The organism is Polaromonas sp. P1_F1, from assembly GCF_056405795.1.
Genome location: NZ_JBFUBJ010000005.1, coordinates 1 through 220,086, shown reverse-complemented (window position 1 = coordinate 220,086; position 220,086 = coordinate 1). Strand labels below are relative to the sequence as shown.

Annotated in this window: 225 protein-coding genes and 2 pseudogenes (1 of these 227 only partly in view); 100 read left to right on the top strand and 127 right to left on the bottom strand. The window is 62.2% G+C overall.

Going from position 1 to position 220,086, the window contains the following annotated elements:
- The 17 genes from trpB to AC1DZE_RS15420 form a co-directional block, all read right to left on the bottom strand.
- Window positions 1–1,227: the 5' portion of a tryptophan synthase subunit beta gene (gene trpB, locus AC1DZE_RS15500; RefSeq protein WP_477671343.1), read on the bottom strand. The gene continues 75 nt to the left of window position 1, outside the view; 1,227 of the gene's 1,302 nt are visible here — the first part of the coding sequence; its start codon is at window positions 1,225–1,227; its stop codon lies beyond the left edge, outside the window.
- The gene (locus tag AC1DZE_RS15495) at window positions 1,205–1,930 is read right to left on the bottom strand and encodes a phosphoribosylanthranilate isomerase (protein ID WP_477672732.1); all 726 of its coding nucleotides are present in this window, start codon (window positions 1,928–1,930) and stop codon (window positions 1,205–1,207) included. The genes trpB and AC1DZE_RS15495 overlap by 23 nt, the downstream gene beginning before the upstream one ends.
- Entirely contained in the window at window positions 1,927–2,721 is a 795-nt protein-coding gene (gene truA / locus AC1DZE_RS15490) for a tRNA pseudouridine(38-40) synthase TruA (RefSeq protein WP_477671345.1), read from the bottom strand. Before truA ends, AC1DZE_RS15495 begins: the two co-directional genes overlap by 4 nt.
- Window positions 2,722–2,770: 49 nt before the next feature.
- Window positions 2,771–5,497: a FimV/HubP family polar landmark protein gene (locus AC1DZE_RS15485; protein ID WP_477700256.1), complete on the bottom strand. Its 2,727-nt coding sequence runs from the start codon at window positions 5,495–5,497 to the stop codon at window positions 2,771–2,773.
- 253 nt (window positions 5,498–5,750) lie between these two features.
- Complete coding sequence (gene asd, locus AC1DZE_RS15480) at window positions 5,751–6,890, bottom strand: aspartate-semialdehyde dehydrogenase (RefSeq protein ID WP_477700255.1); 1,140 nt, start codon at window positions 6,888–6,890, stop codon at window positions 5,751–5,753.
- A 282-nt stretch (window positions 6,891–7,172) separates the two neighbouring features.
- On the bottom strand, window positions 7,173–8,243 hold the full coding sequence (gene leuB / locus AC1DZE_RS15475; RefSeq protein WP_477700254.1) for a 3-isopropylmalate dehydrogenase: 1,071 nt from the start codon (window positions 8,241–8,243) through the stop codon (window positions 7,173–7,175).
- Window positions 8,244–8,247: 4 nt separating this feature from the next.
- Window positions 8,248–8,784, bottom strand: coding sequence for a hypothetical protein (locus AC1DZE_RS15470; RefSeq protein WP_477671349.1), 537 nt, complete (start codon window positions 8,782–8,784; stop codon window positions 8,248–8,250).
- Window positions 8,785–8,798: 14 nt separating this feature from the next.
- Window positions 8,799–9,449, bottom strand: a complete 651-nt coding sequence (gene leuD, locus AC1DZE_RS15465; RefSeq protein ID WP_477657140.1) for a 3-isopropylmalate dehydratase small subunit — start codon at window positions 9,447–9,449, stop codon at window positions 8,799–8,801.
- Between the two features lie 129 nt (window positions 9,450–9,578).
- Window positions 9,579–11,000 carry a 3-isopropylmalate dehydratase large subunit gene (gene leuC, locus AC1DZE_RS15460; RefSeq protein WP_477671350.1) on the bottom strand — a complete coding sequence of 474 codons (1,422 nt, stop codon included), beginning with the start codon at window positions 10,998–11,000 and terminating at the stop codon, window positions 9,579–9,581.
- A 46-nt stretch (window positions 11,001–11,046) separates the two neighbouring features.
- Window positions 11,047–12,024 (bottom strand): LysR family transcriptional regulator, encoded by a 978-nt coding sequence (locus AC1DZE_RS15455; RefSeq protein ID WP_477671351.1) that lies wholly within the window; start codon window positions 12,022–12,024, stop codon window positions 11,047–11,049.
- Window positions 12,025–12,323: 299 nt separating this feature from the next.
- The gene (gltA, locus tag AC1DZE_RS15450) at window positions 12,324–13,634 is read right to left on the bottom strand and encodes a citrate synthase (protein ID WP_477671352.1); all 1,311 of its coding nucleotides are present in this window, start codon (window positions 13,632–13,634) and stop codon (window positions 12,324–12,326) included.
- Window positions 13,635–13,661: 27 nt separating this feature from the next.
- Entirely contained in the window at window positions 13,662–13,991 is a 330-nt protein-coding gene (locus tag AC1DZE_RS15445; RefSeq protein WP_477671353.1) for an FAD assembly factor SdhE, read from the bottom strand.
- Between the two features lie 106 nt (window positions 13,992–14,097).
- Window positions 14,098–14,802, bottom strand: coding sequence for a succinate dehydrogenase iron-sulfur subunit (locus AC1DZE_RS15440; RefSeq protein WP_122955671.1), 705 nt, complete (start codon window positions 14,800–14,802; stop codon window positions 14,098–14,100).
- 55 nt (window positions 14,803–14,857) lie between these two features.
- On the bottom strand, window positions 14,858–16,651 hold the full coding sequence (gene sdhA, locus AC1DZE_RS15435) for a succinate dehydrogenase flavoprotein subunit (RefSeq protein WP_477671354.1): 1,794 nt from the start codon (window positions 16,649–16,651) through the stop codon (window positions 14,858–14,860).
- Window positions 16,652–16,702: 51 nt separating this feature from the next.
- Complete coding sequence (sdhD, locus tag AC1DZE_RS15430; RefSeq protein WP_477671355.1) at window positions 16,703–17,068, bottom strand: succinate dehydrogenase, hydrophobic membrane anchor protein; 366 nt, start codon at window positions 17,066–17,068, stop codon at window positions 16,703–16,705.
- Between the two features lie 15 nt (window positions 17,069–17,083).
- On the bottom strand, window positions 17,084–17,530 hold the full coding sequence (sdhC, locus tag AC1DZE_RS15425) for a succinate dehydrogenase, cytochrome b556 subunit (protein WP_477671356.1): 447 nt from the start codon (window positions 17,528–17,530) through the stop codon (window positions 17,084–17,086).
- Window positions 17,531–17,914: 384 nt separating this feature from the next.
- Entirely contained in the window at window positions 17,915–18,685 is a 771-nt protein-coding gene (locus AC1DZE_RS15420; RefSeq protein ID WP_477671357.1) for a GntR family transcriptional regulator, read from the bottom strand.
- A 242-nt stretch (window positions 18,686–18,927) separates the two neighbouring features.
- On the opposite strand from AC1DZE_RS15420, the gene AC1DZE_RS15415 reads away from it, so the two are divergent.
- The 5 genes from AC1DZE_RS15415 to AC1DZE_RS15395 all read left to right on the top strand — a co-directional run bounded on the left by AC1DZE_RS15415 (window position 18,928) and on the right by AC1DZE_RS15395 (window position 24,924).
- Window positions 18,928–19,914: a malate dehydrogenase gene (locus AC1DZE_RS15415; protein ID WP_477649359.1), complete on the top strand. Its 987-nt coding sequence runs from the start codon at window positions 18,928–18,930 to the stop codon at window positions 19,912–19,914.
- A gap of 16 nt (window positions 19,915–19,930) precedes the next feature.
- A complete protein-coding gene (locus AC1DZE_RS15410; protein ID WP_477672528.1) occupies window positions 19,931–21,001 on the top strand; it encodes an HpcH/HpaI aldolase/citrate lyase family protein in 1,071 nt (356 codons plus the stop codon).
- 38 nt (window positions 21,002–21,039) lie between these two features.
- Window positions 21,040–21,663: a hypothetical protein gene (locus AC1DZE_RS15405; RefSeq protein ID WP_477672524.1), complete on the top strand. Its 624-nt coding sequence runs from the start codon at window positions 21,040–21,042 to the stop codon at window positions 21,661–21,663.
- Window positions 21,664–21,746: 83 nt separating this feature from the next.
- A complete protein-coding gene (locus AC1DZE_RS15400) occupies window positions 21,747–24,362 on the top strand; it encodes a bifunctional aconitate hydratase 2/2-methylisocitrate dehydratase (protein ID WP_477672525.1) in 2,616 nt (871 codons plus the stop codon).
- Between the two features lie 55 nt (window positions 24,363–24,417).
- Window positions 24,418–24,924 (top strand): BON domain-containing protein, encoded by a 507-nt coding sequence (locus AC1DZE_RS15395; RefSeq protein WP_477671361.1) that lies wholly within the window; start codon window positions 24,418–24,420, stop codon window positions 24,922–24,924.
- Between the two features lie 69 nt (window positions 24,925–24,993).
- Here the strand turns inward: AC1DZE_RS15395 and AC1DZE_RS15390 are convergent, their stop codons facing one another.
- A complete protein-coding gene (locus tag AC1DZE_RS15390) occupies window positions 24,994–25,377 on the bottom strand; it encodes a hypothetical protein (protein WP_477672526.1) in 384 nt (127 codons plus the stop codon).
- 39 nt (window positions 25,378–25,416) lie between these two features.
- Complete coding sequence (locus AC1DZE_RS15385; protein WP_477671363.1) at window positions 25,417–25,920, bottom strand: pyridoxamine 5'-phosphate oxidase family protein; 504 nt, start codon at window positions 25,918–25,920, stop codon at window positions 25,417–25,419.
- A gap of 298 nt (window positions 25,921–26,218) precedes the next feature.
- On the opposite strand from AC1DZE_RS15385, the gene AC1DZE_RS15380 reads away from it, so the two are divergent.
- From AC1DZE_RS15380 to AC1DZE_RS15365, 4 genes are all read left to right on the top strand, one after another.
- Entirely contained in the window at window positions 26,219–27,244 is a 1,026-nt protein-coding gene (locus AC1DZE_RS15380) for an iron ABC transporter substrate-binding protein (protein ID WP_477700253.1), read from the top strand.
- 52 nt (window positions 27,245–27,296) lie between these two features.
- Window positions 27,297–28,895: an ABC transporter permease gene (locus tag AC1DZE_RS15375; RefSeq protein WP_477672833.1), complete on the top strand. Its 1,599-nt coding sequence runs from the start codon at window positions 27,297–27,299 to the stop codon at window positions 28,893–28,895.
- Window positions 28,892–30,007 (top strand): ABC transporter ATP-binding protein, encoded by a 1,116-nt coding sequence (locus AC1DZE_RS15370; protein ID WP_477672832.1) that lies wholly within the window; start codon window positions 28,892–28,894, stop codon window positions 30,005–30,007. The genes AC1DZE_RS15375 and AC1DZE_RS15370 overlap by 4 nt, the downstream gene beginning before the upstream one ends.
- Before the next feature lie 332 nt (window positions 30,008–30,339).
- A complete protein-coding gene (locus AC1DZE_RS15365) occupies window positions 30,340–30,702 on the top strand; it encodes a DUF1428 domain-containing protein (RefSeq protein WP_457279322.1) in 363 nt (120 codons plus the stop codon).
- Window positions 30,703–30,720: 18 nt separating this feature from the next.
- On the opposite strand, the gene AC1DZE_RS15360 is transcribed toward AC1DZE_RS15365, so the two are convergent.
- Window positions 30,721–31,554, bottom strand: coding sequence for a helix-turn-helix domain-containing protein (locus AC1DZE_RS15360; RefSeq protein WP_477672831.1), 834 nt, complete (start codon window positions 31,552–31,554; stop codon window positions 30,721–30,723).
- 163 nt (window positions 31,555–31,717) lie between these two features.
- Between AC1DZE_RS15360 and AC1DZE_RS15355 the strand changes: the two genes are divergently transcribed.
- The 3 genes from AC1DZE_RS15355 to AC1DZE_RS15345 all read left to right on the top strand — a co-directional run bounded on the left by AC1DZE_RS15355 (window position 31,718) and on the right by AC1DZE_RS15345 (window position 36,330).
- A complete protein-coding gene (locus AC1DZE_RS15355) occupies window positions 31,718–32,131 on the top strand; it encodes a hypothetical protein (RefSeq protein WP_477672830.1) in 414 nt (137 codons plus the stop codon).
- A gap of 105 nt (window positions 32,132–32,236) precedes the next feature.
- Window positions 32,237–35,125: an aconitate hydratase gene (locus AC1DZE_RS15350; protein WP_477700252.1), complete on the top strand. Its 2,889-nt coding sequence runs from the start codon at window positions 32,237–32,239 to the stop codon at window positions 35,123–35,125.
- On the top strand, window positions 35,125–36,330 hold the full coding sequence (locus tag AC1DZE_RS15345; RefSeq protein ID WP_477671370.1) for an FAD-dependent monooxygenase: 1,206 nt from the start codon (window positions 35,125–35,127) through the stop codon (window positions 36,328–36,330). The genes AC1DZE_RS15350 and AC1DZE_RS15345 overlap by 1 nt, the downstream gene beginning before the upstream one ends.
- A gap of 192 nt (window positions 36,331–36,522) precedes the next feature.
- Here the strand turns inward: AC1DZE_RS15345 and AC1DZE_RS15340 are convergent, their stop codons facing one another.
- The 3 genes from AC1DZE_RS15340 to AC1DZE_RS15330 all read right to left on the bottom strand — a co-directional run bounded on the left by AC1DZE_RS15340 (window position 36,523) and on the right by AC1DZE_RS15330 (window position 39,965).
- A complete protein-coding gene (locus tag AC1DZE_RS15340) occupies window positions 36,523–37,620 on the bottom strand; it encodes a hypothetical protein (protein WP_477671371.1) in 1,098 nt (365 codons plus the stop codon).
- 659 nt (window positions 37,621–38,279) lie between these two features.
- Window positions 38,280–39,260, bottom strand: coding sequence for a tripartite tricarboxylate transporter substrate-binding protein (locus AC1DZE_RS15335; protein ID WP_477671372.1), 981 nt, complete (start codon window positions 39,258–39,260; stop codon window positions 38,280–38,282).
- Between the two features lie 27 nt (window positions 39,261–39,287).
- The gene (locus AC1DZE_RS15330) at window positions 39,288–39,965 is read right to left on the bottom strand and encodes a DJ-1/PfpI family protein (RefSeq protein ID WP_477671373.1); all 678 of its coding nucleotides are present in this window, start codon (window positions 39,963–39,965) and stop codon (window positions 39,288–39,290) included.
- A gap of 82 nt (window positions 39,966–40,047) precedes the next feature.
- Here AC1DZE_RS15330 and AC1DZE_RS15325 point away from each other — a divergent pair, with 82 nt between their 5' ends.
- Window positions 40,048–40,971: a GlxA family transcriptional regulator gene (locus AC1DZE_RS15325; protein ID WP_477700297.1), complete on the top strand. Its 924-nt coding sequence runs from the start codon at window positions 40,048–40,050 to the stop codon at window positions 40,969–40,971.
- A gap of 40 nt (window positions 40,972–41,011) precedes the next feature.
- Here the strand turns inward: AC1DZE_RS15325 and kynA are convergent, their stop codons facing one another.
- The 3 genes from kynA to kynB all read right to left on the bottom strand — a co-directional run bounded on the left by kynA (window position 41,012) and on the right by kynB (window position 43,943).
- Window positions 41,012–41,857: a tryptophan 2,3-dioxygenase gene (gene kynA, locus AC1DZE_RS15320; protein WP_477671374.1), complete on the bottom strand. Its 846-nt coding sequence runs from the start codon at window positions 41,855–41,857 to the stop codon at window positions 41,012–41,014.
- Window positions 41,858–41,992: 135 nt separating this feature from the next.
- Entirely contained in the window at window positions 41,993–43,273 is a 1,281-nt protein-coding gene (gene kynU / locus AC1DZE_RS15315; protein WP_477671375.1) for a kynureninase, read from the bottom strand.
- A gap of 10 nt (window positions 43,274–43,283) precedes the next feature.
- Window positions 43,284–43,943 carry an arylformamidase gene (gene kynB / locus AC1DZE_RS15310; protein ID WP_477671376.1) on the bottom strand — a complete coding sequence of 220 codons (660 nt, stop codon included), beginning with the start codon at window positions 43,941–43,943 and terminating at the stop codon, window positions 43,284–43,286.
- A gap of 224 nt (window positions 43,944–44,167) precedes the next feature.
- Between kynB and AC1DZE_RS15305 the strand changes: the two genes are divergently transcribed.
- Complete coding sequence (locus AC1DZE_RS15305; protein ID WP_477666272.1) at window positions 44,168–44,932, top strand: SDR family oxidoreductase; 765 nt, start codon at window positions 44,168–44,170, stop codon at window positions 44,930–44,932.
- 98 nt (window positions 44,933–45,030) lie between these two features.
- Complete coding sequence (locus tag AC1DZE_RS15300; protein WP_477671377.1) at window positions 45,031–46,188, top strand: GntR family transcriptional regulator; 1,158 nt, start codon at window positions 45,031–45,033, stop codon at window positions 46,186–46,188.
- A 21-nt stretch (window positions 46,189–46,209) separates the two neighbouring features.
- On the opposite strand, the gene AC1DZE_RS15295 is transcribed toward AC1DZE_RS15300, so the two are convergent.
- Both AC1DZE_RS15295 and AC1DZE_RS15290 read right to left on the bottom strand, forming a co-directional pair.
- Entirely contained in the window at window positions 46,210–47,268 is a 1,059-nt protein-coding gene (locus tag AC1DZE_RS15295) for an oxidoreductase (RefSeq protein ID WP_477671378.1), read from the bottom strand.
- 25 nt (window positions 47,269–47,293) lie between these two features.
- Window positions 47,294–48,646 carry a class-II fumarase/aspartase family protein gene (locus AC1DZE_RS15290; RefSeq protein ID WP_477671379.1) on the bottom strand — a complete coding sequence of 451 codons (1,353 nt, stop codon included), beginning with the start codon at window positions 48,644–48,646 and terminating at the stop codon, window positions 47,294–47,296.
- Window positions 48,647–48,834: 188 nt separating this feature from the next.
- On the opposite strand from AC1DZE_RS15290, the gene AC1DZE_RS15285 reads away from it, so the two are divergent.
- Together AC1DZE_RS15285 and glk are read left to right on the top strand one after the other, a co-directional pair.
- The gene (locus AC1DZE_RS15285) at window positions 48,835–49,836 is read left to right on the top strand and encodes a Bug family tripartite tricarboxylate transporter substrate binding protein (RefSeq protein ID WP_477671380.1); all 1,002 of its coding nucleotides are present in this window, start codon (window positions 48,835–48,837) and stop codon (window positions 49,834–49,836) included.
- A 37-nt stretch (window positions 49,837–49,873) separates the two neighbouring features.
- A complete protein-coding gene (gene glk, locus AC1DZE_RS15280; protein ID WP_477672755.1) occupies window positions 49,874–50,899 on the top strand; it encodes a glucokinase in 1,026 nt (341 codons plus the stop codon).
- Window positions 50,900–50,951: 52 nt separating this feature from the next.
- Here the strand turns inward: glk and argF are convergent, their stop codons facing one another.
- Both argF and AC1DZE_RS15270 read right to left on the bottom strand, forming a co-directional pair.
- Entirely contained in the window at window positions 50,952–51,896 is a 945-nt protein-coding gene (gene argF / locus AC1DZE_RS15275) for an ornithine carbamoyltransferase (protein WP_477671382.1), read from the bottom strand.
- Window positions 51,893–53,110 carry an acetylornithine/succinylornithine family transaminase gene (locus AC1DZE_RS15270; protein WP_477672756.1) on the bottom strand — a complete coding sequence of 406 codons (1,218 nt, stop codon included), beginning with the start codon at window positions 53,108–53,110 and terminating at the stop codon, window positions 51,893–51,895. Before AC1DZE_RS15270 ends, argF begins: the two co-directional genes overlap by 4 nt.
- 432 nt (window positions 53,111–53,542) lie before the next feature.
- On the opposite strand from AC1DZE_RS15270, the gene AC1DZE_RS15265 reads away from it, so the two are divergent.
- Window positions 53,543–53,863: a DUF3579 domain-containing protein gene (locus AC1DZE_RS15265; protein ID WP_411885285.1), complete on the top strand. Its 321-nt coding sequence runs from the start codon at window positions 53,543–53,545 to the stop codon at window positions 53,861–53,863.
- 121 nt (window positions 53,864–53,984) lie between these two features.
- On the opposite strand, the gene rpsT is transcribed toward AC1DZE_RS15265, so the two are convergent.
- Window positions 53,985–54,296 (bottom strand): 30S ribosomal protein S20, encoded by a 312-nt coding sequence (rpsT, locus tag AC1DZE_RS15260; protein WP_007864125.1) that lies wholly within the window; start codon window positions 54,294–54,296, stop codon window positions 53,985–53,987.
- 220 nt (window positions 54,297–54,516) lie between these two features.
- Between rpsT and murJ the strand changes: the two genes are divergently transcribed.
- Together murJ and AC1DZE_RS15250 are read left to right on the top strand one after the other, a co-directional pair.
- On the top strand, window positions 54,517–56,082 hold the full coding sequence (gene murJ / locus AC1DZE_RS15255) for a murein biosynthesis integral membrane protein MurJ (protein ID WP_477700251.1): 1,566 nt from the start codon (window positions 54,517–54,519) through the stop codon (window positions 56,080–56,082).
- A 74-nt stretch (window positions 56,083–56,156) separates the two neighbouring features.
- Entirely contained in the window at window positions 56,157–57,008 is an 852-nt protein-coding gene (locus tag AC1DZE_RS15250) for a SirB1 family protein (RefSeq protein WP_457279301.1), read from the top strand.
- Window positions 57,009–57,104: 96 nt separating this feature from the next.
- Here AC1DZE_RS15250 and AC1DZE_RS15245 read toward each other — a convergent pair whose 3' ends face one another.
- On the bottom strand, window positions 57,105–58,028 hold the full coding sequence (locus AC1DZE_RS15245) for a LysR family transcriptional regulator (RefSeq protein ID WP_477671385.1): 924 nt from the start codon (window positions 58,026–58,028) through the stop codon (window positions 57,105–57,107).
- 145 nt (window positions 58,029–58,173) lie between these two features.
- On the opposite strand from AC1DZE_RS15245, the gene metE reads away from it, so the two are divergent.
- Complete coding sequence (metE, locus tag AC1DZE_RS15240) at window positions 58,174–60,522, top strand: 5-methyltetrahydropteroyltriglutamate--homocysteine S-methyltransferase (RefSeq protein ID WP_477700250.1); 2,349 nt, start codon at window positions 58,174–58,176, stop codon at window positions 60,520–60,522.
- 33 nt (window positions 60,523–60,555) lie between these two features.
- On the opposite strand, the gene AC1DZE_RS15235 is transcribed toward metE, so the two are convergent.
- Window positions 60,556–61,533, bottom strand: coding sequence for a division plane positioning ATPase MipZ (locus AC1DZE_RS15235; protein WP_477671387.1), 978 nt, complete (start codon window positions 61,531–61,533; stop codon window positions 60,556–60,558).
- A 169-nt stretch (window positions 61,534–61,702) separates the two neighbouring features.
- Window positions 61,703–62,743, bottom strand: coding sequence for a phosphoribosylformylglycinamidine cyclo-ligase (purM, locus tag AC1DZE_RS15230; RefSeq protein ID WP_477671388.1), 1,041 nt, complete (start codon window positions 62,741–62,743; stop codon window positions 61,703–61,705).
- 179 nt (window positions 62,744–62,922) lie between these two features.
- Between purM and AC1DZE_RS15225 the strand changes: the two genes are divergently transcribed.
- The 5 genes from AC1DZE_RS15225 to folK are packed head-to-tail and all read left to right on the top strand — an operon-like array spanning window position 62,923 to window position 67,573.
- Window positions 62,923–63,999, top strand: a complete 1,077-nt coding sequence (locus AC1DZE_RS15225; protein ID WP_477671389.1) for an AI-2E family transporter — start codon at window positions 62,923–62,925, stop codon at window positions 63,997–63,999.
- Between the two features lie 34 nt (window positions 64,000–64,033).
- Window positions 64,034–64,720, top strand: a complete 687-nt coding sequence (gene hda / locus AC1DZE_RS15220; RefSeq protein ID WP_477671616.1) for a DnaA regulatory inactivator Hda — start codon at window positions 64,034–64,036, stop codon at window positions 64,718–64,720.
- 26 nt (window positions 64,721–64,746) lie between these two features.
- Entirely contained in the window at window positions 64,747–65,424 is a 678-nt protein-coding gene (locus tag AC1DZE_RS15215) for an HAD family hydrolase (protein ID WP_477671390.1), read from the top strand.
- A 6-nt stretch (window positions 65,425–65,430) separates the two neighbouring features.
- A complete protein-coding gene (gene pcnB / locus AC1DZE_RS15210) occupies window positions 65,431–67,071 on the top strand; it encodes a polynucleotide adenylyltransferase PcnB (protein WP_477671391.1) in 1,641 nt (546 codons plus the stop codon).
- Between the two features lie 7 nt (window positions 67,072–67,078).
- Window positions 67,079–67,573 carry a 2-amino-4-hydroxy-6-hydroxymethyldihydropteridine diphosphokinase gene (gene folK, locus AC1DZE_RS15205; protein ID WP_477671392.1) on the top strand — a complete coding sequence of 165 codons (495 nt, stop codon included), beginning with the start codon at window positions 67,079–67,081 and terminating at the stop codon, window positions 67,571–67,573.
- Between the two features lie 65 nt (window positions 67,574–67,638).
- Here folK and AC1DZE_RS15200 read toward each other — a convergent pair whose 3' ends face one another.
- Complete coding sequence (locus tag AC1DZE_RS15200; RefSeq protein WP_477671393.1) at window positions 67,639–68,199, bottom strand: hypothetical protein; 561 nt, start codon at window positions 68,197–68,199, stop codon at window positions 67,639–67,641.
- Between the two features lie 37 nt (window positions 68,200–68,236).
- A complete protein-coding gene (gene pdxH / locus AC1DZE_RS15195; RefSeq protein ID WP_477671394.1) occupies window positions 68,237–68,887 on the bottom strand; it encodes a pyridoxamine 5'-phosphate oxidase in 651 nt (216 codons plus the stop codon).
- Window positions 68,888–68,990: 103 nt separating this feature from the next.
- Here pdxH and AC1DZE_RS15190 point away from each other — a divergent pair, with 103 nt between their 5' ends.
- The 4 genes from AC1DZE_RS15190 (at window position 68,991) to AC1DZE_RS15175 (ending at window position 73,045) form a co-directional block, all read left to right on the top strand.
- Window positions 68,991–69,563, top strand: coding sequence for a TetR/AcrR family transcriptional regulator (locus AC1DZE_RS15190; protein ID WP_477647368.1), 573 nt, complete (start codon window positions 68,991–68,993; stop codon window positions 69,561–69,563).
- A gap of 157 nt (window positions 69,564–69,720) precedes the next feature.
- Window positions 69,721–70,179 (top strand): (2Fe-2S)-binding protein, encoded by a 459-nt coding sequence (locus AC1DZE_RS15185; RefSeq protein WP_477671395.1) that lies wholly within the window; start codon window positions 69,721–69,723, stop codon window positions 70,177–70,179.
- A gap of 23 nt (window positions 70,180–70,202) precedes the next feature.
- Entirely contained in the window at window positions 70,203–72,497 is a 2,295-nt protein-coding gene (locus AC1DZE_RS15180; protein WP_477671396.1) for a xanthine dehydrogenase family protein molybdopterin-binding subunit, read from the top strand.
- Window positions 72,497–73,045: a nucleotidyltransferase family protein gene (locus tag AC1DZE_RS15175; protein WP_477700249.1), complete on the top strand. Its 549-nt coding sequence runs from the start codon at window positions 72,497–72,499 to the stop codon at window positions 73,043–73,045. The genes AC1DZE_RS15180 and AC1DZE_RS15175 overlap by 1 nt, the downstream gene beginning before the upstream one ends.
- 25 nt (window positions 73,046–73,070) lie before the next feature.
- On the opposite strand, the gene AC1DZE_RS15170 is transcribed toward AC1DZE_RS15175, so the two are convergent.
- Both AC1DZE_RS15170 and AC1DZE_RS15165 read right to left on the bottom strand, forming a co-directional pair.
- Window positions 73,071–73,598, bottom strand: coding sequence for a superoxide dismutase family protein (locus AC1DZE_RS15170; protein WP_477673796.1), 528 nt, complete (start codon window positions 73,596–73,598; stop codon window positions 73,071–73,073).
- Between the two features lie 87 nt (window positions 73,599–73,685).
- Window positions 73,686–74,231: a gamma-glutamylcyclotransferase gene (locus AC1DZE_RS15165; protein WP_477671617.1), complete on the bottom strand. Its 546-nt coding sequence runs from the start codon at window positions 74,229–74,231 to the stop codon at window positions 73,686–73,688.
- Window positions 74,232–74,351: 120 nt separating this feature from the next.
- On the opposite strand from AC1DZE_RS15165, the gene AC1DZE_RS15160 reads away from it, so the two are divergent.
- The 3 genes from AC1DZE_RS15160 to eda all read left to right on the top strand — a co-directional run bounded on the left by AC1DZE_RS15160 (window position 74,352) and on the right by eda (window position 77,571).
- The gene (locus AC1DZE_RS15160) at window positions 74,352–74,936 is read left to right on the top strand and encodes an OmpA family protein (RefSeq protein WP_477673795.1); all 585 of its coding nucleotides are present in this window, start codon (window positions 74,352–74,354) and stop codon (window positions 74,934–74,936) included.
- Window positions 74,937–75,100: 164 nt separating this feature from the next.
- Entirely contained in the window at window positions 75,101–76,918 is a 1,818-nt protein-coding gene (edd, locus tag AC1DZE_RS15155; RefSeq protein WP_477671400.1) for a phosphogluconate dehydratase, read from the top strand.
- Complete coding sequence (eda, locus tag AC1DZE_RS15150) at window positions 76,909–77,571, top strand: bifunctional 4-hydroxy-2-oxoglutarate aldolase/2-dehydro-3-deoxy-phosphogluconate aldolase (RefSeq protein ID WP_477674053.1); 663 nt, start codon at window positions 76,909–76,911, stop codon at window positions 77,569–77,571. The genes edd and eda overlap by 10 nt, the downstream gene beginning before the upstream one ends.
- A 100-nt stretch (window positions 77,572–77,671) precedes the next feature.
- Here eda and gloA read toward each other — a convergent pair whose 3' ends face one another.
- From gloA to AC1DZE_RS15125, 5 genes are all read right to left on the bottom strand, one after another.
- On the bottom strand, window positions 77,672–78,082 hold the full coding sequence (gene gloA / locus AC1DZE_RS15145; RefSeq protein ID WP_477671402.1) for a lactoylglutathione lyase: 411 nt from the start codon (window positions 78,080–78,082) through the stop codon (window positions 77,672–77,674).
- Between the two features lie 147 nt (window positions 78,083–78,229).
- Window positions 78,230–79,945 (bottom strand): ATP-binding response regulator, encoded by a 1,716-nt coding sequence (locus tag AC1DZE_RS15140; RefSeq protein WP_477671403.1) that lies wholly within the window; start codon window positions 79,943–79,945, stop codon window positions 78,230–78,232.
- 101 nt (window positions 79,946–80,046) lie between these two features.
- Window positions 80,047–80,394 (bottom strand): N-acetyltransferase, encoded by a 348-nt coding sequence (locus AC1DZE_RS15135; RefSeq protein ID WP_477687931.1) that lies wholly within the window; start codon window positions 80,392–80,394, stop codon window positions 80,047–80,049.
- 23 nt (window positions 80,395–80,417) lie between these two features.
- Window positions 80,418–80,720 carry a hypothetical protein gene (locus AC1DZE_RS15130; protein WP_477671404.1) on the bottom strand — a complete coding sequence of 101 codons (303 nt, stop codon included), beginning with the start codon at window positions 80,718–80,720 and terminating at the stop codon, window positions 80,418–80,420.
- A 369-nt stretch (window positions 80,721–81,089) separates the two neighbouring features.
- Complete coding sequence (locus AC1DZE_RS15125; RefSeq protein WP_477671405.1) at window positions 81,090–81,653, bottom strand: PaaI family thioesterase; 564 nt, start codon at window positions 81,651–81,653, stop codon at window positions 81,090–81,092.
- A gap of 48 nt (window positions 81,654–81,701) precedes the next feature.
- Here AC1DZE_RS15125 and AC1DZE_RS15120 point away from each other — a divergent pair, with 48 nt between their 5' ends.
- The 4 genes from AC1DZE_RS15120 (at window position 81,702) to AC1DZE_RS15105 (ending at window position 85,004) form a co-directional block, all read left to right on the top strand.
- Window positions 81,702–82,181, top strand: coding sequence for a MarR family winged helix-turn-helix transcriptional regulator (locus AC1DZE_RS15120; RefSeq protein ID WP_477671406.1), 480 nt, complete (start codon window positions 81,702–81,704; stop codon window positions 82,179–82,181).
- Window positions 82,174–83,469 carry an MFS transporter gene (locus AC1DZE_RS15115; protein ID WP_477672492.1) on the top strand — a complete coding sequence of 432 codons (1,296 nt, stop codon included), beginning with the start codon at window positions 82,174–82,176 and terminating at the stop codon, window positions 83,467–83,469. The genes AC1DZE_RS15120 and AC1DZE_RS15115 overlap by 8 nt, the downstream gene beginning before the upstream one ends.
- A 17-nt stretch (window positions 83,470–83,486) precedes the next feature.
- Entirely contained in the window at window positions 83,487–83,960 is a 474-nt protein-coding gene (locus AC1DZE_RS15110) for a MaoC family dehydratase (RefSeq protein WP_477672491.1), read from the top strand.
- 69 nt (window positions 83,961–84,029) lie between these two features.
- Entirely contained in the window at window positions 84,030–85,004 is a 975-nt protein-coding gene (locus AC1DZE_RS15105; protein ID WP_457279273.1) for a magnesium and cobalt transport protein CorA, read from the top strand.
- Window position 85,005: 1 nt separating this feature from the next.
- Here AC1DZE_RS15105 and AC1DZE_RS15100 read toward each other — a convergent pair whose 3' ends face one another.
- Window positions 85,006–85,686, bottom strand: coding sequence for a DNA-3-methyladenine glycosylase I (locus tag AC1DZE_RS15100; protein ID WP_477671409.1), 681 nt, complete (start codon window positions 85,684–85,686; stop codon window positions 85,006–85,008).
- A 119-nt stretch (window positions 85,687–85,805) separates the two neighbouring features.
- Between AC1DZE_RS15100 and AC1DZE_RS15095 the strand changes: the two genes are divergently transcribed.
- The gene (locus AC1DZE_RS15095; RefSeq protein ID WP_477672490.1) at window positions 85,806–86,432 is read left to right on the top strand and encodes a LysE family translocator; all 627 of its coding nucleotides are present in this window, start codon (window positions 85,806–85,808) and stop codon (window positions 86,430–86,432) included.
- A gap of 2 nt (window positions 86,433–86,434) precedes the next feature.
- Here AC1DZE_RS15095 and AC1DZE_RS15090 read toward each other — a convergent pair whose 3' ends face one another.
- The 8 genes from AC1DZE_RS15090 to AC1DZE_RS15055 form a co-directional block, all read right to left on the bottom strand.
- Window positions 86,435–86,833: an SRPBCC family protein gene (locus AC1DZE_RS15090; RefSeq protein ID WP_477671411.1), complete on the bottom strand. Its 399-nt coding sequence runs from the start codon at window positions 86,831–86,833 to the stop codon at window positions 86,435–86,437.
- Between the two features lie 90 nt (window positions 86,834–86,923).
- Entirely contained in the window at window positions 86,924–89,140 is a 2,217-nt protein-coding gene (locus AC1DZE_RS15085; protein ID WP_477700248.1) for a copper-transporting P-type ATPase, read from the bottom strand.
- Between the two features lie 138 nt (window positions 89,141–89,278).
- The gene (locus tag AC1DZE_RS15080) at window positions 89,279–89,695 is read right to left on the bottom strand and encodes a hypothetical protein (RefSeq protein WP_477671413.1); all 417 of its coding nucleotides are present in this window, start codon (window positions 89,693–89,695) and stop codon (window positions 89,279–89,281) included.
- 131 nt (window positions 89,696–89,826) lie between these two features.
- A complete protein-coding gene (locus AC1DZE_RS15075; protein ID WP_477671414.1) occupies window positions 89,827–90,621 on the bottom strand; it encodes an SDR family NAD(P)-dependent oxidoreductase in 795 nt (264 codons plus the stop codon).
- Complete coding sequence (locus tag AC1DZE_RS15070; protein ID WP_477700247.1) at window positions 90,618–91,259, bottom strand: 2-dehydro-3-deoxy-6-phosphogalactonate aldolase; 642 nt, start codon at window positions 91,257–91,259, stop codon at window positions 90,618–90,620. Before AC1DZE_RS15070 ends, AC1DZE_RS15075 begins: the two co-directional genes overlap by 4 nt.
- A 35-nt stretch (window positions 91,260–91,294) precedes the next feature.
- Window positions 91,295–92,176 (bottom strand): 2-dehydro-3-deoxygalactonokinase, encoded by an 882-nt coding sequence (locus tag AC1DZE_RS15065; protein ID WP_477700246.1) that lies wholly within the window; start codon window positions 92,174–92,176, stop codon window positions 91,295–91,297.
- On the bottom strand, window positions 92,173–93,105 hold the full coding sequence (locus tag AC1DZE_RS15060; protein WP_477671417.1) for a sugar kinase: 933 nt from the start codon (window positions 93,103–93,105) through the stop codon (window positions 92,173–92,175). The genes AC1DZE_RS15065 and AC1DZE_RS15060 overlap by 4 nt, the downstream gene beginning before the upstream one ends.
- A 215-nt stretch (window positions 93,106–93,320) precedes the next feature.
- Window positions 93,321–95,063 (bottom strand): IlvD/Edd family dehydratase, encoded by a 1,743-nt coding sequence (locus AC1DZE_RS15055; protein WP_477671418.1) that lies wholly within the window; start codon window positions 95,061–95,063, stop codon window positions 93,321–93,323.
- An 87-nt stretch (window positions 95,064–95,150) separates the two neighbouring features.
- On the opposite strand from AC1DZE_RS15055, the gene AC1DZE_RS15050 reads away from it, so the two are divergent.
- The 9 genes from AC1DZE_RS15050 to AC1DZE_RS15010 all read left to right on the top strand — a co-directional run bounded on the left by AC1DZE_RS15050 (window position 95,151) and on the right by AC1DZE_RS15010 (window position 103,682).
- Entirely contained in the window at window positions 95,151–96,119 is a 969-nt protein-coding gene (locus tag AC1DZE_RS15050) for a 2-hydroxyacid dehydrogenase (protein ID WP_477673026.1), read from the top strand.
- A gap of 157 nt (window positions 96,120–96,276) precedes the next feature.
- On the top strand, window positions 96,277–97,656 hold the full coding sequence (locus AC1DZE_RS15045; RefSeq protein ID WP_477671420.1) for an ABC transporter substrate-binding protein: 1,380 nt from the start codon (window positions 96,277–96,279) through the stop codon (window positions 97,654–97,656).
- A gap of 40 nt (window positions 97,657–97,696) precedes the next feature.
- Window positions 97,697–98,569 carry a carbohydrate ABC transporter permease gene (locus AC1DZE_RS15040; protein WP_477671421.1) on the top strand — a complete coding sequence of 291 codons (873 nt, stop codon included), beginning with the start codon at window positions 97,697–97,699 and terminating at the stop codon, window positions 98,567–98,569.
- A 79-nt stretch (window positions 98,570–98,648) separates the two neighbouring features.
- Complete coding sequence (locus AC1DZE_RS15035; protein ID WP_477671422.1) at window positions 98,649–99,500, top strand: carbohydrate ABC transporter permease; 852 nt, start codon at window positions 98,649–98,651, stop codon at window positions 99,498–99,500.
- A gap of 21 nt (window positions 99,501–99,521) precedes the next feature.
- The gene (locus tag AC1DZE_RS15030; RefSeq protein ID WP_477671423.1) at window positions 99,522–100,592 is read left to right on the top strand and encodes an ABC transporter ATP-binding protein; all 1,071 of its coding nucleotides are present in this window, start codon (window positions 99,522–99,524) and stop codon (window positions 100,590–100,592) included.
- An 8-nt stretch (window positions 100,593–100,600) separates the two neighbouring features.
- Complete coding sequence (locus AC1DZE_RS15025) at window positions 100,601–101,368, top strand: SDR family oxidoreductase (RefSeq protein WP_477672894.1); 768 nt, start codon at window positions 100,601–100,603, stop codon at window positions 101,366–101,368.
- Window positions 101,369–101,395: 27 nt separating this feature from the next.
- Window positions 101,396–102,472 carry an L-idonate 5-dehydrogenase gene (locus AC1DZE_RS15020; protein WP_477671619.1) on the top strand — a complete coding sequence of 359 codons (1,077 nt, stop codon included), beginning with the start codon at window positions 101,396–101,398 and terminating at the stop codon, window positions 102,470–102,472.
- A 64-nt stretch (window positions 102,473–102,536) separates the two neighbouring features.
- Window positions 102,537–102,923 carry a cupin domain-containing protein gene (locus AC1DZE_RS15015; RefSeq protein ID WP_477671425.1) on the top strand — a complete coding sequence of 129 codons (387 nt, stop codon included), beginning with the start codon at window positions 102,537–102,539 and terminating at the stop codon, window positions 102,921–102,923.
- Between the two features lie 9 nt (window positions 102,924–102,932).
- Window positions 102,933–103,682 carry a FadR/GntR family transcriptional regulator gene (locus tag AC1DZE_RS15010; protein WP_477657613.1) on the top strand — a complete coding sequence of 250 codons (750 nt, stop codon included), beginning with the start codon at window positions 102,933–102,935 and terminating at the stop codon, window positions 103,680–103,682.
- Window positions 103,683–103,774: 92 nt separating this feature from the next.
- On the opposite strand, the gene AC1DZE_RS15005 is transcribed toward AC1DZE_RS15010, so the two are convergent.
- Window positions 103,775–105,520, bottom strand: a complete 1,746-nt coding sequence (locus AC1DZE_RS15005; RefSeq protein WP_477671426.1) for a DEAD/DEAH box helicase — start codon at window positions 105,518–105,520, stop codon at window positions 103,775–103,777.
- Between the two features lie 380 nt (window positions 105,521–105,900).
- Between AC1DZE_RS15005 and ettA the strand changes: the two genes are divergently transcribed.
- Together ettA and AC1DZE_RS14995 are read left to right on the top strand one after the other, a co-directional pair.
- On the top strand, window positions 105,901–107,562 hold the full coding sequence (gene ettA, locus AC1DZE_RS15000; protein WP_457279253.1) for an energy-dependent translational throttle protein EttA: 1,662 nt from the start codon (window positions 105,901–105,903) through the stop codon (window positions 107,560–107,562).
- Window positions 107,563–107,576: 14 nt separating this feature from the next.
- A complete protein-coding gene (locus AC1DZE_RS14995) occupies window positions 107,577–108,113 on the top strand; it encodes a DUF1415 domain-containing protein (protein ID WP_477674372.1) in 537 nt (178 codons plus the stop codon).
- A 10-nt stretch (window positions 108,114–108,123) separates the two neighbouring features.
- Here AC1DZE_RS14995 and AC1DZE_RS14990 read toward each other — a convergent pair whose 3' ends face one another.
- The 18 genes from AC1DZE_RS14990 to AC1DZE_RS14905 form a co-directional block, all read right to left on the bottom strand.
- Window positions 108,124–108,489 (bottom strand): response regulator transcription factor, encoded by a 366-nt coding sequence (locus AC1DZE_RS14990; protein ID WP_477671428.1) that lies wholly within the window; start codon window positions 108,487–108,489, stop codon window positions 108,124–108,126.
- Window positions 108,490–108,654: 165 nt separating this feature from the next.
- Entirely contained in the window at window positions 108,655–110,418 is a 1,764-nt protein-coding gene (locus AC1DZE_RS14985) for a sensor histidine kinase (protein ID WP_477700245.1), read from the bottom strand.
- A gap of 74 nt (window positions 110,419–110,492) precedes the next feature.
- Window positions 110,493–111,590, bottom strand: a complete 1,098-nt coding sequence (locus tag AC1DZE_RS14980; protein WP_477671987.1) for a M14 family metallopeptidase — start codon at window positions 111,588–111,590, stop codon at window positions 110,493–110,495.
- Between the two features lie 16 nt (window positions 111,591–111,606).
- Entirely contained in the window at window positions 111,607–112,821 is a 1,215-nt protein-coding gene (locus AC1DZE_RS14975; protein ID WP_477671986.1) for a M20 aminoacylase family protein, read from the bottom strand.
- A gap of 80 nt (window positions 112,822–112,901) precedes the next feature.
- Window positions 112,902–113,942, bottom strand: a complete 1,041-nt coding sequence (locus AC1DZE_RS14970; protein ID WP_477671432.1) for an ABC transporter ATP-binding protein — start codon at window positions 113,940–113,942, stop codon at window positions 112,902–112,904.
- Window positions 113,939–114,916, bottom strand: coding sequence for an ABC transporter ATP-binding protein (locus AC1DZE_RS14965; RefSeq protein WP_477671985.1), 978 nt, complete (start codon window positions 114,914–114,916; stop codon window positions 113,939–113,941). Before AC1DZE_RS14965 ends, AC1DZE_RS14970 begins: the two co-directional genes overlap by 4 nt.
- A gap of 129 nt (window positions 114,917–115,045) precedes the next feature.
- Window positions 115,046–115,963: an ABC transporter permease gene (locus AC1DZE_RS14960; protein ID WP_477671434.1), complete on the bottom strand. Its 918-nt coding sequence runs from the start codon at window positions 115,961–115,963 to the stop codon at window positions 115,046–115,048.
- 243 nt (window positions 115,964–116,206) lie between these two features.
- Complete coding sequence (locus AC1DZE_RS14955) at window positions 116,207–117,790, bottom strand: ABC transporter substrate-binding protein (RefSeq protein ID WP_477671435.1); 1,584 nt, start codon at window positions 117,788–117,790, stop codon at window positions 116,207–116,209.
- A gap of 72 nt (window positions 117,791–117,862) precedes the next feature.
- Window positions 117,863–118,843, bottom strand: a complete 981-nt coding sequence (locus tag AC1DZE_RS14950) for an ABC transporter permease (protein WP_477671984.1) — start codon at window positions 118,841–118,843, stop codon at window positions 117,863–117,865.
- Between the two features lie 162 nt (window positions 118,844–119,005).
- Window positions 119,006–120,403 (bottom strand): TAXI family TRAP transporter solute-binding subunit, encoded by a 1,398-nt coding sequence (locus AC1DZE_RS14945; RefSeq protein ID WP_477700244.1) that lies wholly within the window; start codon window positions 120,401–120,403, stop codon window positions 119,006–119,008.
- A gap of 138 nt (window positions 120,404–120,541) precedes the next feature.
- Window positions 120,542–120,841 (bottom strand): copper-binding protein, encoded by a 300-nt coding sequence (locus AC1DZE_RS14940; RefSeq protein WP_477671982.1) that lies wholly within the window; start codon window positions 120,839–120,841, stop codon window positions 120,542–120,544.
- Between the two features lie 11 nt (window positions 120,842–120,852).
- Window positions 120,853–121,335 carry a DUF411 domain-containing protein gene (locus AC1DZE_RS14935; RefSeq protein ID WP_477671439.1) on the bottom strand — a complete coding sequence of 161 codons (483 nt, stop codon included), beginning with the start codon at window positions 121,333–121,335 and terminating at the stop codon, window positions 120,853–120,855.
- Between the two features lie 22 nt (window positions 121,336–121,357).
- A complete protein-coding gene (locus tag AC1DZE_RS14930; protein ID WP_477671440.1) occupies window positions 121,358–121,852 on the bottom strand; it encodes a cupredoxin domain-containing protein in 495 nt (164 codons plus the stop codon).
- Between the two features lie 49 nt (window positions 121,853–121,901).
- The gene (locus tag AC1DZE_RS14925; protein WP_457279238.1) at window positions 121,902–122,489 is read right to left on the bottom strand and encodes a Spy/CpxP family protein refolding chaperone; all 588 of its coding nucleotides are present in this window, start codon (window positions 122,487–122,489) and stop codon (window positions 121,902–121,904) included.
- 21 nt (window positions 122,490–122,510) lie between these two features.
- The gene (locus AC1DZE_RS14920) at window positions 122,511–123,896 is read right to left on the bottom strand and encodes a multicopper oxidase family protein (RefSeq protein ID WP_477671441.1); all 1,386 of its coding nucleotides are present in this window, start codon (window positions 123,894–123,896) and stop codon (window positions 122,511–122,513) included.
- A 24-nt stretch (window positions 123,897–123,920) separates the two neighbouring features.
- Window positions 123,921–125,090, bottom strand: coding sequence for a TolC family protein (locus AC1DZE_RS14915; protein WP_477700243.1), 1,170 nt, complete (start codon window positions 125,088–125,090; stop codon window positions 123,921–123,923).
- 8 nt (window positions 125,091–125,098) lie between these two features.
- Window positions 125,099–125,434, bottom strand: a complete 336-nt coding sequence (locus AC1DZE_RS14910) for a hypothetical protein (protein WP_477671980.1) — start codon at window positions 125,432–125,434, stop codon at window positions 125,099–125,101.
- Between the two features lie 113 nt (window positions 125,435–125,547).
- On the bottom strand, window positions 125,548–125,985 hold the full coding sequence (locus AC1DZE_RS14905; RefSeq protein WP_477671979.1) for a hypothetical protein: 438 nt from the start codon (window positions 125,983–125,985) through the stop codon (window positions 125,548–125,550).
- 129 nt (window positions 125,986–126,114) lie between these two features.
- On the opposite strand from AC1DZE_RS14905, the gene AC1DZE_RS14900 reads away from it, so the two are divergent.
- Window positions 126,115–127,173, top strand: coding sequence for a DMT family transporter (locus tag AC1DZE_RS14900; protein WP_477671978.1), 1,059 nt, complete (start codon window positions 126,115–126,117; stop codon window positions 127,171–127,173).
- 33 nt (window positions 127,174–127,206) lie between these two features.
- Here AC1DZE_RS14900 and AC1DZE_RS14895 read toward each other — a convergent pair whose 3' ends face one another.
- The 9 genes from AC1DZE_RS14895 to AC1DZE_RS14855 all read right to left on the bottom strand — a co-directional run bounded on the left by AC1DZE_RS14895 (window position 127,207) and on the right by AC1DZE_RS14855 (window position 134,624).
- Window positions 127,207–127,485, bottom strand: a complete 279-nt coding sequence (locus tag AC1DZE_RS14895) for a hypothetical protein (protein ID WP_477671977.1) — start codon at window positions 127,483–127,485, stop codon at window positions 127,207–127,209.
- Window positions 127,486–127,513: 28 nt separating this feature from the next.
- On the bottom strand, window positions 127,514–128,671 hold the full coding sequence (locus AC1DZE_RS14890; protein ID WP_477700296.1) for an MFS transporter: 1,158 nt from the start codon (window positions 128,669–128,671) through the stop codon (window positions 127,514–127,516).
- Between the two features lie 209 nt (window positions 128,672–128,880).
- On the bottom strand, window positions 128,881–129,537 hold the full coding sequence (locus tag AC1DZE_RS14885; protein ID WP_477674178.1) for a DUF1989 domain-containing protein: 657 nt from the start codon (window positions 129,535–129,537) through the stop codon (window positions 128,881–128,883).
- Window positions 129,538–129,549: 12 nt separating this feature from the next.
- Window positions 129,550–130,326 carry an amino acid ABC transporter ATP-binding protein gene (locus AC1DZE_RS14880; RefSeq protein ID WP_477674179.1) on the bottom strand — a complete coding sequence of 259 codons (777 nt, stop codon included), beginning with the start codon at window positions 130,324–130,326 and terminating at the stop codon, window positions 129,550–129,552.
- Complete coding sequence (locus AC1DZE_RS14875; RefSeq protein ID WP_477674180.1) at window positions 130,316–130,996, bottom strand: amino acid ABC transporter permease; 681 nt, start codon at window positions 130,994–130,996, stop codon at window positions 130,316–130,318. The genes AC1DZE_RS14880 and AC1DZE_RS14875 overlap by 11 nt, the downstream gene beginning before the upstream one ends.
- 129 nt (window positions 130,997–131,125) lie before the next feature.
- Window positions 131,126–131,788, bottom strand: a complete 663-nt coding sequence (locus AC1DZE_RS14870) for an amino acid ABC transporter permease (protein WP_457279228.1) — start codon at window positions 131,786–131,788, stop codon at window positions 131,126–131,128.
- Between the two features lie 128 nt (window positions 131,789–131,916).
- On the bottom strand, window positions 131,917–132,705 hold the full coding sequence (locus AC1DZE_RS14865; RefSeq protein ID WP_457279227.1) for a transporter substrate-binding domain-containing protein: 789 nt from the start codon (window positions 132,703–132,705) through the stop codon (window positions 131,917–131,919).
- Window positions 132,702–133,487 carry a GntR family transcriptional regulator gene (locus AC1DZE_RS14860; protein WP_457279226.1) on the bottom strand — a complete coding sequence of 262 codons (786 nt, stop codon included), beginning with the start codon at window positions 133,485–133,487 and terminating at the stop codon, window positions 132,702–132,704. The genes AC1DZE_RS14865 and AC1DZE_RS14860 overlap by 4 nt, the downstream gene beginning before the upstream one ends.
- A gap of 183 nt (window positions 133,488–133,670) precedes the next feature.
- Entirely contained in the window at window positions 133,671–134,624 is a 954-nt protein-coding gene (locus AC1DZE_RS14855) for a Bug family tripartite tricarboxylate transporter substrate binding protein (RefSeq protein WP_457279788.1), read from the bottom strand.
- Window positions 134,625–134,886: 262 nt separating this feature from the next.
- On the opposite strand from AC1DZE_RS14855, the gene AC1DZE_RS14850 reads away from it, so the two are divergent.
- The 3 genes from AC1DZE_RS14850 (at window position 134,887) to AC1DZE_RS14840 (ending at window position 138,920) form a co-directional block, all read left to right on the top strand.
- Window positions 134,887–136,641: a long-chain fatty acid--CoA ligase gene (locus tag AC1DZE_RS14850; RefSeq protein WP_477673549.1), complete on the top strand. Its 1,755-nt coding sequence runs from the start codon at window positions 134,887–134,889 to the stop codon at window positions 136,639–136,641.
- 54 nt (window positions 136,642–136,695) lie between these two features.
- Window positions 136,696–137,808: a mandelate racemase/muconate lactonizing enzyme family protein gene (locus AC1DZE_RS14845; protein WP_477700242.1), complete on the top strand. Its 1,113-nt coding sequence runs from the start codon at window positions 136,696–136,698 to the stop codon at window positions 137,806–137,808.
- A gap of 170 nt (window positions 137,809–137,978) precedes the next feature.
- On the top strand, window positions 137,979–138,920 hold the full coding sequence (locus AC1DZE_RS14840; RefSeq protein WP_477700241.1) for an ion transporter: 942 nt from the start codon (window positions 137,979–137,981) through the stop codon (window positions 138,918–138,920).
- Here AC1DZE_RS14840 and AC1DZE_RS14835 read toward each other — a convergent pair.
- Window positions 138,917–139,477, bottom strand: a complete 561-nt coding sequence (locus tag AC1DZE_RS14835; RefSeq protein WP_477671455.1) for a YaeQ family protein — start codon at window positions 139,475–139,477, stop codon at window positions 138,917–138,919. The genes AC1DZE_RS14840 and AC1DZE_RS14835 overlap by 4 nt on opposite strands.
- A 117-nt stretch (window positions 139,478–139,594) precedes the next feature.
- On the opposite strand from AC1DZE_RS14835, the gene AC1DZE_RS14830 reads away from it, so the two are divergent.
- From AC1DZE_RS14830 to ppk2, 10 genes are all read left to right on the top strand, one after another.
- The gene (locus tag AC1DZE_RS14830; RefSeq protein ID WP_477673846.1) at window positions 139,595–140,593 is read left to right on the top strand and encodes an LLM class flavin-dependent oxidoreductase; all 999 of its coding nucleotides are present in this window, start codon (window positions 139,595–139,597) and stop codon (window positions 140,591–140,593) included.
- A gap of 58 nt (window positions 140,594–140,651) precedes the next feature.
- On the top strand, window positions 140,652–141,695 hold the full coding sequence (locus tag AC1DZE_RS14825) for a methionine synthase (protein WP_477671457.1): 1,044 nt from the start codon (window positions 140,652–140,654) through the stop codon (window positions 141,693–141,695).
- Between the two features lie 86 nt (window positions 141,696–141,781).
- Entirely contained in the window at window positions 141,782–142,336 is a 555-nt protein-coding gene (locus AC1DZE_RS14820; protein ID WP_477700295.1) for a cupin domain-containing protein, read from the top strand.
- Between the two features lie 178 nt (window positions 142,337–142,514).
- Entirely contained in the window at window positions 142,515–143,177 is a 663-nt protein-coding gene (locus AC1DZE_RS14815) for a glycine zipper 2TM domain-containing protein (RefSeq protein WP_477674707.1), read from the top strand.
- A gap of 306 nt (window positions 143,178–143,483) precedes the next feature.
- Window positions 143,484–143,765: a DUF427 domain-containing protein gene (locus AC1DZE_RS14810; protein ID WP_477674366.1), complete on the top strand. Its 282-nt coding sequence runs from the start codon at window positions 143,484–143,486 to the stop codon at window positions 143,763–143,765.
- A 157-nt stretch (window positions 143,766–143,922) separates the two neighbouring features.
- Window positions 143,923–144,639 (top strand): class II aldolase/adducin family protein, encoded by a 717-nt coding sequence (locus tag AC1DZE_RS14805; protein ID WP_477674365.1) that lies wholly within the window; start codon window positions 143,923–143,925, stop codon window positions 144,637–144,639.
- A 36-nt stretch (window positions 144,640–144,675) separates the two neighbouring features.
- The gene (locus AC1DZE_RS14800) at window positions 144,676–145,650 is read left to right on the top strand and encodes a Bug family tripartite tricarboxylate transporter substrate binding protein (RefSeq protein ID WP_477700240.1); all 975 of its coding nucleotides are present in this window, start codon (window positions 144,676–144,678) and stop codon (window positions 145,648–145,650) included.
- A gap of 187 nt (window positions 145,651–145,837) precedes the next feature.
- A complete protein-coding gene (locus tag AC1DZE_RS14795) occupies window positions 145,838–146,275 on the top strand; it encodes a universal stress protein (protein ID WP_477674367.1) in 438 nt (145 codons plus the stop codon).
- 42 nt (window positions 146,276–146,317) lie between these two features.
- Window positions 146,318–146,557 carry an HP1242/YdcH family protein gene (locus AC1DZE_RS14790; RefSeq protein ID WP_457279214.1) on the top strand — a complete coding sequence of 80 codons (240 nt, stop codon included), beginning with the start codon at window positions 146,318–146,320 and terminating at the stop codon, window positions 146,555–146,557.
- Window positions 146,558–146,814: 257 nt separating this feature from the next.
- Window positions 146,815–147,720 carry a polyphosphate kinase 2 gene (ppk2, locus tag AC1DZE_RS14785; protein WP_477671621.1) on the top strand — a complete coding sequence of 302 codons (906 nt, stop codon included), beginning with the start codon at window positions 146,815–146,817 and terminating at the stop codon, window positions 147,718–147,720.
- Between the two features lie 159 nt (window positions 147,721–147,879).
- Here ppk2 and AC1DZE_RS14780 read toward each other — a convergent pair whose 3' ends face one another.
- On the bottom strand, window positions 147,880–148,644 hold the full coding sequence (locus AC1DZE_RS14780; RefSeq protein WP_477672634.1) for an SDR family NAD(P)-dependent oxidoreductase: 765 nt from the start codon (window positions 148,642–148,644) through the stop codon (window positions 147,880–147,882).
- 40 nt (window positions 148,645–148,684) lie between these two features.
- Complete coding sequence (locus AC1DZE_RS14775) at window positions 148,685–149,392, bottom strand: pseudouridine synthase (protein WP_477700239.1); 708 nt, start codon at window positions 149,390–149,392, stop codon at window positions 148,685–148,687.
- Between the two features lie 41 nt (window positions 149,393–149,433).
- On the opposite strand from AC1DZE_RS14775, the gene atpE reads away from it, so the two are divergent.
- Window positions 149,434–149,670 carry a F0F1 ATP synthase subunit C gene (gene atpE, locus AC1DZE_RS14770; protein ID WP_477671465.1) on the top strand — a complete coding sequence of 79 codons (237 nt, stop codon included), beginning with the start codon at window positions 149,434–149,436 and terminating at the stop codon, window positions 149,668–149,670.
- Here atpE and AC1DZE_RS14765 read toward each other — a convergent pair.
- The 3 genes from AC1DZE_RS14765 to AC1DZE_RS14755 all read right to left on the bottom strand — a co-directional run bounded on the left by AC1DZE_RS14765 (window position 149,667) and on the right by AC1DZE_RS14755 (window position 151,522).
- A complete protein-coding gene (locus AC1DZE_RS14765; protein ID WP_477671466.1) occupies window positions 149,667–149,999 on the bottom strand; it encodes a VF530 family protein in 333 nt (110 codons plus the stop codon). The two genes, atpE and AC1DZE_RS14765, sit on opposite strands and share 4 nt — an antisense overlap.
- Before the next feature lie 7 nt (window positions 150,000–150,006).
- On the bottom strand, window positions 150,007–150,150 hold the full coding sequence (locus AC1DZE_RS14760; RefSeq protein ID WP_164483755.1) for a hypothetical protein: 144 nt from the start codon (window positions 150,148–150,150) through the stop codon (window positions 150,007–150,009).
- Window positions 150,151–150,211: 61 nt separating this feature from the next.
- Window positions 150,212–151,522 carry an NAD(P)/FAD-dependent oxidoreductase gene (locus tag AC1DZE_RS14755; RefSeq protein ID WP_477666318.1) on the bottom strand — a complete coding sequence of 437 codons (1,311 nt, stop codon included), beginning with the start codon at window positions 151,520–151,522 and terminating at the stop codon, window positions 150,212–150,214.
- Window positions 151,523–151,855: 333 nt separating this feature from the next.
- On the opposite strand from AC1DZE_RS14755, the gene AC1DZE_RS14750 reads away from it, so the two are divergent.
- Window positions 151,856–153,100 (top strand): MFS transporter, encoded by a 1,245-nt coding sequence (locus tag AC1DZE_RS14750; RefSeq protein ID WP_477671468.1) that lies wholly within the window; start codon window positions 151,856–151,858, stop codon window positions 153,098–153,100.
- Window positions 153,101–153,153: 53 nt separating this feature from the next.
- On the opposite strand, the gene AC1DZE_RS14745 is transcribed toward AC1DZE_RS14750, so the two are convergent.
- From AC1DZE_RS14745 to AC1DZE_RS14705, 9 genes are all read right to left on the bottom strand, one after another.
- Window positions 153,154–153,459 (bottom strand): hypothetical protein, encoded by a 306-nt coding sequence (locus tag AC1DZE_RS14745; protein WP_477672637.1) that lies wholly within the window; start codon window positions 153,457–153,459, stop codon window positions 153,154–153,156.
- A 64-nt stretch (window positions 153,460–153,523) separates the two neighbouring features.
- Complete coding sequence (locus AC1DZE_RS14740) at window positions 153,524–153,907, bottom strand: hypothetical protein (RefSeq protein ID WP_477671470.1); 384 nt, start codon at window positions 153,905–153,907, stop codon at window positions 153,524–153,526.
- A 30-nt stretch (window positions 153,908–153,937) separates the two neighbouring features.
- Window positions 153,938–154,513: a DUF4166 domain-containing protein gene (locus tag AC1DZE_RS14735; RefSeq protein WP_477671471.1), complete on the bottom strand. Its 576-nt coding sequence runs from the start codon at window positions 154,511–154,513 to the stop codon at window positions 153,938–153,940.
- Between the two features lie 195 nt (window positions 154,514–154,708).
- Window positions 154,709–155,995: a c-type cytochrome gene (locus AC1DZE_RS14730; RefSeq protein WP_477671472.1), complete on the bottom strand. Its 1,287-nt coding sequence runs from the start codon at window positions 155,993–155,995 to the stop codon at window positions 154,709–154,711.
- The gene (locus tag AC1DZE_RS14725) at window positions 155,992–156,780 is read right to left on the bottom strand and encodes a c-type cytochrome (RefSeq protein ID WP_477700238.1); all 789 of its coding nucleotides are present in this window, start codon (window positions 156,778–156,780) and stop codon (window positions 155,992–155,994) included. Before AC1DZE_RS14725 ends, AC1DZE_RS14730 begins: the two co-directional genes overlap by 4 nt.
- 165 nt (window positions 156,781–156,945) lie before the next feature.
- A complete protein-coding gene (locus tag AC1DZE_RS14720; protein ID WP_477671474.1) occupies window positions 156,946–157,395 on the bottom strand; it encodes a hypothetical protein in 450 nt (149 codons plus the stop codon).
- A 149-nt stretch (window positions 157,396–157,544) separates the two neighbouring features.
- The gene (locus AC1DZE_RS14715) at window positions 157,545–158,297 is read right to left on the bottom strand and encodes an alpha/beta fold hydrolase (RefSeq protein ID WP_477700237.1); all 753 of its coding nucleotides are present in this window, start codon (window positions 158,295–158,297) and stop codon (window positions 157,545–157,547) included.
- 1 nt (window position 158,298) lies between these two features.
- On the bottom strand, window positions 158,299–159,396 hold the full coding sequence (locus AC1DZE_RS14710) for a M14 family zinc carboxypeptidase (protein WP_477700236.1): 1,098 nt from the start codon (window positions 159,394–159,396) through the stop codon (window positions 158,299–158,301).
- Between the two features lie 34 nt (window positions 159,397–159,430).
- Entirely contained in the window at window positions 159,431–160,363 is a 933-nt protein-coding gene (locus tag AC1DZE_RS14705) for a LysR family transcriptional regulator (RefSeq protein ID WP_477700235.1), read from the bottom strand.
- A gap of 73 nt (window positions 160,364–160,436) precedes the next feature.
- On the opposite strand from AC1DZE_RS14705, the gene AC1DZE_RS14700 reads away from it, so the two are divergent.
- Window positions 160,437–161,108, top strand: coding sequence for an N-acetyltransferase family protein (locus tag AC1DZE_RS14700; protein WP_477671478.1), 672 nt, complete (start codon window positions 160,437–160,439; stop codon window positions 161,106–161,108).
- Here the strand turns inward: AC1DZE_RS14700 and AC1DZE_RS14695 are convergent.
- Window positions 161,048–161,359, bottom strand: a complete 312-nt coding sequence (locus AC1DZE_RS14695; RefSeq protein WP_477672774.1) for a 2Fe-2S iron-sulfur cluster-binding protein — start codon at window positions 161,357–161,359, stop codon at window positions 161,048–161,050. The genes AC1DZE_RS14700 and AC1DZE_RS14695 overlap by 61 nt on opposite strands.
- A gap of 42 nt (window positions 161,360–161,401) precedes the next feature.
- Window positions 161,402–161,998, bottom strand: a complete 597-nt coding sequence (locus AC1DZE_RS14690; protein WP_457279198.1) for an LURP-one-related family protein — start codon at window positions 161,996–161,998, stop codon at window positions 161,402–161,404.
- A gap of 182 nt (window positions 161,999–162,180) precedes the next feature.
- Here AC1DZE_RS14690 and AC1DZE_RS14685 point away from each other — a divergent pair, with 182 nt between their 5' ends.
- Complete coding sequence (locus tag AC1DZE_RS14685) at window positions 162,181–162,702, top strand: N-acetyltransferase family protein (RefSeq protein ID WP_477672773.1); 522 nt, start codon at window positions 162,181–162,183, stop codon at window positions 162,700–162,702.
- Window positions 162,703–163,366: 664 nt separating this feature from the next.
- On the opposite strand, the gene AC1DZE_RS14680 is transcribed toward AC1DZE_RS14685, so the two are convergent.
- Window positions 163,367–163,546 (bottom strand): hypothetical protein, encoded by a 180-nt coding sequence (locus AC1DZE_RS14680; RefSeq protein WP_457279196.1) that lies wholly within the window; start codon window positions 163,544–163,546, stop codon window positions 163,367–163,369.
- 339 nt (window positions 163,547–163,885) lie between these two features.
- Between AC1DZE_RS14680 and AC1DZE_RS14675 the strand changes: the two genes are divergently transcribed.
- Window positions 163,886–164,233, top strand: coding sequence for an ElaB/YgaM/YqjD family protein (locus AC1DZE_RS14675; protein WP_477671482.1), 348 nt, complete (start codon window positions 163,886–163,888; stop codon window positions 164,231–164,233).
- Between the two features lie 207 nt (window positions 164,234–164,440).
- Window positions 164,441–165,382, top strand: a complete 942-nt coding sequence (locus AC1DZE_RS14670; RefSeq protein WP_477672772.1) for a DUF808 domain-containing protein — start codon at window positions 164,441–164,443, stop codon at window positions 165,380–165,382.
- 36 nt (window positions 165,383–165,418) lie between these two features.
- Here AC1DZE_RS14670 and AC1DZE_RS14665 read toward each other — a convergent pair whose 3' ends face one another.
- Both AC1DZE_RS14665 and AC1DZE_RS14660 read right to left on the bottom strand, forming a co-directional pair.
- On the bottom strand, window positions 165,419–165,622 hold the full coding sequence (locus tag AC1DZE_RS14665) for a hypothetical protein (RefSeq protein ID WP_477671484.1): 204 nt from the start codon (window positions 165,620–165,622) through the stop codon (window positions 165,419–165,421).
- Between the two features lie 188 nt (window positions 165,623–165,810).
- Complete coding sequence (locus AC1DZE_RS14660) at window positions 165,811–166,737, bottom strand: LysR family transcriptional regulator (RefSeq protein ID WP_457279192.1); 927 nt, start codon at window positions 166,735–166,737, stop codon at window positions 165,811–165,813.
- Between the two features lie 457 nt (window positions 166,738–167,194).
- On the opposite strand from AC1DZE_RS14660, the gene AC1DZE_RS14655 reads away from it, so the two are divergent.
- The 8 genes from AC1DZE_RS14655 to AC1DZE_RS14620 all read left to right on the top strand — a co-directional run bounded on the left by AC1DZE_RS14655 (window position 167,195) and on the right by AC1DZE_RS14620 (window position 178,728).
- Window positions 167,195–168,055, top strand: coding sequence for an alpha/beta hydrolase (locus tag AC1DZE_RS14655; RefSeq protein ID WP_477671622.1), 861 nt, complete (start codon window positions 167,195–167,197; stop codon window positions 168,053–168,055).
- A gap of 44 nt (window positions 168,056–168,099) precedes the next feature.
- Complete coding sequence (locus AC1DZE_RS14650) at window positions 168,100–169,338, top strand: efflux RND transporter periplasmic adaptor subunit (protein ID WP_477700234.1); 1,239 nt, start codon at window positions 168,100–168,102, stop codon at window positions 169,336–169,338.
- Between the two features lie 33 nt (window positions 169,339–169,371).
- Window positions 169,372–172,605 (top strand): efflux RND transporter permease subunit, encoded by a 3,234-nt coding sequence (locus AC1DZE_RS14645; RefSeq protein ID WP_477700233.1) that lies wholly within the window; start codon window positions 169,372–169,374, stop codon window positions 172,603–172,605.
- A 30-nt stretch (window positions 172,606–172,635) separates the two neighbouring features.
- A complete protein-coding gene (locus AC1DZE_RS14640) occupies window positions 172,636–174,045 on the top strand; it encodes an efflux transporter outer membrane subunit (protein ID WP_477700232.1) in 1,410 nt (469 codons plus the stop codon).
- A 422-nt stretch (window positions 174,046–174,467) separates the two neighbouring features.
- The gene (locus AC1DZE_RS14635; protein WP_477673030.1) at window positions 174,468–175,727 is read left to right on the top strand and encodes a methyltransferase; all 1,260 of its coding nucleotides are present in this window, start codon (window positions 174,468–174,470) and stop codon (window positions 175,725–175,727) included.
- 12 nt (window positions 175,728–175,739) lie between these two features.
- A complete protein-coding gene (locus tag AC1DZE_RS14630) occupies window positions 175,740–176,717 on the top strand; it encodes a tRNA dihydrouridine synthase (RefSeq protein ID WP_477673029.1) in 978 nt (325 codons plus the stop codon).
- A gap of 228 nt (window positions 176,718–176,945) precedes the next feature.
- A complete protein-coding gene (locus AC1DZE_RS14625) occupies window positions 176,946–178,079 on the top strand; it encodes a hypothetical protein (protein WP_477674211.1) in 1,134 nt (377 codons plus the stop codon).
- A 184-nt stretch (window positions 178,080–178,263) separates the two neighbouring features.
- A complete protein-coding gene (locus AC1DZE_RS14620; RefSeq protein ID WP_477674210.1) occupies window positions 178,264–178,728 on the top strand; it encodes an RcnB family protein in 465 nt (154 codons plus the stop codon).
- Between the two features lie 127 nt (window positions 178,729–178,855).
- On the opposite strand, the pseudogene AC1DZE_RS14615 reads toward AC1DZE_RS14620, so the two are convergent.
- Window positions 178,856–179,557, bottom strand: a pseudogene (locus AC1DZE_RS14615) (GNAT family N-acetyltransferase); the annotation flags it as partial.
- A 128-nt stretch (window positions 179,558–179,685) separates the two neighbouring features.
- On the opposite strand from AC1DZE_RS14615, the gene pdxR reads away from it, so the two are divergent.
- Together pdxR and AC1DZE_RS14605 are read left to right on the top strand one after the other, a co-directional pair.
- On the top strand, window positions 179,686–181,179 hold the full coding sequence (pdxR, locus tag AC1DZE_RS14610; RefSeq protein WP_477700231.1) for a MocR-like pyridoxine biosynthesis transcription factor PdxR: 1,494 nt from the start codon (window positions 179,686–179,688) through the stop codon (window positions 181,177–181,179).
- Between the two features lie 20 nt (window positions 181,180–181,199).
- Window positions 181,200–182,060: a PA4780 family RIO1-like protein kinase gene (locus AC1DZE_RS14605; protein WP_457279183.1), complete on the top strand. Its 861-nt coding sequence runs from the start codon at window positions 181,200–181,202 to the stop codon at window positions 182,058–182,060.
- Between the two features lie 20 nt (window positions 182,061–182,080).
- On the opposite strand, the gene AC1DZE_RS14600 is transcribed toward AC1DZE_RS14605, so the two are convergent.
- Window positions 182,081–183,283, bottom strand: coding sequence for a multidrug effflux MFS transporter (locus AC1DZE_RS14600; protein WP_477700230.1), 1,203 nt, complete (start codon window positions 183,281–183,283; stop codon window positions 182,081–182,083).
- A gap of 295 nt (window positions 183,284–183,578) precedes the next feature.
- Here AC1DZE_RS14600 and AC1DZE_RS14595 point away from each other — a divergent pair, with 295 nt between their 5' ends.
- Entirely contained in the window at window positions 183,579–186,008 is a 2,430-nt protein-coding gene (locus AC1DZE_RS14595; RefSeq protein WP_477700229.1) for a cellulase family glycosylhydrolase, read from the top strand.
- 21 nt (window positions 186,009–186,029) lie between these two features.
- Here AC1DZE_RS14595 and AC1DZE_RS14590 read toward each other — a convergent pair whose 3' ends face one another.
- Together AC1DZE_RS14590 and argE are read right to left on the bottom strand one after the other, a co-directional pair.
- Window positions 186,030–186,989 carry a tripartite tricarboxylate transporter substrate binding protein gene (locus AC1DZE_RS14590; RefSeq protein ID WP_457279180.1) on the bottom strand — a complete coding sequence of 320 codons (960 nt, stop codon included), beginning with the start codon at window positions 186,987–186,989 and terminating at the stop codon, window positions 186,030–186,032.
- 48 nt (window positions 186,990–187,037) lie between these two features.
- On the bottom strand, window positions 187,038–188,264 hold the full coding sequence (argE, locus tag AC1DZE_RS14585) for an acetylornithine deacetylase (protein ID WP_477673374.1): 1,227 nt from the start codon (window positions 188,262–188,264) through the stop codon (window positions 187,038–187,040).
- Window positions 188,265–188,443: 179 nt separating this feature from the next.
- On the opposite strand from argE, the gene AC1DZE_RS14580 reads away from it, so the two are divergent.
- Window positions 188,444–188,953 carry a DUF1993 domain-containing protein gene (locus tag AC1DZE_RS14580; protein ID WP_477648880.1) on the top strand — a complete coding sequence of 170 codons (510 nt, stop codon included), beginning with the start codon at window positions 188,444–188,446 and terminating at the stop codon, window positions 188,951–188,953.
- Window positions 188,954–189,016: 63 nt separating this feature from the next.
- Here the strand turns inward: AC1DZE_RS14580 and AC1DZE_RS14575 are convergent, their stop codons facing one another.
- The 8 genes from AC1DZE_RS14575 to AC1DZE_RS14540 all read right to left on the bottom strand — a co-directional run bounded on the left by AC1DZE_RS14575 (window position 189,017) and on the right by AC1DZE_RS14540 (window position 195,292).
- The gene (locus AC1DZE_RS14575) at window positions 189,017–189,538 is read right to left on the bottom strand and encodes a hypothetical protein (protein WP_457279177.1); all 522 of its coding nucleotides are present in this window, start codon (window positions 189,536–189,538) and stop codon (window positions 189,017–189,019) included.
- A gap of 624 nt (window positions 189,539–190,162) precedes the next feature.
- Entirely contained in the window at window positions 190,163–190,861 is a 699-nt protein-coding gene (locus tag AC1DZE_RS14570; RefSeq protein ID WP_477700228.1) for a hypothetical protein, read from the bottom strand.
- Between the two features lie 147 nt (window positions 190,862–191,008).
- Window positions 191,009–192,058, bottom strand: coding sequence for a class I SAM-dependent methyltransferase (locus AC1DZE_RS14565; protein ID WP_477671498.1), 1,050 nt, complete (start codon window positions 192,056–192,058; stop codon window positions 191,009–191,011).
- 220 nt (window positions 192,059–192,278) lie between these two features.
- A complete protein-coding gene (locus tag AC1DZE_RS14560; RefSeq protein ID WP_477671499.1) occupies window positions 192,279–192,752 on the bottom strand; it encodes a DUF4864 domain-containing protein in 474 nt (157 codons plus the stop codon).
- A 93-nt stretch (window positions 192,753–192,845) separates the two neighbouring features.
- Window positions 192,846–193,736: a PhzF family phenazine biosynthesis protein gene (locus tag AC1DZE_RS14555; RefSeq protein ID WP_477700227.1), complete on the bottom strand. Its 891-nt coding sequence runs from the start codon at window positions 193,734–193,736 to the stop codon at window positions 192,846–192,848.
- A gap of 128 nt (window positions 193,737–193,864) precedes the next feature.
- The gene (locus AC1DZE_RS14550; RefSeq protein ID WP_477671501.1) at window positions 193,865–194,101 is read right to left on the bottom strand and encodes a hypothetical protein; all 237 of its coding nucleotides are present in this window, start codon (window positions 194,099–194,101) and stop codon (window positions 193,865–193,867) included.
- A 78-nt stretch (window positions 194,102–194,179) separates the two neighbouring features.
- On the bottom strand, window positions 194,180–194,797 hold the full coding sequence (petA, locus tag AC1DZE_RS14545; protein WP_477673657.1) for a ubiquinol-cytochrome c reductase iron-sulfur subunit: 618 nt from the start codon (window positions 194,795–194,797) through the stop codon (window positions 194,180–194,182).
- Window positions 194,798–194,842: 45 nt separating this feature from the next.
- Window positions 194,843–195,292 carry a carboxypeptidase-like regulatory domain-containing protein gene (locus tag AC1DZE_RS14540; RefSeq protein WP_477673658.1) on the bottom strand — a complete coding sequence of 150 codons (450 nt, stop codon included), beginning with the start codon at window positions 195,290–195,292 and terminating at the stop codon, window positions 194,843–194,845.
- Between the two features lie 278 nt (window positions 195,293–195,570).
- On the opposite strand from AC1DZE_RS14540, the gene AC1DZE_RS14535 reads away from it, so the two are divergent.
- Window positions 195,571–196,233 carry an alpha/beta hydrolase gene (locus tag AC1DZE_RS14535; RefSeq protein ID WP_477673659.1) on the top strand — a complete coding sequence of 221 codons (663 nt, stop codon included), beginning with the start codon at window positions 195,571–195,573 and terminating at the stop codon, window positions 196,231–196,233.
- A 92-nt stretch (window positions 196,234–196,325) separates the two neighbouring features.
- On the opposite strand, the gene AC1DZE_RS14530 is transcribed toward AC1DZE_RS14535, so the two are convergent.
- Complete coding sequence (locus tag AC1DZE_RS14530; RefSeq protein WP_477671505.1) at window positions 196,326–197,615, bottom strand: MFS transporter; 1,290 nt, start codon at window positions 197,613–197,615, stop codon at window positions 196,326–196,328.
- Window positions 197,616–197,678: 63 nt separating this feature from the next.
- Entirely contained in the window at window positions 197,679–198,416 is a 738-nt protein-coding gene (locus tag AC1DZE_RS14525) for a hypothetical protein (RefSeq protein WP_477700226.1), read from the bottom strand.
- A 357-nt stretch (window positions 198,417–198,773) separates the two neighbouring features.
- On the opposite strand from AC1DZE_RS14525, the gene gshA reads away from it, so the two are divergent.
- Window positions 198,774–200,366 carry a glutamate--cysteine ligase gene (gshA, locus tag AC1DZE_RS14520; RefSeq protein WP_477671507.1) on the top strand — a complete coding sequence of 531 codons (1,593 nt, stop codon included), beginning with the start codon at window positions 198,774–198,776 and terminating at the stop codon, window positions 200,364–200,366.
- Between the two features lie 194 nt (window positions 200,367–200,560).
- Here gshA and AC1DZE_RS14515 read toward each other — a convergent pair whose 3' ends face one another.
- Both AC1DZE_RS14515 and AC1DZE_RS14510 read right to left on the bottom strand, forming a co-directional pair.
- Window positions 200,561–200,785: an oxidoreductase-like domain-containing protein gene (locus AC1DZE_RS14515; RefSeq protein WP_477672848.1), complete on the bottom strand. Its 225-nt coding sequence runs from the start codon at window positions 200,783–200,785 to the stop codon at window positions 200,561–200,563.
- 21 nt (window positions 200,786–200,806) lie between these two features.
- Window positions 200,807–201,082: a hypothetical protein gene (locus tag AC1DZE_RS14510; protein ID WP_477671509.1), complete on the bottom strand. Its 276-nt coding sequence runs from the start codon at window positions 201,080–201,082 to the stop codon at window positions 200,807–200,809.
- Window positions 201,083–201,360: 278 nt separating this feature from the next.
- Here AC1DZE_RS14510 and ylqF point away from each other — a divergent pair, with 278 nt between their 5' ends.
- A complete protein-coding gene (ylqF, locus tag AC1DZE_RS14505; RefSeq protein WP_477672849.1) occupies window positions 201,361–202,335 on the top strand; it encodes a ribosome biogenesis GTPase YlqF in 975 nt (324 codons plus the stop codon).
- A 21-nt stretch (window positions 202,336–202,356) separates the two neighbouring features.
- Here the strand turns inward: ylqF and AC1DZE_RS14500 are convergent, their stop codons facing one another.
- From AC1DZE_RS14500 to AC1DZE_RS14490, 3 genes are all read right to left on the bottom strand, one after another.
- Window positions 202,357–202,557 carry a YgaP family membrane protein gene (locus tag AC1DZE_RS14500; protein ID WP_477672850.1) on the bottom strand — a complete coding sequence of 67 codons (201 nt, stop codon included), beginning with the start codon at window positions 202,555–202,557 and terminating at the stop codon, window positions 202,357–202,359.
- Window positions 202,558–202,583: 26 nt separating this feature from the next.
- A complete protein-coding gene (locus tag AC1DZE_RS14495) occupies window positions 202,584–203,021 on the bottom strand; it encodes a universal stress protein (RefSeq protein ID WP_477671512.1) in 438 nt (145 codons plus the stop codon).
- A gap of 280 nt (window positions 203,022–203,301) precedes the next feature.
- Entirely contained in the window at window positions 203,302–203,748 is a 447-nt protein-coding gene (locus AC1DZE_RS14490) for a nuclear transport factor 2 family protein (protein ID WP_477700225.1), read from the bottom strand.
- Window positions 203,749–203,820: 72 nt separating this feature from the next.
- Between AC1DZE_RS14490 and AC1DZE_RS14485 the strand changes: the two genes are divergently transcribed.
- The 3 genes from AC1DZE_RS14485 to AC1DZE_RS14475 all read left to right on the top strand — a co-directional run bounded on the left by AC1DZE_RS14485 (window position 203,821) and on the right by AC1DZE_RS14475 (window position 206,345).
- A complete protein-coding gene (locus AC1DZE_RS14485) occupies window positions 203,821–204,717 on the top strand; it encodes a helix-turn-helix domain-containing protein (protein WP_477672853.1) in 897 nt (298 codons plus the stop codon).
- Between the two features lie 155 nt (window positions 204,718–204,872).
- Complete coding sequence (locus tag AC1DZE_RS14480) at window positions 204,873–205,472, top strand: hemerythrin domain-containing protein (protein WP_477700224.1); 600 nt, start codon at window positions 204,873–204,875, stop codon at window positions 205,470–205,472.
- Between the two features lie 300 nt (window positions 205,473–205,772).
- The gene (locus AC1DZE_RS14475) at window positions 205,773–206,345 is read left to right on the top strand and encodes a CinA family protein (RefSeq protein WP_477671516.1); all 573 of its coding nucleotides are present in this window, start codon (window positions 205,773–205,775) and stop codon (window positions 206,343–206,345) included.
- An 8-nt stretch (window positions 206,346–206,353) separates the two neighbouring features.
- On the opposite strand, the gene AC1DZE_RS14470 is transcribed toward AC1DZE_RS14475, so the two are convergent.
- The gene (locus tag AC1DZE_RS14470; protein WP_477673934.1) at window positions 206,354–207,010 is read right to left on the bottom strand and encodes a GDSL-type esterase/lipase family protein; all 657 of its coding nucleotides are present in this window, start codon (window positions 207,008–207,010) and stop codon (window positions 206,354–206,356) included.
- Window positions 207,011–207,399: 389 nt separating this feature from the next.
- On the opposite strand from AC1DZE_RS14470, the gene AC1DZE_RS14465 reads away from it, so the two are divergent.
- The 4 genes from AC1DZE_RS14465 (at window position 207,400) to AC1DZE_RS14450 (ending at window position 210,431) form a co-directional block, all read left to right on the top strand.
- Window positions 207,400–208,002 carry a hypothetical protein gene (locus AC1DZE_RS14465; protein WP_477671518.1) on the top strand — a complete coding sequence of 201 codons (603 nt, stop codon included), beginning with the start codon at window positions 207,400–207,402 and terminating at the stop codon, window positions 208,000–208,002.
- 246 nt (window positions 208,003–208,248) lie between these two features.
- A complete protein-coding gene (locus AC1DZE_RS14460) occupies window positions 208,249–209,043 on the top strand; it encodes an oxygen-binding di-iron domain-containing protein (protein WP_477687817.1) in 795 nt (264 codons plus the stop codon).
- 107 nt (window positions 209,044–209,150) lie between these two features.
- Entirely contained in the window at window positions 209,151–209,708 is a 558-nt protein-coding gene (locus AC1DZE_RS14455; protein WP_477674659.1) for a hypothetical protein, read from the top strand.
- A gap of 168 nt (window positions 209,709–209,876) precedes the next feature.
- On the top strand, window positions 209,877–210,431 hold the full coding sequence (locus AC1DZE_RS14450) for a DUF2242 domain-containing protein (protein WP_477687814.1): 555 nt from the start codon (window positions 209,877–209,879) through the stop codon (window positions 210,429–210,431).
- Window positions 210,432–210,547: 116 nt separating this feature from the next.
- On the opposite strand, the gene trxC is transcribed toward AC1DZE_RS14450, so the two are convergent.
- On the bottom strand, window positions 210,548–210,985 hold the full coding sequence (trxC, locus tag AC1DZE_RS14445; protein WP_477673750.1) for a thioredoxin TrxC: 438 nt from the start codon (window positions 210,983–210,985) through the stop codon (window positions 210,548–210,550).
- A 176-nt stretch (window positions 210,986–211,161) separates the two neighbouring features.
- Between trxC and AC1DZE_RS14440 the strand changes: the two genes are divergently transcribed.
- Entirely contained in the window at window positions 211,162–211,527 is a 366-nt protein-coding gene (locus AC1DZE_RS14440; RefSeq protein WP_477648905.1) for an RcnB family protein, read from the top strand.
- A gap of 150 nt (window positions 211,528–211,677) precedes the next feature.
- On the opposite strand, the gene AC1DZE_RS14435 is transcribed toward AC1DZE_RS14440, so the two are convergent.
- The 3 genes from AC1DZE_RS14435 to AC1DZE_RS14425 form a co-directional block, all read right to left on the bottom strand.
- On the bottom strand, window positions 211,678–212,199 hold the full coding sequence (locus tag AC1DZE_RS14435; RefSeq protein ID WP_457279150.1) for a hypothetical protein: 522 nt from the start codon (window positions 212,197–212,199) through the stop codon (window positions 211,678–211,680).
- A 214-nt stretch (window positions 212,200–212,413) separates the two neighbouring features.
- Window positions 212,414–213,337 (bottom strand): peptidoglycan DD-metalloendopeptidase family protein, encoded by a 924-nt coding sequence (locus AC1DZE_RS14430; protein ID WP_477700223.1) that lies wholly within the window; start codon window positions 213,335–213,337, stop codon window positions 212,414–212,416.
- A 28-nt stretch (window positions 213,338–213,365) separates the two neighbouring features.
- Window positions 213,366–213,581 carry a hypothetical protein gene (locus tag AC1DZE_RS14425; RefSeq protein ID WP_457279148.1) on the bottom strand — a complete coding sequence of 72 codons (216 nt, stop codon included), beginning with the start codon at window positions 213,579–213,581 and terminating at the stop codon, window positions 213,366–213,368.
- A 266-nt stretch (window positions 213,582–213,847) separates the two neighbouring features.
- Between AC1DZE_RS14425 and AC1DZE_RS14420 the strand changes: the two genes are divergently transcribed.
- From AC1DZE_RS14420 to AC1DZE_RS14390, 7 genes are all read left to right on the top strand, one after another.
- On the top strand, window positions 213,848–214,183 hold the full coding sequence (locus AC1DZE_RS14420; protein WP_477700222.1) for an ArsR/SmtB family transcription factor: 336 nt from the start codon (window positions 213,848–213,850) through the stop codon (window positions 214,181–214,183).
- On the top strand, window positions 214,180–214,614 hold the full coding sequence (locus tag AC1DZE_RS14415; protein WP_477674792.1) for an SRPBCC family protein: 435 nt from the start codon (window positions 214,180–214,182) through the stop codon (window positions 214,612–214,614). Before AC1DZE_RS14420 ends, AC1DZE_RS14415 begins: the two co-directional genes overlap by 4 nt.
- A 39-nt stretch (window positions 214,615–214,653) precedes the next feature.
- Complete coding sequence (locus tag AC1DZE_RS14410) at window positions 214,654–215,103, top strand: DUF1801 domain-containing protein (protein ID WP_477700294.1); 450 nt, start codon at window positions 214,654–214,656, stop codon at window positions 215,101–215,103.
- A 33-nt stretch (window positions 215,104–215,136) separates the two neighbouring features.
- Window positions 215,137–215,544 (top strand): DUF1801 domain-containing protein, encoded by a 408-nt coding sequence (locus AC1DZE_RS14405; RefSeq protein ID WP_477700221.1) that lies wholly within the window; start codon window positions 215,137–215,139, stop codon window positions 215,542–215,544.
- Window positions 215,545–215,768: 224 nt separating this feature from the next.
- Complete coding sequence (locus AC1DZE_RS14400) at window positions 215,769–216,248, top strand: SRPBCC family protein (RefSeq protein WP_477673589.1); 480 nt, start codon at window positions 215,769–215,771, stop codon at window positions 216,246–216,248.
- A 13-nt stretch (window positions 216,249–216,261) separates the two neighbouring features.
- Complete coding sequence (locus AC1DZE_RS14395; protein WP_477673590.1) at window positions 216,262–216,588, top strand: ArsR/SmtB family transcription factor; 327 nt, start codon at window positions 216,262–216,264, stop codon at window positions 216,586–216,588.
- A gap of 46 nt (window positions 216,589–216,634) precedes the next feature.
- Window positions 216,635–216,958: a DUF2200 domain-containing protein gene (locus tag AC1DZE_RS14390; protein WP_477700220.1), complete on the top strand. Its 324-nt coding sequence runs from the start codon at window positions 216,635–216,637 to the stop codon at window positions 216,956–216,958.
- A gap of 33 nt (window positions 216,959–216,991) precedes the next feature.
- On the opposite strand, the gene AC1DZE_RS14385 is transcribed toward AC1DZE_RS14390, so the two are convergent.
- On the bottom strand, window positions 216,992–217,585 hold the full coding sequence (locus AC1DZE_RS14385) for a pseudouridine synthase (protein WP_477673592.1): 594 nt from the start codon (window positions 217,583–217,585) through the stop codon (window positions 216,992–216,994).
- Between the two features lie 50 nt (window positions 217,586–217,635).
- Between AC1DZE_RS14385 and AC1DZE_RS14380 the strand changes: the two genes are divergently transcribed.
- Window positions 217,636–218,349, top strand: a complete 714-nt coding sequence (locus tag AC1DZE_RS14380) for an SOS response-associated peptidase (protein ID WP_477673593.1) — start codon at window positions 217,636–217,638, stop codon at window positions 218,347–218,349.
- A 121-nt stretch (window positions 218,350–218,470) separates the two neighbouring features.
- Here AC1DZE_RS14380 and AC1DZE_RS14375 read toward each other — a convergent pair whose 3' ends face one another.
- Together AC1DZE_RS14375 and AC1DZE_RS14370 are read right to left on the bottom strand one after the other, a co-directional pair.
- Window positions 218,471–219,094: a DUF938 domain-containing protein gene (locus AC1DZE_RS14375; RefSeq protein WP_477673594.1), complete on the bottom strand. Its 624-nt coding sequence runs from the start codon at window positions 219,092–219,094 to the stop codon at window positions 218,471–218,473.
- Between the two features lie 28 nt (window positions 219,095–219,122).
- Window positions 219,123–220,086, bottom strand: a pseudogene (locus AC1DZE_RS14370) (hypothetical protein); the annotation flags it as partial.

Below are 220,086 nucleotides of genomic sequence, written 5' to 3'. Positions count from 1 at the left end.
GAAGCCCCGCATCGAAGGCCGGTCGTAAAACTCCGCGCCCGAAAGGTCGGCTACCGTGCCGATGTCCTTGTCGCCCCGGCCTGAGAGATTGACGAGCAGGCTCTGGTCTGGGCGCATGGTGCGAGCCATCTTCATTGCGCAGGCCACGGCATGGCTGGATTCAAGCGCCGGAATGATGCCCTCGGTGCGACACAGGTAGTGAAAAGCTTCCAGCGCCTCGGTGTCGGTGATGCCGACGTATTCGGCACGGCCGATGTCTTTGAGGAATGCGTGCTCGGGGCCGACGCCGGGGTAGTCGAGGCCCGCGCTGATGCTGTGCGTTTCGGTCACCTGGCCGTCGTCGTTTTGCAGCACATAGGTGCGGTTGCCGTGCAGCACGCCGGGCAGGCCACGCTGCAGCGACGCGGAGTGCTTGCCGCTGTCCAGGCCTTCACCTGCGGCCTCGACGCCGATCAAGCGGGTTTTGGCGTGCTGGATATAGGGATGGAAGATGCCCATGGCGTTGCTGCCGCCGCCCACGCAGGCGATCACTGCGTCGGGTTGCTTCGTGCCGATGAACTCCGGCATCTGCTGCAGGCATTCGGTGCCGATCACGCTCTGGAAGTCGCGGACCATCATGGGGTAGGGGTGGGGGCCTGCCACGGTGCCAATGATGTAGAAGGTGTTGTCCACGTTGGCGACCCAGTCGCGCATGGCTTCGTTGAGCGCGTCTTTCAGCGTCTTGCTGCCGCTTTCGACCGGCACCACGGTGGCGCCCAGGAGGTTCATGCGGTAGACATTAGGGCTTTGGCGCTTGACATCTTCGCTGCCCATGTAGACCACGCATTCCAGGCCGTAGCGGGCGCAGATGGTGGCCGTGGCCACGCCGTGCTGACCGGCGCCGGTTTCAGCAATCACGCGCGGCTTGCCCATGCGGCGCGCCAGCATGGCCTGGCCTATGGTGTTGTTGATCTTGTGCGCGCCGGTGTGGTTCAGGTCTTCGCGCTTGAGGTAAATCTGCGCGCCGCCTTGTTCACGGCTCATGCGTGCGGCGTGGTAAATCGGAGAGGGGCGGCCTACGAAATGCGCCAGCTCGGAATGGAATTCGGCGAGGAACTCCGGGTCGTGCTGGTATTTGGCGTAGGCGTCTTTGAGCTCATTGATGGCGTGCGTCAGGGTTTCTGAAACAAAACTGCCGCCGTAAATTCCGAAATGGCCTGAAACGTCAGGCTGGTGGTACTCGTACATGGTTAAGACTCTTTGCAAGTAGTTCGTCGGCGGCGCGAACGGCCGCTACAAACTGGTTGATCTTGTCGGCGCTTTTGATTCCCTTGGAAATCTCGACGCCCGAACTGACATCAACGGCCAGCGTTGTGCAACGCGGCCTGACTTGCAAAATGCCATCGATCACGTTTGCAGGCGTCAATCCACCAGACAAAACGAGGTGAGCGCTGACGTTTGGAGGAAGAAGTGACCAATTGAATGTTTTCCCGCCGCCACCATAACCTTCGACATGAGCGTCGAGCAGGATGGCTTGTGCGGCCTTGAAGTCTTGTGCGTATTTTACGAGATCAAAGCCGCCGGAGGTTCCAGGCGTGCTTTCAGTGGTTTTTTCACCAAGTGGAATGCGTGCGGCGCGCATGAACGGGCGCCCGGCCTCCAGGCAGATCTCGGGTGTTTCGTCACCATGAAATTGTAGTAAAGCCATTGGTAGGCCTGCGCAAGCAGCTATGATTTTTGTAGCGGGGGCATTGACGAAAAGCAGCACCGGCGTCACGAAAGGAGGCAGGCGGCGAGCCAGTTCGGCGGCGCGTTCGGCTGTCACATGGCGCGGGCTGGCTTCGTACATCACAAACCCGATTGCATCGGCTCCGGCAGCCACGGCCGCGTCCACGTCTTCCTCGCGGGTGAGGCCGCAGATCTTGATTCGGGTGCGGGTGGCGGGCGTCATGGAAGCCAATCATAGGCCGCTGTGCGACTTGGGAGGCCATAGTGGTCTTCATAGACCGGTCCCAAGAAGTACAACCCATCGGGTGAAAAAGTGGGCGCGGCTGCGTCGCGGCTGCGCGCATCCCTTACCTCGGCCAGCCAGCCTGGCGGGTAGTTGCCCTGGCCGACAGCCACCAGGCAGCCCATGATGTTGCGAATCATGTGGTGCAAAAAGGCGTTGGCCTCGAACTCGAAGCGCCAGTATTTGGAGCCCGTACCGGCACGCTCGGAGATGTCGATCCGGCTGATCGTTTTGACGGGGGACTTGGCCTGGCACTGCGCGGCCCGGAAAGAGCTGAAATCGTGCTCGCCAATGAGGTGCGTGACAGCCTGTCGCATCGCAGTGCCATCCAGTGGCCGGTACACCCAGCCGACACGCCCGGCTTCCACGCTGGGCCGCACTGGTGATTCCAGCACGACGTAGGCGTACCTGCGTGCGATGGCGCTACCGCGACAATGGAATTCGTCGGGGACCTCGCGTGCCCATTGCACCGCGATGTCACCGGGTAAAAAGGTGTTGGTGCCGCGCACCCATGAGGCAATGTCGCGCTGCAGCGGCGTGTCAAAGTGCACGACCTGCATCAGCGCATGCACGCCAGCGTCGGTGCGCCCGCAGCAGAGGGTACGAATCGGCTGGGCGGCAAACTTGGCCAAGGCCAGCTCCAGCTTGTCTTGCACGGTATTGCCCGAGAGCTGGCTTTGCCAGCCCTCGTAGGCACTTCCGCTGTAGCTGATGCCGAGGGCAATCCTCACGGTTGAACCCCGGCCGGTGCGCAGTGAACGCGGTGCGTTCAGGCTGCGCTCACGCCAAGGCGTTCAGGAACGCCTGCGCCTTGACTTTCAACGGGCCACTGGCTTCTGCCAGCACTTCTTCGGCCAGCGAGCGGGCACCGTCGGTGTCACCCAGCGAGCGGAACTCTTCGGCCAGCATGAACTTGGTTTCAAGCGGGTCATCCGACGAAGAAGATACTTCAAACTCAGGAGCGGGACTCTCCGTTGTTGGGCCATTCAGGTCAAGTGAAAGCGAGCCCAGGTCGAATTCCAGCATGCCGCTGTCGGCTACTGCCGGGGCCGGAGCGGCCTTGACCGGCGGAACCGGTTTGGCTGGCGGGACGAACGGCTCGGGTTCAAAGTTCAGGCCTTCGGACAGAAAGGAAATCTCGGGTGCCGCTTCGGCGGGTTTGGCCGCAGCAGGTGCCGGTGGCTTGGCCGCAGGCATGGCAACCGTTGCGCTGCTGAAATCCATGTTCAGGGCGGCGGGTTCCGGTTTCCTGACGACGGGCGGGGCAACTGGTTTTGGTGCAACGGGTGCCGATATTGCCGCAGGGGTCGTGGCTGTATCAGGCTCATCACCGAGTGAGAAATCCAGGTCAAGATCAACGTCCACGGCCGGTGTTGGCGCAGGGACATTGACCGGTTGAGCCACCATGGCCACGGTACCGCCCGGGCTGAACGCCGAGGTCCCGGCGGCGGAGGCTGTGCCGGCGGGCTGTCCGCCAGGCTGGTACATCGGGTTCGAAGGGTCGAGCTCGCGGCCCATCTCGGTGATGTACGCCCATTCCGGGCCATTGCCGTGGGTCAGATTGAAGGCTTCGATGGCGACAGTTTCAAATGCCTTGCTGTCGCGGCGTTTTGCATAGATTTCCATCAGCTTGGCGTGAATTGCCACGCGCATGGGGCTGGTGCGCATCGCCTCCTTGAGGATTTCTTCAGCTTGCAGGTCGCGTCCATATGCCAGGTACACATCGGCTTCGGCTACGGGGTCTACGTCGCCAGCGGCGTCCAATTGACTGGGCGAATACACCAGGGACGAGCCCGTGGCGTTGCCTTCATTCGTGTCAATTCTTTGGCCGCCGCTGGCGCCGAAAAAAGAATCGGGCTGCAACCTGCTTTCAAGGAAAGAGCTGTCAACCTGGGCCCCACCGGCGCGCTGGCGGTACCGGTAAAAACCGAATCCGGCGAGCAACGCGACCAGAAGGCCTACGCCCGGCAATACCAGGGGGTTTTCCAGCAGTTCGTCGAGCAGGCTGGGTTCAGGTGGCGGCGGAGGCGGCGCAACAACCGGTTTTTTGGGTGCTGCCGGAGCGGCTGCCACCGGTGCGACGGGTTCGCTGGCCGCGGGGGCTGGTTGTGAAGCCGCTGCAAGCGGCTCGGCGCTTGCAGCCGTGGCTGAGGCTGCAGAGGCGGGTGCCATGGGAACCGCAGGCGTCGTGCCCGCAACTGCTGCGCTGGCCGGCTGTGTGGCTGTCACCGCTGCCTTGGTGGATGCCGATGCGGCGATGGAAGGCGCCGAAGCTGCCGGAGCCGCCGCAGGTGTGGGGACTGTAACGCTGGACGGAACTGGAACAGCCACACCTGGCGTTTTGGCTGCGCTGGCTGCGGGTGCCGCTGCCGGACCGCTTCCGAGTTTGTTGAGCTCGTTGATATTTTTGGACAGCTCCGCGACCCGTGTCGAGGCTTCTTTGGCTTGCCGTTCCTTGGCAATCTTTTCTTCGGCGGCTGTCGCTGCCTTGCCCTTGACGGCTCCCTTGGACAGGGTGAGCTTGTCGGGGGTGGTGCTGGCAGGCGCCCGGTCTTCCACCTTGGCCTCCACCTTGCCGCCGGCCTGGCGGTCGGCACCGGCTACCTGTGCCGCTGGCACGCCTTCTGCGAGTTTTCGGCGGAAAGTGTTGAAGTCCTTGCTTTGCGCGACGATGGTCTGGGTAGCTTCGCCGGGGGAGACGGCGCCGGCCGATTCGGCGGTCGGGATGTCCAGCACGGCGCCGGACTTGATGCGGTTGACATTGCCGCCGATGAAGGCATCCGGGTTGCTTCGGAGCAAGGCGACCAGCATCTGGTCCAGTGAAATGCTGGACGGCTTGTTCTGGGCAGCGATTTTGCCTGCGGTGTCACCGGATTTGACGGTGACCTGTGTGTCGCCGGCGGGGGCTTTTTCCGCCTTTGCCGCAGGTGCCTTGGCTACGGGGGCGGGCCTGGTGGCACTGGAGCCGGGGCCTGACGGGGAATAGGGGATGGACGCAATGCCTTTGGAGGGCGGCGCGGCATTGGGCGAACCGGGGCGCGACAGCACAGGTGCAGTTGGCGCAACTGCTGTGCCGCTACTGCCGGACCGCAGTGCCGGCGGGTCAAACAGCATGGTGTAGTCGCGTGTAATTCGCCCGTTCGACCAATTGGCCTCCAGGATGAGGTCCACGAAAGGCTCGGTAACGGGGCGGTTGCTGCTCAATCGCAGGAAAGACCGTCCGTCCGTCCGACGTTGCAGGCTGACTTCGACACCGGTGACCACCGTGCCGTATTCCATGCCTGCTGCCTTGAAGGCTTCTGCCGGTGCAACACCGGCCCGAAGGCTGGCTGCTTCATCGGGCTTGAGGTCCGTGATCTCGATTTCGGCGCGAAGGGGTTCACCCAGCGCCGATTGAACGGTGATCCGGCCCAGCGCAAGCGCATGGGCTTCAAGACTTGCCAGGCTGCCCAGCAATGCAATGGCACTCGCCAGGGCGCCAATACGCCAACGACCGCGTTTATTCATGGGGTTGGGAGCCTCCAGTGCTCGGTCTGCATGTAACTTTATTCTGCTTAAGCGCACAAAAACCTCGATGCGAATTTTCGAAAAACAACCTTAACATCAAGGCATTAGGCTGACAAGCTAAGACACCACTTAAGTTTTGACACATCGAGTTAGCATCAACTTACATGTTCAGGATGTTGTCAGACGACAACGCACGGAAACAAGTGGTTACGGATGAGTGGCCGCATGTTGGCAACCGCTCACCCCGAATTATTTACCCCTGAAGCAGTATACGAAGCATGCGGCGCAGCGGTTCGGCCGCACCCCAGAGCAACTGATCGCCCACGGTGAAAGCACCGAGGTAGTCGGGGCCCATGGCCAGTTTGCGCAGGCGACCCACCGGAATCTGCATGGTGCCCGTCACGGCGACGGGTGTGAGGTCCTTGATCGAGGCCTCACGCGTGTTGGGCACAACTTTGACCCACTGGTTGTCTGCGGCGATCATGGCCTCGATATCGGCCAACGGCACGTCCTTCTTCAGCTTGAAGGTCAGGGCCTGACTGTGGCAGCGCATCGCGCCTATGCGCACGCAGAAGCCGTCGACCGGCGTTTCAGCCGTGCCGAAACCAGCACCCTGGCCCAGGATCTTGTTGGTTTCCGCGCCGCCCTTCCATTCTTCCTTGCTCATGCCGTTACCCAGGTCCTTGTCGATCCAGGGAATGAGGGAGCCACCCAGCGGCACGCCGAAATTGGCCGTCTCATCGCTATTCAGTGATTGCTGTTTGGCCAGCACGCGGCGGTCGATTTCCAGGATGGCTGATTTGGGATCGTCCAGCAAGGCGCGGACTTCGCTATTGAGCGTGCCATATTGGGTCAGCAGCTCGCGCATGTGCTGGGCGCCGCCGCCGGACGCCGCCTGGTAGGTCATGCTGGTCATCCATTCGACCAGGCCCGCCTTGTACAGCGCGCCCACGCCCATCAGCATGCAGCTCACCGTGCAGTTGCCGCCAATCCAGTTCCTGCCGCCCTTGGCCATGGCGTTCTGGATGACGGGCAGGTTAACCGGATCCAGGATGATGATGGCATCGTCGTTCATGCGCAGCGTAGAGGCTGCGTCAATCCAGTGGCCCGTCCAGCCGGCCGCGCGCAGCTTGGGGAAGACTTCAGTGGTGTAGTCGCCGCCTTGGGCCGTGATGATGATGTCGCACTTCTTCAGCGCTTCAATGTCAAAGGCGTTCTTCAGGGTAGTCTCGTTTTTGGCCTGAGCGGGGGCTTTGCCGCCGGCGTTCGAGGTCGAGAAGAAAACCGGCTCGATCAGGCCGAAGTCGCCTTCGGCCTGCATGCGGTCGATCAGGACCGAACCGACCATGCCGCGCCAGCCGACGAGTCCCGTGAGATTGCCTTTGAGTTTCATTGTGTTGCCCTTCAAAAAGTCAAAAATAAGGCTTTTTGGCCCGGCTCATCGAGCCGGCAGGGCACGACGAACCAGGCTTGCTAGCCTTTAATGGTGGTCGTTTTGGTGATCTGGGCAAAAACCGGCGCAGCGCTGATCGCGCGCGAAGCGGCGATAAAGCGGGTGAGTGCGGGGTTTTTGCGCATGGTGTTAATTGTAGCCAGGCTTGGCTTTATCGGGGCTGACAGCCGCCTCAAATCCGTTTTTTGCCCTTGGTTTGAGGCGATTTGCGGTAAAAAAACGTCAGGCCAAGGCTTTGACGACCGCATCACCCATCTGCACCGTGCCGACCTTCGTCGTGCCTTCGCTGTAGATGTCAGGCGTGCGCAGGCCCTGGCTCAACACGGCGTCCACGGCTTTTTCGATGCGGGCGGCGGCTTCGGGCTGGTTCAGGCTGAAGCGCAGCATCATGGCCGCGCTCAGGATGGTGGCCAGCGGATTGGCCACGCCCTTGCCGGCGATGTCGGGTGCGCTGCCGTGGCTGGGCTCGTACAGGCCCTGGTTTTTGTCGTTCAGGCTGGCCGAAGGCAGCATGCCGATGGAGCCGGTCAGCATGGCGGCGGCGTCGCTCAGGATGTCGCCGAACATGTTGCCGGTGACCACCACGTCAAACTTCTTGGGCGCCTTCACCAGCTGCATGGCGGCGTTGTCCACATACATGTGGTCCAGCGCGACGTCGGGATACTGCTTGCCGACTTCGGTGACCACGTCTTTCCAGAGCTGGAAGGTTTCCAGCACGTTGGCCTTGTCGACGCTGGTGACGCGCTTGTCACGCTTGCGGGCGGCCTGGAAGGCCACGTGGGCGATGCGTTCGATCTCGGGGCGCGAATAGCGCATCGTGTCAAAGGCCTCTTCCGAGCCGGGGAAATGCCCGTCGGGTGAGACGCGCCGGCCTCGGGGCTGGCCGAAGTAGATGTCGCCGGTCAGTTCGCGGATGATCAGGATGTCCAGGCCGGACACCAGCTCACGCTTGAGGCTGGAGGCGTCCACCAGCTGTGCATAGCAAATGGCGGGGCGGAAGTTGGCAAAGAGGCCAAGGTTCTTGCGCAGGCCCAGGATGGCTTGCTCGGGGCGCAGCGGACGATCCAGCGTGTCATATTTCCAGTCACCCACAGCGCCGAACAGCACGGCATCGGCTTCCTTGGCCAGTTTCAGCGTACTTTCGGGCAGTGGATGGCCATGGGCCTCATAGGCGGCGCCGCCGACCAATGCGCTTTCGGTTTCAAACTTCAGGTCGAGCGCCTTCAAGACCTTGACGGCTTCCGCGACGATTTCGGTGCCGATGCCGTCACCAGGGAGGATTGCGATTTTCATGGGATTAATCCAGGATTTCAGAAAAACTGGCCGGGCAAAAGTAATTGCTGCCCGGTACAGGGATGGGGGTTGAACTGGTAGTGTCGTTGACCACGATGGTGCAACGCTTGTCTTTCCAGATCAGGTCGGCAGTGTATTTTTTCTGCGGATCGGCGACGAAGCGGACAGCTACCGGTCCACACTTTGACTTGTAGGTTATGTTGTTCGCAAAATGCTGCTCCTGCGCATAGGCGCGAATCTGCACCGGGCCAGCTTGCGGAAGTACTTCAACAATGTCTTTGCGTTCGCGGCCGGCGTAGGTCCGGCTGGCTTCTATGGTGTTCAGAGCCACACCTACATCCTTGAAGCCTTCGCATGACGCGCTTTGTGGGCTCACACCAAATCGCGCTGTGCCATTCGAGAAGGAGCGCAGCCGAAGCGTCGCGGCATTCGCAGGGGCGTTCTTTTCGATGGCTGCCAGCTGGGTTTGGTCGCGATTGACCGCTTCCATCGTCGAGCAGCCCGTCAGGCCGGTCAGCAGGGCAACCACCAGTCCTGCCATGCGCGAGTGCGCCATCATCCTGCCACCGTGTGGTTCAGCCAGGGCTTGGTTGCCAGGCGCTCGGCTTCAAAGGCCTTGATCTTGTCGCTCTGGCGCAAGGTCAGGCCAATGTCGTCCAGGCCGTTGAGCAGGCAGTACTTGCGGAAAGCCTGCACGTCGAAAGGCAGCTCCTCGCCCTGCGGCTTGACGATCACTTGCCGTTCCAGGTCGACCGTGAGCTGGTAGCCGGGGAAGGCCAGCGCTTCGTCGAACAGCTGCGCCACCTGCGCCTCGGGCAGCACAATGGGCAGCAGGCCGTTCTTGAAGCTGTTGTTGAAGAAGATGTCGGCGTAGCTCGGCGCGATGATCGCGCGAAAGCCATATTGGTCCAGCGCCCAGGGCGCGTGTTCACGCGAGGAGCCGCAGCCGAAGTTCTTGCGCGCCAGCAGGATGGAGGCGCCCGCGTAGCGTGGCTGGTTCAGCACGAAGTCGGGGTTGGGCTTGCGGCTGGCCGGGTCCTGGCCGGGAAAGCCCGCGTCCAGGTAGCGCCATTCGTCAAACAGGTTGGGGCCAAAGCCTGTCTTGCGGATGGACTTGAGGAACTGCTTGGGGATGATGGCGTCGGTGTCGACGTTCTCGCGGTCCATCGGGGCGACCAGGCCCTTGTGTACGGTGAATTTCTGCATGGGATTCTCTCCTTCACTCTATCGAAATAGTTTCTTGCCAAGAAACACCGCGGAACCGGCTTTGCCGGGCCGCAGGTGTTGCCCCCTTGAGGGGGTTCCGGCTACACGAAGTGAGCCGAGACAGGGGTGTCACACAAACTTTCTGATGTCAACAAAGTGGCCGTGCACGGCGGCCGCGGCGGCCATCGCCGGGCTCACCAGGTGCGTACGGCCACCGGCGCCTTGCCGGCCTTCGAAGTTGCGGTTACTGGTGGATGCGCAGCGCTCGCCCGGCTCCAGCCGGTCGGCGTTCATGGCCAGGCACATCGAGCAGCCAGGCTCACGCCATTCAAAGCCGGCGGCCACAAAAATCTTGTCCAGCCCTTCGCGCTCGGCCTGTTCCTTGACCAGGCCTGAGCCCGGAACGACCAGCGCAAGCTTGACGTTCTTGGCAACCTTCTGGCCGATCTTCTTGATGACGGCGGCTGCCTCGCGCATGTCCTCGATGCGGCTGTTGGTGCAGGAACCGATGAACACCTTGTCGATGTACAGGTCGTTCAGCGCCTTGCCGGGCTCCAGGCCCATGTACTTCAACGCGCGTTCGATGGCATCGCGCTTGTTGGCGTCTTTTTCCTTGTCGGGGTCGGGCACGCGGTCGTCAATCGACAGCACCATTTCGGGCGAAGTGCCCCAGGTGACTTGCGGCAGGATCTGGCTGGCGTCGAGCTCGACCACGGCGTCGAACTTCGCGTCGGCATCCGAGTGCAGCGTGTTCCAGTATTTGGCGGCCATGTCCCATTCGACGCCGGTGGGCGAGAGCAAGCGGCCTTTGACGTAATCAATGGTTTTCTGGTCTACCGCCACCAGGCCAGCGCGCGCGCCGGCTTCAATCGCCATGTTGCAGACCGTCATGCGGCCTTCCATGCTGAGCGCACGAATCGCCGAGCCGGCAAATTCAATCGTGTAACCCGTGCCGCCAGCCGTGCCGATCTTGCCGATGATGGCGAGCACGATGTCCTTGCCCGTCAAGCCTGGGGCCAGCTTGCCTTCGACCTTCACGAGCATGTTCTTGGCTTTTTTGGCCAGCAGGGTTTGCGTCGCCATCACGTGCTCGACTTCGCTGGTGCCGATGCCATGTGCCAGCGCGCCGAAAGCGCCGTGGGTGGAGGTGTGCGAGTCGCCGCAGACGACCGTCATGCCGGGCAGCGTGGCGCCGCTTTCGGGGCCGATGACATGCACGATGCCCTGGCGTTTGGAGAGGAAGGGGAAGAAGGCGGCCGCGCCGAATTCCTTGATGTTGCTGTCCAGCGTGGTGATCTGTTCCTTGCTCACCAGGTCGGTGATGCCGTCGTAGCCCAACTCCCAGCCGGTGGTCGGCGTGTTGTGGTCGGCCGTGGCGACGATGGAGCTGATGCGCCAGACCTTGCGGCCGGCCTCGCGCAGGCCTTCAAAGGCCTGCGGGCTGGTGACTTCGTGCACCAGGTGGCGGTCGATGTAGAGGATGGCCGTGCCGTCGTCTTCGGTATGAACGACGTGCTCGTCCCAGATTTTGTCGTAGAGGGTGCGTCCCATGGGTTTCCTTCGTGATCTCTCGTTATCGTCTGTCGTGGGGGTGATTTTAGGCCGCTGCACTCGCAGCCATGGCTGCGGTTTTGGCAGCTTGGGCCGCGTTGGTGTGTGGTGCGGCGGGCTGTGTGAGGTGTTCCACCAGCAGCCGCGCCGTCAGGGGCAGGGTGGAAAAGTCACGCGCTACCAGCTGGATCTGGCGCTCGGCCCAGGCGTCGAGCAGGGGAAGGGACTCGAGCTCACCGACGCCGTGCATGAGTTCAAAGGCGCGCTGCGGCATCACGCCGACGCCCAGGCCGTTGTGGATCATGCGACACATTGCGTCCAGGCCGGTGACATGGATGCGCAGCTTGATGGTGCGGCCCAGTCGGGCGGCCGCTTCGCGCATGGCCAGGTAAATCGAACTGTTGGAGTGCAGTCCGACCTGGTCGTAGTCCAGTGCTGCTTCAAATTTGATAGCGCCTTGCGTACACAGGGCGTGGCCCCTGGGCACAATCAATACCAATTTATCGGTGCGGTAGGGCAGTACCTGCAGGTCACCCGCGCCGTCGGCAGTATTGCAGATGCCCAGATCGGCCGCGCCTTCCTGCACCGCGCGGACCACCTCGGTGCTCAGATGCTCTTCCAGGTCGATCTTGATGCCCGAATGCTCGCGGGTGAAGGCGCCCAGGTCTTCCGGCAAAAACTGCACGATGGCCGAGATGCTGGCGTGCACGCGCACATGGCCGCGCACGCCGTCGGCGTATTCGCTGAGCTCGCTCTGCATTTTCTCGAGGCTGAACAGCACCGAGCGCGCATGGTGGAGCAGGCTTTCGCCGGCGGGCGTCAGGTCAACACCGCGGGTGTGGCGGTACAGCAGCGGCGTGTCCAGCGTGATTTCGAGGTCGGAGAGGCGTTTGCTCACGGCTGAGGCGGCAATGAATTCGCGCTCGGCCGCCTTGCCGATGCTGCCGAGCTCGCACACAGCCACAAAGAGCTGAAGCGAGGTCAGATCAATGCGGCGGGCAAAGTTGCGTTCGGAGCTTTTCATGGCGTGGGCGTGACGTCATCGTGTTAGACGATGGTGAAACGCTATTTTGCTACCATGATTGGTGTTTTGTCATCGCAATGCACGATGCCCTGCTTGCCAATAGGCGTTTTCAGCCTGGGCCACCAAAATTTTTGATTTTTTAAGGCTCTAGCCCAATAACGACGGGCGCAAGCAGCTATCAAAAACGTAGCAGACAGCCGCGGGGCCTGCGGAACCTTGAGATGCGCCGCAGGGCTTTGGGGCATGAAAAAGCCCGCCGATGTTGCCAAGGGCGGGCTTTATGTCAACGCGTTGGCAGCTTAGCGCTTGGCCAGCGGCAACACCTGACGTGTCGTGGAGCCGGTGAACAACTGGCGTGGACGGCCGATCTTGTACTCGGGGTCGCCGATCATTTCATTGAGCTGGGCGATCCAGCCGACGGTACGGGCCAGCGCGAAGATGGCCGTGAACAGTGGCACCGGGATGCCGATGGCGCGCTGCACAATGCCGGAGTAGAAGTCGACATTGGGGTAGAGCTTGCGCGACACGAAGTATTCGTCTTCCAGGGCGATTTTTTCCAGCGCCATGGCGAGCTTGAACAGCGGATCGTTTTCCAGGCCCATTTCCTTGAGCACTTCCTTGCAGGTTTCCTGCATCAGCTTGGCGCGCGGGTCGTAGTTCTTGTAGACGCGGTGGCCAAAACCCATCAGCTTGACGCCGGAGTTCTTGTCCTTGACCTGCTTGATGAAGTCACCGATTTTCTCGATGCCGCCGGCTTTCTGGATGTCGCCCAGCATGTTGAGTGCCGCTTCGTTGGCGCCGCCGTGTGCCGGGCCCCAGAGGCAAGCCACGCCAGCGGCAATCGCTGCAAACGGGTTGGTGCCGGACGAGCCGCACAGGCGCACGGTGGAGGTCGAAGCGTTTTGCTCGTGGTCTGCATGCAGGATGAAGATGCGGTCCAGCGCGCGTTCAAGCACGGGGTTGACCTTGTACTCTTCGCACGGCGTGGCGAACATCATGTGCAGGAAGTTGCCGGCGTAGCTCAGGTTGTTCTTGGGGTACATGTAGGGCTGGCCCACGGTGTACTTGTAAGCCATGGCGACCAGCGTCGGCATCTTGGCGATCAGGCGGATGGCAGAGATGTCGCGGTGCTCGGGATTGGTGATGTCGGTGCTGTCATGGTAGAAGGCCGACAGGGCGCCGACCAGGCCGGTCATGATGGCCATCGGGTGCGCGTCACGGCGGAAGCCGCGCAGGAAAAACTGCATCTGCTCGTTGACCATGGTGTGGTTGGTCACGCGGCTGACGAAATCTTTCTTCTGCTCGACATTCGGCAACTCGCCGTACAGCAACAGGTTGCAGGTTTCCATGTAGTCGCAGTTGGTGGCCAGCTGCTCGATGGGGTAGCCGCGGTACAGCAACTCGCCCTTGTCGCCGTCGATGTAGGTGATGGCGGACTGGCAGGACGCGGTCGACAGGAAACCGGGGTCATAGGTGAACATGCCGGTCTGGGCATACAGCTTGCGGATATCAACGACGTCCGGACCAACGCTGCCCTGGTAGACCGGCAACTCGATGCTGGGGCTGCCGTTGCTGAAGGACAGGGTGGCTTTGTTGTCAGCTAGCTTCATTTCGTGCTTCTTTCTTTCGTATCAGTGTCAATGGAGGACGGACGCGTAATCGGGGGCCGGCGCTGCGGGCTGCAGCAACTTTAAAACTTCATGGGCTTCAGAAGTAGAGGCACTTGCCTTGGCCGCTTCATCGGGCAGCTGGCCGGCAACTTTTCGTTTTAACAGCAGGTCCAGCAAATCGTTGTCGGACAAATCCATTAAATCATTTAACCCTTTAGCCTGCCTGACGGTTAGCGTCGCTTCGTGCGCCAAAAAGAAGCGCTCAATCAGCAAATCGTTTTCCAGCAGGCCGCGCCGGCAACGCCACTTGAGCTTGCTCAGGGCACGCTCGTCGAGCAGGGCGTCGGCGGTTTCCATATCGTTCAGGCCGTAGAGGTTTCGCCGCCGGGCCGCCCCAAGGCGAAACACGCCCCCTCGGGGGGCAGCGTAGTACGCGAAGCGACAAGCGTGGGGGCCATATTGGTCACACTGTCCGCAAAACCATCATTTCCTTGATCTTGCCAATCGCCTTGGTCGGGTTCAGGCCCTTGGGGCAGACGTCGACGCAATTCATGATGGTGTGGCAGCGGAACAGGCGGTACGGGTCTTCCAGATTGTCCAGGCGCTCGGCGGTGGCTTCGTCTCTGGAGTCGGCGATGAAGCGGTAGGCCTGCAGCAGGCCGGCCGGGCCGACAAACTTGTCGGGGTTCCACCAGAAGCTGGGACAGGAGGTGGAGCAGCTGGCGCACAAAATGCACTCGTAGAGGCCGTTGAGCTCATCACGCTCTTCGGGACTCTGCAGGCGCTCTTTTTCGGGCGGCACGTTGTCGTTGATCAGGTAGGGCTTGATCGAGTTGTACTGCTTGAAGAACTGCGTCATGTCGACGATCAGGTCGCGCACCACAGGCAGGCCGGGCAAGGGCTTGAGGATGATGACCTCAGGCAGCGTGCGCATGTTGGTCAGGCACGCCAGGCCGTTCTTGCCGTTGATGTTCATGGCGTCGGAGCCACACACACCTTCGCGGCACGAGCGGCGAAAGCTGATGGTCGGATCCTGCGCCTTCAGCTTCATCAACGCGTCCAGCAGCATGCGCTCGTGGCCGTCGAGCTCCACCTCGATGGTCTGCATGTAGGGCTTGGCATCGGTGTCCGGGTCGTAGCGGTAGATCTTGAAGGTGCGTTTGGTCATGGGGTTCTCGCTTCTTGTAGGGTCGCAGGGCGTCAGAGCAATAGGGGCTACGTCTTCAGAAAGTACGCGTCTTGAGCGGAACCGAATCGACCGTCAGGGGTTTCATCTGCACCGGCTTGTAAGCCAGGCGGCTGCCTTCGCTGTACCAGAGCGTGTGCTTGTGCCAGTCGGTGTCGTTGCGGCCGTTCGGGTGCGCGGGCGTGTCGCCGTAATCGTCGACGGAGTGCGCACCGCGGCTTTCCTGGCGGGCCGCGGCGGACACGATGGTGGCCTGCGCTGCTTCGATCAGGTTTTCCACTTCCAGCGCTTCGATGCGCGCGGTGTTGAAAATCTTCGACTTGTCCTTCAGTCCGATGCTGTTGACGCGGGCACGCAGCGCGGCAATTTTCGTCACGCCTTCGTTCATGATGGCCTGTGTGCGGAACACGCCGGCATGCTGCTGCATGGCGGCGCGCAGGTCGTTGGCCACGTCTTGCGCGTATTCGCCGTCGGTCGCGTTGTCCAGGCGCGCGATGCGGGCCAGGGTCTTGTCGGCGGCATCCGCCGGCAGCGGCTTGTGCGTGGTGGTCTTGGCGAACTCGACGATGTGGTTGCCGGCGGCCTTGCCGAACACCAGCAGGTCGAGCAGCGAGTTGGTGCCCAGGCGGTTGGCACCGTGCACGCTGACGCAGGAACATTCGCCCACCGCATACAGGCCGTTGACCACCTGGCTCTGGTTGTTGGCGTCCTGCGTGACAACCTGGCCATGGATGTTGGTCGGGATGCCGCCCATCTGGTAGTGGATGGTGGGCACCACGGGAATAGGTTCCTTGGTGATGTCGACGTTGGCGAAGTTGTGGCCGATCTCGAACACCGAGGGCAGGCGCTTCATGATGGCGTCCACGCCCAGATGGGTCATGTCCAGCAGGATGTAGTCCTTGTTGGGGCCGCAGCCGCGGCCTTCCTTGATTTCCTGGTCCATGGAGCGCGAGACGAAGTCGCGCGGCGCGAGGTCTTTCAGCGTGGGCGCATAACGCTCCATGAAACGCTCGCCATTGCTGTTGCGCAGAATCGCTCCTTCGCCGCGGCAGCCTTCGGTCAGCAGCACGCCGGCGCCGGCCACGCCGGTCGGGTGGAACTGCCAGAATTCCATGTCTTCCAGCGGGATGCCGGCACGCGCTGCCATGCCCAGGCCGTCGCCAGTGTTGATGAAGGCGTTCGTTGACGCGGCAAAAATGCGCCCTGCGCCGCCGGTGGCCAACAGCGTGGTCTTGGCTTCAAAAATGTGGACGTCGCCGGTTTCCATTTCGAGGGCGGTCACGCCCACGACGTCACCGGCGGAGTCGCGGATCAGGTCCAGCGCCATCCACTCGACGAAAAAGCTGGTTTTTTCCTTGACGTTTTGCTGGTACAGCGTGTGCAGCATGGCGTGGCCGGTGCGGTCGGCCGCGGCGCAGGCGCGCTGCACGGGTTTTTCACCGTAGTTGGCGGTGTGGCCGCCGAAGGGGCGCTGGTAAATCGTGCCGTCGGGGTTGCGGTCGAAAGGCATGCCCATATGCTCGAGGTCGTACACGACCTTGGGCGCTTCGCGGCACATGTATTCGATGGCGTCCTGGTCGCCGAGCCAGTCGGAGCCCTTGACGGTGTCATAGAAGTGGTAGTGCCAGTTGTCTTCGCTCATGTTGCCGAGCGATGCGCCGATGCCGCCCTGGGCTGCAACGGTGTGCGAGCGGGTGGGGAACACTTTGGAAAGCACGGCCACGTTGAGGCCGGCGCGCGCCAGCTGCAGCGATGCGCGCATGCCGGAGCCGCCGGCACCGACGATGACGACGTCAAATTTGCGCTTGGGGAGTTTGGATGTTGCTGTCATGATTTTGTGGGGTGTCGGTCTTCTTGTCGGGTCTGTGGGGTCAGCGGCGGCTTAAACGCGCCACAGCACCTGAATGCCCCAGCCGGCGCAGGCCACCAGCCAGACGATCGTGAAAACATTCAAAACGAGTTTGATGGAGGCTGGCTTGATGTAGTCCATCCAGATGTCGCGCATGCCGACCCACACGTGCAACAGTAGGGCAACGATGACCACAAACGTCAGCGTCTTCATCCACTGGGACGAGAAGATGCCGGCCCACTTGTCGTAGCCGATGGGGCCTTTGCTGAAGATGACCTGGGCCAGGACCAGCACGGTGAAGAGGGCCATCAGGGCGGCCGTGACGCGCTGCGCGAGCCAGTCGCGCAAACCATAGTGGGCACCGACAACGATGCGTTTGGAGCCGTAGTTAACTGCCATTTTTGTGCTCCTTGATTAATACGCGCCGAAAAGCTTGAGTGCCAGCACGAATGAGATGCCTACGCTCACAGCCAGCGTGAAGAGGGCGGACGACTTGCCGAACTCCTTGCTGACGGCGGCGTGACTCACGTCCATCCACAAATGGCGCAGGCCGGCGATGAAGTGGTGCAGGTAAGCCCAGATGAGGGCCAGCGCCACCAGCTTCCAGATGATGCCGGGAAGGCCCAGCATGCCGACGTTGAAGGCTGCCTTGAATTTCTCGAAGGAGATTTCCGAAGAGATCGAGGTGTCGAACATCCAGATGATGAAGGGCATCAGCAAAAACATGATGAACCCGCTGATACGGTGAAGGATGGAGACAATGCCCGCGAGGGGGAGGCGATAGGAGTGGAGATCGGTCAGGGCGTTGATGTTGCGGAACTCGGGCCGCTTCTTCGCTACGGTTGTCGCTGATTCGGACATACTTGGCTTTCTGTGTTTTTGAGTAACGGCTTTGTAACTGCCAAAGCGGCTCAACCCGAAATTCTATTGCAATGCAGCAACAATCCCGGCTGCTTCGGGTGATGGCCGGAAATTTTTGTCGGGAAAAGCGCGTTTGCGGGCGCGACAGTTCGCAATTGCTGCGCGAAGGTCGTCGTAACTGACATGACGATTACAAATCACCCCATCCGGACGGCAATCCAGCGGCGCGCATATGCCGCTGCTGACGCTTCGTTGGTGTCATGGCTTGAAGGGTCTTCATCGTCCGTCATGTTGTTATGGGTTGCACCGCCGGGCTCTCGCGGCCATGCCGCGGCAGGTTTGCCTGGCAGGGTTTTCTGTTTCCCTTGAGCCTGCTGCCGCTGTTCAGTTCAGGGTGTTGTGATAGTGATGTGTGTCGGTGCGGTAGTAGCCGCGGCGCAGCTCCATGGGGGCATCGTTGTAGGTGTAGGCGATGCGCTCCACGCTCAAAAGCGGCGCTCCGTGCTCTACTTTTAATAGCAGCTCGCGCCCGTCGGTGGCTGCTTCGGCGCGTATTTTCTCTTCGGCGCGAACCATCCGAACGTTGAATTCGGTCTCAAACAGCGCATACATGGGGCCGTGGTAGTCAGCCAGCCGCTCGGCCGTCAGGCCCTTGAAGGGCGCGGCGGGAAGCCAGATGTCTTCAAGAATGGTGGGTGTGCCGGCAAAGCTCAGCACGCGTCGGGCCTGCAGCACGGCGTCCCCGGTGCGCAAGGCCAGCGTGCGTGCAATCTCGGCGCTGGCGCGCACGCGCCGGCAGTCGATGATGTCGCGTTGGGCCGGACCTTCGCTGCCCGGTGTGCCACTGTCGGGGACCAGCTTGAGAAAGCGGAACTGGACATGTTGCTCGGCGTGGGTTGCAACAAAGGTGCCCTTGCCCTGGCGGCGCACCACCAGGTTGTCGGTGGCCAGCTCGTCGATGGCTTTACGCACAGTGCCCTGGCTGACGCGGTAGCGCGCTGCCAGGTCCATCTCGGAAGGTATGGCTTCGCCTGGTTTCCATTCGCCTGATTGCAGGCTTTGCAGGATCAGGGCCTTGATCTGCTGGTACAGCGGACTGAACGCCGGCGTGGCACCTGCAAAATCATCGGCGGGTAGGGCGGGAGTGGCGTTCATGGGTGGATTCTGGCTGGCCGTATCATATCTTATATAAGACATAAGACAAATTGACGCCCGCTGCTTTTCAAGCGTAAAATCTTTGGCTGAGCCAGCGCGCGGCCTGCCGTTTTGCGATGATTTTGACGGGTAAAAGCATAAGACCCGTTAGTAATCACTTCCAGATATTCCAGGGTCGCGCCAGACATCTCACGCTACATCCCTCATTCAACCGATTTTCAACTTCCTGGAGTCCTCCCATCATGAGCAAAAAACCCGTCCGCGTTGCAGTCACCGGTGCAGCAGGCCAAATCGGTTACGCATTGTTGTTCCGCATTGCTTCCGGCGAAATGCTCGGCAAGGACCAGCCCGTCATTCTTCAATTGCTCGAAGTGCCCGTTGAAGGCCCGCAGAAAGCGCTCAAGGGCGTGATGATGGAACTCGACGACTGCGCGTTCCCGCTGCTGGTCGGCATGGAAGCCCACAGCGACCCGATGACCGCCTTCAAGGATGCCGACTACGCGCTGCTGGTCGGTTCGCGCCCACGCGGCCCCGGCATGGAACGTGCCGAGCTGCTGGCTGTCAATGGCGCCATCTTCACGGCCCAGGGCAAAGCGCTCAACGCAGTCGCCAGCCGCAACGTCAAGGTGCTGGTGGTCGGCAACCCCGCCAACACCAATGCCTACATCGCCATGAAGAGCGCCCCTGACCTGCCGCGCAAGAACTTCACCGCCATGCTGCGCCTGGACCACAACCGCGCCGCCAGCCAGATCGCCGCCAAGACAGGCAAGGCCGTGGCCGACATTGAAAAGCTCACCGTCTGGGGCAACCATTCGCCCACGATGTACGCTGACTACCGCTTTGCCACCATCAAGGGCGAAAGCGTCGCCAAGATGATCAACGACCAGGAATGGAACGCCAACGTGTTCCTGCCTACCGTCGGCAAGCGCGGCGCCGCCATCATTGAAGCGCGCGGCCTGTCGTCGGCCGCATCGGCCGCCAACGCCGCCATCGACCACATGCGCGACTGGGCCCTGGGCACCAACGGCAAGTGGGTCACCATGGGTATCCCGTCCGATGGCCAGTACGGCATCCCGAAAGACATCATGTTCGGCTTCCCCGTGACCTGCGAAAACGGCGAATACAAACTGGTCGAAGGCCTGGAAATCGACGCGTTCAGCCAGGAACGCATCACCAAGACCCTGGACGAGCTTAAGGGTGAGCAAGACGGCGTCAAGCACCTGCTCTGAGCAATTAATGAGCGATGTGCGCCGCGCAGGGCCGCCCCAAGCAAGCACGGCCCCCTCGGGGGGCAGCGTAGTACACGAAGTGACAAGCGTGGGGGCTCGCCAACATCCGCGCGACGTTCTGTTGGGTGCCCAGGCACAAGCCGGGTTTCTTCCGGTTTGTGATCACTACAGCGGTGTTGAAGCCCGCATGCGCAAAAGCTTGCAATTGCAGGCCGAGATGATCGAGGAGTTCGGCGCCTGCGTGTTTGACGTGACACTGGATTGCGAAGACGGCGCCCCCGTGGGCGGCGAAGCCGACCATGCCGCGATGGTCGTGGCGCTGGCGGCCCTGGCCAGCGACAAGGCCCGCGTCGCGGTACGCATCCATTCGGTGGACCACCCCGCCTTTGATGCCGACATGGCTGTCATTGCCGGAAAGCTGTCCCGTCATCTCTCTCACATCATGGTCCCCAAGGTGGAATCGGTTGCCGATGTGGTCAGGGCCGAGCAGGCTCTGCTCGCAGCATCGGCCGGCGGCCTGCCACTGCACGTGCTGATCGAGTCTCCACTCGCGGTGCGAAACGCTTTCGACATTGCGGCGCATCCGCGCGTGCAGTCGTTGAGTTTTGGTCTGATGGATTTTGTCTCGGCGCATGGCGGCGCGATTCCCGCCGACGGCATGAGCAGCCGCGGCCAGTTCACGCATCCCTTGGTGATGCGCGCCAAGCTCGAAATCGCGTCGGCTTGCCATGCCCACGGCAAAGTGCCGTCACATTGTGTTGTCACAGAGTTCAATGACACTGAGGCCATGACTTCTGCCGCACGCCATGCCGCCCGTGAACTGGGCTACACCCGCATGTGGAGCATCCACCCCAACCAGATCCGGCCTATCCTGGCGGCTTTTGCGCCCACCGAGGGTGAGATTGAAAGTGCTACAAAAATAATAGCTGCTGCCGCACGTTCAGACTGGGCTCCCATCAGTTTTGAAGGCAAGCTGCACGACCGCGCGAGCTACCGCTACTTCTGGCAGGTTCTGGAGCGCGCGCACCAGACCGGCCGTGTCTTGCCGCACGAGGCGCAGGCATATTTTTCTGTCCCGCTTCACTGATTTCCCCGATTGACTGTTGACCGTTCCAAAGGACCCCCATGAAACATTTCGCTCTCTCTGCCCTGATGCTGGCCGCCCCCGCCCTGTTGCTGGCCCAGACGGCAGCCCCTAAAGCTGCCGCGCCCAAGGCTGCCGCCGCAGCTGACCAGCCCGCCCAGGCCGCCAAGCGTGCACCGATCAGGCGCTCTGCCGCCAAGGTGGTGGAAGAAAGGACGCCCATTGACGATGACCTGTCTGTCACCTTGACCCCTGAAGACCTGGAGCTCGCCAAGCGGGTTTACATCGGCACGATTCCCTGCGAACTGGGTGCCTCCGTCACCATCACACCGAACGAAAAACGCCCGGGTTTCTTCCTGGTGCAGACGGGCAAGATGCGCTTTCGCATGCACCCGGTCGGAAGCCGCACCGGTGCCATCCGCCTGGAAGACGGCCGTGCAGGCGCCATGTGGCTCCAGTTGGGCAACAAGTCGATGCTGATGAGCCAGAAAATGGGCCAGCGCCTGGCTGACGAGTGCATGAGCCCGGCGCAGGTGACTTTTGCCGACGACATGAAGAAGAACCCCCCGACCAGCATTCTGGAGGCCTTGCCTGCCAAAGCTGCGCCAGCTCAGGCTGGCACGGGTTCTGCTCAGCCAGAAACTGCCCCGGCCAAAGCCCCATAAAGCCCGATAAAGCCCAATACAGACACAGACCGCGACCGCACGCGCATCGACCGTGCAAATTTTGAGTACAGGAGAAGAAAGCCATGATGCCCGAGTTCATACAAACCTACCGCAACCATGTGGCCGAGCGCGCCGCGCTGGGTATTCCCCCGCTGCCGCTGTCGGCCCAGCAGACCGGTGAGGTCATTGAGCTGCTGAAGAATCCACCCAAGGGCGAAGAGGCCTTTCTGGTGGAGCTGATCACGCACCGCGTGCCGGCCGGGGTTGATGCGGCCGCCAAGGTCAAGGCCAGCTATCTCGCTGCCGTGGCGCACGGCACCGAAAAGTGCTCGCTGATCTCGCGCGAAAAAGCTGTGCAACTGCTGGGCACCATGCTGGGCGGCTACAACATCAGCCCGATGGTCGAGCTGCTCGACGACGCTGAAGACAGCGTCGCCACGCAAGCAGCCAACGGCCTGAAGCACACGCTGCTGATGTTCGACCAGTTCCACGATGTGCAGGAAAAGGCCGGCAAGGGCAACAAATACGCCAAGGCCGTGCTGCAGAGCTGGGCCGATGCCGAGTGGTTCACCAGCCGCCCGGAAGTGCCAGAGTCGATCAAGCTCACCATTTTCAAGGTGGCTGGTGAAATCAACACCGACGATCTCTCCCCCGCACCCGACGCCTGGAGCCGCCCTGACATCCCGCTGCACGCGCTGGCCATGCACAAGAATGCCCGCCCCGGCGTGACGCCCGAAGAAGACGGCAAGCGCGGCCCGGTCAAGTTCATTGAAGAGCTGAAAGCCAAGGGCAACCTGGTGGCCTATGTGGGCGACGTGGTCGGTACCGGCTCCTCGCGCAAGTCCGCAACTAACTCGGTGTTGTGGTTCACCGGTGAAGACATTCCCTTTGTGCCGAACAAGCGTTTCGGCGGTGTCTGCCTCGGCTCGAAAATCGCCCCGATTTTCTACAACACCATGGAAGACTCGGGCGCGCTGCCGATCGAACTCGACGTGAGCCAGATGGCTATGGGCGATGTGATCGAACTGCGCCCCTATGAGGGCAAGGCGCTGAAAGACGGCAAGGTCATCGCCGAGTTCAAACTCAAGAGCGACGTGCTGTTTGACGAAGTGCGCGCCGGCGGCCGCATTCCGCTGATCGTCGGCCGCGGCCTCACGGCCAAGGCGCGTTTTGCGCTGGGCCTTCCCGTGTCTACCCAGTTCCGCTTGCCGCAGAACCCGGCCGACAACGGCCGCGGCTTTACGCTGGCACAAAAAATGGTTGGCCGTGCGGTCGGCTTGCCTGAAGGCCAGGGCGTACGCCCCGGCACGTACTGCGAGCCCAAGATGACTTCTGTCGGCTCGCAGGACACCACCGGTCCGATGACGCGCGACGAATTGAAAGACCTGGCTTGCCTGGGTTTCAGCGCCGACCTGGTGATGCAGTCCTTCTGCCACACGGCGGCTTATCCCAAGCCGGTCGATGTGAAGATGCACCACGAGCTGCCCGAGTTCATGAGCGACCGCGGTGGCATCCCGCTGCGTCCGGGCGACGGCATCATCCACAGCTGGCTCAACCGCATGCTGCTGCCCGACACCGTCGGCACCGGCGGCGATAGCCACACGCGTTTTCCCATCGGCATCAGCTTCCCCGCGGGCTCAGGCCTGGTGGCTTTCGGTGCTGCCACCGGCGTCATGCCGCTGGACATGCCTGAGTCGGTGCTGGTGCGCTTCAAGGGCGAAATGCAGCCCGGTATCACGCTGCGCGACCTGGTCAACGCAATCCCGTTGTACGCTATCAAGGCCGGCCTGCTGACGGTCGCCAAGCAAGGCAAGAAGAACATCTTCTCCGGCCGCATTCTGGAAATCGAAGGCTTGCCCGACCTGAAGGTCGAACAGGCGTTCGAGCTCTCCGACGCTTCCGCAGAGCGTTCCGCTGGCGGCTGCACGGTGCACCTGAACAAGGAACCTATCATCGAATACATCAACAGCAACATCACGATGCTGAAATGGATGATCGCCACGGGTTACTCGGATGTGCGTACCATCAAGCGCCGCATTGCCGCCATGGAAGCCTGGCTGGCCGACCCGCAGCTGCTCAAGGGCGATGCGGACGCCGAATATGCCGCCGTCATCGAGATCGACCTGGCCGACATCCACGAGCCTATCGTGGCCTGCCCGAACGACCCTGACGACGTGAAGACCCTGAGCGAAGTGGCTGGCAGCAAGATCGACGAAGTCTTTATCGGCAGCTGCATGACCAACATCGGCCATTTCCGCGCGGCCTCCAAGCTGCTCGAAAACAAGCGCGACATCCCCGTCAAACTGTGGATGGCGCCGCCGACCAAGATGGATGCCAAGCAGCTGACCGAAGAAGGCCACTACGGCGTGCTCGGCTCGGCCGGCGCCCGCATGGAAATGCCGGGTTGCAGCCTGTGCATGGGCAACCAGGCGCAGGTGAAAGAGGGCGCGACGGTGTTTTCCACCTCCACCCGCAACTTCCCGAACCGCCTCGGGAAAAACTCCAACGTCTACCTCGGTTCCGCCGAGCTGGCCGCGATCTGCTCCAAGCTGGGCCGCATCCCCACCAAGGCCGAATACATGGCCGACATGGGTGTGCTGACCGCTGCCAGCGACAAGATCTACCAGTACCTCAACTTCGACCAGGTCAAGGACTACACCGACATGGCTGACACCGTGAAGGACGGCGTAGCCGCTTAAGTGGACACCATGCCGGCGGCTTGACAGCCGCAAGCTGAAATGGAAGGATGAAGTGATGAAGAAACCGTCACTTCTTTCCTTCCTTTTTTTTGTTCTTTTTTCGGCCATCGGTGCAACCGCTCAAGCTCAAGATGCGCGCACCAACGCCTTCAACGACCCCTTCCTGCAGGTCACTTCGGCGATCAACCCATGCCCTGTGCCGGAGGGGCCGCTCTATACCGAGCAGGAAGTGCGCGACGTGGCCCATGTGCGGGCGCAGCACGGCGGCAGTTGCTACCGTGTGGGGCGTTGCCGTCTGGCCAACTCGTATTGGTATGACCAGGAAATCATTCCGCGCGTGTCGCAATACATCAAGCTCGATGGCCGTTTCGACGACACCAGCGTGTGGGTGCAGGGCGAGCGGCGCCTGGTTTTCCTCAAGGGTTGCGTCAAGACACGCGAACAATCGGAGGCGCTTGAAAAAGCCGTCTGGCTGGTCGATGACGTGATGGGCGTGGTGAATTACCTGCGCGTGGGTGATGAGCCCGTGCGCTATGTGCCGGCGCAGACTGAAAAGAAGTGAAGTGGGCTTGCCCCTTGCGCATGCAAAAAATCCCCGCAGTTTCCTGCGGGGATTTTTCATTGGGGGAGGCTATAGCCCCGACGGCAGCGGGTCTACCACCCGCAATTCCGAGCCGTCGACAAACTTCAGGTACCAGAACTCCGGTGACAGCGGCAGGTTGGGGCGTATGTGGCTGACATTGGCTGGCAGCACATAGACCGTGCTCGCGCCGTCGTCGGGCGGGGGTGCCAGGTAGTGGCGCTTGACCGTCACCAACCCGCCTATGGTGGAAACCACGGTGCCTATCGACTCGGTGACAGCATTGACGGTGGTGCCCTGGCCCAGCATGTGGATGGTGGTCTGGCCCATCAGGTCAGGACGTGAGGCTTCTATGTACAAGACTGCCGCGGTGTTGATGCGCAAATCGTCGGGCGCGCTGGGCTCAGTGGCTTTGTTGAAAGAGATAAAGGGCATGGATAGGGCCGGTTGGGGGACAGGTTTTCGGGCGAATTCTCAGGAAATATGCAGCTCTTTGTGCTCACCCAGCTTGCGCGGCAACTCGCCCAGGATGGCTGCCCTGGCCATTTTGGCCAGCTGCACCATCTTGCTTTCCTTCACGTCCCAGTATTCGGCGTGATGAATGCGCACTTCCAGCAGCGCCAGGTCCGGGTCGTTGACGCCCGCAGGAAACCAGGCGCGGGCAAGCGGTGACCAGAGTTCTTCTTTTTTCCCCTGGTCTTCCACGATCGCCGCCTGGCCCGACACCGATACGTAGCTGTCGGCGCCCGGGTCGGCGTACGACACGTTGACGTTGCCGTCCTGCTGCAGCCGCTGGGCCATCTCGCTTTTGCGTGAGATGAAGAAATACAGATGCGATTCCGCGTCAAGCGACTGGTTCTGCGTGGTCAGGGGATGGGCGTGCAACATGCCGCTGGCCTGGCGGTGCGTCAGCATGCCGAATTTGATGCCCTTGATCAGCTCCCAAAGGGTGTCGTGGTCTGATTTTGTTGCGCTCATGAAAACTCCCGTGGGTGGTGGCCAATGCGTCGATGCTAGGCATCATGCCGTTGGCCGCTCATCAGCGGGCGGCGCGGGCAGCTGTCAGCAAGTGCCGACAGCCCCCGGCTTCCAGCCGCAGCCTGTGTAAACCATCGCTCTACAGGGGAACTAATGGCGCGAGCGGTTACCATATAGATAGATGCAAGTAATTCGTATTTGTATTACGGCTTGCTTACAGGCGCCCAAGGGCTTCAAGGCCTTCGCGCCCGGCCCGGTTCGGGCGAACCGGGCCGCTTTCATCTCTAAAAGGTGTTTCATGAAACTGTCGTTCCCATCTTTTGCCGGCGCCGTGCTGGCCGTCGGTCTACTGGCCGCGCCCCTGGCCTCCACGGCCCAAACCGTCACGCCCACCGCCGAAGGCATCGTGGTTTACAACGCCCAGCACGCCAGCCTGACCAAGGCCTGGGCTGAAGCCTTCAGCAAGGAAACCGGCATCAAGGTCACTTTGCGCAACGGCAGTGACACCGAGCTGGGCAACCAGATCGTGCAGGAAGGCAAAGCCTCGCCCGCTGATGTGTTCCTGACGGAGAATTCGCCGGCCATGGCGCTGGTCGACACGGCAGGGCTGTTCGCTCCGCTGGACGTGGCCACGCTGTCGGAAGTGCCTGCCAACTTCCGCCCCGCGCATGGCCGCTGGACGGGCATCGCCGCGCGCAGTACGGTGTTCGTCTACAACAAGGCCAGGCTCACGCCCGCACAGTTGCCCAAGTCCATGCTGGACCTGGCCACGCCCGCATGGAAAGGCCGCTGGGCTGCATCGCCTTCCGGCGCCGACTTCCAGGCCATCGTGAGCGCGCTGCTCGAACTCAAGGGCGAAGCCGCTACCGTCGCCTGGCTCAAGGCCATGAAGGAAAACGCCACGCCTTACAAAGGCAACGGCACGGTGCTCAAGGCCGTCAATGCAGGCCAGATCGAAGGCGGCGTGATCTACCACTATTACTATTACGGCGACCAGGCCAAGACCGGCGAGAACAGCAACAACGCCCAGTTGCATTACTTCCGCAACCAGGACCCTGGCGCTTTTGTGAGCATTTCCGGTGGCGGCGTGCTGGCCTCGAGCAAGCACCAGCCCGAAGCGCAGGCCTTCGTGAAGTGGATTGCCGGCAAAGGCGGACAGGACATCCTGAAAACCGGCGACGCGTATGAGTACGCTGTTGGTACGGGCGTGCAGTCCAACCCCAAGCTGGTGCCGTTGGCTGAGCTGCAGGCGCCCAAGGTCGAGCCTTCCAAACTCAACAGCAAAAAAGTCACCGACCTGATGACCCAGGCCGGCCTGCTGTAAACCACTTCCAATCGCACCTAACCACTTCAGGTCCGCGGATCTGACACCTGCCTTGAGTGCCTTGCCATTTGATGTCGGCGCCGACTCCCTGAAGCCGGCGAGTGCGGCCCTGCTGCCTTCGCCTGCGGCCGGGCGCGGCGGCTGGCGCCTGTCGTGGGTGGGCAGCGCGGCCCTGCTGGTCTCGTTGCTCGCTTTGTTGCCGCTGGGTTTTGTCATCTGGGTCGGCATCCAGGCGGGTTGGGACACGGCCTCTGCGTTGATCTTCCGGCCCCGTGTTGGGGAGCTGCTCGTCAACACTGCTTTGCTGGTAGCGCTGACAGTGCCCTCGTGCGCCGTGCTGGCCGTGGCCCTGGCCTGGCTCACCGAGCGCAGCGACCTGCCCGGTGCGCGCACCTGGGCCTGGCTGGCCGTCGCGCCGCTGGCCGTGCCGGCTTTTGTGCACAGCTATGCCTGGATGACGGTCGCCCCCGGCCTGCACGGCTTGCCCGCCGGCGTGATGGTTTCGGTGATTGCCTACTTTCCATTTTTGTATTTGCCGGTGGCCGCGGCTTTGCGGCGGCTGGATCCGGGCATGGAAGACAGCGCCGCCTCGCTGGGCTTGAGCCCTTTGGCGGTGTTCTTCCGCGTGGTGCTGCCGCAGCTGCGGCTGGCGGTATGCGGCGGCTCACTGCTGGTAGGCCTTCACCTGCTGGCCGAGTACGGCCTTTACGTGATGATCCGTTTCGACACCTTCACCACGGCCATCGTCGACCAGTTCCAGTCGACCTACAACGGGCCTGCGGCCAACATGCTTTCCGGCGTGCTGGTGGTGTGCTGCTTCGCGTTGCTGGCACTGGAATCGGCCGCGCGCGGCAAGGAACGTTATGCGCGCGTAGGTTCCGGCGCCGCGCGCATGCCTTTCAAGCGCAGCCTGGGCCGCTTCACCGCGCTCAGCCTGTTGCTGCCCGTGCTGGTCACCGCTCTGGCACTGGGCGTGCCGCTGGTTACCCTGGGCCGCTGGCTGGTGGCCGGCGGGGCTGCTGTATGGCGCGTGGATGAAATCGGCCCGGCGATTTTCCAGACCCTGGGGCTGGCGCTGGCCGGTGCGTTGCTGACCACATTGGCCGCTGTGCCCATGGCCTGGCTGTCGATACGCTCGCCCGGCCGGCTGCAGCGCGTGCTGGAGGCCTGCAACTACATGGTCGGTTCGCTGCCCGGTGTGGTGGTGGCGCTGGCGCTCGTCACGGTGACGGTGCGCATGCCGATTTACCAGACAGCGGTGACGGTGCTGCTGGCTTATTTGCTGATGTTTTTGCCACGCGCCCTCATCAGCCTGCGCGCCGGCATCGCGCAGGCGCCGGTGGAGCTGGAGCAGGCCGCGCGCAGCCTGGGCCGCACGCCCGTGCAGGCGCTGTGGGCCATCACCCTGCGGCTGGCCGCGCCCAGCGCGGCGGCCGGCGCGGCCCTGGTGGGCCTGGGGATCACCAACGAACTCACCGCCACGCTGATGCTCGCGCCCAACGGCACGCGCACCCTGGCAACTTCCTTCTGGGCCTACAGCAGCGAGATCGACTACGCCGCCGCCGCGCCCTATGCGCTCATCATGGTGCTGCTGTCGCTGCCCATGACGTGGCTGCTCTATACCCAATCCAAACGCACGGCGGGACGATGACAACTTCTCTTGAACTGAACGGCCTGCGCAAACACTATGGCCCCGTGGAAGCACTGGGCGGCGTTCACTTGCACGTGCCGGCCGGCAGCCGCACCGCCATCGTGGGTCCGTCGGGTTCCGGTAAAACCACCTTGCTGCGCATCATTGCCGGCTTCGAAGTGCCCGACGCCGGCCGCGTCGTGCTGGGTGGGCGGCAACTGGCCGACGGGCCGGAAGCCGTGCCGGCGCACCAGCGCGGCATCGGTTTTGTGCCGCAGGACGGCGCGCTGTTTCCGCACCTGACGATTGAAGGCAACGTCGGCTTTGGCCTGCCGCGCAATACGCCCCAGCGCGCTGAACGCATTGCCGAACTGATGGACATGGTCGCGCTGGACACCGCCATGCTCAGCCGTCGCCCGCATGAGTTGTCTGGCGGCCAGCAGCAGCGCGTGGCACTGGCCCGCGCGCTGGCCCAGCGCCCGCAGCTGATGTTGCTCGATGAGCCTTTTTCCGCCTTGGACACGGGCCTGCGCGCCAGCACCCGCAAAGCCGTCGCGCAATTGCTCAGCGGCGCCGGCATCACCACCATCCTGGTCACGCACGACCAGGCGGAGGCCCTGTCATTTGCCGACCAGGTAGCCGTGATGCGTGAAGGGCAACTGGTGCAGGCCGGCCGCCCGGTGGATCTTTATCTGCGGCCCCGTGATGCCGCGGTGGCCGGCTTCCTGGGCGAAGCCATCGTGCTGCCCGCGCGGCTGGCGGGCGGCTGGGCTGACTGCGCGCTGGGGCGAGTCGCGGTCAACGACGGCCAGCGCAGCGGTGCGGCGCAGATCATGCTGCGGCCAGAGCAACTGCAGGTGGCTGAAGTCCCGGCGCAGGCGGCCGCGCAAAGTGCGGATGCCGCTGCGTGCTACGGCGCGGTTATCGACACCGATTTTGGCGGTCCGGTCTGCGTGCTGTCGGTGCGCCTGGTGCGCGGCGCTGGCATGGTCACGGCAGAAGAAGCACCGGCGGCGACAGAGCTTGCTGCGTGGGACGCGCCGCTGCTGGTGCGCAGCTCCGGCCTGCATGCCCCGGCGCCGGGCGCCATGGTTCGCATCACGGTGGCCGGCGAGGCCCATGTGTTCGTATAAGCCGGCTGCGTGCCGGTTCCCGGGAATTTAAGTAAATAGTGGCCGTAACCCAATAAAAACGGGCGCAAGCAGCTATTAAATTAATAGCATTTTGCCTGTCTCTACGGGTGCGATGAACCAGCTGGCGGCGGACGTTTTCCCGGTACGCCCGCGCAAGGGGCATGGTTCGACCAATACATGCCTTGTTACGAATCTCTAAGGTGTCTTACACAGGTCTTTGGGTATATTGTGTACGGTGTACACAAATTAATGGCTATGCACTTGCACGCCGGCAACTTGATCGGTTGTTGCGGCGTTTCAGGTGACAAACCGCTTACCCAAGGAGATTTCCCATGGCTCGTTACGTAGATGGATTCATCGTTGCCGTCCCCGCCAAGAAAGTGGAGGACTACCGCAAGCTGTCCCGCAAGGCCGGCAAGATCTGGAAGGAGTACGGCGCGATCGAATACACCGAGTGCATCGCCGACGACGTGAAACCGGGCAAGGTCACGTCCTTTCCGCAAAGCGTCAAGCTCAAGGCCGGCGAGGTGGTGGTGTTCTCGTGGATCACCTACAAGTCACGCAAGCAGCGCGACAGCGTCAACAAAAAGGTCATGTCCGACCCGCGCCTGGAGGCCATGATGGATCCGAAGAATCTGCCCTTCGATGGCAAGCGGATGATTTTTGGCGGCTTCAAGACCATCGTCGAGCTTTAAAGCCCGGACGCGCGGACTCTAGCTCTGCGCCGCCAGCACGTGCAGCGCCCGGCGCGTGAAGTCATCCGCCGGGAAAAACGTCTCCATCGCCAACTCCTGCAGCGTCACATCCACCGGTGAGCCGAAGATGGTGGTCGTGCTGATGAAGCTCAAAACGCCTGAAGGCGTGTTGAACTTGAAAGGCATCACAACGCCTGGATGCTCGCCTTCCAGATTCGGCCCCTTGGCTTCTTCCGGCACCGGGTAGGCCTTCAGTTCTTCCAGCAACGCCACCAGCGCCGGGTCGGCCGTGGCCGTGATCTGCTGGCGCAGGCGTTCAAACAAATGGTCGCGCCACTGCAGCAGGTTGGCGATGCGCGGCGCCAGGCCCTTGGGGTGCAGGCTCAGGCGCAGCACGTTGACGGGGGCTTCCAGCAGCGACGCATCGGCGCCCGCCAGCAGGTGCGGCACCATGCGGTTGGTCGCCACGATGTTCCAGTGGCGGTCCAGGGCCAGGGCCGGGTAGGGCTCATGGCTTTTCAGCAGCAGCTCCACCGCCTGGCGGGCCGAAGCCAGCGCCGGGTCATTCAGCGGCCGCTCGCGGTACATGGGCGCGTAGCCGGCCGCCACCAGCAGCGCATTGCGCTCGCGTAGCGGAATGTCCAGCCGCTCCGACAGGCGCAGTACCATCTCGCGGCTGGGCACCGAGCGGCCGGTTTCCACAAAACTCAAATGCCGCGTCGAGATGTCGGCCTCGTGGGCCAGGTCCAGCTGGCTCAGGCGCCGGTGCTGGCGCCAGTGGCGCAAGTGGTCGCCAAAGGGTTGGGCCGCGCGCGGCGCGGGGCGGGTAGGGTGATGAATGCTGGCAGTCATGGCGCCATCCTAAAGCCATGAAGCTGGTTTTCCATTACCTGCCAGGTTATCGACGAGCAGCCGGTGCGCAGGAATGATGACCCCCATGCGCACCGACCCGGCGGCCCGGCGCGCTGATCGCTATTCCCTATGACCGGCTGCCAGCACTTTCAGGAGTTTTGCCATGTCTTCGAGTTCCATCCTTTCCTCTCCCAACTTCCTGCGCAATGTGCTGCGTGTGGATGCGCTGTCGTGCATCGCTTGCGGTGTATTGCAAGTCGCCTTTCCAGCCGCGATGGCCCGCCTGCTGAACCTGCCCGAGGGCCTGATTGCCTACACCGGAGAGTTTTTGCTGGTCTATTCGGCAGTCGTTGCGTTTGTTTCAACGCGTAATCCTTTGCCGCGTGGCGTTATCTGGGCGCTGGTGGCGGGCAATATCGGCTGGGCGCTGGCCTGCGTGCTGATGCTTGCCAGCGGCCGTGTGTCGCCCTCCATGCTGGGCGTGGCCTATGTGGTGATGCAGGCGCTGACGGTGGCGGTGCTGGCCGAACTGCAGTACTTCGGCTTGCGCCGCGCAGCGCCGCAGCCGGCCTGGTGAGAACGCACAAGACTCGGTAGAGGGGCAGGGTATGCGGCGCCGGACTCCCACGGAGCCGCAGTGCCTGCCAGAATGGGGGCTGCCGTCAATAAAAAGGAGTCCGCCATGGCCAAACCGCCTCCCCACGCTTTTTCCTCCACGCTCAAAAGCTTCAAGACCGCCTCCGGCAAGACCGGCAAGTTCTACTCCCTGCCGGAACTCGCCAAACAGTTTCCCAAAGTTTCCCGCCTGCCGGTGTCCATGCGCATCGTGCTCGAGTCCGTGCTGCGCAATTGCGACGGCAAAAAGGTCACGGCCGAACACGTGGCGCAACTGGCCCACTGGCTGCCCCAGGCCGACCGCACCGAAGAAATCCCGTTTGTTGTCTCGCGCGTGGTGCTGCAGGACTTCACCGGTGTGCCGCTGCTGGCCGACCTGGCCGCCATGCGCAGCGTGGCGCTGAAGCTGGGCAAGAACCCAAAAGCCATCGAGCCGCTGGTGCCGGTCGACCTGGTGGTCGACCACTCCATCATGGTCGACTACTACGGCAAGAAAAATTCGCTGGACCTCAACATGAAGCTGGAGTTCCAGCGCAACCGTGAGCGCTACGAGTTCATGAAATGGGGCATGCAGGCCTTTGACACCTTTGGCGTAGTGCCGCCGGGCTTCGGCATCGTGCACCAGGTCAACCTTGAATACCTCTCGCGCGGCGTGCATATAAGCAGGGACGGCGTGTACTATCCCGACTCGCTGGTGGGCACCGACAGCCACACCACCATGATCAACGGCATCGGTGTGGTGGCCTGGGGCTGCGGCGGCATCGAGGCCGAAGCCGCCATGCTGGGCCAGCCCGTCTACTTCCTCACGCCCGACGTCGTGGGCTTTGAGCTGACCGGCCGCCTGCGCGAAGGCGTCACAGCCACCGACCTCGTGCTGCGCGTGACCGAGCAGTTGCGCAAGGAAAAGGTCGTCGGCAAGTTTGTCGAATTTTTCGGCGAGGGCACGCGCACGCTGGCCTTGCCGGACCGCGCCACTATCGGCAACATGGCGCCCGAATACGGCGCCACCATGGGCTTCTTCCCGGTCGACGAAAAAACGATCGACTACTTCAAGGGCACGGGCCGCACCAGGGAAGAGATCGAAGCCTTCGAGGCCTACTTCAAGGCGCAGGGCCTCTTCGGCGTGGCCAAGGCCGGCGAGATTGATTATTCGCACATAGTCAAGCTGGATTTGGGCGATGTCACGCCCAGCCTGGCCGGCCCCAAGCGCCCGCAAGACCGAATCGAGCTCGGCAACGTCGCCAGCCAGTTCAAGTCGCTGTTCAGCAAGTCGATTGCCGAGAACGGTTTTAACCAGCCCGCCGGCATGCTCAACACCCGCCACCTGGTGCGCCGCACCGATGAAGGCCGGCTGGACACGCTGCCGTCCGCACCGCCCACACCGGCCGGTGCCGCACGCCCCGTGATGGAGATGGAAGGCAACCGCCCCACACTGGCGCACGCACGCGCCAGCAACACCACGGACGCGCCCGCCAAGGCGCAGACCGAGGTGGTGCATTCCGCCCCCGGCATCACGGTGGGCAACGGCGACGTGCTGATCGCCGCCATCACCAGTTGCACCAACACCTCCAACCCCAGCGTGCTGCTGGCCGCCGGCCTGCTGGCCAAGAAGGCGGTGGAAGCCGGCCTGAAGGTGCAGCCGCACATCAAGACCTCGCTGGCCCCTGGCTCGCGCATCGTGACCGAGTACCTCACCGAGACCGGCCTGCTGCCTTACCTGGAGAAGCTCGGCTTCGCACTGGCCGGCTACGGTTGCACCACCTGCATCGGCAATGCCGGCGACCTGACGCCCGAACTCAATGAAGCCATCAGCAAGAGCGACCTGGTCTGCGCGGCCGTGCTTTCGGGCAACCGCAACTTCGAGGCGCGCATCCATCCCAACCTCAAGGCAAACTTTCTGGCCAGCCCGCCGCTGGTGGTGGCCTACGCCATTGCCGGCACGGTGATGCGCGACCTGATGACCGAACCCGTCGGCAAAGGCAAGGGCGGCAAGGACGTGTACCTGGGCGACATCTGGCCGACCAGCGACGAGATCTACAAGCTCATGAAGTACGCGATGAACGGCAAGGCCTTTCGCGCCAATTACGCCAAGGTCAAGACCGAGCCCGGCAAGCTCTGGGAAAACATCAAGGGCGTCAAAGGCACGTCTTACACCTGGCCGGCCAGCACCTACATCGCCGAGCCGCCTTTCTTCAAGGACTTCACCATGAAAGCGGGCGAGGCGGGCAGCGTGTCCGTCAAGGGTGCGCGCATCATGGCGCTGTTTGCCGATTCCATCACCACCGACCACATCTCGCCGGCCGGCTCCATCAAGGCCAGCTCGCCGGCAGGCCTCTGGCTGCAGGCCAACGGCGTGCAGAAGGCCGACTTCAACAGCTACGGTGCGCGCCGCGGCAACCACGACGTGATGATGCGCGGCACGTTTGCCAATGTGCGCATCAAGAATTTGATGATCCCGCCCGATGCGGAAGGCTCGCGCGAAGAAGGCGGTGTCACGTTGTTCCAGCCCGGCAACGAAAAGATGTTCATCTACGACGCTGCCATGAAGTACATGGACCAAGGCACTCCCACCGTGATCTTTGCTGGAGAAGAATACGGCACAGGTTCGTCGCGCGACTGGGCCGCCAAAGGCACGCAGCTGCTCGGCATCAAGGCCGTGGTGGCGCGCAGCTTTGAACGCATTCACCGCAGCAACCTGGTGGGCATGGGCGTGCTGCCCCTGCAGTTCAAGCCGGGTGATTCGTGGCAGACCTTGAAGCTCACCGGAAATGAAGTCATTGACGTGATTCCGCACCCTGAGCTCAAGCCGCAAAGCGAAGCCAAACTGGTCATCACGCGCGCCGACGGTTCTCGCGAGGAAGTCACCGTGATACTGCGCGTGGACACACCCATTGAGGTCGACTACTACCGCCACGGCGGAATTTTGCCGTTCGTGCTGCGACAGTTGCTCGCTTGATGTTCAGACAAGCCCTGATAGCCGGCGGCGGCATCGGCGGATTGGCGGCGGCGCTCGCGGTATCGCGCGCCGGCTGGTACGTCCGCCTGTTTGAACGCGCCAGCGCCTTCAGCGAAGTCGGCGCCGGCATTCAGCTCGGTCCCAATGTCGTCAAAGTGCTGCATGGCTGGGGGCTGGCCGACGCGCTCCAGGCCGTGGCTGCCATTCCCGAGCGCCTGCAGGTGCGAAGTGCCATATCGGGCCAGCTGCTGGGCGAGTTGCCGCTTGGCGCCGCTATGGCCCAGCGTTATGGCGCGCCTTACCTCTCCATTCATCGCGCCGACCTTCACGGCCTGCTGCTGCAGGCCGTGCAGCAGCACGCCGACGTGAAGCTGCATCTGAGCCGGCCTCTGCAGTCCTTCAGCCAGACCGCGCAAGCCGTCACGGTGCAGGCCGACGACGGCCCTGGCATTGAAGGCGACGCCCTCATAGGTGCTGACGGCATCTGGAGCACAGTGCGCCAGGAACTGCTGGGTGACGGTCTGCCACGCCGCACCGGCCACCTGGCTTACCGTGCCCTGGTGCGGCAATCCGATCTACCTGAATTGCTCAGGAGCCGGCAGATCACGGTCTGGCTGGGGCCRCGCATGCACGTGGTGCAGTACCCGGTGCGCGGCGGTGAATGGCTCAATGTGGTGGCCATCGTGCAGGGTGAAGCCGCTGCCGAAGCCGACCTCTGGGACCACAGTGCCAACACCTCCGATCTGGGTGCGGCGACGGCCGGCTGCTGTGCCGCGCTGCGCGAGGTACTGGATGCCATCGGGGGCTGGCGCTTGTGGGTGCTGCACGACCGCGCGCCGATGCGGGGTGCCCACCAGCACGCTGTAGGCCGTGTGGCCTTATTGGGCGACGCCGCCCATCCGATGCGGCCTTACCTCGCGCAAGGCGCCGGCATGGCGATCGAAGACGCCGCCGAGCTAGGCCATGTTTTGGCCCAGGCGCTGGACCCGGCGTTTGACGTACCCACCATGCTGCAGCGCTACGCGCTCAACCGCTGGCAGCGCAATGCGCGCGTGCAGGCGCGGGCTTTGCGTAATGGGCAGATATTTCACGCCAGTGGGGTGTCGCGGTGGGGCAGGGATACCGCAATGCGTCTGTTGGGTGAGAAGCTGCTGGATATGCCCTGGCTGTATGGGGCAAGCCCAACCTACCTTGACGGGCATTGAGCTGTAGGACGACGGCTGTTTGCCCAGGCCTTGCACGGTTGATACGCGCTTTCACCGCGGGCAGTGCGTCAATTTGTGGTCCGGGCTTCATGACGGCAAGGAATTCCGCCCGGACTGGGAAAAAAACTCGCGGGACCGCGGTCACGCCTGGGTGAAGTTTTGGGGACGCTTGCAGATGCGGCCGCTATTTATTCACGGGATCTTGTTTTTCTCGGACTTTGGAACTTGTATGTACTTCCTCATCCTGTCGAATTTTTCATCGTAAACCAGCACAGTGTCCCTCTGTTCGGGCCGGAGAATTCTCAAGCTGTTGTACCTGGTTTCCACTTTCTCTTCAGTGTTCATGAAAATCTTGTGATCCCACCGCTCTTCCGGGTCTTTATAAACAGTTTCGATGATGACCTTGCCCGGAAAAACTTCGTTAAATGCGATGTAGTACTCCGGATGAAGGGAAGGATCGTTCTTTCTGAGGAGCACCAGGAGGAGGTAGGCATCGTTCAGTCCTTCCCGCGTGTCCTTGAGCAGAATGGCGATTTCTTTCTTGTCCTGGCCGCTGAAATCGCCTTCCCTTAACAGGCTTGAGTATTTGAGATTTCCGGAATTCACGAACCGATAGGCCGCTCCTTCATCGGATGAATAGAAATCGAGAAGCTTTTCTTTGACGCCATACGGCAATTCCTTGAGATAAAACGCATCGAAGTCGCTGCCGTATTTTCTGCTGAAGTCTTCTGCTGAAATCAGGTAGTTGTCATTAAGCAAGGCTGGCAGCAGGGTGGGGTATTCAGCAGCACCCTTCATCGCGAGCTTTAAATAGGCTTTCCAGTTTTCCTGGCCGACCTTCGTTTGATACTTTTCCAGGTCCTGAGGTGTATTCGTTTCAATCAGCGAGTACCCGCGTTGCTTTTCGCCCTTGCCGTCTTTGCAGGTAACGCAATAGATGGTTTCACCAAAACTGAGGTTGTAGAGTTTTTCAGGAAGCTGGTCGTACTCTTTTTTGTAGCTTGCATCCAGGAGTTTTCCCTTGGTGATATGACCGGTATCGCCGGTAAAGATGGCGAGTGTCTTTGACTCGGCGACAGCCTTCGCCGCCGTATCTCCCGTTGTCTTTCCCGTTGTATTTCCTGTCGTATCCGCTAACGCGGCATATCTATCCCCTTCGTGCGTGAAGTCGTAGACGTAGTGTTTGAAATATTCAAAATCGTTCTTGGCAAAAAAACAAGCGAGCGCAAACACAAGCAATGCAAGCGCCGCTAAAGTCTTTTTAGTCCTGGATAACGTCGAAAAATTCATGGATCAGATGGGTGACAGGTATTTAAGACAACAGACGAACAAGTCTGCTGATGGAAGGGCAGCTATCGTGAAATGCAGTCAAGTATTGAACCGGACCGCCGAAGTATCGCTGACTATTTTGACTGGCACAACGGGGCAGGATCGCGTGCAAGCATGGATCGAATCACCCTAAAGCAAAGTCGGCGCTCAAGGTTTCCCTCCCCAATCACGTCATCCTGGATGACGCATCGCAATGGTAGATCGACGATGAAAATGACGATTGCTGAAACGCCTTGTTGCATTTGCTATAAAAATAGTAGCTGCTTGCGCAAGTCCTTCAAGGGCTCTGGCTACTATTCTTATGGATTTCCTGCAAATCCGTGCGCAGCTTCCATATCTCCGGAAACAACACGACATCCAGCATCTTGCGCAGGAAGCTGACGCCGCCGATGCCGCTGCTAGTGGTGACCTACGCCATTGCCGGCAGCGTGATGCGCAACCTGATCGGGTGCCCACCAGCATGCCGTGGGCCGCGGGATGGTGCGATGGGGGCGGGATGTGGCGATGAAGGTATTGGGAGAGAAGATGTTGGATTTGCTTCGGTTGTATGGACCGACAAGCAGGCGTTCCCGATGATCGGAAAAACAATCGGGATTTATGGATTACGTTTCCGGGCAGCCCTAGTCCGCGTAGGCCCCCGCCGCCTTGATCACCGGCGTCCAGCGTGCAATTTCGCTGTGCAAGTATTCGCGATGACCCGCGGGTGTGTTGCGCGCATCCCGAACCACATCGATTCCTGAAGCGAGCTGTGCCCGTTTGAATGCGTCCGTCTGGATTGCGCCCAGCAATGCAGCGTTGATTCTGGTTTGTACCGCCTGAGGCGTGTTCTTCGGCGCATACAAGCCGTACCAGACGCCAAGCCGGACGGAGGGAATCCCGAATTTCTCGAGCGTCGGGATCGCCGAGGCGCCGGGAACGGTGAGTGGCTTGGCTGATGTCACGCCGACGGGCCTGGTTTTTCCGCTAAATACATGAGGGAGCACATTGGCTGTCAAATCGCACATCAGGTCTACATGGCCTCCCAGTAAATCCGCCAACGCCGGTGCGGTCCCGCGATAGGGAACGGTGGTCATGCCGATGCCCAGCGAAGACTGCAGGAGAAGGCCGCACAGATGCGACGCCGACCCAATGCCGCCGTTGGCAAGCTTGACCTGTGGTTGCGTGGCTATCCACCGCACCAGCTCAACCGCTGAGCCCGTAGCTATCTGTGGGCGCGTCACCAGCATCAGTGGCGATTCAGCCATGATGCCCAAAGGTTCGAAGTCCGTCTCCGGGTTGAAACCGAGGCGGCGGTATAGCGCAGGGGCTGTCGCCATCCCGATATGGTTCAACAGCAGGGTATAGCCGTCGGCAGCCGCACGCAAGGCGATGGTACTGCCCAGGTTGCCGCCGGCGCCTGACAGGTTCTGGATGATGATGGATTGCCCTAACTGCTTTTCCAGCGGTAAGGCAAGCTCCCGCGCGAGCTTGTCCATAGGACCTCCTGCGGGGTAGGGAACAATCAATGTCACCGGTTTCGAGGGGTAAACACCTTGCGCCTGCGCGCCCATGCCGCATGCCAGCAAGGCCCAAAAAACCAGTGAAAACAGTTTCTTGCTCATAAGTTTCTCCAGTGTTACCGGTACTTTTCAGACTGGCATGCGAAGGGCCGCATAGCCGACGGCCGAGGCCCGCAGGGCTCGCCGCGCCTGCGTCGCTGCCAGGCATTTCTCGATGATGGCCGGCTCCGATGTAAAGGGCGTACCACCTGGAAAGGGCGGCTTGGGGTCGTATTCGATCTGGAGCTGGATTTGCTTGGCTGTTTCGTCTCCCTTCAGCATTGCGACGACCTTCAAGGCCATGTCGATGCCGGATGTCACGCCGCCCGCCGTGAAGATATTTCCGTCCACACACATGCGCTCTCTGGTGACGATGGCACCGAACGCCGGCAGAAAATCGATGGCCTGCCAGTGGCAGGTGCTTCGCCTGCCCTTGAGAAGGCCCGCGGCGCCGAGCAGCAACGAACCCGTACAGATACCGAAGATGTACTTCGCTGACTTTGCTTGCCTGCGGGTGAAATTGACCCACTCGGCGTCCAGTATGGCGTCGTCGGTTCCAGGTCCCCCCGGCACCACCAGCAGGTCGCAGGGCGGTGCGTTTGCGATGGTCGTGGTGGGTGTCAGCGTGAGGCCGCGGTCCGAGCGGACTGGCTCCAGTGACTTCCCTACGAGCTCGACATGCACCCCCGGCACACGTGCCAGGACTTCAAAGGGCCCTGTCAAATCAAGTTGTGTCAGTGCATTGAAGAGAATAATATTAACTTTCATGAACACCCTCCTTAATACGCTGACGGTAAGGCCAGGTGCCGCAGGGACAGTGCCAAAAGCGGGCGAATGTGCGCCAAAATGGGTGGCATTTCTCTTGTTTGACGGCTTCCAGCCCATTGACCTCGCCGGGCCGTGGCAGGCATTTGCCACGGCAAATGAAGAGGTGGGCGTTCCGGCGTATCGCCTGATCACTGTGGCACGGAAGGACGTTGTAACGAGCGCCGATGGTGCACTGAAAATCCATGTGGACCACGATCTGGGGGCTGCCGCGGCATTGCCGATCGATGCGCTGGTGGTGCCGGGCGGTGGCGGTATCCATGCGGCATGTGCCGATCTTCAATTGGTCAACTGGCTGCGGGAAAGAGACCAGGCCACACGTAGAACCTGCAGCGTTTGCACGGGGGCCTTCCTGCTCGCCGCCACCGGGCTGTTGAGTGGCCGGGAGGTCACCACCCACTGGCGATCCGCCGAGAGATTGCAGCGGGACTTTCCGGACCTCAGGGTTAACGACGACAAGATCTACTGCGAAAGCGGCAAGTACTGGACCACGGCGGGTGTTACCGCCGGCATCGACCTCGCGCTGGCCCTTATCGAGCGCGACCATGGCGCCGACATCTCGCAGCGTGTCGCGCGGCGGCTGCTTGTCTATTTACGCAGGGACGGCGATCAGCGCCAGTACAGCCAGGCCCTGAGGATTCAKGATCGGGCCGTTGCACCATTTCGCCAGTTGATCGAGTTGTTGCAGGCCCGGCTTGATCACGAATGGTCCGTCGACGAGATGGCGGATATGTGCAATATGTCCCGGCGCACTTTTCAGCGCAAGTTTGCGGAAAACTTCGGCATGGGTCCCATAGCCGCACTCAACAGCTTGCGGTGTGAACAGGCGGAAATCCTCGCCAGCTCGGGGTGTCTGTCGGGGAAGGAAGTCCAGAGGCATACCGGATCGACCCGGGGTATTTCCAGGACGGCGGCCGCAGCGCGTAATCGTGCCGGCGGCGCTTGCTGATCACCAAAGCCCCAGAGTCCGCCACCTGTATCCATCGCGCCTATAAGTCAGTCCGCAACTTCCATATCTCCGGAAACAGGACTACATCCAGCATCTTGCGCAGGTAGCTGACGCCGCCCGTCCCACCAGTCCCTCGCTTGAACCCGATCACGCGCTCCACAGTCGTGACATGCCGGAAGCGCCAGAGCCGGAAAGCGTCTTCCAGGTCAGTGAGTTCTTCGCCGAGCTGGTACAGGTCCCAGTACTTCTTGGGGTCGCGATACACCACGAGCCAGGCCTGCTCAACCTCATCGCTTTCGGCATAACCTTGCGTCCAGTCACGCTGCGTATGGCTGGCCGGTACGGCCAGGCCGCGGCGGGCCAGCAGGCGCAGGGCTTCGTCATAGAGTGACGGGGTCTCATACGCGGCTTGTACCTGCGCGAGCAGGTCGGGCCGGTGCGCATGCGGCTTGAGCATGGCGGCGTTCTTGTTGCCGAGCGCGAATTCGATGCAGCGGTATTGCGCGCTTTGAAAGCCGCTGGAGTTGGCCAGGTAAGGGCGAATCGCGCTGTACTCGGGCGGCGTCATGGTGGCCAGCACGTCCCAGGCGTGCACCAGCTGCTCCATGATCTTGCTCACGCGTGCCAGCATCTTGAAGGCGCCGCCCAGCTCGTCTTTCGCGACGTTGGCGATCGCGGCGCGCAGTTCGTGCAGCATCAGCTTCATCCAGAGTTCGCTGGTCTGGTGCTGGATGATAAACAGCATTTCGTTGTGGTCGGGCGAGAGCGGTTTTTGCGCGCCCAGGATTGCGTCGAGCTGCAGGTAGTCGCCATAGCTCATCGAGTGACTGAAGTCGAGCTGCGCTTTTTCGTCGCGCACGATGTCTGCCGGCCGTTGTGTGTTCATGGATGATCTTTCACGGAAAAGCGATCTGGGTATTGAAACAAGCAGGGGCCGCAGGCGCAGCGGTCCCTCTTGTGATGAAAGGGGCAGGGAGAAGCCGCAGGCTGCACGCAGTGGACGACCGTGGGGGCCATGTCATCATGTGACCGCGTGCTTCTGGTTGAACTCGGATTTTTGCCATTCGGCGGTTTCCAGCACCTGCTTCAACTGTTCGACGGCGTTCCAGACGTCCTCAAAACCGATGTAGAGCGGTGTGAAGCCGAAGCGGAGGATGTCGAGGTGCTTGCCGGCGCCGCCGTCTCCGGCGCGGAAGTCGCCGATGACGCCGCGCGCGATCAGCGCTTGCACGATGGCGTAGGCGCCCTGGGTTTTGGTCAGGCAGACCTGTGAGCCACGCCGGGAATGTTCGCGCGGTGTGGCCAGGCCCAGGCCGTGGCCCGCGCAGCGTTCTTCCACGAGTTGAATAAACAGGTCGGTCAGTGCCAGCGATTTTTTGCGCAGGGCCTGCATGCCGCCGAATGCCTCGGCGGCCAGCACGGTGTCCAGCCCGCACTCCAGCGCGGTCATGCTCAGGATGGGCTGGGTGCCGCACAGATAACGTGCGATTCCTGCAGCGGGGCGGTAGTCCGGAGTGAATTCAAAAGGTGCTGCATGGCCCCACCAGCCGGCCAGCGGCTGCCAGAAGCGGTCTGCGTGTTTGGGGTTGACCCAGACAAAGGCCGGTGCGCCGGGGCCCCCGTTAAGGTATTTGTAGCCGCAGCCAATCGAGAAATCGGCTTTCGCCGCATTCAGGTCCACCGGCACGGCGCCCGCGCTGTGGGCCAGGTCCCAGACGGTGAGTGCGCCTGCTGCATGCGCTGCGGCGGTGACGGCGGCCATGTCGTGCATGGCGCCGGTGCGGTAGTTCACGTGGGTCAGCATCAGCACGGCCACTTCGCTGGTGAGCGCGGCGGCAATCTCTTCGGGCTCGACCAGTCGCAGCCGAAAGCCGCGTTCCCGGCACAGGGCTTCGGCGATGTAGAGGTCGGTCGGGAAGTTGCTGCGCTCGCTGACGATGACCTTGCGCGTGGACGCGTCCTGGGCCGCGATGTGCAGTGCAGCGCTCAGCACCTTGTAGAGGTTGATGGAGGTGCTGTCGGTGGCCACTACTTCGCCGGGGGCTGCACCTATCAGCCGGGCAATCTTGTTGCCCAGGCGTTGCGGCAGCTCAAACCAGCCGGCACTGTTCCAGGAGCGTATCAGGCCCTGGCCCCATTCGGCGGTCACGGCTTCAGCGACGCGAGCGGCGGCTGTTTTGGGCAGCACGCCCAGCGAATTGCCGTCGAGGTAGATCACATCTTCGGGCAGGGTGAATTGCCGGCGCAGCGTGCGCAGCGGGTCTTGCGCATCGAGGGCGCGGCAGTCTTGCAAAGTGCTCATGGAGTGGTCTTCATGGAAGTTCACGCAGGACTGCGCGAACGGGTGAGGCGTCGGCCCGGGTGAGTTTGAGCGGCAGGGCAATGAGTTCGTAGTCGCCTTCGGCTACGTCGTCGAGCACCAGGTTTTCGAGCACGCGCAGGCCGTGCGCCAGCAACTGGTGGTGGCTGGGCAAGTCCTGGCTGGTGGCCGGGTCCACGCTGGGCGTGTCAATGCCGACAAGTGCTATGTTTTTGGTAGCTAGCAGCGCAAGCGTGGCGGGGGCTATGGCCGTAAATGATGCCCATGACTGACTGGCTGCCGCTGAGGTACGCAGCAACACGCGGGGCGGCAGGTTTTCCAGCGCGTGGGCGATGTGTTCCGGCTGCACCAGCGGGCCGCAGTCCATGCAGTGGATCACGCGGCACGGCCCGAGGTAGGGCGCGAGGTCGAGTTCGCCGACGCTGGTTTCACCGTTGGCATAGTGCAGCGGCGCATCGGCATGCGCGCCGGTATGGGGCGAAAGTGTGATGCTGTTGACGTTGACCGGGCAGTCCGGCGTCAGCGAAAAATGCAACTGCTGCGAATAGGCCGTGTCGCCGGGGAACACCGCGGCGTTTTCATCCACCGACGGTGAGATGTCCCAGAGTTTTCGCGGTGGTGATGTGGTGGAAGCGGAGGTGCGGGCTGTCATGGGTGCAAAGGTAGCACCGGCAAAAAAGCCGTGGTGTCGGTTATTTCCAACAATCTCGAAAATAGTTGAAACCTAAAGTACCTGGCAAAAGCGGACGGCGCAGTCGTCGGGCGCGGCCTGTGGAACCCGTCAGCCTCGGGCACAATTAAAGGCTGTAGCGCTCGTTGCGGCATCGATTGACCAGAGCGCCTTTACAACCCCCTTCAAAGAGACAAAGGCACACCATGAATTCCGAGAACAAGTCCAGCGGCAAAGTCGCACTCGTCACCGGCGCGGGCACTGGCATTGGCAAGGCTGTGGCCCTGGCCCTGCTGCGTGAAGGCTACAGCGTGGCGCTGGTGGGCCGCCGCGCCGAGCCGCTCAACGAGGTTGCCAAAGAATCGGGCACAGACCGCGCGCTGGCTTTGCCAACCGACGTGAGCCAGCCCGACTCCGTGGCGGCGGCATTCGCCAGGGTCAAGGAAAAGTTCGGCCGGCTGGACTTGCTGTTCAACAACGCCGGTGTGGGCGCGCCGCCCGTCAACCTCGAAGACATCACGTTTGAGCAGTGGACCAATGTGGTCAACATCAACCTGACCGGCTCCTTCCTCTGTGCGCAGGCCGCCATCAAGTTGATGAAAGACCAGTTGCCCCAAGGCGGCCGCATCATCAACAACGGCTCGATTTCGGCCCATGCGCCTCGGCCCAACTCAGCGCCCTATACCTCCACCAAGCACGCCATCACGGGCCTGACGAAATCCATCTCGCTGGACGGGCGCAAGTACAACATCGCCTGCGGCCAGATCGACATCGGCAACGCCATGACAGAGCTCGCGGCCCGCATGGCCAAGGGCGTGCCCCAGGCCAACGGCGAGATCGCCATTGAGCCGATGATGGATGCGAAGGAAGTCGCCGATGCGGTGGTGCACATGGCGTCGTTGCCGTTGTCAACCAATGTGCAGTTCATGACCATCATGGCCACGAAGATGCCGTTTGTGGGCCGCGGTTGAGGGATGTTGTGTTGAGCCCGGCGCATATTGCTCAAGGTATGCATGGCGCATAGCCAGGGCAATTGAGGGTTGCGTGAAATGTGTTGTATTGTATGTATATGAGCAATACAGCATCTGATCTGGAACAGTACCTCGAAGAGTTGGCACGTACTGCCCAGCCCGGGGATCGCCTTCCGACCATTCGGGATTTGATGCGCCGGTTTGCCGTCTCCCAGATGGTGATTCAGCGTGCCTTCCAGGGCCTGAAAGCCAGGGGGCTGATTGCATCGCAGGTAGGGCGGGGGACCTATTTCCGCGTGGAAGGCGAGGCTGGCGTCGGCCCCGGCGCCTCGTCGCCGGCCGGAAGGTCGGTGCTGCTGCTGCGCCGTTCCATCAGCATTGCCCGCGGCCGTGTGTTGATAGAAGGGCTACAGCGTCGCTTTACCGCTGACGGCCACCGCGTACTTGAAGTTTCCTACACCGATCCCGCCCACGCGCGGACCATCTTGAAGGGTTCGCCCCGCTTTGACGCCTGCGTGGTTCAGTCGAGCTACAAAACCATCACGATTGATTTGCTCGCAGCGCTGAAAGAGAAATGCGATGCGTTGGCCGTGGATGGCGCGGCGCTCGCCGGGGCCGATGTCGAGGTGGTCGGCATGGAGTGGGGGGAGCCGCTGGCTGCGGCGATCACGCTTTTGCAGCAGCAAGGTCATCGCCGCATTGCATACGCAACAACGTCGCACCCATTTCTGGCAACCCAGATGGGACGGCGGCGGTTCGACTACCTGCAGACCACCCTGACAGGAATTGAGCTTCAGGTGATCACTGTGCCGCACCTGCCTGATGAGAACTACGAAGCGGTGCTTGTGGGGATGATCAAGGCCAGTCTGGATGCCTCGGGGCAGCTACCTTTCACCGCGTTGGTGGCGTGGGGCATCGAGGATGGCGCCAGATTTCGGGAACTGCTGCAAGAAGCTGGCGTTGGCATACCCGCACTGCTGAGTGTGGTGTTGCTGGGACGTACGGATCTTGCGAACGAGCACGCCAACTTCTTCGACACGATCGGGTGCAGCGTGGCCGATCAGGTCGAGTATTTGTATCAGGCCATCAACGCACGATGGGCCGACCCCTCAATCCCCTATGGCGTACGCCTGATTCCTGTAACGACTTACGCCGGTCAATCGATAGCCACCCTGCCGATGGCTGGTGAGCCGCACGAACAGGGTTTGCGGAAGTCCGTCAAAACTCGCAGCCAGGCGCTTGCCACCGGTTCCTGATCATTTGCCGAACGCGTGCTGTCATGCCTGGAATTCGATGGCAGAAACGGGCATTGTGCGACCCTCTCGCGCGCTCCGCAGTCCCAGCTCAATCAAACCGATGACCTGCATCGCATCATTGGCCGTGACGGGATTGATGCCCTTGCCATGGATGGCATCGCGTACTGCGCTGTAGTAGGCAGGGTAGTCACCCGCAACGCAGTTTATTTCGCGCCTTACGCAAGCGCCGTCCGTCCAAACTGAAACCTCGGCAGGCAAGGGATCAACTCCCCAGTCCAGGGCGGGTGGATGCTTTCCGGCTTTTAGCGCATTTTCTTGTGGATCAAGACCCATCTTGAGGAAACTGCCCAGGCTTCCATGCACTGTGAAGCGCGACCCCGGCGCCGGCGTCAGGGCACTGCCATGCAGAATGACCCGGCTTTGGCCATGGCGCAACACGGCGTGAAACCAGTCGGGAGTCTTTGCGCCATTGCGTTGTTCTGCCAGGTCGAGTGCAATCGATTCGGGAAGCCCGAATAGCTGCAGTGCCTGATCCAGCAAATGGGCTCCAAGGTCGTACCAGAGTCCACCGCCCGTATCGGCTTGTTCGCGCCAACGGGCAAGAACTTCCGGCCGGTAGCGATCGAAGTGCGATTCAAAATGAACGATTTTCCCCAGCTCACCGGAGGCAATGACCTGGCGCAGCGTAAGGAAGTCTGCATCCCAGCGACGGTTGTGGAAGACCGAAAGCAAGCGCCCAGCGGCTTGTGCTTTTGCCTGCAATTGCCGCGCTTCGTCCAACGTTACCGTAAAGGGTTTGTCGACCACCACATGCTTGCCCGCGGCCAGCCCTGCGCAAGCGAGCGAAAAATGTGTGTCGTTGGGTGTTGGTATCACCACAAGGTCAATGTCCGGACGCGCAAAAATCCGCTCTGCAGTTGCCTCGACCTGCACGTCGGGCCAGTCGGCATACACCTTGGAAGGATTGCTGCTTGAAATCGCGGCAAGTCTGAGCCCCGGGACTCCAGCTATCAAAGGCGCATGAAACGTTTTGGTGGCGTAACCGTAACCGACGATGCCAACGGAGAGAGTTTTAAGCACAAGGTGTCCCTTTTAGGTTGACCGCTTATCGAGGTTGCATCACGCGCTCGACCGTCTCAATCGTGATTGCCGCCGATTCGCCCACATAGTTGCTCGCAACAAGGGCCTGGGCCAGGCCCTCAGGAAGCCCATGCTTTGCAAACATCGGGTGCTCACTGATGCTTGTTATAAACGGAACGCCTTCGGATTGGGACCGTTGCGCTGCTTCGTAGAGTACCTTGTGTGCTTCGTGGCGTCCCATCAGCCTGGTAAGCCGCATCATGACGGCTTCTGAAGCGATCAGGCCGTTCGATAATTCAAGATTGTGCCGCATCGCCTCAGTGTTCACGGTAAGACCCTTTGCCAGCCTGGCAAGGGTCTCGGCAATGGACGCCGAGATGACGGCGATTTCTGGAAGCAAGGTGTCGGTCACGTTGGTTGCCGACGAGTCGCCTTCGTCCATTCGCACCATTGCTTCAAGGGCCGCAGGCACCCGCATCCGCATCATGCGCGCAAGGCTGACCAACAGCAGCGCGGTGGACGGATTGCGTTTTTGCGCCATGGTCGAGCTGCCTACCTTGCCCATGTGAAACGCTTCCGCAATCTCCCCGATTTCTGTGCGCTGCATGAATACGACGTCTTGCGCGATTTTCTGCGCGGAACCTGCAAGCAGCCCCAGTGCTGAAATGTAGTCGCACACGCGGTCGTAAGACGAACGGCTTGGCAGCCCGGCTGGCGGTAACCCGAGTTGCTCGGCCATGCGCGCTTCCACGGTCCGGCCTTTGATGCCCATCGCTGCGAAAGTGCCTATCGCACCGCCCATGCACGCGACGAACGACGAGGCCAGACGCTGCGTCAGGCGATCCCGATCCCGATCCAGTTCGTCGATCCAGCCGGCAAGCTTGAAGCCGAACGTCATTGGCAATGCATGTTGACCGTGTGTACGGCCCGCCATCACCGTTGCCCGGTGTTCCTGCGCCAGCCTGCCAAGTGTGGCGATGGCTGCATCCAGATGACCCGTCAACAAGTGGTGTGTCTCGCGCATCTGCAGTGAACTGGCGGTATCGAAGATGTTCTGGGTCGTCGCCCCCCAATGGATATAGCCCGCCGCTGGGTCGCCGCACAGTTCCTCGAACTGGGAGAGGACGGGAACGAGCGGATGTTGAGCAAACGCGATGTCCCGGGACAGGCGTTCCAGATCGAAGAGCCGGGCATCGGCCTTCTTCCCGATGATTTGCGCAGCCTCGGTGGGAATGACGCCGAGTTCGGCTTGGGCATGAGCCAGTGCTGCTTCAACATCGAGCCATGCCTGCAACGTGGCCCTGTCGCTCCAGATGCGTTTGGCTTCGCCGCTGAACCAGTGGCCGGTAATAAATGATTCAAACATACTGGTATTCATGGACGGCTTGGATTGTGACGCGGCAAGCCTATTGGCATGCTCGCTAAAATTTTTGATTGATACATATTGTATTTGTGTAATTCTATGTTTTATATAGAATAAATTTAAAATTAATACAAATTACAATAAATACAAATACAATATACTCGCCATGCATTCAGCGGGTACATAAAACATGGAGACACGTCATGGAAGATTTTTTTGCTCGCCAGCGATCCGGGCGTCGCAGGCTGTTGAACCAGCTTGCCTTGCTGGGCGCCGGCGCGTTATTACCGGGCATTGGCCGCGCACAATCGGACAAGCCTGTATCGCTGATAGTCGGGTACTCTGCCGGCGGCAGTGCCGACCTGGTTGCCCGTGTTGTGGGGGCCGAACTGTCAAAGCGCCTGGGGCGTCAGGTCATCGTCGAGAACGTTGCGGGCGCCAGCGGCATGATTGCCGCGCAAAAAGTGCTCAATGCGCCAGCTGACGGTAACCTGATCTACATGGGAGGTACGGATACCGTGCTGGTGCCCATGGTCAATCCGAAGACCAGGCTGGATTGGGAGAAGGACCTTCTGCCGGTTGGAAGAATGACCACGGTGCCGCTGGTATTCGCCGTCCCCGCGGGTTCGCCCCACGCGACGCTTTCCGACCTGGCGGGCGCGCTGAGAAAAAGCGGTAAAGAGAACTTCAATTACGCAACACCCGGAATTGCGACGATGCAACATCTCTATGGGTCGCTTATCAACAAGCGGGCAAAGGTGGAAATGTTGCATATCCCGTACCGTGGTGGTGCCCAGATCGTGAATGATCTTGTGGGTGGCCAGGTAGACAGCGCGGTGCTGGTCTTGTCGACGGCGATGCCCTTTCTCAAGGAGGGCAAGATCAAGGCCCTGTCGGTGTCGGATAGTGCACGCGTTCCGCAACTGCCGAATGTCAGGCGCATTGGCGAGGAAGAGGGCTTCAACGGAATTTCGCTGCCGCTCTGGCAAGGCCTGTTTGTGAAAGCGGGAACCTCCCCCTCTATCGTGGCCGCTTATGAAAAGGCATTGCTGGACGCACTCGCGCAGTCAGACGTGCGCACAAAGCTGGCGGAAGCCGGCATCACGGTCGCTCCGATGACCGGCCGTGAGCTTCGTGCGTTCGTCGGTCCACAGGCCTCGCTGTACCGCGAAATTGTGAAGACCGCAAAAATCACCATGGAATGACGAGCGGCTCATCCTGGCCCGGTTGCGATAAAAAAAGATGACTGCATTGCCCGGCAGTCCTGGCGGCGGTGGGCGGCTTTTGGCCGACATCGGCGGGACCAACGCACGCTTCGCGTGGCAGGCCGGTGCCGGTGCCGGGGCATCCATCGATGACCTGGTGATATTGCCTTGTGCTGGATGTGCCAGCCTTGCGGATGCAATCCGGCATTACCTGGGCGTCGTGGGGCGAAGCGCCCCTCCTGACTGCGCAATCGCGATTGCCAATCCAGTGCATGGGGATCAGGTGCGAATGACCAATCATCGTTGGACTTTCTCGATCAAGGCACTGAAAGAGCAATTTGGATTCGCGAAGCTGCGGGTGCTGAATGACTTTACGGCGCTGGCCCTGGCGCTGCCCACGCTGAAGCCAGAGGAGTTGCGTCAGGTTCAGGGCGCAAAGGCCGCCCCTTTCGCTGCGATGGGTTTGATCGGGCCCGGTACCGGTTTGGGCGTTTCGGGGCTGTTGCCCGACGGGCAGGGTGGCTGGATCCCGATCGAGGGGGAGGGAGGGCATGCTACTTTGGCGGCTTGCACACCGCGTGAGCAAGCGGTACTCCGTTGGCTAAGCCGCCGCTACGGGCATGTTTCGGCCGAGAGAGCCGTATGCGGCCAGGGCCTGGTCGATATTTACCTGGCCATCAAAGAGGTTGACGGCTGTGCACCTGACGCCGGGCTTGATGCGGCGACCGTAGCGTCGGCAGCACTGGATGGGGGTGATCCCTGGTCTCGCGAAGCACTCGATCTTTTCTGCGCGTTCCTCGGAACGGTCGCGGGCAATCTGGCACTGACGCTCGGCGCTCGCGGCGGGATATTTATCGGCGGCGGCATCGTTCCGCGCATGGGAGAAGTTTTCGAGCATACGGCGTTTGGGCAACGCTTCAAGGCAAAGGGCCGCTTTGCACAGTTTCTGGCAGACGTGCCGGTGTACGTCATTCAGTCCGGGCAATCACCTGCGCTTCGCGGTGCCGCAATTGCGTTGGACAGCCCGTCCGCTTCAGTGCCTGGTGTTCCGCGAGACGGGTGACGCGGCTCGCGGTGCCGATGGAACTCATGCCCTATCGTTGATCGCTCAGTGTTTACGCGAGCTGCCCGAGCAAAAGGAACTCCATGAGTGCCTTTTGTGCGTGCATCCTGTTTTCAGCCTCATCCCAGACCACGGACTGCGGGCCGTCGATCACTTCGGCTTCGACTTCTTCGCCGCGGTGGGCAGGCAGGCAATGCATGAAAAGCGCGTCGGGTTTGGCCGCGGCCATCATTTCGGCGTCTACGCACCAGTCCGCAAAAGCTTTCTTGCGTGCTTCGTTTTCGGCCTCATAGCCCATGCTGGTCCATACGTCGGTGGTGACCAGGTCGGCACCAGCGCACGCCTGCATCGGGTCCTTGAAGACCTTGTAGCTTTCGGCCGAACGGATGCCGGCGATGGACTGGTCAACCTCGTAGCCGCCCGGGGTGCTCACGTGCACCTTGAAGCCGAGGATTTCGCTGGCCTGCAGCCAGGTATTGGCCATGTTGTTGCCGTCACCCACCCAGGCCACTGTCTTGCCCTTGATGGAGCCGCGGTGCTCGATGTAGGTGAAGATGTCGGCCAGGATCTGGCAAGGGTGGAATTCATTGGTCAGGCCGTTGATGACCGGCACGCGCGAGTGCTCGGCGAAGCGGTCGATCTTGGTTTGCTCGAAGGTGCGGATCATCACCAGGTCGACCATGCGGCTGATGACCTTGGCGCTGTCTTCAATCGGCTCGGCACGGCCCAGCTGGCTGTCGCCGGTGGTCAGGTGCACCACACTGCCGCCCAACTGGTACATGCCGGCTTCAAAGCTCACGCGCGTGCGCGTCGAAGCTTTTTCGAAAATCATCGCCAGCGTGCGGTCGACCAGGGGCTGGTGTTTTTCGTAGGCCTTGAACTTCTTCTTGATGATGGCGGCGCGCTCGAAAACATAGGCGTATTCGGCCGCGTTCAGGTCGCTGAACTGCAAATAGTGCCGCACGGCAGCAGGCGTGGAGGGGATCGCAGTGGTCACGCGTTTTTCTCTTTCAAAAGCTGCTTGATCAGCGGAACCAGGATGGCCACCGCTTCGTCGGCTTCAGCTGTGGTCATGATCAGCGAAGGCACCATGCGGATCACGGTGTCAGCGGTCACGCTCAGCAGCAGGCCGTTTTCGGCGGCGCGGGCGAGCAGCTCGCCGCACGGCACTGTCAGCTCAATGCCCAGCATCAGGCCGCGGCCGCGGATTTCTTTCAAACCTTTTTCGCCGGCCAGTTCCCGGGCCAACGCCGCGCGAAGGTGGTCGCCCACCTTCACGGCGTTGGCAAGCAGGCCTTCTTCTTCCATGATGCGCAGGGTTTCCACTCCGGCGCGCATGGCCAGCGGGTTGCCGCCAAAAGTCGTGCCGTGATTGCCGGGGCCAAAGATGTGGGCGGCCTTGGGGCCGGCAACGACTGCGCCAATCGGCACGCCAGAGCCCAGGCCCTTGGCCAGCGGCATCACGTCGGGCTTGATGCCCGCCCACTGGTGCGCAAACCATTTGCCGGTGCGGCCCATGCCGCATTGCACTTCATCGATCATCAGCAGCCAGTCGCGCTCGTCGCACAGCGCCCGCACGTCGCGCAGGTATTCGTCCTTCATGCTGTTGATGCCGCCTTCGCCCTGGATGGCTTCAAAGAATACGGCGACGACATTGGGGTTATTGGCCGTCGCCGCTTTCAGCGCATCGATGTTGTTGAGCGGCACGCGGATAAATCCCTCAACCAGCGGGCCGAAGCCGGCCTGCACTTTGGGGTTGCCGGTGGCGCTCAAGGTGGCGATGCTGCGGCCGTGAAAGGCTTTCTCGTAGACAACGATTTCCGGGCGCTCAATGCCCTTGTCATGGCCGAACTTGCGCGCCAGCTTGAGTGCGGCTTCGTTGGCTTCCAGGCCGGTGGAGCAGAAAAACACGTTTTCCAGGCCCGACAGCTCCACCAGTCTGGCGGCCAGGGTTTCCTGCAGCGGCACATGGTAGTAATTGGAGCTGTGGATGAGCTTGGCGATCTGCTCCTGCAGCGCGGGCACCAGCTTGGGGTGGTTGTGGCCCAGGGTGTTGACGGCGATGCCGCCCAGCGCGTCGAGGTAGGCCTTGCCGTTAACGTCCCAGACGCGGCAGCCCTGGCCGTGGTCCAGCGCGATGGGCAGGCGGCCGTAGGTGTTCATCACGTGAGGGGAGGCGGCTTCGATGTGCTTGGGAAGGGCTGCGGTCATGGAGAACTCCGGAACAAGGGCTGTAACAGGGCTGAAAATCGGAGGCCCGCAACAAGTGAAGCAGGCCAGGTACTCCGACCCAGAGGTATCGAAACATGAAAGTGCGCCTTCGAGCCCATGCCGTCGTTGCAAATCCTCGCCATAGCCAAAGCTATGTCTGCGGTTTGCGCCTAGGCCTAGGCCCGAATCCATCACTTTCACTTTGTTCCGATACCTTTGGGCCGGAGTACAGGTTGATTTTAGGCGCAGAGTTTGCAGGCTTTTGTGACGATCCTGCATCACTGCAATGCAGGCGCCTGGCGCCTCCTGATGTTGAAAATCAGGCATCAAGTCTTATATAAGAGTCGCAAATAAGATAGAATTGTTGTGCGGTGCAGCATGGGGTGAATACGATCCCTTTCCACGTCAGGCGCCGCAAAAACCCTCCATCCGATGGTCTCCAACACCGCCAAAGAAGTCTTCATTCAGGGTATTACCCGCGACGGCAAAACCTTCCGGCCCAGCGACTGGGCCGACAGGTTGTGCGGCGTGATGAGCCATTTCCGCCCGGGCGGCCCGCAGCCCGGCAGCCACCTGACCTACTCCCCCTGGTGCGTGCCCACCGTCATCAACGGCGTGAAGTGTGTGGTCGTTAACTCAGAGCTGCGCGAGGCCGAGCCCATGGCCTGGGACTTCGCCATCAACTTCGCCAAAGACAACGATTTACAGGTGGCCGAAGCCTGTTTAATTCCGGATCCCCCGCGCAAAGACTGAGGTTTTCGAAGCGCCCAACAAAAAAGCCGTCTTTCGACGGCTTTTTTGCTTTGCTGCAGCGCACCCTACAAAACGGCGGACGGTATTTTCAGAATGCCGTCCGGGCGATTTGCCTGATTGCTCAGGCGGCCTTTGCGGGGGCCAGTGCCAGGGCTTTCACCTTGGCGGACAGGCGGCTCTTGTCGCGCGCTGCCTTGTTCTTGTGGAAGATGCCCTTGTCGGCAACCGTGTCCACAATGCTTTGGGCCTTGGCGAACAGGTCCTTGGCTTTGTCTTTGTCACCGGCTGCAACGGCTTTTTCGACGTTTTTCACAGCGGTGCGGTATTTGGAGCGCAGCGAGGTGTTCGCAGCGTTGAGTTTGACGTCCTGGCGGACGCGCTTACGGCCCGACGCGAGGCGGGGGTTCTTTTTCTTGGGTTTGGCGGTAGCCATATATAAATTCCTTTAATCCTGGGGAGGAGTCTGTGGATGTTGCAGCAAAGCCCACGATTATATACCCCCACGGTCGCTCACTTCGTGTAGCTCCCTGCCCCCCGAGGGGGCCGCCCGCCTGTGGCCCGGCAAAGCCGGTTCCACGGCTCATGCTGGTAAAGAGCCCATCTATAAGGGCGACGGGACGGGACTAGCGACCGTGGGGCTATAAACTCCCGGGGTGTCACTTTTCAAATCCGCTTCTACCGTCTCCCTTCTGACCCTGGTCTCCCGAATCACCGGTTTGGTGCGGGAACTGCTGATTGCCTCGACTTTTGGCGCCAGCGCCATGACGGATGCCTTCAATGTGGCATTTCGCATTCCCAACCTGTTCAGGCGGCTGTTTGCCGAGGGGGCTTTCAGCCAGGCTTTTGTGCCGGTGCTGGCCGCCAGCAAGGCCCAAAACGGCGAAGCCGAGACCAAACTGCTGATAGACCGGGTCGCCACTTTACTGGCCTGGGCGCTGCTTTTGACCTGTGTGGCCGGCGTGGCGGCAGCCCCTGTGCTGGTCTGGGCCATGGCCAGCGGGCTGAAGCAGGAGGCGCGTGGTTTCGAAGCCGCCGTTTTCATGACGCGCTGGATGTTTCCTTACATCGGCTTCATGTCGCTGGTGGCGCTGTCCTCGGGCGTGCTCAACACCTGGCGCCGGTTTGCCGTGCCGGCTGCCACGCCGGTATTGCTCAACCTTTCCATGATTCTGGCGGCCTGGCTGGGCGCCCCCTGGTTCAAGGCGCACGGGATCGAGCCGGTTTACGCCCTGGGCGGCGGCGTGATGGTGGGGGGCATTCTTCAACTGGCGGTGCAGGTGCCGGCGCTGTTCCGGCTGGGGCTGCTGCCGCGCATCGGCTGGAACCCTTCTGCGATCAAGGCGGCCTGGGCCGATCCGGCCACCCAAAACATCACCAGGCTCATGGTGCCGGCCTTGCTGGGTGTCAGCGTGGCGCAAATTTCGCTTCTTATCAATACGCAGATCGCTTCGCACCTCACGCCCGGCAGCGTCAGCTGGCTCACTTATGCCGACCGCCTGATGGAGTTCCCGACCGCGATGCTGGGTGTGGCCATCGGCGTGGTGTTGATGCCGCAGCTGTCGGCCGCCAAAGCCGCCGGTGATGCCGCCCGCTACTCGGCCATGCTGGACTGGGGCCTGCGCATTGTGGTGCTGCTGGCTGTTCCCTGTGCCGTGGCCCTGATGACGTTTGCCCAGCCGCTGGTTGCCACGCTTTATCACTATGGTGCTTTTACCGACCGCGACGTGCAGCAGACCACTACGGCCTTGATGGGCTACGGCGCGGGCCTGCTGGGACTGGTGGCCATCAAGGTGCTGGCGCCCGGTTTTTATGCGAGCCAGGATATCAAGACGCCGGTGCGCATTGCGGTGGCCGTTCTGGTGGTGACACAGCTGCTCAATCTGGCGCTGGTGCCGTTTTTGCAACACGCGGGGCTGGCGCTGGCCATCGGTATTGGCGCGCTCATCAACGCGTTCTGGCTGCTGTGGGGGCTCAAGCGGCGCGGCAGCTACACGCCGGCGCCCGGTTGGGGCATGTTTTCGGCACAGGTGGTGGGTGCCAGTGCGTTGCTGGCGGTTTTCCTGCTGTGGGCGGCCGGGGCTGTGAACTGGGTCGGTTTGAAAAGCCAGTATCTGGAGAGAATAGGGCTGCTGGCACTTGTCCTGCTTGCATCGGGCGCTATTTATTTTATAGCGCTATGGGCGTCGGGCCTGAAGGTGCGAAAACTCCTGAAACACTGAGCTGTCGCCTTTTTCAGACTCTTCAAGGGCATTCCTTGATTCCCTTTTTGCGCCGGTTTATGAGACAGTAGGGTATGCAATTAAATCTGACCGTACCGTCTCCATTGCAGTATTTCTCCAGCCTTGTGGAAAGCGACGAGCATTTCCCCCTGCTGGAGGCCGCCGTCAGCCTGGCGCAGGACGAATACCCCGACCTTGATGTACAGCAGGTGCTGGGCGACGTAGACCAGCTGCTGGCCCGCCTCAAGCGCCGCCTGCCTGCCGATGCTCCCGCGCTGCAGCGCCTGCGGGCACTGAACCAGTTCTTTTTTCACGACCTGAACTTTGGCGGCAACGTTAATGATTACTACGACCCCGACAACAGCTACCTGAATGCCGTGCTGCGCACACGCCGCGGCATTCCCATCACGCTGGCGGTGCTGTGGCTTGAACTGGCCCTGGGCCTGGGCCTCAACGCGCGCGGCGTGGCCTTTCCCGGGCATTTCATGGTGAAGGTCAACCTGCCCAAAGGCCAGGTTGTGATTGATCCGTTCAGCGGCCAGTCGCTCAGTCGCGAAGAGTTGTCCGAGCGGCTGGAGCCTTTCCGGCAACGCAGCAGCGCCGACGAAGAGTTCGAGGTGCCGATGGGGCTGTACCTGCAGTCGGCGCCGCCGCGCGAAATCATCAGCCGCATGTTGCGCAATCTCAAGGAAATCCACAAGACACAGGAAGACTGGCAGCGCCTCATCCCCGTGCAGGACCGCCTGATTGTTCTGCAGCCGGAAGCATGGACCGAATACCGCGACCGCGGCCTGGCCTGGGCCGCGCATGGCGAGCCCGAGCGGGCCATTGCCGACCTGGAAATCTATCTTGCCAACGCCGAAGATGCGCTCGACATTGACACTATGGCCGAGCGGCTGACCCAGCTGCGCCAAAGCCGCCACTGAGTTTCCCTGCTGTGTCCCCGGTTTGCCTGCTCCGGTTGTTGCTATTGATTTAATAGCTGCTTGCGCCCGTCTACAGGGCGCTGCAGGCACTTTCTCTCAAAGAAGTTCGATCTCGCTGAGCGTGAGAAAGCAGCTTTCCCGTGTGATCGCCACAAAGTCTTCCAGCCAGGGCCGGCCTGACATGGCTTGCGTGCAAGCAACATAGAGGCGCCCAGTCAGGCCCTTTTTGCCGATCGGCCTTGCGCTCACGTAACCTCTGTCCAGGTAACTTTGCACGGCCCATTTGGGCAGGGCGGCGATACCGCGGCCACTGGCCACCAGCTGCAGCATGGCAATCGTCAGCTCGGTCGTACGGCGCGCAGGCTTGACGCCGGCCGGCTCCAGCACCTGGCGCACCACGTCGAGCATTTCGTCAGGTACCGGGTAGGTGATCAGGGTCTCGTTGGCGAAGTCCCTGGCCGTGAGATGTGTTTTGGCCGTCAGCGCATGCTCATTCGCCAGCAACGCCATGATTTCAAAGCGGAACAGCGGGTGGAAATCCACGGTTTCGCTGGCGTCTTCTTCGGAGACGATGGCGATGTCGGCGCGGTCCTGCAGCACGAGTGCAATCGGGTCGGGGTGAAAGCCCGAAACGATGTCCAGTTCCACCTCGGGCCAGCGCGTGCGAAACGAATCCATGGCCGGCATCAGCCAGTCAAAACAGGTGTGGCATTCCACAGCGATGCGCAACTGGCCTGAACGCCCGGTGGCCAGCCGCACCACATCGCGCTCGGCTTCCTCGACTTGCGGCAGCACCGCGTCGGCCAGCGCCAGCAGCCTGAGGCCCGTGGTGCTGAACTGAGGGGGTACGGACTTGCGCTCGAACAGCGGCGTGGCGTAGCGCTCTTCGAGCAGCTTGACCTGATGCGAGAGCGCCGACTGGGTGAGGTTGAGCAATTGCGCCGCGCGCACCAGGCTGCCGCTGTCGCGCAGGGCGATCAGCGTGCGCAGGTGGCGCAGTTCAAGGATGGACGGGCTCATCAGTTATTCCCTGCAGATCGATCAGCAGATTAATCGGTGAATCAATTATTTTCATATTGAAAGGCAATATCTTTCGTTTGAATAATAGTTGAATCTGGCCGACCATGCGTTCTTCTGTGATTGATTTGCATTGGGAGATAACTGGATGGTCCACACACATACCCTGGGTTTTCCGCGCATGGGCGCGAACCGGGAACTGAAATTCGCGCTCGAAAAACACTGGCGCGGCGAGATTGACCTGGCTGCACTGGAAGCCACCGGAGCCGGCCTGCGCGAGCGGCACTGGGCCGTGCAGAAAGAAGCCGGGCTGGACTTTGCCACGGTAGGCGACTTCGCTTTTTACGACCACGTGGCCAATCACATCCAGATGCTGGGTTGCGAGCCGGCGCGCTTTGGCTTCACCGGCCGGGAGCCTTCGCTCAGCCGCTACTTCGCCATGGCGCGCGGCGTGAATGCACACAGCGACCCTGCACACAGTGCCGACTGTGCGTGCGCGGATGGCAAGGCGGGCGGCGGCAGCTTCGCGCTGGAAATGACCAAATGGTTTGACACCAATTACCACTACCTGGTGCCTGAGTTCAATGCGGCCACGCAATTCAGCCTTGCTTCGGAGCGCCTGTTCGATGAAGTGACGCAGGCCCAGGGCGCTGGCCACCGGGTCAAGGCGGTGCTGCTCGGGCCACTGAGTTTTCTGTGGCTTGGCAAGGAAAAGACAGGCGGCGATGAGCCCGGCTTTGACCGCTTCAGCCTGCTCGACAAACTATTGCCGGTGTATGCGAAGATTCTCCGGCGGCTGAAGGCGCAAGGTGTGGAGTGGGTGCAGATGGACGAGCCCATCCTGGGCCTGGATTTGCCCGAGCGGTGGCGCTACGCCTTTGAGCGCAGCTATTCGCAGCTGGCCCGCAACGCACCCCAGCTGCTGCTGGCCACCTACTTTTCGCCGCTGGCCGACAACCTGAGGCTGGCCTGCCAGTTGCCGGTGGCGGGCTTGCATGTCGATGCGGTGCGTGCACCCGAGGAACTGGTGGGGGTGGCCGACTGGCTGCCTGCGCACAAGGTGCTGTCGGTGGGTATTGTGGACGGCCGCAACATCTGGCGCACAGACCCCGACATGGCGCTGGCGAAGCTGCGCGCGGTGACAGCCAGGCACCAGGGCGAACTCTGGATCGCACCCTCCTGCTCGCTGCTGCACGTGCCTTTCAGCCTTGCAGCCGAGAGCGCGCTGGATGCGGAATTGCGCTCTTGGTTAGCATTCGCGGTGGAAAAACTGGGCGAACTGCGCATGTTGCGCGCGGCGTTCACGGGAGAAGAGTCTCCGGTTGCCAGGGAGCTCGCTTCAGCCCGCGCGGCTGTTGCGGCGCGCCGGCGCAGCCCCCGTGTGCACCGGGCCGACGTGGCATTGCGTCTTGCACGCAGCGTTGCAGGCGACGATAGCCGCAGCTCACCTTTTCCGGTGCGCCAGGCAATGCAGCGCGCCCGCCTTGCGCTGCCGCCGCTGCCCACCACCACCATCGGTTCCTTCCCGCAGACGCCGGAGATCCGCGCTGCGCGCGCAGCGTTCAAACGCGGCGAACTCGGCGCGGCGGGCTACCGTGAAAAGATGGAAGCCGAGATTGCGCTGGCGGTACGCAAGCAGGAGGCACTGGGCCTTGACGTCCTGGTGCATGGAGAAGCCGAGCGCAACGACATGGTCGAGTACTTCGGCGAGCAGCTTGACGGCTTTGCCTTCACGGCCAACGGCTGGGTGCAGTCCTACGGCTCGCGCTGCGTCAAGCCGCCGGTGATCTTCGGCGATGTGGCGAGACCTGTACCCATGACGGTCGAATGGACGGCCCATGCGCAGAGCCTGACGAAGCTGCCGATGAAAGGCATGCTGACCGGCCCCGTCACCATCCTGCAATGGTCCTTTGTGCGCGACGACCAGCCGCGCAGCCTGACCTGCGAGCAGATCGCCTGGGCCATGCGCGACGAGGTGGTGGACCTTGAGAGGGCCGGCATCGGCATCGTCCAGATTGACGAGCCGGCCATTCGTGAAGGATTGCCGCTGCGCCGTGCGAGCTGGGCCGCGTACCTGCGCGCCGCCACGCGGGCTTTTCGCATCAGTGCCTCGGGTGTGCGCGACGAGACGCAAATCCACACCCACATGTGCTACGCCGAATTCAACGACATCCTGCCGGAAATCGCCGCAATGGACGCCGACGTGATCACCATCGAGACCAGCCGTTCCGACATGGAACTGCTGCGCGGCTTTGGCGCCTTCAGGTATCCCAATGAAATCGGGCCGGGCGTGTATGACATCCATTCACCGCGCGTTCCGACCGTGGACGCCATGGTGCGCTTGCTGCGAAAGGCCGCCAGCGTGATCCCGGCGGAAAACCTCTGGATCAATCCCGACTGCGGGCTGAAAACGCGGGGCTGGCCGGAAACCGAAGCGGCGCTCGGCAACATGGTGCGGGCCGCGCAAGAAGTGCGCAAGGAGCTGGCGGCCTCCTGACGCGGTGCGCCGGACGCCGGGAGGAAGGGCGAGTCAGGTGCCGCGCTTGAGGAAATGCGGAATCTGCATGCCGTCAGGAGAGTCCACATTGCGCGACATGGCCGGCGCCGTGCTGACCTGCACAGGCCGGCCGACCGCGCGTGCGGTGCTTTGTGCGGACATGCGCGCGCCATGCACCAGGGATTCCTGTGCGGGCATGAGGCTGTTGGGAAGCGAGCTGCCCAGGCGCGTGGACGCGGCTTTGGCTGCGGGCGGTGGGTTGAGCAGCCGGGCACCCAGCGTTGCGGCGGTCGAAGGCAGGGGCGCGATCATCCGGACCGGGGCTTTGGCCGGCACTGTCGCGTGCCCCCTTTCGGGCGCGTCGTTGGCGGCTTGCGGCGGATACAACGTGGGACGCAGCCACTCCAGGATCGGTTGCCACTGCTGCAGGTCTTGCGTTGCGGCGCTGGCCGGCAGGTCAAATATCGTCATGCCGCGCTCCAGGCTGCGTACATACAGCTGGGTTTCGCGCAGGGCGCCCAGGAAAGGCATGCCAAGGCTCTCAGACCACGCCTGCAGCGTTTTTGCGGCGCTGGTGCGCCCGTCGATGCGCATGCCCACCGTGGCGAGCCGGCAGCGGCCGCTGGCCACGCGCGGCAACGCCATCAGCTCGGCGTGGCACTGCGCGGCCGATTCGCGGTCAAACATTGAATTGCATACCGGCATGACGATGACATCGGCAAACATCACCACGCGCGCCAGCTCAAAGCCGTGCATGCCGCCCGGCGTGTCAAGCACCACGTGCGTGATGCCGGTGGGCACACGCAGCATGTTTTTCTGATCGACGGCCCAGGGCGCGATGGCGGGCAGCGCGGGGTCCCGGCGCTTGAGCCAGCTTCGCGCCGACTGCTGGCGGTCTACGTCGCCCAGCATGACCGAGCTGCCATTGCGAGCGCACCAGGCGGCGATGTGCGCGGCCAGCGTGCTCTTGCCACTGCCTCCCTTGCGGTTGACGACTGCGATAACCGGCATGACTGCTCCAAAGACGGATCGATGGAACAGTTTGATACATAAATAACAAAAAGTCCAGTGACCCCAAGCGCCACGGGCGCACGCAGCTAGTGTTTTTGTAGCAAAACGGCCCGGCCGAGGGAGCGGACAGCCCCAGGTCGCGGGGCGCGAGAGGGCGGTTGCGGCAGGCTTAGCCGACCGTGACGGCGGCGCCGTCGCCCTTGGGTGCGATCACACCGATTTCATACACCTGCTCGCCGGCGTCACGCAGGGTTTTGGCTGTGGCTTGCGCATTGGCGGCGTCCACCACGACGACCATGCCGATGCCGTTGTTGAAGGTGCGGTTCATCTCGAAGTCGTCGATACCGGCGGTTTTTTGCAGCCAGGCGAACAGCTCGGTTTGCGGCCAGCTGCCCTTTTTGAGGTGGGCGGCCGTACCTTCGGGCAGCACGCGCGGAATGTTTTCCAGCAAGCCGCCGCCGGTGATGTGGGCCAGCGCCTTGATCGGGTGGGCAGCCAGCGCGGCCAGCACGTTCTTGACGTACAGGCGGGTAGGCTCCATCAGGGCCTGCTTGAAAGGCTTGCCGTCAAGCTTCGCCGGAGCCGCAGCGCCGGCGCGTTCAATGCACTTGCGCACCAGGCTGAAACCGTTGGAATGCACGCCGCTGCTGGCCAGGCCCAGCACCACATCGCCGGGCTTCACGTCCTTGCCGGTCAAAATTTTGGACTTTTCGACCGCACCCACGGCAAAGCCGGCCAGGTCGTATTCGCCCGCGGGGTACATGCCGGGCATCTCGGCGGTCTCGCCGCCGATCAGCGCGCAGCCGCTTAATTCACAGCCTTTGGCAATGCCGCCGACCACAGCCGCAGCCGTGTCCACATCCAGCTTGCCGCAGGCGAAGTAGTCCAGGAAGAACAGCGGCTCGGCGCCTTGTACCAGCACGTCATTGACACTCATGGCCACCAGGTCGATGCCCACGGTGTCGTGCATCTGCCATTCAAAGGCCAGCTTGAGCTTGGTGCCCACGCCGTCGGTGCCACTGACCAGCACGGGCTCCTTGTAGCGCTTGGGCACCTCAAACAGGGCGCCAAAACCGCCAATACCCGCCAAAACGCCTTCCCGCATGGTTTTTTTTGCCAGCGGCTTGATGCGTTCGACCAGCGCGTCACCTGCGTCGATGTCGACGCCTGCGTCTTTGTAGCTCAGGGGGGAAGTGGAGGAGGTGGTCATGTGTCGGCTTTGATGCAGTGGGAGGGCAGGCGGTCAGAAGGCGGATTTGCAGCCCGGAAGCGGCCTGCAAGCCCGATAGAATTCAGCCTGAGATTCTAAAGGCTGCCCATCAGGCACCTTTCGGGCCTTTCCAGGGACTTTTTCCAGGGTTCCTTCCGGCAAGCTCAACCCAAGGCTGTATGCAATTCACCACCACCCAAAAACGCGCCACCGCCTGGTGCGCCATCGCCGCGCTGGTCATCCTGGCGCTGTGGCTGCTGGGGCCGGTGCTGGCGCCCTTTGTCATTGCAGCCGTGCTGGCCTATGCGTTGACGCCGCTCGTGAACCGGCTGGACGACATGGGCAAGGGCCGCCTGCCGCGCGTGGTGGCGGTGGTGCTGGTGGAGTTCCTCTTCATCGTGGCGCTGTTCGGCCTCTTTTTGCTGATCGTGCCCATCATGGCCAAGGAGCTGCCCGTGCTGCGCGAGCAGGTGCCGTTGCTGGCCGACAGGCTCAACACCAGCCTGGCGCCGTGGCTGGCGCAGTTCGGCATCCATGTCGCGCTGGACGTGGGCAGCATCAAGGCCTTTGTACTCAAGTACCTCAATGCCAATTTTGAAGACCTGTTCGGCTCGCTGATGTCGTCACTCAAGCTGGGCGGCAGCGTGGCGCTGGCCATCATCGGCAATGCGGTGCTGATTCCCGTGGCGCTGTTTTACCTCCTGATGGACTGGGACAAATTTGTTGCCCGTGTGCTTGAACTGGTGCCGCCGCACCTGCGTGCGGGTTTTGACAGCTTCACTGACGAAGCCGACTCGGTGCTGGGCCAGTACCTGCGCGGCCAATTGCTGGTCATGCTGATCATGGCGGTGTTTTATGCGGTGGGGCTGGCGCTGTTCGGTCTGGATCTGGCCCTGCCCATCGGCGTTTTCACGGGCCTGGCGATGTTCATTCCTTACCTGGGCTTTGGCCTGGGCCTGATGCTGGCGGTGCTGGCCGGCCTGCTGGAGTTCGCTTCGCTCAAGGCGATCGTCATGGTTGCCGTGGTCTACGGCATTGGGCAACTGGTGGAAAGCCTGTACCTCACGCCGCGCCTGGTGGGCGAGCGCATTGGCCTGCACCCGCTGGCGGTGATCTTTGCCTTGCTGGCTTTCGGCCAGATGTTCGGCTTTGTCGGTGTGCTGGTGGCGCTGCCGGCCAGTGCGGTGCTGCTGGTGGGCATACGCCGCATTAAAGCCAGCTATATGGCCAGCCGGCTTTACAACAAGGCCGGCTAAGGCTGAACAGGGTCAGGATGAACGCATGGCGGGCATGAAACAGATTGCGCTGGACATCGGGCTGGCTTCCGCCCCGTCGTTCGCCAATTTTTTTGGCGGGCCGAACGAAGCCGCGCTCAAACATCTGGAGCTGTGGGCCGGCAACACGCTGCGCTCACCGGTGCCCACCTACCTCTGGGGTGAAGCCGCCAGCGGCAAAACCCATTTGCTCAAGGCCGTGCGCGAAACGCTGCGCGAGCAGGGCGCGGCCAGCGGCTGGATGGACGCCTCCATGCTGGAGCCGCCCGAGTTCAACGAATCCTGGGCGGCCGTCATCCTGGACGACTGCCATCTCTACACCGCGGTGCAGCAGCAGGCCGCCTTCAACTGGTTTGTGAACGCGCTCAGCGCACCGGACGGCCGCCCGCGCTGGGTGCTGGCCGCCGGCCAGATGCCGCCGGCCGACCTGGCGCTGCGCGAAGACCTGCGTACCCGCCTCGGCTGGGGCCATGTGTTTGCCCTGCAGGCCTTGACCGAAACCGAGCGGCGCGCCGTGTTGCGGCGCGAGGCCGATGCGCGTGGCGTGTTTTTGAGCGACGAGGCGATGGACTTCATGCTGACCCGCTTTTCGCGTGACCTGGGCAGCCTGATGCAACTGCTGGACCAACTGGATGCCTATGCCTTGCAAACGAAACGCGCCATCACCATCCCCCTGATCAAGTCGATGCTGGAGAGTGAATAAGTGACTGCCGTGACTGCGACTGCCAAATGACTGTTCCCCGCAAGATTGCTCTTTTTGACCTCGATCACACGCTGATCCCCATCGATTCCGACTACGAATGGGGAGAATTCACCATCGCGCTGGGCTGGTGCGACAGCACCGAGTTCAAGCGCCGCAACAACGAGTTTTTTGAGCACTACCGCGCCGGCACGCTCGACATCCACGAATACGTGCGCTTTGCCACGGAAGCCATCCGCAAGCAGGGCGCTATCAATTCAGGAGCTGGTCACGCACATTTCATGCGGGACGTGGTGCAAAAAGCCATTACAAAACAGGCCTTGGAGCTGGTAGGTAGCCACCGCGCCGCGGGCGATGAATTGGTCATCGTCACCGCCACCAACGAGTTCGTGACGCGCCCCATTGCCGACGCTTTCGGCGTGAAAGAGCTGATCGCCGTCGAGCTGGAGCGCGACGCCCAGGGCTGGCTGACCGGCGAGATTAAGGGCGTGCCCTCGGCCCGCGAGGGCAAGGTCACCCGCGTGGAACAATGGCTGGCGGCCCGGAACCTGGGCTGGAGCGACGTGGAAACCACGTTCTACACCGACTCCATGAACGATATTGCTCTGCTGGAGAAGGCCACCCACCCCGTCGCGACCAACCCGGACGAGCGCCTGCGGGCGCTGGCGACAGAGCGCGGATGGCGCATACTTGACCTGTTTCACTAGTTTTCCATGATCAAAAAATTTATCGACAAGCTGTTTGGCAAATCAGACAGCACGGATCCCGGCGCCAAGCGGGTCAAAAAATCACCTTTCGGCCAGCGCCAGGATGTCACCGTCAAGGAACACGGCATAGATGTCTCCCTGGTGGACGACCGCGCCATGGACGTGGTGCGCACCCTCAAAGACGCCGGTTACGAGGCCTATATCGTGGGCGGCGCGGTGCGCGACCTGCTGGTCGGCCTGCGCCCCAAGGATTTCGACGTTGCTACCGACGCCACGCCCGAGCAGGTCAAGTCGCTGTTTCGCCGTGCCTTCATCATCGGCCGGCGCTTTCGCATTGTGCACGTTATTTATGGCCGCGGGCGTGAGCACGAAGTGATCGAGGTCTCGACCTTCCGCGCGCATCTCGACAGCAGCCTGGCCGAGCAGGTCGGTGGCAACGAGCGCACCAGCAAGAGCGAACTCGCCGGCATGAAGCATGCGGTCGATGCCTCCGGCCGGGTGCTGCGCGACAACGTCTGGGGCCCGATCGAGCAAGACGCCGCCCGCCGCGACTTCACCATCAACGCGATGTACTACGACCCCGAAACACAGGTCGTGGTCGACTATCACAACGGCATCAGGGACGCGAAGAAAAAGATCATCCGCATGATCGGCAACCCGGCCGTGCGTTACCGCGAAGATCCGGTTCGCATCATCCGCGCCGTGCGTTTTGCCGCCAAGCTCAGCGCGCTGGGCTTCAAGTTTGAAGACAAGACCGTTGCCCCGCTACGCGAGATGAAGGGCTTACTGGCCGACGTGCCGCAGTCGCGTCTTTTTGACGAAATGCTCAAGCTGCTGCAGACCGGCCATTCGCTGGCCAGCATCGCGCAGCTCAAGTTCTTGGGCCTGGGCACCGGCATTTATCCGCTGCTTGATGTGGTGGTGGAAAACGCCGACGAGCCCTTCCTGAAGCTGGCCCTGCAAGACACCGACCGACGCGTCGGCGAAGGCAAGCCCGTGGCGCCCAGCTTCTTGCTGTCGTGTGTACTGTGGTTTGATGTACGCGAGGGCTGGGAGCGGCGCAAAAAGCGCGGCGAGCCCCTCATGCCCGCGCTGCAGGATGCGATTGACGATGCCTTCAACGCCAAGATCGGCGATGTCTCGGGCCGCGGCAAGCTGGGCACCGACATGCGCGAGATCTGGACCATGCAGCCCCGCTTTGAAAAACGCACGGGCAGCGCACCGTATTCGCTGCTGGACCAGCCCCGCTTTCGCGCCGGCTTTGATTTCCTGCGCCTGCGCGCGCAGACCGGCGAGATCGAAATGGAGCTCGCCGAGTGGTGGGAGAAATTCAGCACCGCCTACGACGACGAACGCCACGCCATGATTGAAGAGGCGCGTCAGGCGCAGCAGAACAAGCCGCAGGCGCCTCGGGTTCGCGTCAAACGTGTTGATGCCGAGCCTGGTTTGGGCCAGACAAGCCATGCCGAACGCACCGTGCCCGATGCGGCGGATGCGTCTGGCCAGCCGGGCGATGCCGCACCGGCCAAAAAACGCCGCCGCCGCCGCAAGCCGGCCAATCGCGGTGGTGCAGATGGGGCAGGCAGTGCCGAAGGCGCGGGCGGCGAGGCTTCTTCGCCTTCATCGGATAACGCGTCAAATTCCTGAGGCTCAGGTGGTCAGCGCCTACGTTGCCCTGGGCGCCAACCTCGGCGATGCTGCGGCGGCACTGCGGCAAGCCGTTCAGGCGATAGGCCGGTTGCCGCTCACGCAGGTCCGCCAATCTTCCAGTCTCTATAAAACAGCGCCGCTGGATACCGACGCGGGCGAGGAATCTGCGGCCCCTGGTAACGACTACCTCAACGCCGTCGTCGAACTCGAAACCGGGTTGACCGCTCCCGCCTTGTTGGATCACCTGCAACAGATCGAACAGCAGGCAGGCCGCGAAAGGCCGTACCGCAACGCACCGCGAACGCTGGACCTGGACTTGTTGCTCTACGGCAGCGCACGCATCGAATCAGAACATCTCACGGTGCCGCACCCGCGCATGATGCAGCGGGCTTTTGTGCTGGTGCCACTGGCGGAGATTGCGCCGGGTTTGGTCAGTGCGGAGCAGTTGGCGGCGGTGGCGCATCAGCCCATTGAGCTGCGGGGTACGCAACCGGTGTAGAGCGTAAGTGCCATTTGTATCAATGGCTTAGGTAGACCAAATAATGTCTACGGTAGTTAGAACGGTCACGATGGCAAGTTGTGCCCTCGGCGCGCTAAGCAAGTGGGCGGTCGGCAATTGCTCTCATAGTGCTCCGTCAACTTCCAGTAGTCATTGAAAAGGAACTCCAAGGTTCTGACAGCCTCCCCTAATTCCTCTAGCTTAATTGACATAGGGGGAATCTGTTTGGCTTGCTCCATCTCCCAGTTAAGGGCGATGAATTCGATCTTCGGTTCAATAGCAGATCTACTTGGGTAAACAGCCCAACGCCCATGGACGAAATCGTTACGAAGGGCCTTCACAGTTCTCGCGTGTTCGAACCATCGAGAAAAGTCGCGCATTGCGTCTTCATCCTCGTGGCAGTAAAGTTTCATCACTAGCGGTTCGAGTGCGTCCAGTCGTATGGCAAATGGCATGCGAGCGTTTAGCAGATGTTCTACTTTTTCCCCGCAATATGGTCCCATCCATTTGAGCTGGAGACCGATGTTGAAGTCGAAGCGTCCGAAGGCGTGAACTAGTCTTCCTAACAAGATGTGGAGGCGGTCTTCGGTGGTCGGTGCCGACGGGGCAATTTCGTCACGTTTCATTTTTTCTCCATGGAAGACGATGGATGACTGACGGTCTCTAGGGCGCCAGCCGCTCACGCAACCACCCCGCATCACCCTGCAGCGTATACCGCAGCCGGTCATGCAGCCGGCTTTTCCGTCCTTGCCAGAACTGCCAGTTGTCGGGCTTGAGGCGGTAGCCGCCCCAGTGCGGCGGGCGGGGCGGCTGCAGCAAAAATTTCGCACCGTATTTGGCTGCATTGGTCACCAGCACGCTGCGCCCTGAAATCACCTCACTTTGCGGGCTGGCCCAGGCGCCTATGCGCGAATCCAGCGGGCGGGTGCTGAAGTAAGCGTCGCTTTCTTCAGCAGAGACTTTTTCGACCACGCCTTCAATGCGCACCACGCGCTCGAGCTCTATCCAGTGAAATTGCAACGCCGCATAGGGGTTGCCCGCCAGTTCTTGTCCCTTGCGGCTGTCGTAGTTGGTAAACCAGGTGATGCCGTGCTCGTCATAGCCCTTGATCAGTACGATGCGGGTGGAGGGGCGCAGGTTGCTGGCCACGGTGGCCAGCGTCATGGCGTTGGGTTCGGGCACTTCGGCGGCGATGGCTTCTTTCAGCCACTGGTCGAATTGCTGGAGTGGGTCTGCGGCTGATGCGTCTTCGTTGAGTTCGGCGCGTTCATAGCTTTTGCGCAGGTCGGCAATGGAGAGGGTGGGCTGGCTCATGGCTCTGATTGTGCCCGCAGAGGCCATGTCCTTGCCTGCGGTAGACCTCGGTAGAGGGCGGGCTTGATACCGAATTAATATTCGTTTATATTCACACCCTTCCATGAAGCCCAAAGACGATGAAAAGCAGCGCGCTATTGCCGAGGCCACCTTCAACCTGGTGGCCCAGACCGGTCTGAGCGGCCTGACCATGGCCGACATTGCCCGCACGGCCGGCATCGCCACCAGCACGCTGTACGTCTATTACCCGTCCAAGGACGAGCTGATCAGCCAGCTCTATGAAGAAGCCAAAACCGCGACCATGCTGCGCCTGATGGATGGTGTCGTACCCGGGACCCCCCTGCGCAGCCGTGTGCGCCGCCTCTGGGGCAACCTGCTGCGGCACCGGCTGGAGCGTTATGCCGAGGTCGTGTTCCAGGAGCAGTACTACAACTCTCCCTGGTTCACGCAGGGAAACCGCGAGTTGTCGACCCGGCTGGCGGCGAGCTTCTTTGCATTGATCGAGGAGGGCCAGAAGCAGGAGATTTTCAAGCCTGTGCCCTTGCCGTTGTTAACGGCTACCCTGGTGGGCTCGGTGCGGGAAACCGCCAACCTGATACGCACCCAGGTGCTGCCCGATGACGAGGCGGTGCATCAGGCGGCTTTTACGCTGTGCTGGGACGCCATCAAGGCCTGAATCTTTGAAACGCCTCTGAAAGGCAATACCCCTCATTTCTGCATGCCCAAGTTTTTACGGATAAAACCCTGATTTAAGCGAATATAAATTCGACAAGTAGCGCTCCCTTTTTCTCCCTTTTGATTTCCCCCTAACAAAAACCGCAAGGAGTTCCACGATGCCCACCCTCAACATCAACGGCAAGGACGTATCCGTCAACGCCGACCAATCCACCCCCATCCTCTGGGCCTTGCGTGACACGCTGGGCATGACAGGCACGAAGTTCGGCTGCGGCGCGGCGCTGTGCGGCGCGTGTACCGTGCATCTCAACGGCGCGGCCATACGCTCGTGCATCACGCCGATTTCTGCCGCTGCCGGCCAGAAGATCACCACCATCGAAGCCGTGGCCACCGACCGCGTCGGCAAAGCCGTGCAGGACGCCTGGGTCAAACATGACGTGGCGCAGTGCGGCTATTGCCAAAGCGGCCAGGTGATGAGCGCCACCGCCTTGCTCAAGTCCAACGCCAAACCGAGCGATGCCGACATCGACGGCGCCATGGCCGGCAATATCTGCCGCTGCGGCACCTATGTGCGCGTTCGCGCTGCCATCAAAGACGCCGCCCAGGCACTGGCTTAACTGGTTTAAAGAAGGAGAACACCATGTATTCCAACGCCTCAGACACCTTCGACATCGCCGCTCAACTGCCAAAGGGCCTTCAAGCCCTGATGCATAAAGCGCAAGCAGCTACCAAAACCATAGCAGATGCTGAACTGCCTCGCCGCAGTTTCCTCAAGGTTGCAACCGCCGGTGGCTTTGCACTCGGCGCTTTTCCGATGCTGACGCAAGCGCAAACCATGGCCACAGCGGGTGCACCGGCTGCGTCCAGCCTCAAGCCGACCCAGCAGCCCTCGGCCTTTGTGCGCATTGACAAGGACGGCACGGTGACAGTCACGATCAACCGGCTCGATTTCGGGCAGGGCGTGCAAACCGGCCTGCCCATGATCCTCGCCGAAGAACTCGACGCGGACTGGAGCCTTGTGAAGAGCCAGCATGGCAACGCTGACCCGGCTTATGTGGATCCGGCTTTCGGCATGCACCTCACGGGCGGCTCGGGCTCGATCAAAAACTCCTACACGCAGTACCGCGAGCTCGGCGCGCGCACCCGCGCCATGCTGGTCTCGGCCGCCGCGCAGCAATGGGGCGTTGATGCAAGCAGCCTGCGCACCCAGCAAGGCGTGGTGATTGGCCCCGGCGGCAAGCGCCTGACGTACGGCGAGCTGGCCGAAGCGGCCATGAAGCTGCCGGTGCCGGAGGCCGTCACGCTCAAGGACCCGAAACAGTTCCGCATCATCGGCAAGCCCACGGGCCGGCTCGACGCGCGGGCCAAATCCACCGGCGGGCAAAGCTACGGCATCGACGTGCGCCTGCCCGGCATGCTGACGGCAGTGGTGGCGCACCCGCCGGTGTTTGCCGGCAAGCTCAAGTCACTGGATGACACCGCGGCCAAAGCCGTTCCCGGCGTGAAGGCCGTGCTGCGCGTGCCGCTGGACCGCGGCGGCGAGGGTGTGGCCGTGGTGGCCGAGGGCTACTGGGCCGCCAAGCAGGGCCGTGATGCGCTCAAGGTCGAGTGGGACACCAGTGGCGTCGAGAAGGTCGACAGCGTGCAGCAACTGGCCAGCTATCGCGCGCTGGCGCAGAAAACCGGTGCGCTCAAATACAAGGACGACATCAGCAAGCTGGCGTCGGCGCCCAAAAAGATCAGCGCCGAGTTTGTCTTCCCCTATCTGGCCCATGCGCCCATGGAGCCGCTCAATTGCACGGTGCAGCTGAGCGGGCAGGGCGCTCAGGCCAAAGCCGAACTCTGGCTGGGCACGCAGATGCCGGGCCTGGACACGATGGCCGCTTCCAAGGCTCTGGGCGTGGCGCCGCAAAACATCAAGATGAACGTGCAGATGGCGGGTGGCGGTTTTGGCCGGCGCGCGATTGCCACCAGTGATTACGTGGTGGAGGCTTGCAATGTGGCGAAGGCGGCGCGCGGCGCAGGATTGACGGCTGCAGTGCGTACGCTGTGGAGCCGCGAGGACGACATCAAGGGTGGCTACTACCGTCCCATGCATGTGCATCGCGCCGAGATCGGTTTTAACGACAAGGGCGATATCCTGGGTTGGGACCACGTCATCGTCGGCCAGTCCATCGTCGGCGGGACGCCGTTTGAAGCCTTTATGGTCAAGGACGGCGTGGATGGCACCATGGTTGAGGGCATGAAAGAGCCTTATGACATCCCGATGCGGTTGTCCGTACATCACCCCAAGCTCAATGTGCCGGTGCTCTGGTGGCGCAGCGTGGGCTCTACCCACACGGCGTACGTCATGGAAACATTGATTGACGAAGTCGCGCGCAGCAGCGGGCAAGACCCTGTGGCCTGGCGCATGAAGCAGTTTGGCGGCAAGCACCCGCGCCATGCGGCCGCGCTGCAGCTGGCGGTCGACAAATCCGGTTATGGCAAACGCACTTTGCCCGCCGGGCGCGCCTGGGGCGTGGCGGTGCATGAGTCGTTCAACACCGTGGTGGCTTATGTGGTTGAGGCATCCGTCAAGGACAACGTACCGGTGCTGCACGGCATTACCGCAGGCGTGCATTGCAACCTCGCCATCAACCCGACCAGCGTTGAAGCGCAGGTGCAGGGTGCCGCGCTGATGGGTTTGTCGATGTGCCTGCCGGGTGCAGCCATCACGCTCAAGGACGGTGTGGTCGAGCAAAGCAACTTCGGTGACTTCCCGGTGCCGCGCATCACCGACATGCCGACGGTTGCCGTCTTCATCGTGCCCAGCGCCGATGCGCCCACGGGCCTGGGCGAGCCCGGCTTGCCGCCACTGGCACCGGCATTCGCCAATGCCATTGCGAAGCTCACCGGTAAACCGGCGCCGCGCGAGCTGCCTTTCAAGCTGGCGTGATGGCAGGCGGCAAGCCCACGGTGCTGGTGCTGGCCTCAGGCCGGGGTGAGCGCTTTGCCGCGTCGGGCGGCGGCATGCACAAGCTGCAGGCGCTGCTGGCCGGCAAGCCGGTGCTGCAGCACACGCTGGACGCCGTGGCTGCCAGCGGCTTGCCCTGGCATCTGGAAGACGCAGGCCACCCGGGCATGGGCGACTGCATCGCGGCCGCCGTGCGGGCCACGCCCGAAGCTGCGGGCTGGTTGATTTTGCCGGGTGATTTGCCGCTGGTGCAGGCCGCCACGCTGCAGGCGGTGGCCGACGCGCTGGCGCAGCACGCGGTGGTGGTGCCGGTGTTCAGAGGCACGCGCGGCCACCCGGTCGGGTTTTCGGCCGCGTGCCGCGATGCGTTGCTGGATTTAAAGGGAAATCAGGGTGCGGCGCCCGTTGTACGGGCGCAAGAAGCTATCAATTCTGTAGCATTCATTGACGTGACCGATGAAGGCACAGTCACCGATATCGATACGCTGGACGATTTGCGCCGGGCTGAAGAACTGTTCAGCCAGCGTTGACCGCCCTGAACGGCCTCGGGAGCTCTCAGCCCTTTGCGATGACTGCGCAGGCCAGCCGCGGGCCGGAGTTGCCGGTGGGCTGGGTCTTGTAGTCGTCGGGGTCACGGTGAACGATCAGGCCCTTGCCGACGATGTCGGTCGTGCCGCTGCCGACTGAGAGGGTCTTTGATTCAAAGCTGAATTTCGCGACGCCGCTGGCATCGGCTTTCAGGCTGGGCAGGTCGCCTGTGTGGTGGGCCATGTCGGCATGGCTGCCGTGCTGCTGGCCGGTGGGGTTGAAGTGCCCGCCTGCACTCATGCCGTCGCCGCTGGAGCAGTCACCTTTTTCATGCACATGAAAACCGTGCTCGGCATTGGGCTTGAGGCCGCGTATCTCGCCCGAAACCAGTACCTTGTCCCCGCTCTGCACGAAGCTGACGGTGCCGCTGGCGGTGTTGCCGGTGGTGCTTTGCAATTGGGCCACGGCGCGCGGGCCACTCATGGATGAGGCGCAAGCGGCCAGTACAAAGGCGGCGGCAAGGGCGGTGGCAAGCGGTGCCAGGTGGTATTTCATGATGCAGGTCTCCTGATGGTTGATTCAGTGGCTGACTGTAGGGCGCCTTGCCCCTGCTGACAAGGCCGGGGCCTCCGCTGTCTGGGCCTATTTGGCCAGCTCCAGCAGCTTGCCCAGTGCGTGGTCGTGAATTCCCAGGGTTTTAAGTTTGTCGTAGGTGAGTTGCGCATATTCGCGCGTGGTGCCGTAGCGCCCGCACGAGTCCGAAAAGATCTGCCGGTAAACGTCTTCGCTGAGCACGCCCGTATGGTTGGGGCTGCGCTTGGACAAGGTGAAGGCCAGCGCCCGCACATTGCCCCCTGCAGTTTGGCAACGCAGCCACTTGGGGTCGTACACGCCGTTGGGCATTTCGCGTTCCCACAGCGCGGGCAGGGCGCCGGCAACCTGCGCCTGCGGTATCCGAAACACCATCCCCTTGCAGCTGCCGCCGTGCAGGAGGCCAAACACCAGGCCCGGGCATTCCGGCGTGCCGCGGTTCAGGCGGCTCCACATCTTCAGGGCGCGGTGGTAGCCGTGGATGGTCGCAAAACGTTCCTCGGCATGTTCAAACTCCGGACGCCAGATGAGCGAGGCATAGGCGAAGATCCAGAGATCGCTTTTACCGCCCCATTCGCGGATGACGGTCTCAAGCATGTGGTCCGGGTTGCGGGAAACGCTGATGCCTGGGCTGGCGGCTTGTTTGGCTGAATTTTCCACAGCCGCACTTTACAATGCGCTGAGTTTTTGTGACGGATTTAGTGACGGGAGTGGGCAATGTTTTCTCAGGACGATGAAGGCCAGCAAGGCTTGGTGTTGGCGGTCGTTCTCGGCCTCGTGGCCTTCGTGATCGCGCTGGTGGTGGGGCTCTGCGTGCATCGGCTCGGCCGGTCGCCTTCCGCCGCTGTTGTGCCTGCCCAAATATCCCTGCCCGTGCCCCCCGTGCCAGAGGTGGCGCCGACGCCTGCCCTGCCAGCCAGCACCGTGGACCATACCGCGAACATTGCCGGCCGGGCTTCGCAGGCTGCAGCCGACGCCGCCAGCGTGAAGGTGGAGCAAGGCGCGGTGCGGTTTTATTTTGCCTCGGGCGATGCAGACCTTGCGGACGGTGCGGGTGCTGCCCTGGGCGAAGTGGTCAAGGCCGCCAAGGCTGGCCGCACGCTGGTGATCACCGGTTTTCACGATGCCACAGGGGACGCCCAGAAAAATGCAGCGCTTGCCCGGCAGCGCGCCCTTGCCGTGCGCGAGGCACTGAAGCAGGCCGGTGTTTCCGATCGCCAGATTGTGCTGAAAAAACCCGAGCAGCTTGTAGGCGGCGGCAGCGACGCCGAAGCGCGGCGTGTGGAAATTACCCTGCAGTAAAGCCGCACCCGCGGGTTGTTTCAGAACTTTGCAGAACAGCTTTTGCCGCTGCGTTTCGTAACCACCTGGTAACCATGCGGCGGTAAACAGGCCGGTAACCCGTTACCATAGAGTCAGTAATAAAGTTACATACCCAGTGACTTGACCATGACCGGAGTTACAACATGGCCCTTCACCCCGCAGTTTTAAAAATCACCGCCCGCATCGCAGAGCGCAGCCTTCCCACGCGCAGCGCCTACCTTGCACACCTGCGCGCTGCCGCCAGCCGCGAACCCGGCCTGGACCGCATGGGTTGCGCCAATGTGGCGCATGCTTTTGCTGGCATGCCGTTGGACGACCGCTTCAAGGTGGTGACCGAGCGTAAGCCCAACATCGGCATCGTCACCGCCTACAACGACATGTTGTCGGCGCACACCCCGCTTCAGGCCTACCCGGCTTTCATCAAGGACGAGGCCCGCAAGCTGGGCGCCACGGCGCAGGTGGCTGGCGGCGTGCCCGCCATGTGCGACGGCGTGACGCAAGGCACCAGCGGCATGGAGCTCAGCCTCTTCAGCCGCGATGTGATCGCCATGGCGACCGCCGTGGCGCTGTCGCACGACATGTTCGACGCGGCGCTGATGCTGGGCGTCTGCGACAAGATCGTGCCGGGCTTGCTAATAGGCGCGCTGCAGTTCGGCCACCTGCCCACGGTGTTTGTGCCGGCCGGGCCCATGACATCGGGCATTCCCAACAAGGAAAAAGCCCATGTGCGTGAGCAGGCCGCGCAAGGCCTGGTCGGCCGTGACGCCCTGCTTGATTCCGAATTCAAGTCCTATCACAGCCCCGGCACCTGCACCTTCTACGGCACCGCCAACAGCAACCAGCTGCTGCTTGAAGCCATGGGCCTGCACGTGCCGGGCACCGCGTTTGTGAACCCCGGCAACGCACTGCGTGAGGAGCTCACGCGCGAGGCGGCACGCACCGTGCTTGGCATCGTCAAGGCGAAGCGCTTTGCGCCCATCGGCCAGATCGTCGATGAAAAAGCCATTGTCAATGCCATGGTGGCCCTGCTCGCCACCGGGGGCTCCACCAATCACCTGATCCATTGGGTAGCCGTTGCGCATTCGGCCGGCATCGTGATCGACTGGAATGATTTTTCGGACCTCTCTGACGTGGTGCCGACGCTGGCCCATGTCTACCCCAACGGCAGCGCCGACGTGAACCAGTTCCAGGCCGCAGGCGGCCCCGGCTTCATCATTCGCGAGTTGCTGGATGCGGGCTTCATGCATGAAGACGTGCTCACGGTGCGTGAAGGCGGCATCCGCGAATACACACGCGAGCCGGCGCTGGCCGGCGCGGCGCTTGTCTGGCACGACGCGGGCGCTTCCAAAGACGAGGCCATCGTGCGCACGCCTGCCAAACCTTTCAGCGCCACCGGGGGTCTCAAGCTGCTGCAGGGCAACCTGGGCCGTAGCGTGATCAAGGTCTCCGCCGTGCCTGACGACCGCCATGTCATCGAGGCATCGGCCCGGGTGTTTGATTCGCAGGAAGCCTTGCACATCGCCTTCAGCGCTGGCGAGTTGAACCGCGACGTGGTGTGTGTGGTGCGCTGGCAAGGCCCGCAAGCCAACGGCATGCCCGAGCTGCACAAACTGACGCCGCCGCTGGCCGTGTTGCAGGGCAAGGGATTCAAGGTCGCGCTGGTCACTGACGGCCGCATGAGCGGCGCTTCGGGCAAGGTGCCGGCCGCCATTCATGTGTCGCCCGAAGCCGCTGCCGGCGGCCCGCTGGCCAAGGTGCGCGACGGTGATGTAATTCGTGTGGATGCCATCACTGGCGAATTGAAGGTGCTGGTGAACGATGCAGAATGGACCGCGAGGCCGGTCGACACCATGCCTGCCGATTTGCGCGCGGCCAACGGCATCGGCATGGGACGGGAGCTGTTTGCCGGTATGCGCCGTCACGCGCTGACGGCTGAAGAAGGAGCTTTATCGTGGATGTGAACCTGAACGTCAGCGGAAAACTGACCCCCCTGCAGATCATGCAGGACGCCCCCGTGATACCCGTGATTGTGCTGACCGACGTGAGCCAGGCGGTGCCGCTGGCACGTGCGCTGGTGGCCGGTGGCATTCGCATGCTCGAAGTCACCTTGCGCACGCCGCAAGCGCTGGCCTGCATTGAGGCCATTGCACGCGATGTGCCGGAAGCCGTGGTGGGTGCGGGCACTGTGCGCAGTGCCGCCGATGCCCAAGCCTGCGCCATGGCCGGTGCACGCTTTGCGGTGAGCCCCGGTTACACCCATGCGATGGGACAGGCCTGTAAGGATTCCGGCCTGCCGCTGCTGCCAGGGGTGGCTACCGGAAGCGAGATCATGATGGCGCAGGAGGACGGCCTGACGGAACTCAAATTTTTCCCGGCCATGCAGGCGGGTGGCCCGGCCATGTTGAAGGCCTGGAACGGACCATTCGGCGACGTGCGGTTTTGCCCGACGGGCGGCGTCACGGTGGCCAATGCGCCTGAGTTTCTGGCGCTGCCCAATGTGGTGTGTGTAGGCGGGTCCTGGTTGACCCCTGCGGACACGCTGGCTCGCGGCAACTGGTCACACGTCACTGCACTGGCTTTTCAGGCCTGCCAGCTGGCACGCAATGCTGCCTGAGCCTGGCAGCCTGCCCGCTATTTATGAGGAAAATAGCGCTCCCAGCCTTGCTGGATGAGCGAAAGCCGCTATTAAAAGAATAGCAGCGAAGTGCAATGAACTAACGCAGGCCAGCGCCCGAAGCGCTTTCATCGCGCTGGATCAGCTCAATCTTGTAGCCGTCCGGGTCCGTCACAAAGGCAATCACCGTGGTCCCGCCCTTGACCGGGCCGGCCTCACGCGTGACGTTGCCGCCAGCGGCCTTGATCTTGTCGCAAGCTGCATAGGCGTCAGGTACGCCCAGCGCGATGTGGCCAAAAGCCGTGCCCATGTCGTAGCTTTCGGTGCCCCAGTTGTAGGTCAGCTCGATTTCGGCCTGCGCCGGGTTGCCTTCATAGCCCACAAAGGCCAGGCTGTATTTGTACTCGGGATTTTCCGAGGTGCGCAGCAGCTTCATGCCAAGAACCTGCGTGTAGAAGTCGATGGAGCGCTGGAGACTGCCAACGCGCAGCATGGTGTGTAGGAGTCGCATGGTGATGAAGGTGGGGAGTGGCGGACTGCCCATTGTCGCCAATCTTCGCTCCCTGTGCAGGCCGCATGCGTAGGGATGCAAAGCTGATGGCGATGCATGCCGCGCAATGACCGATGAGGGGCTTCGCGCGGTGGGATTTCCCCGGGACTACCTTGTTGCCGCCAAAGCCTCCAGCATTTTTCCTTGCAGCAACTTCATGTCGCCATTTTTCAGGATGTAGCCATTCATGCCGGCGTTCAAGGCTGTCCTGACATCAAGCTCATCGGAGTTCCCGGAAAGTGCGAGGATAAAAATACCCTGATGCTCCCAATCCCGCGAGCGAATCGCCTGGGTCGTTTGCACGCCGTTCAAACCGGGCATGTTCATATCCATCAAGATCAAATCGACGCTTGGTGTGCTGTCCAGGTGGGCCAGAACCTGGCGCCCCCCTTCGGCCTCCAGCACTGTCAAGCCCCAGCTTTTCAAGCGCTCGCCCACCATGATGCGGTTAAGTTCGTCGTCTTCGGCCAATATGACGGTTCTGCCTTCCAGCACATTGCCGGGGATGGCCGGGCTGGCTGCCTGCCGAGGCGCTTCCGGCGCTGCGGCGGCCTTGCCCATCCCGGTTTGCGGTATTGGGGGGAAGGTCAGCGTGAACTGTGTAAATTCACCGACCGCGGAATCGCAATGAATGTCACCACCAAAGCTTTGCATGGTGCGTTTGCAATACGACAGCCCAAGGCCTGTCCCCTCGGCCTTTCCTGAGGTCATGAAGGATTCAAACAGGTGTGCCAGCACCTCCTTGTCGATGCCCGGGCCCGTGTCTCTGACGGTCACCTTGTGATCGTCTATCGTCAGTACGATTGTTGCGCCGGACTTTTGGTCGAGGTAATAGAGCGCGTTCTTGATCAGGTTGAAGAGCACAAAAACATAAGGGGTTTCGTCCCCGTAAAAGGTGAAGTCCTTCACGACACGCACTGTGACACTGTCACGTAAGTTGCCACCATCACTGCGCAGGTGCCGATCGGGAAAACTGTATTCGTCCACCGCCTTCTGAGTTATTTTTGCGGCGGATAAATACTCAAATTTGCTTCGGTCCACCGCGCTGGACTTGAAGGATCCCAGGATCAGGTCAATCACCTGGTTACCCCTGTGTACAGCGATCTCCCCCATGTTGACAAACTGGCGCATGCGGGAAGTGTGTTCGGCGGGGACCGCGATACCGTTCGCGGGTAGCATTTCCCCGATACTCTCCAGGCTCATCTTGGCCTGTGCGAGCGGGTTGCGCATTTCATGGGCGATCGAGCCGGCAAGGGAGTTTGCAATGCGCAATTTCTCGGCATCTATCTGCTTTTCCGAAAGCTTGAATGCGGCGCCGCCGATAAGAATCAGCAGGTAGGCCGGAAGCTGGGCCACCATGTCCATGGGGATTGAGGGGTTGGGCGTGATGGCGACGTACAGCAACGCCGCGCTGCCGCAACCGATTACCAACATGGCAATCGTGTTGCGCCAGTCGGCGATCATGACCAGAAAACTGAGTGCGATAAAACAGTTGGAGATCGCGGGGATACCTCCGTGCCGCTTCAGCGATAGAAATACGTTGAAAAACGGCAGGCAATAAATCAATGCCCAGTAGGAATAGGCGAAGTAGTATTTCTTCAGCTTCTGGGGCCAGCGATTTTTCATCGCCAGCGCGGTAAAGAGAATTACGACCAGCACCCGCATTCCCAGGTCATCGTAGGGACGAGGATTGGGTTTCGTGAACCGTATCAGGTAAAACACCACATAGGTCAGGGCGCCTACGATGCCAATGTATTTGAGCAAGGGCCTGCCATGTGCGTGGTAAGCCTCATAGTGGCCAAAGAGTCTTTTTAACCAGCCCATATATATTTCAATCCTGTTGACGCGGAAAAACCATCAACAGCAGCTTCTTCCGGTCTCTGGTGGAGGATGCGGCTGCAATATGAAATATTCCCGTGCATGACTTACTGACAGTCAGACGATTTGAGAATGTCCGGTACCTGTCCATGTATCAGGGCAAACGATTCGTCCGCCCCATCCACCCGTATATTGTTGGCGATGGTGGAAAACCCGAAACGCCTGTACAAGCGGCTCAGCACCGGCGTGCAGGAGGCAAAGAGGTCTTGCCCATCGGTATGCCGCGCAAGATACGAAACACCCAAAAATATGCATCGCTTCACAAGATCGGGGCCGCTTCTGTAATCAGGATTGAGCACAAGGCGCCCGATTTCCCAGCTGTTTCGGCAGGTCTCTGGCTCAATCAATTGTTTTTCCGCCAACAGCTTTTCAAGTGAGGTCAGCCCCTTGTGCATGGGAACCAGCCTCAAGGTGCCAATCACCACGCGTTGGAACTCAAACGCAAACACAAAGCCCAATTCGTCTCTTTTTTTTCTTGTTCAAAAAACCGCGCGTCACGGCATCCTGACGGCAGGTTGATGTGGCCGCGCAGGCTCTGGACCTTTTCCATCTTTAACGGAGTATCCAGATGGCAGAGCGTGATTTCCTCGGCGAAGTTTCCCCGGGGAGATGCCGAAATGAAGGGTGTTCCGCCGGTGAGGAAAATGGCGCCTGGAGCATCCATCGGCTGGTGCAGAACCTGAAAGGGGGTTGGCGCATGGTCGTTCGGGGAGGTAATCATTGCGTTGCATTTCCAGGTTGAGTGCTTGTCTTGCCAAATGCTCTTATTCTTCTTTTGATGTTCGCGCAGTCTATGCGCCGTGCAAGGCTGAATCAAGCCTTACCCTGTCAGATATAACAGGGGCTTCCCCGCATATTCCGCTTGAATAGCGGGGCGAATCGAAAAAAGAACATAAATTGTCCGCATGCGGACAGTCTGCCGGGATTTTTGGTCCTGGTATGAGCCCTTCTTCAAGGATCTCTCGGTCAGGTCATCGAACCGGCTTTTTGGGGGGGGGCATGCCGGCCAAGTGGCGTAACTGGAGAATTTTCCGGTGACCGTGGCGGTGGATGCGTCGGGGATTTCCATTCACCGCCACATTGGCTTGTATCAGGTGCCTTGGTCAGCCTTGGCTCCCCCGACCTCAAACACCAGACAGGTCGTGGTCGCATGCGCATACAGCTTGCCGTCCGGCCCGACGATGCGGCCCTCGGCCGTTGCCAACTGGCGGCCGCAGTGGATCACCGTGCCGATGGCGCGCAGCGGGCCGGTCTTGTGTGAGGCGGCACGCACGATGTTGATGCTGAGTTCGGCGGTGGTGTAGGCCCGGCCGACCGGCATCATGGTGTGCACGGCGCAGCCCACGGCGGAGTCGAGCAGCGTGGCGTACCAGCCGCCGTGCACAGTGCCCAGCGGGTTGTAGTGCTTGAGCTGCGGCGTGCCCTGGAAGGTGGCTTTACCGGGCTCAACCTCAATCAGGGAGAAATCCAGTGTTTCAGCAATGTGGGGGTAGGGCAATTGGCCGGCGAGCATGGCCTGCATCACTTCCATGCCGGTCTTGCCTGTGACGTCTTCCGGTCGGGCCAGACCGGGTTTGCCGCCGCCGTCCATCATGCGGGCGCGCACTGCGGCGCTTTGTTCCATCCACTGAGTCAATGTGTCTTGCAGGGTCATGGCATTTATAAATGTTGCATATACAATGATTGTACCTACAATCAAATTATGAGCGAGAAAACCCGCCTGTCAACCCAGGCCGAACTCAAAGTGCAGGGCTGCACCAATGTCAAGCTGCGCCAGCTGATGCGCCGCGTCGCGCACCACTACGACCTGGAAATGACCAAGGCCGGACTGAAGACCACGCAGTATTCCCTGCTGACTTATGTGCTGAAGCTGGGCCCCATGCGACCGGGCGAGCTGGCGCGTGGCATGAAGATGAGTGCCTCCACCCTCACGCGCAACCTCAAGCCGCTGATCGACGCCGGCTGGATTGAGCTCGCCGCAGGCACCGATGCGCGCAGCCGTACCGTGGTGCTGACTGACGCGGGCCGTGCCAAGCGTGAGGAGGCCCGATCACGGTGGAGGGCTGCGCAGGAGCAGCTCAACGCACTGTTGGGCGCCGGGCGTGTGCTGGCCCTGCATAACCTGATCAACGAATCTTTAGAGCTTTTGTCCCCCATCGAATCTGGAGCTGATGATGAGTAACCCCGAGCCTTCCCCTTCCCCGTCCAGCGTCACGCCTTCCGCTTCTTCCACTGCACTGCCGGCGCGCCGCATCGCGATGTGGCTGGTCCTACTGGCTGCCGGCGGCACCTTTGCCCTCACCATGGGCGTGCGACAGACCATGGGCCTGTTCCTCTCTGCGCTCAATACTTCGACCGCACTGGGTATCGGCAGCATCAGCCTGGCCTTCGCTTTCGGCCAACTCTGGTGGGGGCTGACGCAGCCCTTCGCCGGCGCGGTGGCTGACCGCATCGGTACTGGCCGTGTGATCTTCATGGGTGTTGTGTTGGTGGCGATTGGCACCATCATCACGCCGCTGATGACCAGCACAGCCGGCCTGATCTTTGCCATCGGCGTGCTTGCGGCGGGCGGTGCCGGGATGGCCGGGCCTTCTGTGCTGATGGCCGCCAGCACACGCCTGGTGCCGCCTGAAAAGCGCGGCCTGGCCACCGGCATCGTCAACGCGGGCGGCTCTTTTGGGCAGTTCGCGATGGCGCCTATCGCCATTGGCCTCACAGCCGCTGTCGGCTGGGCCAGTGCAATGCAGTGGCTGGGCGCGCTGGTGCTGCTGGCGGTGCCTGCGGTGCTGGTGCTGAAAGGCAATTCGAATGCGCTGGCAGCCCAGGCTGCGGCGGCCTCGGGCACGAAAGCGCTGAGCGCACGTCAAGCCATTAGCCAGGCCATCGCAACGCCTAGCTATCGTTACCTCGCGGCGGGTTTTCTGGTGTGCGGTTTTCACGTGGCGTTTCTGGCGACTCACCTCCCCGGCGTGATAGCGGCCTGTGGTTTGCCGCCCGAAATTGGCGGTTGGTCGCTTGCGATGATTGGCCTCTTCAACATCGTCGGCAGTCTGGCCATGGGTTGGGCCGTCGGCCGCTGGCGCATGAAGTCCTTGCTGGCGCTGCTCTATACAACGCGTGGCCTCGCCGTACTCCTCTTCCTGCTGGCGCCCAAGACCCCGGCCGTGATGCTGATCTTCGCCGCCGTCATGGGCGTGACCTTCCTTTCGACCGTTCCACCCACGGTGGGCCTGGTCGCCAAGATGTTCGGTACGGCCAACATGGCCATGCTGTTCGGCGTGGTGATGTTGTCGCACCAGGTGGGTGGTTTCCTGGGTGCTTATCTGGGCGGCTATATATTCCAGGCAACCGGCAGCTACGACTGGGTCTGGTACATCGACATCGTGCTGGCCACAGGCGCCGCGTTGGTGAACCTGCCGATCCGCGAAGCGCTGCTGCCGCGGCAAATGGCTGCCAAGGCCGCAGCCTGAAGGTGAAAAAACAAGGCATGAGCAAGGTCCCCAAAACCGCCGCTACCGCATTGCGCTACCTTGAGGACTTGCAGCCCGGCGACCGCTTCGTCAGTGGCGAGCACGCGCTGGATGAGGCGCAGATCACCTCGTTTGCCGCGCAGTTTGATCCGCAGCCATTTCACCTGGACCACGAAGCAGCCAAAGCCACACTCTTTGGCGGCTTGGCCGCGAGCGGCTGGCACACGGCGGCTGTCACGATGCGGCTGCTGGTGGGTGGTGGTTTGCCGCTGGCCGGCGGAATCATAGGCGCAGGGGGCGAGATCAGTTGGCCCAAACCCACGCGCCCCGGCAATGTGCTGCATGTAGAGACAGAAGTGGTGAGCGTGACGCCCTCAGCTTCGCGGCCCGATAGAGGCAGGGCGGTGGTGCGCAGCCAGACGCTCAACCAGCACGGCGAGGTGCTGCAGCAATCCGTCTACAACCTGGTGGTTCCGCGCCGCCCACCCTGATCTCAGCGTGACGGCATATCAGCGCTGTGCCAGAATTCATGCAGGCAGACAACTTGCGGGAAACATCAGATGCTTATCAATTGCGTGGTCTACCAGAACGGCACCAAGCTTGCCGACATCCCGGTCACCGAGATCAGCGACTACATCTGCCGTCCCGATGCTTTCGTCTGGGTGGCGCTGCAGGACGCCACGCCGGAAGAGCTTGAAGAAATGCAGCATGAGTTCGGCCTGCATGAACTGGCGGTCGAAGATGCCCGGCACGGCCACCAACGCCCAAAAATCGAGGAATACGGCGCTTCGCTGTTTTCGGTGCTGCACCTGATTGAGCAGTCCAACGACAAGCCGGGCGAGCTCCACGTCGGCGAGGTGGATGTGTTCACCGGGAAAAACTATGTACTCTCGGTGCGCAACCGCAGCCAGAAGGGGTTTCTGGGCGTGCGTGAACGCTGCGAGCGCGAACCGGAGCTGCTGCGCAACGGTTCGGGTTTTGTGCTGTACGCCCTGATGGATGCGGTGGTTGACCGTTACTTTCCCATCCTCGACGCACTCGAGACCGAGTTGGAGCTGATCGAGAAGGAAATCTTCACGCCCGGTGCTGCGCGAAAGAATATCGAACGGCTCTACGAACTCAAGGGCAGCGTGATGGTGCTCAAGCACGCAGTGGCGCCGCTGCTCGAAGGGGCCAGCAAACTCTATGGCGGCCGGGTTCCTCAGATCTGCAGTGGAGTGCAGGATTATTTTCGCGACGTGGTTGACCATTTGTCGCGCATCAACGCATTGATCGAAAACATGCGTGACACCATAGGCACTGCTATCCAGGTGAACCTGGCGATGGTGACGATTGAAGAGAGCGAAGTGACCAAGAAGCTCGCGGCCTGGGCCAGTATCTTTGCGGTCTGCACAGCGTTTGCCGGCATATGGGGCATGAACTTCGAAGCCATGCCCGAACTCAAATGGCGTTACGGCTACCTCATGGCCATCAGCATGATTGTGGTGGCGTGCTCTTTACTCTATTGGCGTTTCAAGCGCGCACGCTGGCTTTAAGTTACGACACGCGAGGCGGGGTAAACGCCGTGCGCGCTGCCAGCGCGGACTTGCGGCTGGCGCAACCTTCGATATGGTCGTTGACCAGGCCCATGGCCTGCATGAAGGCATACATCGTGGTGGGGCCCACAAAGCTCCAACCGCGTTTCTTCAAATCCTTGGACAGTGCGATGGAGGCCGGAGAAGTCGGCATGGCTTTCACGGCCTCGTGCGTGATGCGTGCGGGCCGGCTCTTGGCTTCGGGCTCCAGCCGCCAGACAAAAGCGCCCAGCGAGCCAAATTCTTTTCGGAGCTCGATGACGCGCTTGGCATTGTTGATGGTCGAAGCAATCTTTCCCGCGTGTCGCACAATGCCGGCGTCATTGACCAGGCGTTTGATGTCACGCTCGCCAAAGCGGGCCACCTGCTCGGCATCGAAGTTGGCGAACGCGCTGCGAAAGGATTCGCGTTTGTTCAGGATGGTCAGCCAGCTGAGGCCGGCCTGAAAACCTTCAAGGCAGATTTTTTCGAAGAGCCGGCGTTCATCGTCCACCGGAAAGCCCCACTCGCTGTCGTGGTAGTTGCGGTAGATGGGCGTCGCCTGGCACCAGGCGCAGCGCGCGGTGTGGGTGTCATCGATAAAAAGGCCGGCAGCCGGGGAGGGTGCAACGTTGGGGCGCTTGGGCGGGATGGCGGAAGGCATGGGCAATTTTAGGCAAATGCGGGCAGGGCCGTGCGGGTGAGGTGATTCATCTTTGGCCGCCCGGCAGTATCATGAAGCACGCTCCCTTTCATCGATCCACAACTTCGGAACAACGCACCATGTCCATCCAGCTTTGGCTCGCTTTCGTCGCCGCAACCGCCGTCCTGCTCATCATCCCGGGCCCGACCATCCTGACGGTCATCAGCTACTCGATGGCGCACGGCAAGCGTGCCAACATCCCGTTGGTGGCCGCCGTGGCGCTGGGTGACTCGACGGCGCTGGTGGTCTCGTTGTTCGGCCTGGGCGCCTTGCTCGCGGCATCGGCCTTCTGGTTCACGCTAGTCAAGTGGGCCGGTGGCCTGTATTTGCTTTACCTGGGCATCAAGCTCCTGCGCGCCGGAATTTCGCCCATGCAGGCGGCAGCGCCCGAGGTGCCTGGCTCCTTGTGGAAGCTGTTCGGCAACACTTACCTGGTCACTGCACTCAACCCCAAGGGCATTGTGTTTTTTGTGGCTTTCCTGCCCCAGTTCATCAACCCCGGCGCCGACGTGACGCGACAGCTCTGGGTGCTGGCGGTGACCTTTGTGGTGATGGCCAGCCTGAACGCCACGCTGTATGCGGTGTTTGCCGCGTCGGCCCGTACACTGCTGGCCTCACCGCGCGCTCAGCGGCGTTTTAATTTCGCGGGCGGCTCGCTGCTGTCCATGGCCGGTGTCTGGGCCTTGCTGGCCAAGCGGCCGGCCTGAATTCAGGCCGGCCTGCCGAGTGCCTGCTGCATCACCGCCGCGCCCTGGGTCATCATCGTGTCGATGTATTCCCCCAGTGCATCGGGCAGCACGTCGGTGATCCAGACAAAGCGGGTGCGGTTTTCGCCCTCGGAAAACAGCTGCGCCGAAGCCATGTGATGGGTGGCCTTGCCGCCGACCACGGTGTAGCTGAGGCGGTGCATCCCTTCATGGATGCCCACCAGCACTTCGTGCGCGACCATGCCGTTGGCAAAGGTTACGGTGCGGCTGCCTTCGCCAGGTTTGCAATCGACCACGAAGCCCGGCGCAAGGCGCCGGTGCACAGCGTTGAAATCGCGCAGCGCGTCCCAGACGCTGTCTATGCCGGCGTCGACGGTGAATTCCTTGTAGATCGTGGCCATGGCGACCCCAGTCTGGCTGGCGCCGGGGTGGCGCCTTGTCATCGCAGCATAGCAATCAAACCGGGCGAAGTCAGCCCTGTTAAGCACCGGTTACAAACGCTTCCCGCGCAGCCTCAGTGCATTGCTGATCACCGACACCGAACTCAGGCTCATCGCCAGGGCCGCGATCATGGGCGACAGCAGCCAGCCGGTAAAGGGAAAGAGCAGCCCCGCGGCCAGCGGGACACCGAGGGAGTTGTAGACGAAGGCAAAACCGAGGTTCTGCTTCATGTTGGCGATCGTCGCCTCCGAAATTTTCCGGGCTTGCGCGATGCCGCGCAAATCACCTTTGACCAGCGTGATCTGGGCGCTGTTCATGGCCACGTCGGTACCTGTGCCCATGGCAATGCCCACGTTGGCCTGGGCCAGGGCCGGGGCGTCATTGATGCCGTCGCCGGCCATGGCAACGATATGGCCTTCATCTTGCAGGCGCTTGACCAGTGCCAGCTTGTCTGCCGGCTGCACGCCGCCGTGCACTTCGTCAATGCCCAGGCGCCCGGCGATGGCTTTGGCTGTGGTCAGGCCGTCGCCTGTGGCCATGATCACGCGCAAGCCAGCGGCTTTGAGCGCCGCCAGCGCCTCGGGCGTGCTGGCTTTCACCGGGTCGGCCACGGCGAGCAGGCCCGCAAGCTTGCCGTCGACCGCCAGGTGCATCACGCTGGCGCCTTCGGCCCGCAGGGCCTCCGCCTGGGCCAGCAGCGAATCTACTGACACGCCAGCTTGCGCCATCAACTCCGTATTGCCGAGTGCGAGCAGCCGGCCGGCTACACGCCCGTTGACGCCGATGCCGCTGGCGGACTCGAAGTTCTCTGGCGTGTCCAGCGCCAGGCCGCGCGCGCGTGCTGCGGCCACCATGGCTTCGGCCAATGGGTGTTCGCTGCCCTGGTCCAGGCTGGCGGCCAGCCGCAGCACTTCGTCGGCGCTGAAGCCCACTGCGGGAACTGCGCGGTCGAACGCCGGTTTGCCGGCCGTCAGCGTGCCGGTCTTGTCGACGATCAATACGTCGACGGTGCGCAGGTGTTCAATCGCCGCCGCATCGCGGAAAAGAATGCCCTGGCCAGCCGCCTTGCCCGTGGCGACCATGATGGACATCGGCGTGGCCAGGCCCAGCGCGCAGGGGCAGGCGATGATCAGCACCGCCACCGCGTTGATCAGGCCGTAAACCCAGCTCGGCTGCGGGCCGAAAAATCCCCATCCCAGAAAGGTCAGCACGGCCACGGCCACTACGGCCATCACAAACCAGCCGGCAACCTGGTCGGCCATGCGCTGCAGGGGTGCCTTCGAGCGTTGGGCCAGCGCGACCATCTGCACGATTTGCGACAGCATGGTTTGCGCGCCGACGCGCTCGGAGCGCATCACCAGGGCGCCGCTGGTGTTGAGCGTGGCGCCTATCAGCTTGTCGCCCGGACGCTTGCTCACGGGCAGGGGTTCTCCGGTCAGCATCGATTCATCAACGGCGCTGCCGCCCTCGGTAACGACGCCGTCGACGGGCACTTTTTCGCCGGGGCGCACGCGCAGGCTGTCGCCCACGTGCACGTGGGTTAGCGGCACGTCTTCCTCGGTGCCGTCGGCCTTGATGCGCCGCGCGGTTTTTGGCGCCAGCCCCAGCAATGACTTGATTGCGGCGGAAGTTTGCGAGCGCGCCTTCAGCTCCAGCATCTGGCCGAGCAGCGTCAGTGAAATGATCACGGCCGCCGCCTCAAAGTAAACCGCTACACGGCCCATGKAAATAAACGACTCCGGGAACACACCGGGCGTGAGGGTGGCGACCACGCTGTAGGCAAAGGCCGCGCCTGTTCCCAGGCTGATCAGGGTCCACATGTTCGGGCTGCGGTGGGCGACTGACTGCGCGCCACGCACAAAGAAGGGCCAGCCTGCCCACAATACGACCGGCAGGCTCAGCACCAGTTCTATCCAGCTCTGGACAGTCATGTCGAACCAGCCGAGCTGGTGGCCGAACATGGCCAGGACCGTCACCATCATGCTCAACGGCAGCGTCCACCAGAAGCGGCGCGTGAAAGATAGCAATTCCGGATTCTCATCCTCGTCGAGGCTGGGCATGACAGGCTCCAGCGTCATACCGCAGATCGGGCAATTGCCCGGGTGATCCTGCCGGATTTCCGGATGCATGGGGCAGGTATAGACCGTGCCGCCGGCCACCGTGGTATCGCCATGGACGGTTGGCGTTGCAGCGCCGACGGCCGCCGTGCTGGACCCGTGAGAAGCTTGAGATGAGTGAGATGAGTGAGGAGAGTGGGCGTGGTTCATGAAGGGCATCCTTTCCCGCGTTGCAGGCTTGAAAATCAGGCATCGAGGAAAGATAAACCCTCCCATAGGGGAAAGGTCAAGCCCGCCGTTGGCATCTCCTGGAGTCGCAGCGCTCCGCCCCTGGCGACGCTGCAAAACTCAGGGTTTGGCTGGAACCGGAGGCAGGCGGTCCATCATCATCTGCATCATGGACTGCATCATTTCCATGCGTTTTTCCATCATCTGTTGGCGCGCGGCCGGGTCGTTGCCTGGGCCCTGCATGTTGCCCATCATCCCGCCCATGCCACCCATCATGCTCATGCCTTCCTGCATGAGTTTGTGGTGTTCAGCCATCAGGGCACTACGTTCTTCGGGGGTTTTTGCGCGCGTCATGCGGTCGTGCATGGTGCGCATGGCTTTCATGTGCTCGTCCATACGCACCATCGGCATGGGTTGACCTGGAGCAGCCGCCGACGCGCCAGGGTGGTGCGCTGCATGGTCGGTGGGTGTCTGGGCACAGCCGGCCAGGCCGAGGGTGGCGGCGGTAGCGAGAATGGAAATCAGGCGTATTGACATGGTGGTGAACTCCAGAAGAGGAGCGCCCAGTCTATTGATACGACGGGGTTTGCGGGCCACCTTTTGCGGCCTGCATGATCCATGTCAACTGCGCAGGCAATTTTGGCCCTGCTTACGCGGGATGGCTGACCCTAGACGGGCACGGTGTAGTTCAGCGTCATCCGACCGCCATCCACCACCACGATCTCACCGGTGATGTAGCTCGCGGCGTCGCTGGCCAGGTAGGCCACCGTGTCGGCGATCTCCGAGGGCTCGCCGAGGCGCTTCATGGGCGTGCGGCTCATGATCTTGGCCTTGGCCTCGTCGCTGGTGAGCACAGCCCTGGCGGCCAGTTCGGTGGCGATAGTGCCGGGCGCAACCGCGTTGACGCGCACGCCCTGGCCTGCCAGCGACAGCGCCATCACGCGCGTGAGCTGGTTGATGCCGCCCTTGCTGACGTTGTAGCTGGCAATGGTGGGAATGGCGAGCACGCCGTTGACCGAACTCATGTTGACGATGCTGCCCTTGCCGGCGGCCGCCATCACGCGCGCCACGGCCTGCCCGACCAGGAAGGAGCCCTTGAGGTTGATGCGCAGTACGGCGTCGAAGTCGGCTTCCGTCACGTCMAGAAACTCTGCGGCCTTGAAGATGCCGGCATTGTTGACCAGCACGTCGATGCGGCCGTGCGCGGCCACGGTGCGAGCCACCAGCGCATCGACCTGAGCCTTGTCGCCCACGTCGCAATGAACATACAGGCCGCCGAGTTCTGCGGCCAGCGCTGCGCCGCGCGTGTCGTCTATATCGGCGATGACGACCTGGGCTTGCTCACGCGAAAAACGCCGCGCGCAGGCCTCACCGATGCCTTGGGCACCGCCGGTGACGACGCAGACGCGGCCCGCCAGTCCGAACGATACCTGGGCAGTATCTGTAGATGAAATAATGCTCATGCCCTTATGGTACCAGCGCAAGCAGCTATGAATTCCATAGCAGATTCGGAGACCTGAGTGGCGGAAGAACCTGGTTTGTAGAGTGCCGATCCGATGCCGAAACCGTTCGCGCCCGCGGCAAGGTAGGGCGCCATATTGGCGGGCGTGATGCCGCCGACCGGCAGTACTGCGGCTTGCGCGGGCAGTACCGCGCGAAGGGCTTTCACGACCGCCGGGGTGATCATTTCGGCCGGGAAAATCTTCAGCCCTGTCGCGCCCGCTTCGAGCGCAGCAAATGCCTCGCTGGCAGTCATGATGCCGGGCAGGCACACCAGGCCGAGGCGGACAGCTTCGCGCACCACCGCCGGGTTGAAATTGGGCGAAACGATGAGCTGGCCACCCGCGGCGTGCACGTCACACACCGCCTCAGGTGTCAGCACCGTGCCGGCACCAACCAGGGCCTGCGGAAAAGCGCTGGCCATGGCGGCAATGCTGTCCAGCGGCTGGGGTGAATTGAGCGGAATTTCGATCAGCGTCCAGCCCGTGGCAACGAGTGCCTGGCCGACAGGCAGGGCCTCTACCGGCGTCAGCCCGCGCAGGATGGCCACCAGGGGGAGGGCGCCGAGGGCCTGGGAGAATTTTTGGTGTGCGTTGTTCATGGTGTTCTGTGGGTTGAGACGCAATACTGCGCCGGTCAGGCCAGGGTATCGGCGATGGCGCGCAGGCCGCGCCAGGTAGCACCCGCACCCACGCGCTTCACGGGCACGCCGAGGTGGACAAGTGCCTGTTCGTAGCGCGCCGTGAGCGCCTCGGCGCCCATCACCACCACGGGCTCGCCGCGCGGCAGTGCCTGGGATTTGAGTTCCTCGCCGATGACCAGGCCCGACAGGTAGCTGGGCATGGCCTCGGTTGTCATTCGCTGGAACAGCGACAGGGTGCGTGTGCTGAAGGCTGTGTTCAGCAGGCCGGGGCCGGCCAGCGCATGGGCCACGCCCTGGTCAAAGGCGGCGGCGTCCAGCGCGGGTTCGTCGTCGGGCAGCATGCGTGCGAGGATGGATTGGCGGCGCAGCAGCGCATAGAACTCGCCGGTCATCCAGGTCGAAAAATCAGTGACTTGCCGGTTTTCGACGGTGACCCATTTGCTGTGCGTGCCGGGTAGCACCAGCCGGGCATGGGTCAGACCCAGCAGCTGCAAGGCGCCAAAGATCTGCGTTTCCTCGCCGCGCATGACGTCGGGCACGCCGCCCTTGTCTATGCTCAGGCCGGGCACGATGGCGATGCGGCCGGGCTCCACCCATTCCAGTGCGGCTGCGATCGCATCAAAACCGGCGGGGCAGGCGCAGTAGGGCGCTTCGCGCCATCCCTGTTTGCTGCCGGCCATGCCGGAGATCAGGCACAGCGTGCCGGACGTCATCCAGTCGGCAAAGCAGCTTGCAAAAACCTCCGGAAAGGTACCGGGAGCGACAGTCAGGATGCCGCGTGCGAAGGAACGCTCGTCCAGGGCTGTGCCGTCGCCGTCGATCAGCGCGCCGCGCAATGAGGAGCTGCCCCAGTCGACTGCCAGAAGGTGGTTCACAGCAGGGCCCTGACCTGTTCGGGGCGCGGCAGCGGAGCGACCGCACCGTAGCCCTGCACCGTGAGGGCGGCCGCTGCATTGGCATAACGGGCCGCATCAAAGACGTTATCGCCCGCCGCAATGCGCGCCAGCAGGTTGCCGCAAAAGCAGTCGCCTGCGCCGGTGGCGTCCACCAGCTTCACGTTGTGCACGGGCACGCGCTCGCGCCGCGTGCCGTCGCTGACCAGCGCGCCGTCGCCGCCGAGCTTGAGCACCACGGTTTTGGCGCCCAGGGCGTGGCCCCAGTCCACTACCGCGTCGGGGTCTGTCATGCCGTTGAGGGTGGTGATGTCTTCCAGGCTCGGCAAGAAAATGTCGCACAGTGAAACGGCATGGCGGGTGCAGGCAAGGGCCCGGTCCAGCGGCCAGAGCTTGAGCCGCAGGTTGGAGTCAAACGACACGAGGGTACCGGCCTCTTTGGCCAGTTTCATCGCGGCAAAGGCTGTGTCGCAGGCGCTGGCGGAAATCGCCAGCGAGATGCCCGATACATGCAGAACCTTGGCTTGGCGCACGGCATCGGCTGCGCCGGCTTGCTGCAGCCAGCCCGGCGTCATGCGGCTGGCGGCAGAGCCTGCGCGCAAGTAGCTGAATTCATGCCCGTTTTTGCCGTGCGTGACAAAGTAAAGGCCCGTGCTGGCTTCCGGGTCTTGCTGCACCGCCGCGGTGGAGACGTTTTCAGTGGCCCACAACGCCATCAGTGATTGGCCGAAAGTGTCGCCGCCCAGGCGTGTGAGGTAAGCGGTGCAGGCTCCTGCGCGTGCGGCGGCAATCACGGCATTGCTGGTGTCTCCGCCGAAGCCCTGCAGGTAGTTAGGCTGGCCGGCCTGGGTCTGGTTGAACTCCACCATGGCCTCGCCGAGTGCGACGACATCGAATTTTCTGGCTTGCATAGAACTTTCTGGCATCCTTTGCTGTCCCGAAAAGGTAGCAGCATACGCGCTTCGAGACCTTGATCAGCGCGGGAGCATGGCGGGTCGTAACGCGGAAATTTCCAGAGGGAAATACCCGCGTTTGAAGCCTCCATGTTACCCGCGGCCGATCGCGGCGCCGTACCCGCGCTGTACCCCGAGAAAGGGAGGGCCGTGTAAGCAGCGCCTGCTGGTTCTCAGTGATTGTCGCGCGGCACGAAAGAGCCGCGCTTGCCGACCAGGAAATCCAGGTCAACGCCTTCGTCGGCCTGCAGCACGTGGTCGATGTAAAGCTTCCAGTAGCCTGAAGACAGCGGCGGCTCGGGTGCTTTCCAGCTGGTCATGCGCCTGGCGAGCTCTTCGTCACTGACATGCAGGTGTAGCCGGCGGTTGGGCACATCCAGTTCGATGATGTCACCGTTTTGCACCAGGGCCAGTGGCCCGCCTGCTGCGGCTTCAGGGGCTGTGTGCAGTATCACGGTGCCATACGCTGTACCGCTCATGCGGGCGTCGCTGATGCGGACCATGTCGGTGATGCCTTTGCGCAGCACCTTGGGCGGCAGTGGCATGTTGCCGACTTCGGCCATGCCGGGGTAGCCCTTGGGCCCGCAGTTCTTCAGCACCATCACGCAGTTCTCGTCGATGTCCAGGTTTTCATCGTCGATGCGTGCATGGAAATCTTCAATGGTTTCAAAGACTACGGCACGGCCTTTGTGCACCATGAGCGCGGGCGTGGCTGCGCTGGGCTTGATGACCGCGCCGCGCGGCGACAGGTTGCCCCGCAGCACGGCGATGCCGGCCTTGTCCTTGAAGGGAGTGGAGAGCGGCATGATGACATCAGTGTTGTAGTTTTCCGCATCAGCAATGTTCTCGCCGATGGTTTTGCCGTTGGCTGTAATGGCGCTGGTGTGCAGGTGCTGCGCGATTTCCTTCATCACGACAGGCAGGCCGCCGGCGTAGCAGAAATCTTCCATCAGGTATTTACCGGAAGGCTGCAGGTTAACGAGGCAGGGCAGCTCGCTGGCCAGGCGGTCAAAGTCATCCACCGTGAGCTTCACGCCGATACGTCCGGCGATGGCGATCAGGTGAATGACTGCGTTGGTGGAGCCGCCAATGGCGGCCAGGGTCTTGATGGCATTTTCGAATGCCTCACGCGTGAGAATCTTCGAGAGTGTGAGGTCTTCGTGCACCATCTCGACGGCACGTCGACCGGCCATGCGGGCCAGTACATTGCGCCGGCCGTCCACTGCCGGATACGCGGCGTTGCCGGGCAGGCCTATGCCCAGCGCCTCGACCATGCTGGCCATCGTTGATGCCGTGCCCATGGTCATGCAGTGGCCGTGGCTGCGGTGCATGCAGCTTTCGGCCTCAAAAAACTCGGCAAGTTTGAGTGTGCCGGCACGCACCTGCTCGCTCATGCTCCAGACGCCGGTGCCCGAGCCCAGCTCCTGGCCGCGCCATTTACCGCTGAGCATAGGCCCGCCGCTGACACCCACTGTAGGCAGATCGACGCTGGAGGCGCCCATCACCAAGGAGGGCGTGGTTTTGTCGCAGCCCATCAGCAGCACCACGCCGTCGATCGGATTGCCGCGAATGCTTTCTTCCACGTCCATGCTGGCCAGGTTGCGGTACAGCATGGCGGTGGGGCGCAGCAGCGTCTCGCCCAGCGACATCACCGGAAACTCCAGTGGAAAGCCGCCTGCCTCATAGACACCGATCTTGACCTGCTCGGCGATGGTGCGGAAGTGCGAGTTGCAGGGAGTCAGTTCGCTGAAGGTGTTGCAGATGCCGATGACCGGCCTGCCGTCAAACTGGTCGTGCGGGACGCCCTTGCCCTTGACCCAGCTGCGGTAGGCAAAGCCGTCGCGGTCCTGGCGGCCGAACCATTGCTGGCTGCGCAGTTCTTCGGGTTTCTTTTTGGGTTTGCTGCTGTCGGTCATGTGCTGTCGGCCTAAATAGTAGGGTTAATCCTGAAAGTGTAAAGGTATTATCGTCATACCATTGCGGCCGCTGTCTTAGTGAAAACCATGATCGGAGTAGTTCCCTTGTCCCGCCCGCACATCCTTGCCGTCTCCAAGCTCCCGCCTTTCCTGATGGAGCCGCTCGCTGCGGCCTTCGTAGTGCACGACCGCCTGCACGAGACGGACCCCGAGGCGTTTGCAATGGTCGCGCCGCAGATTCGCGGCATCTCGGGCGGCGGCGAGTCCAAGGTCACGGCCGCGCTGATAGAGAAACTGCCTGCACTCGAAGTGGTGTCGATCTTCGGCGTGGGCTACGACGGCGTCGATGTACCCGCCGCATTGAACCGCCGCATCCCCGTGACGCACACCCCCGGGGTGCTCAACGACGAAGTCGCCGACCTCGCGCTGGGCCTCATGCTGTCGGTGGCGCGGCGCATCCCCCTGGCAGACCGCTATGTGCGTGCCGGCCGATGGGCCGCCGAGGGTCCGATGCCGCTGGCCCGCAAGGTTTCAGGTGCCCGGCTGGGCATCGTTGGGCTGGGCCGCATCGGGCAGGCCATTGCCAGCCGCGCAGAAGCTTTCGGCATGTCCATCGCCTATACGGCGCGCACCGCCAAGGCGGAGCTGCCGTACGCCTATCATCCCACCGCAGCAGCGCTTGCCGCTGCGGTGGATTTCCTGGTGGTGATCACTCCGGGCGGCGCCGGAACGAAACACCTGATCAATGCTGAAGTGCTCAAGGCCTTGGGTCCCGAGGGTTACCTGATCAATGTTGCGCGCGGCTCGGTCGTGGATGAGGCGGCGCTGGTCGATGCCCTGCAACGCGGCGTGATCGCGGGCGCGGGTCTCGATGTCTTCGAGAAAGAACCGCAGGTGCCGGATGCGCTGAAGGCGCTGGACAACGTCGTGCTGACTCCGCACATGGCCAGCGGAACCTGGCAGACGCGCAAGGCCATGGCGGATCTGGCGGTGGCCAATCTGAGTGCTCACTTCGCAGGCCGGCCACTGCTCAGTCCAGTCCCTGAATGCCAGTAAGAGACTCCTTCGAAAGAGTTCCAGAAGATGAGCCCGGGACCGGGTGCTGTACCGCGGGTTTTCCATAGAAAACCGGCGTTTCAATCATCATATGATAGCAAGCGCTAAGAGCTGAGCGACCCGGTTAGACAGTTCAACAACCACAGGAGACAAAGCAATGAAGATCAGGACAATTCTTGCCAGCGCGATGATCGCGGGGGGCCTGCTCGCAGGCGGCCACGCTGTCGCGCAAGACAAGCTCACCGTCTGGTGGGTCAAGGGCTTCTACCAGGCGGAGGACCAGGCACTCTTCGACGCCATCAAGAAGTACGAAGCCAAGCACAAGGGTGTGAAAATCGAGCTGTCGCAGTACCCGATCCAGGACATGATCCCCAAGACCGTGGCTGCGCTGGACTCTGGCAACCCGCCTGACGTCGCCTATGCCGACGTGTATGACTTCCAGGTCACGAGCAAGTGGGCCTATGACGGCAAGCTGGAAGACATCTCCAGCGTGATCAACCCGATCCGCGCGCGTTTTGCCCCCAACACGGTGGAGACGACGTTCCTGTGGAACGACGCAGCCAAGACCCGCGCCTACTACGCCTTTCCGATCAAGCAGCAGACCATGCACATCGAGTACTGGATCGACATGCTCAACGATGCGGGCTTCAAGGAGTCCGACATCCCGACCGATTGGAAGGGCTACTGGTCTTTCTGGTGCGACAAAGTGCAACCGGCTTATCGCCAGAAGAGCGGCAACCGCACCTTCGGCATCGGCCAGCCCCTGGGCGTGGACTCGAGCGACTCGTTCTTCTCCTTCCTGACCTTCATGGATGCGTACAACGTGAAGCTGGTGAGCGACAGCGGCAAGCTGCTGGTCGATGACCCTAACGTTCGTGCCGGCCTGATTGGCGCGTTGACCGACTACACCGCGCCGTACACCAAGGGCTGCTCGCCACCGTCGTCCACCAGCTGGAAAGACCCGGACAACAACGTCGCCTTCCACAACAAGACCACGGTCATGACACACAACGCGACGATCTCAATCGCGGCCAAGTGGCTTGACGACGCCAACAACGACAAGCTCAAACCCGAAGAGCGTGAACTGGCGAAGAAGAACTACAACGAGCGCATCCGCACGGCAGGCTTTCCAAACAAACCGGACGGTAGCAAGATGGTCTACCGCACGGCGGTGAAGACTGGCGTTGTCTTTAGCCAGGCCAAGAACAAGGCCCGCGCCAAGGAGTTCGTCAAGTTCCTGATGGAAGAAGAGAACCTGACGCCGTACGTCGAAGGCTCGCTCGGCCGTTGGTTCCCGGTGACCAAGGCCGGTCAGGCACGCCCGTTCTGGCAGGCTGATGCGCATCGGAAGTCGGTGTTCAACCAGTACGCCAACGGAACGGTGGGCTTCGAGTTCGTCAAGAACTACAAGTTCACCGTGCTGAACAACGAGAACGTCTGGGCCAAGGCGGCCAACCGCGTGCTCAATGAGAAGGTGCCGGTTGACAAGGCGGTGGACGAGATGATTGCCCGCATCAAGACGGTCGCATCCAACTAAAAACGAAAGTCCCTCCCCCCGCTGGGGGAGGGTACAAGCCATGAGCACCATCACCCTCGACACACCGGCCACCGCATCGGCCGTCAGAAAAAATGCCATGACTTCGTGGGAGAAGTGGGGCGCGATTCTTGTCATCCCCTACCTTCTCATCTTCCTGATTTTCGTGATCTACCCGGTGGGCTACGGCCTGTGGCTCGCGCGCCATCCGGAGAGTTACGAGCGGCTGTTTGCCGACCCCATTTTCTTCCGCACGGTGATCAACACCGTGATCTTTGTCGTGGTCTCCGTCAACATCAAGATGATGCTGGCACTCGGCCTGTCGGGCTTCTTCCTGAACACGCGCTGGTGGGTCAAGATCCTGTCGATGATCTTCATCCTGCCTTGGGCCGTGCCGTCGATCCCGACCATCCTGTCCATGCGCTTCATGCTCAACCCGGAGTGGGGCGTGGTGAACGCCGCCATCTACCGCTTCACCGGCATGGACGGCCCGAACTGGCTGAACGACCCGACGCTGGCGTTGGGCTTTTCGATGCTGGCGCATATCTGGAAATCGCTGCCGTTCTGGACGCTGATCCTGCTGGCCGGCCGTATGGCGATTCCGGGCGAGCAGTACGAAGCCGCGTCGGTGGACGGCGCTTCAGTGTGGCAGAAGTTCCGCTTCATTACCTGGCCGTCAATGCGCTCGCTGTACCTCACGTCCACCATCCTCTCGATGATCTGGACGCTGGGGGATTTCAACAGCGTCTACCTGCTCACGGGTGGCGGGCCGGCAGACCTGACGCACGTGCTGGCAACGCTGGGCATCCGCTACCTGCGTCTGGACCAGGTTGACCTGTCCCTTGCGTCCATCGTCGTCGCATTGCCGCTGGTCTTGCCTCTGGTGTATTTCATGATGAAGAGATTGTCCAAATGATGTGCCTCCACGCTCCCTATCGCTCCCTGACCCCCGGGGGGGCGCCCGGCCGCCTAGAGATGGCTCGTCGGAGGCCGGTATGACCCGCTCCGCATTGAAGGTCATCTCGACCGAAGCCAAGCTACTGCTCATCGGCATCCCCGTGTTGATCTGGACGCTGCTGCCGATCTACCACATGGTGCTGTTCGCGCTGTCGCCCAAGGACCAGGCGACGACGGGCCAGCTCTGGCCGAAAGCACCCACACTGCGAAACTTCGAGTTCGTGTTCATGCAGAAGCATTTCTACCTGGACCATTTCTGGATCCAGCTGTGGAATTCCTTGCTGATCGCCGTGTCGGTCGGCGTGCTCACGCTGTTCGTGTCGACCTGCGCGGCCTTTGCCATCAGCCGTTTGCGGGTTCCCGGCGGCCGTACGGTGATGAACATGGCACTGTTCACCTACTTCATCCCCGCGGCCTTCTTGGCCGTGCCCATGTACAAGACCATGGGCAACTATGGCCTGCTCAACAACCAGTGGGCGCTCATCCTGGCGATGGTGACGATCGCCTCGCCGTACTGCATCTGGGTGCTCAAGCAGGCGTCGGACAAGCTGCCTTGGGAACTGGATGAAGCCGCGAGGATGGACGGGGCCACGGCCATGCAACTCTTTCGCCTCGTTTACCTGCCATTGATGGTGCCTTCGCTGGTGGCGGTCGGGACGTACGCGTTGCTGCTTGCCTGGAACGAATACCTCTACGCCTTTTTGCTGCTGTCCAAGGACGACAGCGTGACGCTGGCGGTGGCGCTGGGCAATTTCCTCTCGGCCGACGACTCGCCATGGGAACTGCTCATGACCACGGGCCTTATCTACGCGATGCCGCCTGCGGCAATTTATTACGCATTCAAGCGCTATATGGTCGCAGGCCTCACGGCCGGCGCCGTTAAAAGCTGATTCACAGGAAAAATAAACAAAATGGCATCCGTCGCATTCAACAAAATCGAGAAGTCCTTCGGCAAGGTCAAGATCATTCACGGCATCAGTTTCGACATCAGCGATGGCGAATTCGTTGTGCTCGTCGGCCCCTCGGGCTGTGGCAAGTCCACGCTTTTGCGCATGCTGGCCGGGCTCGAAGAGATAACCGGTGGCGAGATCTCCATCGACGGCAAGGTCATCAACGACCTCGACTCCAAGGATCGCGACATCGCGATGGTGTTCCAGAGCTATGCGCTCTACCCGCACATGACCGTGCGCGACAACATGGCCTTCAGCTTGAAACTGCGCAAGGCCGACCAGGCGATCACCGACAAACGCGTGGGTGACGCGGCGCGCATCCTGAACCTCGACCCGTTGCTCGACCGCTTCCCGCGCGAGCTGTCAGGCGGCCAGCGCCAGCGCGTGGCCATGGGCCGGGCCATCGTGCGCGACCCCAAGGTATTTCTCTTTGACGAACCGCTGTCCAACCTGGATGCCAAGCTGCGTGTTGCCATGCGGGCCGAGATCAAGGCGCTGCACCAGCGCCTGAAGACCACGACCGTCTACGTGACGCACGACCAGATCGAGGCCATGACCATGGCTGACCGCATCGTCGTCATGCACGACGGCATCATCGAGCAGATCGGCACGCCGCTGGAGCTGTTCGACCGGCCGGGCAACCTTTTCGTCGCGCAATTTATCGGCTCGCCGTCGATGAACGTGATGAAGGGCACGCTTCGCGTCGCGGATGGCCGCACCTGGGTGGAAGCAGAGGGGCATTCCTGGCCGGCGCAGGCGCTGGCCAATGCGGTGGACGGGCAAGCGGTGAACTATGGCGTAAGGCCCACCGACCTGAAGGTCTCCACGACCGGCACAGGCATCCCTGCCAAGGTGATCGTGATCGAGCCGACGGGCGCGGAAACCGAGCTGCTGCTGGAAGTGGGCAATAGCAAGATCATTGTCGTCATGCATGGCCGCACCGATGCGCAGCCTGACGACATCATTCATCTGGACGTGGCGCCGGGCAAGGCCCACGTCTTCAACGGCGACAGCGGTCAGCGCCTGTCGTGAGCGCGGCCATGGTCGCCGACTCATTCAAGCTGAACGGCAGGCTGGCGCTCGTCACGGGGTCATCAGCCGGCATTGGCCTGGCGCTTGCGCGCGGGCTCGGTCAGGCCGGCGCGGCGGTGGTGGTCAACGGGCGCAATGCCGCCAAGGTGCAAGAGGCCGCGGCCCTGCTGCGCAGCGAAGGCATCACCGCACATGTGAGCGCGTTTGACGTGACGGATTCCGGGGAGGTGAAGGCGGCGGTGGAGACCATCGAGTCAACCATCGGTCCGATCGACATCCTGTTCAACAACGCGGGCATGCAGATCCGCAATTCGCTGGAAGAGTTTGCCGAAGAGGACTGGCGCAAGCTCATGCGCACCAACCTGGACAGCGTCTTCATGGTGGGCCAGGCCGTGGCACGCAAGATGATCCCGCGCAAGCGCGGCAAGATCATCAACATCTGCTCGGTGCAAAGCGAGATCGGCCGGCCGGGAATCTCGCCCTATATGGCGACCAAAGGTGCGGTGAAGATGCTGACCAAGGGCATGGCGATCGACTGGGGTCCGCATGGCCTTCAGTGCAATGCAATCGGGCCGGGGTACTTCAAGACCGAGCTGAACGAGAAGCTATCGTCGGATGAGAAATTCAATTCCTGGCTGATCGGCCGCACGCCGAGCCGGCGTTGGGGCGAAGTGCATGAACTGGCGGGGGCGGCGGTTTTTCTGGCCAGCGATGCGTCCAGCTTCATGAACGGGCATGTGCTGTATGTCGATGGCGGGGTCACCGCCCAACTTTGATTTTTTGTGAGCTGAACTTCAATGAATATGCGCGCCATCGTCTGCCACGCCCCGCTGGATCTGCGCTTTGACTCGCAGGCAGTCGAGCCCGTCGGCCCGAAGCAGATGCGCGTGCGTGTTGCCTTCGGCGGCATCTGCGGCTCGGACCTACACTACTTCCAGCACGGCGGCTTCGGCACGGTGCGCATCAAGGAGCCGATGGTGCTGGGGCATGAAGTTTCGGGCATCGTGAGCGAAGTGGGCAACCAAGTCGCGGGTTTCGCACCCGGGCAACGCGTGGCTGTGTCCCCATCGCGTCCTTGCGGCGTCTGCAAATACTGCCAGCTCGGCCAGCACAACCATTGCCTGGACATGCGTTTCTACGGCAGCGCGATGCGTTTTCCCCACGTGCAGGGCGCATTCCGCGAAACGCTGGTGATCGATCAAACGCAGGCCTACGCCGTGTCCGAAGATATTTCTTTGTCGGAGGCTGCGCTGGCTGAGCCGCTGTCGGTCGGCCTGCATGCCATCAATCGCGCGGGCGTCGTGTTCGGCAAGAAAGTGCTGGTCACCGGTTGTGGGCCCATCGGCGCCTTGCTGATCGCGGGCCTGCGGCGCGCCGGGGCGGCCGAGATTGTGGCGGTGGATATTGCGGAGTTGCCGCTGGCTTGCGCTCTCAAGATGGGTGCGGACAAGGCGATCAACCTTTCGGCGCAGCCCGATGCGCTGGCGCCGTATGCGTTGGAGAAGGGCTACTTCGACGTCATGTTCGAGGCCTCAGGCAATGAACGCGCGCTGCTGTCCGGGCTCCAGGTCGTCGCCCCGCGCGGTGTGATTGTGGCCGTGGGGCTGGGCGGCGACATCAAGATCCCGATGAACGCGCTGGTGGCGCGTGAGATCGATCTGCGCGGCACCTTCCGCTTCCACCCCGAGTTCGCGGTGGCGGTGGAGTTTTTGAACAAGCGCCTGATCGATGGCCGGCCGGTCATCACCGATATCATGAACTTCGACCAGGCGACGGACGCCTTCAAGCTGGCTGGCGACAAGGGTAGGGCCATGAAGGTGCTGCTGCAGTTTGCGCCTGATGCTGCGGCCAGGGCCGGGCTTGCGCAGGCTGGGGCCTGAGACGCGGGAAATTGCACGCCGGATTTATCCAGAACGAACACATGAACACGAACACGGAGCTTTTTTGACCACCTTCACCAAAGTTATTCTCTACACAGACGACGCCGACGGCCTCGCAAAGTTCCGCGAAGAGCAGGTTCCGCTGCCGGAGGGCAATCCGCAATCCATGCTGTCCACGCTGATGCCTTCAGGCGGCTACCAGTTGCGCCACAGCCCGGTAGGTTTTCGCAGCCAGTTTCATTGCTCGCCGCACGGCCAGTGGGTATTCATTCTGGGCGGCGAGATGGAGATCGGCTTGCAGGGTGGAATTTCCCGCATCTTCAAGCCCGGACAGCATTTCTACTCTGCGGACCTGCTGCCGGCCGGCGCCACCTTCGATCCGGCCGTGCATGGCCATTGGAGCCGCCAGGTAGGTTCGGACCCGTTGGTCACCTTGTTTGTGCGAGGCTAAAGGAACCCCATGGCCACCATGAAAAACGTCCACGGCAACACGGTTGACCACATCGGGGAAGCCATCGTCGCGGGCCGTTATACCGCCGGCATGTCCATGCCGCCGGAGCCGGTGCTTTGCGAGGAACTGGGCGTGAGCCGCACGGTGGTGCGCGAAGCGGTCAAGTCACTGATCGCCAAGGGGCTGGTTACCACCGGGCCCAAAGTGGGCACCCGCGTGCTGACCGAGGAGCACTGGAACTGGTTCGATCCCGACGTCATCGCCTGGAAGGCCAAGGCCGGCATCACGCCCGAATTTTTACGTGACCTGCTGGAACTGCGGCGCCTGGTGGAACCAGCCGCCGTGCGCATGGCCGCCGAGCGGGCCACGGCGGAAGAGATCGCCGGGATCGAGGATGCCTATGCCGGTATGAAGCGCGCCGTGGAAGGCGGCGGCGACTACGTCACCTACGACCTGCGTTTTCACCAGGGCCTGCTGCGTGCCGCGCACAACCGCATGCTGGTCCAGATGAGCAAGGCGCTCAGTGCCTTGCTGCGCACCAGCTTTGAAATTTCGACCATCCGCAAGGACGGGCCCAAGCGCTCCCTGCCGCTGCACCGGGCGGTGCTGGATGCGGTGATCGCGCGCAACCCGGCCAAGGCCGAAAAAGCCATTCTGGTGCTGATTGACGGCGCGCACGAGGATATCGAGCTGGTGCTCGGTTCGCGGCGCCGTTTGCCCAAACTGAGCAATCCGGCCAAGCAGCTGAAAGCAGCTTGAGCCTGAGGTGCGGAATTGGCCTTTTGCAGCCTTATGCCGCGCCGGACAGTTGCATGGCGGCACCCACGCAGTGGGATCGCCGCCGTTAGCGCTTAGCGGCCGGTAAACGAGCCGGGACCGCCAGGCCGGCGGGGCCCGTTGCCCCGGCCGCCGCCGCCACCACCGCCGCCATTACCACCACCAGAGCGGTTGCCGCCCCGGTAGTTGCCGCGGTTGCCGCCCGTGGGCTGGCCGGAGGACGGGAAACCCGAGGAGGCGTGGCTGGCGGGTTGCTGGTTGTCAAAGTCGTTGCGCGGCTCCCTCGGCTCGCTGCGGGGTGCGCGTGGCTGCTGGTCGTCGCGCGGCGGGCGCTGCGCCTGCTGGCGTGGCGGCTGGCCGTTCTGTGAGTAGCCCGAAGCCTGTCGTGGCTGGCCGGGGTTGGGTGTGCGGGGACCGCGGCCGCTGCCGCCGCCGTTACCGCCACCACCGTTGCCGCCGCCTGCGGGACCGCGTCCGCGCGCGCCGCCATTGCCGCCGCCGTTACCGCCACCTGCACCCCGCGCGGGCTGTGCGCCCTTGGTGTCGCGAATGCGCTGCATCATTTCAGTACGGGCTGCTTTGGCGGCAGCCTGCATCACGTCGCGGCTTGGCGGCTTGCCCAGGCCACCCCAGATGGTCTGGCGACCCATGGCCAGCGGCTCGGCGCGCTCGCCGGCTTCGGCTTCAAAGCCGGGGACCACGATTTTTTCGATGTTCTGCTTGGTGAAGCGCTCGATGTCCTGCATGAAGCCTTCTTCATCGAGGCAGACCAGGCTGACGGCTTCGCCGCTGTTCCCGGCGCGGCCGGTGCGGCCGATGCGGTGCACGTAGTCTTCGCTCACGTTCGGGATTTCGTAGTTCACCACGTGCGGCAACTCGTCGATGTCGATGCCGCGGGCGGCGATGTCAGTGGCCACCAGGGCGCGAATCGTTCCGCTCTTGAAATCGGCCAGGGCCTGGGTGCGGGCGGTCTGGCTCTTGTTGCCGTGCAGCGCCATCGCGGGGATGCCGTTTTTGGTCAGGTGTTCGGCCACGTTGTTGGCGCCGAACTTGGTGCGGGTGAACACCAGCACCTGGCTCCAGTTGTGCTCGTTGATGATGTGGGTCAGCAGCGCTTTTTTCTTGGCTCGCCCGACGGGATGGATGGTCTGCGTGATGCGCTGCACCGTGGTGTTGCGCGGCGTGACCTGGATGGATTCGGGGTTCTTCAGCAGGCCGTTGGCGAGCTCGCGGATTTCATCGCTGAAGGTCGCGCTGAACAGCAGCGATTGTTTTTGCTTGGGCACCAGGGCCAACACTTTTTTGATGTCGTGGATAAAGCCCATGTCCAGCATGCGGTCGGCTTCGTCGAGCACCAGGATCTGTACCTGGCTCAGGTCCAGCGTGCCCTGGCTCGCGTGGTCCAGCAGGCGGCCGGGAGTGGCGACCAGGATATCGACGCCGCGGCGCAGTTTTTCAATCTGGGCGCCCATACCGACGCCGCCGAACATCACCATGGAGGTGAGGTCGGTGTATTTGCCGTAGGTGCGGACGCTTTCTTCGACCTGGGCCGCGAGCTCGCGGGTGGGGGTCATGATCAGGGCGCGTACGGCGTTGACGCCGCGGCGGTTGGTCAGGCGCGCTTCGGTGGAAAGGCGCTGCAGCAGGGGCAGCGTGAAAGCTGCGGTCTTGCCGGTGCCGGTCTGGGCGCCGCCCAGCAGGTCCACGCCTTTGAGCACGGCGGGGATCGCCTGGGTCTGGATGGGGGTGGGGGTGTCGTAGCCCTGCTCGAGCACGGCCTTCAGAATGGCCGGAGCCAGATTCAATTCTTCAAATGTCATGATGTTGCGCCTGTGTGGCGCTTTAGATCGGCCTGTTGGGTGCCTTGTTGAAAGGCAAACCCGCCAGTCAAAGGCAGATGGGGTCAGAAAGTGGGCCCTAAACATTACGTTTTACATCGTAAGCAGCCACTTGAAGCGGTACCCGGATGTGCCCAAATGTTGAAGGCAACTGGAGCCAGCAACGCCTGTATTGTCGCACAGCAACGATAATGGAGGCATTCACGCATAAAACACGCTTTGCCAAAAGGCGTTTGCGCCCAGGCGCGGCGTGTCGTTCCAGCCCGCAAGAAAGCCTGCTGACAGCCTGTAGAAATAGCATGTACAGGCGGCAAGCAGCCCGTTTTCCTGCATTGTTTTCATTTTTACCAAAGTTAATCCTGATGGCTCAGTACGTATTTACTATGAACAAGGTCGGCAAAATCGTGCCGCCCAAGCGCCATATCCTTAAAGAGGTGTCGCTCAGCTTCTTCCCGGGCGCCAAGATCGGCGTGCTGGGCACCAACGGTTCCGGCAAGTCCACGCTGCTCAAGATCATGGCCGGCCTGGACACGGAAATCGAGGGCGAAGCCACTCCCATGCCGGGCCTGAACATCGGCTACCTGCCGCAGGAACCCAAGCTGGACCCCGAGCACACGGTACGCGAAAGCGTGGAAGCCGGCATGGGCGCGGTATTCGCCGCCAAGGCCCAGCTCGAAGCTGTGTACACGGCTTACGGGGAGCCCGATGCCGACTTCGATGCGCTGGCCGCCGAGCAGGCCCGCCTGGAAGCCATCATCGCCACCGCCGGCACCGATTCCGAGCACCAGCTTGAAATCGCCGCCGACGCGCTGCGCCTGCCGCCCTGGGACGCCAAGATCGGTGTGCTCTCGGGCGGCGAAAAACGCCGCGTGGCCTTGTGCAGCTTACTGCTGTCCCGGCCCGACATGCTGCTGCTTGACGAACCCACCAATCACCTGGATGCCGAATCGGTGGACTGGCTGGAGCAGTTTCTGCAGCGCTTTTCGGGCACCGTGGTGGCCATCACCCACGATCGCTACTTCCTGGACAACGCCGCCGAGTGGATCCTGGAGCTGGACCGCGGCCACGGTATCCCCTGGAAGGGCAACTACAGCAGCTGGCTGGACCAGAAGGGCGAGCGCCTGGCACAGGAGCAAAAGGGTGAGGAAGCCCGCGCCAAGGCCCTGAAGAAGGAACTCGAATGGTCACGCCAGAACCCCAAGGCGCGCCAGGCCAAGAGCAAGTCGCGCCTGGCCCGTTTTGAGGAACTCTCCGACTTCGAATACCAGCAGCGCAACGAAACCCAGGAAATCTTCATCCCTGTGGCCGAGCGCCTGGGCAATGAAGTCATCGAATTCAAGAATGTCAGTAAATCCTTCGGTGACCGCCTGCTGATCGACAACCTCAGCTTCCAGGTGCCCGCAGGCGCCATCGTCGGCATCATCGGCCCGAACGGCGCAGGCAAGTCCACGTTGTTCAAGCTGATCGCCGGCAAGGAAACGCCCGACAGCGGCGAAGTCGCCATCGGCAAGACCGCGCGCATGGCTTTCGTCGACCAGCACCGCGATGATCTGGCCAATGAAAAAACCGTCTGGGAAGACATCTCGGGCGGACTGGACATGCTGACCGTCGGCAAGTTCACCATGCCCAGCCGGGCCTACGCTGGCCGTTTCAACTTCAACGGTGCAGACCAGCAAAAACGCGTCGGCATGCTGTCGGGCGGAGAGCGCGGGCGCCTGCACCTGGCCAAGACCCTGATCGCGGGCGGCAACGTGCTGATGCTTGACGAACCCTCAAACGATTTGGATGTGGAAACCCTGCGCGCGCTGGAAGACGCGCTGCTGGAATTCGCCGGCTCCGTGCTGGTGATCAGCCATGACCGCTGGTTTCTGGACCGTATCGCCACCCACATCCTGGCCGCCGAAGGCGACAGCCAGTGGACTTTCTTCAACGGCAATTACCAGGAGTACGAAGCCGACAAGAAGAAACGCTTGGGTGAAGAGGGCGCCAAACCGAAGCGTGTGCGCTTTAAGGCCCTGCACTAAGCCTGGACGCAGTCATGACAGACCAGGAGGTTCTGGACAAAACCCGCTTGTGGCTCGAAAAAGCCGTGATCGGGCTCAACCTGTGCCCGTTCGCCAAGGCGGTCTATGTCAAGAACCAGGTGCGCCTGGTGGTGAGCCGGGCCCGCCATGCGGACGGCCTGCTCGAAGAACTGGACCGCGAACTGGATCTGCTGGCGGCGACGCCGGCCGAAGAGGTCGACACCACGCTGCTGATTCACTCCACGCTGTTTGACGACTTCCTGGACTTCAACGATTTCCTGGAAATCGCCGAAGGCGTGGTGGATGAGCATGGCCTCGAAGGTGTGATCCAGCTGGCCAGCTTTCACCCGCAGTTCCAGTTCGATGGCACCGAGCCCGGCGACATTGGCAACTACACGAACCGCGCACCCTTTGCCATCCTGCATTTGCTGCGCGAGGAAAGCGTGGAACGGGCCGTGGAGGCGTTTCCCGAGGCTGAGGCTATCTTTGAGCAGAACATCCAGACGCTCGAAAAGCTGGGCCACACGGGCTGGAAGGCGCTGGGCCTATAACGCTGAGGCCTTATTTGGGCAAGTGCTGCTTGAGCACCGCGTGCAGCTGCGCGAAATTAAAGGGCTTGGTCACGTAGCCGCTGGCACCCAGGCGCAAGGCTTCCTCCAGCCGCTCTGACTCCGCGCTGGCCGACAGGAACACAAAGGGCACCTGCTTGAGGGCAGGTTCCGATTGCAGCGCGGCCAGAACCTCCATGCCGTTCATCAGCGGCATCATCACATCGCAAAAAATCAGGTCCGGCTGCTGCTCTCTGGCCACTTGCAGGCCGGCATGGCCGTCTGCCGCTGCCAGGCCTTCGTGGCCCTCCAGCCGGACAAAGCGCAGCAGGTTGTCCCGGATATGGGATTCATCTTCAATCACCAGAATGCGCGCCATTTTTCTTTCGCATTGAAGTCCCCGCATTTCATCGTGGGCGGGGCTGATTTCCCTGAGCTACCCGGCAGGCTCTGTCGCAGTGCCGAGCTGGTATCCATCTTATAGCCTTACCCCGGTTTCCCCAATCTGCCCGATGCGCTGGCTGGTTTGGCCAGGTTCCGCGACTCAAATCGTGACGGTAAAGCGCGTGCCCTGGCCCACGACGCTGGTTACGTTGATGTGGCCGCCGTGCAGGTCGACCGAATTTTTGACGATGGCCAGCCCCAGGCCCGTGCCCTGGATTTCGCCGACATTGCTGGCCCGGTGGAACCATTCGAAAAGGTGGGGAAGCTCTTCGGCCGGAATGCCTATGCCCTGGTCCGCCACCTCAAAGGCCACACGTCCCTCCAACGAAAACACGCGAAAAGAGACTTTTCCGCCTTGCGGCGAATACTTGATGGCGTTGGACAGCAGGTTGCCGAAGATATGGCGCAGCAGCTTTTCATCAAAAATCCCGATCTCCGGCCGGGCCCCGAATTCCAGGATCAGCTCGCAGCCCGCCTCTGAATACTGGATGCGCGCATCTTCCACCAGGTTCTGGCAAAGCAGTTGCAGATTGATCTCTGCCGGCTGGAACGCCAGCATTTGGGCCTCCACCTTGCCCAGCAGCAGCACGCGGTCCAGCATCTGGGTCATGCGTTGTACGCCGGTTTCTATGGTGGCGATGACGTCGGCTTTTTCGGGCTCGGGCAGGCGGTCGCCGTAGTGCTTGAGGAGTTCGGCGGACGACAGGATAAAGGCCAGCGGCGTGCGGAATTCATGCGACGCCACCGAGATGAAGCGCGACTTCATGTCATTGAGCTCGGTTTGCCGCTGCAGGGTCTGGCGCTGCGTCAGTTCGGCCTGCAAGCGGGCCGTCGCATCTACCACGAAGATCAGGGTCGCCTCGCGCTTGCCCCATTCGATCTGCACGGCGGAGAGCTCCAGCGAACGAACTTCGCCAGCCTGGGTGATCACGCGAAAACCGTACATCGAGTCGACCTCGTCGCCCCGCAGGCGACGCTCGTGGCGCTCGCGCATCACCGGCAGGTCGTCGGGGTGGACGGTCGCGGTGTAGGGCTGGGACAGCAGGTACTCCCGCGGATGGCCCACGATGCGCTCCAGGCTGGGGTTGGCAAATACCATGCGGCCGTCCTGCACAACCACCACGCCGACACCGACGTTTTCAATCACCGTGCGGTAGCGCTCTTCCGATTTACGCAATTCATCCAGCGCCTGATAGCGTTCAATCGCACTGCTGACGTGGTTGGCGACAAAGGACAGGATGTCGGCATCGGTGTCGCTGTAGGCCACGCCCGGTTCATAGCCCTGCACTGCGAGTACGCCGCCTATGGTGCCGCGTATGTGCATGGGCACGCCCAGCCAGGAACTGAAAGTCATGTCGCCACTGCCTTCCGTCACATCACCGGCGGCTTCCAGTACCTTCAGGCGCATGGCGTCAATAATTTGCGGCTTGCCGGTACTCAGGACGAATTCGGTCAGACCCCTGCGGTACGGCACATTGCTCAGTTGCAGCGCATCGCCATCGCGCTCGTCCACGTAATAGGGGAAATCCTTTCGGTGTTTCTGCGCGTCGTACAGACACACATAGCAATTTTTGGCATACAGCAGCTCTCCCAGCAAGCCGTGAACCGACTGCAGGAAATCGTAGAAAGAGAGATCTGCTGCTGCACGCTCGGCAATGCGGTAAAAAACCCGTTGCAGGGTTTCGGCTTTTTTTTGCTCCAGCGCTTCGACCTGAAGTTCGCGGGTTCGCTGTTCCAGCCACAGGGTGGCGGATGTCTCCTGCTTTTGCTTTTCAAGCTGCAAATTCCGGTAGTCGGCCTCTAACCCCTGGTATTGCTGTTGCAGCTGCTTGAGCTGGAGTTGCAGATCGGCGTCGGACGGCATGGCGCGGCTTTCGTGCTCGGGTTGAAAAGAGGGCTGCTGCAATGGCTGCACCCGAGTCATTATGCGGCCCTGGTTCAGGGGGTGTTCAGTCCGCTCACGGTCTGGAACATGGCCTGGCGCGCCTGAGCCACGATTTGCGAGCGCCATTCGTCCGTGTCGACATAAAACGCGTTCATCATCTGCCGCTTGATCGTCGCCTGTTGCTCCGCGGGCATCTCAGGATGCTTGTGCAGCCAGTGATCGGCACGCAGGGCGGCAATGACGTCCAGAATGGGCACCGTACCGTATTCCATGGCCATGCCGGTGTATTCGGCCTGTGGGCATTCGTCGGGAACCGACGCCCACATCAAACCCGTCAGGTGCGCCGAGCTGGAGGAGCCGTCGTAGAACGAGGTGACGGGGGTGGCGCCGCCGCCGTCCCACCAGGCGCGCGCGCGTGCCAGGGCTATGGGATCGTTGTCGCAGGCAAAAATGCGCTCACCAATCCCGCTGGGGCCCAGTCCTGTGTGCAGGTCCATCCAGGCGATGCGTTTAGCCCGTTGCCCGAATGTTTGCAGCACTTCGCGCAAGGTGCGATTGCTCCACGTTGGCTCCGTCCCGCCGAAAAACATGCCATCGGCGTATTCGTGCTGGCCTTGCGACACGGCCGCCTGGTAGCGTGCCACACCACGGGTGTCAATGTAGGCCGCAATGGCGGCCTGGTTTTCGCTTGTAGGGGGCCACCGCGCGGGTAGCAGCAAATCGTGGAGCTCGCGGTAAGCCTCATTGACAGGCAAGGGCTGGCCGAAGTCATGGAAGTTGCGGTTCAAGTCCACGTTTTCGTGCGTGGTGCGCCGTGCATGGGAAAAGCCGTGAGGATTGATCGCGTGAATGTAGAGCACTGCCACACCGCCCGCGCGGGCCTTGGCGCGCCATTCGGCGTCCTGTGCGGCATACACCTGCACACCCGAGCCACAGTAGCCTTCCACGCCGTGGCAAGCGCTGCTGACGATAAAGAGCTTGTTTGCGTCAGGTGAGCCGTCCAGGGCCACATCCATCGCGAGGGTTTCGCCGTCGCGGCCCTTCAGCGGGTGTTCATAGGCGCGAAGCGCCATGCCGGCGGCGCGAGCCGCCTCGAGGAATTTGGCGCGCGCAGCCGCATAACTGGCTGAAAAAGCCGCGTGTGTGTTCATGGTGTTGTTGGCGTTGTCAGGGGCGCACCTCAGGAACCGTGCCCAGCCAGCGCGTAGCCAGCTGGACCCAGTAGGTGCCACCCAGGGGGATCAGGTCGTCGTTGAAGTCGTAGCTCGGGTTGTGCAGCGTGCAGGGCCCTTCGCCGTGGCCCATGTCGCGGTGCGCGCCGTCTCCGTTGGAAATGAAACAGTAGGCGCCGGGTTTGGCTTGCAGCATGTAGGCGAAGTCTTCGGCGCCCATGGTGGGCTCCTGCGGCAGCACGTTGGCCGGCCCCACGATGTCGCTCATCACCCGGCGTGCGAAGTCGGCCTCGGCGGCGCTGTTGACCGTGGGCGGGTAGTTGCGCGTGAACTCGAATTCGCAGCGTGCTTCAAACGCGGCACAGGTGTGTTCGGCCACTTCCTTCATGCGCTTTTCAATCATGTCCAGCACTTCAATGCTGAACGTGCGCACTGTGCCCTGCAACTCGCAGAAGTCTGGCACCACGTTGGTCGCTTCTCCGGCGTGAATCATGGTCACCGAGATGACGCCCGCATCAACCGGTTTTTTGTTGCGGCTGATGATGGTCTGGAAGCCCTGCACCATCTGGCAGGCGATAGGCACAGGGTCGATGCCGAAGTGCGGCATCGCGGCGTGGCTGCCCTTGCCGCGTATGGTGATCTTGAACTCGTTGCTTGATGCCATCACTGGCCCCGCGCTGACCGCGAAAGTGCCGACAGGCGCGCCCGGCCAGTTGTGCATGCCAAAGACCGCTTCGACGGGGAATTTTTCAAAGAGGCCGTCCTTGATCATCTCGCGCGCGCCGCCGCCGCCTTCCTCGGCCGGCTGGAAGATCAGGTAGACCGTGCCGTCAAAGTCTCGGTTCTGCGAGAGGTGGCGTGCCGCGGCCAGCAGCATCGCGGTGTGGCCATCATGGCCGCAGGCGTGCATCTTGCCCTGCCGCGTGCTGGCATGGGGGAATTTGTTGAACTCCTGCATGGGCAGCGCGTCCATGTCGGCGCGCAGCCCCACGGCCCGGCCACAAGCGCCGCCGTCGCGGCCGTGCACGATACCCACCACGCCGGTGGTGCCCATGCCGCGGTGAATCGGGATGCCCCAGGATTCGAGCTTTTGCGCGACCACGTCGGCAGTGCGTACTTCCTGGAAGCACAGTTCGGGATGGGCGTGGATGTCGCGGCGCACGGCAGCGATGTCGGCCGCCCCGGCCAGGATGGATTCAATGATTTTCATGGCGGTGTCCCCTGAGAGTACATATTAACCAAGCCGGTTCCGCTTTGCATGGCCGTGCCTGGGTTCTTGGTATTTGTTCCCTAAATTCGGCCCTCTTCAACCGCATGGCAGGCCACACGAACGCCTTCGAGCTGCAGAAACTCCGGCCGTTCGCTGCGGCAACGCTCGTTGGCATGCGGGCAACGTGGGTGGAAGGTGCAGCCGGTGGGCGGGTTCAGCGGATTGGGCACTTCGCCCGACACAGGGGTGCGGGCGCGGCCGGTGTCGTGCATCTTGGGGATGGCATCCAGCAGCATGCGTGTGTAGGGATGGCGCGGTGTGCCGAACAGGCTGTGCTTGTCGGCCAGTTCCACGACGCGGCCCAGGTACATCACGCCGACGTGGTCGCTGACGTGGCGCACCACTGCGAGGTTGTGCGAGATGAAGAGGTAAGTCAGGCCGCGCTTTCGTTGCAGGTCCTTCATGATGTTGAGCACCTGCGCCTGCACGCTCACGTCCAGCGCCGAGGTCGGTTCGTCGCAGACCAGGAACTCGGGCTCCGTGGCCAGTGCGCGCGCGATCGATATGCGCTGGCGCTGCCCACCCGAGAATTGATGTGGATACTTGGGCTTGTCCAGCGCAGACAGGCCCACCGACCTCAGCAGTTCGTCCACGCGTTCCTTGAGTGCTGCGCTGTCACTCAGAATGCCGTGCTCGTGCAACGGTTCTGCGATGATGTCCTCCACCGTCCAGCGCGGGTTCAGGCTGGCATAGGGGTCCTGAAAAATCATCTGGATGCGCCTGCGCAATTGCCGGCCCTGGGGTGTCTTGAAAGCGGAATGCGCATCCTGGCCGTCAAAGGTCAATCCACCGCGCGTCGGCTCATAGAGACCCACTAGCAGGCGGGCGACGGTGCTTTTGCCGCAGCCCGATTCGCCGACCAGTGCCAGCGTCTTGCCTCTCTCGATGTCGAAGCTTACGCCGTCGACGGCCTTGAGCAGCAGGCGGGGCTTGCGCTCCAGCACGCGGTTGAGCCAGGGCGGCGACACATCGAAAGTCTTGGCCAGGTCGTGCGCCTGGACCAGCGGTTCCCCAACCTTTGCCGCGTTTTGCAATACTTCGGCATTCAGGATGTCGCTCATGCGGCCACCCCCGCATGCGCGTCATGCAACCAGCACGCCGCCTGCGTGGCGCCGGCCGGCATCAGGTCCGGCCTGTCCTGGCGGCAGCGTTCAAAGGCCTTGGGGCAGCGCGGATTGAAGGCGCATCCCTGTGGGATGGCGTTCAGGCGCGGCATGGCGCCGTCGATCTGATACAGGCGCTCACGCTCCACGGTAATGTCGGGAATCGCGGCCATCAGGCCCGCCGTGTAGGGATGCGAGGGGTGGTTGATCACCTGGTGCACTGGGCCTATCTCGGCGATCCGCCCGGCATACATCACGGCCACACGGTCACAGGTTTCGGCGATCACGCCCATGTCGTGGGTGATCAGCATGACGGCGGCGCCGCGCTGCCGGCAGATATTTTTGAGCAGGGTGATGATTTGTGCCTGGATCGATACGTCAAGCGCGGTGGTCGGTTCGTCGGCCACGATGAGCTTGGGCTCGGCCGCCAGCGCCAGGGCGATTACCACGCGCTGGCGCATACCGCCCGAGAACTGATGCGGGTAGTGGTCTATGCGCTGGGCGGCTGCGGGAATGCCGGTGTCATCCAGCAGTTCGATGGCGCGCGCCCGGGCTTCCTGCGTGCTGACGGGCAAATGAGCCTGGATGGTTTCCACCAATTGCCGGCCTATGGTGTAGAGCGGATTCAGCGAGGTCAGCGGATCCTGGAAGATCGCGCCTATCTTGCGCCCCCGGATGTGACGCATGCGTTCGTGGGGCAGGTTGTCGATGCGCTCGCCCTCGAGCAGGATCTGGCCGCCCGCCACGCGCCCGGGCGGCTCCAGCAGGCCGATGATGGCCGCCCCGGTCAGCGACTTGCCCGCGCCCGATTCACCGACCACGCCAAGGATTTCGCCAGGGGCGATGTCAAACGAGATGTCGTCCAGCGCACGCAGCGTGCCACGCCGGCCGGGAAACTCGACCACCAGGTTCTTGATTTGTAAAAGACTCATTGACGGTTCAGCTCACGAAGTGAGCGATGAGTAAGGTTTTTCCGCCGGGCCGCCCCAAGGAAAAATGCGCTCCCTCGGGGGGCAGCTTAGTACACGTAATGACAAGCGTGGGGGCATTCATTTTTCGGCCTACCTTAGACGGGGATTGAGGGCATCACGCAACCAGTCACCGAGCAGATTCACGCTCAGCGCAATCAACACCAGCATCAGGCCCGGGAACACGGTGATCCACCACTCGCCCGAGAACAGGTAGTCGTTGCCGACACGGATCAACGTACCCAGCGAGGGTGAGGTGGGCGGCGCGCCCACACCCAGGAAGGACAGCGTGGCTTCGGTGATGATGGCGGTCGCCACCTGGATGGTGGCAAGCACCAGTACAGGCCCCATCACATTGGGCAGCACATGGCGCCGCATGATGCGCAACGGCGAGACACCGGTGACGCGTGCGGCCTGTACATATTCCTTGCTGCGTTCCACCATGGTTGATCCGCGTACCGTGCGCGCGTATTGCACCCAGCCCGCCTGCCCCATCGAGATCGACAGAATCAGCACGCCCATGGCGAGGAGCTGACTCGCGTCAGGAAACACCGCGCGGCCCACACCGGCGATCAGCAGCGCGACCAGGATTGGCGGAAAAGATGACATCACATCGCATACGCGCATCAGGGCCGCGTCGATCCAGCCGCCGCGAAAGCCCGCGAGCAAGCCCAGCGACACGCCAGCCAGCATGGAGAGGATGACAGAGGCCACGCCCACTATCAGTGAAATGCGCGCGCCATACATCAGCGCCGATAAAATGTCCCGCCCCTGGTCATCGGTGCCCAGCAGGTATTTCGAACTGCCCTGCGCGCTCCAGGCCGGGGGCAGGCGCGCATCGCTGAGCTCCAGTGTGCTGAGGTTGAACGGGTCATGCGGGGCCACCCAGCCGGCAAACACCGAACAGAAAACGCAGACCAGCGCAATGGCCGCCGCAAGCATCGCAACCGGCGAGGTGCGAAAACTGTGGACCACATCGCTGTCAAACCAGCGCGCAAGAGTTTTTGTCATCAAAAGAATGCGTAGTCCGTATTAACTAGGGTCGAGTAAAGCGAGTCCTGTGCCAGCGACAGCGCGGAGCCGGCTTTGCCGGGCCGCTGCTGTTGTCCCCTGCAGGGGAGAGGCCGTTACGCGAAGCGAAAAGGCAACAGGGGGGAGGTTACCTTCAGCGCGGAACCGGCTTGCCAGGCCGCTGCTGTTGTCCCCTGCAGGGGAGAGGCCGCTACGCGCAGCGAAAAGGCAACAGGGGGGTGTTTACTTCTTCACAGTTATCCACTTGAAGAACATGAAGTTGTCGGCCATCTGGACCAGTTCCACCTTCTTGTTCATGCCCCAGGCCAGCGACTGCTGGTGCAGCGGTATGTGGCCGATGTCGGCCCCGTGGATGTCGAACGCTTCCTTGATCATCGCATTGCGCTTGGTCTTGTCGGTTTCGGATTGGACCTTCCTGGTCAGTTCGTCAAACTTCGGATTGCAATATGCGCCCAGATTGAACTGGCCAGCGCCCTTGTCGTCGACACAGGCGACCAGGGCATTCATGGCGTTGTGGGCGTCATAAGTGCCGGGTGTCCAGCCCAGCATGTAAAAGCTGGTGTCGCGACGCAAAATCTTGGGGAAATAGGTGCCTTTGGTTTCAGCCTGGAGGTTGATCTTGACGTTGATGCGTGAAAGATTGGCTGCCACAGCCTGGCAAATCCGGCTGTCGTTCACATAACGGTCATTCGGACAGTTCATGGACACTTCAAAACCACTCGCATAGCCGGCATCTGCCATCAGTTTTTTGGCGGCTTCAGGGTCGTAGGGCAAGCGCTTGTTCTGGTCGGCCTGGAAGCCGTTGATACCGGGGCCAATCAGCAGCGCTGTCGGGTTGGAGCCGCCGCGCATCACGGTTTTCTTGATGCTTTCGATGTCGATGGCCTGATAGAAGGCCTGGCGCACGCGCTTGTCCTTGAACGGGTTTTTGCCCTTCACGCTGGAATACAGGAGTTCGTCGCGCTTTTGGTCCATGCCCAGGAAAATGGTGCGCAGCTCTGGTCCGGCCAGAACACGGGTTGCGGCGTTGCTGTTGACACGGTCAATATCCTGCACCGGCACGGGCTCCATCACGTCGACTTCACCGGACAGCAAGGCTGCCACGCGCGTGGCGTCGTTGCCGATGGGGGTGAAGACCACCTCCTGAACGTTGCCTTCAATCTTGCCCCAGTAGGTGCCGTTGCGGACAAAGGTGGTGCGCACATTGGGTTGACGCTCCCGTACCCGGTAAGGGCCGGTGCCGTTGGCACGGAAGGACGCGGCGTTTTCAATGCCTTTACGGCGGTCCACCGGTTTGGTCGCCTGGTTGGTTTCGCACCATTTCTTGCTCATGATGTAAACCAGCGTGATCACGTCGGGCAAGATGGGAAAGGGTGTTTTGGTTTCGATCTCAACCACATGGTCGTTGATCTTGCGCACTTCCTTGAAGTCGTTGGTGTAGCTCTTCATGTCCGAGCCGTCGGCCTGGGTGCGGTTAAAGCTGAACACCACGTCATCGGCGGTGAACGGCGTGCCGTCGTGAAACTGCACGCCCTTGCGCAGTTCGAAGCGCCATACGGAAGGTGATGTCTGTTTCCACGAGGTCGCCAGGCCAGGCGCCAGGCTCAGGTCCTTGTTGCGGATGACCAGGCCTTCATAGGCATTGCCCGTCACGCTGAGCTGAAGCGATTCGTTCAGCGAGTGCGGATCCATCGACAAAGAATCGCCCTGGTTGGCGACTCGCAGGGTTTGCGCCGAAGCGATAAAACTTGTGGCCGTGAGGCCGCACAGCACAGCGGCTGAAAGCAGATTGGACTTGAATTTCATCAGGAACTCCTTGTGAAAGGGATGAGGACTTGCGGGTGTAAAAAATGAAATAAAGGGGTGCGGCCTGCGCCATCAGTGGCCCGCGGCATTGCCGACGCGAAGCCGGGGGTCCACTGCGAAATACAGCAGGTCGACGACCAGGTTGATGGCCACAAAAATCAGCGCAATCAGGCACAGGTAAGCGGCCATGACGGGGATGTCGGCAAAGGTCACCGCCTGGATGAACAGCAGGCCCATGCCGGGCCATTGAAAGACGGTTTCGGTGATGATGGCAAAGGCGATCAACCCGCCCAGTTGCAGACCGGTAATGGTCATTACCGGCACCAGCGTGTTGCGCAAGGCATGGCCGAAATGGATGGTCCGGTCGGGCAGGCCGCGCGCCCGTGCGAACTTGATGTAGTCGGTGCGCAATACCTCCAGCATTTCGGCGCGCACCAGCCGCATGATCAACGTGAGCTGAAAGACCGCCAGCGTCACGGCCGGCAGGACGATGTGGTGCCAGCCGTCGGCCTTGAAGAGGCCTGTGCTCCACCAGCCGATCTGCACTGTCTCGCCACGGCCAAAGCTCGGGAACCAGCCCAGGCCCACGGCGAACACCAGGATCAGCAGGATACCGATCAGGAAAGTGGGCAATGAAACACCCAGCAGTGACACCGTCATGAACACCTGGCTCAGGAACGAGCCGCGGCGCAGCGCCGAATAGACGCCCATCGGGATACCGATGAGCAAGGCCAAAACGGCCGCCACCAGCGCAAGCTCCAGCGTCGCGGGAAAACGTTCGGAAATCAGGCGCGATACCTTGGCGCCCTGTCGCAGGCTCAAGCCGAATTCGCCCTGCGCGGCGTTGACCAGGAAATGCCAGAACTGGACGATAAAAGGCCGGTCCAGCCCGAGGTCGGTGCGCAGTTGCCGGATCTGCGCCGGTGTGGCGTCCTGCCCCAGAAGGAACACCACCGGGTCACCGACATACTGAAAGAGCATGAAGGCAATCAAGGCGACCACGACCATCACGATCACGGCCTGGATCAGGCGGCGCAGAATAAAAGCAAGCATTGGCCAAAGAAAAGTGTCGGACGATACTAGCAGAGCAATTGCTATGCCGACACAGGGGTTTACTTTAGGGTTAAAGAACCGCGTGGCCCCGGCAATTGCCCTGAATCGGGCTTTTCATTGCCCTTTTAAGGTGCCGCGCGCCTCTTTGCGGCGCGACCGGCTTTAAAGCCTTTGCAGCTTTTTTCGGACCAGGTGGATGTTGCTGCGCAGCGCATACAACTCGTCGGTATAGGACAGCGGCACCGTGATTTTTTCGGCGCGGCTTTCCAGGTTGTTGAGTTCTTCCAGCAAGGCCGCGTTGCCACTGTTTTCCCCGGAGATTTCCACGCGGTTTTCGATGTCGCGCAGTTGGCCGTACCAGCGGAAGATGCGTGAACGCACACGAAAGGCATACAGCGGCGGGATGATGCGCGACAGCGGCAGCATGATGGCGATGATGATGCCCATCGCCAGCCACATCCGCTCGACCAGGTTGGCCACCCAGAAGGGCAGGTAGCGCTGCAGTACGGGGGTGCCGTTCTTGATGGCGCGCTCGGCCTCCTTGGCAATGGGCAATTCGCTGTTGTCGCGGTTCGGGTATTCGCGGGCGCTTTTGAACCAGCCGGCCCCGCCATGGATGTCGTTGCCGGCCTGGGCCAGCAGCTGCTGCAGCGCGGGATGAATACCGGAGCGCGTGATAAGTGAGGTGGTCGATGCGACCAGCCGTACGTCATCGGGCGGAATATTGCCCGCCAGATCCACCACGCCGCGTGGCAGGCGGGTCGGCGTCAAAAATGCAAAGCGCCGCGAATAGGCTTCGCTCTGGGCAAAATTCATGAGCTTGACGCCGGGGGTTTGCAGCAGCATCTGCACCATCAGCGACTCCGGGGCGGACGCGAACACAATCGCGTCCAGTTCCCCGCCCAGAAAGGCCACGGTCGCGGGCGTCTGCTCCAGTCTCGACACTTTCATCGTAGCGGGGTCGATGCGGTTGCTGTCGAACAGCTTTGCCATCAGGCTGGGGACGCCGCTGCCTGGCGTTCCCAGGTTGACGCGCAGGCCCTGCAATTGCGTGAGCGATGTGAGGCTGGCGTCTTCGCCCGTATCCGCGGAATCTGCCTTTGGGGCGAGTCGGCTGCCTGGCGCCTTCGCGGCCCGTGCCGCGGCAGCTACTTTGCGCGCCGCATCTTCCCGGTAGAACAGCCAGAGCGGTTCCACAAACAGGCTGCCCAGCGACGACAGGTCTTCTTCATCCTGGGCGGTGTAGTCGCTGGTGCCGCCCTGGACAAAACCGACGTCCACCTTGCCTTCGCGCAGCAACTGCAGGTTGGCGGCTGAGCCTTCCGAGGGCACAAGGACCACCTGGATGCCCTCCTGAGCCAGCGCCTTGGCGTAGCGTTTGCCGAATTCTTCATAGGCGCTTTGCGCCGGGCCGGTCGCCAGGCTCACCCGCTTGGGCGGGTTTGGGTCCAGCCACCAATAGGCCAATACCAGCAGCGCCGCCGCCAGCAGGATGAACGGGCCGGCGGAGACCCACAGATCGCGCAGGGACAACAGGGTGTAGCGAATGGTTTTAGGCATGCGCCGAACCATAGCATGGGGCCGCTGCCGGCCTGCAGGCAAAGTTTGTCTATTGGTAAAAATGGCCTGCAGGCCAATCAGGACAAGCGCAAGAAGCTATCAAAATGAGAGCGGATTGGCGATCGTGCCGGTGGGCGCTTACTTGCGGGGTTCGATGGAAAGCACGGTATAGGCCCCGTTGATCTTGTCTACGGTGAAACTGACCTGGTCCCCGGCCTTGACCGCTTCCAGCATCGCAGGGTCCTTGACCTGGAACACCATGGTCATGCCGGGCATGTCCAGGTTCTTGATCTCACCGTGCTTGAGGGTGATCTTGCCGGCCTCCTTGTCGACTTTGCGGACTTCGCCTTCGGTCGGCGGCAAGGCCGCCTGCGCCAGGGCAAGCGACGTGGCCAGTACGGCAAAGAGGGCAGCCCCTATGCGGTTAAAACGTTTCATGGGGAATCCTTTCAGGTGCGGTGATAGCTTTGGTAAATGCGGGTACTGCCATCGCGGTGAACCAGCAGTACGTCATACGGGTCTTTGCGTCCGCCATAAAGCGGCGCATCCATGCCGGGCGAGCCCACCGGCATGCCGGGAACGGCCAGGCCTACGGCCTGCGGGCTCTCTTTGAGCAGGCGGTAGATCTCACGGGCCGGCACATGGCCTTCCAGTGCGTAGCGCTTGCCGGCCAGGCTGACTTCCGCCGTGTGGCAGGAGCCGAGCTTTTCCGGGATGCCGAGCCGGGTCCGCGCCGCCGTGTTGCCGCTGTCGTGAATGCGAACCTGGAACCCGTTGGCCTGCAGGTGCGCCACCCAGTCCTTGCAGCAACCGCAGTCAGGGTCTTTCCAGACTTCGACGGGTACTTGGGTCTGGGCCCACAGTGCCGGGGTGAGGGCTGAGGCGCTTGCAATCGCGGCCGTCACCTGGATGAGTTGTCGTCTTTGCATCATGTGTGCTCCTTGTGTGAACGGATCAGCGGGCCGCAACAGTGATCTTGCCCACCATGCCTGCCTGGTAGTGGCCGGCGATCAGGCAGGCGAAGTCGAATTCGCCGGCGCGGTTGAAGGTCCAGACCAACCCGCCCGACTTGCCCGCCGGCACGTGCGCCATGTAGGGCTCGTCGTGCTCCATGCCCGGAAACTTCACCATCATCGCCGCGTGTTCGTCGAGATTCTTTTGGGTCCCGATCACCAGTTCATGCAAAAGTTTGCCGCGATTGCGGATTTCAAAACGCACGGTTTCGCCTTGCTTGAACGAGAGCTTGTCGGGTGTGAACCGCATGTTGTCGTCCATGGACAGCGTGACGGTTCGTGTGGCTGCGCTGGCATCGCCCGCAATGCCCCAGGGCTTTTGCTCTTTCGGGGCCGGGGCAGCACTGGGGCTGTGGACAGCATCGCCGTGGGCGAAAGCCGGCGCGGCCGAAGCTGCAACAACGGCGGCGGCAAGAATGGCGGTAAGTGGGTTCATGGTGTGGTCCTTGTGGATGAAGTTAAAGAGTCAAAAGTTCAAAGTCAAATCAATGTTGGTGCCCGGGATGCCCGGCCGCTGTGCCCGGCGCATCGCTGTAGCCGCGCAAATCCGCGTAAAGGTTTATCTGCTGCGGTGTCAATAAACCTGCCTGTTGCAAGTGCGTATGCAAGTGCGAGGCACGCAACTGGGCTTGAAGCAGGCCAATCTGCCGGGTCAGGGCATCAACCTGTGCCGCGTTCACCTGCCTGCCGGCAAAGGCGCTGTCCAGGTCACGCTCGGCCTCCACCAGCCTGGCGCCCAGCGCGCGGGCCTCGGCCTTGTGCTGGTTCATCAGTGCTTCGCTGGCCTGCTTTTGCGCGGCGCTCAGCGCCAGCGGGCCGGCCAGTTCCAGCACGTGCATGGGCCCCGGGTAACCGTTCAATTCGGCCGCTTTGGCTTGTTCCATGCCTTTGCCGGCCAGAAGGTCAGCGGTTTGTGCCGCCGACAGGGCTTTGATGCCGCGCGCTTGCTGGCCCGCGTAGGGACTTGCTGCGGGGTTTTCACCCCTCGTCTGGCCATGTTGGGCAAACAGGGCTGTAGCGCCCGACAGTAAAGCGCAAGCAGCTATCAATTTAAGAGCGTTTTGGGTTTTCATGGTGTTCCTCAAGGTTCTGGGTCAGTGGCCGGTATGGCCCTGGGGTTTGCGGATATTGATTTCAGTGCCGCCCGCAGGTGCGGCCGGATTGCCAGGCTGGGGGCGGGCCGGGTCGGGCAGGGCGCCCTTCCACTCATAAGCCTGCGTGCCGGCCGGCTGCCGGTACCAGCCCGGGTCCTTGTATTCGCCGGGCTTCTGGTCCCCGCGCACCTTGAGCACGCTGAACATGCCGCCCATTTCCACGCCGCCGTAGGGGCCCTTGCCCGTCATCATGGGCGCGGTGTTGTCGGGGATCGGCATCTCCATCTCCCCCATATCGGCCATGCCGCGTTCGCCCATCACCATGTAGTCGGGCACAGCCTTCTGGATTTTCCTGACGAGACCGCGGTGGTCCACGCCAATCATGGTGGGCACGTCGTGACCCATGGCGTTCATGGTGTGGTGGCTTTTGTGGCAATGAAAAGCCCAGTCGCCTTCCTCGTCCGCCAGAAATTCAAACTGGCGCATCTGGCCCACGGCAACATCCGTCGTCACTTCCGGCCAGCGGGCCGGCCGCGGCGTGGGGCCGCCGTCGGTGCCGGTCACCGTGAACTCGTGCCCGTGCAGGTGCATCGGGTGGTTGGTCATGGTGAGGTTGCCCACACGTATGCGCACCCTGTCGTTCCTGCGCACCACCAGCGGGTCAATGCCGGGGAAGATGCGGCTGTTCCAGCTCCACAGGTTGAAGTCCAGCATGGTCATGATCTTCGGCGTCATGCTGCCGGGTTCGATGTCGTAGGCGTTGAGCAGGAACACGAAGTCGCGGTCGACGACGTCGATGAGCGGATGTTTTTCCCTGGGGTGTGTGACCCAGAAACCCATCATGCCCATGGCCATCTGCGTCATTTCGTCGGCATGCGGGTGGTACATGAATGTGCCGGGGCGCCGCGCCGCGAACTCATACACAAACGTCTTGCCCACCGGGATCGCCGGCTGGTTCAGCCCGGCCACGCCGTCCATGCCATTGGGCAGGCGCTGGCCATGCCAGTGGACGCTGGTGTGCTCGGGCAGTTTGTTGGTGACGAATATACGAACGCGGTCGCCCTCGACGACCTCAATCGTGGGGCCCGGGCTCTGGCCGTTGTAGCCCCACATGTGGGCCTTGAAGCCCGGGGCCATTTCGCGCACCACCGGCTCCGCCACCAGGTGGAATTCTTTCACGCCGTTGTTCATGCGCCAGGGCAGCGTCCATCCATTCAGGGTGACGACCGGGTTGTAGGGCCGGCCGTTCGGCGGCGCCAGCGGCGGCGCGGTATCGGGCTTGTTCATCGTCACGGGTTCCGGCAGCGCGGCCATCGCCACCTTGCTGACGGACGCGGCAGCTGCCGCTGTCAGCGCCGCGCGGTTAAAGAAATTTCGTCGATTCATGGGATTCCTTGTGTTGGGGGGCGCTCAGTGCGCTGCGGCTGTGGCGGCGCCGGTTTTGCCGGAAGGCCTGGACGAGGCCGTGCCGGGCGATGCGCCGGCAAGCACCGTCTGAAGGTCGGCTTCGGCAAGCCAGAAGTCGCGTTGCGCCTCGATGGTGCCGGCAGCGGCCAGGGTCTGCGCGCGGGCGCCGGCCAGCAGGTCAAAGACGCTGGTGAGCATGCCGTTGTAGCGCAGCACCGTTTCATCCTGGATGAAGCGGTAAAGCGGCATCACCTCCGTCTGGTAGTGGCGTGCCAGGTCGTAGGCCGTGCGGTAGCTGTGGTAAGCCTCGCGTGCTTCGCTGCGCGCCCTGACCGCCAGTTCGCGCACACGTGCCGAATCACCCAGGGTGTCCCACAGGCCGTCGGCACCGGGTTGGGGCCGGATGGCGCGTTGCCCTGCCCATTGCGCCGTCGCCAGGCGCAGGTCCAGCCGCTGCTGCAGCACGCGGCTTTCGATGTCCGGCATGTCTTCCGCTTTCGGGGGCAGGTCGGGCAGCCGCTCGGGCAATGTGAAGCCGGCTTGCGTGCCCCACAGGCCCATCACCACCACGAGTTTTTCGCGCTCGCTGAAAGCGGCCTGCCGGGCGCGCGCCAATTGCGCCGTGGCCTCGGCCAGCAGCAGTTGTTCGCGGGCCTGCTGCAGCTTGCTCCAGTTGCCTGCGCGTGCCATGCGGCGCGCCAGCTCGCCGCCGGTCTCCGCGTTCTCCCTGGCCTCGTCCATAAAGCGCGCTGTCTGCGCGGCAGCCACCGCGTTGATCCAGGCTTTGCGGGTATCGCTTGACAGCAGGGTGATGTCTTGCGCGGCCTTGAGTTTGGCCGGGCTGGCAGACACGGCATCCGTGATGTTGACGCCTTCGCCGGCCAGGGACAGTTGCAGGCCGGGGTTATTGAGCAGTGCAATGCGCACCGCGCTTTCCGCGCTGAGCGGGCCTTTCAGCAGGTCCGCAACGGCGGCGCTGTTGTCTTTGCCCGGCCGCGCAATGAGCACGGGGGGCGAAGTGCCCGAGCCGCCCGGTTGCGGGGCGGCCAGCGCCTGCAGGCCAGTCACGCCGCCGTCGGGCACTGCCGTTGTGCAGCCCGCGAGGGCCAGCATGAGCAGCGCCAATGAACCCAGACGTGGAGCGGTGTGGCGGTGGCCGGCAGCGGAGGTCATGCCGGGCTTCATGGTTTCGAGGCGGCGGGCGCCGCAAGTTCGGTTCGTGGTGCCTGGGCCTCTTCCCATTTCAGCAGGTCGGCATGCCCCTTTTTGAATTGGCCCGCAGTGGTGTTGGATTTTTTCCAGTCATCGCTGGCCGGCTCCACGCCTTGCGGACGGTTCACAAATAGGGACTGGTACGGGGTGGATGGCACCAGCGTGCCCGGGCTGGCAGCTTGTTCGGTGGGTCGGGGGTTCACCCGGGGGTAGGGATCTGTCTGTGCATGGGCCCCGGCATAACCGATGAAAAACAGCGCGAGGGCCAGCACTGTGCGCGGGCGGGAAATGAAACGAATGGTCACAAGAATCTCCTGGATACAAGCGGGGCGATTTGCGGAAAATCGCGGGTATCCGGCGTCAAGAGCCTGAAAGGCCCTGCCGGACGGCAAGTACAGGCCCAGTACGGGCCTGGAGATCAGGAAATGGGTGGTTTTTGGCCCAGCGCGGCGTCGGCGCTGGCGAACTGGTCTGACGCTGGACGCAGCAGGCTGCGCCCTTGGAAAACGGGGCTGTGGTCCGGCGCAGCAAGCGACAGCGCGACCGTATGGCAGGCCTGGCATGCCGCGCAGGATTCACAGCCGGTATCGCTCGACTGGGGGGTGTTCCCCGAGGTTTGCCCGGCGCAGTCGTGCATGGCCATGGTTGCTTCGGGCGACGTCTCTTCGTGGCCTGAATGGCCCTCGGCCCCCATATGGTGAGCGGAAGCAGCTATCGTTTTGGTAGCGGAGTGTTCCGCGGAAGCAAGCTGCCCGTGTTGCACATGGGCCGCCGCCATTTGCGTCGCCATTGCATCGCCTACCCAGCCGCGCAAGGGCAGCAGGGCGATCATCAGGGCGAGGAGCAGGTGGCGCATGGGTGAATGATAGGCGATGCGTCTAAAAAGTTCCCGCGCAAACCCATCAAACTTGCCATCGCAAGGCCGGCAGTGGAAACTGTCAAGATCACTCATGACAAGTAGATTCGTCCTTTGAAACTTCATTCCGTGCTTTTGAAACCCGGCGTCGCAGCCGCGCTGGCTTCGGCTTTCCTGTTCGGCGCGGGCACGCCGCTGGCCAAGTCACTGCTCGGCCAGGTCAACCCCTGGATACTCGCCGGGCTTTTGTATCTGGGCTCCGGTCTGGGGCTGGCGATCTATCGCCGGCTGCGCGGTGCTGCCCGGCCACGCCTGAACCCCGGCGAGGGTCGCTGGCTGGCCGCGGCCGTGCTATGTGGCGGCGGCCTGGCGCCGGTACTGCTGATGTACGGCCTGTCAGCCATGCCTTCCAGCCATGCGGCACTGCTGCTCAATGCCGAGGCGGTATTGACCGCCGTGCTTGCCTGGATGGTGTTCAAGGAAAATTTTGACCGCCGTATTGCGGCGGGCATGGCCGCTATCGTGGCGGGTGCCGTGCTGCTGAGCTGGCCGCAGCAGGCAGCGGCCACGGCGGGGTCAACATTCAGCGCGCTGTGGCCCGCGCTGGCCGTGACTTTGGCGTGTTTTTTTTGGGCGCTGGACAACAACTTCACGCGCAAGGTGTCGCTGGTGGATGCGTCATGGATTGCCTGCGTGAAAGGGCTGGTGGCCGGTGTCACCAATCTGCTGCTGGCCTTTTTGGCAGGCGCGGCGTTGCCGGGTGCGGTACAAATCTCCGCCGCGATGGCGGTCGGCCTGCTGGCCTACGGCGTGAGCCTGGCGCTTTTTGTGGTGGCCTTGCGGCACCTTGGGGCATCAAGGGCCGGTGCCTACTTTTCGACGGCGCCTTTTGTGGGCGCATTGTTTTCCGTGGTGTTTCTTGCCGAGCCCGTCACCTGGCAACTGGTGGGTGCCGCCTTGCTGATGGCCATCGGCATCTGGCTGCACCTGACCGAGCATCATGCGCACATGCATCGGCACGAAGCGCTGGAACATGAACACCTACATGCGCATGACGCGCATCACCCGCATGAGCATGCGCAGGCGGTTCCAGGAATGCATTCACATCGCCACCGCCATGAGCCCCTGGCCCACAGCCATGCGCACTACCCTGACGCCCATCACCGCCACGGGCATTCCGGTGGCTGAAGAAGACGGCCTCGTTTAGACCGCAAACAGGTCTCAGGATTTCTGAAGTTGCAGCTGCGCCTTGTCGATCCAGAGCTGCAGGCTGTCCAGCAATTCCTTCTGGCTGAACGAGCAGCTTTCTTCGGTGAACAGTGCGGCGGACTCCAGCCGGTTGAGCAATTGCGACAGCACATCATTGAAGCGGACCGGCAAGGCAGCTGCAAGGCCTTGCTGCTGCGCGGCCAGTTGTGCAAAGGCGCCCACGCGAATGCCATCACTGCGCAGTTGCTGCAGCGCAGCTTGCAGTGCTTCGAGTTGCTGTTGGGGTGTCATGGTCTGGCTGTGGCGCTTGAAGGGACGTTCAGACGGCGGCGGACACCTGCACCCGGGCCGGCATGCGGTCGAACACCAGCGTCAGCATGGCCAGCAAACCAAAAGGCACGCCGACCCAGCCCAGCTGCGCAAAACCCACCTGATCGAGCACCGCACCGCTGACCACAGCGCCCAGCGCCGTGCCCACGTACAGCATGGAGCCATTGAGGCTGAGCAGCAGCGGTGCCTGTGCGGGCGACAAGGTGGCCAGCCGGCTTTGCTGCGGTGCCATCAGCCCGAAACCTGCAATGCCCCACAGAACCAGCACGGCCATGGTGGCCGGCACATGGCCGCGTGTCAGCGGCAGCAGGCACATCATCGCCACCAGTACAGCCAGTTGCACGCGCATGCTGCGCAGTGCGCCAAAGCGGTCGGTGGCCCAGCCGCCCATCAACGTGCCCGCAACACCCGCCAGGCCGAAGACGGCCAGCGTGGCGGAAAGCTGCGCTGAACTCATGGGGTTGAGCGCCTGCAGTACCGGGCCGACATAGGCAAAAACACTGAAGATGGCGATGAAATACAGCAGCGTTCGGCCCCATACGCGCAGCACCGCGGGCTGGCGCGCTGCGGCGCGGAAACCCGCAAAGCTGGTGCCTGCGCTGGCCATGTCGGCCGGGATCAGCCAGCTCGCCGCGATCAGCGCCGCCAGGCTGGCCCCGGCCGACAGCCAGACCGGCACGCGCCAGCCAAACTCAAAGCCCAGCCAGGCGCCGATCGGCAAGCCCACGGCGTAGCTGATGCTCATGCCCAGGAAGGTGATGGACAGCGCCCTGCCGCGCAGCGATGGCACCACCATGCTGACCGCCAGCGCCGATGCTGCGGCGGTGAACATGGCACCTGCTCCCATCAGTACGCGGCCCAGCAGCAGCAGGGGAAAGTTGGGCGCGACGGCGCAAACCAGGCAACCGGCGGTAAACAGGCTGAGTGCCAGCTGGACGGCGCGCTTGCGTGGCCACCTGGCGGTAAGGATGATGAGCAGGGGCGCCAGCACCGCGGTGGCAATGGCGTATGCCGTCATGGCCTGGCCGGCGGCCGCCACACTGATGCCCAGCGAGGCACTCATGGGCTGCAGGATGCCGCCGAGCACAAAAGCCCCGCTGCCGATCACGAGGTTGCACAGGGCGAAGAAATAGAGAATGGGCGGCATGGCAGTCATGGGCAGCAGGAATCCGGTGGGCAGATCAGGGCGTAGGCATGGTTGTGGGCGAGCGGTTGGGCAACAAATTGGCCTTCAGTCCAACCGGAGTCAGCGCAAGCAGCTATCAAATTGAGAGCGAAAAAAAGACGTCCCCGCTATTGTGCGGGAACTCACCCAACCCTGCCGGAGCGGGGGAAAGGCGGCCTGGCGCGGCCCCGTCAGGTTTGCGGGATCCAGGGCCCGCTGGCGGGCAGGGTTGATGTGCTTTGCAGCACTTCCAGGTCTACCGGCTGCGGCGCGTTGTCGCCCGCACCCTGGATTTTCACGATGTCCTGCGGGCAGGCGGAAAACGCGACAAAGCAGTCCATCTCGGCGCGCAGCGTGATTGAGTCACCGGCCTTCGTCACGGTGGGCAGGGTTTTGAGTGTGATGCCGTCGGGCTGCACCCGGATGTTCATGAAGATGTTGAACGAAGCGAGGATGGCGCGTGGCGGCGTCAGGCCAAGCTCGAACATGCCTTCAAACATGTTGTCGCAGCAGTTGCGGTGGTAGCCCTTGACACCCAACAGTTCATAGCGGCGGCGGTCGCAGGCGGCCATGAAGGTGTCGTGTACGCCGGGCGTGCTGTCTTCCACCACGGTGAGGATGGGGTGGCGCTGGTTAGTGACGAAAGAGTCGCCGACGACAGGATTCAGGTGCTGGTTCCACACGCGGGTGGTTTCCATGCACATGAATTCGTTCAGGTCGTAGGCATTGAACGCCCAGCAATCGACCACCTGCGTGCCGTGGGTGTTGATGACCTTCACGGCTTGCCCGGCCTGCAGGCGCAGCGCCTTGCCGTGGCCGGCAGGGATGTGCAGGGCGCCGGGCGTCATGGATTCCCCAGGTTACTGGATCATCCCGAGGAACTGCTTCAGCTCGGCGGTTTGCGGATTCGAAAACACTTCGTCGGGCGGCCCGATCTCATGCACGCGGCCCTGGTGCATGAAGACCACTCGGTCGCAGACCTTGCGGGCGAAGTTCATCTCGTGCGTCACCATCAGCAGCGTCATGCCTTCGGCGGCGAGGCTTTCCACGACCTGCAGCACTTCACCGACGAGTTCAGGGTCCAGCGCCGAGGTGATCTCGTCGCACAGCAGCACCGAAGGCTGCATGGCCAGTGCGCGCGCGATCGCCACGCGCTGTTGCTGCCCGCCTGAAAGCTGGTCGGGCCAGGACTCGAATTTTTCGGCCAGGCCCACGCGTTGCAGCAGCGCACGCGCGTGTTTTTCTGCGGGGGCACCGGCCGTCTTCTTGACCAGCGTCGGTGCCAGCATGATGTTTTTGCCAACGGTCAGGTGCGGGAAGAGGTTAAAGCTCTGGAAGATCATGCCGACATGCTGGCGCAGCTCGCGCATGACCTGCGGACTGTCGTGCAACAGGTGCTTGCCGTCCACGCGCAGCGTGCCGCTCTGAAAGACTTCCAACCCGTTGATGCAGCGCAGCAGCGTGCTTTTTCCCGAGCCGCTTTTGCCGATGATGGCGATCACTTCGCCGGCCTTGACTTCCAGATCAATGCCCTTCAAAACCTCGTTGGCTCCGAAGCTTTTGCGAAGTTGATTGATCTCGACAAGAGTCCTGTCGGACGAAGTTGTTGCGGGGGATGATGCGACGTTAGCGTCCATTTCTGGCTTTCCTCTCAAGCTTGCGGGCATACAGGGACACGGGGAAACACAGCGCGAAGTACATCAGCGCGACGCAGCTGTACACCACAAAGGGTTTGAAGGTGGCGTTGGTGATCATGGTGCCGGCCTTGGTCAGTTCGATAAAACCAATCACCGAGGCCAGCGCCGTGCCCTTGATGACCTGCACCAGAAAGCCCACGGTGGGCGGCACGGCAATGCGCACAGCTTGCGGCAGCACGATGTACTTGAGTTGCTCGCCGAAGTTGAGCGCCAGGCTTTGCGCGGCTTCCCACTGGCCCTTGGGAATAGCGTCGACGCAGCCGCGCCAGATTTCGGCGAGGTAAGCACTGGTGTAGAGCGTGAGTGCTACCGCAGCCGCCACCCAGGCCGGCACGTTGATGCCGAAGAGCGCCAGGCCGAAGTAGGCCAAAAAAAGCTGCATCAGCAAAGGCGTTCCCTGGAACAGCAGCACATAGCCGTCCAGTGCGCGGCGCGTGAAGAGGGCCGCCTTCTGCGCGCCCGGCACTGCGCGGGTGGCTGACAGCCGGCCCACCAGCAGCAACATACCGACGATGCCGCCCCCTATGAAGGCGACGAGTGAAAGTACAACGGTCCAGCGCGCCGCGAGCAGCAGGTTGCGGAAGATGTCCCAGACTGAGAATTCAATCACGGCGATTCCTTTTGAGCGCTGGATTCTTGACGCCAGCAGGGGCCGCGGAACCGGCTTTGCCGGGCCGCAGGCGCAGCGCCCCCTCGGGGGGCAGAGAGCTACACGAAGTGAGCGAACGTGGGGGCATAGTCAGCGACCAAAAAGGAACTTCGGACCCATCCAGTTGAGGAGCTTGCGCACCGCAACGGAGAGCACCAAATAGATCAGTGTGGCGATGATGAAGGCCTCAAACGCCCGGAAGTTGCGGCCCTGGATCAGGTTGGCGGCGTAAGAGAGTTCCTGCGTCGAGATTTGCCCGCACACTGCGGAGCCCAGCATCACGATGATGATCTGGCTCACCATGGCGGGCCAGACCTTCTTGAGTGCCGGCGGCAGCACCACACGGGTATAAATCTGCACGCGGTTGAGTGCCAGGCTTTCGGCGGCTTCAATTTGTCCGCGTGGCGTGGCTTCAACGCCCGCGCGAATGATCTCGGTGGCGTAGGCAGACAGGTTGATCACCATCGCCAGCACCGAGGCCGTCTCAGGCGACAGCCTGAAGCCCGCAGCCGGCAGGCCGAAGAAGATGAAGAACAGCTGAACGATGAAGGGCGTGTTGCGGATCAATTCCACATACGTACCCACCACCCAGCGCAGCCACGTGGGCCCGCTGGCACGCGCCCAGGCAAACGCCATCCCCATGAACATGCCCAGCACCGACGAGATCGCCGTCAGGCCCAGCGTCCAGGCAACCCCAATGGCCAGCAGCGGCCATTGCGACAACACGGCCATGAAATCCAACTCAACGCGCATCTGGTGCTCTCCTGTTGAACGACGATTGCCTTCCCTACCAGTAGCCGCAGTGGAACCGGCTTAGCCGGGCCACAAGCGGCGCCCCCTGCAAGGGGGAGGCGGTTACGCGCAGCGAACCGCAACGGGGGTCAGGGAAGATTGCCGGCAGGGCGACCCAGCCATTTCATCGCGATCTTGTCCAGGTCGCCATTTTTCTTGGCTTCGGCAATGACTTCATTGACCTTCAGGCGCAGCTTGTCTTCACCTTTGGCCACGCCGATGAAGTTGGGGCTGTCGGCGAGCAGCAGTTTGTACTCGGTGTTCAGTTGCGGGTTCTTGGCCATCATGTTGCCGGCCACTGACGCGCCGGTGGCGATCAGTTGCACCTGGCCTGCGGTGTAGGCCGACACGGTGGTGTTGTTGTCTTCAAAGCGCTTGATGTCCGCGCCGGCGGGTGCAACCTTGCTCAGCTCCTGGTCTTCCAGGGCGGCGCGCGTGACGCTGATGCTCTTGCCGGAAAGATCGGCAAACGACTTGACGCTGACGCTCTTGGGGCCGAACACCGCCTGGAAGAAGGGCGAGTAGGCCACCGTGAAGTCGATGACTTTTTCGCGGTCGGGGTTTTTGCCCAGTGTGGAGATGACCAGGTCGGCCTTTTTGGTTTGCAGATAAGCGATGCGGTTGGCGCTGGTGACGGGCACGAGCTCGATTTTCACACCGAGTTTTTGCGCGATGTAGCCGGCCATTTCCACGTCCAGGCCCTGGGGTTTCAGGTCAGTGCCAACCATGCCGTAGGGCGGGAAGTCGGTCGGGATGGCGATCTTGATCTCTTTGGCTTTCATGATGTCGTCCAGCGCAGTCTGTGCATGGACGCCGGTGGCGCCCAGCACGGCGGCTGCGGCAAGGGCAAGAGAAAAAACGCGTTTGCTGGGATTCATAGCAGGGCTCCAAGGTAAGTTGAGGAATCGTCAGTGGGTTTGGCCGAAGCACGGCCGGGCTTGCGAACACGGGAGGGCGGCGAGGACGCCGCCTTGTTGCTGGGGCTCTGCGCATCCAGTGGACTTAATGCACTGCGCAGATGCGACAGCGGGTCGCCGGCGCCGACCTGCAGCTTGAGCGCGGCCTGCACGCTGCCGATATGGGCTTGCATGAGCTTTTCAGCCTTGGCCAGGTCGCCCTTTTCAAGCGCCTGCACGATCTGCACATGCTCTTCGCAGGATTGCGCCGCGTCGTGCGACGACTGGTAGAGCATGGCAATGAGTGTGGTGCGCGCGGTGAAGTCGCGCAGGGTATCGGCCAACAGGCTGTTGCCCAGGCATTCGGCCAGGCACACATGAAAGTCGCCCAGCAAAAAACTGCGCAGGCCCACGTCGTCGCCCTTGACGGCGGCTTTCTCGCGGGTGAGGTGGCTTTTGAGCTGCTTGATGGCAGCCTTGCTGACGTCACCGGTACAGCGGATCAGGCCCATCTCGATCACGCGGCGCGCCTCGAAGGCTTCGCGCGCCTCTTCCTGCGAAGGCTCGATGACGTACCAGCCACGCCGGCTGCTGACGGTAACGATGCCGCGCACCGCCAGCCGGGTCAGGGCCTCACGCACGATGGTGCGGCTGCAGTCAAACAACATGGCCAGCTGCTGCTCGCCCAGGCGCGCGCCGGGCGCAAGCTTTTGCGCCATCACGGCTTCAATGATGCGGTTGGAAATGTCGGAGGCGGTGGCCATGCACCAGACAGTGCATATCCCGTGCCAGCCGCCAAACTGGTTCAATCAACTGGTATACAAGCTATGTGCACCTATCTGGCGTGCCAAAAGGCCCGGTTTGCGGGTTTTTGGGGCTGCCCGCACCAGAACGGGGAGTGACGCGGCCCGCGGCAGATGCCCGCGGTTTGCCGCGCGGGGAGCTGGTTAGTCCAGCTTTGCACCGGAAGCCTTGACCGCCTGGGCCCAGCGCGGCATTTCAGTGGCCAGGAACTGGGCGAATTCGTCACTGCCCATGAAGGCAGGGTCGGCCCCTTGCGTGACCATGCGGTTGCGGATGTCCGGGCTGGCCATGACTTGCCTGAAGGCATCGCTGAGTTTGGCGGTCACGTCCTTGGGCAGGCCGGCGGGTGCGAGGAAGCCGTAAAAGCCCACCACCTCAAACCCCGTGATGCCCGATTCAATGACGGTCGGGATGTCGGGCAGGGCGGGGTTGCGCTCCTTGCTGGTCACGGCCAGCGCACGAACCTTGCCCTGCTTGTGATAGTTGGCTGCCTGCGGAATCGATTCGCCCATGAACTGCACCTGGCCTGCCATCAGGTCGGTAAAAGCGGGGGCGCTGCCGCGGTAGGGGATGTGCACCATGAAGAGCCCGGTGGCATTCTTGAACATCTCGGGCACCAGATGGCTGATGCCGCCGTTGCCGGCCGATCCGTAGTTGACCTGGCCGGGCCTGGCCTTGGTGTAGGCGATGAATTCCTTGAGGTTGTTGACCGGCAGCTTGGGGTTGACCAGCAGCGCCAGCGGTTGCATGGCGGTGCGCGCAATCGGGGTGAAGTCTTTCAGCGTGTTGTAGGGCAGCTTGCTGTAGAGCGCGGGGTTGATCACCATCACGCCGGTGTTGGCCAGCATCAGGGTGTAGCCGTCGGGCGCGGCCTTCATGACGTCTTGTGCGCCCACGGTGCCGCCGGCGCCGGATTTGTAGTCGATCACGATGGGCTGACCCAGCACGGCCTGCAGGCGCTCGGTCAAGAGGCGTGCATGCTGGTCCAGCGGCCCGCCGGCCGGAAAACCGATCACCACGCGGATGGGTTTTTCGGGAAAAGCCGCGAACGCTGCGCCAGAGGCCAGCGCTGTGAAGGCCAGCGCGCAAGCCGACATCAGGGTTTTGCGTCGAAGGGCGAGAAATCGGGTCATGGTGTCTCCTGGATGTTTCTACTTTTATTTCCGCGTGTAAACGGTGAGGCCGGAAGGACTTCCTTCGTGAAAGGGGGAAGCATGTGCTCTCGCACGGGGTGCAATCCATCATAGTGAGCGCGGGTCGCTCAAGTGACAGTGTTTTATCAGGAGCTTCCCGGATGTGGGCAGTGTGGACTCGGGGTAGGCTTGGGTCCCAAGTCAGTACTTGTCTGGAGCCTTTTTCTTGACCCTTGATTCCAACACCGGCCAGGCCGTCCCCGCAGCAACTCCGCACAACCTGCACCACCAGGTCTGGCCCAAGCGCCTGCCGCACAGCATCACGCCGCCGGCGACTTCGCTCTGGCACAACCTGGCGGTCAGCGCGTTGCGCTTTCCGGACAAGCCCGCGCTGGTTTTCTTCAACCGCGCGCTTAGTTATGCCGAAGTGATGCGTCAGGCGGAGCGCCTGGCAGCCACGCTTTACCGCATGGGCGTGCGCAAGGGCGACCGCGTGGTGCTCAACATGCAGAACTGCCCGCAGTGGGTGATCGCGCACTTTGCGATCCTGCGGGCCAACGCCGTGGTGGTGCCGGTCAACCCGATGAACCGGGCCGAAGAACTCAAGCACTACATCATCGATCCCGACGCCAGGATTGCCATCACCACAGCCGACCTGGCGCCCGAGCTGGCCAGGGCCAATGCACAGTTGGCACCCACCGACCGGCTCATGCACCTGGTGGTCACGCATTACAGCGATGCTTTTGACATGGAGCAATCCGGCGGCGACGATGCAGCGATGCCCGACGCCTGGCGCGACTGGCTGGGCACGCGCCACTCGCTGCCCGCACTGGATGGCGGCACGGTGATGAGCTGGGCTGATGCGATGACGGCCGGAGAAACCACCGAGCTGCCCCCACACACCGCCACACCGCAGGACCTGGCCGTGCTGCCCTACACCAGCGGCACCACCGGCCTGCCCAAGGGTTGCATGCACACGCACGCCAGCATCATGCACAACGCGGTGGCCAGCTGTTTGTGGGGCGGCAGCACGTTTGAAAACGTCACGCTGTCTGTGGTGCCGATGTTTCACATCACAGGCATGGTGTCGGTCATGCACGCTTCCATTTACGGCAGTGCGACGCTGGTTATCATGCCGCGATGGGACCGCGAGCTGGCCGGGCGCCTGATCTCGCGATGGGGGGTGACGCACTGGACGAATATCCCCACCATGGTGATCGACCTGCTGGGTAGTCCCAACTTCGCCAGCTTCGACCTTCGCAGCCTGGTCTACATCGGCGGCGGCGGGGCGGCCATGCCGCAGGCGGTGGCCCAGCGCCTGTGGGAACAATACGGCCTGCGCTTTGCCGAAGGCTACGGCCTGACGGAAACCGCGGCGCCCTCGCACAGCAACCCCTATGACGCCACCAAACAGCAATGCCTGGGTGTTCCCTTCATGAGCTGCGACTCGCGCATCATTGATCCGGTCACGCTCAAGGAAGTGCCACAGGGCGAGCAGGGCGAAATCATCATGAGCGGGCCGCAGATATTCCAGGGCTACTGGAAGCGTCCGGACGCGACGGCCGAAGCTTTTATTGAGCTCGATGGCAAACGTTTCTTTCGCTCGGGCGATCTGGGGCGCATGGACGAGCAGGGATATTTCTTCATCACCGACCGGCTCAAGCGCATGATCAATGCCTCGGGCTTCAAGGTGTGGCCGGCCGAGGTCGAGGCGCTGATGTTCAAGCACCCGGCCATCCAGGAGGCCTGCATCATCAGCACCAAGGATGCCTACCGCGGCGAGACGGTCAAGGCTGTGGTGGTGTTGCGCGCCGCGGCCAAAGGCCAGACGACGGAAGACGACATCATCAACTGGTGCAAGGAGAACATGGCGGCGTACAAATATCCGCGTGTGGTGCAGTTTGTCGATGCACTGCCCAAGAGCGGCTCGGGCAAAGTGATGTGGCGCGCGTTGCAGGAAGCGGAGCAGGGCGCACGGTGAAGACTCTGGCACGATGAGGGTTCTGAGCCTTCTGAGTGCCACCCGGAGACAAAATTGAAAATCACATCGGTCAAGCCGTTTATCCTGCATGTGCCCGTTACGGGCTCGCAGATTGCCGACAGCACCCATACCATTTCGCACTGGGGCGTGGTCGGGGTGCAGATAGACACAGACAACGGGCTCACCGGGTACGGCTTCACCGGCACCCATGCCCATTTGCCGAGCGACCAGCTGATCACGCGCTGCATCGAGACCTGCCATGCGCCGCTTCTGATCGGTGAAGACGCGGCAGACATCCAGCGTTTATGGCTCAAGCTGGCGCGCAACCCGGCCCTGCAGTGGGTGGGGCGCGCCGGCATCATCACGCTGTCTCAGGCCGCCATCGACATCGCGCTGTGGGACTTGAAGGCCAAGGCTGCGGGCGTGCCGCTGTGGAAGCTGCTGGGCGGCCAGGTGCGCGAGAAAGTACGCGCTTACAACACCGACATCGGCTGGCTCAGCATTCCCGACGACCAGCTGGTGGCCGGTGCGAAGCGCGCGGTGGACGAAGGCTTTACCGGCATCAAGGTCAAGATTGGCTCCAGCGTCGACCGCGACCTGAAACGGCTGGAGGCCGTGCGCCGCGCCATCGGCCCCGCCATCACCATGGCAACCGACGGCAACGGCAAATGGGACTTGCCCACCTGCCAGCGCTTTTGCCGCGCGGCAGAGGCATTTGATTTGTACTGGATCGAAGAGCCGCTTTGGTACGACGACGTGAAAGGCCATGCGCAACTGGCGCGCAGCACCAGCATCCCCGTGGCGCTGGGCGAACAGCTCTACACGCACGACGCGTTTGCCGAATTCTTCCACCAGGAAGCGATTCATTGGGTGCAGCCCGATGTGACGCGCATGGGCGGCATCACCGAAGTGCTGCGCGTCTGCGACACGGCGCATTCTTTCCGGTTGCCGGTGGCGCCGCACGCGGGCGACATGAGTCAGGTGCATGTGCACCTCAATCATGCCCACCCGGCCTGCACGGTGCTTGAATACATCCCCTGGATCAAGGACTGCTTCCTGGAGCCGGCCCAGGTGGTGGACGGCCACTTCAGCCTGCCGCAGCAGCCGGGCGCCAGCACCACGCCCACGGAAGCAGCCTGGGCCAGATACCACCAGCCGGCATCCTGATGTCGTTCGGATGATTTTTAGTAAAAAGTGGCTGAAAGCCATAATGGACGAGCGCAAGCAGCTATAAAAATAGTAGCAAAATCCTGCACGGCTGTGCCGGCTTTCCAGGTCAGGTATCGTGCTGCTCTGTCAAACCAACGAACACGCGGCGCTTGCTGCGCTTTTCCTGCATGGCCAAACCCGCTCCGCCTCTTCCTCCTTCGCCTGACCTGGATGACAAGCCGCTCGATGGCTGGCGGCTGCGCCTGTACACCATCATCTTTGAGGCCGACACCCGTGCCGGACGGCTTTTTGACAAGACACTGATCGCCCTTATCCTGGTCAGTATCGCCGTGGTGATGGCCGACAGCGTGCAGTCGATCCATGCTTCGCACGGCCGGGCGTTCGCGGTGGTCGAATGGATCTTCACGCTACTCTTCACCGCCGAATACATCGCGCGCCTGGTGTGTGTGCGCAAGCCGCTGCAGTACGCGACAAGTTTTTTCGGCATCATCGATCTGGTCGCCGTGTTGCCAACTTACCTGGCGCTGTTCTTTCCGGAACTCCATGCGCTCATCGATGTGCGCGTGCTGCGGCTGCTGCGTGTGTTCCGTATCTTCAAGCTGGCTGCCTACGTGGCTGAATACCAGTCGCTGGGCCGGGCGCTGGCAGCGAGCGGCCGCAAGATTCTGGTGTTCCTGTCAGCCGTGGTCATGATGGTGCTGGTGATGGGTACCGTGATGTACGTGGTCGAAGGGCCGTCCAACGGCTTTACCAGCATCCCGACCTCGGTCTACTGGGCCATCAGCACGGTCACCACGGTAGGCTTTGGCGACATCACGCCCAAGACAGACCTGGGCCGGCTGATCTCGTCATTCATGATGTTGCTGGGCTGGGGCATTCTTGCGGTGCCCACCGGCATCGTCACGGCCGAAATGGCGGCGGAGCGGCGGCTGCAGCATCTGGCCTTGCCGACCACGCGCACCTGCCATGAATGCCTGACCGAAGGCCACCTGCCCGAGGCAGACTTCTGCTTTCATTGCGGGGCAGCGCTGCCGCTTTATCAGCATCAAGACCAGCACAAGGATTCCGGGGACGCGAAGGATGCATCCTCTCGGCGTCCTGGTGTTTAAGACGCGCCGGCCGTCAACCGGCGCGGCGTGATCTCTATCGACCCGAGCGCTGTACTCATCCACACCGTGCCGTCCTGCACCGTCACCTGCAGCTGCATGCTGCGCTCAGCCAATTTGGCCAAGGCCTGGCTTTCTGCCGCGTCGATCTGCCAGACCACCAGGTTGGCGGCGCGGGTGAGCTTGGTTTCAATGTTCTTCCACCAGACCGGTGTACTGCTGGCAAAGCTGTAGACGCTGACCTTTTCGGCCCGCCCGGCGGCCTTCATCAGGCGCTTGTCGTCGGGCTGGCCGACGTCAATCCAGTGCAGGATCTGCTCGGTGTAGTCCTTGTGCCAGAGCGCGGCTTCATCCACGTCCCACAAGTCCTTGGCAAATTCAAGGTTGCCCTTTTTGTCGTCGGCCGGCACGTTGAGCGCGAAGGCCAGCAGGCGGATCATCATGCGTTCGTCGGCCTCCGACGGGTGGCGCGCAATGGTCACGCTGTGGTCGGCGTAGATGCTGCGGTCCATGTCGGACAGGGCTAGCTGGGCTTTGTAGATAGTGGCTTTGAGTGCCATAGGATTTACTTCTTTATCTCTGGTCTGGACGGGAACGAACCCTCTATTGGAACAGAGCGCAGAAGGGTAACCCCGCCCGAGCGGGATTTAACGGGTCTGGCTATAGTTTCCCCGATGATCAGTCTTTCAGTCCTAGACCAGTCCGTCGCCGTCACCGGCCGCACGGAAGACGCCTCCATCCGCGAAACCCTGCAACTGGCCCGCCACTGCGAAGCGCTGGGCTACAAACGCTTTTGGGTCAGCGAGCATCACAGCCACCCCAGCATCGTCGGCTCGGCCCCCGAAGTCTTGATGGCAGCCATCGCGGCCACCACCAGCCGCATCCGCGTGGGCAGCGCCGGTGTCATGCTGCCGCACTATGCGGCGCTCAAGGTGGCAGAGCAGTTTCGGGTACTCGAAGCCATCGCGCCGGGCCGCATCGACCTGGGAGTGGGCCGCGCGCCGGGCTCGGACATGCGTACGGCGCGTTTGCTGAGCAGCGACCCGCGTCAGTCGGCCGAGAACTTTCCCATCCAGGTGCGTGAGCTGCAGGCCTGGCTGGCTGGCGTTGACCTGCCCGAAGGCCATCCGGGCCGCGGCGTGACGGCCAACCCCATGGGGCCGACCACGCCGGAGATGTGGATGCTGGGCAGTTCTGACTACGGCGCGCAGCTGGCCGCGCACTATGGACTACCGTATGCGTTTGCTTACTTCATCACCGACGGGCAGGGCGCGGAGCAGGCATTGGACCTGTATCGGTCCACCTACCGGCCCAGCCCGCGCCACCCGACGCCGCAGGCGGTGCTCTGCGTCTGGGCGCTGGCGGCCGACACGGAGGCCGAGGCCTGGCATCACTTCTCGGGTCGCGAGCGCTGGAAGATAGACCGCAACCGCGGCGCGCTGGCGGCCCTGCCTTCGCCCGAAGAAGTGGCGCTGCGGCCGTATACGCCAGTCGAGCAGGCCGAGGCCGACAGGCTCAGGGCCAATGCGTTGGTCGGCAGCGGCCCGCAAGTTGCTGCCAAATTAAGGGCGTTGGCTCATACACTGGGGGTTGACGAGCTGGTCGTGATCACCTGGACACACGACCCCGTTGCCCGCAGGCGCTCCTATGAACTGCTGGCGCGGGAGTTTTTCTGAGTTTGAAACCGGCTACCCACAAAAAACACTGAACAAATATCGAGACAAGGACCACCCCATGCAAACGCCTCCTGCCACTCCGCTCTTTAGCGCCGCCATCGCCGGCAGCCTGCCCAAACCTGGCTGGCTGTCGGAAACCCAAAAACTCTGGCCTCAGTGGAAAAGTGAAGGCGAAGAACTCAGGCAGGCCAAGGCCGACGCCACGCTGCTGTGGATCAAGGTGCAGGAAGACGCGGGCCTGGACGTGATTGGTGACGGCGAGCAGTCGCGCCAGCACTTTGTGCACGGTTTTCTGGAGCAGGTTGACGGCATCGACTTCGAGCACAAGGTCAAGATGGGCATACGCGACAACCGCTATGACGCGATGGTGCCGCAGGTGGTGTCGCAGCTCAAGCTCAAGGGCCGGGTGCATGCTGCTGAAGCACGGCTGTTGCGCGCGCACACCACCAAAAAAATAAAATTCACCTTGCCGGGCCCGATGACGATTGTCGACACCGTGGCCGACCAGTTCTACGGCGACAAGGTCAAGATGGCGATGGCGTTTGCTGAGCTGCTGAACCAGGAAGCGCTGGCGCTGCAGGCCGACGGCGTCGACATCATCCAGTTCGACGAACCCGCGTTCAATGTCTACATGAAGGAAGCCGCCGACTGGGGCGTGAGGGCGCTTGAGCGCGCGGCGCAGGACCTGACCTGCACGACCGCCGTGCACATTTGCTACGGCTACGGCATCAAGGCCAACACCGACTGGAAGGAAACCCTGGGCGAGGAATGGCGGCAGTACGAAACCGTGTTTCCGGCGCTGGCCAAAAGCACCATCCGCCAGGTCAGCCTGGAGTGCTACCACTCCCACGTGCCGCCGCACCTGATGGCGCTGCTTGAGGGCAAGGACGTGATGGTCGGCGTGATCGACGTCGCCAGCGAGGAGATTGAAACGCCCGAGCAGGTGGCCGACACCATCGGCAAGGCGCTCAAATATGTGCCCAGAAACCGATTGATTCCCTGCACCAATTGCGGCCTGGCGCCCATGGACCGCGAAGTGGCCCTGAAGAAGTTGCAGGCGCTGGGTGCAGGTGCGGCGCTGGCGCGGGAACGCTACAAGTAAGGTTGCTCAGCGCGCGCGGCATTGCTGCGCAGTGCGGGAGGCCGTTGTGCTGGACTGAATGCACGGCGCTGGTGTACGCTGGCAGCATGAGCAATGACCCCACGCTTCCGCATCATCCTCACGACCACGATCATTCTCACGGTCCTGGACACGCGCATCCTCACGCGCAGGGAGAAGCCGACCCGCCATGGAAGCACGACGGCGTGCGCGTGATCGCCGGCAATCAGCTTGATGGCAATACCGCACAAACACCCGGCATGGACAGGCGCGCCGCCATCAACTTCGCCCGCGTCGGTGCCCAAAAGCTCTGGGCCGGCACGGTGACCATCCACGCCGACGCCAAGACCGGCGCCCATCATCATGGTCATCTGGAAAGTGTGATCTATGTCATCCGGGGCAAGGCTCGCGTGCGTTGGGGCGAGCGTCTTGAATTCACCGCCGAGGCGGGTCCGGGCGACTTCATCTATGTGCCGCCTTATGTGCCGCACCAGGAAATCAACGCCAGCCCGACCGAGGTGCTGGAGTGCGTTCTGTGCCGCAGTGATGGCGAAGCGGTTGCCATCAACCTCGATATCGATCCTGTGGAGAAGCCAGACACGGTGCTGTGGGTGGACCCGACCCATCCTCATGGGGGCGTCTAAAAATACGTGTAAAGCCTGGGTGAAGGCTGTATGAGGGCGGTGTGAACACGTGCTGAAGTGCGCAAAAGCGCACACTTTCACCTGAACGCGGAAAGCTTTCCTTACGAATGTCACTTCGTCCTACAGGATGTATCCGTCGGTGTTGTTACAACCGGGGCTCACACACAGGAGTTCCATCATGGACACCAACAACCAAGTTAATCAACCCGCCGTTCAACCCCAGCCTGCCTCGCAGCCGGGCTTCTCGCAACGCCTGCAGCACAGCAAGGCGCTTGTCGCCATCGTTGCCGTGCTCGGCGTGACCGTCATGGCGCTGGCCGCCGCGCTGGTCGTCAACCGGTCCGACGCGCAGCCGGGTGGATCGGCTGCCGCCAATGAACCTGCGCAAACTTCCAAGCTGGCGGCGGACACGTCCAAACACACGCAGCCCGCCAAGCCGCACACCAGCCCGGTCGTGGTCGCGCAAGCCGCGCCGCGCGCCAATGTCTGCGCAAGCTGCGGCACCGTCGAAGCTGTGACCCCTGTTCAACGCCAGGGCAAAGTGAATGGCGTGGATGTGGGTAACACCACCATCGGACTTGGCACGGTGGCCGGCGGCGTTGTCGGCGGCCTTGTCGGTAACCAGATGGGTGGCGGCAATGGCAAAACCGCCATGACCGTGCTGGGTGTTGCCGGCGGCGCATTTGCCGGCAACCAGATCGAGAAAAACATGAAGAAGGTCACCGTGTACGAAGTGCGCGTGCGTATGGACGATGGCACCGTGCGCAACATGGAGCTTTCCAGCGCCGTGGCAGTGGGTTCGAAGGTGATTGTTGAAGGCAAGAATCTCCGTCTTGCTTGATGGGCCCCCACGCTTTTCACTTCGTGTAATGCGCTGCCCCCCGAGGGGGCCGCCCGCTGGCAGTCCGGCAAAGCCGGCCCTGCGGCTCATGCTGGCCTTAAGAAGGGGCCTCAATAAAAAGCGCTGGTGTTTGTCACCGGCGCTTTTTTTTTGGCCGTCATTCTTGTCGGGCGGCTTCATAAATCCCTGGGTCGGCCAAGACCTGTGCGGAGGGTTAGCATGGAGCCCTGCATCTTCCGAATTCCCGATCAATCGATCGATTTCCACATCCCGCCTCAACATCAGCTTGAGCAGAAAGAAAGACCCATGAAAGCCATCTGGAACGGCGCAGTGATTGCGCAAAGCGACGACACCGTGGTGGTGGAAGGCAACCACTATTTCCCTGAAAGCGCGCTCAACCGCGACTACGTGACCTTCAGCAACCACCACACCATGTGTTCTTGGAAAGGCCAGGCCAGCTACTACTCGTTGCTGGTCAACGGTGAAATGAACACCGATGCCGCCTGGTATTACCCCAATCCCAAGCCCGAAGCCGACAACATCAAGGGCCATATTGCCTTCTGGAAGGGCGTGAAGATCGAGCCCTGACGCACCAGCCTGAGGCTGCTGCTGCCGGGAGGCCCGATGAACGCCTGAAGAGGGCGGGTTTACCCTGAATCTTCAGCGTTTGCCTGGAAAATTTGCCATGTAATATGTATGCTTATTAAAAATGACCCTTCCGGGCCGTTGCCAATAAGGAGACTTCATGACGCCTTCCGCGGCCGATCCAGCGCTGATCGAAAAACTCGTGATGGCCAACCGCATCCTGTACGACCAGGGTGTGGTGGACGGCTTCGGCCATGTGAGCGTGCGCCACGACAAGTCACCTGAACATTTCCTGCTGTCCTGCAACCGCGCCCCCGGCCTGGTCAAAAAAGCTGACATCCTGACCTACGACCTCAATGGGGACCTGGTGGGTGAGTCCACGCTGCGTTCTTACCTGGAGCGCTTTATCCACGGCGAAATCTATCGCGCGCGGCCTGACGTGATGGCGGTGGTGCACAGCCATTCCCCTAGCGTGATTCCTTTCGGCGTGACCGGCCAGCGCCTGCGCCCCATCTTCCACATGAGCGGTTTTTTGGGCAGCGGCTCGACGCTGTATGAAATTCGCGAGTCCAACGGCAACACCGACCTGCTGATCCGCGACATGGGCCTGGGCAAAGACCTCGCCAGGGCACTGGGCCAGCACACCTGCGTGCTGATGCGCGGCCACGGTTCGACCGTAGTGGCGCCTTCGCTGGAGCGCGCGGTTTACCGGGCGGTCTATGCCGAAGAAAATGCCAGACTGCAGCTCACGGCATCGGCCCTGGGCCCTATCGAATTCCTGACGCCCGAAGAAGCGGACCTGGCCATGGCGACGAATGAGGGCCAGGTCATGCGGCCGTGGGAATTGTGGAGCCGCAGTATCGGCGCTATTGAATAAACAGCCCGTACAAACGAAAGAGGAAAGAGGCGATTCATGAAATTTCCAAAGCTCCTGGCCCTGGTCACCTTGATGTCACTGACCTGCATGACAGCAACGCAGGCGCTGGCGCAAGCCTATCCATCACGCCCCGTGCGCATCATTGTTCCTTATGGCACCGGCGGCGGCTCCGACATCCTGGCGCGCCAGATCGGCGCACGCCTGCAGACCCTGTGGGGGCAGGGCATAGCGGTCGACAACCGTGCGGGTGCCTCCGGCAATATCGGCACGGAAGCCGTGGTCAAGGCGCCGGCAGACGGCTACACGCTGCTGCTGCAAAACAGCACCATGGTGGTCAACCCGGCCGTGAACGGCAAGCTCAACTACGACCCCGAAAAAGACCTGACACCCATCATGCTGCTGGGCCTCACGCCGATCGCGCTGGTGTCTCATCAAAGCACCAACATCAAGACGATTCAGGAACTGGTCACCTATTCCAAAGCCAACCCGGCAGCGCTGAGCTACGGCTCCTGTGGCGTCGGCACACCGCAGCATTTCGTGATGGAACTGGTCAAGCAAAAGTCTGGTGTCAGTGCTACCAATGTCGGCTACAAGGGCTGTGCCCCTGCGCTGACCGACGTGGTGGGCGGCCAGGTGCAATTGGCCATCCTCAGCGCCAACCTTGCTGCGCCGCACATCAAGACCGGCAAGCTCAACGGCATTGGCGTGTCGACCGCTACGCGCTATGACCTGATGCCCCAGGTGCCGACCTTTGAAGAGCAGGGCCTGAAGCCGCTGGACTTTTCCATCTGGTATGCGCTGATGGGCCCGGCCAAAATGCCGCCCGAGGTGGTTGCCAAAATTTATGCGGACGTTCAAAAAGTATTGGCCGAAGCCGCCGTGAGGGAAAACCTTTCAGGAGCAGGCGTGGAGCCCCTGAGCGGCGACGGCGCCGTGCTTGCCAGGCTGATCAAGGTGGACCTGGCGCGTTATGCGCAACTGGCCAAATCGGCCAATATCAAACCTGAATGAATGCTGGGGGGTAGTGACGCCCGCGCAGCGCAGGCGCTGCGGTTTCGGCGCCTTGTCTGACGGCGGCCTGTCACCCAATACCCTATAACTGATGCATGGCGGGCCCGTAGCGGCCCTGCTCTGGCCGGCATTGACCCGCGAAGGGCGCCGGCCGCAGAATCCATTCCTGGCTCAAGGAGATTCCATCATGTACAAGCACATTCTGGTTCCTGTAGACGGCTCTTCCACCTCGCGCAAGGCGATCGGCAATGCATTGGCAGTCGCCCAGGCGTTCAAGAGTGAGGTGACCGTCGTTTACGTCATAGATCCCTATGCTTTTACCGGGGTGGGCGCCGACTTTGCCTACGGGCAGGCTGAATACCTGAGCGCTGCCACGGCCGAAGCCAATGAGGCCATCACCGCAGCCAAGCAAGCTTTCAAGGAGGCGGGTATCACCGCCACCGGATCGGTGGTGGAAGGCCATGCCATCTATCGCGGCATTCTTGACACCGCCGAGGCGATCAATGCCGACCTGATCGTGATGGGCTCGCATGGCCGCCGCGGGCTTGAAAAACTGGTACTGGGTAGCGTCACCGCCCAGGTGCTTTCCCATGCACACCTGCCTGTGCTGGTGGTGCGCGACTGAGCCGCCGTTTCCTGATGACGTGACACCAACAAAGGAGCTTTTATGGACCTTCTGAACCACGACATTGCACATGAATTTCCGGAATACCTGCAGAAGATGCGCAGCCTCAAGGTGTCTGACCCACACTTTGCCGAGCTCTTTGCGCGCTACGACGAGGATAACCACGCGATTGCAAAGTATGAGCAGGGCGTGGGTGTCATCACGGACGAGGCGCTGGAAGACCTGAAAAAGCGGCGGCTCAAGGTCAAGGACGAGATTTACCAGATCCTCAAGAAAAGCTGATCACGTCATGGGAATTCCTGATTTTTAAGGAAAACTGCCTTGAAACCCAATAGGAACTTGCGCAAGCAGCTATCAAAAAGGAAGCAAGACACGGGGTTTGCATCGTTCCTGCCCTGCAGGGTGGCTTGAAAGTCCGGTGATATGGACAACGGTTTTCGGCCGTTTCATCAAACTGCCATGTGCCGCGGGTACGCTGGGGTGTTGACCGATTTCCGGTTGTGCAGGAGAGAGCCTTGAGTTCAAGCGAAGAAGAATTGATGCGGCGGATCCGCAATGACCTGATCGACAGCTACGACGAAGAGCTGGAGATGGAGATTGAAGACCGCACCGTGGCCGAGCTTGTCGGGGAAGAGCAGCCTGCCCGCAGCCCCAGGGACGCGGCACAGGAAAAAGAAGACCGCCGCCAGTACTTCCGTGAGCTGTTCCGCCTGCAGGCCGAACTCGTGAAGCTGCAGGACTGGGTGGTCAGCACCGGCCACAAGGTGGTGATTTTGTTTGAAGGGCGCGACGCCGCCGGCAAGGGAGGCGTGATCAAACGCATCACCCAGCGGCTCAATCCGCGCGTCTGCCGTGTGGCGGCATTGCCAGCCCCGAACGACCGCGAGCGCACGCAGTGGTACTTCCAGCGTTATGTGTCCCATTTGCCGGCAGCCGGCGAGATCGTGCTGTTTGACCGCAGCTGGTACAACCGCGCCGGCGTGGAACGCGTCATGGGCTTTTGCACCGACGACCAGTACGAAGAATTTTTCCGTACCGTGCCGGAGTTTGAAAAGATGCTGGTGCGTTCGGGCATACAGCTCATCAAGTACTGGTTTTCCATTTCCGATGAAGAGCAGCACCTGCGCTTTCTCGGGCGCATCCACGACCCGCTCAAGCAATGGAAGCTCAGCCCCATGGATCTGGAGTCACGCCGCCGCTGGGAGGAGTACACCAAGGCCAAGGAGATCATGCTGGACCGCACCCACATCCCCGAGGCCCCATGGTGGGTGGTGCAGGCGGACGACAAGAAAAAAGCCCGCCTGAACTGCATCCACCACCTGCTGCAGCAGATGCCCTACCAGGAAACCCCGCACCCGCCCATCGTGCTGCCCGAACGGGTGCGCCATGAGGACTATGTGCGCGTTCCGGTCCCACAAAACATTGTGGTACCGGAAATCTACTAACACCCCCGTTCAGGCTCACTTCAGAAATAGACCCACCCCTGTCCAGGCTCACTGCGTGTAGCCTGTTCCCCCCTCGAGGGGGCGGCGCCTGCGGCCCGGCAAAGCCGGTTCCGCGGCACCTGCTGGGTTTAAGAGTTCTTTGGTAACCAGTGGGAGCGGTCAGTCCCTCACGTCAGCTACTGGATTGGCGCCGAAATCTGGCCGTGCCAGGAAAGCGAGGATTCGCGCAGCTGCATCTTCGGGCGATGTCAGTACGCCGCCGGTTTTCAAACCTACAAACGACTCACGATCCGGAAAGGCCTTGGGGTCGGCTGCGCGCAGCTGCTCCTGCATGCCTGTGTCGATCACGCCGGGTGCGAGTGAGCAGACTTTGGCGCCATGGGGCTTCAGGGCTTCTTCCAGTGCCAGGCAGCGGGTGAAATGGTCCATGCCGGCTTTGGCGGCGCAGTAAGCCGCTTGCGAAGCCATGGCGCGGCGCCCCAGGCCCGACGAAATATTGAGCACCTTGCGCGGCGCCTGCCAGCCGCCGGTGGCGCGCAGGAAGGCGGCGGTGATTTGCATGGGCGCTTCCAGTCCCACACGCAGCGCCCTTGCCAGGTCTGCTTCGCCAATCTGGTCCAGCGAGCCGATCTGCGGGATCAAGCCTGCGTTGTTGATCAGCGTGACGCTGGTCCAGGGTGCCCTGGCATGTGAATCCTTGAGCCAGCTTTCCAGCTTCTCATTCAGTGAGCCGCTGTCCGCCAGGTCATGCGCCCATTGCAGCACCGTAGCGCCGACATGCTGCGCATGTTCTTCCAGCTCGGGCACGGCAGTGCGCGAAATGCCAAGCACCGTGTGGCCGGCGGTGAGCAGCTGGCGTGCCATGGAAAAGCCCATGCCGCGCGAGGCGCCTGTGATCAGGGTGAGGTGGGTGTTTTGTGTCATGGTTGCATGGTAGCGCCGGTACCATGGAACTGCTCGCGGTCTAAAAGTCGGGCTTGCTTTCAAATGCCATCGCCTGCCCGCTGGCCGGATGCGTGAGCTGCAGCGCTGCGGCGTGCAGCAACAGCCGGGGCGCGGCCGCCTGTACCGTTTCAGAGGCGTACAGCGCGTCGCCTAAAATCGGATGGCCCAGCGCTTTTAGATGCACGCGCAATTGATGCGACCGGCCGGTGACAGGTTCGAGTTCTACGCGCGTGGTGTTAGCCGCCGTATCATGCGCCAGCACGCGCCAGCGGGTCTGGCTGGGTTTGCCGCGTTCGGCATCGATGATGCGCAGCGGCCGGCGTGGCCAGTCCACGATGATGGGCAGGTCGATCAGGCCCCAGCCGTCCGGGGCATTCGGATCACTCGATGCGGGCGAGTGGCCGCTTACCACCGCCACGTAGCGCTTGCCAACCTCACGCGTTTCAAACGATCGGCTCAGCGCCCGCTGCATGGCCGCGCCGCGCGCCATCAGCATCAGGCCCGAGGTGGCCTGGTCCAGCCGGTGCACGATCAGGGCGTCTGGAAAGGCGGCCTGCACGCGGGCACTCAGGCAGTCCTGCTTGTCTTCGCCGCGTCCCGGCACTGAGAGCAGTCCTGAAGGCTTGTCCAGCACCAGCAGGAACTCATCGGCGTGTAGCAGCCTCACACCTGGAATGTCGATGACATTACCTGCGGGGTAATTGTTCTGCGGCGGCTCGGCCTTCATGATTCAGTCAACGAAAAGTTTTTAACCAAGGAGAAGACATCATGACTGACGCAGGTGCCATTGCCATTGCATGTGGATTGATCATCGGCCTGGGCGCCATTGGCGCCTGCCTGGGCATAGGGACGATGGGCGGGCGATTTCTGGAAGGTGCCGTGCGCCAGCCCGAATTGATGGAGCCGCTGCAGGTCAAGATGTTCCTGCTGGCCGGCCTGATCGATGCCAACTTCCTGATCGGTGTGGGCATCGCCATGATGCTCTTGTTCGCCAATCCCCTCTAGGGCTGGGGCTTGGCTTTAGGCGGCGGGAAGTTGTGAACCGGCGGGCTGCTGCGTTTGACTTCCCGCAGCATGAAGAGGTAAAGGCTTTCGACTTTCTCGCGCGCCCAGGGCGTCTTGCGCAAAAATTTCAGGCTGGACGCCACGCTGGGGTCGCTGGTAAAACAGCGGATGTTGATGCGCTGGCCCAGCTCTTCCCAGCCGTAGTGGTCAGACAGCGCAGTGACGATCGTTTCCAGCTTGACGCCATGCAGTGGATTGCCCGGCTGTGCTGGAGCGACAGCCAGGACATCTCCGGGCGGGTTTGCAGGCAAGTCGCCAGTGCCGACCATCAAAACCTTATTTGTTCTTCAGTTTGCCGCGCAGCGGAACCTGCGTCACGATGGTCGGGCGCACCGCGTCGGGAGACACCGTCTTGGGTGGCGAGGTGTCCTTCTTCGGCTTCTTGACCATCTTGTTGTTGTTTTGCTGTCCTTTTGCCATGGTTTTCTCCGTTGGGTTGAGTGAGGTTGATAAAAGAATCGCGAGAGGGATGCCGTGATTATCAATGCAACTTGATGCGGGGGCGATAGGTGCGGTCCAGCATTTCCGACAGCGTGATCAGTGCGGTTTTCTTGAAGCCGCCCAGCGCCAGCTGGTGCTGCTTGTGCAGGCCCCAGTACATGAACTTGGCCAGCTGGCCTTCAATGAAGAAGCTGCCCTTGGTGAGACTGCCCATCAGGCTGCCGACGGAAGAGTATTCCGACAGCGACACCAGCGAACCCTGGTCCTTGAAGACGAAGGGCGCTACCGGCTTGCCGGCGATCAGGTCGGAGAGTGAGCGTGTCAGGTACATGGCCTGCTGGTAGGCGGCCTGGGCTCGCGGTGGTACCCAGGTGCCGTCGGGTTGCTGGCATGCCGCACAGTCGCCAAAGGCATAGATGTTTGCGTCGCCCGTGCTTTGCAGGTTTCCGTTCACCACCAGCTGGTTGAGCCTGTTGGTTTCCAGCGGGTTGCCATCGCCCAGGGTCCGCAGAAAGTCGGAGGCTTTTACGCCGGCGGCCCACACCGTGATGCTCGATGAAATGACCTTGCCGCTGGCCATCTTCAGGCTGTCGGCCGTGACTTCCACCACTTTTTCATTGGTGTGCACTTCGATGGCCAGCTTGCGCAGCTCGCGCATGGCCGATTCGCTCAGTCGCTCGGGCAACTGGGCCAGCAGGCGCGGCGCGGCTTCGACGAGAACGATCTGCAGGTCTTTTTCGGGGTGGATGTGGTCAAAGCCGTAGTTGGCCAGCACCCGCGCTGCGGCGTGCAGCTCGGCGGCCAGCTCCACCCCGGTGGCGCCGCCGCCCACGATCGCCACCGTCAGACGACCGCTGCCGGCCACGCGCGGCACGGTTTGCGCGCGAATGCAGGCGTTGATGAGGCGGTCGTTAAAGCGCTTGGCGGCCTGCGGGCTGTCGAGCTTGATGGTGTGTTCGGCCGCACCGGGCGTGCCGAAGTCGTTGGTCTGGCTGCCCACGGCAATCACCAGCGTGTCGTAGGCCAGTTGCTGGGCCGGTGTGATCTCGCGGCCGGCTTCGTCATGGCTGGCGGCCAGCTGCAGGGTTTTGTTCTGGCGGTCCACGCCGGTCAGGCTGCCCAGACGGAACTTGAAGTGGTTCCAGCGGGCCTGCGCGAGGTATTCAATTTCTTCGGCGTGGGTGTCAAAACTGCCGGCGGCCAGCTGGTGCAGCAGCGGTTTCCAGACGTGGGTGCGGGCGGCGTCGACCAGGGTGACCTCGGCCAGGCCCTTTTTGCCCAGGCGTTTGCCCAGTTGCGTGGCCAGCGCCAGCCCTCCGGCGCCTCCGCCCACTATGACGATGCGGTGCATAACTTCTTCCTCCTGGTGCCAGGGTGGCCCTGTTATGTCGCCATGTTAACTGCCTGTTTCGCCTAAAACGGTCTCCCACTTAAAGCCAATGGCCTAATTTTCAGGCCAGCAGGCGGGCTTATCGGGCTTGTTTTCCGGTTTGGGTAAAAATGGTCCCGCTCCGGGGAGAGCCCTCATGCCTGTGGATGAGTCAATGCACTAATTCTGGATTTAGCTATACAGGACGTGCGCAAGCAGCTATTAAATCAATAGCATTGCAACCGCCGAAGCGTCCCCTCAAGAGTAGCCCCGTGCCACACCTCGCGGGTACGGCGCTGTTAAGCTTCGGGCCGCATGCCGACACACTCATTCAAGGAACTCACCCGCCAGCGCGCCTACATGCGCATGTGGTTCGCCCGGATTTTTGCCACCACAGGCAACCAGATGCTGATGGTCGCCGTGGGCTGGCAGATGTACGAACTGACCGGTAACGCCTGGGACCTCGGGCTGGTGGGGCTGTACCAGTTTGTTCCGGCCTTGCTGCTGACGCTGGTGGCCGGACACGTCGCCGACCGATTTCACCGTGGGCGCATCATCGCGGCCTGCCTGGTCACGCAGGCCACGGTGGCGATGATCCTGGTGGCGGCCACACAGGGCTGGCAAATTGGGGGAATGCACCACAGCTGGGCTTCGCGCGAGTTGTTGCTGGCAGTGTCGGTCATGCTGGGCGTGGCCCGCGCCTTCCAGATGCCCGCGCAGCAATCGCTTACCCCGGTGCTGGTGCCGCCCGCCATGCTGCCGCGCGCCATGGCTTTCAGCTCGGCCGGCATGCAGGCAGCAGTCATAGGCGGGCCAGCGCTGGGTGGCGTGATTTTTGTGGCCGGCGCCACGGCGGTGTATGCCACCTGCGCCTTCCTCTTTGCCACCGGCTGCGTGCTGATCGCGGTGCTGCGCTATGACCACGCGCCGCCGCCGCGCGAGCCGGTGACGCTGCGCACGCTGCTGGCCGGCGTGGAGTTTGTATGGCAGCGCAAGGCCCTGCTGGGCGCCGCGTCGCTGGATCTTTTTGCCGTGCTGCTGGGCGGCGCCACGGCCTTGCTGCCCATGTTCGCCAAAGACATCCTGCACGTCGGGCCCTGGGGCCTGGGCCTGCTGCGCGGTGCCCCTGCGGTCGGCGCTTTGCTGACGTCCGCGGTGCTGACCCGCTGGCCGCTGGAGCGACGCGTCGGGCCGACCATGCTGTCGGCCGTAGCCCTTTATGGCGTGTGCATGGTGGTGTTTGGCCTGTCGACCAGCTTTGTGCTGTCACTGCTGGTGCTGGCCGTCTCGGGCGGCGCCGATATGGTCAGCGTGGTGGTGCGCCAGACACTGGTGCAGATCGAAACGCCGAATGAAATGCGCGGCCGCGTCAGCGCGGTCAACTCCGTGTTCATCGGCGCGTCCAACCAGCTTGGAGAGTTTGAATCAGGCGCCACTGCAGCGCTGCTGGGGCCGGTCGGGTCGGTTGTGGCGGGTGGGGTGGGGACGCTGCTGGTGGCTGCGGCGTGGTTCAGGCTCTTCCCGTCGTTGTCGCGGCGGGACAAGATGGTTAACCGTTAGCGTCCGCGCTTTCAAAACCGGGATCGTGAGATTTCGATGAATGAGTCAACGCATCACTTGAGTGAAGCCTCCACCAGCGCTGCCCATGATTCAAAAGAATCGGCTGGCCAGTTGTTGTCGACCTTGAGCCTTTCGACTAAGAAGGGCCGCGGCCTGCCACCGTACCAGTTCACCCAGACGCAAGTGCCATTGCCTGGAATTTGTGCAAGTGGAACGTCGAATTCTTTCACGAAGAATTCCGTGCCGGCCGGAAATTCGGACAGCTTGGGAATGCGCGGTTTCGGGGTGCGCTTTGGGATGTAGACGCAGGCGAATGCAACAAGTGACAGTGCAATCACGATCAACATTTCGAGTGGCATATATGGGGCCTAAGGATTGAGATGAACTCGACCTGACTTGTCGAGGTGAACTCTTGATGGAAGCTTAGCCGCCACGCATTTCACGCAGCACCTGGCGGGCAAGATACCCGAAGGAGGCACCGGTCCCAGGCACGCCGACTGTTGGCGGAAACGACGGAGTAGCGTTCCTGAACTCTTCGACACCGAGTAACGCTCCATTGGCGCGCGAGAGCATGGCTTCGAATTCCCAGAACTCCGACGTATCGGTCAGCCAGACGCCTGCCATCAGGTTCCCTTCCTGTTCGGGGATTTCATGGAGCTGTACCAATAGGCCGGACGCAGGCTTAAGCCCGTGCGAAAGAAGAACCGTATGAAGCCAAGCCTGCAATGAGGATTGGAGTGCAGCCGCGTGCTCGATCTGAGCCTTGACGGCGGCATTCTGCTGTTGAACATTGCGTTGGAGTGCCATGGTGCCTGATGGTTGCTGCTGATGGACGTGTTATCCATGCCTGGCTTTTGTCGGGTCACGGGGAAATTCAGGCGCCAGGTACCCGCTATAGGAGAGCACTGTACCGAGCAATGGGAGGCCGACTTCTACTTTGAACTGATACTGACCGTTGTCGATGCACTTCGATGCGGCCGTGCGAGGCAGGAGCCAAAGAGGGAAGGGAACGCCCGCTAGCCGGCCCCCGATGGGCCGCCAGACCCAGCCGCCATTGACAATGGAAACACCCAGCTTGAGGCGAAGCAGGCCCGATGACTCGACCCAGTAACCCGATGGATAACGACCTGTCGGCGTGAAGGTTGAGGCAAACGTGGAGGTTTTATTGAAGGTACGGTTCCAGTGAAGCTCGGTGTCAGTGCTGAAAATGGAAACGCTCATCGATGCAGTCCCGTCGCAAGGCGGGACACCAAGTTTTTGCGCAAGCCGCCGGCCTGCCCAACCTGCAAGGCCGGTGCCCAGGCGAACCTCGACTGTGCCAGAGAGCATGCCTCCAGACCGATGAAGTTCCTGGAGCAACGGGTGCAGTTGTGCGAAGGCCTCACCAAACCAGGTTTCAACGACTGCTGACATGCGCTCTTTCGGTTGCGGTGCAGTTCCGCCATGAACCGGATCAACAGAAGGGGGGGGGCTGCACACTGCAGGTGATTTTAGGTGTGTAGCTGGCAGGCCGCTGTCCTCCAGATGAAGGGCGCTGGCGGCTCGGGTCCTGTTGTCTTCAAAGGACGACCATTGCGCCCCGCTTCGCAACGAAGCGCAGTGATCCGTCTACCGCCCCGTATTCGCCCGTATCCGGTTCACTTCCACCGGCGTGATTTCACTTGCCCTATTGCCCCATGACTGTCGGACATGCGTCAGCACCAGCGCCATGTCGGCGTCGTTCAGCACCAGCACGAAGGGCGGCATGCCAAAGGGGCGAGGGTTGCCGGCGGTGGCCGGGGCGTAGCCGCCATTCAGCACGATCTGCACCAGGTTCACGGCCTGGCTCATGGTCACGGCGCGGTTGCCTGCCAGCGCCGGGTAGGCATTGGCGATGCCTTCGCCCTTGGCACCGTGGCACTGGGCGCAGTGCTGTTCATAGAGTTTGGCGGCGCGTTCCACCGACTCGCCCTGCGTCTTGATGGTGGCCGGCTCGGGGGGCGTGGTGTGCGAGGGCGGCAGCTCTTTGAGGAACTGCGCCATCGCGCCGAGGTCGGCATCGCTCAAATACTGCGTGCTGCGCTGGACGACTTCAGCCATGGGGCCGGTGACCGAGGCGCGTGGTGAAACGCCGTTTTTCAGAAGGCTCACGATGTGTTGCCTGTCCCAGTCGCTCACACCCGCTTCATACGGCGAGGTCAGCGATGGCGCATACCAGTTCTGCATGGGAATCAGCCCGCCGGCCAGGTCCAGCCCAGCATCGCTGGCGCCCAGCGCATTGCGTGCGGTGTGGCAGGCTGCGCAGTGTCCCAGGCCCTTGACCAGGTAGGCGCCGCGATTCCAGTCGGCGCTGCGTGCGGTGTCCGGTTGGTACACACCGGGGCTGAAGTACAGGGCGCGCCACACCGCAAGCGCTGCCTGCGACTGGTAAGGAAAGCGCAGCGCATGGGATTGGTTGGGCTGCACCGCAGCGGGCATGCTACGCAGGTAGGCAAACAGCGCATCCGAGTCTTCGCGCGTGACCTGCGTGTAGCTGGTGTAGGGGAAGGCCGGGTAGAGCAGGCGGCCGTTTTTGGAGCGGCCGTTGTGCATGGCGCGCCAGAAATGGGCGGATGACCAGCTGCCGATGCCGGTTTTGTCGTCGGGCGTGAGGTTGGACGTGAACACTGTGCCAAACGGCGTAGCAATGCCGCGCCCGCCCGCATAGGCCTGGCCGCCTTGCACGGTGTGGCAGGTCTGGCAGTTGCCGGCGCGCGCCAGGTAGGCACCCCGGGCAATCAGACTGTCGCTGGGGGCCGCGTTAGCCACAGGCGCCTTCACGTCGACTTCGTCGCGTACATTCAGCGCCCATACCAGCAAAACCGCGGCAGCTGCCAGGGTGGAAAGGCCCACCGCCCATTTGAGGAGGGTTTTCATTTTTGCGTTTTCCTGGTGGGCAAAACCGGCACAGCGGGCATGTCTGCTGCGCTGCCGCAGGTGATGGCCACAGCGCCGGGTGTGAGCGCGGGCAGCGTGGTGGCTGGTTTGGTGCTCGCCGGCAGGGGCTGCGCCGCCACCCAGCTGGCGACGGCGTTGATGTCTGCCATGGTGAGTTTTTCCACCACATTTTTCATGCAGTCCGGCGCGTGCGCGCGGCGCTGGCCGGCCTTCCAGGCACCCAGCTGTGCATTGAGGTAGTCACGCGGCAGGCCCAGCAGGCCCGGAATGGCAGGCGCCACGCCGGTCATGGCCTGGCCGTGGCATTGCACGCAGGCCGGCAGCCGGCGCGCGGCGTCGCCCTGCATGACCAGCTGCTGTCCATGGCGCATGGCCTCGGGTGATGCGGCAGCGGGCAGGGGTGCGGGATAGGGGACTTCGAGTTGGGAGAAGTATTGCGCGATCTCCATCAGGTAGGTGTCGCTGAGCGGTTCGATCAGCTGCGTCATGAGGCCGTAGTGGCGGCGCCCGTCGCGAAAGTTCAGCAGCTGGTTGTACAGGTAGCCCGCCGGTTTTCCCGCCAGGCGCGGGTAGTAGCCGTCGGGTGCAGCCCGGCCCTGGGGGCCGTGGCAGGCCGTGCAGGCCATGGTGCGCTGCGCGATGGTGTCTTCAAACGGCGGCGGGGCTGCCTGGGCAGAGCCCGCCACGGCAAATATCAGGCCGGCCCACAACAGCCGCGTGGCCAGCACACGCTTGCAAAAGCGTAGGAAAAATCTAGGGTTCATGGGGCCATCATGCCGCACATGGGCGGCCGGTGTCAGCATCAGTTGCGCTCCCAAAAAACATATCAGATGAAAAACGGTGAAATTGACGGGACGCTGGGCGCGGTGGACCCGTTGCAAAAGTCCCTGGCGGGGGCCGCACGGCTGACGGCAGCCGGGCTTGCCGCCCTACCTGCGGGGGTCTTGCAGCGCGCGGACACAGGCCAGAAAATGGTCCCAGCTGGTCTGCACTTCCTTCACACGCACGCCTTTGTCCAGCACTGCACCGCAGGCTGCTTCAGCGCGCCGCACCACCTTGGTCAATGCGCTGCCCGGCAAGGGGGGAATCTGCGCGCGCAGCGCGTCGGCTTTCGCCCGCATCTGCATGATGGCGTCCCTGGCCAGCGTCTTGTTGCCGGCGCAGGCAATCATGCCGATCATTTCCGCCATTTCACCAAACGCCGGATCCAGGTGCCAGGCCGCGGCCGTGCCGAGCGCCAGTACCCACAGGCGCTTGTTGCGTACAGAAGGTGCGTCTGCCGGCGCGCCCTGCAAGCTGGCGCCGGTAGCCTCCACGGCATCCTGGGCCGTCGGGCCGGGTGGCGTGGTGCCGGTCGCTGGGTGGGTGGGCTTGTTCATGGCGCTTTGTCTTGTATAGACAAGGCTGGATTTTGCCTGAGTGCTCCAGGACCCGGCAGCTGCCTGCGGCCAAGACCCGCTTTTCTTAGGGGAAAAGTGCCTGAAACCGTTTATGGACAGGCGCAAGCAGCTATCAAAAATATAGCGAATTAACTGTTTAGCCAGTCTGCGATGTGCCGGCACACCCAGCCGGGATCGTCGTGCGGCAGGTCATGCCCGGCCCAAGGGTGTTCGTGGTACGCGGCCTGCCAGGCTTTCGCCAGGCGAGAGGTGCAGCGCGGGTTCACCAGGTGGTCGGCCGCCGAAGACAGCAGCAGGGTGGGGCAGGTCGGCGGCGCGGCAATGCTGAAAGCCGCTGCGGCCACCAGCTGGCGCCAGGCATTGGCGGCGCTGACGGGCGCGTTTCGGCGGATATCGGTCCATGCGGCAATGTCTTCATCGCGCGAGGCAGTGTTGTTGCAGGTCAGCCGATGGATGATGCGTTCGGCGCTGTCTGCATCGCCCCAGCGCAAAGCCAGCAAGGCCAGCGGCAGCCAGTTGGCCGGGCGCAGGCGTTCGGTCACCCGGCCGTGGGGACGCATGCTGGTGTTGACCAGCACCAGCCGCGAGACTTCGCCCGGGTACTGCAGCGCCCAGTCGGCCGCCACCATCGCGCCCAGTGACATCGCCACCAGCCGATAGGGAGGCTGCAGGCCGTGGGCCAATAGCTGTGCCCGTGCAAAGTCTGTCATGCCGCGCACCGAGCGCGGTGAGGTGCCGCGGTGAAAGACGCCGTTGCCAGGAAGGTCAAGCGCCACAGTCTGGCTTGCTTCGGCGGCAGGCAATGTTGCGGCAAGCTGCGGTGCAAAGTCGCCCCAGTGCCGCGCTTCGCGGGTCAGGCCCCTGAGCAACACCCAGGTCATGTCACAACACCCTGCGCGGGCGCCAGTGCGCTGCGGCAAGCCGTGCGAGCTGCACGCGCTGGTCGCCCGAAGGCAGCCAGCGCGGTGCGGAGAATGCGGCGCGTGTCAGGAAATCCAGCAGGTCTGCATGGCGGCGCAGTACACGCCGTGTGCGGTGGGCCTTGATGGGGTTGAAAATTCCATGGCGCGAAAACAGCTGGCGCGGGTTCTTGCGTATCCATAACCACGAGCCCAGCTCCAGCGTCATCGGCAAAAAGATGTTCTCCGCCGGGGCGCGATCATAGGCATGGTCCCAAAGGTCGCCGTGCAGCAGGTACTGGTTGCTTTGCGGCTCAAAGCTGTAGGCGTGGTGCGGGTGCGATTGCTCCAGCATGGTCCGCAGTGCAAACATCTCCGGCAGGTGCGGCATCAGCCGGCGCGTCCTGGCGTACGGAAACCACAGGCTGTCCTCAAAGCCGTAGCCCGAATGGCAGTCCAGTGCCAGACTGAAGGGCCGGCTGGCCAGTTGTTCCCGCACCACTTGCAATACGGCCGCGCTTTCCACTTCCATCGGCATGCCCGGCCTTCCGCAGTACCAGGGAAGCTGGGGGCTCACGGTTTGCCCGCCGGCCAGGAAAGGCACACGGGCGTCGGCCTTGTGGGGGGCGTTGCGCATCAGGTCCACGCCCTGGGGGTTGGCGCGCTTGTGCGCCCACATGCCGCCGGGATTCACGATGGGCATGAACACCAGCCGGATCTTTTCGAGTTGCCGGTGCAGCAGATCGTCCCACTCCAGGCGAAACAGCAACGCCCGCATGTAATGCAAAACCAGCTGCGTGCCGATGCGCTCCAGCCCATGGATGCCGCCGAAGAAGCCCACCGCGGGCGCCGCCGGATCGCGGGAGCCGATGCCCGCCACATACAGGGGAAAAGACGGGCCGGCAGTATGCGCTTCGGCCGCAACGGCCACATCAAAGTGCGCGCTGYCCGCCAGCAAGATCGTCTTGAGCTCTTCCATTTCCGCAAAGCTGGCCGCCGCATCCCGCGCCGGCGTGAGGCTGTAGGGGCTGTGAAGGCTGCGCGGGCTGTCGGCAGCGCTATTCAGTGGCGGAGGGAGCATCCGCCCATCCTTGCACAGTTGTTTGACAGGCGTGCTACAGCTTGTTGTTTTGCGGTGAAGGCCGGGAACCCGGCTGGCGCGGCTCGGCGCCAGCCCGCTGTGAAATGGCGGCAATCACCTGGTGCAGGGCCTTGTTCACCGGTTTGTCGTTGCGCACGATCAGGGCCAGCGTCCTTTGCAGCCGTGGGTACAACGGGTGGACCACGAGTTCGGCATGCTGCCCTGGGCCGGTGACCGCCATTGCGGGCAGGATGCTGCAGCCCAGGCCCGCTGCCACCATTTCCTTGATGGCTTCGACGCTGCCCAGTTCCATGATGGGTTTGGGGGCGTGGCCCGCATCCTGAAACCACTGGTCGATGATCACGCGGGTGTTGGCCGCCGGCTCGAACAGCACCAGCTCGCGCTTTGCCAGGACGGCCGGGGTGATCCTGGCGGGCATGGCGGCGTCACGCTTGGGTGCGATGGCCACAAACTCGTCGTTGAACAACGGTGTCACCGCCAGCGCGCGCCGTTTGACGGGCAGCGTGACCAGCGCCAGGTCCAGCATGTTGCCTTCCACCGCCTTGACGAAGTCGGCCGTGTTGCCCGTGCTGACCACCACGCTCAGATTGGGAAACCGCAGCCTCAATGAGCGCAGGATTTGCGGCAGGAAATAAAGGCAGGCTGTGGCGCCAATGCCCAGTGTGATGCGGCCAGCCACATTCGAGGAGTGGGAAGCCATGGCGGCCATGACGCCGTCTACGGCGGTGTTGACATGCTGGATTTCTTCCATCAGGTCAAGCCCTGCGGGTGTGGGCGTTGCGCGGCGCGCCACGCGTTCAATCAGGCGCACGCCCAGCTTCTGCTCCAGCTGCCTGATTTGCAGGCTGACGGCGGGCTGTGAAAGGCCCAGCCTTTCGGCCGCACCGGAAAAGCTCCCGGTTTCAACGATGAGGGCGTAGGTGCGCAGGTGGTCCAGGTTGAGCATGCAAAGAAATTCTAATCAATCTGATAAGTTTTGATATATTTACTTATGCATGCCGTTGCGCAACCATAGCGGCATGCACCTCACACCCATACCCCATGCCACGCGCCCCGGCCCTTCCTCCGGAACTTGCGATTCCCTGGTGATCGGTCCCTGTGCCGAAAGCCATATGGAGGCAATCCAGGCGATATACGCGCACTACGTGGCCACCAACCTGGCGACGTTTGAGCTGGAGCCGCCCAGCGTCGCGCAGATGTTGTCGCGCCGCGCCGACATCCTGCAGGGCGGCTACCCCTACCTGGTGGCGCACCGCAACGCAGAGGTGGTGGGGTACGCCTATGGCAGTGCCTATCGTTCGCGGCCGGCCTATCGCCATACGGTGGAAGACTCGATTTACGTCGCGCCAGGCATGCGCCAGGCCGGCATTGGCAGCGCCTTGCTGCGTGAGCTGATCCGCCAGTGCGAGCAGCGCGGTTTCCGGCAAATGGTGGGCGTGGTCGGCAACAGCGCCAACACGGGCTCGCTCAGGGTGCACGAGGCGCTGGGTTTTACCCGTGTCGGCACGCTGGGCTGTGTCGGCTACAAGTTCGGCCAGTGGGTGGACACGGTGCTGATGCAGCGCGCGCTCGGCGACGGCGCCGCGTCGCCCGGGGCTTTGCCCGTGGGTCTACGGCAGATACCGGCAGTTCAGTCCCCCGGCTCGATCACCACATCCGACAGTGGGTACGCGACACAGGGCAGGATGTAGCCCGTCTGCTTTTCCTCGGCGCTCAGGCCCGGCCATTCGATGCGGTAAGCTACCTGCCCGCTGGCCAGCCGGCGGATGCAGGTGCGGCAGGTGCCGTTTCTGCACGAACTGTCCATCGCCACGCCGGCCTGGAGCGCCGATTGCAGGATCGGCAGGGACGGCGAGGCGCTGAAATGCACCCCTTCCGGGTTCAGCTGGACGCTGAACAGAACCGCATTCGCCGGATCGCCAGGGTGGGCCGGGTCGTCCATCGCTGCTTCGGGTACGGGTAGCTGCCTGCGCCGGCGTCTGCGTTAACCGCGCAGGCGTTCCAGCAGCAGCACGGTCATCAGGGACAGCAACAACTGCTGCTCTTCGCGTTCATTGACGGGGGCCATCCGCTCGGCGGTGAACCGGCCCTCAAACAGGGCGGGCTGCTTGGTGAGCTCGGCCACCAGGGTGCCGTCGGGCCTCGTCACCTGGTAGGCGGGATGGAACAGGTAGCCCGAAAACATGCCGATCACCGGAATCTGGCTGAAGAGGCCGTCAAGAAAACGCGTCATCACGCTTTTTTCATTGATGCTGAAGTGGGTGACGCCGTTGTCCTGCACATCAAAACCGGCTCTCCACATGGAGCGCATGCCGCGACGCTTGATGCCGCCCAGCGCCGCGCCCTGGGTATCGGTGAAGTGATAAAGCGCCGAAAAATCGATAATCCGGTCCGCCTTGATCTGGTAGAGCTGCCGGTCCTGTTTTTCATCGGTGAAAACCGTGATGGCTTCCTTGAGCTTGAAGAGTTTTTGTTTGACATACGCCACCGGCTGGCTATGCGCGTCCTTGACCAGAAATTGCGGTGCAAAGGCGATGAGTTTGAAGGACATTTGCAGGGGAAACTGAATACCTTGGGCCATGATGTGCAAGCGCTTGTAAGTGTTAGGGTGCGACGAATGTACCCGACGCCCAAGTCACTTGCCGGGCATTCATCCTGCCGCCGACCGCCGTGAAGCGAATGTATTGCCGGGTAGGGGGCGATTTGGGCGACAATTCTGCTCCCCCGATCATTTCCCGCACCGATTCACAAGCGATTTTTTTCATGTCCAGCTATTCCGTCCGTCCCGCTACGCCCCGTGATGCCAAAACCATTGCCGAAATTCATGTCGCCACCTGGCAGGCCACTTATAAAGACCTCATGCCCGAGGACTACCTCGGCAAGATCACGGTGGAAAAACGCCTGCCTTACTGGCGCGAAGCCATTGAATTCAGCGAGCCGCAACTGCTGGTGGCCACGGACGGAGATGAGATCGTGGGCTTTGTCGGCTTTGACCGTTCCCGCGATGCCGGCACCAAATCCACGGTGGGTGAAATCTGGGCGCTGTATGTGCTGCCGGAACATTGGGGCAAGGGCGCAGGCCTGGCCCTGTGGGACGGCGCGCGTGAGGGCCTGAAAGAAGAGGGTTGCACGCAGGTCACGTTGTGGGTGCTGTTGCGCAATGAGCGTGCGCTGCGCTTTTATGAACACGCGGCGGGGTTCAAGCGCGAGATGCCATCGCTCAAGACGGTGGCTTTTGGCAGTGCCAAGCTGGAAGAGATCCGGCTCAAGCGGGTGGTTGATTGAGGGCTGGATTTTTGAACTGATTCTGTTTGGGCCGGTTCGTATTCCGGCGTTGTGCTTTCTGCTGAGAGCTGCTGGCCGGGGGTAGCCCGGCGGCTACTCACTTTTCTTTTGCTTCGCCAAAAGAAAAGTAAGCAAAAGAAAAGGCGACCCTGCTGTCTGCGTCCCTACGCTTCGCTACGGGCAACCTGCGGTGCTCGGTTCAGGCGGGGTCTCGCTCGAACTCGCCTTCGGCTCAGACAATCGCGATCCCTGATCCGCCTGAACCTGCGCTCCTCGGCGCATACAGAAGGGCTAATCGGGAGCGGGGACTGAAGACAAATACCAACTCCAATACCGACAAGGACACGCCATGGCGTGTCCTTGTTTCTTCAGGTATTCGTATTCCTTCCCCACCCCCTTGTGGATGCGCCGAGGAGCGGAGGTCCAGACGGATCAGGGCAAAAACTTGTTTGAGCGAAGCGAGTTGTTTTTGACCCCGGCTGGACCGAGCACCACAGGTTGCCCGTAGCGAAGCGTAGGGACGCAGGAACCAGGGTCGCCTTTTCTTTGGTGACTTTCTTTTGGCGAAGCAAAAGAAAGTTACTTGCATGCCGGGCAACCCCCGGCCAGCAGAACTCAGCAAAAAGCACAACGACAGAAAAAACCAGGCCTTAAGAGCGCCATCTCACGACGGCACATTCACCACCCGCTCATCGTCATCAGGAATCAGCGGCATCCCTTCGTCGGGCTCGACCGGCAACTCCAGTGCGTCGTCTTCATCCAGACCTTCCTCGGGTGGGCCGTTACGCGGCTGGCCGTTGTCGGTTGCGCCGGTTCTGAGGGCGGGTCGTCCAATTCTGGGCATTGTGCTTCTCCTTGGAGTTTCGAAAACGTTAGAAGGGCGTTTATCAACGGTGCCTGGCCTGGATGCCTTTGGCTTGTGAGTTCAGGACGATGATGCGGGCAACCGCGACAGGGGCTGCCAAGCCAAGCGGCCTTTTTCCTGTCAGTGTGGGCCGACAACCGCGCGGCACGCACAACACTCTCTTGTCCTACATGCAGCGTATCCGGCTGCGCACAGTCTGCATGCCTGCCACCGCTTAATGTCGGCAGACACCTCTGGATGACGAACCATATACCCGTCATCGCCGGGACACAAATAGATCGCAGAGGTATTTTGCGGAATTTTTTTGAAAGAAGCATCATGGACAAAACCACAGCCTCCACCGGTACGGCTTCCGGTACTGACAACCCCCTGCAGCGCGGCGTCGAGTCTGCCGGCGCAGCGCTCCACAGCGGTATTGACAAGGTGGCTGAGCCGGCCCGCAGTGCGGTAGACCGCGCTTCTTCCGCCGCGCACGAAGGCGTCGACAAGCTGGCCGGCGGTGCCAGCAGCGTGGCTGACCGTTTTGCCGACCAGACCCGCAGGGTGACTGAAGCACCAGGCCGGGCCATTGAGGCCTCGAAATCATGGGTGCAGGAAAGGCCCCTGGAGGCCGTCGGTGCCGCCCTTGCCTTGGGCTTTATCCTGGGACGGCTCACGGCACGCTGAATACCTGGCACATAAATGCCCGTTCAAAGCCGCCCGCGAGGCGGCTTTTTGTTGCGCTGGATTTGGGTACAGTAGGTCTCCCCTTCGGTGCGATCACAACGCATAACAGCAGCACCGGACTCCTGCCAGGCCCCGGCACCGCCACGGCCAGGCTTTGCAAGCTTTGCTCACCCCCTTCGGCCTTGCGCCGGCACACGGAACCTACATATGGCCAGCAGCCTCCTTGCATTGATCGACGATATCGCCACCATCCTTGATGATGTGGCGCTGCTTTCCAAGGTGGCTGCCAAAAAAACTGCCGGCGTGCTGGGTGATGACCTCGCCCTCAACGCCCAGCAGGTTTCAGGTGTCAAGGCAGACCGGGAGCTGCCGGTGGTCTGGGCTGTGGCCAAAGGTTCTTTTGTCAACAAGGCCATCCTGGTACCGGCCGCGCTGGCCATCAGCGCGTTCATACCGTGGGCCGTCACGCCGCTGCTGATGGTGGGCGGTGCATTTCTTTGTTACGAGGGGTTTGAGAAACTCGCGCATAAATTCATGCACAGCGCAGACGAACAGGCGGCCGAGCATGAAGCACTGACCGCCGCACTGACCAACCCCGACGTAGACGTGCTGGCGCTTGAAAAAGACAAGATCAAGGGAGCGGTCCGCACCGACTTCATCCTGTCCGCTGAAATCATCGCGATCACGCTGGGCACCGTGCAGGCCAGTCCCTTCGTGACGCAGGTGGCTGTTCTTGGCGGTATCGCCCTTCTGATGACGGTGGGGGTTTATGGCCTGGTGGCAGGCATCGTGAAGCTGGACGATGGCGGGCTTTACCTTAGCCAGCGTGAAGGAGGCGGCGCCCTGGGCCGCTTTCAGCGCGGCGCAGGCCGCGCCATCCTGCTGACCGCTCCCTGGCTCATGAAAGGCCTTTCCGTGGCGGGCACCATCGCGATGTTCCTGGTGGGGGGCGGCATTCTGACACACGGCTTTGCGCCGTTGCATCACGCGATCGAGCTGCTCGCACAAAAAGCGTCGGCCATTGGCGGAGCAGGTGCCTTGCTGGCCGCGCTCACACCGCTGTTGATGGACGCACTCACAGGCTTGATCGCCGGTGCGCTGGTGTTGTTCGCCGCCATGCTGGTCAAGCGCGTCCTGGCGCGCCGCTGACACAGAAGAGAAGAGAGTGCATGGAGAATCCGGCAGTCAGTCGCCGGACTTTCCTGGCTTGGCCGGCTTTTCCGGTTCCTCGTGGCGGCCTTCAGTCTTGCCGGCGGGCTGGTCGTCCGGCACCGGAAATGGCCAGCGGCCTTTTTCACGGGGTGGTGCGGGCATGGCTGCTTCCCGCGCCCGCTGCTCCAGTGCCTTTCGGCTCTCGGTATCGGGCGCGGCAACTTTGGGTCTTGGCATGGGTGGTCTTTCGCAGGGAAGAAAGGCAGTGTATGAAAGCAGGCGCGCAAAACGCCGGACAGCCACTGACCTTACTCCCCTGGGATGTCCTGTGGTGTAGTCTGCGGATGACGCCAGTTGTAGGAAGCTGGGGACGCCGGGAAATGCCGATGCATTCGGTGTAGCGGCTGTCGCGTCGTCTGCCGCGTTTATTGCGGCAAGCTGCTCTTGCGCTGTATCAGGTCGTGTTTGGCGAACAGGTCGGCGATCCAGTCGACAAACACACGCACCTTGTTGCTCAGGTGGCGGTTGGGTGGGTACACCACATGAATGGGCTTGGCCTCGGAGCACCAGCCGTTGAACAGGGGCTCCAGCGCACCGCTGCTGATGTGGTGCTGAACCAGGAAGGTGAGCGTCTGCAGTATACCCAGGCCCGCCAGCGCCGCTGCCACACCCGCATTCGAGTCATTGACCGACAGCTGGTGGTGTCCGCCGATCTCCACCACCTCGCCGTCTTTTTGCAGGTTGACGGTGTAAAGCTTGCCGTCGCGCGGCGAAAAATAGCGGATCAGCTTGTGCGCCTGCAGCTCGCGCGGGTGCTGTGGCACGCCGTGGCGCTTGAGGTAGGCGGGCGAAGCGCAGGACATCAAATAGAACTCGCCGATGCGGCGCGCCACCAGCGACTGGTCGGTGATCTGCCCGCCGCGGATCACGCAGTCGACATTTTCTGCAAGGATGTCGATCGGCCGGTCGCTTACGCCAAGCTCCAGCTGGATGTCGGGGTAGCGCGCATAAAAATCGGGCAGGGCCGGAATCACCACCGCAAGGCCCAGTGAAGAGGGAATATCCACCTTGAGCCGGCCACGCGGGCTGGCCTTGGCGCGCGACATGCTCGACTCAAGCTCTTCCATTTCGCCCAGAAGGCGGCCGGCGCGCTCGTAGTAAGCCGCACCGTCGGCCGTCACGGTGACTTTGCGCGTGGTGCGGTTGAGCAGCTTGGTGTCCAGTGACTGCTCCAGCGTCTGGATCAGGCGCGTCACCGTGGGCTTGGGCATACCCATGGAATCTGCCGCTTTGGTAAACGTGCCGGCCTCCACAACCCGTACAAAGGCCTGCATTGCGGAAAATTTATCCATAAAAGAGTCCTGTTCTGGTGAGGGCCGTCAGCGCGTGCCTTGCCTGGCGGGCTGGCGCTGCAAGAGGATATGGGGCGGATAACGGGGGCGGTAATAAAAAGAATGGCTGCCGGGGAAGAGGGTCATTTGCCGACAGGGGCTCATCGGCAAAACGGCGAGGGGCGATTGTGACCAGCCCAGCCGGTTCAGGTGCGGGGCGCGAAATAGCCCTGAGAATTTTCCGGGATTGCCCGCTCCCGATTGACCTTGCCCCACAGGGAAGGATGAAACTCCGCGCTCGGATGTTCATGGGAGCTTTCATGGGGGACCGTGATTTTCAGAGGAGAAGCCTGCTTGCTACCCCTCATTGTTGCACTGGTGAAATAAAGTATAAACAAAACGGCTATTTATTAAGCGGGTTGTCGCGCGTATCTTCTGCTGCATTGCAACAAAGAGGAGCCGCGTGCGGCTCGCCATGATGAACAGCCCACAGCCCGTCCCCGCAGGCGCCGACAAAAACCCCCCTCCCTGGGTGGAAAAACAGATCCAGCTGGCACTGAAAAAGCCGCTGGACGTGCGCTTTTACGGCCGCCGCAGCGGCACGGGCGTTTCACCCCTGGTGGTGCATTTCCATGCCGGCGCGTTTGTAGGCGGGTCCCTGGAAGGCGGTTCCTGCGTAGCCGGGTTGCTGGCCCAAGCCGGCGCAGTGGTGATGTCGCTGGACTATCCGCTGGCGCCAGAGCACCCTTTCCCCAATGCTGTCGAAATAGGTTATGCCGCGCTGGTCTGGGCCGCCAAGGCCCGCCACAAGCTGGTCGGCGTCGGTGCGCCGGTTTTTGTGGCCGGCGAAGAGGCCGGTGGCAATATCGCTGCCGCCGTGGCGCTGATGGCGCGTGACCAGCATGAGCCTGCCCTGGCGGGGCAGATCCTGATGTCGCCCATGCTGGACCCATGCCTTGCGACCGCTTCGCTGCGCGACGCCGAAGCCGGGCCCGTGGGCTGCACCTGGGCCGACGGCTGGCACAAATACCTGCCCCGGGCCGAAGACGCAAGCCACCCTTACGCTGCACCCGGTGCGGCATTCCGCCTGGCAGGCCTTGCACCAACGTTGCTTATCACCGCGCAGGACGACCCGCTGCGCGACGAAACGCTGGCCTACGCCGCACGGTTGCGCGCCGCAGGCCTGGTTGCGCACGAGACCGTGTTGCCGGTGCCGACCGGTTGGCCCTGTAGCTATCTGCAGCCTTGCGACCACAAGGCTGCGTGGGGCCCTGTCCTGCATGAGCAGTACACCCGTTTTTTCGCTGATGCGCTGGCCGCGCATGCGACCCATTCCTGAGTTTCACAGTTCCTTTTTTCCTTTTTCTTTTGAGGGGTTTCACCATGACATCGATTCATCTGCACAACAACAAGCGCCGTTTGCTGGCAACCGTCGTGGCCGTTCTGGCATTGACGGGCGTGACGGCCGTCATCTTCGGCGTTTCGGGCACGCGTGCCCAGTCCGCTGCGTCCGGCGAGCCGCAGGCCACGCCGGTCTCTGTGGCCACCGTCGTGCAAAGCGACGTGTCTGCCTGGGACGAGTTTTCAGGCCGGCTGGAAGCGGTCGAGCGCGTGGATATCCGCTCGCGCGTGGCCGGCACCATCCAGGCCGTGCACTTCCGCGAAGGCGCACTCGTCAAAAAGGGTGACCTGCTGCTGACGATTGACCCGGCGCCATATGCCGCCGAAGTGGCGCGCGCCGAAGCCCAGGTGGCCGCGGCGCAGGCCCGCGTGACACAGGCCAAGGGCGAACACGAGCGCTCACAGCGCTTGTGGGGCGAGCAGGCCATTTCAAAGCGCGAATTTGATGAGCGCACCAACGGCAAGGGTGAAGCCGACGCCAACCTGCGCGCCGCGCAGGCAGCCCTGCAAACGGCGCAGCTGAGCCTGGGCTATTCGCAGGTCCGCGCCCCGGTGGCCGGCCGCGTCGGCAAGCTCGAAGTGACGGTGGGCAACCTGGTCGCAGCAGGACCGGGCGCACCCGTGCTGACCACACTGGTGTCCGTGAGCCCGATTTATGCGAGCTTCGACGCCGACGAGCAGGTCGTGGTCAAGGCCCTCAAGGACGTGCAGGGCGCCAACGCCGGTATCGCGGGCGGCCGCAACCTGGACCGCATTCCGGTGCAGATGGGCACCGCCGCCAGCGCCGACACGCCGTTTGAAGGCAAGCTGCAGCTGGTCGACAACCAGGTGGACGCCCGAAGCGGCACCGTGCGTGCGCGCGCCGTGTTCGACAACAAGGACGGCCAGCTGATTCCCGGCCAGTTCGCGCGCATCCGCATGGGCCAGGCCACCAAAGGCAAGGCATTGCTGATCAACGAGCGCGCCGTCGGCACCGACCAGAACAAGAAGTTTGTGCTCGTGGTCGGCGCCGACAACAAGGCGATGTACCGCGAAGTCACGCTGGGCGCTTCCGTCGATGGCCTGCGTGTCGTCAAAAGCGGCCTGGCCGCCAATGAACGCATTGTGGTCAACGGCCTGCAGCGCATCCGCCCCGGCGCGCTGATCACACCGCAGCCGGTCGAGATGACCGCCAAGTCGGAACTCACCGAAAAAGCCGTGAAGGTCGCGGCCAAGTCCTGAGCCCGCCTTGACACCTGAACCAGAAGAATTGCCATGAATCTTTCCAAATTTTTTATTGACCGGCCGATCTTTGCCGGCGTGCTGTCGCTGCTGATGTTCATTGCCGGACTGATCGCGCTGCGCTCGCTGCCGATCGCCGAATACCCGGACGTTGTGCCGCCCACGGTGGTGGTGCGCGCCAACTACCCCGGCGCCAACCCCAAAGTGATTGCCGAGACCGTCGCCACTCCGCTCGAGGAATCCATCAACGGCGTGGACGGCATGCTCTACATGAGCAGCCAGGCCACCACCGACGGCCTGATGACGCTGAACGTCACCTTCAAGCTCGGCACCGACCCCGACAAGGCCCAGCAACTGGTGCAAAACCGTGTCTCGCAAGCCGAGCCGCGCCTGCCGGAAGAAGTGCGCCGCCTGGGCATTACCACCATCAAGAGCTCACCCGACCTCACGATGGTGGTGCACTTGCTGTCGCCCAACGACCGCTACGACATGACCTACCTGCGCAATTACGCGGTGCTCAATGTCAAGGACCGCCTGGCGCGCATCAACGGCGTGGGCCAGGTGCAGCTGTTCGGCTCGGGCGACTATTCGATGCGCGTCTGGCTTGACCCGCAAAAAGTCGCTGAGCGCGGTTTGTCTGCCGGCGACGTGGTGCGCGCCATCCGCGAGCAGAACATCCAGGCTGCGGCCGGCGTCGTGGGCGCTTCCCCGGGCCTGCCCGGCGTGGACATGCAGTTGTCCATCAATGCCCAGGGCCGCCTGCAAAGCGAAGAAGAGTTCGGCGACATCATCGTCAAGACCGACAAGGGCGGCGCCGTGACGCGCCTGCGCGATATTTCCCGCCTGGAGCTCGGTGCGTCGGACTACGCCCTGCGTTCGCTGCTGGACAACAAACAGGCTGTGGCCGTGCCGGTGTTTGCCGCACCGGGCTCCAACGCCATCCAGATCTCCGACGATGTGCAGGCCGTGATGAAGGACCTGAAAAAGAGCATGCCCGAAGGCGTGGACTACGAAATCGTCTACGACACCACGCAGTTTGTGCGCTCGTCCATCGAGGCCGTGGTACATACGCTGCTCGAAGCCGTGGCCCTGGTGGTGCTGGTCGTGATCATCTTCCTGCAGACATGGCGCGCTTCCATCATTCCGCTGCTGGCCGTGCCTATTTCTGTCATCGGCACGTTTGCGGTGATGCACCTGTTCGGTTTTTCGATCAACGCGCTCAGCCTCTTCGGGCTGGTGCTGGCCATCGGCATTGTGGTGGACGACGCCATCGTGGTGGTGGAGAACGTCGAACGCAACATCGAGGCGGGCCTGAGTCCGCGCGACGCCACCTACCGCGCCATGCGGGAGGTGTCCGGGCCCATCATCGCGATTGCCCTGGTGCTGATCGCCGTGTTTGTGCCGCTGGCTTTCATCACCGGCCTCTCGGGACAGTTCTACAAGCAGTTCGCGCTGACCATCGCGATCTCTACAGTGATCTCGGCCGTCAATTCGCTGACCCTGTCGCCGGCACTTGCCGCCTTGCTGCTCAAGAGCCATGACGCACCGAAAGACGCGCTGACCCGCGGCATGGACAAGGTGTTCGGCCGCTTCTTCGCAGGCTTTAACCGCCTGTTCAGCCGCGGTTCCGAAAACTACAGCCGCGGTGTCAAGGGTGCGATTTCGCGCAAGGCCATCATGCTGGGTGTCTACCTGGTGCTGGTGCTCGCCACGGCGGGCCTCTTCAAGGCAGTGCCCAGCGGTTTTGTGCCTGGGCAGGACAAGCAATACCTGATCGGTTTTGCCCAGTTGCCCGACGGCGCCACGTTGGACCGCACCGAGGACGTGATCCGCAAGATCAGCGACATCGCCATGAAACAACCCGGCGTGGAACACGCGATTGCTTTCCCCGGCCTGTCGATCAACGGCTTTACCAACAGCTCCAACTCGGGCATCGTGTTTCTCTCGCTCAAGCCCTTCGACGAGCGCAGGAGTGCAGACCTGAGCGCCGGCGCCATCGCTGGCCAGCTGAACGGAAAATTCGGCGGTATCCAGGAGGCGTTCATTGCGATGTTCCCGCCGCCGCCCGTGCAGGGACTGGGCACCACCGGCGGCTTCAAGCTGCAGCTGGAAGACCGCGGCTCGCTCGGTTATGCCGCGCTGGACGCCGCCACCAAGGCCTTCATGGCCAAGGCGTACCAGACACCTGAGCTGGCGGGCATGTTCTCCAGCTTCCAGGTCAATGTGCCGCAGCTGTATGCCGACATCGACCGCACCAAGGCGCGCCAGCTCGGCGTGCCGGTGACTGACGTGTTCGACACCATGCAGATTTACCTGGGCAGCCTGTACGCCAATGACTTCAACAAGTTCGGCCGCACATATTCCGTGCGGGTGCAGGCTGATGCACCTTACCGCGCCCGCGCTGAAGACATCGGCCTCTTGAAGGTGCGATCGGCCACCGGCGAAATGGTGCCGCTGTCGGCGCTGATGAAAGTCACGCCGAGCTTTGGCCCTGAACGCGCCATGCGCTACAACGGCTTCCTCTCGGCCGACATCAACGGCGGCGCCGCGCCCGGTTATTCGTCGGGCCAGGCGCAGGATGCGGTCGCCCGCATCGCGGCTGAAACCCTGCCACCCGGCATCAGCTACGAGTGGACGGACCTCACGTACCAGGAAATCATTGCCGGCAATTCGGCCATGTGGGTGTTCCCGCTGGCGCTGCTGCTGGTCTTCCTGGTGCTCGCTGCGCAGTACGAAAGCCTGACGTTGCCGATCGCCATCGTGCTGATCGTTCCCATGGGCCTGCTGGCCGCCATGCTGGGCGTGAAGCTGACCGGCGGCGACAACAACATCTTCACGCAGATCGGCTTGATCGTGCTGGTGGGGTTGTCGGCGAAGAACGCGATTTTGATCGTGGAGTTTGCGCGCGAGCTGGAGTTTGCCGGGCGCACGCCGCTGCAGGCCGCGATTGAAGCGAGCCGCCTGCGTTTGCGCCCCATCCTGATGACCTCGCTGGCGTTCATCATGGGCGTGCTGCCCCTGGTGTTGTCCTCCGGTGCCGGTGCCGAAATGCGCCATGCCATGGGTGTGGCGGTGTTCTCGGGAATGATTGGTGTGACGGCTTTCGGCCTCTTCCTCACGCCGGTGTTCTACGTCACGCTGCGCCGCCTCACGGGCAACCGTCCGCTCAAGCTGCATGGCGAAGTGCCGCACGTCGAGGCCTTCGCGGGCAGTGGTGGTGCAGGTGCGCACGCGCAGCCGGCAGCGCCCCTCAAGCTTCACGAATAACAACAAGCATCAAAGGTACAGGAGTTCATCATGAACCACACAACGTCCAAACTGCGCACCGCGCTGCTGCCTTTGCTGGCCGCCCTGGTGCTGGCCGGCTGCGCCACCAGCGCGTCGGTTGACCCGGCGAGCATTCCGGCTGCGCCTTCCGCCTACAAGGAAAACGCTGCCGCCGTCGCGGCGGCGCCTGCAGCAACCGCTCCGCAATCACAAGGCACCTGGTGGAAGGCGTTTGCCGACCCGGTACTCGACCAGCTGGTCGAGCAGGCCGGCGCCAACAACAACAGTGTCAAGGTGGCCGCGGGGCGGCTGGCCCAGGCGCGCGCCATCCTGCGCAACACCGATGCCGACCGCCTGCCGCAAGTCGGTTTGAGCGGCGGCGCCGTGCGCCAGAGCAACATCACCACCAACCGCGTCGCGCAGACCACGGTGACGGCGGCGGCCAACTTTTCGTATGAAGTTGATTTGATCGGCAAGCTGTCGCTGAACTCTGACGCCGCATCGCTGGATGCGAAATCGCGCGAAGCCTTGCTGCGCAGCACCCAGCTGCTGGTGCAGGCCGATGTGGCGCAAACCTACCTCAACCTGCGCGCGCTCGACACCGAACGCACGCTGGTGCGTGACACACTGCAGGCTTACCGCAACACGCTGCGCCTGACGGAAGTGCGCTTCAAGGAGGGCGACGTGGCCGAGCTCGACGTGGCCCGTGTGCGCACCGAGGTCGCCTCAACCGAGTCCGATGCACTGGCGCTCGACCAGCGCCGCGCCGTGCTGGAGCATGCCCTGGCTGTGCTGGTGGGCGAGGTGGCGTCGAACTTTGCCGTCGCGCCCACCGAGTGGTCGACCGCGCTGCCGGTCATCCCGGCCGGTGTGCCCAGCACCGTGCTGGAACGCAGGCCCGATGTGTCTGCCGCGCAAAGCACCATGCAGGCCGCGCAGGCCCGCGTTGGTGTCGCCCAGGCTGCGTGGTTCCCGACCTTTTCGCTGACGGGCAACGCAGGTTATGCCGCGCCCGAGATCAAGGACCTGTTCAAGGTTTCGACCCAGGCCTGGGGCGTGGGTGCTTTGCTCTCGCTGCCGATCTTTGACGGCGGACGCCGCAAGGCCGGCGTGCAGAACGCGAATGCTGAACTCGACATCGCCTTGGCCAACTACCGTGAACAGATCCTCGTCGCCTTCAAGGACGTGGAAGACCAGCTCTCGGCCCTGCGCCTGCTGGCCGAGCAATCGGAAGCGCAGTCGCGTTCCGTCGCTTCGGCCACACGCGCCACGGTGCTGTCGGATTCACGCTACCGCAATGGCTTTGTCAGCCAGCTTGAACTGTTGGACGCGCAACGCAGCGAACTGCGCAACCGCCGCCAAGCGCTGCAGGTCAAGACCGCGCAGTACCTGGCAACGGTGGGTCTGATTCGGGCGCTGGGTGGCGGCTGGAGCACTTGAACACCCCTGTTGAGGCTCACTTCGTGTAGCCTCCTCTCCCCTTGCAGGGGACGGCGCCTGCGGCCTGGCGGAGCCAGTTCCGCGGCTCCTGCTGGTGAGGAGGGAAGCGCTCTCTGCCGGTTGTTGCTATCTAATTGATAGCTGGTGGCGCAGGTTCCTATTGGGCTGGAGGCCTGAATCGGTCCTGAAAATGACCTGAAAAGTGCTCTGAACGCTGTTTTGGAGCCTTTTGATCACCCAAAATAGCCTGTAGACCTTCAAAAAGGCCTTTTTTGAGTGCCAAAAGTGGCTGTGGCGCAATCAGGACATGCGCGAGCAGCTATTAAATTGATAGTGATTAGGCAGCGCTTGCAGCCGCTGGGGCTGGCCATCTGTTAAAACACTTGGCTTCCTTCTTTGTTCTTCTTTGTGTCTGCCCCCTGATGCCCGCTTCACCTGCTGTTCCTGTCACTTCTTCCGTTGCCTCTTCTCCTGAGCCCGCCACCATCCACTGGACGGAGGGCGGCGAGGCGCGTTCTGCGCGCTGGCGTTCCGAGCGCGGCGCGCCGCCGCCCAAGCGTGTGGTGATCGCTGACGACACCCTCGCGGCCGACGCTGCTTACCGCCTGGCCTGTGAAGGCACGGGCCTGCTCTGGCGTGGCGACTTCCAGAATGCCCGGCTACTGCTGCAGGCGCTGGCCCGCCGCGTCGACAAACCGGCCAAACCCAAGCGCGAGAAACGCGTGAAGGACCAGAAAGCCGGAGAGGCCAGCGCCCCCGTTGAAGCCGCCGCGCCGGTGTTCCCGGAAGCGTTTCACCTGCACCGCCAGGCGCAGGCGCAGCGTGCCCGCGTGCTGGGCATGGTGCTGATTCCGTTTGACGCGGACTACAGCATCCCCTTGCGCCGCGCACCGGATGCAAAAAAAGCCTGCGCCGAAGCCTGGGGACCATCCAGGGATGGCGCAGTGCCCTCCGTCGCATCGCTGCGCGAGCTGATGGGTTTCATCAGCTCGCACGAATGGCGCCGCAAGGGCGTGCCCATTCCCGCGCTGGGTGAAGACGGCCCGCACAACCGCATCCATCCGCACTACGGTGTTTTCTCGCCGGTGCGCGGTGAATACATCGACCTGGTGGCCCAGGCACCCGTGCCTGAAGGCACCGATGACCTGACCGGTTTTGACATCGGCACCGGCACCGGCGTGCTGGCTGCCGTGCTGGCGCTGCGCAGCGGCATCCAGCGCGTGGTGGCCACCGACCAGGACCCGCGTGCGCTGGCTTGCGCGCGCGACAACCTCAAGCGCCTGGGCTTTCCGCAAGTCGAGGTGCGCGAGGCCAACCTGTTCCCCGAAGGCAAGGCGCACATCATCGTCTGCAACCCGCCGTGGTTGCCCGCGCGTCCCGGCTCGCCGCTGGAGCATGCTGTGTATGACGAAGACAGCCGCATGCTGCTGGGTTTCCTCAACGGCCTGGCGACGCACCTGGAGCCCAAAGGCGAGGGCTGGCTGATCCTGTCGGATATTGCCGAGCACCTGGGCCTGCGCACGCGCGCGTGGCTCCTGGCGGCGATCGATGCGGCGGGCCTCAAGGTGGTGGACCGGCTGGATGCGCAGCCGCATCACCCCAAAGCCTCGGACGCCAGCGATGCGCTGCATGCGGCGCGCGCGGCGGAAGTCACATCGTTGTGGCGATTGGCCGCCAAATAAAAGCCAGGTGCGATGAAGGCTGAAGCACGCGCCACCGTCCTGCTGGCCCCGATGGAAGGCCTGCTGGACTTCGTACTGCGCGACATCCTCACGCGGGTCGGCGGCATTGACCGCTGCGTTTCTGAATTCATCCGCATCACCGACCAGCTGTTGCCCGAGCGTGTGTTTTATCGCATCGTGCCCGAGCTGCACCATGGCGGCCGCACGCTGGCCGGCGTGCCGGTGCGTGCGCAGTTGCTGGGCTCCGACCCGGGTTGCATGGCCGAGAATGCCGCGCGGCTCGCAAGCCTTGGCCCGGCAGGCATTGACCTGAACTTTGGTTGCCCTGCTGCGGTGGTCAATCGCCACGGCGGTGGCGCATCGCTGCTGCGCGAGCCCGAAACCCTGACGGCCGTCGTCGGCGCGGTACGACGGGCGGTGCCGGCCGGCATGCCCGTTTCGGCCAAGATGCGGCTGGGCTACGAAGACGATGCGCGTGCCGTGGAATGTGCGCTCGCCATCGAAGCCGGCGGCGCCGGCGAGCTGGTCGTACACGCCCGCACCAAAGCCCAGGCCTACAGGCCGCCGGCTTACTGGGAGCGCATTGCCGACATCCGCGCAGCAGTCAGGATTCCGGTGGTGGCCAATGGCGAGATCTGGACAGTGGAAGATGCGCGGCGCTGCCGCGAAGCTTCAGGTTGCGACGTGCTGATGATCGGCCGCGGCGCGGTGCGCGACCCGGGCCTGGGGCTGGCGATCAAGGCCGACTTGGCCGGTGAGCACCATGCCGCCGTAAGCTGGCCCACGCTGCTGCCGCTGATTGCCGAGTTCTGGCACATCGTCTGCTCGCGGCTTGAGACGCGTGCGAGAGCGGGGCGCCTCAAGCAGTGGCTGAATTTTTTGCGGCGGCGTTTTCCGGAGGCGGAGGTCGCCTACCAGGCGATCAAGACGGTGAATGATCCGGTGTTGGTGGAGGCGTGGCTGGTGCAGGCATCAAACAGCAACTCTTAAATGGTTTTTTGTTCGACTCGCATTTAGGCTTCGTTTGATTGGAAGGTGCCAGAGTTCCGGCTGATACATATTGTTGGGGATGGCATCTTTAGCTGTCATCCGATAGTTCGCCGCTCCTTTGATGTAGCAGTAAATTCATATTCTTCGGATTTATTGGTTTTATTGGAGTGAGTAACAGGATGATCTTTGTACATCACGCTCTGAGCACGCGTAAGAAAGGGAGTAGACATGGACGCTATTGATTATTCCGACCCCGCAAGTCCATTTAACTTTCCTCTGAATGAATGCTATGTCGCATTTGGCGATGAAAGTATTAATGAACACGGTGCGTTCTACGGATTGGTGCTTATTCCAGAAACTAATGTCGCGAAAACTGAGCGGAGTATTGGGCAGATAAAAATGCGTTATGGAGGTCAGCCTGAACCCCCTATTCATTGCAGTCAATTTTTTTCTCCTGCGGGTCGGTCCAGAACTGAATGGAAAGAACTATCGAACACTGATGCGATTAATTTATGCGCAGACATACTGAAGGCTGTTGCTGAAAGCTCGGCAAAATATCTGATTTCGCATATCCCGGCAGGGGGCTACCCGAAGCGAGTGAGACTTGTCGGAAAGAATGGACATGCAGATTCCGTTCAGGACGTGAATGAACGGTGGATAACGCTACAAGCTTTTCTTGCTGTTGCTTTGTATTTGGATCCGGCAGATATACGAGTCCCAGCCGATCCGGTCACGACCCCGAGTTTTCTAAAAAGAAATATGCCGAATTGGCGAGTACATGCGAGGAGAGTAGATCGAGGATTAAGAGTTAGAAAAATATTTTTGGACAGAGAGCAAGCAAAAATTCGATGGTTCTCAAAAATGCCTAAATGGTCCGTGTTAGCCAAAGATTTGGTTATTGAGGGTCCTATGGGTTCTTCCCATCTACCCATAGAGGTCGCGGGTGATTCAAAACATGCTCTTTTAGAAGTGGCAGATCTATTTGTATATGCCGCTACTAAAAAGGTTCTCGGTGATCTACCGCTGCGTTACGACTTTCCCGCTCGCGACTTAATAGTGCATAAAAGCTCATTCCCCGAAGAGGTGATCTTTGGCGGGGAACAGGAGCCGGCTTTGGCTAAAGATCCAGAAATTGAAATTGCAGTAAGTGGAAAATGCGTCAGATTTTCTGTTTCTTCAAATAGAGATAGCAACTTGCTCCAACTAACGTTGGTTACGGAAAGTGGAAAGACAGCAGTCATTGACTTCAACGGTGACTTCATCACTAGCTTTCAGAATAAAGTGAATATGGCCATTGATACCAATCCGGGCTTGGCCGCTTGGGGCGGAACTAAAAATTCCACAACGGATGCAAAAATCTGAAGACGAGGCTTCGGGATATTGATTCAAGTCGTAATGGCAATCTAATAGGACGAATATGTTCTTTTAGTTGTGATCACTTAAAAAATATTCCGTAACCCCGCTTTACACAAACACTCCCGCGGCTTTGCTGCGCCGACACGTCGCCGGAACACCATGAAGACTCTTCCATCCAAAGGAGTCGATCATGAAATCAAAAGCCATTGTGTGTGCCATTGCCGCAGCGTCGCTGGGCTTTGCCTCGCTCTCGTTTGCGCAAGGCTACGACGGGCGCGGCCAGCGCGGTGAGTCGCCTCGTGTTGAACAGCGCGGGTCTGTCGGTCCCGGTTACAGTCGCGACGATGGTCCCGGCTATGGTCCCGGTCATGGTCGCGCAGACGCCCGTGCAGACGATCGCGGCGGGCGCGGTTTTGACCATCGTGACGACCGCCGTTACGCCCGCAATGACCGCCACTTCGATGGACACGGCCCGCAGTTCTACCGCGGCGGCCGCATCCCGAATGAGTACCGCGGCCGTCAGTATGTGGTGAATGACTGGCGCGGGCATCGCCTCCATGCGCCGCCGCGCGGCCAGCAGTGGGTGCAGGTGGGTGCTGACTATGCGCTCATCGCCATTGCCACCGGTGTGATCGCGCAGCTGGTGCTGAACTGAGCTTTCGGTACGGCGCCGGGAAATACATACCCGGCGCCTTCCTGAAGTCCATGGCGAAAAGAAACCCCCTTGTGTGGTGCTGCCGTCAGGCTGCAATCGCAGCGGGGGCTTTGTGCATCAGGCGGCTGCGAATGTCAGTGAGCGCCAGAACCTGCGCACCCTGCGCATCAAAATTACCCGGCGAAAGCCAGCTGTCGAAGGCCTTCTTCAGTAGCGGCCATTCACCGTCGATGGTGGAAAACCAGGCGGTGTCGCGCGTTCTGTTCTTGTAGACGAGGAGCTGCCGGAAAACGCCTTCGAAGCTGAAACCGAGCCTGGCGGCCGCGCTGCGCGACGGCGCGTTGAGGCTGTCGCATTTCCACTCGTAGCGGCGGTAGCCGAGTGTTTCGAAGACCAGCTTCATCAGCAGGTACTGGGCCTCGGTGGAAGCGCGGCTGCGCTGCAGCAGTGGCGAGAAGATCACGTGCCCGACCTCGATGACACCGTTGGCGGTGTCCACGCGCATCAGCGACAGCGTCCCGACCGCGCGCTGGGTGCCGGCGTCCATGACCGTGTAATGCAAAGGGTCGGCGCTGGCCGCGTTGCGCTCGAGGTAGGCGTCGAAATCGCTGCGCGCGGTAAACGGCTCGGGGGCGAGGTAGGTCCAGGCCCGGCCATCGGGCGCGGCGGCGTAGGCGGCGAACAGGTCGTCGCCATGGCGCCTGGCGTCCAGCGGTTCGAGGCGGCAATACCGGCCTTCGAGTGTGATGCGCGGCGGCCTTTGCCTTTCCGTCCAGCCCAGCATGGCTTCGCCAATGGGTTGCCCGTAGGTGTTTGTGCGTGTGGTCATTGATGCTCCTGTGAGTTTGAGTCACTAGGTTAAGATCTTCGTGGCACTTCATAAAGTGCCATGAATTCGTTATTTTGTGGTGCCACGACCTTCGACAGAACTTCTCGCCATTCAACAACCCTTGCGTGATGCCCTCCAACCAGTCCGCTAACAAGTCCGCTCCAAAGCATTCCACCCCGCAGGGTTTCCTGGAAGCCCCGCTGGACAGGTCCGACGCCGAGCCTTTGCAGCGCCAGCTCTACCGCAGGCTCAAAGAGGCCATCCTCAAGGGCCAGCTTGCCGCGGGCAGCCGTTTGCCCGGCTCGCGCGCATTGGCGCAAACCTTGTCGGTCTCACGCAATACCGTGGCGATTGCCTACGAACACCTTGTTTCCGAGGGTTATGTCCGCGCCGACCGGCAGGGAAGCACCGTGGCGGCTTTGCTGCGCCCGGCCACGCAGGAGGCGCAGCCTGAGGCCACCGCGCCATCCCGTGTGGCACTGCGCCTGTCCCACATTCGCTCGGGCCCCGCACGCCTCGACTCCAGCACCGCCTTGCGGCCCGGTGTGCCGGCCCTTTCCCAGTTTCCGCTGGCCGTCTGGCGCAGCATGCTGGACCGCGCAGTGCGCGAGGCCTTGCCGGCGGCGCTGCATTACGGCGACCCTTTCGGTCAGGCCGAACTGCGCACCGCCATTGCGCGCCATCTGGCGATCACACGCGGTGTGCATTGCGAACCGGCGCAGGTCATCATGACGGAAGGCGCGCAGGAGGCGCTCATGCTGTGCGTGCGCCTGCTGACCAACCCGGGCGACACGGCTTGGGTGGAAGACCCGGGTTACCGCGGCGCCAAGGCCGCCATGCATGCGGGTGACCTGCGCATCGTGCCCAAACGCATGGACGGCGAGGGCCTGCACGCCGGCGCGGCGGATTGGCGTTCACGCACACCACGGCTGATCTACACGACGCCTTCGCACCAGTATCCGATTGGCGTGGTGATGTCGGTGGCACGCCGCCTGGCCTTGATGTCTGCCGCGCGCAGGCACGGCGCCTGGATCATTGAAGACGACTACGACAGCGAATTCCGCCACGCCGGCGAACCCATAGGCGCCATGCAGGGCCTGGTGGCCGATGCGCCTGTGCTCTACGTCGGCACGTTTTCCAAAACCATGTTCCCCTCGTTGCGCCTGGGTTTCGTGGTCATGCCAAAGCCACTGCTGGCTTCAGCGCAGGACGCCTTGCGCGAGATGCTTCGCGGCGGTCACAGCCATGAGCAGCTTGCCATGGCCGGCTTCATCGAATCCGGGCAGTTTGTGCGGCACCTGGGCCGGATGCGAAGGCTGTACCGTGAGCGCCAGCATGCCCTGCGGGAAGCACTGACACGGCACCTGCGCGTTCCGCACGTCATTGAAGGCGGGCAGGGCGGCCTGCACCTGGCTGTCCGCCTGCCGCGGGATTTTGCGGACGCTCGCATTGCGGAAGCTGCCCGGCGGTACGGGATGGCGCCCATGCCGCTTTCCTCGTTTGCCATGGCGCCGGCGCCTGAAGACAACGGCCTTGTGCTGGGCTACGGGAACACCGCGACGGAGCTGCTGGACCCTCTCGTCAAACGCCTGTCGCAGCTGGTGCTGGCGGCAGGAGGCTGAGCCCGGCGCACAATGGCACCATGAAAACACCCAAGAGGCTGCAGTCGCTGCTCGAAGAAGGCCTGATCGATACCGTGGTACGGCAACTGATGAGCGGCAAGGAGGCCATGGTGTACGTGGTGCGCTGCGGCGACGAAACACGCTGCGCCAAGGTCTACAAGGACGCCACCGAGCGCAGCTTTCGCCAGGCGGTGGACTACACCGAAAACCGCAAGGTCAAGAACACCCGGCAGGCGCGCGCCATGGCCAAGGGCACGCGTTTCGGCCGGCAGGCCACCGAGGCGGCCTGGCAAAGCGCCGAGGTCGATGCGCTGTACCGGCTGGCTGCTGCCGGTGTGCGTGTACCCAAGCCGCACAACTTTTGCGATGGCGTGCTGCTGATGGAGCTGGTGACCGACGAGCACGGTGATGCCGCACCGCGCCTGAACGACGTGGAGTTCACGCCCGAAGATGCCCGCCAGCACCACGCCACGCTGCTCACGGAAGTGGTGCGCATGCTGTGCGCGGGCGTCGTGCACGGCGACTTGTCGGAATTCAATATCCTGCTCGGTGTGACGGACGGCCAGCCCGGCCCGGTCATCATCGACCTGCCGCAGGCGGTGGACGCTGCCGGCAACAACCACGCGGGCCGCATGCTGCTGCGCGACGTGGCCAACCTGCGCGGCTTCTTCGGCCGCTTTGCGCCGGAGCTGCTGCAAACCGACTACGGCAGCGAGATCTGGGACCTGTACCAGCGCGGCGTGCTGCAGCCCGAGACGGTGCTGACGGGCCGCTTTGCCCACAAGACCGGGCCGGTCAACCTCGGCGCCGTGATGGGTGAGATCGACGATGCGCGTGCTGAAGAGTCAGCGCGGCGGCTGCGCATGCAACAAGCCCGTTAGGTGCGTCTTTTCGCGAGGCGCTAGTGCGCCGGCGCAGTGGCAGCGCGCTTGCCGCCCAGCGTCACGCGTGCCGTGACATACGCCAGCAAGGCGCATCCGGCGATGCCGGCCACCATGGGGCGGGCGCTGCCGTCTACAAACACGCCCACCACCGCCATCACCACCGCGCCGGTGACAAACTGCAAGGTGCCCATGAGGGCCGAGGCCGTGCCGGCTATGGCGCCGTGTTCTTCCAGTGCCAGTACGGCGGTGGTTGGAACCACCAAGCCCAGAAATCCATAGCCCACCAGCATCAGCGCGATCATCACGTCCAGCCTTTCGATGCCCACCAGGTTCAGCACCAGCAGCAGGGCCATCACGGCGGCATAACCCGTCACGGCCACTTTCACGATGGGCACAAGCCCGAAACGCGCAGCCAGCTTGCCGGTGAACTGCGAAACCCCGATGAAGGAGGCTGCGTTGACTGCAAAGGCGATGCTGTACTGGCGCGGTGTCAGGCCGTAGTGGTTGATCAGCACAAAGGACGAGTTGGCAAGGTAGGCAAAAAAGCTCGAGATGCCGAAGGCGCCGATGAACACCAGGCCCATGAAATGGCGGTCGCGCAGCAGCACGCCGTAGGCGGTCAATGCGCTGCCAAAGCTGCTGTCCACTCGCTGCTCGGCAGGCCGCGTTTCCGGCAGGGTCATCGCAACCAGCGCCAGCCCTGCGGCGGCGGCTACGGTGACAGCCCAAAAAACGCTGCGCCAGCCGAAGGCTTCAATGAGGAAGCTGCCGGCCAGCGGCGCCAGGATGGGCGAGACGCTGAAGACCAGCATCAGCAGGGACATCAGCCGCGCGGCGTCATGGCCAGTATGCAGGTCCCGCACCACCGCCCGTGGCACCACCATGCCGGCGCAGGCGCCCAGGCCCTGGATGAAGCGCAGCACCACCAGCGTCTGGATGTCAGGCGCCAGTGCGCAGCCGATGCTGCCCGCGGCAAACAGCAGCAGCCCGAAGTACAGCGGCGGCTTGCGGCCCACCATGTCGGAGACCGGGCCGTAGATGATTTGCCCAATGCCGAGGGAGATGAAAAACGCCATCAGGCTGGCTTGCACCGCGCCCATGGAGGCGCCCAGGCTGTGCCCGATGGAAGGCAGCGCGGGAAGGTACATGTCGATGGCGAAAGGGCCGATGGCGGACAGCAAACCCAGCACCAGGGCTGCCCGGAAGAAACTTTTTGTCATGAATGAAATGAAGTCAAGCCGCTTTGTGTATCAGTAACAAGGTGGAAGGCCTTGCACCCAAACGGCACTGTTAAAACCGCCATTGAAAACGCACCAGGGCGGGGCGCAATGACGGTAAGAAATTATCTGCGGCTATTGTCGCTGACCTCGCTGTCTCTTGCTTGCACTGCGCCGGTAACCTGTCAGGCCTGACAGGGGCCGAAATGTAAGCGGGACACTGTGTTGATTCAAACTGTAATGAAGCCGCAATACGGGGTTTAACCTGAGGTCTTTGGACGAACAGGAGCGCACCCCGATGCATAGACGTGAATTTTCACAGGCCGCCGTGGCGGCGGGCGCGTTGGCCGCCTTTGGGCCTTTCATGACGGCCCGGCTTGCCCAGGCCGCAGCGCCTCTTGCTGCGGCCGGCTCGCCAGCGATGGGGACCAATCTTTCCGGCATGGAATGGGCAAAAACCGGCTTGCGGCGCAACACGAGTTCTGCAACCAACATCCATTTCACCGTGCCGCGCAAGGCCGACGTGGATTATCTCGCCGCCTGCGGCTTCACCAAAAACAGGCTGCCCATTCAATGGGAGCTGCTGCAGCCCATGCTGCATGACACAGTGGCCAACGCTGCGGCCAAAGCGGCGATCGGCAATCCGGGTGTCTTTCATGCTGCGTATGAAGCCTATATCACCGGTGTGCTGGACGCCCATGCGGCGGCGGGTATGAAGTGCATCATCGACAACCATAACTACGGGCGCTACCAGGATTTCAAATTTCAGGCCGACGGATCCGTACTCGGCCTGACGGTGCCGTCCGACCCGCTGCTGCGGCCCTACACCACCGATGCAAGCCAGGTGCAGGTGAGGATTTTTTCGCTGACCGCAGGCGCCACGCTCAAGCAGTCCCAGTTTGCGGATTTCTGGGCGCGTGCCGCCACGAAGTGGAAGAGCCACCCCGGCTTCGGCGGCTATGGCCTCATGAACGAACCGCACGACCTGCCCAAGCCGGGTGGCCTTATCGCCTCGGATGAAGAAACCGTGAAGGGTGGTGAAGACCTGGCGATCATGGCGGCGTATTCGCAGGCTGCCATCAATGCGATCCGGGCCATAGACCCCATCAACCCCATTTATGTGGGCGGCAACCAGTACAGCGCGGCCATATCGCTGGGCACCAAGAACCCGGGCTTCCCGGTCACAGGCGCCAACCTCGTGTATGAAGTCCACGTCTACCTTGATGCCTTCGGCAACGGTGCCTCTTTCGATTACGACACGGAAGTCGCCAAGAACTACAGCGCGGGTTTTGGTGTCGGCCCTATCAAGGCTTCCACGGGCATGGACCGCCTGAAGATTGCGGCCGACTGGGTACAGGCCCGGGGCGCGAAGCTGGCGCTCACCGAGATCGGCATGCCGATTGACGACACGCGGTGGCAAACCATGTTTGCCCAGGCCGTCAACTATGCGCGCCAGGTCAACTGCGAGGTCTATAGCTGGATGGGCGGCAACCACTGGCCCATCCACAACTACGCCATCAACCATGTGCCGGGCTGGCACCAGAACCGCACGCTCGAGCCGCTGGTCTCGGGGCCGATGAAGGCTGCGGTGGGTATTGTGCAGGCCACCGTGTACGACGACGGTCCTGGCTATTCACCCGCCGGCGCGCCGCTGACGTTCACGGTTTATGCCCGCGGCAATCTGGCACAACCCGTGACGTTGACCGTGGCCTCCAACAACGGAGGCACGCTGAGCAAGTCCAGCCTTGTCATTCCTGCGGGGGCCAACGGCCAGGACACCTTTACCTTCACGCCGGCAGCCAATCGGGTGGCTACGCTGACCTATACCAGCGGCGGCCAGCTGTCGGGCCAGGTGCCGCCGCCGCGCAAGGTGTTCTCGCTGACCGATCCGGTGGCCTACGCTGCTACCAGCCTGGCCGATGCCGCGCTGGCCATCATCGCGAAATACAACGCCTGCAAATGGGACATGACCCACGGCTACACCGACTACCTGCTGGGTGCGCCCGCCGCGGCCGGGCAGGCGGTGCGCGCGGTGTCGGATTCGGGTTACGGCTCCAGCCCCGGCAATGCCATGGAGATGATCAACTGGATCAACAGGGACGGCCCCAACATGGGCACGATGGCGCCGCCGGTGATGCGCGTCAACGCTGGCGGCAAAAAGTATTCGGACCACAGTGTTTACGACACGGCGGGCTTCTGGTGCAAAAAATCAGTGCCAATGGCCGGCATCCAGCCCAATCCGAAAAACCGCGTGCCCTACAACATTGAAGATCCCCATTTCGCCCTTGCCGCGGTCAGTGTTCCGGGGGCAATCAATACCGGCGTGGTTTTCCAGGCCTCAAAGACCGAGACGCTCTACACCTCGGACCTGGGTTTCACCAACAGCCAGCCGTATGCCAAATGGGTGGACTCGGCGGGGCAGACCGTGCAGCTGACCAGCGCCACGAAACTCCCAGCGGGTGTGCCTGCCGTGATGGCGCTCACCTCTGCACCCGGTGCGCAGAGGCTGCGTATCAATTCGGTGCAGGCGGGCACCGCCAGTGCCACGCTGGCGCCGGGTGTGTGCAGCCAGATGCTGATCGGCTGGGGTTATCTCAGCTACTATCCGCGCGGCAGTTTCAGGGGACACATTTACGCCGTCATCGCGGGCAAAGGCGCCCCCACCGTGCCCGAGCTGGCCGTGCTGGAAAAATACCTGGCCTCCGTGGCCGGCGTCACGCTGCCATAGGCCGGCGGCGAAGTGCTGGCGCTATTCGACCTTGGCACCCGAGGCCTTCACGACCTCGGCCATGCGCTTGTAGTCCACTGCCAGCAGCTTGGCAAAGTCGGCGTTGCTCAGGGCCAGGGGCTCGATGCCCTGCTTGTCCAGGCGCTCAAGGATGACGGGGTCCTTGAGCAGTTTCGCGATGGCCGCGTTGACACGGTTGACGTCGGCTGCGGGTGTGCCGGCAGGGCCCAGCAGGCCAAACCACGAGTCAAACTGGTAGCCCGGCAAGCCGCTTTCGGCGATGGTGGGGACTTCGGGCAGGTATCTGGAACGCTTGGGTGAGGTCACGCCGATCAACCGGATGCGGCTGTCCTTGGCGAAAGCCAGCGCACCAATGCTGGCGGCAATCACGGCCTGTGCACGGCCCGAGATCACTTCATTGATGGCTTCGCCCGTGGCTTTGAGCGGCACATGCACCACGTCGATGCCGGCCAGGCCGTTGAAATACGCCATGGAAAGATGCGTGGCGCTGCCAACGCCTGCCGTCGCGTAGTTCATCTTGCCCGGGTTGGCCTTGGCGTAGCGGATGTATTCGGCCGCGGTTTTGGCGGGCACCTCGGGGTGGATCATCAGCACGTAGTCGGCCGTGCCGATATGCGCCATGGGCGTAAAGTCTTTTTGCGGGTCGTAGGCGAGTTTGGTGTAGAGCGTACCGGCGATGTTGTGGCTGGCGGCCGCCAGCACCATCGCACCGCTGTCGGGCGGGGACTTGGCGACATAACCCGTGCCCACGGTGCCGCCCGCGCCGGGACGGTTTTCCACAATCACGGTTTGGCCCAGTGCAAGGCCGAGCTCGGTGGAGATGGACCGGGCCAGGATGTCCTGCACGCCGCCCGGTGCAAAAGGCACCACGATGCGCGCGATTTTGGGGTTGGCCTGCGCCAGTGCGCTGCCTGCGGTCAGTGCCAGGCTGGTGCCCAGGAAATCTCTGCGTTGCATCATGTGTTCTTTCGGGTGAGGTAGGGGTGCAGTGGTCAGTTCAGGACGGGCTCACGACGGATTTATGCAGAGCTCGTCGGCCAGGCGGCGCATGAAGCGCTCGCACCAGGCCAGTTGCTCCAGCGTGACCCATTCGTTCGGCTGGTGTGCCTGCGCGATATGGCCGGGGCCGCACACGATGGTCGGCACACCGGCCTGGTGGAACAACGCAGCTTCCGTGCCAAAGGAAACCTTGCCGGCGCCCGAGTTGGCATCTACATCCGCGCACCTGAAGCACAACTGGGCGATTTCGCTGTCGGCTTCCGTCGCAAAACCGGGCAGCACCGAATTGAGTTTGTGGGTGATGCCGGTGTCAGCCGCCACCGCCTGCATGGCCGGCACCAGGCTGTCGGCAAAAGCTCTGGCTTCGTTGAACAGTGCATCGGGCGAATTCATGTGATGGTGGCGGATCTCCCAGGTCACATCGCAGTCGCGCGGGATGATGTTGAGCGCGGTGCCGCCGGCAATCACCCCGGTGTGGATGGTGGTATGCGGCACGTCGTAGATCGGGTCAAACGGGCCTTCCTTGACCAGTCGCCTGTGCATGGTCTTGAGGTGGGCCACAAATTCGCAGGCGATCTCCACCGCGTTCACGCCCAGCGGCGTGAGCGATGAATGCGCTTCAAAACCGCGCACCGACGTCTTGTAGGCATGCTTGCCCTTGTGCGCAATCACCACCTGCATGCCGGTGGGTTCGCCCACAATGCAGCCCGCAGGCTTGTAACCCTGCTCCACCATGTCGGCAATCAGGCGGCGCACGCCGATGCAGCCGACTTCCTCGTCATAGCTGAAGGCCAGGTGAACCGGGCGCTTGAGTTTGCGCTTGAGCAGTTCGGGCACCATCATGAGCGCGGTGGCGCCATAGCTTTTCATGTCGGTCACGCCGCGGCCGTAGAGCTTGCCGCCAATAATTTGCGCTGCGAACGGGTCGGTGTCCCAGGGCTGGCCGTCCACCGGCACCACGTCGGTATGGCCCGACAGCACGATGCCGCCCACCTTGGTTTCGCCGTTTTCGGCAGGCAGGGTGGCCCACAGGTTGGCTTTCTTGCCGCTGTCGTCATAAGTGCGCCGGCATTCAATGCCCAGTGCCTCAAGCCGTGCCTGCGTCCAGTCAAGAAGGGGCAGGTTGCTGTCGCGCGAGACGGAGGCAAAGGACACCCATTTTTCTATCAGCGGCAGGGCGGCGAGGTCGGCGGCCTGCACGGACTGGCGGGTGGCGGCGGGGAGAGGGGCGTTCATGGTGGGGCCTTTTGGGGAGGGCGGAAATTGGTATGACAGCATACTATTTTGCGAAGGCCTTCGCCGTCCTCAAAGGCCATTGGCGGGCTGCGCGCATTCCGGCCGCAATCCGGCGAGAATGCAGGGCGCCGCGTGCAGGGCGCGGCAGGCTATCTCCATTCCTTTACCGAAAGCATTTCATGACCAGCAGCATCTACACCACGTCCATCCCCGTTTTCAAGCAGATGCTGGGTGGCCTCAAGGGCGTCCTGGCCAAGGCCGAAGCCCACGCTTCCGCCAAAAACATCGACCCGAATGCCTTGCTGCAGGCCCGTCTTTTCCCTGACATGTTCCCCTTGCTGCGTCAGGTGCAAGTGGCCAGCGATTTCGCCAAGAGCGTGTCGGCCCGGCTGGCCGGTGTGGAAGTGCCGAAGATCGAAGACAAGGAAACGACGTTTGCCGAACTGCAGGCGCGTATTGACACCATCCTTGCCTTCGTTGAAGGCCTGGACGTGGCGAAATTTGATGAGGCCGCCACGCGGGAGATCGTCACGCAAGCCGGCACGCCCAAGGAAAAGCGTTTTACCGGCCAGTCCTATTTGCTGAATTACGGCCTGCCGCATTTCTTTTTTCACACCACCACGGCATACGCCATCCTCCGCCACAACGGCGTGGAAGTCGGCAAAAAAGATTACATCGGCTCGTATTGAGCCTGTCGCCGGCACCCGGGATGGGTGCCTGCTGCCTGGCCCTGGTGGCGCCTGGTGGTGCGCCTAGTGCGCCGGGCTTTGTGCCAGCGCGGGCGCTCCGGGCGCAGCCGGTTCCACGGGCGCGCGTGGCGCATAGCCGCTGCGCGGCCGGGTGGGGCTTTGCATCCAGATGGTGGGGTCGGGCATTTCCTGATGGGGGCAGCTGTCGCCGCCGTCAAGCTGCCATGAAATGCCGTGGAGCCAGTCACTGGCGCGCGGCTCAAAACGCATGATGTCCGCCATCAATACTTTCTGGAAAGCCGCCGCGTAGGTCAGCAGGCGCAGGTCCCACTGCTTCATGATGATGCGCAGGTACATGCCTTCGCCGCGTGTGGGGTTGGCGGTCAGCAACATCTGGCAGTCCAGCCAGTTCGACGGAATGCCCGCCCGCCGGGCGGTGTCCCGCAACAGCACCTGAATGAGCTGCTGCCGCACGCCAATGGTGGAGTGTTCGTCGCCGGGGACAGAGACTTCCGATTCGGGGTGGGTGGCGCTTGAGGCCGTTTTTGGCTGGCTTTTCAGTCCAAAGAGCTGTTGAAGTTTCATAAGGTGCCCGCATCGCGTTGTGGCGCCAGCTGTCTGACAAGAGGTATTTTTGCGCTCTGTCTTTGGCTAACACCGCGTGTTACAAAGTGTTAACAATGTCGACGACTGGCGTCCGCAAGTCAAGCCGAGGGCTCTTTAAAAGCGGAATTTTTTCATGAAAACGCGGCCAAAATGATGTGCTTCGTGAGTATTCAACGTGGACGCTACAGGCGAGAACTGGCCGTGGTTGGGATTTTTACTCGAAGACGCTGGCAGCGCCGGGAAGCCTGCACTGGATTTGCACCTGGCAAACGTCAATTCCTGCTAAATGTTTCTTGATGTAACAGATTGATGATTTTGGCCAGCGAAGAAAGGTGTTGGCATGACGCGAATCCAGCATGGCGCGATGCCCGCGCAACTGGACTTCAGTGACGCGAAAGCGGGGGCCCGCATCGGGCCCATCTGGCATGCGCCCCGGCCTGCGCGAACATTGGGCAAACGTTGAGGGGGTTGCTGCTGTTCTTACGGGAAAAGAGCCCGCAGGCCAGACAGGGCGAGCGCAAGCAGCTATTAAATCGATAGCGATGCAGCTGCCTTGCGCAGGTGCTTGTGGTTTAGCGGCACGCGGTTGAACAGATGCGCGCGTTACTTTCCACCATTTCCGCCACCGTTGCCTCCGCCATTACCACCGCCGTGGCCGCCTCCATTGCCTCCACCCTGGCCGCCATTGCCGTTGCTGCCGCTTTTACCGGACTCTTTTCCGGCGCCCAGGCCTTTGCTGGAGGCGTGAGCCGTGGCGACATTGCTGGCATGAACGGCATGGACGCTGTCATTGGCTTTCTTGCCACTTTTGGAGGTATGCGAAGCGCTCACGACGGCGCCCAGTTTCACGCCCATGCTGTTGGCAATCTGGCCCCAGCCAATGCCGTCGGCCTTCTGGGACAGCAAGCCGCCCAGTGTGGCCGAGAGCTGTGAAGGCGTAGGGCTGGTGATGCCTTGTTTGGCCAGCGAAGTCTTGGCCAGCGCAAGGGCAATATTGATGTTGCCGTAACCCATTTTTCCGGTGGCCGGCGAAAGGCTTGCGGCTGGCGCGGTGGCGTTGGGTCCGGTCGGGCTGGGGCTCAGCGAGATCGGTGTGCCCGTGCGCAGCCCCTCAACCAGTGACTCGGCGTTTTGGGGTGAGCCGGCAAATGCGCTGTAGCGGCTCGCCAGCCTTGCGCCTTCCGGATTCCCGGCCGTGGTGCTCACACCGGCGTCTGTTGTTTGTGCGGCAATGACAAGACCGCCGGCCAGAAACATGGCAGTGGCCATTGCGGCGATGGTGATGGTTTTTTTGATCAGCATGGGGTGCCTCGCTTTCTGAATCAACCTGAAGCAGGCCGGACCGCGACATGCGGTGCGGCTTTTTTTATCTTAAAGGCCGTGCGGCACTGCTCGGCCGTCTTCCGGCGCCGTCCTACGGCCAGGTCCGCCAAAAATGAAGCCGCAGCGCTAGGCGCGCACAAAATAGATGAATGTGGTGCCCGGAAAAATATGCCGGTAGACAGGCCGGGCAATGACCCGCGCCAGATTTTTGGGCTGAAGCAGGCCCGAGGCGCTGTTGTACAGCCGATAGAGTTTGGGGCGCAGCGGTTTCAGGCCAAACTCTTTTCCGAAGGCGACGAGCGATTCATGGCTGAACGCGTTGATGTGTTCGAGCGGGGCAATGGGCATCTGGTCGTCGGGCGACAGCGCGCCGAAATCTTTCCCCTGGCTGATTTTTTTCAGCGCGGCAGCCGCGTTGGGAACGCTGATCTTGATGACCCCGTCTCCTGACAGGGCATCGCGCAGTTTCTCGAGCACCAGCCTGGGTTCCGTCAGGTGTTCAAAGACCTGCTCCGTATTGATGAACCTGAACCTCCTGGCCGGCAGGTCGGCCAGGCCGACAACCCGCAGCCCTACGGATTTGCCGTGGCGGGCGCGTTCTTCGGAAAGCTCCACACCCCATACATTGCAGCCAAATCCCATGGCCATCTTCGACCAGTGCGCCCAGCCGAAGCCGAAGTCAAGCGCGTCCAGTTCCCCCGGCGGGAGCCCGAAGTATTGAATGATGAACTGGACCTGCTCGGCCAGGTAGCGGTATTCGTCCAGGCTGTAATTTCTGTGCTCGCGGTCCAGCTCGGTGCCGGGAACCCAGTCGTTGTAGATCTCGCCCAGCAAGGGGTCGTCGGGCACCTGTTGCTGAAAGACCAGGCTGCAACTGTTGCAGCGTGCCAGCGCATAAACGCCCGCGTCGGCAGTCCTTGACGCGTGGCCTTCATAGTGCCTTGCAAGATAGGCCTGAACGCCCGCGCCGGCGTACGGTTCCTCGTAAACCACCGAGAGGGAAGCCGACAGGCAACCGGGACACCGCGTCCTGATTTTCAGGGCTGATTCACGCGGCTGCGTGGCACCCTGACGCTGCTGTGCATGGCGTGGCGCCTGCAGATTTTCCCTGAGCGACGGCGAAGCCGGATCCCCCGGCAGGCGCGGGAATTCAAGTGAGGTGGCGGGCATGTTCATGGGTTGAGTCCGGAATGCCGCAAACGCAGCAGCACCAAACACCTTAGCCGCCAGCGTGCAGGAGCGGGTAACCCTCTGTAAACCACGTATCGGTGCTCTTTGCCGCATACGCGCCCGGTTGGCGTGGCGTTTCAATGCGTGCTACGGCAATGATGTCTGTTCCCGGGCCGGCTCCCGCCTCTGGGAAAACCGTTAGCAGCAGGCGCCGCAGACTGGCGCACTACGCCATGCGGCCCTTGTTTTCGACCACCACGCACCCGGTGATGCGCCACGCTTTGTTGCTTTGCCGTTCGAGGCTGTAAACCGCCAGCCACGAAACACCGCTGGCATCGGCCATTTGCACCCGCTGGATCACCTGGTCGTTCTTGCCGTCGGGTTTCAGAAAGGCGACCGATGCAGGGCGGTACACCACCGGGTAATCGCGGCGCACCATCGCCATGAACCCCTGGGGTGTTCCGACGGCCTTCTGCACATTGGGGGCCGCAAAAGAAAACGCCTTGGCTGCGTCATCCTTTGCGAAGGCCGCCAACTGGGCCTGCACCACGGTGCGCACCGTCTTCTCGTCAGCCGCGGTAAAGGGCGCTGCACTTGCCGGCACTGCCGTGCATACCAGCAACAGCGCCGCGCTGCCGGCAGCGAGCAGGCCGGCCATGCAGTTCAGCACACGGTTCAAACGGATCAGGCGGGCAGTCATAAAGCTAATCTTTCCTGGATTCGATGGCCACAGTTGCTAAAGATGTTGACGGTGTTGAAGGTACGCAAGTGGCGCGCCAACGGATGCCTCCCCTCAAATCAGCCGGCCGTGCGCCAGCACCACGACGCCGCCGCTGACAAGCATCTCACCGGCTGCATTGGCCTCTACCGTGATGCGGCTGGGGCGCCCGGCAAAACGCCCCTGCTTGAGCGTGATGACTTCGTCCACCTTCGCCGCGCCGTGGCGCAGCAGGTAGGCGCCTGCCGGCCCGGCGGCGCTTCCGGTGGCAATGTCTTCCACCAGCCCGGCGTTGTCCCAGGTGCGACCTTCGCGCGCCGACACGTCCAGCACATAGGCGAATTTGGCGCCCACGGTGGCCAGCAGCGCCTCAAAGTCAGGGTGCACAATTTTTGCGCGCTCCAGGCCGCCGACCACGGGCACCAGCAGATAGGGCAGGCCGGTAGACACCACCTGCAGCGGAAAACGCACGTCCAGCTGCGCCGGGCCCAGCCCGAATGCCGCGAGAAATGGCAGGCTGTCAGCGTGACTGAGGGCAGCCTCGAAGCGGGCCACGCCCTGGTTCATGCTGGCGTCGTAAGTGCCCGGTGCGCCTTTTTTGCGTGTGGTGCTGATGGCAACTGCCCGTGTGCCGAGCATCAGCGTCCAGCCGGCAGAAGGGTGATGCCCCGCATGCAGGTGATGCAGCAAACCTGCTGCGCCCAGCAGGGGGTGGCCGGCGAAGTCAAGCTCTTCTTCCATCGTGAAAATGCGTGCTTCGAAGCGGTTCCCGGGACCGTCAGGCGTGAGGAAAATGCTCTCGAACTGCCGCATCTCGATGGTCAGGCGCTGCATCTGGCGCGCCGGCAAGGGGCTTTCAGGCAGGAACACCGAAAGGCCGTTGCCGGCCAGCGCTTCGTGGGTGAACACGTCCACCTGGTAGTACTGCAGCCCCGACAAGGGCGGCATGGTTGTCATCGCTGTCATGTGGCAATTCTCCTGCGGGGAATTATCGCGGTGCAGGTCATTGCGGCGGCATCCCGGCGTGCGGACTGCCGTTTCTCTTTTCTGTTTGGGCGACCAGCGGCCTTGCACCGCGGGATCGCCTGTGCGGTTTAAATCCCGAGCAGCTTCTTCGCGCTGCCCAGCGCTTTCATGGAGTCGTCGTGCTTGCCTTCCTTGTGAAACTTTTCGCCATCGGCGCGAAGCTCTTTCACTTTGGTCATGTCGGCGGGCGAGAGCTTGGGGTTGGTGGAGAGCTTGGCGTCAATCGCCTTCATCTCGTTGGGGCAGTTATGGGCAAACGCCAGGGACGAAGTGGCCAGGGCGACGGCGGCAATGATGAGCTTCATGTGATCTCCAACCTGCGTCAGAAAATGCTGACGCCAGATGCTAGCAAAGCCTCTGCTGTGGCACAAGCCGCAGTGACACTAGCTTGTCTGGCCGATTTGCAGCTTGGTGGCGTCGATGAATTGGTATTCCGGGATGTCCAGGTTGGTCGGCGCCGGTACGTTCTTCACCACGCGGCCGGCAAGATCAAACCGGGAGCCGTGGCAGGGGCAAAAAAATCCACCGGGCGCATGAAGCTCGGCATTCAGCGCGCTGTCGTCCAGGCGCAGGGTCGGTGAGCAGCCCAGGTGTGTGCACACCCCCACCGCCACCAGGATTTCGGGGCGCTCGGAGCGGGTCGCGTTGGCGCACGATTTCGGTTGTTCGGATCGCCTGGACTGCGGGTCCGCCAATGCCGGATTGGGCTGCTGCAGCGCGCGCACCATCTCCTCGCTGCGGCGCATCAACCAGACCGGTTTTCCGCGCCAGGCGACAGTGCGCAGCTCGCCTGTCGCCAGTGCGGAAATATCGACAAGCACCGGGCCGCCCTGGGCGCGCGCCACTTCAGAGGGTGCAAGGCTGGCGGCGAAGGGGTAGGCCGCAGCCAGCAGGCCGGCGCCGGCAGCGATGCCGGTTGCTGCCGCCAGCAGGCGTCGCCGCTCGGCGTCCGGCAGGGTCCCGTCGTCTATCGCGTGGATCAGTTCGGTGACGTTATGCATGATTTGACTTGAAAAATTCGATGAAGGCAGGCAGTCCCGGTGTGCTTACGGCCCGGTTTTATCGGCGCCCGCGCCCCAGAGGAACACCTCTCTGGAGGGTTTGCCTGCCTTCAAGTCCACCTTCCTGCGCTGGGTCTGGCCGGCGAGCGTCGCCTCCACGGCATAACTGCCCGGTGCCAGCCGGGCCAGCAGGAAGGGGCCTTCCGACGTGGCCTGAAGCACTTCATTTCCCCGGGCATCGAGCACCCGCACCTTCACGTCGGCCGCGAAGTCGGCACGCTGCTTGTCCTTGATGGCAAATTCGAGTGTCAGCGGCCACTGCCCGCTGGCATTGCGGATCGCTGCGGATTCGTCGGCGCCGATGCCGCCGCTCAGGTATTCAACCGGGCCGCTGGTGCGCACCGGCGGCAAGGGGGCGCTTGCCTGGGCCAGCGCGCCACCCGCCATCAGCGCACCGAGGACGGCCGAGGCGGCCTTGTGGGTCAGGGTTTTCATTTCAGCATGCTCCTTCTGCAACGATGGGCAGCAAATCGGCGCAGTGTGCTGCCTGACACTGTGTTCATGCGGCCTGCCGATCTGCGCGAAGGCCTGGCCAGCTGCCTTGTCATCACACCGTAGCAGGCTTTGTGCGCCAGGTGTTCAGCGCTGCCGGAAACCATTGTTCGCGGGTCAGCTTAGGCCGGTCTTAAAATCCCGGCTGGTGTGCCTTGCAGCTTCAAGCCCGCGGCATTCAATCGTCATCTGCTTCCTCAACCACCTGGACCCGTCACCCCATGCCCCTCGAAGTCATTGAAGCCCAGACGGGCGACAAGCCCGTCGCCACCGTTCTCATCATGCACGGCCTCGGGGCCGACGGCCGGGACTTCCTGCCGATTGCCGAACAGATGGACCTGTCCAGCGTGGGAGATGTGCGTTTCCTGTTTCCGAGTGCGCCCAGCATTCCGGTCACCATCAACGGCGGCTACGTCATGCCGGCCTGGTACGACCTGCTGGGCGCCGACCTGGTGAGCCGGCAGGATGAGGCCGGGTTGCGCAAGTCGCAGGGCGACATCGAGGCATTGATCGCCCGGGAAAAGTCGCGCGGCATCCCTGCCAGCCGCATCGTGGTGGCGGGCTTTTCGCAGGGCTGTGCCATGGCGCTCATGACGGGCCTGCGCCACGGGGAACGGCTGGCCGGCATTGCGGGCCTGTCGGGTTACCTGCCGCTGGCCGACAAAACAGCCGCCGAGCGCAGCGCCGCCAACCAGGATGTACCCATTTTTCTGGCGCATGGCACGCGCGACGGTGTGGTGGTGCTGCCGCGCGCCACCGCCACGCGCGATGCGCTCAGCGCCATGGGCTACACGGTCGAGTGGCACGAGTACATGATGGAACACTCGGTGTGCCCGCAGGAAATCACCGACCTGGAGCAGTGGTTGCGCCGGGTTCTGGCCTGACGGGATTTTAAGTAAAACTGGCTGTAGCCCTTACAAAACGGGCGCAAGCAGCTATTAAAAGAATAGCGATCCGGGCAAGACCAGGACGTTGTTCAGGCCGCCGCTGTTTTCGTCACGGCCGTCCGCGCCATCCGCCGCACGCGCCACAGCAGGAAAAACGCGATGCTGAAGTTCAGCAGGTTCCACGCGATGCCGTTGAGGAATGCGGCGTGGTAGGAACCGGTGAGGTCAAACACCTTGCCTGACATCCAGCCGCCCAGCGCCATGCCCAGCAAGGATGCCATGATCACCGTGCCCACGCGCGCGCCGGCCTCGGCGGGCTCGAAGTATTCGCGCACGATGATGGCGTAAGCCGGTACGAGGCCGCCCTGGAACAGGCCGAACAGCGCGGCGATGACGTAAAGCGATACCAGTCCGTCAAAGGGCAAAAACAGCAGCAGCGCGATGCCTTGCAGCACCGAGCCCAGCATCAGCGTGCGCAGCCCGCCGATACGGTCGCAGATCGCGCCCGACACCAAGCGGCTCACCACACCGCAGGCCAGCATGAGCGACAGCATTTCAGCGCCGCGCGCCGCGCCGTAGCCCAGGTCGGTGCAGTACGACACGATGTGCACTTGCGGCATGGCCATGGCCACGCAGCAGGCCACGCTGGCCACGCACAGCAGCATTTGCGCCGAGCCCGGCGTCAGGCCGAAAGGCATGCTGCTGGTGGTGGCGGCGATACCGCTGTTGCCTACCGCGGACGCCACGGCCACCGGCGGGCGCTTGCGCATCAGCAGGGCCAGCGCCGTCATGGTGACGAAGCTGAAAAGGCCGAGCCACAGATAGGTCTGGCGCCAGCCCACGGCCTCGACAAAATGCTGAACGATGGGCGGCCAGATCGCGCCGCCCAGGTAGTTGCCACTGGCGCACACCGCCACGGCAAAACCGCGGCGCCGTACAAACCAGAGCGAGGTGTCGGCCAGCAGCGGCGCAAAGGTGGCGGCAGAGCCGAGAAAGCCGATCAGCAGGCCGTGGGCCAGCGAGAACATCCAAATGTTGCCGGCCATGGCGGCCAGGGCAAAACCCAGGCCCAGTCCCACTGCGCCAACCAGCAAGGGAACCATGACGCCAAAGCGGTCGGCCAGCCGCCCCATCAGAACGCCGCCAACACCGAAGCCGATCATGAGCGCGGTATACGGCAGGGAGGCATCGGCCCGCGTCACGCTGAATTCAGCCTGCACTGCGGGCAGCACCACGGCCACCACATACATGCCGCAGGCGCCGACGGTCATCAGCGCCAGCGTGACCATGAGCCGCATCACGGCGTAGCGTGAGTCGATGAGGAGGGAGGAGTCTTGCGCGGCGGTTGCGGGGCTTGGGGGCGTGACGGGAGGGCTCATCAGGCAAGCGTACACCAGCAGCTGCCCCGCTGCGCTGTTGATGGCCCGGCCGGAGCTGGCGCGTTACAGCGGGGAAGGGCGCGTGGCTTCGTAACCGACGGCGGAATTGCTGTCGCTTGGCTGGCCCAGTTCCTGGTCGCGGATGCGGAAAAGGCGTTCCAGGTCTTTCATGGCGTCTGCGTCAGCTGCGGAGACCGGGGCCGGCCGTGCCACCGGTGCTGCGGGCTGGGCCGGCAGGCTGGCGGCTACAACGGGGGCGGCTGGTACGGGCGCTGCAGAGGCTGTTGCCGCCGCGGGAAGAGGGGCCAGGGAAGTCAGGGGCGCGCTGCGTGGCGGGCGAACCGATGCGCCGGCAGGCGGCCGGACGGGATCGGCCCAATATGACTTGTCGGGCATGGTCGGGTTGGGGCAGGTCTCCGCCACTTCCAGTTGCCAGGAAATGCCGTGCAGCCATTGGGCCGCCCCGGGTTCAAAGCGCGTGATTTCTTCCATCAGGGCGTTCTGGAAGGCGAAAGCGTACTTCATCAGACGGTCGTCCCAATGCCGCACAACGAGGCGTACATACATGCCAGGGCCGCGGCTGCGGCTGGACACCAGCAGCATCTGGCAATCGATCCAGGGCAAGGGAATACCGTATTTACGCATGGCATCGCGCAGCAACACCTGCACCAGGTGGCGGCGCGTGGCGTTGTCCGAGCCGTCCTCGATGGTGAGCGGGTTGTCCCGGCTGGACGTGCCCGTGCGTTTGGGCGACGCTGCGGGGGTTGAACCGCCGAAAAGGCTGGCTAGCAGTTTTTTCATTTTTTGATCAAGCTCTACGCTGCCTCAGGCTAAAAGACCGCAAAACCGTTTAGTTTGGCGGAAATTGAAGGGTAAAACAGCCGTGTTACGGAATGTTTTTTATCGTCGTCCAGCTTGTCTGACAAGTCAAGGGAGTTCTGCACCCTGGCGCTCCGGCGTCGCTCGCTTTCCACATCCCGGGCGCCAAACTGTGGATTTCTGCCCGGAAAATGCGGTGTATGGCTTAAATCCGGCCGGCCTGCACGGGCCCCGAGCCAGACCCCACCCGGGCTGTGCTGGCAAGCCCGGATGCGCCAGCGCAAAGCGCCGTGCTGTGATAACTTCCACGCCAATTCAAGATTCTGGGGGAATGACGATATGACCAAGTTGCAGGCGCCTGCGGGCGCGCTACAGGACCGCCTGAAAGCGCTCACCCCGGCCCGGCTCAAGGGCATGCGCCGCGGTGTCGAGAAGGAAAGCCTGCGCGCCAAACCCGGCGGCGGCTTGGCCCTCACGCCGCATCCCGCGGCCCTGGGCTCGGCCCTCACGCATCCGGGCATCACCACGGACTTCAGCGAATCGCAGGTTGAGCTGGTCACCGGCGCCCACCCCAGCCCTGAAGCCACGCTTCAGGAACTGACGGAGCTGCACCAGTTCACCTACCGCACCATGAAAGATCTGGGCGACGAAATGCTCTGGGTGTCCAGCATGCCTTGCGGCCTGCCGACCGACGAAACCATTCCCATCGCCCGCTTCGGTTCGTCCAATGTCGGGCGCGCCAAGAGCGTTTACCGCATGGGCCTGTCGCACCGTTACGGCCGGCGCATGCAAACCATTTCGGGCATTCACTACAACTGGTCCCTGCCCGGGGTGAGCAGCAAGGAATACTTCGCGCTGATCCGCAACTTCCGCCGCCAGGCGTTTTTGCTGCTGTACCTGTTTGGCGCCTCGCCCGCGGTGTGTTCCACGTTTGTGGAAGGGCGCCAGCACGAGCTGCAAACCCTGAGCGACAGCACCATGTACATGCCTTACGGCACTTCGCTGCGCATGGGCCGCCTGGGCTACCAGAGCGACGCGCAGGCATCGCTTGCCGTGAGCTACAACAGCCTCGACGGCTACGGCGCTTCGCTGCAGGACGCGCTGACCCGGCCCTACCCGGCCTATGAGGCAGTGGGCATCCGCAACCCCGGCGGCGACTACAACCAGCTGGCCACCACGCTGCTGCAGATTGAAAACGAGTTCTACGGCACCATTCGCCCCAAGCGCGTGATCTTTCCCGGCGAACGGCCGCTGCATGCGCTGCGCGAGCGCGGCGTCGAATACATCGAAGTGCGGCTGATGGACCTGGACCCTTTCGAGTCCGTCGGCATCAATGCGCAGACCATGCGTTTCCTCGATGTGTTCCTGCTGCACTGCCTGCTCAGCGACAGCCCGAACGACACGCCCCAGGAAATCGCCGAGCTCAAGCATAACCAGCACCAGACGGCGGCGCGCGGGCGAGAGCCCGGCCTGAAACTCAAGCGAGGCGGCCATGAGATCACGCTGACGGCCTGGGGTGCGGAGGTGGTGGGCCAATGCGCGCCTATCGCGGCGGCGCTCGACGCCACGCATGGCGGCTCGCAATACAGCGACGCCCTGACATTGGCCAGCGCCGCTTTGCTGGACCCCTCCACCTTGCCTTCGGCCCGTGTGCTGGCCGCCATGGCCGACCGCCATGAGAACTCCTTCATCCGGTTCACACGCGCGCAGTCTGAAAAGACGCAAGGCATCCTGCAGGCGCAGCCGTTGTCGGCCGGCCAGCTGGCACACTTCGCCGCACTGACCGAGGCCTCCGTCCAGGAACAAAAGAAGATTGAAGCCGCGGACACCATGCCGTTTGAGCAGTACCGTCAGCAGTACGTTTCGGCTGAGCGCCTGGGCATGCCGGGGCGCGAATCTGAGCACACCCCTGTTGGGGCTCACTTCGTGTAGCCCCCTCTCCCCTTGAGAAATAGGTTCACCCCTATCGGCACTCACTTCGTGTAGTGCCTTTTCCCCTTGCAGGGGACGGCGCCTGCGGCTTGGCGAAGCCAGTTCCGCGGCCCCTGCTGGTGAACAGGGACACCCCTATCGAAACTCACGGGGTGCTATCAATTCAGTAGCTGGTGGCGCAAGTTGGTATTGGGCTAGAGCCCGATTTGGTATTTAAAAATCGCTTCTTCGGCGTCTTCACGCCAGTACGTCACGGCCGCGTACCAGCCTTCCCACACGCAGCCGTTGCAGCCGCGCCCGCAGCAGGTGGTGGGCTTTGGGGGAGGTGGCCGCAAGCGGATGCCCGCAGCAGCGGCGCGCTCCTGCAGGGTGCTGAAGATCGCCATGGCGGCGCTGTGGTCAGCAGGGCTTTCGGGCATGGGCCTGGTGTGGGTGCCGTGTCAGGGTTTGGCGGAAGCCGCCATGCGCCGGCGGGCGTACAGGCCGATGAATGCGCAGCCCAGTACCAGGGCAAACCAGCCCACCAGGGCCGATTTGGCGACGATGCCCTGCATGCCCGGTGAGGTGATGAAGTAGGGCGACACCACCACACCCAGGCCGATCAGCACACACAGGATGCCTTTGATCATCAGTTCGTTATTGGCCTTGAGGGCGGAAGCGGCCAGGCGGCGGGCCGGGATCACGGGTTTTTTGTCGGGGGCTGCGGGCAGGGGCATGAGGGGCTCGATAGGGGAGGTCGGAGATGGATGGGAAGGGCTTCGGGGCGGCTTGGAGCGGCCCCGATGAGCCTGGGCGCATTACGGCTGGTCGCAGCCGCTACATCTGTCTATGCCCCGATTGTCCTTCATTGGGCCGCAAGCAGGTGAGGCAGGCCCGGAATGTCCCCCGTACCGGCTTGGCGGCGGGGCCGCCCGCTGCGGCGACAATTGGGGAATTGAGCCGGGTCTTCCCGCCCCGGTTCCATCTGAACCCGAACACCCTAAGAAAGATCCCGATGGCCATCCAGTGGTTTCCCGGTCACATGCACCTGACCAAAAAAGCCATCAGTGAGCGCATCAAGGAAATTGATGTCGTCATTGAACTGCTTGATGCGCGCCTGCCCGGCTCCAGCGCCAACCCCATGCTGGCCGAGCTCACCAGCGCCAAACCGGCGCTCAAGGTGCTCAACAAGCGCGACCTGGCCGACGCCACCCGCACGCCGCTCTGGCTGGATCACTACAACAGCCTGCCCGCCACCCGCGCGATTGAGCTGGACGCCAGCGAGACCACGCCTGCGCGCCGCCTCATTGATGCCTGCCACGCGCTGGCGCCCACTCGCGGCACCATGGTCAAGCCGATGCGGGTGCTGATTTGCGGCATTCCCAACGTCGGCAAGTCCACCCTCATCAATACCCTCACCGGCAAGCGCGCCACCAAAACCGGTGACGAAGCGGGCATCACCAAGGTCGAGCAGCGCCTGGTGCTGGCCGACGGGTTTTATTTATGGGACACGCCCGGCATGCTCTGGCCGCGCATCATCGTGGCCAAAAGCGGCTATAACCTGGCCGCCAGCGGCGCCATTGGCCGCAATGCCTTTAACGAGGAAGAGGTCGCGCTCGAGTTGCTGGATTACCTGATCAAGCACTACCCGGCCTTGCTGGAGGCGCGCTACAAGGTCGAAGTCACGCCAGGCATTACCGACGAGCAACTGCTCGAAGAAATTGGCCGCAAGCGCGGCGCGGTGCTCTCCAAGGGCCGGGTCAACCTGCAAAAGGCCGCCGAGATCGTGATCTATGAATTCCGGGCGGGAACGCTGGGCCGTGTGACCCTGGAAACGCCTGACGAGTTTGCCGAATGGGCGGCCGCCGGCCGGCTGCTCGACGCCGAGCGCCAGGTGAAAAAAGACAAGATCGAAACCAACCGGTTGATCAAGTTCAAGAAGATTCCGCGGCCGGATAAATCCGGCAGGTCCGGATTCGAAGAATCCTGAGACCGGCCACCGCGCGCGGGATCAGTTGGGGCCTGTTTTGCAGGTCCGTATGCCAAGCAGCGTATACGCCGGGCACCAGCCCAACAACCCTGTCAGCAGGGGCACGAGTCCCAGCAGCGCCCACCAGCGCCAGGCGGGGTCCACCACAAAATACAGGCTGAGGATGACGAGTCCCGCCACGATGCGCACCGCACGGTCGGCGGTGCCTGCGTTTTTGTTCATGATGAGCTCCTTTGGTAAAGTGGTTTCTAGTGCAGTACCAGCACCGGTTTTTTGCTGTGGGACAGCACCTTCTGGGTTTCACTGCCCAGGAGAAAGCCGGTGATTCCCTTGCGGCCGTGCGAGGCCATCACGATGAGGTCGCAAGCTTTGCCGTCTGCCATCCGGACGATGGTTTCGTAGGGGTGGTCGCCTGCGACGCAAACGGTTTCGCAAGGCACGCCCGCCTTGTCGGCGGCGTCTTTCAGCGCAGACAGGAATGCCTCTGCCTGCGCCTGGCATTCCCTCATGAATTGGTCCCGTGTGTCTTCCAGCATCTGGACCCGATAGGTCAGCAGGTGAAACTCCTGCATCACATGCAAACCCGTGATCCTGGCCTGGGCTTCCCTGGCGAAAGTCACTGCCTGTGCAATTGCCCGATCCGAAGCGGGCGAGCCGTCGGTCGGTAGAAGAATATGTTTGAACATGGCAAATCTCCTTGTCATCCTGGGCGGCTCATCGCCGGTGCGGCAAACCTTGAGCAGGGCGGTTCCACTTTAGGTCGCTGCCGCCAAACGGCTTTGATGCAGGTCAAGTCATCGCCTCAATCGGGGAGGGGACGGGGCGGATTGCCTGCCACGGTTCGTGATGTGACGCCGCGCGGTGCGGCGATGTCGGTTTCAAAATCCACCGAATGCAGGAGAAGTTACGGGCAGCCTCAGTGTCACTCAGCGACAGGAAACAATAGAGTCTGTCGGATGAGGGGAGTTAGTGACCCCAGAACGCATCTTCCTGCTCAGGATCGCTTGAGAACAGCCTGGCTTCGACGATCCTGCCTTCTTCGATGCGCAGCAAGTCGATGCCATGCTGAGATAGCCGCAAGCCGTCGCGCTGTCCCTCGAACTCAAGCTCCACGGTGACCCATGCGCCATTCCCCATGAAGCGATGCGCGCGGGTGATCGCAAATGTTCCCTTGGACACTTCCATCATCTTGCCGATCATCGTTCCAACGGCTTGCACGCTCCTGTGCGTGCCGGAGAAGCGATTGCGCCCGGGCTGGTGCCACACGATGTCCGGTGCCAGGAGGACGCCTAGCGCGGCTTGATCGCCGGATTGAACGGCTTGAATGTACTTTTGTGCAATTTCGATTGGAGTAGTCATCTGTTTCTCTGCTGGTTGAAATAAGTGATGGCCCTGCATTGGTTCAGGTGTCATCAGGTAAAACTGTACGTTGCGCTCGCCTTGGCGTCACGGTGGAAAGCTGTCTAAAAATGGTAATAATCGGACATGAATGGAAATATTGACGGGGCGAATGACACACTGGAGCGGATCGGCTACGCGCCGCCGGCCAGCTACGCGTTCGATATCGAGGTGGTTGCGATGCGGGAGCTGCGTGCCCGCGCTCCGGCGGAAGAGCTGCGCAGGCCGCACCGCATCGAATTCCATGAACTGATCTTCGTCAGGCGCGGCGAATGCACGCATGTGGTGGACTTCGAGCCCGTCCGCTGCTCGCCCGGCTCTGTGCTGGTTTTGCATCCGTCACAGGTCGAGCAGTTCGATGTGACAACACCCTGGGACGGCTGGCTCGTTCTATTTCGCCCTGAACAGCTTTTTGCATCGCAGGACAAGATGGGGAAGCTCGGCCTGGTTCAGGCTGTGGCTGAGTTGCCTGTGCAGCTCACTTTTGATGACGCCGAGGCCCGGTTGCTGCAGCAAACCATGGCACAGATGCACCTGGACGGGGGCTTGCAAGCCGGCCAGCCAGAGGTTCAGGCCCTGTTGCTGCACCAGCTTTGCACCGTGCTCCTGCGGCTGGTTCTGGCGCACCAGCAACAACGCAGCGATGGCACCGTCCGGCCTTCGGAGCTGGATCGTTTTCGGAGGTTTCGGCTCCTCCTGGATCAATCGTTTGCGAAGTGGCATACCTTGGCGCAATATGCCGATGCCATCGGCTGCACAACGCGAACGTTGACTCGCGTCACCCTGAATGTTGCGGGGGTTAGCGCGAAAGCGTTTGTGGCGAACAGGATTTCGCTGGAGGCCAAGCGGCTACTTGCACACACCGGGATGCCCATCGCCGGGATAGGCTACGAGCTGGGTTTCGACGACTCCAGCAACTTTACCAAGTTCTTCAAACGGGAGGTTGGATGTACCCCGGTGGAGTTTCGTGCAGGTTACCGCTAGGGAAGGTCTGCACAAGTCCACCGACCACGCTTGTCGTCGAAGCTGGCTTGCTTGGCAGGCGGATGATGCGCCAAGTGCACGCCGTTTGATCTTCGTCAAGGCCGGCGGCGGTGCCTGGAGGCATTCTGGGCGCTATTGGCAATTCGCCGATAACCTTGGAGACCGCCATTCACAAACATGCCAGCGTGCAGATCATCCTCGATGAGCACGCCTCCCTTTCCGCCATGCTGCGATCCATGCAGCTGATGGTGGCGCGCGGCCCGGGCGACCGTGCGCAGCAATTCTTCGACGTCTTTCGGGCCATGCTGTTTTATATCGACGAGTTCCCCGAGCGCCTGCATCACCCCAAGGAGTCAGACCTGCTGTTTCCGCGTGTGGTGCGCTCCGCGCCATCGGTCATGGCTACGGTGCAGCAGCTGGAGCGCGACCACATGAGCGGCGAGAAGGCTGTGCGTGAACTGCAGCACCTGTTGCTGGCCTGGGAGCTGCTGGGCGAGCAGCGAAAGCCCGAGTTCGAGGCGCAGTGCAAACGTTACGTCGAGTTTTACCTGGAGCACATGCGGCTGGAAGAAACGATCATCCTGCCCGAGGCTGAAAAAGTGCTCACCGAGGCCGACTGGAAAGAGCTGGACGCCGCCTTCCAGCAAAACCGCGACCCGCTTGCCGGCAAGCACGCGGCCGACCCGGTGTATGACCGGCTTTTCACACGCATCGTGATGGAGGCGCCGGCGCCCATCGGGCTGGGTGATGGCTGAAGCCTGCCCTGGGCCGGCACCGGGCATGTAGCCTGTCATACGTACCTGACGCGAATCCGTCTGCCCGTGAGCCTGCGGACCAGTCAGGCCGTGCGCAAGCAGCTATGAAATCAATAGCATGACTCTGCGGGCTTCTGTTTGTGTAGGGTGATGGCGGAGCCGCAAGCGGGCAGGGTCCTGCGCCGGGGCGCACATCATTCCTACAAGGCCGTCAGCAACACGCTCTGGCCGCGTGGGCACCGGCAACGCATAGTCTGGATATCTCCGCTAAAGGTTCAGGTGCCGCCTGGGCCGCACGCCATGACGCCTGAGAGCACAAGTCCGCCTTCCCGTCAGTCCTCCCGCGACGCCAGCAGCAACCAGCTCAGGGCCGTCGCGGCTTACATGAAAAACCACTCGCTGGTGTTGGCCACCGCCGAGTCCTGCACCGCAGGCCTGATCGCCGCACACCTCGCGGATGTGCCGGGTGCGGGGTCCTTGCTGGAGTCGGCTTATGTGGTGTATTCACCCCGGGCCAAACAGCGTTGCCTTGGGGTGAAAGCAGAAACCATCGAGCGCTGCAACCTCACCAGCGAAGAGGTGGCTGCCGAGATGGTGCGCGGCGCGATGCAAAAGAGCGAGGCCACCATGGCCATTGCCAACACCGGCGTGACCGACGGCACCGACCCGAAGATTCCCGCCGGCACGCAGTGCTTTGCCTGGATGTTTGCGGGGCGTGATGGACGTGGGGACGCGGTGTTCACCGAAACCCGCAGGTTCAGCGGTGACCGCAACAGCATCCGCGAGCAGGCGGCTGCCTATGCGCTCACGCAGATCCCGGCGCGCCACGCGGCGTTTCTTGAAACGGCAGCCAGGCGCGACCGCACCGGCTGACAAACCCGTCAGGCGACAAATTTCCTGTCGCGCAGCCAGTCGGCCAAACGCCCGGCAAACACCTTGTAGCCTTCCGCATTGGCGTGGATCTGGTCAGAACGCAATTCGCTGCGTGACAGCACATAAGACCAGGCATCGGCAAAAAGCGGGGTGGCTGTTTCCGCGGCGACCTCGGCATACACCTCATGGTCTTTCAGTGAGCCCATCGCGGCAGAAAGCAGCACGGGTTTGGGCTGCGCGATCAGCACCACCTGCGTGCTGGCAGCGGCGGTTTGCACAATCGACCTGATGGCAGCGCGGGTGCTGTCCAGCGGCATGTTGCGCAGAAAGTCGTTGCCGCCAATGCACACCAGCACCAGGCCTGGCTTGTTTTCCTGCAGCAGCGCCGGCAGGCGTGCCAGCGCACCGGCCGCTGTGTCGCCGTTGATGCCCGCGTTCTGCGTGATGTAGCCGGTCAGCAGTTCCAGCTGCTGCGGGTAGCTGGCGCCCGCCGGGGCGCCGTAGCCAAAGGTCAGCGAATCGCCCAGGCACAGCAGGGTGGCCTCCTTGGGCAGGGTCTTGCCTTTGGGCCCGGCTTTTCTGGAGCAAGCCGCAGCCAACAGCAGCGCAGAGCAGGCAGCGCCCAGCAGGAGTTGGCGGCGAAGGGAATGGTGATGCGAGTCCATGCGTCGTGCCGGTTTATTTCAGGTTATCGGGTGGAGCCGGGTGCGCGGCCGGCGCCTTGTCTTCCGGATGCAGCTGCTTGCGGCTCAGCGAAGGGATGATCAGCATGCGCACAGTCTAACCATGCCAAAGCGCATCTGGACACCACTGCAAGCGCGAGGTAATGCAAGGGTAATCACTGCGTAATGACGGGGTAAAGCTCCGTTTGCCTTACACGGTATTCACAAGAGCGGGCCAACAATGGTTTTACTGAAGCGCAAAGGCCTTTGAAAGCAGCGATTCAGGAGCAGCCCCCACGGCCGCTTGCCGAGACGGAGATTTATAGCCGCCACCGCAAGTTGCCCACCGGGTTGCTGGCAATCAAACGCACAAGCATTCCAAGGAGAACCCCATGAAATCGAAATTCCTCACTGTCTCGTTGTTAGCCTCAGCCCTGTTCGCCGGGCTGGGGTTTGCACCTGCCATGGCGCAGGGTACTAATACACCCGGCATTGACCAGGCGCAGCAAGCCATCAGCGCGCGTATTCAGCAGGGTCTGGCCTCCGGCCACATCACGCCGTCCGAAGCGCAGGTGCTGTACCGCCGCGACCAGGAGATCGCGGCTCGCGAGGCGCGTTTTAAATCCAACGGCGTTGCCACACCACAAGAGCGCCAGCAGCTGCGCGCTGACCTGGACGGCCTCAGCGCCGAAGTGGAACGCATGATGAACAACCGCGATGTGGCGGGCAGGCCTGGCAATGCCGGCAATACCCCCGGCATCGACAACCGTGAATTCCAGATCAGCCAACGCATTGACGAAGGCGTGCGCACGGGTCACATCACGCAACGCGAAGCCGCCAGGCTGCACCAGCGTGAACGCCGCATTGAGCGCCACGAGGCCCAATTCAAGTCCGACGGCGTGGTGACCGCGCAGGAGCGCCGCCAGCTGCGCAACGAGCTGACATCGCTGCGCGACGACGTGGAACGCATGATGAACAACCGCCGCCGCGGTTAAGCGGCTAAGTAAAGCGCTGTTCGGGGGCGCCGCCACGCGGTGCCTGGACAGCTGCCATGCGCAAGCAAGGCGCGCCGGTGCCTATTGAGGCGCCGGCGCCTTTTTTTTGCCTGCTGCATCGCGCGTGTTGCGCCGGCGTGGGCGGCGGGCGCACGCTTCAGGCGTGTCATTGACCTGCATCAATACGCGAGCAGCGGGCGGCTTATAAAGTGGCTTTTTTTTCTGCGTCGCCGCACGCATTCAGCTATGCCCATAGAGCTTTACCGTGACGACAGGCATGCCTGCCTGATGTTCACCGACCTGATCGAGGAAGACGCGCATGCCGTCCAGTCCAACCAGTTCCTGATTGTCGACAACGGCACCGGCGCCGTGATCGACCCGGGCGGCAACCTGGCGTTCAACGAATTGTTCCTGGGCATGTCGCGCCACTTCAGCCCGCAAAAACTGTCTTACATCATCGCCTCCCACGCCGACCCCGACATCATTGCCTCGCTGGACCGCTGGCTCACGTCCACTCCGGCACAGCTGGTGATCTCGCGTGTGTGGGAGCGTTTTGTGCCGCACTTCACCAAGGTCGGCAAGACCGAGCAGCGCCTGGTCGGCGTGCCCGACAGCGGCGGGCGGTTGCCGCTGGGGCAGAGCGAGCTGTGGCTGTTGCCCGCGCACTTCCTGCACTCGGAAGGCAACTTCCATTTTTATGATCCCATCAGCCGCATCCTGTTCACCGGTGATCTCGGTGTGTCGATGATGTCAGGCCGGACGGCGCAGGTGCCCGTCACCGACCTGAAGCCCCATCTGCCGTTGATGGAGGGCTTCCACAAGCGCTACATGGTGTCGAACAAGGTTCTGCGCCTGTGGGTGGCCATGGCGCGCCGGCTGGATATTTCCATGCTGGTGCCCCAGCACGGCGCGCCGCTCAAAGGCCCGGCCATCGGCCAGTTTTTTGACTGGGCGGAATCGCTGAAATGCGGCATTGACCTGTTTGACGAGCGCAACTACCAGGTGCCCACCGGGCAGATCAACGGCCGGGCGGTGGCTTGAGCCGGTGGGATCAGGCAGGAGTCTGCTACAGCCGGCTGATGGAAATCCAATACCCTCACTAGAATGGCCCGAGCTGCCATGGGGCAGTATTCAGGGATTCATCAACAATGAACAGAAATTTGAGGACATGGGTCGCCGCGGTCCTGGTCGTGCTGCTGGCGGCCATCGCCGTTCTTTGCTTCTTCAACCGCGAGAGGTGGAAGGACTACCGCGATTACTTTCGTGAGGACTACGTGGCTGTCGAGATGCAATATGACAAGCTCACGAGTGCCACCGATGAAAAAGCCGCGCGCAAGCTTTTTCCCAATGTATTTTTGCGCTGCTATGACGACTCGTCTGCACCGCGCCTGGGCGACCGCGTGTGCTATTCCACCGTGACACATGTCGATGGTTTGCCGGCCATGAGCGTGCTGCTTTTCTTTGCAAAGGGAAAACTCACGCACACCATGGTGCGTGTGCCCTGGTGGCGCCATGGTGCGTGGCGCGACAAACTGGTCAGACAGTACGGTGTAGCCCACAAATCAACCACCTTTGCGATTCTTGAAGGTCCCCTGGTGCAGTGGGATTTGCCGGGCGGTGCGTACATCAATTTCCACCGTGAACGCAGCCTGAACCCCCTGGAATGGAGCGGCATCTTCTGGTCGGCAGGCCAGGACAGGAAATAGCGGGCCTGTTTGGCGGCACTCCGCCGGCCTCGCGAACGATTTGCTACAACTGCGACGCACCCGATGCGTGAGCCGGTGCCTCTAACGGAGGTATTGGAGGTATCGTGACACGTTGTGCATGAGACTCCTCTTATCTCTGTGGATACCCCTGTGAAAGCTCCCCTTTTGATGCAACTCTGGAAATCCTGCCGACTCCCCGCCGTGCTGCTGGCAGCATGCGGCCTGTCGCCCCTGCTGACGGGCTGCGTCACCGGCGCCAAAGCATTTCCGCTGCAGGAAAAGTTTGCCTCCACCCAGACCTATTCGCGCCTCTTCGACGCCACCCCGGCACGGACCTGCGAGGCCTCGCGGCGTGCACTGCTGAGCCAGGGCTACATCATCAACATGGCCAGCGCCGAACTGGTGGAAGGGCAAAAAGCCTTCCAGCCCGAGCCCGAGGCGCACCTGCAAATGGTGGTTCGCGTGGTGTGCGCCCCCGAGACGCCCGATGGAAAAGTGAGCCTGGGTTTTGTCACGGCCCTGCAGGACAGCTACGCCATGAAAAAGACCAACAACTCCGCCAGCCTGGGTGTGGGCGCCATCGGCTCCGTCTCGCTGCCCTTCACGTCGAGCAATGAGTCCATGGTCAAGGTAGGCAGTGAAACCATCACCGCCGATGATTTTTACGACCGCTTTTTTGACCTGGTGAGGCGCTACCTGGTGGCGGACGCCGCGCTCGACTGATTGAGCGCAGTGAACGCGCCCCCGGCGCGGGTGCGCAAAATTATTGGGAAAAGTGCCAGAAGGCTAATACAGACGGGCGAAAGCAGCTATAAAAAGCATAGCACCGGCTGATGGTCTCAGCGTAAATTACCCTGCACCCAGCGCACGATGTCGGCCGCACCCATGGCGCCGGCCTGGCGCGCCACTTCACGGCCGCCCTTGAACAAGGCCAGCGTGGGAATGCTGCGGATGTTGAAGCGCGCGCCCAGGTTGGGCACCGCTTCGGTGTCTACCTTGGCCACACGCACCTGCGGCTCCAGCTGCGCTGCCGCCTGCTCGTAGGCCGGCGCCATCTGCCGGCACGGCCCGCACCACGGCGCCCAGAAGTCCACCAGCACCGGAATCTGGTTGCGGCTGATGTGTTTGTCAAATGCGGCTTCGTCCAGCGCGGCGGAATGCGCGGTAAACAGCGCCTTCTTGCAGCTGCCGCAAGTTGGCTCGCTGCCCAGCTGGTCGGCGCGTACGCGGTTGGTGGTGTGGCAGTGCGGGCAGACGATGTGGAGGGGGTCAGTCATCAGGCGCAACTGGGGGCCGTGGCCGGCATTTCAAGCGCGGCGGAGGTCGCCTGGCCGGGTGGCGGCGTTAAATCCGTGCAAACGCCGGGTAAAGCGCCGTGAACAGGCGCTTTTCCTACGCGTGCCGGCCTCTTGCGGGCGAACAATCAAGTTTCACTACAAAGAGAAGGATCCACATGAAAACCAGAACCTTGATGACCGCCCTGGCGGTAGCGTCCCTCGCTTTCAGCGGGCTGGCAATGGCCAAGGGGAAGGATGACGACCACGGCCGCGGCCATGGCCACAAAAAAGCGAAACACCACCACGCCGGCCCGCCGCCGCATTCCCAGGCCGGCGGGCGTGGTGCGGGCCCCGATCACAACTTCTACCGCGGTGGCCGCCTGCCGGCGCAATACCGCGACCGGGGCTATTGGGTAGACGACTGGCGCGGCCATCGGCTGAGCGCGCCGCCTCCCGGCTATCACTGGGTGCAAACCGGCGGCGACTATGTGCTGGTCGCCAACAACACCGGCATTATTTTCCAGATCTATCTGGGCCAGTAGCCAGTAGCCGGAGAATTCCGCGCATGAAAAAGCCGCCTGGAAAGGCGGCTTTTTCTTTTGGGGTCAATGCACTGCTTCAATACGCTACTGATTTGATAGCTGCTTGCGCCCGCCGGTAAAGGGCTACGGCCCCCTTTTATTCAGAAATGCTCAGGCAGCCTTGGCGGTGCGGCGCTGGCTAAACGCCGTCTTGCGCTTGGCGGTGCTGGCCTGGTCGCCGGCAATTTTGCTGGCGAGCTGGGCGGTCTTCTGCTCGATCTGCGCGGCGAGTTTGCTCAGTGCCAGGGCGCCCGGTGCGGTGGCCTGGGCCAGCGTGTTCAGAGTGGTCACGCCGGTTTTTTCTTCAAACAGGCTGGCATTGGCGGCAGCACGCTCCACGCCGCTCTCCAGAACCTTGACCAGCTGGCTCACCACTTGCTGTGCGCCGTTGGTCGTCAGCATCAGGCCCTTGGTGTAGTACACGCTGAAGGCCAGTTGTGCTGCCGTGGCGTTTTTGGCCGTTTCGGCTGTCAGTTCGGTGCGCGACTGTTTCAGGGCACGGTTCCAGCGCTGCTCCAGCAGGATGACTGCGCGCTCGCCGCCGGCGCGGTAGGCGTTGATCACGTGGCGGGCGGTGTTGCCGGAAGACTCGATGAGGTCGGTTGCAACGGTAGACAGGTTTTTGGCGGTCATGGTGTTTCCTTCAAAGGGGTTGAACAATGATTCATCATCAATGTTTTCCCTAGTGAGTGCGACCTACCGGGCTAGAGGGGCCGGTCCAGATTCGGTTGCCGCCTGTTTCCGCCGGGCAGGCGCTATGCTTTTAATAGCTTCTTTCGCAAGGCCCTATTGGGTTCTGGCCACTTTTTCCAATAATTATCCTGCCGCTACTCGCCACTGCTCACAGTTACTCGCTGCCTGCCCGGGCCCCCAGAAACAGCGCCGGGTCCACCATGGCGCGGTTCAGCATCACGCCCCAGTGCAGGTGCGGCCCGGTGACGCGGCCTGTGGCACCCACGGCGCCCAGGCGCTCGCCCGTCTTCAGTGTGTCGCCAACGGCCACGCCAATCGCACTCAGGTGGCACATCATGCTCAGCAGGCCGCCGCCGTGGTCCAGCCACACCGTGTTGCCGTTGAAGAAATAGTCGCCCGTGTCAATGACACGGCCGGGCAGCGGCGCCACCACCGGCGTGCCTGTGGCGGCGGCGATGTCCATGCCGCTGTGCGGGTTGCGCAACTGCCCGTTGAAGACGCGCCGCAGCCCGAACGAGCTGGAGCGGCGCCCCGGCACCGGCACCTGCATGCGCAGCGGCGTTTGCGGCAAAGGCTCGCTGAAGGTGGCCATCACCACCTCCTGGTGCGCGCGCTCGCGCTCGTAGCGCGCCTGGTCTTCAGGTGACAAATCTACCGTGCCGGGCGCTACTTTGAGGCGCTGCTCAAGGTAATGCTTGGGCGCCACGGTGTAGGCAAGCTGCTGCTGGCTGCCGTCAGGAGCCAGCACCGAGATGCTCGCCTCGCCGGGCTCTGCAGACAGCGCAATGCCTACCAGCGCCGTCCATCCCGCAGGGTCACCCAGCACCAGCAAGGGCACGCCACCGGCCTGCGCCGCGGGCCGCACCGCCGCCGGGCCCAGCGGCAGCCGGGCAATGCCGCCGGGAACCTGCGACGCGGTGGGCCAGACGCCCGTGGTTGCGGGTGCGGCGGCAAGGCATGAAGCAGGCAAGGCCAGCAAACCCGCGCCCGCCAGCAGCACTGAGCGGCGGGTAGGCGGGGAGGGCTGCAGGGATGGCAAGAAAGGCAGGAAAGTGGAGCGTGAGGAGCTGACAGGCATGGAGTCGATTATTGCGGCGCCGCGGCGCTTACTGCGTGAGCGTAATTTTTCCTTTGCTCACGTAGTCGTCAAACTGGATGCGCGGAATCGCCGTGACGGCGGCAACACCGTCGCCGGCGTCCCAGCTGAGCGTGGCGCTGTCCGGCTCCAGCGCAACTTCCACGCGCACGCGCGGGATCTCGATGGGCGTACCGTCACCCGGTGTGTAAGTCACGTCACCGGTAATCATGGCGAACTGGGGCATGGCTATCTCCTGGAAGGGGTCGTTATGCGCCTCCAACGGCGGCGCTTGAAACCCATTTGGCACGCATCGCAAGCGTTTGTCTGTCAGAGAAAGGCGGCATTGTTGAATGGCGGCGTTCATGAACTGCCTTCCATGATGGCAACGGGTTGTCACGCTCAGGTCACGCTCAGGTCACGCTCATGTTGAAGGGGCCGAATCCCGGGGCTTTCACTTTCTGGATGCAAGGCAGGTTGACAAACCAATAACCATCGGGTTATGCTTTCGGCATGCAACCAGTTTCCAACGAGGTAGCCAACGAAGTTTTCAAAGCCCTGGCCGACCCGACACGCCGGGCGATTTTTGAGCGCCTGGCCCAGGACGGGGCGCAAACCGTGCGTGCGCTGACGGACCGCGCGGGCGTGTCGCAGCCGGCGGTGTCCAAGCACCTGCGCATCCTGAAGCAGGCAAGGCTGGTGGACGACAGGCGTGAGGGACGCGAAACGCATTACAGCGCCCAGCCACTGGCGCTCTCCGTCCTGCGCGACTGGGTGAGTTTTTATGGCGCCTTCTGGAACGACCGCATCGATCATCTCGAATCACTTTTGAAAAGGATGGACCAATGAGCAACACCGCAACCCTTAACACCACCACTGCCTCCACTGAAACACGCGCCGTCGTCGTCGAGCGCGAGATCCCTTACCCGCCCGAAAAAATCTGGCGCGCCCTCACGCAGCCGCACCTGATCGAAGAGTGGCTCATGAAGAACGACTTCAAGCCCGTCATGGACCAGCGTTTCAGCCTGCGCGCAGACTGGGGCGCTGTCGAATGCCAGGTTCTGGCCATCGAGCCCGACAAAACGCTGTCTTACACCTGGGCCGCCTATGGCCTTGAAAGCGTCGTCACCTGGACGCTTACCCCCACAGGCACGGGTACACACCTGCGCATGGAGCAGTCGGGCTTCCGGCTGGACCAGGAGCAGGCCTACCAGGGCGCCAAGCACGGCTGGCCGCAGTTCTTTGCCAAGCTCGAACAGGTTCTGGCGCGGGCAGGTTGACTGCCCGGGTCTTCGACACAAGGCATTGAGATGAATGCAATGGCCAAGAAGAAGCCCGATGCGAGCAGGGTGGCGGCAAAGGCAGGCAAGCCGGCCCTGCTCTCAGGCGGCAACCCGCAGATTCCCAAGGGCGAGGGCGATGCACCCGTGCAGGCTTACATCGCGGCCATGCCGGGGTGGAAGCGCGACATCGGCCAACGCCTTGACGCGCTCATCGTGCGCACTGTTCCTGGTGTGCACAAGGCCGTCAAATGGAATTCACCCTTCTACGGTGTGGAGGACCAAGGCTGGTTCCTCAGCGTTCATTGCTTCACGAAGTACGTCAAGGTGGCATTTTTTCGCGGTACGTCGTTGCGCCCCGTTCCTCCTGGCGAGTCGAAAAGCAAAGACACACGCTACCTCGACATCCATGAAGACGACCCCTTCGACGAAGCGCAGTTAGCTGACTGGGTGAAACAGGCCAGCCAGTTGCCCGGCGAAAAGATGTGAACGAACACCAGGCATGAAGAATGGAGCAACAACATGAACAAAACCAAAAGTGCGCCGGCTGAAGCAAAAGAATCGGGCTCGGCTTCTGAGTTGATAGACGCAAAGATCAAAGGCCTCGATGACTGGCGCGGCGAGACGCTCGCCCGCGTGCGGGCCATCGTCACGCAGGCAGTTCCCCATGTGGTCGAAGAATGGAAGTGGAGCGTACCCGTGTGGTCTAAAGACGGCATCCTCTGCACCGGCGAGACCTACAAGAAAGCCGTGAAGCTGACCTTCCCCAAGGGCGCAAAGCTCGAAGACCCTTCAGGCCTCTTCAACTCCAGCCTCGAAGGCAACACCCGCCGCGCCATTGATTTTCATGAGGGCGACAAGGTCGATGAGAAAGCGCTGAAGGCATTGATACGCGATGCCGCGGCACTGAACAAGCCATCGGCCAAATAGACGGGCTCCGGCGCCACTTTCGCGCGTCCCTGGGGAATCCCGATCGGCGAAACCACCGTGAGCCGTGCGACGCTCTCACGCGCTGGGTAAGCATTTAGCGTGCAGTTTCCCCATCTGGTTGCAATTTATCGCAGGCGATAAAAATGGTTTCAAATTAATGCAACCATTTTATTGCGCTTTTGAATTGGCTTGCGCATAATAAATGCAACCAGGAGATTGCATATATGACTTCATCAACCACATCGTCTTCATCTACAGACCGCATCGAACGCAGCACCTTGATCAACGCCCCCGTGTCACGGGTCTGGCGCGCGCTGGTGAACGCCGAAGAATTTGGCGGCTGGTTCGGCGTGGCGCTCAAGGGCAAAAACTTTATCGCCGGCCAGCAGGTGCAAGGCAACATCACCATTCCGGGCTACGAGCACGTGGTGTTTGACGTGCTCATTGAGCGCATTGAGCCCGAAAAGCTGTTCTCTTACCGCTGGCACCCCTACGCGGTAGACCCGGCCATCGACTATTCAAAAGAGCCCACCACGCTGGTCGAGTTCACGCTCAAAGACACCGGCAAGGGCACCCTGCTCAGCGTGGTGGAATCAGGCTTTGACAAGATTCCCGTAGCCCGGCGCGCAGAGGCCATCCGCATGAACACCGGCGGCTGGGAAGGCCAGATGGACAATATCCAGAAATATGTCACCTCGCACTAAAACCTCTGAAGTCTTGACCCCCCAGCCCGGCCCCGCAGGCGTCTTCGCCGCCCTGGGCGACGAAACCCGCCTGCGACTGGTGGCCGTGCTCTGCGTGGGCGGCGCCGTGTCAATTGCCCAGCTCACTACCACCACCGACATTACCCGCCAGGCCGTTACCAAGCACCTGCATGTGCTGGCCGACGCGGGGCTGGTGCATCACGTCAAAGTGGGGCGAGAGCGCCTGTGGCAGTTTGACCCACAGCAGCTCGACGAAGCCCGCCGCTCACTCGATTTGATCGCCCAGCAGTGGGACCAAGCCCTGGGCCGGCTGAAGGCCTCGCTCGAGGCAGAGGCATAGCCGCTTTGCAGAAGGAATGACGATGCCCCAGCACAAGATTTTCACAATGGCTTTTGCCAAGGTCTACCCGATGCTGGTTCAAAAAGCTGAGCGCAAAGGCCGCACCAAGGAAGAAGTCGACCAGATCATCTGCTGGCTAACCGGCTACGACCAAAAGGGGCTGGACAAACAAATCAAGCTGCAGAATGATTTCGAAACTTTCTTCGCCCAGGCCCCAGCCATGCATCCGAACGTGTCGCTGATCAAAGGCGTCGTATGCGGTGTTCGCGTAGAAGAGGTCGAAGACCCGCTGATGCAAAAAATACGCTGGCTGGACAAGCTGATTGACGAGCTTGCCAAAGGAAAGGCGATGGAGAAGATCCTGCGGTAGTAACTTCTGCGGCGTGTTGTCCCATTCCACCTTCTATTCCACTTGCTCTTGCGCCTCACGCCAGCTGCCCTGCGCCAGGCCCTGCAGCGCATAAGGGCCGATGGAAGCGCGAATCAGGCGCAAAGTCGGAAAGCCCACTGCGGCCGTCATGCGCCGCACCTGGCGGTTGCGCCCCTCGCGAATGCCCAGTTCCAGCCACGCCGTCGGAATCGCCTTGCGCACGCGCACAGGCGGCTCGCGCTCCCACAGGCCCGGTGGTGTGTCGATCAGCCGAGCGTTGGCGGGGCGCGTCATGCCGTCGTTGAGCTGCACGCCCTGGCGCAGTGCGGCCAGCGTGGCCTCGTCGGGAACGCCTTCGACCTGCACCCAGTAAATCTTTTCCATCTTGAAGCGCGGGTCACTGATGCGCGCCTGCAGCGCGCCATCGCTCGTCAGCAGCAGCAGGCCCTCGCTGTCCGCATCCAGCCGGCCGGCCACATACACCTCCGGCACGGCAATAAAGTCCTTCAGCCCGCGCCAGCGGCCTTCCGGCGTGAACTGGCTCAGCACGCCATAGGGCTTGTTGAAGCAAATCAGGCGTGGCGGCATGCCGATAGCGGTGGGCGGAATGAAGCTGGGGCTGGGCATGGGTGTCATTGGACCATGCCCCGGTAGCGGCACTGCGATAGCATCGCCGCATGAGTACCCAATACGAGAGCATCAAAACCGCCACGCTTTATACCGATGCCTTCGGGGTAGCCGCCCCCGCTTCGCCCGTGGAACGCAATGTGTGGCCGCGCAAGCCGGGTGTTTTTATCCGCGCGATAAAAGTCGATGAAGCCGAAGAAGCCGAAGAGGTTCAAGAGGCCAAAGACGCTGAACAGCCCGCGCGCGCGCTGCTTTCGCACGAGCTGGTGGCCGGGCAGTTTGGCCTGGTGCCGCGCTGGGTCAAGTCGGCGTCAGACGCCAAGCTGCGTTCGACCAAGCTGATCAATGCCCGCTCGGAAACCGTCACCACGTCCAGCAACTTCCGCGATGCCTGGCTGGCCGGGCAGCGCTGTATCGTGCCGATGATGGCCTTCATGGAAGACGATTGGCGCAGCGGCAAGGCCGTGCCCACGCGCATTGCCCGGGTAGATGGCCAACCCCTGGGTGTGGCGGGCCTGTGGGAGAGCTGGACAGGCGCGGATGGCGAAGTCATCGTCAGCTATACCCTGCTCACAGTGAATGCCAACAGCCACGCCCTGATGAGCCGATACCAGCAGCCCGGCAACGAAAAACGGATGCTGGCGATTCTGAACGAGGGCGCCTACGATGCCTGGCTCAGCGCCCGCACGGAAAAGGCCAGGGAGTTCATGCGGGCCTATCCGGCCAATTGGTTGACCGCCAACCCGGTTGAGAAAAGCCGCTGATCGCCACGCTAACCGGGTTAGAACGAAAATCTATTAGAAATGATGCTGTAGCCCTTGATGGGAAAGCGCGAGCAGCTATAAAAATAATAGCGAATTCAGTTTTCCGCCGACGAGTGCGTAGTTAATGTTTTGCTGACTGCTGTGATTTGGCCCAAACCAGCAGCAGGTTGTTGGCCGGCATAGCGTGCCGGGCTTGCAACAGTAGGCCGGCGCGCGCGGCTTCCTGCTCTACATCTTCCCTGTGTCTGATGCCCCAAGTGGGGTCTTGCGCGCGCAGGCTCTGGTCAAAGCTGAGGTTGCCTTCAGAGCTGGGTACACCGTCTTCCAGATAAGGCCCGTAGGTCACCAGCACACCACCCGGCGCCAGATGGCGTGCAGCGCCCTGCATCAACGCAGCGCAAGTCGCCCAGGGTGAGATGTGCAGCATGTTGGCGCAGTAGATCAGGTCGAATTGTTCGGCGCTCGGCAACCACTCGGATGCCATCACGTCGAGCACAAGGGGAGGGCGCACATTGCGCAAGCCCTGTTCGGTGATTCGCGCAGAGATGGAGTCCATCGAGGCAGGCATCGCATCGGTAGGCTGCCATGTCCATTGCGTTAGGGCTGCGGCGAACCAGGCTACGTGTTGGCCAGTGCCTGAAGCGATTTCTAGTGCGTTGCCGTGTGTGGGCAAGATTTCGCGCAGGACATCGAGGATGGGCTGCTTGTTGCGATCTGCGGCTGGGCTAAATTTGAGCAGAGGCATAGCATTGGAGTTCTGAAGTGCAACTCTATTAGGAGGTCGAGAATAGTCGGACGTCGTGGCCTAGGGCTCTGAGAGCCTTATTTGTGCGATTGTTTCTTGGTGGGAATTGATCGGGACGTGCCCAACCTAGTGCTTCGCCTAGTGTGCTGGGGCCAAAATGATCGAATCTCCAAAGTGGATCGGTAGTTACTGTCCATAGCCTCTCCGCAACGTCTTCTTGAGATGTACCCAAAACCAAGAATTGCAGAAGTTGCAAGATGGTGTGTTGTGAATCGTCTCGTGGCTGACTCCACAACCAAGCGGCCACCCGGTTAACTCGCTGGTCTATAACCTCCGTGTGCCCTTTAGGCAATCCGAGCTTAGCGTTCTTGATCTGGCGAGCGTGTGCTTTAAATGCGTGAACATTTTGAAAGGTAACCTGGAAATCATTGAGAGTCCATTGGTCGAGTTCTTTGAACTGTTGCTCCATAGATGGCGCAACAGTGCTGATAAATATATCTTCCCCGTAGGGTGCCTCCTTCAATGAGGCCCACCATCTGGCTGCGTTGAGCAAAGCCTCGGTGGGGTTCTCTCGATTTTTTATATACGACTGATTTACCAGTTCCACGCTTCTCCGACTTTCTTCTTCATCGCGCTCGTCTCTTACTTTCACATAATAGTAAGCGTGAAGAAATTGGTCGAAATGCACGGTGGGATTCGCGGATGAGGAAACCCACTTCGGCCGAAGTGTTGAATTGCACCGAAGTCTGACCCGAGTTTTCCATCGAATTTTGACCCACACTCTTTGTGAGCAGAAGGTGCTCACGATGTGGATAAGTTCTTGGTTTTCTCCTTTTTGGGCTGAGTCTGTGTGGATCTGCCTCAAAGTGCGCCGCTGTTTCCGCGATTTTGTTGCCTCGATTCCCAGCCAGGTGGCCAGCTTCTCAGCGTAGGGATCGAGCTTAGTTGAGCTGACCCGCCTTGGGTACTTGGGCTCCTTGGGTACTTGGGCT

What these genes read in the sequence shown, in the direction of transcription:
- AC1DZE_RS15495 (WP_477672732.1), bottom strand. Translation starts at nt 1,930, where the DNA reads ATGACGCCCGCCACCCGCACCCGAATCAAGATCTGCGGCCTCACCCGC.
- AC1DZE_RS15485 (WP_477700256.1), bottom strand. Translation starts at nt 5,497, where the DNA reads ATGAATAAACGCGGTCGTTGGCGTATTGGCGCCCTGGCGAGTGCCATT.
- asd (WP_477700255.1), bottom strand. Translation starts at nt 6,890, where the DNA reads ATGAAACTCAAAGGCAATCTCACGGGACTCGTCGGCTGGCGCGGCATG.
- leuB (WP_477700254.1), bottom strand. Translation starts at nt 8,243, where the DNA reads ATGAAAATCGCAATCCTCCCTGGTGACGGCATCGGCACCGAAATCGTC.
- AC1DZE_RS15470 (WP_477671349.1), bottom strand. Translation starts at nt 8,784, where the DNA reads ATGGCAGGACTGGTGGTTGCCCTGCTGACCGGCCTGACGGGCTGCTCG.
- leuD (WP_477657140.1), bottom strand. Translation starts at nt 9,449, where the DNA reads ATGCAGAAATTCACCGTACACAAGGGCCTGGTCGCCCCGATGGACCGC.
- leuC (WP_477671350.1), bottom strand. Translation starts at nt 11,000, where the DNA reads ATGGGACGCACCCTCTACGACAAAATCTGGGACGAGCACGTCGTTCAT.
- AC1DZE_RS15455 (WP_477671351.1), bottom strand. Translation starts at nt 12,024, where the DNA reads ATGAAAAGCTCCGAACGCAACTTTGCCCGCCGCATTGATCTGACCTCG.
- gltA (WP_477671352.1), bottom strand. Translation starts at nt 13,634, where the DNA reads ATGAAGCTAGCTGACAACAAAGCCACCCTGTCCTTCAGCAACGGCAGC.
- AC1DZE_RS15445 (WP_477671353.1), bottom strand. Translation starts at nt 13,991, where the DNA reads ATGGAAACCGCCGACGCCCTGCTCGACGAGCGTGCCCTGAGCAAGCTC.
- AC1DZE_RS15440 (WP_122955671.1), bottom strand. Translation starts at nt 14,802, where the DNA reads ATGACCAAACGCACCTTCAAGATCTACCGCTACGACCCGGACACCGAT.
- sdhA (WP_477671354.1), bottom strand. Translation starts at nt 16,651, where the DNA reads ATGACAGCAACATCCAAACTCCCCAAGCGCAAATTTGACGTCGTCATC.
- sdhD (WP_477671355.1), bottom strand. Translation starts at nt 17,068, where the DNA reads ATGGCAGTTAACTACGGCTCCAAACGCATCGTTGTCGGTGCCCACTAT.
- sdhC (WP_477671356.1), bottom strand. Translation starts at nt 17,530, where the DNA reads ATGTCCGAATCAGCGACAACCGTAGCGAAGAAGCGGCCCGAGTTCCGC.
- AC1DZE_RS15420 (WP_477671357.1), bottom strand. Translation starts at nt 18,685, where the DNA reads ATGAACGCCACTCCCGCCCTACCCGCCGATGATTTTGCAGGTGCCACG.
- AC1DZE_RS15415 (WP_477649359.1), top strand. Translation starts at nt 18,928, where the DNA reads ATGAGCAAAAAACCCGTCCGCGTTGCAGTCACCGGTGCAGCAGGCCAA.
- AC1DZE_RS15405 (WP_477672524.1), top strand. Translation starts at nt 21,040, where the DNA reads ATGAAACATTTCGCTCTCTCTGCCCTGATGCTGGCCGCCCCCGCCCTG.
- AC1DZE_RS15400 (WP_477672525.1), top strand. Translation starts at nt 21,747, where the DNA reads ATGATGCCCGAGTTCATACAAACCTACCGCAACCATGTGGCCGAGCGC.
- AC1DZE_RS15395 (WP_477671361.1), top strand. Translation starts at nt 24,418, where the DNA reads ATGAAGAAACCGTCACTTCTTTCCTTCCTTTTTTTTGTTCTTTTTTCG.
- AC1DZE_RS15390 (WP_477672526.1), bottom strand. Translation starts at nt 25,377, where the DNA reads ATGCCCTTTATCTCTTTCAACAAAGCCACTGAGCCCAGCGCGCCCGAC.
- AC1DZE_RS15385 (WP_477671363.1), bottom strand. Translation starts at nt 25,920, where the DNA reads ATGAGCGCAACAAAATCAGACCACGACACCCTTTGGGAGCTGATCAAG.
- AC1DZE_RS15380 (WP_477700253.1), top strand. Translation starts at nt 26,219, where the DNA reads ATGAAACTGTCGTTCCCATCTTTTGCCGGCGCCGTGCTGGCCGTCGGT.
- AC1DZE_RS15370 (WP_477672832.1), top strand. Translation starts at nt 28,892, where the DNA reads ATGACAACTTCTCTTGAACTGAACGGCCTGCGCAAACACTATGGCCCC.
- AC1DZE_RS15365 (WP_457279322.1), top strand. Translation starts at nt 30,340, where the DNA reads ATGGCTCGTTACGTAGATGGATTCATCGTTGCCGTCCCCGCCAAGAAA.
- AC1DZE_RS15360 (WP_477672831.1), bottom strand. Translation starts at nt 31,554, where the DNA reads ATGACTGCCAGCATTCATCACCCTACCCGCCCCGCGCCGCGCGCGGCC.
- AC1DZE_RS15355 (WP_477672830.1), top strand. Translation starts at nt 31,718, where the DNA reads ATGTCTTCGAGTTCCATCCTTTCCTCTCCCAACTTCCTGCGCAATGTG.
- AC1DZE_RS15350 (WP_477700252.1), top strand. Translation starts at nt 32,237, where the DNA reads ATGGCCAAACCGCCTCCCCACGCTTTTTCCTCCACGCTCAAAAGCTTC.
- AC1DZE_RS15340 (WP_477671371.1), bottom strand. Translation starts at nt 37,620, where the DNA reads ATGAATTTTTCGACGTTATCCAGGACTAAAAAGACTTTAGCGGCGCTT.
- AC1DZE_RS15335 (WP_477671372.1), bottom strand. Translation starts at nt 39,260, where the DNA reads ATGAGCAAGAAACTGTTTTCACTGGTTTTTTGGGCCTTGCTGGCATGC.
- AC1DZE_RS15330 (WP_477671373.1), bottom strand. Translation starts at nt 39,965, where the DNA reads ATGAAAGTTAATATTATTCTCTTCAATGCACTGACACAACTTGATTTG.
- kynA (WP_477671374.1), bottom strand. Translation starts at nt 41,857, where the DNA reads ATGAACACACAACGGCCGGCAGACATCGTGCGCGACGAAAAAGCGCAG.
- kynU (WP_477671375.1), bottom strand. Translation starts at nt 43,273, where the DNA reads ATGAGCACTTTGCAAGACTGCCGCGCCCTCGATGCGCAAGACCCGCTG.
- kynB (WP_477671376.1), bottom strand. Translation starts at nt 43,943, where the DNA reads ATGACAGCCCGCACCTCCGCTTCCACCACATCACCACCGCGAAAACTC.
- AC1DZE_RS15305 (WP_477666272.1), top strand. Translation starts at nt 44,168, where the DNA reads ATGAATTCCGAGAACAAGTCCAGCGGCAAAGTCGCACTCGTCACCGGC.
- AC1DZE_RS15300 (WP_477671377.1), top strand. Translation starts at nt 45,031, where the DNA reads ATGAGCAATACAGCATCTGATCTGGAACAGTACCTCGAAGAGTTGGCA.
- AC1DZE_RS15290 (WP_477671379.1), bottom strand. Translation starts at nt 48,646, where the DNA reads ATGAATACCAGTATGTTTGAATCATTTATTACCGGCCACTGGTTCAGC.
- AC1DZE_RS15285 (WP_477671380.1), top strand. Translation starts at nt 48,835, where the DNA reads ATGGAAGATTTTTTTGCTCGCCAGCGATCCGGGCGTCGCAGGCTGTTG.
- glk (WP_477672755.1), top strand. Translation starts at nt 49,874, where the DNA reads ATGACTGCATTGCCCGGCAGTCCTGGCGGCGGTGGGCGGCTTTTGGCC.
- AC1DZE_RS15270 (WP_477672756.1), bottom strand. Translation starts at nt 53,110, where the DNA reads ATGACCGCAGCCCTTCCCAAGCACATCGAAGCCGCCTCCCCTCACGTG.
- AC1DZE_RS15265 (WP_411885285.1), top strand. Translation starts at nt 53,543, where the DNA reads ATGGTCTCCAACACCGCCAAAGAAGTCTTCATTCAGGGTATTACCCGC.
- rpsT (WP_007864125.1), bottom strand. Translation starts at nt 54,296, where the DNA reads ATGGCTACCGCCAAACCCAAGAAAAAGAACCCCCGCCTCGCGTCGGGC.
- AC1DZE_RS15250 (WP_457279301.1), top strand. Translation starts at nt 56,157, where the DNA reads ATGCAATTAAATCTGACCGTACCGTCTCCATTGCAGTATTTCTCCAGC.
- AC1DZE_RS15245 (WP_477671385.1), bottom strand. Translation starts at nt 58,028, where the DNA reads ATGAGCCCGTCCATCCTTGAACTGCGCCACCTGCGCACGCTGATCGCC.
- metE (WP_477700250.1), top strand. Translation starts at nt 58,174, where the DNA reads ATGGTCCACACACATACCCTGGGTTTTCCGCGCATGGGCGCGAACCGG.
- AC1DZE_RS15235 (WP_477671387.1), bottom strand. Translation starts at nt 61,533, where the DNA reads ATGCCGGTTATCGCAGTCGTCAACCGCAAGGGAGGCAGTGGCAAGAGC.
- purM (WP_477671388.1), bottom strand. Translation starts at nt 62,743, where the DNA reads ATGACCACCTCCTCCACTTCCCCCCTGAGCTACAAAGACGCAGGCGTC.
- AC1DZE_RS15225 (WP_477671389.1), top strand. Translation starts at nt 62,923, where the DNA reads ATGCAATTCACCACCACCCAAAAACGCGCCACCGCCTGGTGCGCCATC.
- hda (WP_477671616.1), top strand. Translation starts at nt 64,034, where the DNA reads ATGAAACAGATTGCGCTGGACATCGGGCTGGCTTCCGCCCCGTCGTTC.
- AC1DZE_RS15215 (WP_477671390.1), top strand. Translation starts at nt 64,747, where the DNA reads ATGACTGTTCCCCGCAAGATTGCTCTTTTTGACCTCGATCACACGCTG.
- pcnB (WP_477671391.1), top strand. Translation starts at nt 65,431, where the DNA reads ATGATCAAAAAATTTATCGACAAGCTGTTTGGCAAATCAGACAGCACG.
- AC1DZE_RS15200 (WP_477671393.1), bottom strand. Translation starts at nt 68,199, where the DNA reads ATGAAACGTGACGAAATTGCCCCGTCGGCACCGACCACCGAAGACCGC.
- pdxH (WP_477671394.1), bottom strand. Translation starts at nt 68,887, where the DNA reads ATGAGCCAGCCCACCCTCTCCATTGCCGACCTGCGCAAAAGCTATGAA.
- AC1DZE_RS15190 (WP_477647368.1), top strand. Translation starts at nt 68,991, where the DNA reads ATGAAGCCCAAAGACGATGAAAAGCAGCGCGCTATTGCCGAGGCCACC.
- AC1DZE_RS15185 (WP_477671395.1), top strand. Translation starts at nt 69,721, where the DNA reads ATGCCCACCCTCAACATCAACGGCAAGGACGTATCCGTCAACGCCGAC.
- AC1DZE_RS15180 (WP_477671396.1), top strand. Translation starts at nt 70,203, where the DNA reads ATGTATTCCAACGCCTCAGACACCTTCGACATCGCCGCTCAACTGCCA.
- AC1DZE_RS15175 (WP_477700249.1), top strand. Translation starts at nt 72,497, where the DNA reads ATGGCAGGCGGCAAGCCCACGGTGCTGGTGCTGGCCTCAGGCCGGGGT.
- AC1DZE_RS15170 (WP_477673796.1), bottom strand. Translation starts at nt 73,598, where the DNA reads ATGAAATACCACCTGGCACCGCTTGCCACCGCCCTTGCCGCCGCCTTT.
- AC1DZE_RS15165 (WP_477671617.1), bottom strand. Translation starts at nt 74,231, where the DNA reads ATGCTTGAGACCGTCATCCGCGAATGGGGCGGTAAAAGCGATCTCTGG.
- AC1DZE_RS15160 (WP_477673795.1), top strand. Translation starts at nt 74,352, where the DNA reads ATGTTTTCTCAGGACGATGAAGGCCAGCAAGGCTTGGTGTTGGCGGTC.
- edd (WP_477671400.1), top strand. Translation starts at nt 75,101, where the DNA reads ATGGCCCTTCACCCCGCAGTTTTAAAAATCACCGCCCGCATCGCAGAG.
- gloA (WP_477671402.1), bottom strand. Translation starts at nt 78,082, where the DNA reads ATGCGACTCCTACACACCATGCTGCGCGTTGGCAGTCTCCAGCGCTCC.
- AC1DZE_RS15140 (WP_477671403.1), bottom strand. Translation starts at nt 79,945, where the DNA reads ATGGGCTGGTTAAAAAGACTCTTTGGCCACTATGAGGCTTACCACGCA.
- AC1DZE_RS15135 (WP_477687931.1), bottom strand. Translation starts at nt 80,394, where the DNA reads ATGCACAAGGGGCTGACCTCACTTGAAAAGCTGTTGGCGGAAAAACAA.
- AC1DZE_RS15130 (WP_477671404.1), bottom strand. Translation starts at nt 80,720, where the DNA reads ATGATTACCTCCCCGAACGACCATGCGCCAACCCCCTTTCAGGTTCTG.
- AC1DZE_RS15125 (WP_477671405.1), bottom strand. Translation starts at nt 81,653, where the DNA reads ATGACCCTGCAAGACACATTGACTCAGTGGATGGAACAAAGCGCCGCA.
- AC1DZE_RS15120 (WP_477671406.1), top strand. Translation starts at nt 81,702, where the DNA reads ATGAGCGAGAAAACCCGCCTGTCAACCCAGGCCGAACTCAAAGTGCAG.
- AC1DZE_RS15115 (WP_477672492.1), top strand. Translation starts at nt 82,174, where the DNA reads ATGAGTAACCCCGAGCCTTCCCCTTCCCCGTCCAGCGTCACGCCTTCC.
- AC1DZE_RS15110 (WP_477672491.1), top strand. Translation starts at nt 83,487, where the DNA reads ATGAGCAAGGTCCCCAAAACCGCCGCTACCGCATTGCGCTACCTTGAG.
- AC1DZE_RS15105 (WP_457279273.1), top strand. Translation starts at nt 84,030, where the DNA reads ATGCTTATCAATTGCGTGGTCTACCAGAACGGCACCAAGCTTGCCGAC.
- AC1DZE_RS15100 (WP_477671409.1), bottom strand. Translation starts at nt 85,686, where the DNA reads ATGCCTTCCGCCATCCCGCCCAAGCGCCCCAACGTTGCACCCTCCCCG.
- AC1DZE_RS15095 (WP_477672490.1), top strand. Translation starts at nt 85,806, where the DNA reads ATGTCCATCCAGCTTTGGCTCGCTTTCGTCGCCGCAACCGCCGTCCTG.
- AC1DZE_RS15090 (WP_477671411.1), bottom strand. Translation starts at nt 86,833, where the DNA reads ATGGCCACGATCTACAAGGAATTCACCGTCGACGCCGGCATAGACAGC.
- AC1DZE_RS15080 (WP_477671413.1), bottom strand. Translation starts at nt 89,695, where the DNA reads ATGTCAATACGCCTGATTTCCATTCTCGCTACCGCCGCCACCCTCGGC.
- AC1DZE_RS15070 (WP_477700247.1), bottom strand. Translation starts at nt 91,259, where the DNA reads ATGAACAACGCACACCAAAAATTCTCCCAGGCCCTCGGCGCCCTCCCC.
- AC1DZE_RS15060 (WP_477671417.1), bottom strand. Translation starts at nt 93,105, where the DNA reads ATGCAAGCCAGAAAATTCGATGTCGTCGCACTCGGCGAGGCCATGGTG.
- AC1DZE_RS15055 (WP_477671418.1), bottom strand. Translation starts at nt 95,063, where the DNA reads ATGACCGACAGCAGCAAACCCAAAAAGAAACCCGAAGAACTGCGCAGC.
- AC1DZE_RS15050 (WP_477673026.1), top strand. Translation starts at nt 95,151, where the DNA reads ATGATCGGAGTAGTTCCCTTGTCCCGCCCGCACATCCTTGCCGTCTCC.
- AC1DZE_RS15045 (WP_477671420.1), top strand. Translation starts at nt 96,277, where the DNA reads ATGAAGATCAGGACAATTCTTGCCAGCGCGATGATCGCGGGGGGCCTG.
- AC1DZE_RS15040 (WP_477671421.1), top strand. Translation starts at nt 97,697, where the DNA reads ATGAGCACCATCACCCTCGACACACCGGCCACCGCATCGGCCGTCAGA.
- AC1DZE_RS15035 (WP_477671422.1), top strand. Translation starts at nt 98,649, where the DNA reads ATGACCCGCTCCGCATTGAAGGTCATCTCGACCGAAGCCAAGCTACTG.
- AC1DZE_RS15030 (WP_477671423.1), top strand. Translation starts at nt 99,522, where the DNA reads ATGGCATCCGTCGCATTCAACAAAATCGAGAAGTCCTTCGGCAAGGTC.
- AC1DZE_RS15025 (WP_477672894.1), top strand. Translation starts at nt 100,601, where the DNA reads ATGGTCGCCGACTCATTCAAGCTGAACGGCAGGCTGGCGCTCGTCACG.
- AC1DZE_RS15020 (WP_477671619.1), top strand. Translation starts at nt 101,396, where the DNA reads ATGCGCGCCATCGTCTGCCACGCCCCGCTGGATCTGCGCTTTGACTCG.
- AC1DZE_RS15010 (WP_477657613.1), top strand. Translation starts at nt 102,933, where the DNA reads ATGGCCACCATGAAAAACGTCCACGGCAACACGGTTGACCACATCGGG.
- AC1DZE_RS15005 (WP_477671426.1), bottom strand. Translation starts at nt 105,520, where the DNA reads ATGACATTTGAAGAATTGAATCTGGCTCCGGCCATTCTGAAGGCCGTG.
- ettA (WP_457279253.1), top strand. Translation starts at nt 105,901, where the DNA reads ATGGCTCAGTACGTATTTACTATGAACAAGGTCGGCAAAATCGTGCCG.
- AC1DZE_RS14995 (WP_477674372.1), top strand. Translation starts at nt 107,577, where the DNA reads ATGACAGACCAGGAGGTTCTGGACAAAACCCGCTTGTGGCTCGAAAAA.
- AC1DZE_RS14990 (WP_477671428.1), bottom strand. Translation starts at nt 108,489, where the DNA reads ATGGCGCGCATTCTGGTGATTGAAGATGAATCCCATATCCGGGACAAC.
- AC1DZE_RS14985 (WP_477700245.1), bottom strand. Translation starts at nt 110,418, where the DNA reads ATGCCGTCCGACGCCGATCTGCAACTCCAGCTCAAGCAGCTGCAACAG.
- AC1DZE_RS14980 (WP_477671987.1), bottom strand. Translation starts at nt 111,590, where the DNA reads ATGAACACACACGCGGCTTTTTCAGCCAGTTATGCGGCTGCGCGCGCC.
- AC1DZE_RS14975 (WP_477671986.1), bottom strand. Translation starts at nt 112,821, where the DNA reads ATGAAAATCATTGAATCCATCCTGGCCGGGGCGGCCGACATCGCTGCC.
- AC1DZE_RS14970 (WP_477671432.1), bottom strand. Translation starts at nt 113,942, where the DNA reads ATGAGCGACATCCTGAATGCCGAAGTATTGCAAAACGCGGCAAAGGTT.
- AC1DZE_RS14965 (WP_477671985.1), bottom strand. Translation starts at nt 114,916, where the DNA reads ATGAGTCTTTTACAAATCAAGAACCTGGTGGTCGAGTTTCCCGGCCGG.
- AC1DZE_RS14960 (WP_477671434.1), bottom strand. Translation starts at nt 115,963, where the DNA reads ATGACAAAAACTCTTGCGCGCTGGTTTGACAGCGATGTGGTCCACAGT.
- AC1DZE_RS14955 (WP_477671435.1), bottom strand. Translation starts at nt 117,790, where the DNA reads ATGAAATTCAAGTCCAATCTGCTTTCAGCCGCTGTGCTGTGCGGCCTC.
- AC1DZE_RS14950 (WP_477671984.1), bottom strand. Translation starts at nt 118,843, where the DNA reads ATGCTTGCTTTTATTCTGCGCCGCCTGATCCAGGCCGTGATCGTGATG.
- AC1DZE_RS14945 (WP_477700244.1), bottom strand. Translation starts at nt 120,403, where the DNA reads ATGCCTAAAACCATTCGCTACACCCTGTTGTCCCTGCGCGATCTGTGG.
- AC1DZE_RS14940 (WP_477671982.1), bottom strand. Translation starts at nt 120,841, where the DNA reads ATGAAACGTTTTAACCGCATAGGGGCTGCCCTCTTTGCCGTACTGGCC.
- AC1DZE_RS14935 (WP_477671439.1), bottom strand. Translation starts at nt 121,335, where the DNA reads ATGATGCAAAGACGACAACTCATCCAGGTGACGGCCGCGATTGCAAGC.
- AC1DZE_RS14930 (WP_477671440.1), bottom strand. Translation starts at nt 121,852, where the DNA reads ATGAACCCACTTACCGCCATTCTTGCCGCCGCCGTTGTTGCAGCTTCG.
- AC1DZE_RS14925 (WP_457279238.1), bottom strand. Translation starts at nt 122,489, where the DNA reads ATGAAAACCCAAAACGCTCTTAAATTGATAGCTGCTTGCGCTTTACTG.
- AC1DZE_RS14920 (WP_477671441.1), bottom strand. Translation starts at nt 123,896, where the DNA reads ATGAATCGACGAAATTTCTTTAACCGCGCGGCGCTGACAGCGGCAGCT.
- AC1DZE_RS14915 (WP_477700243.1), bottom strand. Translation starts at nt 125,090, where the DNA reads ATGACCTCCGCTGCCGGCCACCGCCACACCGCTCCACGTCTGGGTTCA.
- AC1DZE_RS14905 (WP_477671979.1), bottom strand. Translation starts at nt 125,985, where the DNA reads ATGCGCCACCTGCTCCTCGCCCTGATGATCGCCCTGCTGCCCTTGCGC.
- AC1DZE_RS14895 (WP_477671977.1), bottom strand. Translation starts at nt 127,485, where the DNA reads ATGACACCCCAACAGCAACTCGAAGCACTGCAAGCTGCGCTGCAGCAA.
- AC1DZE_RS14890 (WP_477700296.1), bottom strand. Translation starts at nt 128,671, where the DNA reads ATGCCGCCCATTCTCTATTTCTTCGCCCTGTGCAACCTCGTGATCGGC.
- AC1DZE_RS14885 (WP_477674178.1), bottom strand. Translation starts at nt 129,537, where the DNA reads ATGACGCCCGGCGCCCTGCACATCCCTGCCGGCCACGGCAAGGCGCTG.
- AC1DZE_RS14880 (WP_477674179.1), bottom strand. Translation starts at nt 130,326, where the DNA reads ATGGACGCTAACGTCGCATCATCCCCCGCAACAACTTCGTCCGACAGG.
- AC1DZE_RS14870 (WP_457279228.1), bottom strand. Translation starts at nt 131,788, where the DNA reads ATGCGCGTTGAGTTGGATTTCATGGCCGTGTTGTCGCAATGGCCGCTG.
- AC1DZE_RS14865 (WP_457279227.1), bottom strand. Translation starts at nt 132,705, where the DNA reads ATGAATCCCAGCAAACGCGTTTTTTCTCTTGCCCTTGCCGCAGCCGCC.
- AC1DZE_RS14860 (WP_457279226.1), bottom strand. Translation starts at nt 133,487, where the DNA reads ATGGCCACCGCCTCCGACATTTCCAACCGCATCATTGAAGCCGTGATG.
- AC1DZE_RS14855 (WP_457279788.1), bottom strand. Translation starts at nt 134,624, where the DNA reads ATGTCGGCTTGCGCGCTGGCCTTCACAGCGCTGGCCTCTGGCGCAGCG.
- AC1DZE_RS14840 (WP_477700241.1), top strand. Translation starts at nt 137,979, where the DNA reads ATGGCCAAACCCGCTCCGCCTCTTCCTCCTTCGCCTGACCTGGATGAC.
- AC1DZE_RS14835 (WP_477671455.1), bottom strand. Translation starts at nt 139,477, where the DNA reads ATGGCACTCAAAGCCACTATCTACAAAGCCCAGCTAGCCCTGTCCGAC.
- AC1DZE_RS14825 (WP_477671457.1), top strand. Translation starts at nt 140,652, where the DNA reads ATGCAAACGCCTCCTGCCACTCCGCTCTTTAGCGCCGCCATCGCCGGC.
- AC1DZE_RS14820 (WP_477700295.1), top strand. Translation starts at nt 141,782, where the DNA reads ATGAGCAATGACCCCACGCTTCCGCATCATCCTCACGACCACGATCAT.
- AC1DZE_RS14815 (WP_477674707.1), top strand. Translation starts at nt 142,515, where the DNA reads ATGGACACCAACAACCAAGTTAATCAACCCGCCGTTCAACCCCAGCCT.
- AC1DZE_RS14810 (WP_477674366.1), top strand. Translation starts at nt 143,484, where the DNA reads ATGAAAGCCATCTGGAACGGCGCAGTGATTGCGCAAAGCGACGACACC.
- AC1DZE_RS14805 (WP_477674365.1), top strand. Translation starts at nt 143,923, where the DNA reads ATGACGCCTTCCGCGGCCGATCCAGCGCTGATCGAAAAACTCGTGATG.
- AC1DZE_RS14800 (WP_477700240.1), top strand. Translation starts at nt 144,676, where the DNA reads ATGAAATTTCCAAAGCTCCTGGCCCTGGTCACCTTGATGTCACTGACC.
- AC1DZE_RS14795 (WP_477674367.1), top strand. Translation starts at nt 145,838, where the DNA reads ATGTACAAGCACATTCTGGTTCCTGTAGACGGCTCTTCCACCTCGCGC.
- AC1DZE_RS14790 (WP_457279214.1), top strand. Translation starts at nt 146,318, where the DNA reads ATGGACCTTCTGAACCACGACATTGCACATGAATTTCCGGAATACCTG.
- ppk2 (WP_477671621.1), top strand. Translation starts at nt 146,815, where the DNA reads ATGCGGCGGATCCGCAATGACCTGATCGACAGCTACGACGAAGAGCTG.
- AC1DZE_RS14780 (WP_477672634.1), bottom strand. Translation starts at nt 148,644, where the DNA reads ATGACACAAAACACCCACCTCACCCTGATCACAGGCGCCTCGCGCGGC.
- AC1DZE_RS14775 (WP_477700239.1), bottom strand. Translation starts at nt 149,392, where the DNA reads ATGAAGGCCGAGCCGCCGCAGAACAATTACCCCGCAGGTAATGTCATC.
- atpE (WP_477671465.1), top strand. Translation starts at nt 149,434, where the DNA reads ATGACTGACGCAGGTGCCATTGCCATTGCATGTGGATTGATCATCGGC.
- AC1DZE_RS14765 (WP_477671466.1), bottom strand. Translation starts at nt 149,999, where the DNA reads ATGGTCGGCACTGGCGACTTGCCTGCAAACCCGCCCGGAGATGTCCTG.
- AC1DZE_RS14760 (WP_164483755.1), bottom strand. Translation starts at nt 150,150, where the DNA reads ATGGCAAAAGGACAGCAAAACAACAACAAGATGGTCAAGAAGCCGAAG.
- AC1DZE_RS14755 (WP_477666318.1), bottom strand. Translation starts at nt 151,522, where the DNA reads ATGCACCGCATCGTCATAGTGGGCGGAGGCGCCGGAGGGCTGGCGCTG.
- AC1DZE_RS14750 (WP_477671468.1), top strand. Translation starts at nt 151,856, where the DNA reads ATGCCGACACACTCATTCAAGGAACTCACCCGCCAGCGCGCCTACATG.
- AC1DZE_RS14745 (WP_477672637.1), bottom strand. Translation starts at nt 153,459, where the DNA reads ATGCCACTCGAAATGTTGATCGTGATTGCACTGTCACTTGTTGCATTC.
- AC1DZE_RS14740 (WP_477671470.1), bottom strand. Translation starts at nt 153,907, where the DNA reads ATGGCACTCCAACGCAATGTTCAACAGCAGAATGCCGCCGTCAAGGCT.
- AC1DZE_RS14735 (WP_477671471.1), bottom strand. Translation starts at nt 154,513, where the DNA reads ATGTCAGCAGTCGTTGAAACCTGGTTTGGTGAGGCCTTCGCACAACTG.
- AC1DZE_RS14730 (WP_477671472.1), bottom strand. Translation starts at nt 155,995, where the DNA reads ATGAAAACCCTCCTCAAATGGGCGGTGGGCCTTTCCACCCTGGCAGCT.
- AC1DZE_RS14725 (WP_477700238.1), bottom strand. Translation starts at nt 156,780, where the DNA reads ATGAACCCTAGATTTTTCCTACGCTTTTGCAAGCGTGTGCTGGCCACG.
- AC1DZE_RS14720 (WP_477671474.1), bottom strand. Translation starts at nt 157,395, where the DNA reads ATGAACAAGCCCACCCACCCAGCGACCGGCACCACGCCACCCGGCCCG.
- AC1DZE_RS14715 (WP_477700237.1), bottom strand. Translation starts at nt 158,297, where the DNA reads ATGACCTGGGTGTTGCTCAGGGGCCTGACCCGCGAAGCGCGGCACTGG.
- AC1DZE_RS14705 (WP_477700235.1), bottom strand. Translation starts at nt 160,363, where the DNA reads ATGCTCAACCTGGACCACCTGCGCACCTACGCCCTCATCGTTGAAACC.
- AC1DZE_RS14700 (WP_477671478.1), top strand. Translation starts at nt 160,437, where the DNA reads ATGCACCTCACACCCATACCCCATGCCACGCGCCCCGGCCCTTCCTCC.
- AC1DZE_RS14695 (WP_477672774.1), bottom strand. Translation starts at nt 161,359, where the DNA reads ATGGACGACCCGGCCCACCCTGGCGATCCGGCGAATGCGGTTCTGTTC.
- AC1DZE_RS14690 (WP_457279198.1), bottom strand. Translation starts at nt 161,998, where the DNA reads ATGGCCCAAGGTATTCAGTTTCCCCTGCAAATGTCCTTCAAACTCATC.
- AC1DZE_RS14685 (WP_477672773.1), top strand. Translation starts at nt 162,181, where the DNA reads ATGTCCAGCTATTCCGTCCGTCCCGCTACGCCCCGTGATGCCAAAACC.
- AC1DZE_RS14680 (WP_457279196.1), bottom strand. Translation starts at nt 163,546, where the DNA reads ATGCCCAGAATTGGACGACCCGCCCTCAGAACCGGCGCAACCGACAAC.
- AC1DZE_RS14675 (WP_477671482.1), top strand. Translation starts at nt 163,886, where the DNA reads ATGGACAAAACCACAGCCTCCACCGGTACGGCTTCCGGTACTGACAAC.
- AC1DZE_RS14670 (WP_477672772.1), top strand. Translation starts at nt 164,441, where the DNA reads ATGGCCAGCAGCCTCCTTGCATTGATCGACGATATCGCCACCATCCTT.
- AC1DZE_RS14665 (WP_477671484.1), bottom strand. Translation starts at nt 165,622, where the DNA reads ATGCCAAGACCCAAAGTTGCCGCGCCCGATACCGAGAGCCGAAAGGCA.
- AC1DZE_RS14660 (WP_457279192.1), bottom strand. Translation starts at nt 166,737, where the DNA reads ATGGATAAATTTTCCGCAATGCAGGCCTTTGTACGGGTTGTGGAGGCC.
- AC1DZE_RS14655 (WP_477671622.1), top strand. Translation starts at nt 167,195, where the DNA reads ATGAACAGCCCACAGCCCGTCCCCGCAGGCGCCGACAAAAACCCCCCT.
- AC1DZE_RS14650 (WP_477700234.1), top strand. Translation starts at nt 168,100, where the DNA reads ATGACATCGATTCATCTGCACAACAACAAGCGCCGTTTGCTGGCAACC.
- AC1DZE_RS14645 (WP_477700233.1), top strand. Translation starts at nt 169,372, where the DNA reads ATGAATCTTTCCAAATTTTTTATTGACCGGCCGATCTTTGCCGGCGTG.
- AC1DZE_RS14640 (WP_477700232.1), top strand. Translation starts at nt 172,636, where the DNA reads ATGAACCACACAACGTCCAAACTGCGCACCGCGCTGCTGCCTTTGCTG.
- AC1DZE_RS14635 (WP_477673030.1), top strand. Translation starts at nt 174,468, where the DNA reads ATGCCCGCTTCACCTGCTGTTCCTGTCACTTCTTCCGTTGCCTCTTCT.
- AC1DZE_RS14630 (WP_477673029.1), top strand. Translation starts at nt 175,740, where the DNA reads ATGAAGGCTGAAGCACGCGCCACCGTCCTGCTGGCCCCGATGGAAGGC.
- AC1DZE_RS14625 (WP_477674211.1), top strand. Translation starts at nt 176,946, where the DNA reads ATGGACGCTATTGATTATTCCGACCCCGCAAGTCCATTTAACTTTCCT.
- AC1DZE_RS14620 (WP_477674210.1), top strand. Translation starts at nt 178,264, where the DNA reads ATGAAATCAAAAGCCATTGTGTGTGCCATTGCCGCAGCGTCGCTGGGC.
- pdxR (WP_477700231.1), top strand. Translation starts at nt 179,686, where the DNA reads ATGCCCTCCAACCAGTCCGCTAACAAGTCCGCTCCAAAGCATTCCACC.
- AC1DZE_RS14605 (WP_457279183.1), top strand. Translation starts at nt 181,200, where the DNA reads ATGAAAACACCCAAGAGGCTGCAGTCGCTGCTCGAAGAAGGCCTGATC.
- AC1DZE_RS14600 (WP_477700230.1), bottom strand. Translation starts at nt 183,283, where the DNA reads ATGACAAAAAGTTTCTTCCGGGCAGCCCTGGTGCTGGGTTTGCTGTCC.
- AC1DZE_RS14595 (WP_477700229.1), top strand. Translation starts at nt 183,579, where the DNA reads ATGCATAGACGTGAATTTTCACAGGCCGCCGTGGCGGCGGGCGCGTTG.
- AC1DZE_RS14590 (WP_457279180.1), bottom strand. Translation starts at nt 186,989, where the DNA reads ATGATGCAACGCAGAGATTTCCTGGGCACCAGCCTGGCACTGACCGCA.
- argE (WP_477673374.1), bottom strand. Translation starts at nt 188,264, where the DNA reads ATGAACGCCCCTCTCCCCGCCGCCACCCGCCAGTCCGTGCAGGCCGCC.
- AC1DZE_RS14580 (WP_477648880.1), top strand. Translation starts at nt 188,444, where the DNA reads ATGACCAGCAGCATCTACACCACGTCCATCCCCGTTTTCAAGCAGATG.
- AC1DZE_RS14575 (WP_457279177.1), bottom strand. Translation starts at nt 189,538, where the DNA reads ATGAAACTTCAACAGCTCTTTGGACTGAAAAGCCAGCCAAAAACGGCC.
- AC1DZE_RS14570 (WP_477700228.1), bottom strand. Translation starts at nt 190,861, where the DNA reads ATGCTGATCAAAAAAACCATCACCATCGCCGCAATGGCCACTGCCATG.
- AC1DZE_RS14565 (WP_477671498.1), bottom strand. Translation starts at nt 192,058, where the DNA reads ATGAACATGCCCGCCACCTCACTTGAATTCCCGCGCCTGCCGGGGGAT.
- AC1DZE_RS14560 (WP_477671499.1), bottom strand. Translation starts at nt 192,752, where the DNA reads ATGACTGCCCGCCTGATCCGTTTGAACCGTGTGCTGAACTGCATGGCC.
- AC1DZE_RS14555 (WP_477700227.1), bottom strand. Translation starts at nt 193,736, where the DNA reads ATGACAGCGATGACAACCATGCCGCCCTTGTCGGGGCTGCAGTACTAC.
- AC1DZE_RS14550 (WP_477671501.1), bottom strand. Translation starts at nt 194,101, where the DNA reads ATGAAGCTCATCATTGCCGCCGTCGCCCTGGCCACTTCGTCCCTGGCG.
- petA (WP_477673657.1), bottom strand. Translation starts at nt 194,797, where the DNA reads ATGCATAACGTCACCGAACTGATCCACGCGATAGACGACGGGACCCTG.
- AC1DZE_RS14540 (WP_477673658.1), bottom strand. Translation starts at nt 195,292, where the DNA reads ATGAAAACCCTGACCCACAAGGCCGCCTCGGCCGTCCTCGGTGCGCTG.
- AC1DZE_RS14535 (WP_477673659.1), top strand. Translation starts at nt 195,571, where the DNA reads ATGCCCCTCGAAGTCATTGAAGCCCAGACGGGCGACAAGCCCGTCGCC.
- AC1DZE_RS14530 (WP_477671505.1), bottom strand. Translation starts at nt 197,615, where the DNA reads ATGAGCCCTCCCGTCACGCCCCCAAGCCCCGCAACCGCCGCGCAAGAC.
- AC1DZE_RS14525 (WP_477700226.1), bottom strand. Translation starts at nt 198,416, where the DNA reads ATGAAAAAACTGCTAGCCAGCCTTTTCGGCGGTTCAACCCCCGCAGCG.
- gshA (WP_477671507.1), top strand. Translation starts at nt 198,774, where the DNA reads ATGACCAAGTTGCAGGCGCCTGCGGGCGCGCTACAGGACCGCCTGAAA.
- AC1DZE_RS14515 (WP_477672848.1), bottom strand. Translation starts at nt 200,785, where the DNA reads ATGCCCGAAAGCCCTGCTGACCACAGCGCCGCCATGGCGATCTTCAGC.
- AC1DZE_RS14510 (WP_477671509.1), bottom strand. Translation starts at nt 201,082, where the DNA reads ATGCCCCTGCCCGCAGCCCCCGACAAAAAACCCGTGATCCCGGCCCGC.
- ylqF (WP_477672849.1), top strand. Translation starts at nt 201,361, where the DNA reads ATGGCCATCCAGTGGTTTCCCGGTCACATGCACCTGACCAAAAAAGCC.
- AC1DZE_RS14500 (WP_477672850.1), bottom strand. Translation starts at nt 202,557, where the DNA reads ATGAACAAAAACGCAGGCACCGCCGACCGTGCGGTGCGCATCGTGGCG.
- AC1DZE_RS14495 (WP_477671512.1), bottom strand. Translation starts at nt 203,021, where the DNA reads ATGTTCAAACATATTCTTCTACCGACCGACGGCTCGCCCGCTTCGGAT.
- AC1DZE_RS14490 (WP_477700225.1), bottom strand. Translation starts at nt 203,748, where the DNA reads ATGACACCTGAACCAATGCAGGGCCATCACTTATTTCAACCAGCAGAG.
- AC1DZE_RS14485 (WP_477672853.1), top strand. Translation starts at nt 203,821, where the DNA reads ATGAATGGAAATATTGACGGGGCGAATGACACACTGGAGCGGATCGGC.
- AC1DZE_RS14475 (WP_477671516.1), top strand. Translation starts at nt 205,773, where the DNA reads ATGACGCCTGAGAGCACAAGTCCGCCTTCCCGTCAGTCCTCCCGCGAC.
- AC1DZE_RS14470 (WP_477673934.1), bottom strand. Translation starts at nt 207,010, where the DNA reads ATGGACTCGCATCACCATTCCCTTCGCCGCCAACTCCTGCTGGGCGCT.
- AC1DZE_RS14465 (WP_477671518.1), top strand. Translation starts at nt 207,400, where the DNA reads ATGAAATCGAAATTCCTCACTGTCTCGTTGTTAGCCTCAGCCCTGTTC.
- AC1DZE_RS14460 (WP_477687817.1), top strand. Translation starts at nt 208,249, where the DNA reads ATGCCCATAGAGCTTTACCGTGACGACAGGCATGCCTGCCTGATGTTC.
- AC1DZE_RS14455 (WP_477674659.1), top strand. Translation starts at nt 209,151, where the DNA reads ATGAACAGAAATTTGAGGACATGGGTCGCCGCGGTCCTGGTCGTGCTG.
- AC1DZE_RS14450 (WP_477687814.1), top strand. Translation starts at nt 209,877, where the DNA reads ATGCAACTCTGGAAATCCTGCCGACTCCCCGCCGTGCTGCTGGCAGCA.
- trxC (WP_477673750.1), bottom strand. Translation starts at nt 210,985, where the DNA reads ATGACTGACCCCCTCCACATCGTCTGCCCGCACTGCCACACCACCAAC.
- AC1DZE_RS14440 (WP_477648905.1), top strand. Translation starts at nt 211,162, where the DNA reads ATGAAAACCAGAACCTTGATGACCGCCCTGGCGGTAGCGTCCCTCGCT.
- AC1DZE_RS14435 (WP_457279150.1), bottom strand. Translation starts at nt 212,199, where the DNA reads ATGACCGCCAAAAACCTGTCTACCGTTGCAACCGACCTCATCGAGTCT.
- AC1DZE_RS14430 (WP_477700223.1), bottom strand. Translation starts at nt 213,337, where the DNA reads ATGCCTGTCAGCTCCTCACGCTCCACTTTCCTGCCTTTCTTGCCATCC.
- AC1DZE_RS14425 (WP_457279148.1), bottom strand. Translation starts at nt 213,581, where the DNA reads ATGCCCCAGTTCGCCATGATTACCGGTGACGTGACTTACACACCGGGT.
- AC1DZE_RS14420 (WP_477700222.1), top strand. Translation starts at nt 213,848, where the DNA reads ATGCAACCAGTTTCCAACGAGGTAGCCAACGAAGTTTTCAAAGCCCTG.
- AC1DZE_RS14415 (WP_477674792.1), top strand. Translation starts at nt 214,180, where the DNA reads ATGAGCAACACCGCAACCCTTAACACCACCACTGCCTCCACTGAAACA.
- AC1DZE_RS14410 (WP_477700294.1), top strand. Translation starts at nt 214,654, where the DNA reads ATGGCCAAGAAGAAGCCCGATGCGAGCAGGGTGGCGGCAAAGGCAGGC.
- AC1DZE_RS14405 (WP_477700221.1), top strand. Translation starts at nt 215,137, where the DNA reads ATGAACAAAACCAAAAGTGCGCCGGCTGAAGCAAAAGAATCGGGCTCG.
- AC1DZE_RS14400 (WP_477673589.1), top strand. Translation starts at nt 215,769, where the DNA reads ATGACTTCATCAACCACATCGTCTTCATCTACAGACCGCATCGAACGC.
- AC1DZE_RS14390 (WP_477700220.1), top strand. Translation starts at nt 216,635, where the DNA reads ATGGCTTTTGCCAAGGTCTACCCGATGCTGGTTCAAAAAGCTGAGCGC.
- AC1DZE_RS14385 (WP_477673592.1), bottom strand. Translation starts at nt 217,585, where the DNA reads ATGCCCAGCCCCAGCTTCATTCCGCCCACCGCTATCGGCATGCCGCCA.
- AC1DZE_RS14380 (WP_477673593.1), top strand. Translation starts at nt 217,636, where the DNA reads ATGAGTACCCAATACGAGAGCATCAAAACCGCCACGCTTTATACCGAT.
- AC1DZE_RS14375 (WP_477673594.1), bottom strand. Translation starts at nt 219,094, where the DNA reads ATGCCTCTGCTCAAATTTAGCCCAGCCGCAGATCGCAACAAGCAGCCC.